This is a genomic window from Chengkuizengella sp. SCS-71B (assembly GCF_040100845.1).
GTDB lineage: Bacteria > Bacillota > Bacilli > Paenibacillales > KCTC-33759 > Chengkuizengella.
Window position 1 is genome coordinate 3880318 of the sequence record NZ_JAZHSH010000001.1, and the last position, 230686, is coordinate 4111003.

A 230686-nucleotide genomic window follows, 5' to 3' on the forward strand; every position below is an offset into this window, starting at 1 on the left:
TTGAATTAGCTCTAACAATACTTAAAGATCTATTCATTATCTTCCCCTCCTAAAGAATAATACGAGAAAAATTTTTGCAACGGCATATTATCAACAGAAAGTTCCATTGTGGCTGCCTTTTCCTTTTCTTCATTGCTCAGAGTATCATAGATAGCAGCGATTGTAATGCTTCCATGGGTTTCTCTATGAATCATATTCTTGTCCTGTAAAAAAGATTCTACCTCAATATTTTTTCCGGATATAAAATATGATTTGTTCTTAATATTTTCCATGTCATCTGCTAGTTTGATTGAACCAGATTCCATAATAAATATTTTTTCTACAATTTTAGAAACTTCATCAATTAAATGTGTCGACATGAAAATCGTTCGAGGGTGTTCTGCATAATCCTCAACAAGAACATTATAAAACTTCTCTCTCATTAAAGGATCTAAGCCTAATACAGGTTCATCAAAAGCAGTAATGGGTGCTCTGCTCGCAAGTCCGATAGTGATCCCAACTAGTGATTCCATACCTCGGGAAAGTTTTTTAAACTTTTTATTTGGATCCAGTTCAAAAAGATTTAATAGCTTCTTGGCAAAATCCCAGTCCCAATTTTCATAATAAGGTGCAGCATAATCTAACAAATCAATGACCTTTGCCCCACCAAAGAACAAGTTTTTTTCTTTGACGTAACAAAGAGGTTTAGGCGTTTCACCTTTTTTTAATTGATTTCCGTAAAAATGAATATCCCCTTCATCTTGAAAAATACTACCGCTAATTAAATTTAAAAAAGTTGTTTTCCCTGCTCCATTCCTTCCCAGGAGCCCATATATTTTATTTTCCTCTAGTTTTATGTTTATATTTTTTAATGCTTCTGTACTTCCGTAATTTTTGAGTAGGTTTTTGGTTTCCAATACGACCTGCATACTCTATTCACTCCTTTTTTCATTTTTAATCAACTTGATTACATCATCCGTTGTTAAATTTATTTTTTTAGCTTCATTTAACATCTTCTGTACATATTGACTATAAAAAGAATCTCTTCTTTTTTTCAAAATTTTCTCCACGGCACCCTCAGCAACAAACATACCCAATCCTCTCCTTTTGAACAAAATACCTTCTTCTACAAGCAAATTAATTCCTTTTACTGCTGTCGCAGGATTAATTTGAAAAGTTTTTGCAAAAGCTGTGGTTGACATGACTTGGTCATCTATTTCATATGTTTGGTTTAAAATATCATCTTCGATCATTTCAGCTATTTGTAAAAATATCGGCTGCCCATCATCAAAGCTAGCCTTCAATATAATCACCCCAAATCTAACTAGCGCAAAACAACACTCAATTGGTTAGTTACTTGTGTAATTAACCATATATGTTTTAGAAATATTTGTCAAGTATATTTTTCTTAAAAAGAAAAAAACTTCCAATAATACATTGAAAGTTTAGGTTTAAGAAAATATTTGGTATCCATCAAAAAGTTTTTCAAATGAATCACCATAGTTTTTAGATTCTTAAAGAAATAAAATCGGGTTTAATCCCGACTTCAAAGTTACCTTTCTATTCAGGTTCATTATGAAATTCCCCATTAAGTTCAAATGGAGAATAGTATCCATTATACTTTACTGCTGTTATCATCCCGTTAGCAGCATGTAAAAGATCATGACAATGGAATAACCAATCACCAGGGTTATCGGCAATAAATAGAATCTCATATTGTTCATGTGGTTTTACATTAATTAGATCTTTAACCAGAGGAATCTCAAGTGGAGTTCCGTTTTTCGAAATCACTTGAAAATAATGGCCATGTAAATGCATCGGATGATCTAACATACTATTATTTGTAATATTTACTTTGACAAGATCACCTTTGTTTACCTGAATAGGTTCTGTATCAGGAAAGGTTTCCCCATTAATAGTGTAGGACATACCTCTTTGCATCATCCCCATATCAACAGAAAGATCCATCGTATATTCAATATCTTGTTTTTGATTGATATCAATGATAGGCTTCATATTACCTTGTTGTGTTATATCAATCAGTTTCAAATTTTTTGCATCTCTATATGAATAACTACTCTTCTCATCAATTCCAACGATATTAACTGGAATTTTTATATCCTCTGCTTCCTCTACAGCATTTGGGCTATCAATAAACCAATCTTTCGTTTGAGTTTCCTTAAATTCAAGATCAATTCTTTCTCCAGGGGCAACCGTTAAGACATCTGTAGTTAATTGGGCATTTACTACCTCTTTACTATCAATAGCTACTATACGATATGGATGATCATTTAAATATAAAACATGTTTTTGATAACCTGCATTAATAATTCGCAGTCTTACAATCTCACCATCATTAACATCAATTGGTTGAATATTAGGAGCACTTTTTCCATTCACCGTAAATGTTTGATACAACATTTGTGAATCCATTTCTCCAGGGGTGCCCCTCTCACCCATCATATTCATCATTCCCCTATTATTCTCACCTATATCCCATTCATCTAACATCAATACATAATCGTGATCATAACTTTTCTCTTTAGGTTCAACGATTAACGCACCATAAAGTCCACGATCAACTTGCTCAAAGCCATTTTGATGAGAATGATACCAATAAGTACCTGACTCTAAAGCTTTAAATTGATACGTAAATGTTTCTTCTGGTTGTACAGCATTTTGAGTGATACCAGCCACTCCATCCATTCCATTTGGTAAAACCATACCATGCCAATGGATTGTTACAGGTTCGTCTAACTCATTTTTTAAGATAACTTCAACCCAATCACCTTCTTCTACACGTATCTCTTCCCCTGGAATTGTGCCATTATAGGTCCAAGCTTCAAACGATTTTCCTTTTATATTCCATGTTGCTTTTTTTGCAACTAAATCAAAATGTTTGCTATTCACATTCATTGGTTTCTCTAGAGGAATGTCAGTTATACTAATTTGTCCCACTCCAGAGCTTTGGTTGTGTTCTTCAGATTGGCAACCTACTATGATAACAAAGATAGTTATCGAAAATATAATCATTAAAATTCTAAAATTCAGCTTCGTTATCATCTTCTTACTCATTGTAATTTTTCTTTCATTTGACCATACTCTTCTTTTATTCTCTCACCTTTTGCGAACCGCTCTTTTATTTTTTTCAATTTAAGTCATCTCCTTTCTATTGATATTCTAGCAAGGAATTGTGCAGAAAGTTTTGAGGAAAACATCCAGTTTTGTAATCTGCATCATATCTTCACATTTTAGCGCTATAATAATCACAAGTATTTGGAAAGGAAATTAGAAATGAATCCACAACAATTGATGAATGAATTAAATGATATATGAACAAGGACACATACCAACTGCTATAAATATCCCTTTTCCTGAAATAGCAGAACGATATGTTTAGTGAACTCGTTTAAGCTTTGCTTAAACATCGAGAAATCAGATGGAGACTCTACTCCACCTGATTTGAAGATTCCACCTATAGAGGTGGGCGTCTGTACGCAAAATATTTTTGGATTAACAACAGTTATATGGATGTTTCTAACTTAAGGGGCGGAATGGCAAAATGGTCAGGCCCCATTTCTTAAGAGGGGAAAAAGTGCCTATCAGAGAGTTATTCTAATATTTCACTTTTTGGATAATCCGAAGAATGTTCTTCGTTAGGCACTTTTGAAGGATAAATACATACTTAACTTTATTCAAACTTATGATTCTACAATAAATTTACCAATCATACCTGCTTCTTTATGTCCAGGTACTGTACAAAAAAATTCAAATTCACCAGTTTCTTTTGGGATGAACTTTATACTTACCGTTTGCCCAGCATTCGCGTTCATATGAATACTTTTCATCCCATCGTTTTTCTTTTCACCATGGCCTTCATCAGCATAAACTTTTTGAATACTGAAAAAAGTATCTAAAAATGACTGTTCATCAGAATGCTCTGCCATTTCACTCATATAAGTAATCTCTACATCCAATTCACTCTCAGTTAAATCATGAAAAATCTGACCTTCGTTCGTTAAAACTAATTCATATTCTTTTCCTACTTGTAAAGTTATCTTATCCGGGTCATATCCCATTTCAAAAGCAGACACTTCAATGGTTAGATCTTCGGATTTTTCCATTTCAACTTGGTCTTGTTCTTCTGATTCTGGTCCTGATCCCTCATCGCCACTAGTTTCATTATCATTACTATTCGTTTCCTCTTGCTCTTCATGTTGATTACCAGAATCGTTCTCTAAAGATTGTTCATCATTTGATGAACATCCAGCCAAAATAATAATAAATAGACCAAATATTACTAAATATTTTTTCATAAAAAACTCCCCTTATTGTTACATAGTATTTCTAGCAATTTGACTTCGAATATAGGCATACCCCGTAAAGGTATATCTCATTAAACTATATAGTATTTTCTTGAACAAATCCATCAAAAGTTTCCCCCAGATTTTGTATTTCCCCTAACATAACCTTGAACCTTTTATAAAATAATTTCCGCAATTGCATGATTTCTTCATATTTTATTGCTAAGGTATTTTTAAAAAAAGGAGGATGTGAAATGACCTCAAAACAAAGCCGACGTCAATTTCTTAAAAACACTGCCAAGGGAACTTTGGGTTTGATGGCCATGTCTACTGTTCCACTTACTATATCCGCCTGTAGTGATGCAGACAATATAAATACGAGTGCAATGGCTAACTTAGGACCTTTGGAAGAATTGAAAACGGGACCTTTCCCTAAAAAAGTAGATTATGTGGTAATGATTGAAGATGGATGGGTTACCCAGGAACGAAGCGGATTTGTTTTCATTCAAATAAAAGAAGAAAATAATGAAATGATGATTATGTCTCCAATCTGTACACATCTCGGATGTACAGCTTCATTTGCAAAAGAAGATCAAATAAAAAATGGAATAACTTTTTTCTGCCCATGTCACGGAGGAAAATATGATGAATATGGCGTTAATATTGGAGGGCCTCCTCCTAGGCCACTCGATCTCTTTCAACCATTTTTAAAAGATGGGAATGTTTATATTCCTGTATTAAGTCCAACCGAACGAAATGTATGATAGGAAAATTTATTTATGATAAAAAATACACTTACAATAGAATTATAATAGTTAGGTGTAATCATCCTTCCTAACATTGCACCCATCATACCTCCCATGAAACCTGATAAAATTCCATCTATATATGTTAATTATGTATAATTTGGGGTTTTATACCTTGACATATACTATGCAGGGGTATAGTATAATAAATATTAAAACTTTTTGATTTTTTGTTTAAAACAATGCCTGAGTTGTGACATATTATAGAATTTTTTATGAGTCAATGAGAGGTGGTGAAATTACTTTGAAACCAGTTATTGAGTTTTGTAAAACAAATTTAGAGAATGGTGCACAAAAAGCTTTAGAAAACTTAAATAAAGATCCTAATTTAGATATTGAAGCGTACGACTGCCTAGAAAATTGCCCAGCTTGTGCCCAATCATTATACGCATTGGTAAACAAAGAAATAATCAAAGGGAATGATCCCGATGATCTAGTTGAAAATATATATAAACACTTAAACTAACAACATAACTCTAGATTTTAGCAATATTCTTTTACCTTATAAAGTAAGTCATAATCAACCTTATTCTTTAAAAATAAAGGAGTAGGGTTATTTTTTTTATTATATCAACCTTCAAATAATAATTGGGTATTAATTCATGTCATAATTTTTCCTTCAATCTATCATACTCTTCTACTGTTATTTCTCCTCTAGCTAGTCTTTCTTTTAAAATCTCAATATGGTGTTTCGAGCCGCGATTTCCATTAATATAGCTTTTCAATAAAAAGAAACCTAAAAAAAATAATGAACCCCAAAAAAGGAACATAGCTATCATCATGATTCCTCCTCCTTGAAAACCTGCACATTCATCAAACCAATGCATTTAAGGCCATCTCCTTTCTATATTTTATTTTAACATTTAATTGTGCAGAATCTTTGGAGAGCGTTCATTCCCATTTGTACCCTATCCCCCATACCGTTTTTAAATGATCATCAATGGGAAAATTAACATTTCTACATTTTTCCCTAATATTTCTTAAGTGAGAATCTACTGTACGCCCTTCTATTTCTGAATTGAACCCCCATATTGTTTCGATTAACTTTTCACGACTGAAAACCGTTTTCTGATGTTTTAAAAGCAAACCTATCATTTCAAACTCTTTTGGTGTTAAAGAAATCACTTTATTTTTATAATTTAATTCATGTTTTTCTTCATCCCATATCAAACCTTTAAATTCAGTCTTCTGCATGTGATGTGTTCTTCTTAAAACAGCTTCAATACGTGCCAGCAAAACAGCTTCGTCAAAAGGTTTTGTAATGTAATCGTCCGCTCCAATTTTTAATCCTTTGACCATATCTGTACTTTGATCACGAGCAGACAACATAATAATCGGTACTTCTGAAAACTCACGTATCATTTTAGCTGTCTCCCAGCCGTCTAGTTCAGGCATCATAATATCAAGCAGCACCAAATCAAAAGACTCTCCTTCGAGTAAGTGAATCGCATCTTCCCCATTACCTGCTGTTTGACATTGAAATCCATTTGGCACTAAATATAATTTTAATAACTGTTGCATTCTCTTTTCATCATCCACAATTAATGCTTTCACCATTTTCACACCTCTTCTATTTTTAAGTAGATGGTAAAGGTTGTCCCTTTCTCTATTTCACTTTCAACTCCCACCTCTCCACCATGTCTTTCAATGATTTCTTTTGCAATGGTTAAACCTAATCCACTGCCTCCAGTAATACGTGAACGTGATTGATCTACTCGATATAAACGATCCCATATTCTTGATAAATCCTTTTCTGAAATACCCTCTCCTTCATCAGAGATCTGTATCTTGATTCTTTGGTATTCTTCTAGTACTCTAATTTTCACAGCAGTATTAGAAGAAGAGTATTTTAAAGCATTGTCTAAAAAGTTATGGATGACTTGTCCAAACCGTATCCGATCAATATACATATAAATATTCTTATCACAAAAAAGTTCCAATGAAATGGACTTTTCCACAAAGGCTGGTTTAAACAAAGAAACAATCTCTTGAAGAAATTCACAACAATTTACTCGTTCTTTTCGAATTATGAATTCATTTTGATCCATTTTTGCGAGGTCAAACAAATCTTCTACTAAACTTGTTACATTCTCTGCTTCTTCTTGGATAATGATAATAAATTCATCTCTTTCTTTCAGCGTAAGATTTGAGCGTTTTAGTACATCAGCATATCCTTTTAAATAAGTGAGCGGTGTCCGCAGTTCATGTGAAATACTAGATAAAAATTCTGTTCTTTCTTTTTTTAGTTTTTCTAAATCATCTGACAGTTTTTGTATAGACCGAGAGAGATCGCCCAATTCATCTTCACGATAAGTATCTAACATTACATCACTTTTTCCATTACTAAGTTTTTCAGTTGCTTTTTTCATTTGAATTAAAGGAACTGTTATAAACTTAGATAAAAACAAAGTTATGATTATAGATATAGCAATGGCAAGCATCCCCACTATGATAAATTGCGTCGTCAGACTTCGAATCATCCCCCTAATAGGCTGTGTTTCTAAAAACATATACACATATCCTTTTATGCTCTCACCAATCTGTATAGGGTTTATAGTTGCTAAAAAGGGTTCACTCCTCCATCGAGATTCAATCATCACACCATGTTGGGGAAAATCAATAAAATCAATTGTTTTACTATTTTGAATGATGAGACTGATTTCATCATTCACATCATTTGAGGCTTCTAATATTTCAAAATTTTCGTCTGCAATGACTACCATAGTTTCAGCTTCAGATTCCATAAGTGCTACATGTTTCATCGTGATTGAATCAAAATTTTTTTCCAAAACATTATGATGGCTTAATCCTCGAGCTAATAAGTTATCCGTTTCACTTTCAACTCTCTCACTAATGATAAAAAAATAAAGGAAAAAGAAAAGCATGGACTCAATGAAGAATATAAAAATAAAAAACAACATCCCAAGTTTAAAAGATAATTTTTTTATTCTGATCAGCCCCTATTTTCTCCATTTCTATAATTACTAATATTATTATAATATTTTGAAATGGATAAATGAAACTGCTCCTCAATCTAATTAATATATTAAACATAACTGATATAATATGAATTCTATGATTCAAAAAATAAACCCAATAAATCAAGGACATCTGATCTATAGGGTTTATTTTTAAGTTTCGTATTCTATTTACTTACATGTATAAATCCTTCTAAACCCTACACCTTAAAAGCCTTCATTGCTTTACGCAATTCTTTAATTGAAGGTCGTTTGCCATACATCAAAACACCTGTGCGATAAATTTTAGCAGATAACCAGCCTCCACCTAATATTGTTGCAAGTAATATACCCAAGGATAACCAAATCTCCCATAATGCAGGTTCTCCGAGACCAATGCGTAGTGTCATCACAAACGGAGTGAAAAAGGGAATAAAAGAAGACCAAACAACAAGTGCTGAATCAGGTATATTGATGCTGAATATAGCAATATAAAAACCAGCTAATGAAATAAATGTCATTGGCATGATCGCTTGACCTAAATCCTCCGTTCGGCTTACGATAGAGCCTATAGCTGCAAATAATGTAGAATATAAAAAGAAACCCATGAAGTACAACAATATCGAATAAACGAAAATCGGTAAGATCAAAGTCAAATCTACACTACTCATATCTAAATTAATCTGTTCAAACACTTCTGCATTATGAGGTAACAGTATATTCACTACTAACACGGTAACAAATATTAAAATTTGACTCATACTTACAATAAACATTCCAATAATTTTGCCAAACATTTGTGTTAAGGAAGGAACGGAGGTGACTAAAATTTCCATCACTCGAGAACTTTTTTCTGTCGTAATTTCAGTTGCTATTAATTGACCTGAAACGATAATACCCATAAAAAGAAGAATGATTACAGCATACGATATAAATAGAGAAATTTTCTCTTCAGATTCATTTTTCCCCTCTGTTTGTGTTCCTCCTTGGGTATCAGTTATATCTGTTAATTCCACACTTTCAAAGGAAACAGGAGCAAGCAGTATATTTTGCTCATCACTAGACAAACCCAATTCTTTAGCTACGATATCCGTCTTTAATAATTTAAAAACATTCTGGAATTCATTTTGAAGATTAAATCCTAAAGATGTCAGTGAAGTATAAACTACGACTGGAAAACCATCCACTTCCTCGTCTTTTAGTTGAAGATACCCTTCTATTTCACCTGCTTCCAACTTATCCATTGCCATTTGTTCGTTTTCTTCAACTGTCTCTTTTTTTGCAAGAAGTACAATCTCAACATCTGCATCTTCTTGTGTTTGAAAATACTTTTGAACACTATTAGCTATTCCTGAATCATCTTCTATAAAACCAATCTTTGCAGGTTCATCAGAAGAAAACACGGTGATTATGTAAGGAACATTCAAAGCTATACACATGATTAGAGCTATAATGAGTGTAGTAATGATAAATGCTTTTGTTTTAAGTTTATTTCGAATTGTGAACCCTGCTACTGTAAACAATTTATTCATTTCCCTCACCTCCAACCACTTTTATGAAAATTTCATTTAATGTTGGTTCTAAAATTTCAAAGCGGGAAACCGTGCTCTGATCCATAGCTAATTTTAAAATATTCTGTGCTTCTTTCACTTCAGAAATGTTGATTTCGTAACCATAGGACTGTTTCTGAATGGACTTTACACCTGCTATAGACTGAAGACCTGAAATCTCATTTTCAACACCTAAAATTACTCTTTCTCTTGGAAAAGTAGATTTAATTTTTTTAATGTTTCCTTTTAGTACCGTTTTAGAACGATCTAATATTGAAATATTACTGCATAATTCCTCTACATGTTCCATTCGATGTGTGGAAAAAAGGATACAGGTACCATTATCTCTTAAGTCCTTAACCGCTCCTTTCAGAAGCTCAACATTCACAGGATCAAGTCCACTAAATGCCTCATCTAATACTAAAATTTCAGGATCATGAATAACAGAAGCAATGAATTGAATTTTTTGCTGATTTCCTTTTGAAAGCTCCTCCACTTTTTTATTGTAATACTCCGTCACTTCAAAACGCTCAAGCCAATCCTTCAAGTTTTTATCTGCTTGTTTTTTTGAGTAACCTCTTAACTGAGCCAAGTATAGCAACTGATCATTAACTTTTACTTTAGGGTATAATCCTCTTTCTTCCGGTAGATAACCAAGTTTACTAGTTAGCTCTTCTGTAAAAGCTTTTCCGTTATATAATATCTGACCTTCATCTGGATATATCAATCCAAGCACCATACGCATCGTTGTTGTTTTACCAGCGCCATTCGCACCTAATAAACCATAAATTTCTCCTCTTGATACCGACAAATCTAAATGATCTACCGCAGTTTTATCTACAAATTGTTTCGTAACCTGATCCAACTTTAAAGTTGTCATAACAAAACTCCTTTCTAATAGTGACAACCTAATTCCATATTATCATATGAGAAAAATATAAAAAAACGACCAAGAGATATTCTCCTAATCGTTTTTACGTAAAATCCAAATTATGGTTTCACTAGTTTTTCAAATTTCTTAGATCAAATACGTTGACCATGTTTATTTAACAAACGGTCCATTTTTTCTTTTTCAGGATCATTCCTTTTCTCTTTATCATACCATTGACGGAATGTATAAAGTAAAAATCCACCATACGAAAACTCCTGAATCAGCTTCATTATGACACCACCAAGCTGCTGATCTTCAACAGGTTTCGTAAAAGCAAAAGCTTGAGGTCCTGAGAATAAATTTAATATTTCTGTTGAACTAGCAGGGAAACAATACCCTAGTGCTTGAGCCCAAATCATAGGATCATTAAACGAACCATACAACGGTGTGCGTGAAAATATAATAAGTGCACAAGCTGGGGTAAGCAAAGCTCCATTTAAAAAGATATATCCCATCTTTTTAACACCCCATATTTTATCCATTTCAGGAACTGGACATACAATTGGCCACCACATCATCATAGCAGCAACAAACAGAAGAATGTAATAAGCAGTATGCACATTATAATGGATCATCACAAAATCATGAACCATCGGAATATGATAAATTGAAAAGGCCACATTGAAAAACAGTACAGTAAAAATCGGATGAAGTATAAAGGTACCTTTTTTAATCCACTTCAGATTGAAAAATGCTCTGAGAAACCATACTGGTAATCCTAAAATAAGAAACGGTGGTGCAACCATGTATACAACGGACATTCCAATCATATGTCCTGTAAATGTTAAGTGCGCTAATAAATCCAATGGTCCTCCATGTGAAAGATACACAAGAAATAAACCAAATAAAAATGAAACTTTTTGGATTAACTTTACTGGTTCTGAATCTTTAAAACGATCTCTACCAGGACCCACTAACCATAAATACAAAGTTGCTATAAACAAGATGAACATAAGAAACAGTGGACTCCAAACCGCGTTAAAACCAAATTGCTCGACTAAACCAAACATAAAGCATCCCTTTCTTTTACTTTTCATAATCCATATTTTACATTAAATAGTGAATATATGCTTTCCACTTTTAAAAAAAGGAGCAAATCTTAAATTTGCTCCTAATTGTCTTCCTTTTACCACCAAACCCAATATATAGCCATAATAAACGCCGTTATTGCCACAAATGCCCCAGTAACTAGGAACATAATTTGAAAGAAATGGCCACGGTCTTTCATGTGCATCCAAAATGCTAATTGAATTACAGCTTGAAAAACGGCTAATATTACGATAAATATTTTAACGAATGTTGGATCTAATGCAGAATTAGCTACTGCCATAAAAGCAAGTAATGTTAAAAAGATCGATATTCCAAATGCAATAATATGATTTTTAGGTCCCTCATGAATAGTACCACGTTTAACACGGTCCTGTACTTGTTCTTGATTTGCTTCCATATGATTAACCTACCTTTCCCATAAGATATACAATGGTAAAGATAAATACCCAAACCACATCAATAAAATGCCAATACAATGATGCTACATAAATTTTAGGAGCTGTAATTGTGTTAAGACCCTTTACTTTTAATTGAATAATTAAAAGTCCAATCCACAACACACCCAAAGCAACGTGAGCTCCATGAAATCCAACTAAAGCATAAAATGATGAACTAAATGCACTTGTCGTAAATCCATGACCTACATCTACATAATGATAAAACTCGTAAATCTCTAAACCTAAAAATCCAAATCCTAATAATACAGTTACACCTAACCAGATCATCAAGTTTTTCACATTTTTATGGTGCATGGCTTGAACAGCAAATACACTGGTTAAACTACTTGTTAACAATATAAAGGTTGCAGCTGCAACTAACTTCAAATCAAATAACTCTGATCCTGTGGGTCCATCTAAAACACTACCTCTTAATGCTAAGAAAGTAGCAAACAAGGTCCCAAATAATACAGTTTCTCCGCCTAAAAACAACCAAAAACCTAAAACCTTATTTCTGCCTTCTAATGTCGCTTTTTCTGGTTCAGGAGGCAGTTTATCTAAATGAGCTTCCGCATGACTCATGATTAACCCTCCTTCTGTAATTCTTCGACTTCAATATGATAACCGTGATCATCATAAACAGATCTTAAAAACATACAAACAAATGTAATTGCTAATCCACTAATGGCAATAATATTATTTCCAAACAAATTGTTTATAAACATACTTTCAAATTCATAACCACGATACATAAAACCAAAACCTGCTATAAACAATCCTAATGACATGAAAAACGGTAAGATTGATGGTGATGGCATATGAATTGGACCCAATGGTTCAGCAGGTGTCATTTCTTTTTTGCCATCCATCTTCTCCAACCAGAATGCATCTAACCCTCTAACTAAAGGTAATTGTTTGAAGTTATATTCTGGTGATGGTGAAGGAATTGACCACTCTAAAGTACGTCCATCCCATGGATCTGCTGGCGCTTTTGGTCCTTTAATCGAAATAATAACATTTATTAAAATCACGATGACCCCAGCAGCCATGAAAAATGCGCCAATCGTACTTACAAAGTTCGCTGTGTCCCATCCTTGATTAGGTAAGTAGGTAAATACACGTCTAGGCATACCCCATAACCCTAAGAAATGTTGAATAAAGAACGTTAAATGGAAACCAATGAAAAATAACCAAAAACTCCATTTACCTAACGTTTCATTTAACATGCGACCAAACATTTTAGGCCACCAATAATATACAGCCGCTAATAAACTTAATACAATTCCACCAACGATAACATAATGGAAATGCGCTACTACAAAATAACTATCATGAAACTGGAAATCCGCTGGCGGTATAGCTAACATTACCCCAGTTACCCCACCCATAACAAAGGTTGGAATAAATGATGTTGCATATAACATCGCAGTAGTAAATTGAATATTGCCTCCCCAAATCGTAAATAACCAGTTAAATACTTTAATTCCTGTTGGAATGGCTATCAACATCGTGGCAACACCAAATAGTGCATTTGCTATGTCTCCCATACCTACTGTAAACATATGATGAGCCCATACCATAAAGCTTAAAAATCCAATAAGTGCTGTTGCAAATACCATAGAGCTGTATCCGAACAAACGTTTTCTAGCAAATGTAGGTAAAACTTCTGAAATCGCACCAAAAGCTGGAAGAATTAGTATATACACTTCAGGATGTCCGAAAATCCAGAAGATATGCTCCCATAATACTGCATTACCACCTGTCGCAGTGACAAAGAAGTTCGCATCAAACAATCTATCAAAAGAAATGTAAATTAACCCAACAGCTAATGCTGGAAAAGCAAAAAGGATAATTCCAGATGTAATAAATGATGTCCAAGTAAATAACGGCATTCTCATAAATGTCATACCTGGAGCTCTCATATTAATAATCGTTACTAGGAAGTTAATCCCACCGACTAATGTTCCAATCCCTGCGATCTGTAACCCTATTGCATAATAATCCGAACCTGTACCACTAAATTCCTCTCCAGATAGCGGAGCATAAGCAGTCCATCCTATATCAGGTACTGTACCTGTAAACCAACTAATATTTAATAATACTCCCCCAAAGAAAAAGGTCCAAAAACCCAATGAGTTTAAAAATGGAAAAGCAACGTCCCTTGCTCCTATCTGCAATGGGACTACTGCATTCATTAAACCAAAAATCAATGGCATTGCTGCTAAGAAAATCATGGTTGTTCCATGCATGGTCATGATTTCATTGTAGGTTTGCCCATCTAGAAACCATGATTCTCCATTAGCCCCCATAGGGAACATTAATTGGAGTCTGATCAAAAGGGCTTCTATTCCACCAACAATAAAGAAAAAGCCACCCGCAGCAAAATAAAGTATTCCTATTTTTTTATGATCGACGGTTGTAAGCCAATCCATCAATCCTCTATACTTTTTAACCGAGTGCGCCACTATGTATATCCTCCTCGTTTCTTGTGAGTTCTTTTTTTATTACTCTAGCTTAAGTGTTTTTAAATATTTAACGATATCGTGATATTGATTGTCATCTAAAGGTATAGCTGGCATCTCTACTGTTTCACCTTTAAATTGCTCTGGATTTTTGATCCATTCAAAAATGTTATCGTCTGTCATTTCAAGATATCCAGCAACAACTTCACGATCAGCAAATCCCGTTAGATTTGGACCTAATCCAGGAAAACCTGCTTCAACAGCATGACATGACATACAATTTTGCTTAAATAACTCTTCACCTGAACTTACATCTGCATCTACAGTTGTAGCCGGCGTTTGCATACTTGTTACCCATGCGTTATAGTCTTCCTCACTAAGAATAACAACTTTGAAATCCATTAAAGCATGAGATTCTCCACAAAACTCCGCACATTTACCTTTTAATACTCCCGGTTCAGCAGGAGTGTCTAAGTACATTTTGTTAGTCATTCCTGGGTTTGTATCCATTTTTCCACCCATTGCTGGAATCCAGAACGAATGAATAACATCAGACGAAGTTAATTGAAACTGAACTCTCTGATTAACTGGAAGTACTAAATCCTGTGCTGTGTAAATTCCTAAATCTGAATATTCAAACTCCCACCAAAATTGATGACCAGTCGCTTTAATTTGAATAACCTCAGGATCTTCAGAATAATCCTCATCCTGTGAAAAAGTAAGTGCGACTGAAGGAACCGCTAAAATAAGTAACAATATCATAGGAATCACTGTCCAAATGATTTCTAACTTATGACTTCCTTCCACCTGTTTCGGAATTGAATCATCACCTGGTTTACGACGATAACGAACAATTGCATAGAAATATAAAACAAATACTACAATTACCACTAAAATCATAATCCCTATGGACAATAAAATAAGTCCGTATTGCTCTTCAGCAACGGATGCTTTTGGATCGATTGGATTCGAACCCTGTCCTACCAAACTACAACCTGTTAACAATAATGAGAACACCATTAACAAGGGGATTATACGTTTCCATAAATGCCACCGATTCACTGAATATCTACCCCGCTTCTAAGTTTTAAATTGCTCACATGACTTGACTTTTTCAAGAAAGTTGTTTTATCATGGATGGCTTTCCCTGTCAATAAACTTAATCACTTTATTAAATATAAATTCAATTATACTTATTTGTCAATCGTCTGGAAGAGCAAGTTCACAAAATGTTCTAAAAGAAGATTTATTATGTTCAAATATGCTCTCATTGACTTTATTTCCAATTCCTATTTTTATTATGCGTAAATGTATAATTCTTAATCAGAAGTACAACCCTAAATTTATATACTTATTTCAAAATTAGAACATAACATTATGTTTGGGGGGTTTGTATTGAAACCATTAATTTACTTTATTTATGCCTTAATCATCATGTCTATTCTTACATCATGTAATTATAAACAACAGGAATTCCAACAAAGCGAACAAAATTTAAACGAACGAACACTGAATGAAATGTCTGGTGTTAAAATGAATCAAATGAATGCAAAACAAATAGAGAACATAAATACTCACGAAAATACGAGCATCCGTTTTAGTCCGTTTACAGCAAAAGAAATTATGGATATTCCTGGTGTAAGTCATTCCTATGTTATATTAACCAATCGAAATGCATATGTTTCCCTTGTTTTAGATCACACAGCTACTGGCGGTTTTGGAAAAGGGAATATTCATGAGCAAAACAATTCAGGAAAATCTGATGGTGGATACAACGAGGATGGCGGAATTATCTATACAAGTCCAAAAAATCTAGTTACAGATACAAATTCAAAATTCACACTAGAGAACGAAAACAATATTTCAAGCAGATTAAAACAAAAAATAGTTATGGAAGTAAAAAAACTTAACCCTAAAGTTGAAGAAATTTACGTGTCTGCCAATCGTGCTTTTGTAAACCAATTAAACGTCTATGCTCAGGAAACCTGGAGAGGAAAATCATTAAAACCATATGTAAAGGAATTTAACGAATCAGTAAAGCTTTATTTCAGTAATCTTCCTAAAAAGCAACATTAAAATATCTTGGTAATAATGACCACCACAGAACGTTGTCGTGACAAAGCTATTTTTATTATAGCTTTGTCTTTTTTTTAAAATGTCTCTCAATCGGTATCATTAACATCAACTATTCACTTTTATAGGTAAAATAGTGTTATAATTATTCATGAAACATATAGGAAAACACCTATTTGTTTATTTGTATTGAGGAGGCCAATCATTTGGAAGTTTTTGCAGCAGGTATAATGGGATTATTTTTTCTTTTTGGCTTAATATTATTAGCTTTAAATATCATTACAAGTGTTTGGGCATACAGAGATGCCAGAAGAAAAGGAAATTCTAAAGAATATGCGATCGTTGTATTAATTGGAACGATTTTTTTTCCTATTTTAGGTTTAATTGTTTATTTAATTATTAGAAATGACTAGAGAAATGCGTGAAGGGAGAACCTAACTTATATGAAATACAAAATGGTAGCCATCGATGTAGATGATACGTTAATAAACGATGATAGAATTGTAACAGAAGCTACAAAAGAAGCTCTTATCAAAGCCATCGAGCTGGATGTGGTCATCACTTTAGCCACTGGAAGAATGTTTGCATCGGCAAAACAAATTGCTGCACAAATTAATTTAAATGTCCCGTTGATCACATATCAAGGTTCACTTGTTAAAAATTTATTGGATGAAGAAGTTATCTATGAGCGTTCAGTACCTGAAGCAATTAGTGACTATGTATTCAAATATGCAGAAGAAAATAAATATCACCTTCAGGTATATCATGGGGATGAGCTCTATGTAAAAGAAGAAAATGACATCGTCAAAGAATATTCAGAGGTTTCTAAAGTTCCGTTTAAAGTTGAAGCGGATTTTCAAACTCTTGTATCTAAACCATTAACAAAACTTCTAATCATCAATCAGCCAGAGGTTATAGATCAAATTGCAATTGACTTGCAGCAAAAAATCGGAGATCAAGTTCATATTACAAAATCAAAACCATTTTTCTTAGAAATTGTTCATAAAGAAGCTACAAAGGGACATGCACTACAGTTTTTAGCCCAGCATTATGGTTGTGATATATCTGAAGTTATTGCAATTGGAGACAGCTGGAACGATCACGAAATGTTAGAGGTGGCAGGTCTAGGTGTAGCTATGAATAACGCTGTTCCTGCACTGAAGGAAATTGCGAATTATATTACTCATAGTAATAATGAAGATGGCGTGAAGCACGTCATTGATAAATTTATTTTAAACGCAGATTAAGTAATCTCACCCTAATAGTGAGATTTTCATTCTACACTTCAATAACTATTATCCTGCCTCTGCAATTTCAAGGGCAAAATATAATAGATAACTCCCCTCATTTTAATAGAGATAGTATATTCTATTTTGAAGCTTGGTTTGTATGGATGAGTATTACTAAAATTGAAAACTAGATATAGTATAAGGTTCGATAGCCTAAGCCATGCTGTCGGTAAAACTATATATGCCGTCAAGAAACAAGACTATGGAAATTTGACATTATGTTTCAAAAACTAGAATATACTTAAGTTCCATTCTTGTGATAAACGAGTTAACAACCTAATTCCAGCAATACTATTCCCCTTATAATCTAATGCTGGACCAATAACACCGATCCCCATATTTGGAGCAACTGATAGAATTCCGCCAGAAACACCACTTTTGGCAGGAATGCCAGCTTCAATGGCAAATTCCCCTGATGCGTTATACATACCGCAAGTAATCATAAATGTTTTAGCAATTTGAACATATCTTTTAGGAATTAGCTGCTTAGATGTTGCAGGGTCTTTTCCATTGTTGGCTAATATCATACCCATACGAGCTAAATTGCTACAACTAGTTTCAATCGAACATTGCTTAAAATATACCTCTAAATGTTCTTCCACATTTCCTTCTAAGATTAGGTTGTCCTTTAACAAATAAGCCAATGCACGGTTACGATGTGCTGTTTGATCCTCTGAACGATATACTTTTTCATTATATGAAATAGAATCATCTCCGCTCAGCATTTGAATAAAAGATAAAATTCGTTCAAAGCGATGATTTACATTATCACCATCAATGAAAGAAGTAACCGTAATCGCACCTGCATTAATCATTGGATTAAAAGGTTTACCAGGGGTTACAATTTCTAGTTTCATTAATGAGTTATACATATCCCCTGTCGGTTCCATGCCTACTTTATCAAAAACCTGTTTTTCTCCCCGATCCATTAATGCTAATAATAATGTAAAAACTTTAGATATGCTCTGAAGTGTAAATTTTGGCATACATTCTCCTGCAGATACAGGTTCTTTGCCAACTTCATGTACTGTAATGCCTAATAAGTCTCCAGGTACTTTGGACAGTTCAGGAATGTAACTTGCCACTTTTCCTTCATTGCAGTGGTTTTTGCTTTCTTTAATTAGTGAATCTAAGATTGAATAATCCACGATCATCATCACCCTATTTATTTTCTTTTTCTGCACGAGACATATATTCATTGTAAAGTTGATCATCACTTTTCACAACTTTTCTGATTTTCTTTGTTTCTTCAACGATCGGATCTAATTCAGTATGTTTTCTAATTTCATATTTAGCATTAATGAGATCTACAGCTGCATCCTCAACATCTTCACTTTGATATTCACCTTCTGTTAATACCTCAGTTACCTTTTCTTCTATCTTGTTTTTGTCCATTTTATTATGATATCCTTCCTGAATCTAATCAGCTTATCCTATCATTTTTTCCCGAAACAAAGCTTTTTACTCTCTAAAAAAGTTAAACCTCTATTCGTTAATCCTAAAAGGGATATATAGTACATTGATAACTTATTCCCATTTATATAGAGTGATATCATGATAAATAGGGTCAAACAATGGGTCTGAGTAAAATGTCTTAATGTGAGTTACATGTTCACTTAAATCTCCTACCTGCTGTTCAAACCCGCGTAATACTTTATCCGTCATCCAAATTTGATTATACGGCGTTCTTTTGATTTCTTGTAAGAAATAATCATAAGTGAATACACGCTCATGAGCATATCCCGCTTTTAAATATTGAAACACTCTAGTTTCTTCCCAAGTGTATACGATAAAATCATCATCTTGCTGAGATAAATACTCACTAAGCTGATATACGGCGGGTTTCTCTTGGGCGTAGTTTTTGATTGAATTTGCTCCATGAACGAGTTGAGCTCCCATGAAAATGAAAATAAATATAAGAACCATTTTTGACTTTAAATTTTTTAGTAGGAACTGAATCATCAGTAAAGCCATTGGCCCCACTAAAGGCGAGATATGCCTAGGTTTGTCTAAATTTTGAGCGAATAACGCCCAACACAAATAACTCACCAACATCAAGATTAAGATAAGTGAATATTGACTTGTTTTATTATTTTTACATTGAAAAAGAAAAGTTACCAACATGACCACTAAGACAAACATGATTAACGCTAAAATGATGGATTGGCCACTAAACCCTGTCCAATACAAATTGTAAAATAATAAATGAAATACTCGAGCAGCTAATGAATCGTTTGAAACATCATAAGTGCCACCCCAATCCGAAAAGTGTCCTGATGTAAAGGATAAGGCTAGCTCAATAAACCCGCTTAAACTTCCCTCAGAAACAACCAGACCGAGCACCCAAATACTCTGAAATAAACCAAAAAAGAAAACCTGAAAACCAAACCATTTCATCGTGTAATCTTGCCTCTTTAACTTCGTCCACCAAAGCAACAGAATGCCAATACCAAACACTAAATAAGATAAACGAATTCCCATTAATATACTAAAGAGGAGCAAAGGCACTAAAGAAATCAAAAAGCTTTTATTAGATAAAGAATAATTTATACTCCATAAATACCACCAAAGTACTGCAATTGCAGCTCCTTCGGACATGGGTTCCACGCTAATTAATGTGATATAACTAAATGAAAGCACAAACAAAACCGCAATATGACTTTTTTGTTTATTTAAAGTTTTCCTAGCCAATAAATAAATAGGGATCATTGAAAGCAAAGTCATCAATCCGTTTAAAACAACTAAAGATTGAACAGGATCACTAATCCATTGATGTACAATCGTTCCTGCTAAAATAAAATATGGATATCCAGGAAAATGCGGCTGCATCGCTAATAAATCGAAACGGTTTAAAGCTAGTGCAAAATCAACGATATCCCATGAACGAGCAAAGGACGAGATATGCATGAATCTCCACGTGAACATTCCAATGAAGATTAAAAAAACAACCATGCTACTCGTCCATTTGTATTTATTATTAAATTGACTCATCATGTATCATTTCCTATACGTTTACAACTTTTTTGCTATGAACTACTTTTGCATCCTCAACCATTTGTTTTTGTTTCTTATCTGTTTGCGTTTTCTGTGAAGAATCACTTCTTCTAGTCCATAACAATAAGAAGATACCAGCAAAATAACCAAAATAAACAAATATTTCTTCAAGAGATGGTGTGGCTGAATATCCTAATAATGCTGTAAAGAAAATACCTACATCACCAGAGATAAAAGGAGCCGTCCCTGTATCTCTTAAATATTGAGTATAATCTGTAGGATGCTCAGGCAAAAACCAAGTAACATCATATACTTGAGGCATTACACTTCCTATAATCCCAACATCCTGCATCATTCCAACGCCTTGAACGAGTAAACCTGCTGCTATCACAATAATCATAGCACCTGTCACTCTAAAGAAAGTTTTTAATGAAATACGCATTGTACCTTTAAAGAATAAATAACTTACTACTGATGCGAGAATGATACCTGCAAGCGCTCCCCAACTTTGCATCGCTAATTGAATGTTTCCACCTGTAATAGCTGCAAAGAAAAATACAGTTTCTACGCCTTCTCTTAATATAACTAGGAAAGAATGAATGACCATTCCAATGACACTTCCTGCTGAAATATAAGCTTTTAATTTCCCTTCAAGTTTACCTTTCATATCACGGCTGCTTTTCGCCATCCAAAATACCATATGTGTTAATAACATGGATGAAATGAGCATAATTGAGATTTTAAGATAAATTTGACTAGCCATCATGGAAAAGCTGGTTAACACTACTTGAAATACAAAGGCTACTCCTAAACTTACAATCAAAGCCAAACCTGCACCTAACCATACGTACTTAGTGTATTCAGGATGGTTCATTTTTTTTAAAAAAGTAATAATGATTCCTATGATAAGTAAAGCCTCTAAAGTTTCACGAAATGTAATAAGCAATGCTTGCAGATCCATGATGATTCCTCCCAATTATCCTAGCTTGATGTACCTTTTTTTCTTTTTAATGCATAAATAACGATAGCAATAATTACAACAAGAATTAACACTATAGGTATCCAATTTTTAATATCATTTAAATTTACAAATTTAGGCTCCTGACTAATTTGTCCTACTTCTGGAACAAAGTGTCCAACTTCAACATTTTCAATATTAAATTGTTCGGATAATGTTTCAATAATTTGTTCTTTACTTTTTATAAATACATCAATATCCGATTCCTTCTCACCTACTCCAAACAATCCTGGATTTCCTAAAGAATCTAATGCTAGATTAAATTCCTCTCTTACCTGTTCATCCAATTGTTTATCTTTTTCAATGATACTAGGTGATAAAGCGTCGTATGTTGCCAATCCTTTTGCTAGCAATAACTTTGTTTTCGTATAATCTGTAAAATCCTGTTCTATATATTCCAAACGCCTTGCGATATTTAGTACGAGTATATTACTCATAGCGGTCATCACTGCTTCGCTATTTTCAACCTCTAATGCATCTATCACTGCCATTGATGGATCAATGCCCATATGTAATTCAATATCCTCTTTTACTGTCAAGTATATAGCTTCTGCTTCAGTATAGTTCGGAGGATTTTCATTTAACTGAGCATCCATTGCTTTATAAACCTCAGCGATGAGTTCTTCATTCGGGTCTCCATAAGTATAAGCAAACGTTACTTGTTGAAAAGAGCCCAAAAGCACGAAGAACGATGCAATTATCAAGATGATCTGTTTCATGTATTGTCTCCCTCTATCAGTTATTACACTCTAAATGATAACGATTATCATTGTTAATGTCAATAAAATCTTCACTATAATTGTGAAGATGATTTGAATTTTGTTTCTTTACGTAAGTTTTCAGTATGCATTGGACTCGAGCTGGTACGAACTTTTCTTACTGGACGTAACATTTCCTTAATAATAGCCACAATCACATTAGGCAGATATTCTTTGAATTTAATAAAAGATTGACCTTGTGTTCTTACTTGATAATAAATAGGGATTTCTCTCATTCGGAATCCTTTGCGAACAATATTTAATGTTAACACTTGCGCATAATTATAATCATGAATAATTTCAGCATGTTCCATCACTTCTTTTGAGAATGCTCTCATTCCAGATTGCCCATCATAAATCCATTTTCTAAGTAAAACAGATTGTAACAATGTGAAGACATAATTACCCAAACGGCGGTGAAGTTTCATACCTTTCATTTTCCCTAGAAATCTTGAACCCATTACGTAGTCTGCTTTATTTTCCAAAATCGGTAAAATAAGTTCTGGTATCTGTTCTGGTGGATATTCACAATCAGCATCAATCATGACCGCAATGTCAGCACCAAGTTTATAACTCTCCTTTAGCCCTTGACGGACAGCTGCGCCTAAACCTTTGTTTTCTTTAAAAGAATAAATAAAATCTGCCCCAGCTTGTTTTGATTCTTTGACAGTATCGTCTCTAGATCCATCATTAATGACAAGCACTTGTATAAACAATTGAGAATTAGCATCACGAGGGATTCTTGAAATCACTTCCCCAATTGATTTTTCTTCGTTATATGCTGGAATAAATACAACAACATGTTTTTTCAATTTTTGTTTTCCTCTCCATCTATATTTAATGCCTCTTTCAAAACCCGACCTCTGCTATGACTAGGATAAGGAGAGCCCAATAAAGTAGCTACTGTTGGAGCAATTGAAATTAAACTATGTTTTTCCTCCACTCTTTTCCCTTGATGTATTAGTGGACCTTGGATGAAAAATGGAACATAACGTTCTCCTTCATCTAAATGGCCATGTCCTCCAATACCATCCGCTTGTCCATGATCTGCACAAACGATAAATGTCGTATTATCTTTTTTTCCTTGCTCATCTAACCACGTTACAAATTGTTCAATCAACGAATCAACTTCTTCAATTTTTTGGATATAATCGGGATAATGTACACCTCTGCTGTGCCCTGTTTGATCAGTTCCAATAAATTGTACAACGAGAAAATCTGGGTCTTGCTCGCTCATGATATGTTTTGCCCTCTGCATAATATTTAAATCAGCTACATCATTGTTCATCACCGCCGTGACAGATTCAACATCTTTACCAAAACTATCAATTAAGTGTGCTATACCTAACAGGCGTCCTTTTTTGCCAACTTTTCTTAAACTGTCAAAGATACTTTCTACCTTTAATCCAAGCCTCCATACCATATTAGAGGTAATTCCGTGTTCTCTTGGATAGGTACCTGTAAACATGGAAGAAAAACATACTACAGTTCGAGCTGGATACACGGTTTCCATTTGAGTATATTCTGTTCCTTTTAAACGCATGTCATCCAAAAAGGGAGTGTTTGCTTCTTTAAATTTATCTTTTCGCATTCCGTCTATAACAATAACGATGACTTTATCTGTAATTGGCTTGTCTGTTGGGTTAGACGATTTACCCTTTGTGAACGCTTCATTTTCTTCCGGTTTCCAATCAAAAATATATCTGTGCAATACCCAACTAAAAATAAGAATAGCCACCGCAAAAGAGAATAATGTAATCCAAGGCATTTCATTCAATCCTGTCCCTTGCTCATGTATAGATTGAAAAACATATTGCCAAACCCACAATAACAATATAAACTTTGGCAGCTGCTCTTGTGCATTCCCACTTGTGGAATCACTATTCTTTAAAACTAACTTCCAAAACCTTGTGAAATTTAACCATGAAGTACCGATTCTCAAATGATAATAAAACGTTCCCCAAAAAAATACAGTAAAGAAAAAATACAATCCTATCGCCAACATAGCTAAAGAAATTTGCGCGTCATTAAAAAGGAGCAAATAAGCGATTAGAGGCATCCATAAATAATTCCTTAAATACAACGGAAAGTCGTAGTGATAATAAATGATGAATAAAGGCAGTACAATAATTAAACTCAATGCGGTATTCAACCAAAAAGAAGGATCTGTCCACAACCCAATGTGATATAAATAAAATACACCTACTACAAAAATAGGCGTAAATGGCTTTCCTTCATTTAATAAATTCCAGCACCTCGCAGCAATAATTTCAAACCAGGAAGCTTTTTTCATACAGCACCTCACAAATGAAGATGTTGCCCAAAAGGAATTCTACTCTTTTGAACAACATCCATTTTAATCTTCTATATTTTAAAATAATTGATTCAAGGCTTCAACTATTTCTGCACTTATAGAGTTAGCTTCTTCTGCATTTTCAATACTCACTGCTTCGAACCAAGCTGTACCTTTCACCATAAGATCAGAACCTTGTTCTTCTCCAAGGCGTTCAATGATCTCTAATTCGATAGCCTTCATAAAGATATTTGCCTCCATTGCTTCAACACGAGCATCTGTGATGTTTCCTTCCTCTAAAGCAACTGGAACTTTCTCATGATAACTCGTTATTTTTCCAACAAATGCTTTCACAAATAAATCTGCTACTTCATCTGCATTAATGGATTCAGGATCTGTTTCACCTAGATTAAAAATTGTATCAAGAGCAGCAGCGGCTTGTTCATCGCCTCCAGAGAGCGAACCTTTAATCGCTTGATAGAAACCCCAAGCTTCCGCCTGTTTAATTTGTAAATCTACTTTCTCAGCTCCGCCTTCTTGAACTGCTGCAGCTATTTTTTCAGCATAAGAATTTGCTGCGAGATAATAACTACGATATACGGATTTATCTGTCATTTGCTTATACACTTTTAAATCATCTATATTACCTTCTGCTAACGCAGTTTCTTGAAGACTTAATCCATTTTCAATTTGAGCTTGCATATCTGCACTATAGTATGAATCTCTTTTAGCAGCTGTTGGTACTAACACATGCTCTGCTAGATACTTAAGCTCTGAAAAAGCTACATCAGCTTCTTGCTGATTACCCTCTTCTAGTGCTGCCACAACATCAGACTGTAGATTTTTTTGTTTCTTATAGAAGTATGATTGAGTTGTTTTATCAATTACTTGGAGAGCAACAACTGTATCTAACTGCTCACTTGCCCCAGCTTCAATTGCCGCTAAAATAGCAACATCTAAACTATCATCTGTTTCTACTACTGTATCTTTTAAACCATCAGTATATAGAGTGCTTACTAGATTCCAATCTGCAGCTTCTCCTTCTTTCTCTTTTTTAAGCTCATCCATCATTTGTTTATAAGTATCAACTTCAGTATAAGTAATTGTATCTTCAATGGAAGCTTCTTGACCTTCGCCTTCATTACTATTTTGAGAGCCTTCCGTTTGATCTACCTGATCTTTTGTATCCTCTACAGCTTCTGGCTTTTCTGTACCACACGCTGATAAAATTACACTAGCGATTAACATTGTGGATAAAGCAGTTGTCAGTTTCTTCATGTTTTTATTCTCTCCCCTAATTGATAATGATTTTCATTTACAGTGAGATTATATCGATAATGATTCTCAATGTCAATAAAAAATGCGAATAATTTTAAATAATATGTGGATATTCCATGACAAATAAAAAGGAGAGTTTTGGATATTGAAACAAGAATTAAAGAATTTTTAGAGGAAAGAGAATATTAATACTGAGGGTATTTTTTATAAATATTGATAGCGAATCGAATGAGATGAGAAATTACTGGGAGTAATTACAAACAACCCCCCCGTATCAAGATTAAGGGATCTAATAAAACCTTAATCTTGACATATATCTTCTAGAGGTAATGATTCTGCCCACTCTTGTATAGCTTCAATGATAGGCTGCATTGCTTTTCCATTTTCAGTTAATTCGTACTCTATTCTTACAGGAACTTCTGGATAAACATGACGGATTACCAATTTATATTTTTCTAATTCTCTTAGTCGTTCAGCTAACAACTTCCCACTAATTGGAAGTGATTTTTCGATATCTCTAAAACGTTTGGGTCCAGTTAATAAAGTATAAATAATCAAACCTACCCATCGTTTACCAAATAACTGCATTGCTGATGTTAATTTAGGGCATAAACTTTCTTGATTTGATTGTTTACTCATCCTATTCACCTCCACATTAATACTATCAGTATACCACGTTACTTACTTTTTATCATCTAGTGATGGATTCAACTAAATATCAAATACCTCTCATCCATTTACCGGATCAATAAAAGAAAATCACCTATAAGTGATTTTCCAAGACTCGTCCGATTTATGGACTATTATATTTTATTCATCCAATTCGAAATAAGTAAAGTAATCAAAATCTGCATGTTTTTTCATACCACTTAAATCCTGTACACATATGCCTATAAAAGAACCTGTAAATCCCAATTTGTTATGTTCATCTGAGAGTTGCCCTGCTTCAAATATCTTATTAATTTTATACCAATTTACCCCATCTTCAGAATAAGAAAACTCTATAGAGTGGTTGAATACATTTACTCTTAAATAAACCTTTGTCCATCCTTCAATTTTTATTTCCCCTTCTAAAGGTTCGTCTATCTCTCCACTTTCCATATGATGAATAGTTAGGGTTTTTCCTAATATTTCATCACGACTAATGCGAAGATAAATATAGTCATTTGTATCATAATAACAAACAAGTCCCGCCATCTGTTGGAAAATGTCAGGTTCGAATTCTATACAAGTCTCAGCCTCACATCGAAAAGCTTGTTGTCTTCTCGCAACTATACTTTGTCTATGAAGTGAGCTTAACGATTCTTGACCTTTTAGTCTCAAATAACCTGGCCTTTCCTTAAGTGAAAGCCAGCTTTCATCAGGAGGTATCCGTAACGTGTTTAAATGGATATTCAATTCTGTGTCATCAAAATCATCTCTACAACGCAGTCTTTCAAATTTAAACTCAGGCAAATTCGGCGCAGGCACTTCTAATTTAGGTTCATTTCCTCCACCTTCAAGACGTAGCCAATCATCCTCACTCCAATACACCTTTTGAATACTTGTCTCTCTTCCTAAATTACACTTCATATCCGGTCTCAAGGGACGACCGCATAAATGCGTTATGTAGTATTCCCCATTTTGGGTTTCAACTAAGGACGCATGTCCTGCTTTTTGCAACTGTAGTTCTGGGTTTTTGGCTGATGTTAACATCGGGTTTTGTGGGTCCACTTCGTAAGGTCCCCAAATATCCTTTGATCTTGCCATGGATACCGCATGATCCCAAGTGGTTCCCCCCTCGGCTGTCATTAAATAATAATAACCATTTTTTTTATATATATGAGGAGCTTCAGTTACCCCTAATTCTGTGCCTTTAAAAATATTTTTTACAGGACCTACTAATTTTTCTTCTTCAAGTGAAAACTCTTGTAGTAATATTCCTGCAAATGGATTTTTCCCTTTACGGAAGTCATTTTGCATATTTACTAGCCACTTTTTACCGTCATCATCATGGAACAGAGATGGATCGAATCCACTGCTATTTAAATATATCGGTTCAGACCATGGACCTATGATGTCTTTTGCTGTAATCACATAATTATGCGTATCTTTTGTAAAATTAGAAGTGTTATGCCAACTTTTCACATCCGTATATATTAGATAAAAAAAATTCCCATCAAAACTTAAACAAGGTGCCCATACACCACCTGAATTTGGATTTCCTGCCATATCTAATAATGATAATCTGTCTAAGGGGCGTGTTAACAATCTCCAATTGACTAAATCCTTAGAGTGATGGATTTGCACTCCAGGGAACCATTCAAAAGTTGAAGTGGCTACATAGTAATCATTTCTGACTCTAATAATTGATGGATCTGGATTAAAGCCTTTTAAAATTGGATTTCTAATCTTCTTTGCCATATTCATCCTCCTTAGCTGGGATTTGTACCTAAATCAAGTTCATAAAAAACAACACAATTATACCATAAATAACCTTATATAATCATTATAAACAGATAAGAATATGCTTGATTTCATAGAGAGAGAAAACATACAAAAACCTTTGACATAATCCCTTATTGGATGTCAAAGGTTAAGGCATCATAATTCCCTTCAATAAAAAAACCTTTTTCATTCTCAATCATTAAAACATGTGTTGCAAGCTGGTTTATTAGTCGTCTATCATGTGTAGCAAACACAACTGTTCCTGGATACTCTTTTAACACCTTTTCTAAACTTTCTTGCGTTTTAATATCTAAATAATTCGTAGGTTCATCTAATAATAATAGGTTTGTATCACTTACAAAGCATTTGGCTAGAGCTACCTTAACTTTCTCTCCCCCACTCAATACACTAATTTTTTTATGAACTTCATCTCTTTTAAAAAGCATCCTTGCCAAGATTGTTCTTACTTTTTCTTTTGAATAAATGCTTGTATCCATCACATTTTCTAATATCGACTGATCCTTTTTTAGATCTTTAAGCGTTTGATGTAAGAAGCCTATTCTACAACTTGCAGGCACGAAGATACCTTGTTTTTGTTCTTTTATCATTTTTAATAACGTAGACTTGCCTGTTCCATTGTTTCCTATCAACGCGACCTTCATGCCAGGTTTAATCATCACATTCAAATTTGAAAATAAAGTACGCCCCGCTATTTTTTTAGTTACTTGTTCCATTTTTATCACAAATTTATTATGGATTTGTTTATGTTGGGTTAGATCAAAAATAGCTTGATCCTTTATTATTGGTTTTTCTTTTTTCTCCAACTGTTCAATCCGTTTCTCAATTGCCTTTGCAGAACGGCCTACCTTGGCTTGTTTACTTCTTGCTTTTTCTGCACCCAAATTAGCTTCTTTGTAACTCATTCGTTTCGGTTTATGTTTCATTTTTTTAACCTTTTGTTGCTTTTCTTTAAAAGCCTGCTGCAAACGAGATTTCTCGTTAATGTATTCCTCATACTCAAATTGAGCACGATTTAATTTCATCTCTTGTTGTTTTGTATACGAACTATAGTTGCCCTGGTATTCAGTTATTCTTTCATTGTTTATTTCAATAATTTTTGTACATACTGCATCCAGAAAAGCTCGATCATGTGAGACTATAATAACTGCACCTTGAACTCTTTTAATCTCTTGTTCCAACTTCATAATGCCAGACAAATCTAAATGGCTAGTTGGTTCATCAGCAAGTAGTAGATCAAATTTACGTTGAAGAACTTCAGCAATTTTTATTCTCATCTTTTCTCCGCCGCTCATTTCGTGATGTATTTCCTTTTGAATTCCCCACTTGGATAGATATTCTCTTGCATGTCCACTGACTTTTGTTTCATCATTCTGTGCAATCTCAATCATATTTATATTGTGACTGATCGTTCCCCCATCCAAATCCGTTTTCCCAGATAAAACAGATAAAAATGTAGATTTGCCTGCTCCATTTAAACCTACAATTCCAATTCGATCTTTTTTCGATACAGTTATTCGACCCTCTAACTTAAATAACAAACGATCCTTTATATATTTCTCAATTCTATTTATCTCTAAAATAGTCATAAAAAAACCTCCCTAGTATACCTAGAGAGGATTAGTTGCTATTGTTCCATTTCTTTTCATGTTCACACTTAATAAATTACATCACTGCTAAAACACACGAAGTTCTGAAGCAACTAAAATCATTCCATCTTCATGATAAACACATCGATTAAGCGTGTTATTATAGCAATAAAATAAGGTACTATGAACAAAGGTTGCGTATTATACACACCCTGATAATGGACAGACTAATCCTATCTCTAGTTTCAAAATTATTTTTAAATTGAAATGCTAGAATAAATAAGATTACTTCTCCATTGTTCACTTTACCTCCGAAATTTGTTTTTTTTTTAATTACGTTGTTAGTATAAGGTGTTGCACAAATTTTTGTCAAGATGCTATTTATTTATAATCAGCAATCTTCACATACTCCGGGTTGATTACTCGTTTTACAAATATTTTCGTCAATGACATTATTCATTCCGTTATCCTCAATATCCGGATTATTTCCTTTTAAGCAGTTAGAACGAACAGCATTTCCTTGACTATTCATATTTAACAAAATCCCTGCTTCTGTTTGATTTACTATGGTATTGTTGTCAATAATGTTGCGCACATCCCCCCCACTACTGAATACACCAACCCCAGTATTCTTCTTTAAGGTATTGTTTCTGATTCTGTTAGAAGATAGCATAAATATCCCCAGGGTCTCATTATTACATATCCTATTTCCCCAAATTAAATTATTATCTTCTGTTCTTATTCCTTCCTCCGGATTACCAAATGCTTTATTCCAAAGAATTAAATTATTATCACCTGTAAAAAAACCATCAGCAAATTGTCCATTATTCAATGCACAATTGCCAATAATAAAACCATTATTATCAAAATCCATTCCATCATTATTATTTTCTTCACAGAAATTATTTAGTGCTAGATTAAAATCACCTCTAAATCGCATGCCATTTCCACCATTTTTATTAGATTTACTACTAATGACATAATTGTTATTCCCGTTAGTAACAATTCCATCGCCTGTATTCCCACAAGAATTGCAATTTATAACCAAATTCCTTTCAGAACCAAAGTCGATTTCAATCCCAGCACCTTGATTATCAAGTACATTTACACATGAAAGTATATTATCATCTGCATCAATTAGAATTCCACGATTCTCGAAGTTTTGAACAGTCAGATTTTCGATTGTTATGAATCTGGCCTCTATGTCAATTCCAGTTTCACCAGGTAAAGCCATCCCATCAATAATTGTTTTACCTCTACCTGCACCAATGATTCGAATTTTATCCCGATTTCCTCCTATGTTATTAATTGTGAGTGCCTCATTAAAGGTTCCTTTTCCTACTCGAATTGTAAAACCTTCACTAGGAACATTGTTTATCGCAGTTTGAATACTCTGACCCTCTTTTACGAAGATCTCGTTATCTTCATTACATAAACTAGGAGGATCACTTGTTGTACAGCGGTTAGCATCAAATAATGTTCCCATACCTTCATTAGCTATATCTGGTGTATTACCAGCTAATTTGTTGGATCGGATGACGTTATCATTAGAATTAGGGTTAATTTGTATGCCTTGATTCACATTATTATTGATACAGTTATTATCGATCAAGTTGTCGTTGATACCCTCAAAAATTTCAATCCCTATATTTCCACTGTTAATGATCATATTATTTATGACTCTTTGTTGTGCTCCACCTCTAAGTCGTATCCCTGTCTCACCATTACATCTTATATGATTTACCCAATATAAATTCATATCACTGCGGCTTTCTATCCCAGCATTTTTATTCCTAAATATTTTATTTACAAAAACAAAATCATTCTCATTGTTCTGTATTCCAGAAAGATTATTTAAAATCAAATTAAGAATAATTAAATTGTTTGCTGCTCTTGTTGTTATACCATCCTCAAAGTTTCGTTGAATGGTGTTTTTTAAAACCAAGTTATTATCCCCAAATATACGCATCCCTTCAATTAGATTATTTGAAACATGGTTAGAGATTAAGTAATTACTTATCGATCCAATCATGATCAAGATACCATTCAATGTATTTCCATTTATTACTGATGACATGATCATATTCCTTGATCCATTAGATTCTATTGAAATACCTTGCTCTCCATTTTCTGATACCTCAACTTTATGAATAATGTTTTCATTTGATTCAATCTGAATACCATTTCCGCTGAAGCATCGAACAGACAGATTTTCAATCGTGACTAAACTTGAATCCAAAATATTTATACCAATTGAGCCATCTGGAAGACCTGTTCCATCAATGATCGTTTTCCCCATTCCTGCCCCTACGATTCGTATTTGGTTTGAATTTGCTCCACTTATGACTAATGATTCATTACAAGTAATGGCAGCAACTCTGATGGTGTCACCTTGAGAAGCTGCTACCAAGGCAGCATTGATTGTAGGTACATCTTCAGGTACGTTGATTACCATAATTAGCACAGTCCTTTCCCATTTTTTGATACTCCATTGTATTCAGGGAGCAATCAAATGGATTGGACGGAAGTGGAATTTTAGAAAAATACGTGTTTAGAGCTCTTCCATAAATTCAAGTATTTCACCATCATACCCTTTCACAAATATTGTCCTCCACCCATTTTCTAACTTAAAAGGACCCTCTATAATTTCTAATTTTATAACATCGATCCATTTCAACAATTCGTTCCAACTTTCGACTTCAAATGCTATATGCATTTGTTTATCATAATTTGATTTTTTACGTGAATTTTCAACCTCATAAAGCTCCAACCGAAAATGCTCTAACTCTAAAAATATTGCTTCCTCACCTTTAAAATCTATGGATTGCTCTATTAAAAAACCTAGAGACTGGTAAAATTCGATGGAACGACTTAAGTCACTTACTTCGATAGCAACATGATGAATGCTCTTGATATTGTTCATAGAATTAAATTCATATCACCAAATTCATGCCATAAATAGGACTCATTAATAGCTTGGTGATATGCCTCCATCAAATCTTCCTCATCAATAAATGCAGATAATAACTGCAAGTGACTCGCTTCTGGCTCATGTAACCCTGTAATTAATCCATCAGCGACTTTCAGTGGGTAGTTTTTCGTAATGTATAAATTCGTCCAACCTGATTCGTTAATTAATTTCCCCTCTTCATTCACGGCCGATTCAAGTGCTCTAACTACCGTAGTACCTACAGCGATAACTCTTCCGCCATTTTCCTTTGCCTTTTGGATTAATTCAACTGTCTCTTGTGGAATTTGATAACTTTCCGTATTTTCAGATGGGTCTTGGTGATATTTATCATCCAACAAGTAGCTTAAACCTGTATGAAGTTGTAAGAAGGCTACATGAACTCCTTTACGTTGTAATTTCAATAGCAACTCCCAGCTAAAAGCTCGACCAGCAGAAGGCATTTCAACAGAACCTGGAACGGATGCATATACAGTTTGATAATAATTCAAGTCCCATTCTCCCTGAATATACTCATAACGAACTGGTTCTCCCAATGAATAAACTTCATCGTATAATTGTGCACCTGAGAGTGAAAACTCTAATAAATAAAATGGTTCTCTCTTAACATTGACTCCTATTGTTGCGATTAATTTTGTTGAAAGTCTCAACTGATCCCCATCTTTCACATTCTTTGAAACAACTAATGCTTCCCAACTTTTCTCTGTCTTCCTATGTGCTAGCCTAATTTCTACTTTGGGATTTATCATTTTGTTGTTCCTTAAATGTTCAGCGTGTAATATTGCAGGTACTGTTCTACTATTGTTTAAAACAAGAACATCTCCCTTTTTTAAATATCGATCTAAATTGTAAAATGTAGAGTGCTCTACTTCCCCATTGTCCCGATTTAAAACCATCATTCGTACGAAATCTCTACGAATTCCTCTCCGTTCAGGAGGTTTAGCTGCATTCAACTGTTCAGGAATTTCAAATTTCATCGCTACTGCATTCATAGTGCTTCACCTTCTCTCACAAATTCTTGTGCTCTGAACCTTTTGCCATTGATTTGGCTGGATTCTTCTGAAGCTAGGTAAATAAATACCTCTGTTAGATCATTTGGATCTGCTAATTCATAATCTGTATCTGGTACTGCTAAAGCGTGCATCTCTGTATCCATCTCTCCAGGATCAACCATATTCACTCTAACTCCAGTACCATTGACTTCATCAGCCCAAGTTTCTGTTAACCCTTCAATCGCAAACTTAGAAATACCATAAGCTCCCCATCCAGCGTATCCTACATTACCCGCTTCAGAAGTAACATTAATGATAGACCCTTGCTTGCGTTGAAGCATATCGGCGATGACTCTGCGTGTAACTAAAAATGGACCCACTGTGTTTATCTTTAAAACCTGTTCAAAATCTTCTTCAGGGTAATCTAACAAATATGGCATTGGGCTAGGACCTAAAATGGAAGCATTATTAATAAGTACATCTATATGTCCAAACACGTTCTCCGTTAAAGCTATGAAACGTTCTACATCTCGTACGTTAGAAGCATCTGCCTTTACCGCTAGAACTTGGATATTAAATTGTTTTAGTTCATTGTGTATTGCATCTAATGCTTCTTGCCCTCTAGCACAAATAGCTAAATCAGCACCTTGCTTAGCAAATGCTACGGCTAAAGCTTTACCTAGACCTTTTGATGCGCCAGTTATCATGACTACTTTATTTTTCATTTCAAACACCCTCCTTCGTTTTCTATACTTTAAGTTTATATTCATTTAATAAAATAAACGTCGGGAAGAGGTTTGAGCTAGCTCTACTCATTTGGACTAAAAAAAATCTACATCTAAAGTCGGAGGGATGTGCTCTGCTTTGCATTTCATACAAAAAACCAAGGAACTCCTCTAGTTCCTTGGTCAAATGTCATCATAAACCTTAATTTAAATCCTAATAATTTAACCCTTCAATAAAAATTGATTTCCATCTTCATCTTTAAACTGTACAAACGTACCCCACTCCATCTTTTTAGGCTCATCTACAAATGAGACACCATTTGCTTTTAACGTCTCAAAAGTTTCATCAATATTCTCACATTCAAATACGATGGAAGGTTTCTTTTCGTTCCAATCCTGCATCATAGTTTTAGGATAAATAACAAGGTGAGATTGAGCTCCTTTAGGTCTTACTTCTAACCAGAATACACCTGGTCCCATTGGAAATTCAGCAGCAACTTCAAACCCAGCCTTTTCAGTCCAAAATTGTTTCGCTTTTTGTTGATCATCTACGTAAACAGCTACAGTTGCAATACGTTTAATCATTTCATCATATCCTCCTCAATCTTCATACAATCATTGTACAATATATTAGCATATTTATAAAAAGCCATCATATAAAAAAAAATCGACATGTTTATTATTTAGTAAAACCTAAATTCAGTAACTTCCCAACATTAAGAGCTTTTTCAAATAAATTCAGTTTTGTGTGCTTCATTGCTTCTTCTAATGACATAGGTCCTGGAACAATGGAGTGACAACTATTAAAAAATTCATATAACTTCTCATAACCTTCACCTAGGGCACCTGATATGAGTATAGCATCAACCTGATATTCTATTGCTATTTTTGCAATTTGTATCGGAACTTTTCCATAAAGTGTCTGATAATCACTTTGTCCTTCTCCTGTTATGACCAGATCTGCATTCTTTATTTTCTCCCTTAATCCTGTAGCATCAATACAAATTTTCGCACCTGAGAACATTTGACCTTCTAATATTAGAAAAGCAAAACCTAAACCACCCGCTGCCCCTGCTCCAGGTTTGTTTTGAAATGAATGATGTAAATGTAGTTCAATTAACGATGCATATTCATTTAACGCTGCATCTAACACCTTTACTTGTTGCTTTGTTGCTCCTTTTTGTGGACCAAATACAACTGTTGCACCGAATTCACCACACAGTGGGTTTTCTACATCGCTAGCAATTTTAATCTCACATTCTTTAATTCGTGGATCAAGTGTAGAAAAATCTACTTCATAGATCTCTTGCAATGAGGATGCATTTGACCCTACTTTTTCTCCATTGTGATTCAAAAAAGTAATCCCCAAAGCAGATAACATCCCTATACCACCGTCGTTAGAAGCACTGCCGCCAAGCCCAATAATAAAATGACGAAAACCAAGATCCATAACATGAAGCATAATCTCACCAATCCCAGCAGTTGTAGTCAACATTGGATTTCTTTGATCTGTTGAAACCATAGGGAGTCCAACGATTTTAGCGATTTCTATCACTACTGTTTTATTATCTCCTAGTATTCCATAACAAGTAGCAATCGTTTCTCCCATTGCTCCCGTTGCTTCAACAGACTTCAGCTCACCTCTTGTAGCAGAAATTAATGTATCTAGTGTTCCTTCGCCTCCATCAGCCATTGGAATAACTTCAAACTCTACACCTTTCATAGATGAGGCAAAACCTTCTTTTATTGTTGTGCCTACATCAAATGCTGATAAACTCCCTTTATAAGAATCCGGAACGATAACAATTTTCATAAAGACCTCTCTTTTTAAACATTTGTATCATACGGTATAAAAAAAGAAGGGGGAATAATTTTTAACATCCACCTTCTCCTTCATCATTAAATTAATCTTTTCTTAAATGACCCAGTTTCCTGAACGAAAGATCGCTTCTTTTGTCCCGTCCTCTGTTTCACCGTCAATATCTAACTCCCCTGAGCCAATCATAAAATCAACATGAGTCAAACTTTCATTAAAGCCCATTTCTTCAAAATCTTCTTTGCTTTTTTCCTTCACATTTTCCACGCAGGTTTTAAGTGCATTACCTAAAGCAATATGACATGAAGCATTCTCATCGTATAACGTATCATAAAACACTAAATTTGAATTAGAAATTGGAGAATCGTGCGGTACTAAAGCAACTTCTCCTAAATACTTAGCACCTTCATCTATGGATAATAGGTTTTTCAATATTTCATAACCTTCTTCTGCTTTAAAATCTACAACCTTACCTTCTTTAAAAGTTAAGCTGAAATGATTAATCAAACTACCCTTGTAATTTAAAGGTTTCGTACTAGCTACCGTACCGTTCACTCCTTTTTTGAAAGGAATCGTAAATACTTCTTCCGTAGGCATATTAGGTACAAACTCTGTCCCTTTTTCATTTGTAAAATTGGCACACATCCACTTATGATCCTTATGCAGTTCAATCGTTAGATCTGTACCCGTTGCTCTATAGTGAAGTTTTTTATATTTTTTCTTATTTAAAATTTCAGCTCTATTGGCTAAACCTCTCATGTGCTCTTTCCATTCACCAACTGGATTTTCTTGATTAACTCGAGTAACATCAAACATCGCTTCCCACAATTTCTCTAGCGATTCGTCCTCTGTTAAATTTGGGAAAACAAGCTGTGCCCATTCTGGAGAAGGGTAACTAACTAATGTCCAACTAATTCTACCGGTTGAAATATAATTTTGTGAATATTCTTTATTCTCGGTTACACTAACTTTATCAACAATAGCTAGGCGTTCAGGATCAACATCCTTTAACAACTCTGGATTTTTAGATCGGATACCTAGAAAGGCTGCATTGTTATCTGCCATCTCCATCATCCCTTTAACTTTCCATGAAGGAAATGCCTTTAAACCTTCTTCAGATGCTAGTTCATATTTTAATAAATCTAATTTATCATCTTGATAATCCACTAATACTTGCCTAGCTCCTGCCAAATAAGCATGTTTGACTACTTTACGTACAAAATTTGTTGCATGGACTGGGGCTGTAATATTAACATCCTGTCCTTTCTGTACATTCAAACCCACCTTTACTACTGTTTCAGCATATTTGTCTAGTTTGCTTTCAAATTCACTCAATGAAATATCCTCCTTACAATTCCACTATTTTATTTGCTGTAAAAAAATGATCTATTTTATGTAAAAAAACATGTATAATTTCCTTATCATTACATTAACATAATCGTATAGTTCAAGCACTTTACTAAACTAAAACACCTTTCATATGGAAAATTATTTTTTAAAAACCAAGAGTGATATAATTTAATATGTATACTTTATGATTCGGAAAGGAATGGCGATATGTTTTATCTTAAAGATGTTGAAGTAAACCCCATCCTATACATAGAGGATTTAACCTTTGAAAAGCAAAAAATAACCAGTATAATCGGAAAAAGTGGGAGTGGTAAATCCACTCTATTAAAATTGTTAAATCATTTGAATAGTTATGATAGTGGAACCATTGAATATGAAGGAAAAGACATTAGCACTATTAACCCCATTCAATTACGAAGAGAAGTTGTCATGCTACCACAAACACCATCTATATATGATGGATCTATAAAGGATAATTTGCTTATTGGCTTAAAATTTAGTGAGAAAAATACAGATTCTGTTGATGAACAAAATCTGATTAATCTTTTGGAATTGTTTGATCTACATAAAAAACTAGATGAAAATGCAGAAGAGCTATCTGGAGGAGAGAAACAACGTCTTGCATTTGCAAGAATAATATTAATGAATCCTCCTGTTTATTTATTAGATGAACCCACCTCTGCTCTAGATGATGAAACAGCAGATGAAGTAATGGGGCAGTTTTTCAAATTTATTAAAAATAATCAAAAAACAGTTATTATGGTCACCCACTCCATAAAAGTAGCAGAAAAATATTCAGATCAAATCATTGACATCACAAAATTAAATGAAAAAGAAATGAGTGTGACTCATGGATAGCATTCAAGATATCACTTTAGTGCAGCTGTTTACTTCTTATGTTTTTATATTATTATTAATTGCAATCGTAAAATGGTTAGGCATTCGGAGGGAAAAAGAAATTTTAATTGCCTCAGTTAGGATGAGTATCCAACTAGCTCTTGTAGGTTATCTTTTAACTTATGTTTTTGAAAATCCCAACCCATTCATCACGGTATTAATCATCTTATTTATGCAGTCTTTTGCCGTATATAATGTATTTAAAAGAGTAAAAACGATGATTTCTGCTGATCTAAAAAAAATTATCGCATTTTCTTTATTTATAGGGACCACATTAAGTATGGTTTATTTTGACTTTGTTGTTATTCAATTTACACCTTGGTATGATCCACGTTATTTTATTCCGATTGCTGGAATGATTATTGGTAACTCGATGACAGGAATTACATTAGGTATCTCCACATTAATGGATGGTATGCACAGCAAAAGGCAATTTATTGAATCTTCTCTCATGCTTGGAGCCACACCAAAAGAGGCTTCACGATTTATTGTAAGACAATCGTTTGATGCAGCTATTTTACCTACAGTAAATAGTATGGTAGGTATGGGAATTGTTTTCCTGCCAGGTATGATGACAGGGGTTATTTTATCTGGTGCAGATCCTATGATTGCAATTAAATATCAAATTGTTATTCTACTTGGAATAACGGCAAGTGTTTCTCTTTCTATTTTACTATTATTGCAATTAGGTTATAAAACGTTCTTTAACAAAAAAGCTCAACTTAAAAGAACTTCATAAAACCTCAAAGGAGATAAAATATGCGTTTGAAATTATTTATTATGTCTATTATTACTGTTATCTTAATGTATATCCCTTTTATAGGAACCTTTTTACGAGTTATCAATACGATGATTCATGAAACTGGACATGCACTAATCACTTTATTTACAAAAGGTGAGGTAACAAGAATTGAATTATTTTCTAATTTAGAAGGGGTAACATTCACTAAATATTCGCTTTGGATCAGTGGTTTTTTATCTGGAATAAGTGGATATGTATTTGCTTCTATGATCGCTTTTGTATGTATCTTGTTATGGAAAAATGGAAGAAATAAATGGTTGATTCATCTTTTACTATACATTTCAGTAATTAACCTCATATTCTGGGTTAGAAACGTATACGGCATTCTTTGGCTTGTTTGTTTTATTCCTTTTCTGATTTATTTATTAGTACAAAAAAGTCAGAAGGTTTTAGAGAATATAACCTTAATCCTATCGATTTTACTAATCACAACCTCATTTATGTCTACCATCGATATTCTTGTTTTAAGTTTAATTTCTCCAAGTAGGGCTGGAGATGCTACTTTTCTAAATTCAATAACTTATATTCCAACTTTAATCTGGGGCATACTATTCTTTTTACAAGCACTTTTTTTCGCTTATATATCCATCAAAACTGTACTATCTAGGAAAAATAAAATAGTAGAGAAAAATATAGTCCATTATTAAAGTGTACATTTAGCAAGCTTAAAATGTTACAATAATACGGACATACAAATGATATAGCTATAAACTAATTTTGTAGTTATCATTTTTTTAAGCTATTACATAAGGTTAGGTGTTGTGAGAATGCAGTGGAGAAATTTGTACAGAGGTTTTTTAATGGGAATAAGTGACTTAATCCCTGGCGTGAGCGCCGGAACAATCGCAGTTGTTTTAGGTATATACGACAACTTATTAAACGCCATTAACAAGCTATTCAGCAAGAATTGGAAACGTCATTTCATGTTTATATTGCCTATTGGTATAGGGATGGTATCCGCAATATTACTTTTGAGCAAAATCATGGAGACATTATTGGAACAATTTCCTCAGCCTACTTATTTTTTCTTCTTAGGTTTAATTATAGGTATTCTCCCCTTTTTATTTATTCAAGCTAATGCCAAATCAAATTTTACAGGCAAACATTATATCATCTTAATTATTGCTGGTTTATCTATTGCATCTATGGCAATTTTTAAGGAAGAATCAACCACAGCTGTGTGGGAAATAATTGGTCCTACTGAATTAGTACTATTATTTTTATCTGGCTGGGTGGCTAGTACTGCTATGATGTTACCTGGTGTAAGTGGTTCTTTTATATTATTACTTATTGGAGTTTATCCGACAGTTATACATGCTGTGTCTAATCTAAACCTTGTTGTAATTGGGGTTGTAGGATTTGGAATTTTATTTGGCATCATGATCATGAGTAAACTGTTAAGTTATCTACTCCATACTTTTCCTACAATCATGTATGCTATTATTATTGGGATGGTATCTGGATCAATTATTGTGATATTTCCAGGCGTAGATGATCAAATATGGATTAGTTTTATATCGCTTTGTTTAGGTCTTGGGGCAGCCATAGCATTAGGAAAAATTGAATATAAAAACAATCCAAAAAAGTGATAAAAAAACATCTCAAACCACAATTTTGCTGTGGAATGAGATGTTTTTTATTTTTCTTTATATCTATTTTAATTCTCAAATATTCTCATCAATGCTTTGATCATATTTTATTAAATGGTCAATCACGGAGTTAAGCAATTCATTTGAATGTACTTCATCAAAATTATAAAGAAGTTTTGTAAATTTATTTCCAAAATCAAAAATCATTTTTCTTTTCCATTCCATCGTACTTTCAGGAAAATAGGTTATAACTAAATTTACAAAATCATTCATGATCTCTGAAGGTTTTACTTTTTGTTTAACATAGACACAACCTTGATCTAATTGTTCATTCAGTACACCATACATGATGACAGGCTCATACGTAAAGTAACATCCAAAAAATAATTGAAAGGGGGCATTTTCATCACTTTCCCCAGTCGCTACAGTTCTATGGAACTTAGGAATTGTTGCTGCAGGTTTTGAATTCATAATCTCATGTAACTCCGTTAAAATGGTCTCAAACGATCCCTTTACTTCCATTCCTTCATCCTCTCCTCTCTAATAGATTAAATAAATCTTGGGATTTCGAAAGAAGCTTGCTTGAAGATCGTTAAAACATGGATACAGTCATTAGAATCAAAACTTTCAAGGAACAAAACATTTCCTTACTTTATTATATCACAATATTCAGAAAATTCATTAAAACTACCCCATCAAACGAATAGATTATTAAAAACTGGATAAATAAACTATGTGATATGAACAATCGAAAACAAGCATGTTAACTTCCTTCTATATTGAGTCTATATATATAGTAAAATCCTCATTGAATAATACAATGGGGATTTTACACTAATATATCTTTTATTAAGTTATCTTATTATCTTACTCTGATACTGGAACAACTGAATTGTTATACTCTTCAAGAATAAAGTTTTGAATATCCTCTGAACGTAAAATCTCAACTAATGTTTGGATCTCTTCACGAGTTTCATCACCACTTCTTACAGTGATAATGTTCACATATGGAGATTCAGAACCTTCGAGTGCAATCGCATCTTCAACTGGGTTTAATCCAGCATCAATCGCATAGTTTGTATTAATTAAAACTGCATCTCCTTCACCGTTGTTGTATACTTGCGGTAAAAGACCCGCTTCGATATCTGCAATAAATTCAATGTTTCTAGGATTTTCAGCAATATCTTCTATAGTAGCCTTAGTAGTATCAATCCCTTCTTTTAAAGTGATTAACCCTTCAGTTTGTAATAAAGATAAGAATCGACCATGATCTGCTACAGAGTTACTCATAATTAATTGAGCCCCTTCTGGTAAATCAGCTAAACTTTCATAGTTTTGTGAATATACTCCTATTGGCTCAATATGAATCCCACCGGCATTAACAAAATCATAACCATGATCAGCTAATTGACTTTCTAAATATGGAATATGTTGAAAATAATTGGCATCTAATTCTTTTTCAGCTAGCGCTGTATTTGGTAGAACGTAATCTTGGAATGTAACAATTTCTAGTTCAATCCCTTTTTCAGCTAACACAGGTACAGCTTGCTCTAAAATTTCAGCATGAGGTACATTGGAAGCTCCAACTACTAATGTTACTGCTTCTTGATTACCTCCTTCATTCTTCACTTCATCAGTACCTTCCTGACTATCACTTGCTCCACAAGCTGTCAAAGCTAGTACAATAGTAAATAATATAACTGATAGTAAAACTTTCTTCATGTTTCTCTCTCCTTTTTTTATCTTTTATCTATTTTTGAAGTGACATAGTCACCTACAAACTGAATTGAAAATACAATGATTAATATGGCAATGGTAGTGATGAAAGTATAATCATATTGAAACCGTTGATATCCTTGTAGAAAGGCCAAATTCCCTAAGCCGCCTGCTCCCACAAACCCAGCCATTGCTGTATAACCTACTAAAGCAATCGCAGTTACCGTAATACCAGATACTAATGCGGGCATAGATTCAGGAAGCAACACCTTCCAGATAATTGTAGAAGTTTTGGCGCCCATTGCTTTAGCTGCTTCAATAACACCTTTATCTATTTCTCTCAGAGCAATTTCTACCATCCTTGCATAAAACGGAGCTGTTCCAATAATGAGAGCCGGTAACGCTGCATTTTCACCAATCATGCTTCCCACAATGACTTTCGTAAAAGGGATCAATAGAATGATTAAAATAATAAACGGAATAGATCTAAATATATTAACAATGGCAGCCACAAAAGCATGAATGATTTTATTTTCATAAATATTCCCTTTCGAGGTTAAGAACAATAGTAGACCTAAAATGATTCCAAGAACAAATGTAGCCACTACTGAGATAGCTGTCATATAAATGGTTTCCCCTGTAGCTTCCCACATTTTATCCCAATTCACATTAGGCAGTAATTCTTTCATGGGTTAACACCTCCACCTTCACCTTTTGCTGTCGAATGTATTTTATAGAATGTTCTACTTTTTCTGGTTCACCATCCACATGTACAAACATGGTTCCTACTGCTCCTCCATATGTTTGAGAAACTTTTCCATGTAATATATTAAAACTTACATCAAACTTTCTGATCACATTTGTAATCAAAGGCATCTCAGCTGTATCACCTATGAAGGTCAATTGAATGACTTTTCCTTTTGGATGTTGAACTAATAAGTTTTCTATCATTTCATTCGAAGATTCTGGTTCAATGACTTGGTTTACAAATCTTTTCGTCATGGATTGCTGAGGATTTTGAAATACATCAAATACGTTTCCTTCCTCTACAACCTGTCCATCTTCCATCATTGCAACACGATGACATATTTTACGTATCACGTGCATTTCATGCGTGATTAACACGATGGTTATTCCTAACTTTTGATTGATATCTACTAAAAGATCCAAGATAGAATCTGTCGTTTGTGGGTCTAATGCAGACGTAGCCTCATCGCATAACAGCACTTTTGGCCTATTCGCCAATGCCCTGGCAATACCAACCCGCTGCTTTTGACCACCACTTAGTTGTGATGGATATGAATTCTTCCTACCCTCTAATCCAACTAGTTTAATCATTTCATTTACTATATTCATACGCTCTTTTTTAGGTATACCTGCTATTTCAAGTGGAAATGAAATATTCTCCTGAACCGTTCGTGACCACAATAAATTAAAATGTTGAAAAATCATGCCGATCTCTTGTCGAGCTTTTCTTAATTCTCGTCTACTAATTGTTGTCATATTTCTTTCAGCAACAGTAATGGTTCCGTGAGTTGGAGTTTCTAATCCATTCAGTAAACGGATCAATGTGCTTTTACCAGCCCCACTATAACCAATAATTCCGAATATTTCACCAGCAGCAATATTCAAATCTACTTTTTGAACAGCTGTCACGATACTGTCTCCAGTCTCATATGTTTTGGTTACTTGCTTTAATTTAATCATGATGCTTCACCCGCCTAAATTTTGATAACAAAAAAACCTTTCTGCATGAGCAGAAAGGCTAGTAATTAAATATATGATTTACCTTTCTCTCATCTTCCAAAGTTTTCACTTTGTGCGAATTGGCACCATTTCAATTTAGCATTGACGGTTGCCGGGTTTCATAGGGCACATTCCCTCCACCTCTCTTGATAAGAGCAGTTTTATTATGAAATTTTTAAGTGACTTAAATAAAGTATGAAAATGATTCTAACATGCCTTTCATATGATGTCAAACCTTTCATTTCATAATTTAATATAATTTTTTAAAAATTCATCTCACATCAAACGCTGTAATACTGATTCCTTCTTTTGTTTTTTTGACATCTAATACAGCTGGAATAGACTGTTTTAATTCTTGGACATGTGAAATAACACCAATCATCCGTCCTGATTTTTGTAAATCTATCAATGTATCTATCGCTTTTGTTAAAGATTCCTCATCTAATGAACCAAATCCTTCATCAATAAACATCGTTTCAATGGAGATTCCACCTTGATAGGACTGAATCACATCTGCCATTCCTAGAGCTAAACAAAGAGATGCATTAAATTTTTCCCCACCAGACATCGTTTTTACATCACGCAACTGTCCAGTGTAGTGATCATATACATCTAAGCCAAGGCCACTTTGTCTTCCCCTTTTTTCCAATCGATCACTACGTAACAATTGAAATTGACCGTTTGATAACTTCTTCAGCCTTTGATTTGCCATCTGAATGATTTGCTCTAAAAACTCGATCTGTAAATATCGTTCAAAGGAAATCCGCTTTGCATTGTCTCCTCGTATTACATCGTATAAATCTTTAATTAACTGGTAATGCTCCTCAGCTTCCTGTACTTTTTTACTCACTGATAAAATGTTCTGTTTTCCTTCTTCAGCTCGTTCAGCGTAGTTATGTACTTCATAAAATTGTTCTCGAATGTGTCCGACCTGTTTTTCTAATTGATCTAATTCACCCTGTATCTCATTTAAATCAAACTGTTTTTTATCCTTTAATTCATCCTTTAGTTCTTCTATCTGTTTGGTTACTAATGACAAGTTATATTTCCACTCTTCTATTTGTTGTGTAAGTTGTTGACGATTCTCCTTTGCCATTTTTGCATTCTGATAATCTATTTCTTGTGAAAAACCAGCTTCTTCTAAGCTTTGGGTAAATTGGTTATTCACTTTATCTAGTTTATCCTTCGTTTCTAGCACCTGGTTTTCTGTATTGATGAAATGCACGTTCACTTCTGATTGTTGTATTTTCGTTTGTTCAAGCTGTTCCTGTACGGTTTTCCATTGATGCTCTAAATTCTCTTTGTTTTTTTGTGTTATTTCAATTCTTTCTTGTAATTTTACAAGAGATCGAACTTCTTCCGGTATATTCACAACGCTTTGTTCCAATAATGCTTTTTCAGTAGAATATTTTGTATTTATTTCGTTTAGTTCTGTTGCGTTTTTATCTTTATTCTGCATTTTTTGATCTAAGGCTTGATTCAACTGTTCCAACATTGGCTTCAGTTCATTCAACCTAATTTGTTTTTCTTTTAGCAATTCTACTTCTTTTTTTAGTTTTTTCCCTTCTTGAATAAATTGATTGTACTCTTCATTCATATGTTCTAAGTGAAAACCATACTGAACGACTGCTATTTCTTTTTCTTTGATTTGTAAATAGAAGTTGTCTAATTTTGCTTCAACTTTGCGGTATTCATCTTGAGTCAGTTCCTTTTCTTTTCTAGACAAATCTAGATCTTGTTTTGATGGAATCTCTTCTGAGGCGCTAGTTTTCAAAGGATGTTCCTTACTACCACAAACAGGACACATCTCTCCATCATGTAGATGAGACGCCAAGATACTAGCCTGTCCTTCAATCCAACGTTTTTCTAATTGAGTGTAATCGTGTTGTTTTTGTTCAAAGATCAATTTAGTAGATTCTACTTCTTTTTTCACTTCGACCAAGGCTTGTTTCAACTTTATGTATTCGGTTAACACTACTGATTGTTCTCGTTTTTCTGCTAATTTTTCTTGCTTTTCTGGTAATGAACGAAGCTGTTCTTCAAGAACTTTAACTTCATCCTGAGTTTTGTTTTTTTCTGATAATATGGTTTTTATTTGCTGTTCAATTGTTTTGAAAGTTTGTTTCAATAATTCTCTGTTCTGTTTAAGGCCCTTGATTTGAGTTTGTTTTAGATTTAACTCCTTTACCACTGGCAGCCATTGCCTAAGATGCTCCAAATGTTTTGAGATATGGTCGAGTTCTGGTTGTTTTTGCTCCTCAATTTTATATGCAGCTATCACATTTTTCAACGTTTCTTCTGTTTGAATCTTTCTTTTTTTTGCTACTTCCATTGCATTATTTTTAGAGAGAAAGTCTTTTTTAGTTTCAGTGCGAATTTGCTCAGTGAGCTCGAGACGATCCGTTTTTTCTGCTAAAACTAACCTTTTTTTCATGGAATCCATTTGAGGCAGCTTACTTTCTAATGTTTCTTTAAGTTTTCTTTTTTGTTCGAGTATATTAAATCTTTGATTAATCGCTTCTGCTTGATGATATTGAGCCGTCAATTCTTGCAGTTTTTTTGTTTCTTGTTGAAGTTTAAATTCATTTTTGCTCATTTGTTCCCTATAAAAAGAAATCTCTTGCTCAAGTGCATCTAAAATTTGAAACGTATTATATAATTCTTGTCCAAAAACTTCAGTTAGTTGAGTGTTGTCCCTCATAGGCAATACTGTTTTTAATCCGTTTATATAAACGCCTCTCTCTTTAATTTGCTGCTCAAAAAGAGATTGAGAGTGTTTCCGCTTTTCGTTCAGTATATTTTCTACATTTTTATATAACCCCGTTTTGAAAATTTTGCGTAAAATCTCTTCTTTATTTTCCGTATCCGACGTTAACAGCTTGCGGAATTCCCCCTGTGGTAACATTACAATCTGATTAAACTGTTCTTTGTTGATTCCTAATAATTGATGTACTTTTTCATTGACTTGAGATACGATAAAACGTTCACACATCGGCTTTTCCATTCCATCTGTCGTTTCAAAAAACTCATATCGCTCTCCTGTTGCACTTTTATTGCCTGATTTTACGTGTGGAAGCTGACGAAATATACGATAGGTGTGTTTTTTTAGCCCAAATTCCAACTCTACTGAGGTAAATAGATCATCTTCAGCAAATTGACTACGCAGCATTTTTGAATCGTTGCGATCTTGACCACTCGCTTCTCCAAATAAAGCAAAACAAATCGCATCAAAAATAGAGGTTTTCCCCGCGCCTGTTTTCCCTGAAATCACAAATAAACGATGTTCCTGCAGCTGAGTGAAATCAATGGTTTCTGTTTGTTTATATGGTCCAAATGCAGTCATTTTCATTTTTTTTGGTCTCATTTTCTTTCACCCTCTACCTGCAGCATTTCCTGTAATATGTCGGTAAAATGCTTCTCTGTCTCTCCAGTGACTTCCATGCCTCTAACTTCTTTATAAAAAGCTTTAAAAAGAGAGACCTCATCCATTTTTGATCTTTCATTGACCTGTTCTTCATTGTCATAAATTTGAGTCATCAATAATTTGCGTTCTACATGCATTGCATTTGGAAAAACACTGCGAACACGTTCCATAGGAGATAATACTGGAGTTTCATCTAACAGACGTATAAAAACATAATCCTCACTTTTCTCCATCTGTTCAATTTTTTCTAATTTTTCTTCAATCGTATACATATCTCTCTTTGGTGTTAGCTTCCGTTTCTCGACATTTGTTTGCCCATTCTCATCCAATTCAACAACGTAAAAAATCTTATTATGTTTTTCTTCTGAAATGGAGTATTTTAATGGTGAACCTGCATATCTAATCTTTTCATTTTTCACATAATGGGCTTGATGCAAATGACCTAAAGCGGTGTAATGAAATTGAGAAAAATACTCCGCACTTACATATTCCGTCCCTCCTATGGAAAGAGGACGTTCTGAGTCACTTGTATTTGCAGTTTTTTCACCATATGGCGTTACAAACGCATGACCTACAAAGATATGACGTGCATTTGGATCCATCTTTTCTCTAATTCTCCCCACTGTCGCTTTCATTGCTTCATCATATGTACGAATTTCATCGTTCTGTAAAATATGTCTAACTTTCCCTGGCTCTGCATAAGGAATGAGATGGAAATGAACTTCTCCAAAACCATCGTTAAGTATGATAGGATCAAACTCATCTGTGAACTCTCCTACTATGTAAAAACCTGCAGCTTTCATCATTCGGCTTCCAAATTGCAACCTGCCTGGACTATCATGGTTTCCAGCAACTGCAATGACCGGAGTTTTATATTCTATCACGATTGTTTTGAGCACTTCATCTAATAGATCTATTGCTTCCGTTGGAGGTACAGCTCTATCAAATAAATCTCCTGCAATAATGACCACATCTGGTTTTTCTTGTTTGACTGCTTCTATAAACTGTTCTAATACATAACGTTGATCCTCAGTCATATATACACCTTGTACCAGCTTGCCTAAATGCCAATCCGCTGTATGAAAAAATTTCACTTTCACACACCTACCTTTATTTTAATTCAATAACCACAAGTTATTTTAACATCTCCCTTTAAGGTTCTTCTTTATGTTCCTATCATTATACTATTCATCATCACATGTTTGAAAGATATATATATTGTTAAATTATCCAATTCATAGGTTTATAGACGCCACCTCTATAGGGGGTATCTCATCAAAAAAAAGCACTACTATGAGTGCTTTAGAATCTAAACTTCTTCTTGTTCAATTTCAAATTCAATTGGAATAAATTTTTCAATTGGAATTTGAAATTCCTTCATATTTTCAACTAAATGAAAAAACTCTTTTTTAGAATTACAATCATTTGTCCACAGATTTGCTTCAAATTGTTCTAACTCTTGATTGGGTCTAAAGTATATTGTTATTTCTAATTGTTCCATATGATCATACTCACCATCTACTTCAAATATGAATTGTCTTACATATCCTAAACTAAATAGATCTTCTCCTGTAAAATCATAGACCCCGCTTTGAAATAACATAGCATCGTCAGAACAATTTACTTTGATATCTGAAAATTTTTTAAAAACTTCCCATATCTGAACACAATCTGGTTCCTCAAATCTAACATTTGCTTCTTGTAACATCTCTTCTAACGTTTGCTTTGCTTTGTTGGTTTCAATCAATGGTATTCCTCCATTATATCTATTTATTCTTCCCTTCATCTCGCTCAATTAAGTAATAATTTATTTATTGATTATTACGCTTTTAAATTGTTTGTTCATCCTATCCTATGTAATATTTAAGAAATTCGATTGGACTTATGTCTTTAGACGATGGCACAAAAAAACAAGGAACTTTACAGTTTATAGAAAAAAAAGCCTCATTTTGAGACTCATTGAATGTAGTATGGACTTATTCATTAGATCATCAAGCCACTCGGTATGGACCTAATTCATTCTTACATAGGTCATACGAGTTTCACTATTTAACCCACAGGCTTCCCTCGCTTTCTTCGTTTAATTTCTTTCATTCTATCTTAATCCATATGCTCTGACTGCCATCCCTAGACATTAACAATTAAAACCTTTATTAGAGGTTATCCCATGGGTTTGATATATATTATGTTATTTAATATCTTTATGATTGTACGGATGCGGATAAGTGAAATAAATAGGTGTTCTTACCTCTTATGTAAGGGACCAAACTATTAAACTCGGAATAGACATCAACATTAAATTCTTTGACCATCTCATTCTTGAATTTCTGTCTTCCCTAGATTCATAGACAAAATTTGCTCTCATACGATCCCCACTGACTGCGGTTCCAGAAGTAATAATTGCTAATACTATAAGTATAATCCCAACTTTAGAGGTAATGTTTCCAATTGAATGGATTTCACCAATTAATAGTGCGATAATTAATGTAATAAATAATATGACTCCACCATAAGCTAGAGGTTTTAAAATCCCATTAATAATGACTTTTAACATAAAACTCACCCCTTTAAATAACTTTTTTCCAACAAAGCAAGTGGTTCTCAAAAATAAAATTTATCTATAATCTATACGTATCTAGGATTATATAGTTCCGACTATTATCCTTGAACATTAGATTCACACCATAATCAATACTTATTTTAAGTATAATAATAAACTATTTTTGTAATCATCAAATATCCTTTATGATGGATAAAGAATATTCTGGGTATTCATTTTAATATATGCTTTTTTATTGTTAGGAGGAAAAATTATGTCTGAACGTAAACCATCTAGTTTTGTTTCTCATTTGGAATGTCCTAAATGCAATAAGACATATAGTGTTGATGTAATAAATCAATTATGTGAGTGTGGAACTCCTCTACTTGTAAGGTATGATTTACAAAAGCTGAAATCAAAGTGGAGTAAGGCAGATTTACTTACAAGAGAGCCAAACTTATGGCGTTATCGTGAGCTTCTTCCAGTGAAGTCAGATGAAAATATCGTCTCACTTGGTGAGGGAATGACCCCTCTAATTCCTCTTAAAAGATTAGGAGAAAAGGTAGGTATTCCGAACTTGTTATTAAAAGATGAAGGTACCATTCCTTCAGGTTGCTTCAAAGCTCGTGGAGCAGCAGTAGGGATTTCCAAAGCAAAGGAACTAGGTGTGAAATCATTAGCTATGCCTACAAATGGAAATGCTGGCGGAGCCTGGTCTCTATATGCAGCTAGAGCTGGAATTGAAGCTAACATTGTCATGCCAATTAAAGCACCAAAAATTACAAGAAATGAAACTGCCATTGCAGGTGCAAAGCTTTACTTAGTAGATGGTCTGATCAGTGATGCAGGCAAAATTGTAGGGAAAGCTGTCCAAAAAAATAACTTCTATGATGCTTCTACTTTGAAAGAGCCATATCGGATAGAAGGTAAAAAAACAATGGGATTAGAAATCGCAGAGCAACTCGGTTGGGAAGTGCCTGACGTGATTCTTTATCCAACTGGTGGAGGCGTAGGAATTATCGGTATTTACAAAGGACTAAAAGAACTTCAAGAAATCGGTTGGATAGGTGAAAAAATGCCTCGACTTGTTGCCGTTCAAGCTTCAGGATGTGCTCCAATCGTTAAAGCTTGGGAAGAAAATAAAAAAGAATCTATCATGTGGCAAGATGCAGATACTATAGCGTTCGGTATTAACGTCCCTAAGGCAATTGGTGACTTCTTAATATTAGAGTCTATCTATGAAACAAATGGATGTGCTGTAGCTATTGATGATAAAACGATTGTAAAATGTCAGGAAGAAATCGCTTCAATTGAAGGATTATTCGTGTGTCCAGAAGGAGCCGCTAATCTCGCTGCAGCTAAAAGATTAAAAGAACAAAACTGGATTAAAGAAGATGAGAAGGTTGTTTTGCTAAACACAGGGGCTGGAATTAAATATCCATATCATCCTAGCATGAATAACATTTATAACGTTTCTACCTGTTTGTAAAAAAGGATATTTGGCAATCCACCTAGCCTGTCAAAAAGAAAATAAATCTTATTTTGCATAATAACTTTAATTCATACGAATAATAACTGGAATAAAATACAATTATAGTGTATAACTATACTCTTCATCCAAAAAAATTGAAAAGAAAACTAATTTATAGAACTAAGAGTAATATTAGTTATTAATACTATCAGTATATTAATTCAGTCATGATAAATTTATTTCAAATATAAGGAGTCAGTTATGAAAAATACATACTCACCAACAAAGTTTGAATCTATCCCTGCCGATGAAGCATCAGCCATACAATCTATGCAATCTTTATTACAAGGGAAAATGGAAAAAAGTTATGAAAAAGGCAATACAAAAAGAGATGCTCATCCTAAACATCTTGCACTATTAAAAGCTGAATTTGAAGTTGTATCAAATCTCCCTGAAGAACTTAAAGTTGGACTTTTCCAACAGGAGAAAACTTATTCCGCATGGATCAGGATCTCCAATGCTAGTGGAACTCCACAACCAGATAAAAAGAAAGATCTTCGTGGCTTTGCCATTAAATTAATGGATGTAGAAGGAGAAAAGTTTCTTAAAGAGGAAAAACAAACACAAGATTTTGTTTTAATGAGCCATCCAACTATGCCACTTGGTACAGCCAAGTTATTCCATGATGCAGTTTATTATGTTATTAAATGGAACCCCCTCGTACTAATGCTAAATTTCATGTTAACAGGCAAAGGGCATATTATCAAAGAACTTAACAGAGGAAAGAAAAATCATACTTCCCCTTTAGATATTCGTTATTGGAGCACAACCCCCTATATGTTTGGTGAAAATAACGTTGTTAAATACTCCATTATTCCTAAATCAACATATAAAAGCACTTTACCAAATGAGCTGACAAATACTTATTTAACAGATAATATTGAAAAACATCTCAAAGAACACGAGGCAAGTTTTGATTTTATGATTCAGTTTCAGAAAGATCCTTTCTTGATGCCAGTTGAAGATGCAGGTGTTGAATGGAAAGAAACAGATTCTCCTTTTATCAAAGTAGCCACCTTAAAAATACCTCAACAAACCTTTAGAACCAAAGAAAGAGACGAATTAGCTGAGCAAATGTCCTTTTCACCTGGTCATACATTAATGGAACATCAACCTATTGGCGGGATTAATCGAGCTCGCGTAGAAATTTACAAAAACTTATCCAAATTCAGACACGTAAGAGATAATCGTAAAATGCTTGAACCAGAAAAATAATAAACAATATTATTTTTCTTTTGTGAAATCAAGAATTCGAATGACATTCGATGAAACATCTTTAAAAATGGCATATCTCCCTGGAGGAATATCCATCGGCTCTTGAACAAAGGTAAGAATTTCTTTATTTTCTTCAAAATATTGATCAACACTATCTACTACGAATAATCCACCGGGAGGTAAATCTACTTCATCATCTTCAATCATCAGTTGTACATCTGTTCCTGGCATCTTAAGAGCTACCGTGTGATCCCCTTCTCGCCAAGCCTCCTCAAATCCTAATTGGTCTCGATAAAATTTCAGTGATTCTTTTATATTTTCTACGGGTTGTACCAAAAAAGCTAATTTCATTCCAACTTCTCCTTTAACATGATTTACTATAAACATAATTTAATTATGTTATAGCATAATATATTTATGTTATCAAGTAATTATGTTATAATTTGATTATGAAAGAATGGATTCCGGTACCAGGTTCGATTAAAGAAAAATTAATCACAATTGCAATCGAAGAATTTAAAAGAAAAGAATATTTGGAGGTTAATATTGCACAACTAGCTAAAGAGGCTAATGTCACAACTGGAGCAATTTATCATCATTTTGGATCGAAGATAAAGTTGTATTTATTGATTCGGAATGAGATGGAACAACGAATTATTGATAGAATGGAGGGTGCAGCCGCTTTATTTGAAGACAATCCTAATCAAGCACTAACAGCAGCGGTTAAAGTTGGAATTGATGCTTGTGTGAAATTGGATTGCTGCAAGCTATTGAGTGAATTGCCTTCAGATAAAGTAATAGATCGTATTGGAGAGTTTTTGATTGAACTTAACAAAAAAACAATACCAGGGCTTGAGTATATTTTACTTCCATCCTGGCGTTCCTTGTTAAATGCCATTCATGAAAGAAAAGTTGATCAAGAGAATGCAAAACAATTAATCGCAAGAATTTTAAAATAAAATATTTTTATTATTGAAGCTAGCTTTCTAGCTGGCTTTCTGTTTTTATTAGTAGGAGGAAGATACAATGAAAACACAAAAACTATATTCCCCCCCTTTACTTCACCTAACAGATAATATTGCAATCATTTAAGTATGAAGTCTATTTGAGTCCATCTAAACAAAATTTAATCCAAAATTATCTATTTTACAACTCGATATGGCAACTGTGTCTGTACTGCCATTGGTTGGTGCAAGAAAAGTAACAATCCCTTCCCCAACATTTCTAATCGTACCTTCTCTGCAAAATTGACCAGCTTGAATTGTTGTGAAATCTCCAATCTTTGATTTTGCTAAGTTTGTTATTGGGTCTTCATTGCACAAACATTCTCCTGCGAGACTTTTTTTAATCGGTTTTAATTTAAAATCAAATAATTTAGATCCAATCAACACAGCACAAATAGAACTAACTGGAATTTGAGCATTTCTAGTACCCAAATCCAGAACAGCTATAAAGTCATCTACTTCAGTTAAAGTGCCTGGCTTTTCATTAAATGAAGTAAATATAGTAACTTCTTCCCCTATTAATTGCTTCAAAACACATTGCATCGGACAAACGCAGCAATCACAAATGGATTCATTAAATTGTCCCATAAGATTCAGCTCCTTCTTATTTTAGTAATGAAATATACTATGCATTACCCACATTTTTTTGTGTCAGAACTGGTATGTATAAATGAAAGTGCAAATGAAATAAAAAGAAGCCATCCTCCAAAAGAGATGACTTCAATAACACTTCCTCCCCTACTTCCACTTCCCATGATATCTCAACTTCTTCTTAAACTTCTTCTCCTACTTCCACTTCCCATGATATCTGAACTTCTTCTTAAACTCTCTCTCCTACTCCCACTTCCCGTGATATCTGAACTTCTTCTTAAACTTCCTCTCCCAGTTCCTCTTCCCATGATATCTGAACTTCTCTCTCTCCTACTCCCACTTCCCGTGATATCTGAACTTCTCCTTAAACTTCCTCTCCTATTTCCACTTCCCATGATATCTGAACTTCTTCTTAAACTTCCTCTTCCAGTTCCTCTTCCCATGATATCTGAACTTCTTCTTAAACTTCTTCTCCTATTTTCCATTCCAAACTCTCTCCTTATTTGTTAGTTTAAAATTGTGTTGGTCGTTCAACAACAATTAAAATTTGGTTAAACTTGAATCTGATCGCAAAGCCATTATTTTTTTCGTTCATCCTATCTTATGAACGAATTCATGAAGTTGTTTGGACTAATGCCCCTAGATAGTTCATAATAAAAAACTAAAGAAATTTCTTTTAAACAGAGAGAATCCTATAGTGCAAGCTATATTAAATTTTTGCAAATAAAAGAAGAGATGTTGTCTTTCCATCTCTTGAATAAATTTATAAATCAAAGTGTATTTTATAATCTTTTTAATGATTGTTCACTTCGTTCTTCAACCCTCTGAATGAGCTCAGCTATTCGCTTACGTCTCTTTTCTATACGTTCTTTACTCACTTTTGAATCTTTCATTCTTTCTTCATATTTATCCATAGAACGTTTTAATTCATCAATGATTTCATTCTTTCTGTTCTTTTCTCGAGCCATGACTTCTGATAACTCTTCTCTTTTATTTTCCATTATTTTATGATCATTGGTTTTATCCTTAGCTCTTTCTAGCAACTCTTCCCTTAATTTTCCTCTACTTTCCACTACACATTTCTCCTTTATTCATCTAAAGTTGCACAGGACTTGCTACAATAATTAAAATTTGGTTTTCACCTGTTCGTTTTAACACTCTATAACCACTTTGAGATGTTGTAGCAATTCCGTCAGCATTAGGTCTGCAAAAACCATTCACTTCACTTGTTCCGTCGTCTCTTACTAATAATTGTCCAACTAAACCAACGGCCTCCCATTCTGGTCTTTCTGCTCTTGGAATATACTGTTTATCGGGATCATATTCTGGATTTAGCTTTTGTCTTTTTTCAATTCGCTCAGGCGAAATAATTTTGCCGTTCCCATCTTTTTCCGCTGGAATCGTGATCTCCTCATATAACACACGACCCCACTCATCCGTCATATATCGCTTATTCCAGTCATTACTGGAGCTACCTGCTAAGAAACCAGGGACAGCACTTGTTATACCTAAAATATAATTATCTTTATCTGTTGCTTTCCTAATTTTATCCCCTTCTGTTGTGACAAAATATCCGACATCAATGGGTTTGCCATCCAACGTTTCAAACAATTCAGCGAAATCACACCCTCTACCGGAAGTAATTTGCCCAGCAAAGCAAGCGTCCCCCGTATTTCCGTTAATCAGAGCCATTAATGTTCCATTGACTAAATGCCAAGAGTTATCTTCAACAGCTTGACCTGAACGTCCCATAATATGCGCATTCACTCTATTATTTGTATCTGTACCATTTCCTTCCGCATGAGAGCATTCACCTGAAGCAATCGTATTACAACCCTCTGCATGAGACGCAAAACCTTCCGTTATAGTTCCATCTCCTTCCGCGTGAGAACAATCTCCTAATGCTATCGTATTACAACCTTCCGCATGGGAACCTAAACCTTGAGCTCTAGTTTCATCTCCTTCGGCATGAGAGCTATCTCCAAGCGCTAATGTAATATTACCTTCAGCATGACTACTGAAACCCGTACTCACTGAAAAGAAACCTTCGGCATGAGACTGTGCACCGTCGGCAATTGTATTGGCTCCCTCTGCATGGGAACTTAGACCATTCGCTTGGGTTCTAAATCCTTCCGCATGGGAACTATCTCCTAATGCTTCTGTATCGCTACCTTCCCCATGGGATGCAGTTCCAAAAGCAATAGAACCCTCACCTTCAGCGTGAGAAAAATTTCCATTGGCTTGCGTGCGAAACCCTTCAGCATGAGAAGAATTTCCCAATGCTTCAGTAGCATCACCTTCAGCATGAGACTGTGCGCCATTGGCAATAGTAAGGGCTCCTTCCGCATGCGAACGTAGACCATTCGCTTCGGTTCCAAACCCTTCTGCATGGGAATTATCCCCTTGGGCTGTCGTTGCCTCTCCTTCTGCATGGGAGCCACTACCCGAAGCATTCGTTGAATTCCCCTCTGCATGAGAGTTATCTCCTTGAGCTGTCGTTGCCTCTCCTTCTGCATGAGAGCCACTACCCGAAGCATTCGTTGAATTTCCCTCTGCATGAGAATGTAGACCATTCGCTTCGGTTCCAAGCCCTTCTGCATGGGAATTATCTCCTTGGGCTGTCGTTGCCTCTCCTTCTGCATGAGAGCCACTACCCGAAGCATTCGTTGAATTCCCCTCTGCATGAGAATGTAGACCGTTCGCTTCGGTTCCAAGCCCTTCTGCATGGGAATTATCTCCTTGGGCTGTCGTTGCCTCTCCTTCTGCATGAGACGCTAATCCTATGGCTTCAGTTAGGAATCCTTCAGCATGAGATTCATCACCCTCCGCTTGAGTACCATTTCCTTCTGCATGGGAGGTAGCTCCATTGGCTTGGGTGTTAGCTCCTTCCGCATGGGAGGTAGCTCCATTGGCTTGGGTGTTAGCTCCTTCCGCATGGGAGGTAGCTCCATTGGCTTGGGTGTTAGCTCCTTCCGCATGGGAGGTAGCTCCATTGGCTTGGGTGTTAGATCCTTCCGCATGGGAGCTTCCTCCTGTAGCTCTTGTTTCTACTCCCTCTGCATGAGAATCATCTCCCTCCGCTATAGTACCTCTTCCTTCTGCATGACCTCTCAAACCATTTGCTCTAGTAGCCAATCCTTCCACATGAGAAGTATTACCTGCTGCTACTGAACCAACACCTTCCGCATGGGAGCATTCGCCTTCGGCTCTTGCCAATCTCCCCTCACTATGAGAGGCTGAACCAGCAGCTCTTGTTTCATTCCCTTCCGCATGAGAAAAATCACCACTGGCTACTGTATTTCTTCCTTCCGCATGAGATTGTTCTCCAATGGCAATAGTATCTGTTCCCTCTGCATGTGAACCGATTCCTCTTGCCATCGTTCCCTCTCCTTCAGCGTGGGAATTATCCCCTTGGGCTGTCGTTGCCTCTCCTTCTGCATGAGAATGTAGACCATTCGCTTGGGTTCCAAGCCCTTCTGCATGGGAATTATCCCCTTGGGCTGTCGTTGCCTCTCCTTCTGCATGAGACGCTAATCCTATGGCTTCAGTTAGGAATCCTTCAGCATGAGATTCATTACCCTCCGCTTGAGTACCATTTCCTTCTGCATGGGAGCCACTACCCGAAGCATTCGTTGAATTCCCCTCTGCATGAGACATTGATCCTATGGCTTCAGTTAGGAACCCTTCAGCATGAGACGCAAATTCTTGTGCTATCGTTCCATTGCCTTCCGCATGGGAACGATCACCATTTGCTTGTGTTGTAAACCCTTCTGCATGGGAGGTAGCTCCATTGGCTTGTGTGTTAGCTCCTTCCGCATGGGAGCTTCCTCCTGTAGCTATTGTACCTACTCCCTCTGCATGAGATTCATCACCCTCCGCTCGAGTACCTCTTCCTTCTGCATGAGCTCTCAAACCATCTGCTCTAGTAGCCAATCCTTCCACATGGGACTCATCTCCCATTGCTACTGAACCAACACCTTCAGCATGAGAGAATAAACCTATGGCCCTTGTTAATCTTCCTTCACTATGGGAGGCTGTTCCCCCAGCACTTGTTTCATCCCCTTCCGCATGAGAAAAATCACCACTGGCTACTGTATTTCTTCCTTCCGCATGAGATTGTTCTCCAACGGCAATAGTATCTGTTCCCTCTGCATGTGAACCGATCCCTCTTGCCATCGTTCCCTCTCCTTCAGCGTGGGAATTATCGCCTTGTGCAAGTGTGTCTCTTCCTTCCGCATGAGAACTATCTCCTGTGGCTTTCGTGTTTCTACCTTCCGCATGCGTGTTCTCTCCATCTGCTTGTGTGATATATCCTTCCGCATGGCTATTCAATCCTCTGGCAAAAGAACCAAATCCCTCAGCGGTTGAATTATCCCCTTGGGCTACGGTATCTCTGTTTTGGGAATGCGCATAATCTCCACTCGATGTGGTATTTCTGCCTTCCGAGTGAGAAGCTTCCCCTTCAGCACTAGTTCTAGTTCCCTCTGCATGTGAAGATGTTCCAAGCGCTTGAGTTCCTTCTCCTTCTGCATGGGAATTATCGCCTTGTGATGCGGTATTTCTTCCTTCCGAATGGGAATTTTCTCCATCTGATATCGTATTTCTACCTTCAGCAAGAGAACTCTCACCACTAGCAACCGTATTTCTGCCAAACGCTGTGGCGCAACCTCCTGTTGCTTCACGGTTACAATTTCTGTTATCCATATATATTTCACTTCCTTATAATTTTCTAATTTAGAGAAAATATAATTCCCTAATCTACTATATGAAATGAATTGTATAATCGAGTGGATTATTACCTACCAACTATTAAAAAACACGTTTACCTATGAGAAAAAACTATTTAATCTAAGACAAATACCATAATAGCTTAATATAATGGATGATATATTCCATAATTAAGAGCTTTTATGTAAGGAAGATCTATTTTGTCTGGACGAGTACCCTAGTGCAAGTACACATTTTTCATAGTTTAAAACCCCACTACATAAATAGTGAGGTTTCCGTAGAGAAATAACATGAGTGCTCAGTAGTCAATATATTCTATGTTCGAATGCTTCATTTGGTATAGACAGGTGAAATACTTATTTGAAAATGTGCTATTATACCATTTCAAATATATACGTAAAAATCATAGGATAAAAAGAAGCCATTCAACAGAAATGACTTCAGTAACACTTAATCTACTTAATCTTTATAAGGGTCAAATTCATCGGCACCTGCCATACATACTCCTATTGGCTTTAATGTATGTAATATTTCCACCGTCTCACTATGGGCATCTAATACGTCTTGTAACTTTCTATAAACAAACGGGCTTTCATCTGTTCCCGCTCCTCTAAGTTGTACTCCATATTTCCGAACTGCTTTAAACATCTCTTTCTCCGTAATTTGACCACCTGAACGTTTACGAGTTTTCCAATTCATTCTTCCAGCGGCTTGTGTTCTGCTCATCACTCTTCCAGCCCCGTGAACAGTACTATAATAAGCAGCTTTATTTTCTTGTGTATCCTTCCCTTTCACAATCACAGATATATCCGCCATACTTCCTCCTATAAATCCAAGTTGTCCTGGAGCAGATGGTGTTGCACCCTTTCGTACAACATTATATGTTTTTCCTTGATGTTCTTCTACCCATGCATAGTTATGATGATTATGCACTTCAAAATCCTGCTTTACATCTAAAATAGACAATACTTGATCAACAACATAATCACGCCCTGCATAAGCATATTTTCCAGCTAACTTCATTGCTTCAAAATACATTTGACCTATTTCATCATCCATATTTAACAATAAAGGCGGCTGATCCATTTTCTCACCTGGGGCTTTGCCAAGAAATTCTCTTCCCGAGGCAAGATTGATAAATCCACTAGCTGTTTTGTGTCCGAATCCACGGCTTCCAAAGTGTACAGCAATCCACAGTCTTCCAGTATTCATTTCTTCAAATAAATCAACAAAGTGATTTCCGCTTCCGACTGTTCCTAATTGTTTTTGGGCTAATTTTTTTAATTTATCATGTTCTTGATTGCCAATTTCTTTATAGACAGCCCATGCTGGATCATCAAACACCTCATGATCTACACGATATTTGTTCACTCTGCCCATTCCAAAGGAAATTTGTCTTACAATTTCATCCATATAAAATTTGATATTGGACTTGATTTCTGAAGCCTGAATATTCGTTCTTACTGCTTTATTGCCACAAGCAATATCATAACCTACCCCAGAAGGAGATATTTGTCCGTCATATACAACAACTCCTCCTATTGGTTGGCAGTATCCCTTATGGTGATCAGCCATTAATAGTGTTTGTACAGCATTTCCTGTTTTTGAACAGGTAATCGCTTGATTAACGGCTCCTTCATCTGGTTTTCCCCAAATGCGAACTCCATCTATTTCTTGAAAAGACATAGTTTTGATTCACTCCTCGTATTTATTAACATTCTTACTTATTGGTATTAAGCTTTCTAATGAAATTCCAATTTTGATTCTTTTTTTTATTAAAAAAACTACTCAATCTAACACATCTCTTCCATTTACCTACTTAATATATTGCTTTTAAAGACAAATAAAAAAGACTACTTCAATCAGTAGCCTCATGCTCAATTATTTTATTCGTTTCTTCATTTTTTAAGAAACGTAAATTTCTTTCATACAAGGCAATATCAATTCCCCTGAGAAGAGTACTTCAATATTGCTTCATTGCACGGATAAGCTACGGATATTCAGTTGGTTGAAGGAATGTGTGCCAGGTTCCTTATTCGTATAAAGAAGCTGTTGCTCAACATTGCCTTCTTGTAGTAAACGATCATTTATCAGTGTTAGCAAGTTATATTGATTGGTCATTTTCCTTCACCTTCCTTTCTCCATAGTTTGAGTTATGTTTAAGAATTTAACATGGGATTAAAATCCTGTCAACATGTTTTATTTAATCTTTAAATGTTTATTTGGCTATTTCTCTCAATAATTCCTGTTCCCTTTCCAATGTGATACCAGCCTTGCTAATTTCAACAGCTCTTGATTGATTCCACGTATGAATGTCTCGAATTGTTTCTTTTAATGGACGAAAAGTAAGCCCTTTGTTTAATGCTTTATCAATATTAAAGGAATTTGCCCCTTTCCAAGGTTTTTCTTCTCCCTCTAACGGATGGTTCCTTGGAATCCATAATGGCATATCTGACCAAGGTTTTATATTTCTATCTAATAAAAACTTCTCGTTTCCCCATACAAATTCAGCATTGCTATTTATCACTTCTTTACACGTTTCAAGCAATTCTAACATGGTTAAGTTTCTATTTATACCTGTAACATTAAATGTCCCTGTTTCTTTTTTTTCAATCATGTCTAAATTCCATGCAGCTAAGTCTTTTGCATCGATGAATTGAATCGTTTGATAAGGATCTCCTGGAGCTAAAATTTCACCACCTTGGCGTACTCTATTCACCCAATAAGTTTTATAGTTCAGAAAAATGGCGTAAACCTTGATTTTACGCCATTTTTGTTGTAACGTGTTTTAACGATTTTTCATATGATTTCATACGCTGGCGTTACCCTTTTGTTACCTAAATCATCTTCCTTTCTAACATAATACTTAATGTTATTAACTAGTATTTATTGTTTATCTCGTAGTTGTGCGGTCAAAATGTGGGAATTGAAATAAAAAACCTTTAAGACTGAATGTGGTCTTAAAGGTAATTGAAAATAATTTTAACTGATCATACACCTGTAGATTGAAGAATTATTTAAAGATGAAAGCTCCCTTTGATTCTGAATTTTATTTAAGTAATGTTCACTGTATATACATAATATTGCATCCATAGCACTAGGGTCTTTGTCGAATAAAATAGCAATTTTTCCTATGTCAATAGCTTTTTCTTGTTTCATATAAAATCTCCTTTTTTTATTAAGTATTAGAATGTCTACATGTAAAATTTGATGTAAATTTTTAAAAAATGACTTATCAAACAAAATTGTTTATAATTAGAGTGTAAAATTGTTTGTTATTAGTCCCTGGTGATTGCTCGCAACAATTATCAGGGATGACCTATGTATCACCATCCTTTAGCTACCTTACCCTACTAAGGTATTTTCAAATTGATTATTTAAAAGCTTAAATATTGTTATTGATTTCATCCCCTCCTGAATTTCCAAAATAATATCTTTTATTACAAACATCACAATAATTTGGGTTTTTCTAGAAGTCTATTTACATTATAATACATGTTGGTATGAAATTTATCAGTTAAAATTTTGTACCAACTTTTCTATTTATATACAAAAAACCATTCTACTATCAATAGCAGAATGGTTTTTTATTACTTTTAATTTTGTTTCTACCAACCTGGATCAGTTCCATTAAATAATGCTATGATTTCAGGTGCGGTTATTAGCGCAAAAAGAGTAATGGTGGTTAAGACCTTTTTTGTTCTTTTCATGGTTAATCACCCTTTCCTAACTTTCTCATCATAATAAATTCCTAGTTTATTATGGATTGAAATAATTATATCATGTTTATTAGTCTGTATATTCATAATTTGTCGCAAACATTCACTTTCTTTAGTGGTAAGGTCAATTTTGGAGTATCTTGATGCTGCTTCTAAATAACAGTCTACCCCTTCTTCTACTCTTCCTGTTAGGAGAAAGTAATCCCCTTTTAGTTTATAATAGAGGGCTAATTCCGCTTTTTTAAATGGCGTAACATATGGAATGGATAAAAATTTATCTTCTAATTCAATAAGTTCTGTGATTTCCGATAAATCATGCGTTTGTAAGTATATTTTAATTAATTCATTTACTGCATGTAACAAGGCGTTATTTCCACAACTCGGTATATTCTTTTTTAAGAGTGAAATTGCCATTTGATAATTTCCATTAGCTGAATGTAACATTGCTTCTAATACATTTACATTGTCCTTCACTTCTGGAAGTGAGAACTCTTTGTATTGGTCCAAATATTTTCTTGCTTGTTCATAATTACTTAAATAGTAGTAACTATTGCATGTAGCCTGAATAGTGTTTGCCTGTATCCTAATATCAAAGATAGAAGCACCCATTGCTTTTTCACCCATCTCAACACTCTCTTTAAATAAACACAAGTTGTAGGCATGTACTGATAGTTTATAGTACATTACACCCTTCTCTTCACTTGTAAGGAACTCATCAAATTCTATTATATTTTTTCCTGAAGAATAAGTCGAGCGAAGTTTGGAAAAATCATCTCGTTCGATTAGATAAGCCTGTAATAAACACTTAGTGAAATATTCCATAATCCCATAAGCCCGAGAGTAATTAACAATTAATTGATAGAGTGTTAGTTTTATTGAAGATTCCTCTATGTTTTCTACCCTGCCATAAAGTTTCTTAACTAAATCTACAGTATCCTCTGTGGGAGATTGAAGGATCTTCTTAGAAACTTTTGTAATTATAGATAGATTCTTCCTTTCTAACAATTTATCAAGAATATTGAACAAAACTTCGACTCTCTCCTCGATCTCTACATACTTATTTATCATCTCTTCGTATGGGATATTTAATATACATCTGATTTTTTGAATAGTAACCAAAGTTGGACGTCTGATTTGTCCAGATTCTATTCGTGATAAATTCGCCTTATCAATGTTAGTTAATTTACTTAATTTTGTTAATGTCATAACTGACTGTTTCCGATGATATCGAATGAGTTCCCCTAATGATGAATAAGTTGTAGTAATCAATTATTTTCACCCTTTTTTGAGTTAATATTTTAATTGTAATATTTAAACAAATTGTGGTATTAGATAGGGTTATTATAACAAAAACTGGGTTTTTTTTGTGTTGGGAAACATGTTTTGAAAAACGCTTTTAATTTAATAAATCTTTCTTTTATTAATGCAACTCTTGGATAAATATAACATTTAAGATAAACATAGAAAGCCACTGTGTTTAATACCAGTGGCTTTTTTATTCAATCTACTTGCATCACTTTGCTTAATTTCTCTATCACAAAACTTTTTACCGCTTTTAATAGCCTTAAGTAACCCTCATTAATAATATAGATATAAAACCTAATATTAACCTCTATTATAAGTTCATTTTTCATTTTCAATCCCCCTCCTTGGTGTATTTGTTTTAATCTATGTAGAACTGTTTGTCCATTATTACGCATAAAATGCGTAACTTTGTACGTTTAGTTTTTAATTGGTATGTCCATGATATAACTAGAAAGGTAGTGATATTATGGGTATTTGGGGAAAAGGATTAGGACGAAATAGATCTAAATTAGGTAGTTGGATGGATGAAAATAAAATTTCACAAAAAGAACTAGGCGAAAAAACAGGCATTAACAAGTCAACAATATCCGATTTATGTCGTGAAGATGAAGATCGTCATCCAAATAGAAAAACTAAGGATAAAATAATGGAAGTTATTAATGAAGTTGATCCAAAGGCTTCAAAAAAGAAATTTTGGTGATATATTAGTGAATCGTAAACATCAACGGTACTTTTATGAATCATGAGTGGGGTTGGTTTAATTCCTAAATCAAAATAATATTCTTAGTTTGTAAAATATCAGGTACTTGAATATATTAGAATAGAACCTACATATCAACTAATGTATGTATGTTTATAGGCTAGCCACTGACTTAATAGTCGGTGGTTTTTGTTTGTAAAAAAAAGGGATATTCAAAAAAATAAAGAATTTATATATAAACAAATTCTAGGAGGTTGATTGTGTGTTTAAAAAAACATTAATCACATTACTTGTCACATCTATTATGTTTGTATCATTTGGAATTGGGTACGCCGCTAACAAACTCACAATAAAAGTAAATGGCACACAAGTCGATGTAAATTCAGAAGTTATAAATAACTCTACATATTTACCTTTAAGAGCACTAGGAGAAATTTTAGGGGCAGAGATTAAATACGATGGTTCTTCTAAAACGATTGATGTTAAAACGTCTGGTGACACTTTAGGTTCATCATATGATGAAATTCTAGTTTTTCCTGCTGATAGATATCCCGAAACAGCAGCACATATCGCATCTGCAATTACAAACGGTGAATCAGCAATATGCACCATAGATCGTAATAACTCTGATAATAACCGTGACGAGTCTCTTGCAGGAATTCCTACTAAAGATGGATATGATCGTGATGAGTGGCCGATGGCAATGTGTGCCGAAGGTGGTGCAGGTGCTAGTGTAGCTTATGTTGATCCCTCTGACAACAGAGGTGCTGGATCATGGGTAGGAAATGAATTAGAAAATTATCCAAATGGAACTAAGGTGTTATTTGTTATTATTGATGGAGATGGACTGGACAGTGTTCAGAGCGCTAACAATGAAGAGAAAACGAATGCTACTATCCTACCTTTTGCAAACTGTACTCAAGCTAAAGAAGCAGGAGCTGCTCCGGTGCTTATAGGTGATCCAGGATATAGCACTAAACTAGACAGAGATGGTGACGGGGTGGCTTGTGAGTGATGCTTTTTAAGCCGTCTTTTTATACCTCTTATTGTAAAATATTAGGTTTTTGATATAATAGAGTTACCTTTTCTTTGCATTAAGTAGATTAGTTTATGGGTTAATGGTCTCATTAGGGATGAGACCGAACCACTGACTTAGGTTGGTGGTTTTTTCTTTGTATTAGAAAGCAAAAAAACCATTAACATTAAGCTAATGGAGAAAACCAAGGTATAGTTATTATGTTTTTACCAACCGCCATCACCTACAAATAACAATTCTAATATTTTCCATCCTCCATCTATGTCATTTACAATATTTAATCTCATATAAAGTTATTCTTAAAACTTTTCACCAACCTGGATAAACCTTTTCTAATGAATTGGACATTATTTCTAATTATCTATTTACATTCGTTAATAGATATAGTATAATAAAGGTAAGAAAGGAGGGGGAAAGTGTTAGAAACAACAGAAAAGGTCTTACGGATTATTTTCTACATTGCGACTATTGCTTGGATAGTTAAACAATGGAAAAACTCCAATAAGACCAAATAACCAACTTGGGGTGAGGTGGCAACTCACCCCTTGTATAAAACCATTATATCACTTTTTCTAACACGTTATTCATGAAAAAAAGATTAGATGTATTTACGGTTATAATCATAGCAGCAATAATTTTCATTTCCCTGCAAGCATTAGGTGGTGCAATACCTAGAATTATCTCTATCGCAGTATTATCATTTGGTCTTTACTACATGATGAAAAACTGGAGGAAATAACATGTATCAATTTAAAGATAGGAAAGAAATAAAAGAGTTTATTGCTGCAGAAGTTTTAACATCGGCTGAGGTTATTGACGTGCTTGACATTAGTCGGGCACGTCTTAGCCAAATGATTAAAGACGGAAAGATCATACCTATCAAGAAAACTAAAAGGGATTCTTTATTTTTGAAAGTTGAAATTGAGGAAAAGAAAGTTGAAATGAGTGAATTAAGGAAAAAATACCGTCCTTATGAATAAGAGATGAAAAAATCAAAGGGTGAAAATGTTATGAAATTAACGGATAAGTTAGATGAGCTGATGAAACAGAAAGGGATTAGTCGAATGGGGCTGTCAAAAGAATCTGGAATCCCATACTCCACATTAGTTAACTTCTACGAAAAAGGCACAGACAACGTTAAACTTTCAACGTTAAAAAAACTTAGTGATTACTTTAAAGTGAGTTTAGATTTTCTTGTTTATGAAAATGTCGGAAAAGAAGATAAACTAAATGAAACACTAGAATTTTACAAAAAAAGCGTAGAAAGAAAAAATAGTTTGATAAGTAGAATAAATGAAAAAGATTCAGACACATTACAAATCAATGAAGAAATTGAATTGAGGATTTTGGAGGCTGAGAGAAGATTAATAAATGAGTTTATAGAAGATTTGATTCTCTTAAAAGACTAACCACCCTCAATAGGCGGTTTTATCTTTTAAAAGGAGATTCATAATCCCTAGTATATATAATCTTTATATTTTGAGTATTACCATCAGGACATTCTATATATCCACCTCTAACAAGTCCGTTTAATACTGAACGGACTGTTTTCTCATCTTTACCTGTTTTGATTTCTAGTTCAGGAATGGTTGGCATTCTGCGTTTTGAATGAGAAAAGTTATACAAGATTCGTAATACCTTTCGTTCAAGATCGGTAAGCATCACGAAACCCCCACTATATCATCAAACTTAATCCACTCATACTCACTCTCAAACTCTAGTTTAATTTGTTTTAATTGGGTATCAAATTTAGTTACTGTTCCAGTTTTAAATTCATTCTTACCAAATGAAGTAAACAATTCAATTGTTATTTCAGCCTCTTCCATCATGGATTGGGATAACTGCTCTGATATGATGTTTCTCTCTTCCTCTGCAAGTTTTGGTTTAGTTTTTCTGGTTAATTCGTGTTGAAATTCATTTATGCGTTCAACATGCTCAGGAAGCATCATTCTGCTTGATTCCCATAGCATATTAGAGCCTGGTGTTAATTTATTTTCTTTCATTTTTCTCACCTCTTATAGAACATTTGTTCTAATTATATAAGAGGTACAGGAGGATACGCAAGAGCACAATTTAATATTTCCAAAACAAACACCCAATCAAAACAATCATAAAAACATATGATGAATTAAGTGTAAAAAGCACTAGAACAATTCCAAAAAAAACAGAATACCACTTTCTATATGATGTAAACCTCACTATTTATATAGTGGGGTTTTAAACTATGAAAAATGTGCGCTTGTATCAGAGCATTAACCCAAGCAGTTTAGATTTTCCTTTCATAGTATATATTACATTATATATAGAAAGGAGGGATTCGGATGAGTGCTGCAATTGTATTGGTCCTTTTCATTCTTTTAGTTATTATTTTAGTTGCTTCTTGGAGCACGCTAAATACTCCAACAGGAATAGGGATCTAGAGTAATCTTATTTGACTTATAAAACGTTAAATATGAAGCATAAAGTAGTTACTAAAACTTGCTTTTTAGTAAGTCTATAGATTTGAGAAAATAAAGTTTTTTTCAACATAGTATATATTACATCAAATATAGAAAGGAGGGATTAACATGGGAGCTGCAATTGTATTGGTCCTTTTCATTCTTTTAGTTATTATTTTATTAGGTGCGGGGCGCCCACACAGTTATGGAAGTTCCGTAGGAAAATTCGGATTCGGTTTATCTCCAGATTTACCACAAGGAGTATTTTAATTTTGTATTAATTTCATATAAATTTTATTTGATACCCCCACCAGTTCACATTATGAGCCAGTGGGGAGATAAAACTATATTAACTTATTTTTATCACTCTTATAGACCGTCACACCAAACAATAGAAATGTTATTACATCAACTGCCATCTGGAATGTATCTTGCTCGATCCCATAACCGTAAAATTCTATCCCCTGATATATAAGAGCAGCTATCATAAATAAAATATGTGGTTGTTTAATTCTTTCTAAAAATGTATTCATATTAATTTTCCCCTTTCTTAATTAAACTAGCTCGTTTTTCAATGTTATCCCAACCTACTTGAGCATCCAAAAACTCTCCTGTTTCACGCAATTCAATGTATGTTTTACCGTCTACTAAAAACCCTTGTACTGTTTGTTTTTCATCACCCTTTACTAGATCAATATTTACTGTTTTCAATTCATTTTTCATTCGCTTGTCCACTTCTTTCATAAATTCATCCCATTCATTAGGATTATTCACAAACCATTTATGACAATCTTTCCAACCCACAACCTCTTTATGTAGCCATAAATCAGTTAAAGGGTTAAGGTCAAACTCCTTACAAAGTTCTACACATCGATTGACTAAGGAATTATAGGTTTCCTTAGTCATTTTTCCCTCCCAATCAACATGTGTACACTCTATTCCATAAGTACAATCATTTGGATAGTTTGATAGTCTCTCTAGTGCTTCTTTTGTATAAGTTGATGATCCCACATGATAAGCTATTTCATCTTTTGGTATGCAAACAATCACATCACCGTTTAAGTCAATGATTTCATGAGCAGAACCATAACCATTTTTCTCGTTTTTTCTATTTTCAAAAAATTTGCGGTTAGCTTCGGCTGTGCTTTTTTTGTTCGCAACCCAATGAATCACAACCCCTTTGATCTTTTTGAGTTTTGTACCAGGTCTCGAAAAAGGGTTAGGGGTTAGATAGTTATTAACAATCATTTACCCTCCATCCTTTCTATCATCAATTTTGTTTTCAATTCTATTAAGTTTTTTATCCAAAGAACCGAACCTTTTGCTTAATTCATCTAGGGTGTTATGGAGTCTATTTTCTCGGTTGTTGTTGTTTTTCATCACTTTTATAAGTAACCATACAAAAAGGACCGCAAAAGGTCCCTGAGTTAAAAAATATTGAATGATATTTAATTCCAATCTTATCCACCCTCCTTAACATGAAAGAACCCTGCATTAAATAGGCAGGGTTTTGATATATAAATTTATCTATTCATAGTTGATAAATACTTAGATTATAATAATGTTTGGGACCCAAGGACTCCCTCACCAGTTAGAGGTCCAGCTCCTAATCGTTGAAAAGCAAAACCTAGAGGAGCACCAGCACCAGTTCCTGAACCGACACCATTCCAACTACTCGAACGTCCACTTGCAGCAATTAAAATAATAACTAAAAGAATGAATAGTACTAATACAATTGCAGCTCCACTACCAGAACGTCTTCCATAATCACTCATTCGAATTCCTCCTTTCTATATATAATGTAATATATACTATGAAAGGAAAATCTAAACTGCTTGGGTTGATGTTCTGATACAAGCGCACATTTTTCATAGATTAAAACCCCACTATATAAATAGTGAGGTTTCCGTAGAAGGATTCTATGAGTGGTAATAGTTCTGCCATATATACTATGTTCATACCCTTCATTTGGTATAGACAAATGACTTGCTTGTTTGAAAATGTGTTCCAACCCAAGTCCATACATAAAAATAGAACCTATACTGTGTACGGTTCACCTACGATTTGTTCATATTGTTCTTCTGTGATCTTTGTTCTTTCAACAAATACTTTTACATTTTCTTTACTATAATACTTTGGATAATATCTTTGAACGATCTTAAACCAATCCATTAAATCACACCTCTCTCTACTAACGATAATGTAAGCCCTGCTATTTCTGTTTCTAGTTCTTCGATTTGGGTTTCTTTTTCAAGTGAATTAAGAAATTGTGTAGCATTCTCACTCTCTAAAGATTCTATTTGACTCTCTTTTTGTAATGAATCAAGGATAAGTGTGGCATTTTCAGATTTCAACAATTCAATCTCTTGCTCTGCTGTAAGTGGAGTCTTTGGTGCATTGATAATGTCATCATAAGTAAATATAGAAGGTTGGTCCTCAAACTTCACCGTTTTAATCTGTTCAACATCTTCTAAAGCAGGCGCAAGTTCTTCTGTCCATCGTTCATCCTCTTTTATGACTTCTAGTGGCTCCTGATCTTCATAGGTGATAAGAGGTTCGGTTACTTCCTTGTAATATAATAGATTGCTCTCTGGATCTTCTTTTTGATTTAGGGTTAATTCCACCGTGGTACAGTTAATCATCTGACCTGTTCCTACTTGCCCCCAATATAAGAGGTTCCCATCTTCATCTACTTTGTGAACATCGCTATAAACCTCATTTTCTTCATCCCAAACCTTTTCTATCACTGGTTCATCTGTAACCTCTGTTGTTTCCCCTCTCACGGTACGTTCATACTTCTTTTGTGTGCCATCTTCATTGAAAATGGGAATTTGAGTTGGTGTATTTACCATCACTGGATTTTCTGTTATTTCTGTTGTTTCTATCGTTTTAGGGACCTGCTCAGATACTTCCAAAGGTTCCTGTGGAAGCAAATATAAAAGATTTCCGTCTAGATCCACTTTATGACGTTGTATGATGTCTGGTACCTGCTTGGTTAATCCTTCTAAATCCACATCCTCAATCACAATTTCTAATGGTAAAGGTTGACGGTCAATATCAGTAACCTGATTAGTGACACGGTTTATAATGACATTAGCCATTTACATCCCTCCTAACTGTTTTCTAGTCCTTTAATAATGTTCTCTATTCTTCTTGGTAATAGATTTAATGGATAAAGTTGGTTTTTAGATAATATCGTTTCTTCAAACTGTTGCTTTGCTTCTGGATTTTTCATTTCAATATTTAACTGAGTATAAACATCTAAGATAGCATCTTCTATCTCATTCCAATGAGTAGCCTTGATCGGTGTTACCCCTTTAATAATCGTTGAGTCAGTCCAGTTAATTGGATCAAGACCATTTCTGTTCCTAAACTCATTAACCATATCACGAATGTAATTAAAAACCTCTTTCATAAATGGATTTTCATTAGGCAATATCAAGTTTGAATGTTTAAAAAACGTTCTTGCTTGAATGCTATTCTTGGCACTCTCATTTCCTGCTGCGTCTATAGCAATAACAGAGAGTGAATACAAAGTACCTCCCTCTAATCCAGTAAAGGTATAATTTGTTTCTATAACTGTTGTGATCAACACATCATCTAGATAAACCTTATACCCTACAACACCCACATTATCTGTGGATGGACTCCAAATCAAATTTAGTGTATTTTCTGAAAACCCTACAATAGTTAAGTTTTTTGGTCTGCTTGGAGACTCAAGGTCCTTTTCTTCTACTTCTGCCTGCCAATCCCCTCTGAAAGTGCTAGAAAAATTATACGTACTCCCTGGATCTTCGAGTATGACCATACATGTGATTCGAACGCAATTTTCAGGTAAATCATTTATGCCACCACTATAATTCCTTTCACTTGTATAGTCGGTATTGCTTGATAAAATTGTAGTTCTTACTCCATCTTTGTCATAAGCATAAATGTCAATTTCGTCAACGTGATCATCTGCTGTATAAGGTGGAGTAAAATGATATGATGTGATTTTTTTATAAACAGATTGATCTATTCCATAATCTAGTGTAATTCTTGCGTAATTACTATCGTATAGATCAATATTCACATAGGATGAATCTGGTCGTGTCGATGTGTTTAACGTTTCCTTTTCGCTACTAAAGTTGAGAAAATTCCCTGAGAATATAGCCATATCATCCACCCCCTATTGATACGTCAATATCAACTCTCCATCTTGATCTAAGTACCCCTGTATTTCTCCTGTTTGCGTTCTCCATGCAGTTGGTTTAATAGCTGGATTTCTCTCACCTTCAGGTAGTTTGACTAACGGTTTACCTTTAATCGGTAGCAATAACCCTACCCCATTTTGAGAAGTATCTATTAATCCAGTTTCATTGTAGAAACTAACCACAAGTAGTTTTAACTCATTTTCATGCATGACTAAATGACCGATAATTCCAACCATCGGTTTTTGTAAAGTGGATATTCCATATTGAGTGATAAAGTAGTCTCTAAATCCTGATCCATTGACTTGTATTTCTTTACCTATGTTTACATTCTTACTGTCTGCTGCTAATGGGATATTTGCAAAACCAAACTCACCAAACACGTTTAATGAGTCATTTCCAACCCTGTAAAGTGGATTCATCCAGTGGTGTATACCTTGTTTATCTCCTGCAGCACTAGACAAGTCTGAAACTAATATTTCATCTCGTTCAGCTAATACCGTTACATTTTTAGTCGATTCTAGTTTCTGAGGAACAGGCACATGATCATACCAAAGAGCTACATTGTCCGTTATTCCTGTGCGGTATGATTTAGGGTTATATTCAAGTTTTATTTCTTTAGTTTCTTTACGTACTTTAACGATGTTGGATTTTACATAGTCTACTTCTTCACTTAGTTCTACATCTAGCTTGATATAGTCGGTGTATACAATACTATTATTTTCTGCCGATGCTGGATGTGTGCTGTGGACTAGGATGTATACTTTTTGGTTGTTGGTGATATACGGTAAAAAAGGATCTGGACTAACTGAAATAGTCGTAGGTACATCATCTGTATTTGACCACCCATTTACCCATATTTTACTTTCTTCATTCCATACAGTCATTCTTGCTCCATAAGCCAATTCATTCCCATCGTGACCTTGACCATAACCAGTCCATGAAACGGAAAGTTTACGAAGTTTGTCTTTTAGCTCGGATAAGGATAAACCCAAATGGGATAGGTCGAATTCGAATAATCTACATCTGTGTTTACCTAACTGGCTAGTAATATTAGTTGCCAGTATACCGTCTTGTTTTGACAGATCATTGTATCCTATCTGAGTACTCTCATCATTAAAGCTGTACGGTGTTCTAGTGAGTATATCATCAGTTAGAGTACTACCTAACAAAGTCCTATTCGGTACACTTACATCATCCCCTACGACTTTCCCCAAATAGTTTAACGTGGTTTTAGATTTTCGTCCTTCGCTCCATGTTGGGTTTTCGTTGATGCCTTTTTCTAGTTTAAAATTTCTAGCTTCAACATAAGTCGCTGTATCTGTTTCGTATTTTCGAACAACTATAGTTTCTAAGCTACCATTAGAAAAATCACTCATAAAGAAAGGTGTAAAATCATTCTCATTAAGTTGGACAGATTTTTTTATAGTATTTCCTTGCTTATTAAATGTATAAATACTTATCGTTCCATTTCCTCTTAACTCGACACTTACCGTAAATGGTTCACCTTCGAGTAAATCACATGTGTTTGTACTTGGGTAAACATAGTCATCTACATTCAAATTGCTCAATTTAATTATTCCACCTATTTCTATTGTTGATGAATTTGAATTTATACTCAGGTCTTTGGTATCAATAGGAAACGCTTGATTCTGTGTTAGTAAATTCTCAGTCATCACTGGAAACTCATTTTTAGGTACTAACACATCGTATCTTGTTTCAGATACATCGATTTGTATTTCTAACTCTACATAATCTGTATAGATGGTGCTTGGGGTTACTCCGTCACTTGGGTCTGTGTGTGCTAGGAAGTGAACGAAACCGTTTGAGTCGATTTTATTAGATAAGGATTCACCACTTATAAACAAGTCCTTGATAGAATTATAATTATGTTCTGTAGGTGGATTTCCAAATCTTTGAGAGTACCATTGGGAATATTCTTCATACCAAACATCCAAAAATGAAGCATTGCCATTGGGATTTTCTCCATAACCATGCCAAATAAATTTATATTTTCCTAATATATCTTTCGCCCTCTGCACCTTATCCTCAATTGTCACACAACCTTCAAAAAAACCCTCGCCTAGTTTATCTTGAATTGCTCGGATGATGTTAAAGGAGAATAGTTGTTGTGGAATTTCTCCATTAGTAGATGTTGATACACCATTAACTACCTTACCGTCTAGTTTCTCTAAATTTGAATAGGCAGAGTTCGCAATTTCTGTGATGCTGTCATATGGTGAAATAAGTGTTGAATTTGTCTCGCTAAATCTACTTATATGAGAATTCAAGTCTGTATTTGTTTTTACTTTCCCCTCAAAATTAGCCTTAATAATAACAATTCCATCATCACTTTTAACCAATTTTTGCTTATTCACTTCACCTTCTAAAACATCCTTAGGTACATGTTCAATTCCATTTCCACCTGCATAGTTAACACTATATTCAATAGTAAGTGTTTCTTTATTATCATTTGGAGGTGTAATTATTGTATAAGTTGATTCGTTTGTTAAAACACCATCCCATTTACCAACAATTCCATCTGCCTTAACAATACTTTTTGTAATTACTGAATTTTCATCTACATCTGCACCAAGAACTGCTTCAAATTGTATTGTTTTTTCAGTTGAATTTATGGCAGTTATATATCTTGTTGTGCCTGACCAAATATCTCCACTTGGTTTAACGATCAAAAAACTATCTCCTACTGAAAATTCACTGACATCATCCAGATATAAAACAGTACTGTTAACATCCCCTCTAACTACTTTTGCTAAAGAATTATCTACGGTGTCGATTATTCCAAACAATCCATTTTTGCATGTGATTTTAATCGTATCCCCTGTTGACCAAACACCTACTGTAGCTTGTGTGACTTCAATATGTTTTAAGTGGTCGTTAGATAGTACTTCTATTTTATCGGACACTTTTTGACTTGTTTGTGCATCTGATAGGATGCGTTTTTGTTCGGTTAAATCGAATCTTGTATTGGTTTGTTGATTTACATAGTCCGCAGGAACGTACCATTTGCCACGTGGTATAAGTAATGTTCCTAGTGTTTCGTCCGTTATGTCTCCAATAAAAATAGATGGTTTTGTATTGCCCCCATCTACAGTATCATTATGAAAATATACTCTTGCGTACATAGCATTACTTGGTGTAGTTATATTATGATCTGGTATATGAGATATAAAGTTTAATTCAGAATCAAAAAATACCCATTCACGCCTGTTAGTATTTAAACTTAATGTATATTTGGTATTGGGTGTAACTCTAAATATAGATGTTGTAATGTAGTTAATGTTGCCTGCGGAAGTTAAACTTGTATTTGTTGTATCATGATTAACATATCCATATTCGAAACTACCATCCCATATATTCCCCACCACATAAGGGTAACTATCCTGCTGAACCTCAACATAACTCGGTGCTTTCTTCAAACCAAAATACTCTTTATGCATGGTTACATTTCCGTTTTCGCTTGCAAGCAGTCGGTTAAATTCTTCGTTCATGAGTTTATTGTAATCTACGCCTGTTAAGCTGACTTTGTGTCTTAGGTCGATGATGTCACGTTGATCTATTAGATTAGAGAATAAACCATTGGGAACGTCTGATTTAATGTAATGTTCTGATGATGAACCTCCACCGTTAATTAATCCTAGATATGTTACAGTTTCATCGTCATTGATGGAAACAACCTTAGCTCTGTCAGTCCCCGATAAAGATATAATGTCACCAACATGCATAGCATTTCGCAGTTCTAAACATGTATAAACAGTTATCTCTTGTCCTTCTACAGTTCTTCCTCCATCAGTAAAATAAATTTCTCCCTTTATATACTCCCTTGCACCATTCACATTCTCAGGACTGTATTCTGATGAATTACGTCTTGATATACGAAACATAGGGATAGCATAGACGTATCCGTCTGCTGTAAGTAAGGTGTCTTTTGAAGTATCAGAACCATTACCAGCAATAAACATTCCTAGATCGTTGAAATGTAAAAAATACTCTGAATCATGATGTGTAGTAGCATTTGGGTTATTATATACACTTTCACCAAAAAACATAAACATGGCATTGCTTAAACTGGTGGGTTCAGAGTTTCCTCCTTGTGGTTTAACTAACTCATTTTTTTCTGAATAATTAAGGATATTATGATCAAAAATTCCTTCAGAATAAGTTTCAAAATCTACTCCTGCAACACTTCTAATCCTCCAACTCATTTCATACCCATTACCCTCTATAGGGAACCAAGCTTCTAGGAATACTAAGTCCTCACGTTTTCCCTCTGTTGTTGCTCCTGGTAGTTCAATGACTGTACCTTCTGGAATAGTTAATATATATCCATTAATGTTGGCTTTTTCTTCTTTTAGTAATGTGATTTTGTTAGGTTCTGATAAATCAAGATCAGAGCAATTTAGAAATCCACTGTGTATGGTATTACGTATCAAACCTACTTGAGCATCTTCAAGAGATACATCATTATCAATCAATGTTTGAAATACCTGATTAAAGTTTTCTGGGTAGCTTCTTGTACTTTCTGTAAAGCCTTTTACACTCTTGTTAACTCCGACTTTTTTAGTACCATTGATCTCAACTAACGTTTCTGGTTGAATCGGCATCTTTCCACCTCCTAAAACTCTGCGTCATAATCAAATTCAATCACTGTTCCAGTATCCAATCCTTTATTGGTGAAGGTTTTCATGGCTACTAAATCACCGTCTGAATCAATCAATCCTGCTTCATTGATGTTTGTTCCGATTAGGTTATCTATATCTGCATTAATGGTTGCAGAATATCTGGAGGTGTACGGATCAGGAAAAACTTGCATGGCAGTCTTTGATATCACTTGATTAAATAATGCTGTTTCATTTCCCGTTAACATTCTCGGTGTTCCGTTCCCTTCTGTGCCTCCGCTGCCAAATACAATTGTAGATACTTTAGGCAATGAGGCTATCCCTGCGTGTGCCTTAGCAAGCTTTTCTCTCCCTTTATTCGTTTTTACACTCGCCAATTTATATCACCTCTTCTTTAATAAGGTTGTTATTTTTATAAGTTCTGATGGTAAGTGATTCAGTCTGTTCAACATACTGTCTCATTCTTTCTGGGTTCTCTCCTTTCATAAATGTGTTGCCGTCCATACCCCAAGAACCATCCGTATATATTCCATTTGAGTCCGGTGTAAATGGATAATTACCTGGTCCAATTAATCCTGCTTTAAAATGTATGGAGTCTTGTTTTGTATAATTAAGTTCAAAGTCGGTAATTAAATGGGTATAGATTCTCATCTTTGTCTCGTGATTAAGTTCCATTGAGATGATGATTAACAGTCCCAAAATGTGTTCCAGGTGTGCAGGTTTCATCTCCTCAAATGTAGAGCGAAGGGTATCATAATCTACTAAGCTATCAATGTTATGTCTCGTTTTAAAAGCATACTCACCGAGTATGGGGATAAATTCCGCTGATCGATCCAAGCTGTATTTATTCGCTAATTCTAGTGCATCCTCTTTATTAAACGTTCCTAGTCCTGACATTTTAGAAAGAATTCTTGAACGTCTTATATCTAATGAATCAGAAAGATTGGGAGTAATGAAAAAAGATTTTTCCCACAATTCAATTCCCCATGTTGCAGTAAATATAAATAATTGGTCTAATACTTCTTTACTGTTTTGGGTCAATTGATCAAACTCAATGCCCTCAGCCTCAAGCAAGGTTTGCATTTCAGCATAACCCTCATAAAATAAGGGTAAATAAGATTTTAAATTGTCAGATTTCATTGATCGTCACCGTCCCTAATACGGGAATTTGCGTATCACTTAATTGAATGTTTTGTGTGCTTGAATTAATCGTTAGGTTTTCATGGTCAACCACATATTCAGTGGTTAGGAGAATCGCCCCAACCTTACTGATCCGAACTAAATTCTCTCTAAATGAAATAGATCGTAAATAGGTACTTATGGATTCTTCTGTTATGCTCTTTACACTTCCTACATCGCTACCGTCTTGAAGAGTGAGCGTTGCGGATACGTTAATCGGCACGGTTTCAGCACTCTCTACGGTGATTGTATGTCCTATGGGGATAATGGACTCCAAGTACTCTTGAACATTGGATACTAACTCATCTGATGCAGGGGAATAAGTTGAATCCACGATGATGATTTTCACTGTTCCCCTCCCGTTCCAAAGAGAAATGATCCTAGCATCCCCCACCCCTTTTACAGAAGTAGCCCATTCGTAATAGTCATTTACATTTCCACTAGTACGAGGTTTAGATACCTTATCTTGGTATCTTTTTGTTAAAGATTCATCATCTTCTTCATCTGTTCCAGGTACTAAAACATCCGAGAGTTCGGCACGAACTAAACCCTCAATATAATCCATCGGCAGTAAAGTTCCAAAAGATTGATTTCCTATCTCCCCAGAGATTTCACACTCTAAAATGAACTCCCCGACTTCTTGTTTCTCTATTACAACGTAATGTACATTAGATATTGAAAACCGACTCCCCATCACTACATCTATGGGTTGGTCATTTTCCCCGTAAAATAATCCTTTACGTTTGGCTTTTGTAGGCTCCCTGCGAATGACCCCCATTTCTTTGGCTCTTAATGCTAAAAACTCTCCGGTAGAAGTGCCTGCGAATCCTAATTTTAATACACTGTCTAACTCTTCATACATTTGTGCAAGTTCAATAGCCGAGGGAGCAAGGGCATCATAAATAATGCTCCCTTCTCGTTTATCAACATTATCAGGAACACTTTCCAGCATTCGTTTTAAAATATAATCATAGGTTTGATCCTCATACACTCAGATTCACCTCTTCATTAAAATCTCCAAATTGTGAAATCACCGTAAACTGAACAACCATTTCATCACCGTTAAAGTCAAACTGAACATTTTTAATCCCTGTAATTCGATCATCCTGTTTCAGTGCTTCTTCCATTCGATTTTGAATCTCAGCCTGTGCCATTGAACTTAAATTTGAAAACTCACGACCATAATCAAAACCGTAAATAAGATGTTCAAATCGTTCGGTTTGTAGAATTTTAAATACAGCTTGTTTAACTGCCTCTAATCCATCAACCGTGCCTGATATCTTCATTGTGTTATGATTTAATCGATAAGTCCGACTTGGTTGTTGCTGTACAGAGATTGAATCATTTTGAATCTGCCCTCCTTGAGGAATCATGAGCTCACCACCCTATCTAAAACAATGTATTGTTGTCCTCCTTGAATCCGTAAAAGTAGGACTTTATCCCCTACTTCTAACCCTTTTCTTATCACTATAGGTTCATTTAAACTTTCTTCAGTGCCAACATGTGAGTGCTTCAAGTCAACTACAATTTCTGTCACGCTTTCAGGAACCACTAAAAAATCCTCTGGAAGTTTGAAACGCTGATCAACGTTTATTTCAAGAGGATTAATTTTTGCTACGGTTCCGTATAATATTTTCGTTGGACCACTCGCATTTACTGCCCCTAAACTTGCTTGTTTAATTAAATCTATCATCCCACTTCAATCACCTTCAGTTCTAGTTTCATTGTATGGACATTACCCTCAAATTGATGAGTACATTCATCTATAAGGAAGTTTTGACCGATTCCTAATTCTTCGATAAAAATTGGTACATAAGATCCAGCGCGAATTTTGAGATCTCCCATCGCCTCTACTTTTAATTTCTTCTGTTCACGATTCTTCAGTTCTGCTAGCTGTTCTGTCAAAGCTTCAATTTGAGCTGGATTCATATTTTCAACTTTTTTATAAAACTGAAGCAAACCCCACTCTGAGATCGTTTCACTATCTTTAATAATGTAAACGTCGCGTCGTCCAGTTTCTTTATTATCCTGCACAACTTTAATTTGATTGTAAGAGTCTTCTATGGATATGGAGTGTTTGTAATCATACATCAAGCTATCATTGCCCAAGGAAATATCCACGGCTAAACTTTCAATATTTTTTAAAGTCAGTTGATCGACATCATCATATAGTACAAAGTTTTTGCCGGTAGCAATTAGAGTAAAATCCAAGGCTTTATTAATAATATCTAGAAGCTTTTGATTATCTTCCACTAACTTAACCTTATGTTCAGTATCCTCAAGTTCCCCTACTTGAAGTTGAAAATCAGATGCAATTTGTTGAATAATTTGAGTTGCTGTAACATTTGAAAATACATACGTATCATTCATCATTAGGTATCGAATCTGGTCGTAGGCTAAGACTTTCAACTCTCTATCTTTGTTTCTGTCTGTTTTAAAGATATACCCTTTAAATATTTTCTTCCCTTCAGCACGAACTTCAACGATGTCACCAGAATCAGTTTTAAAACTCTTACTTTGATAAATACCGTTATTTAAGAGAGTGAACTCTAATTTTCCTGCACTCCCTATTCGTTTTGTTTTCCATTTCATATTCGAAACGAGTTCTGATATATCCCACACGTTCCCATCTCGATTATCAATTATAACTTCTATATCCATGTCTAATCCTCCGGTATCTTTATAACCATACCTACGGGTAGTCTTTTTAAATCTGCTGTACTAACTCCATTCAATTCTTGGATTTCTCTAGATCTTGAACCGTCCCCCAAAATCTTTTTGGCCACTTTCCACAGGTTATCCCCAAGTTGGAGTGTATACGTTTTAGGTCGGATCCGGTAGTCAGGTCGTTGAGCAGGTTGTTTAATGAGCACCGTTTGTCCGTCCTGTTGCACAACTTCAATTTTTTTAGCTGCATAGAAAATATATTCTTTTAATACAATGCGATAGTGGATATCCCCCAATGTACCAGCGACTTCTTTCCATTCAAACTTTTCAATGGTCATAGGTAGAAAGAAGTTAGAAGAAGGACCAGTTAAAGAAAATCGAAAAGGATGTTTTGAGTTTTTCCATTTACGTAAACGATCTACATATTCTTCTGGTTTAAACAAATCTATTTTACTTACTGTCACATATGGTAACCATGTATAAGGGAATATACTTTCAAAACTAATTTCAATTAATTTTGGACTTTGAATAGCGTTGATTTCACTTCCACCAATAATGTCAAAAGTATTGCTTTTTCCATTCTCTTTAATTTCTATTTTCTCTGGATTGATAGGTAGAATAAACTTTTCTGCATCATTGTTATAACTCATTTTGATTTCATAATCTTCACTCATGCCCATAGACCCCCTCAGCTGAAGCTCTGATCTCCTCTTTCATTGATCGTTCAATTTCCCTTACTACTTCTTCAACATCCACCTTCTCAGTTATATCGCCTGTCTGTACTTGAACTACTGGAGTTAGGGTTACAAAATTTTGAATGTTTCTCATTTCTGCTAAATCACGCATCATTTTTAAATCTTCACTTGATATATCAACCGTATCCTTAATTTTACCTACCTCATCCACTCTCCCGATGTTGAGTTTATCCATATCTACACTAAAGTCTTTAATATCAGGTAAGCTAAATTTTCCTTTTAGATTTTTGATAGCGTTATAACCAGCACTATATGCATCGTTATAATTCATACGTTTCAATCCTAAATCATTAACGTTTAGATTGAGCTCATTCATTATCTTTTTGTAGTTTTCATCTGGTGCATATTTTTGAACTGCTGCATCAGCCATATTTTTTAGCCCTGAACGCCAGCTTGCTACTGAATCCGCCATATTTGAACCGAAAACAAAATCCATAGCAGATGCAATTTTTTGAAGGGTAGCAAGCACACTATCAGCCATGCTTTGGAATAAATAAATAATGGATGAAACTGGGCTTGTAAACACATTACCTATGAAGTTTGCAATTCTTATAAATGGATTCACTAAAGCATTGATTACACCAAGAATATGTTCAAATATAGCTAAAAGTAAATTCCATATATAAGCACCCATCGTTGCAAATGAACCAATGATAACTCCTGTTGCTGAAATACTTGTACCTGCAAACTTGTTGATGATTGCGATAGCTCCATATATTGCCGCAATGATTGCGACTATGGATAGTACCACAAGTCCAATAGGGTTGGCTAACATAGCCACATTTAAACCCCATTGTGCAACCGTTAAACCTCTTGTAGCTGCAATATCGGCAATCGTTGCCCTTGTTTTTGCTGCTATTGCCAGTGCTTGAATGGTTTGAATCCCTGTACTTATCCCCTGAACTATATTATTTGCAACAAGGGCAGCGGTATAGGTACCTACTACAGCAACAACCCCCCATACTATAGGTTCAATAATGGACCATTTGTTTTTTATAAATGTTGACACAGCAATAACCATATCAACTACAATCCCAAGTACACCTGCGAGAACGGCCATTGAGCTGGATACGGAATTTATAGCGGATGTACCAACATCACTATTGATAAAGTTATTCACTGTTTGTATTACAGGTGAAAAACTCTTGATTGCTTTGTTTTTGATTTGCGTCCACACTGTACCGAATGTCTTGGGCATTGTTGTGAACTTTTCATTGATTTCATCTGCAGCATGGAACATTGCACCTTTGATGATATCAGCTGTAATGGTTCCCTCTGCTGACATATCCTTCAGCTCACCTTTCGATTTCCCACTGAAATCTGCAATCGCCTGTGCTAACATTGGAGCATTTTCCATAATAGATCTAAATTCATCACCCTGAAGCTTGCCTGCAGCCATGGCTTGTGTGAGCTGATACATCCCTGCTTGTTGTTCTTGAGTAGATGCACCGCCAACCTTAAAGCTCTTTTGCATAAGTTCAGTAAAGCCGATTAACTCATCGTTATTTCTAAAAGACTCAGATGCAAGCATACCCATTTTTCCAGCCGCTGTTGCGAAATCCGTATAGTTCCCTCTAGAATTATTAGCCGCGACAAAAATCTTGTCCTGGAGTTCTCCTGTTGTTTGACTACCATCATTGATCATGTCTAATCTCGCAAGACTATTTATATAATCATCGCTAATATTCATTGCGGATCGCGTTCCTTGAAAAGTTAAATATGCAGCAGCCATCCCTTTTATGGTATTCATCAAGTTGTTTACTTCACTTTTCCCCGCTCTAACTGATCGATTAAATCTGTTCTGTGAAGTTGTGGATTGATTAATCGCATTTCTGATGTCTATTTCAGCAGATCGAATTTGTTGTCTTGCCGCCTCAAAACTCCTACCTACTGTATTTGTTTGGCTTGATGTGTTATTTAGTTCCTCCATAGCTGAGGTAGTAATGTTTAAGGCTTGAGTTATTTTTTGTAATGGTCGAGATATAGAGTCAAATAGTTGTAAACTTGATTGTACATTCAGTTTATTCACCCCCCTTTCGGGCATAGAAAAAGCACCCAAAATGGATGCTTGAATTTAATACGTTTTATTGTGTTATTACTTCTGCTTCTATGAGGTCCTGTATGTTGTAATAGTTATAGAATAGACCTTTATAATTATATCTTTTTATTCTAATGTTGTTTATTGTATCCTTACCAGTTTTTTCAAACCAATCTTCGTTTAGATTCAATTCAAGTAATATTTCTGATGGCAAGGAGAGTGTTTGAAGATATATGTCTGTATCAACTATATTTTCTCTAATTGCAAAAATATTAAAAAGCAAATCCCTAGAAACCCACCCGTCTGTTAATTTAGGTGGTAATTCAATTCCTTTATCTTTTGCACGTATAAGATTAACATCATCCTCATCCACAAAATATTCAAAATCATCTGAAAAATCATCATACTTTTGATACGCTACCTTTTCCCCTGGATAATCCTGATAACTTTCTAAGATGACAAAACCTGATACCTTCTCTTGTTCAATCACAATCAATTCAGGTGTTAAATTTGGAGGAAGGAGACGTTCTTTATCAGGATCAGCGAGGTCCTTTTCTAAAACGATGTTCTCATCACTGATATCCACTGTATTATTCGTTGATATCTCTACTTGTTTTAGTTCATTATTCCACCTATAGTCTAATCCAGCGATATCTCCAATTTTGGAAAGTGGTATATAGGTACGTCCGTTATAATTCATGATTGGATTTCCTTGATCTACATACTGCACACCATCAACTAATACAGGTTGTGTAAATTCAGTTAAAATATACTCTTTTACTGCTGAAAAAGCTGGACTAGTTACTGAAAATGAAAGACCAATGAGTAATCCTACCGTAAGACCAATTATACTTTTCTTCAATCGTATCCCTCCTAAATTGATTCCTCTATGCTGACTATCATTCTATCATTCGTTGGATGGTTTTACCATATAAGAGGGTATACGATCTATTTTTTCTTTGGTTTCTTTTGAAGTTGTTTTTCTTTCTCAATCCGAATATCGATCATGGCGTAAATAGCAGCTTTTTCTCTTATAGACATCTTTGCAAGCTCATGTGGTAAGATGTTCAATTCATAAAGGGCGTAGTTAGCGTAATTAAATTCACCATCGCCGCCCTTAATTAGTTTTTTACTTCATCAATCAATTCCCCTATGTCTTTATTAAAGCCATTTATACTCATGACATTTTGGATGAGGGTAGAGTACTCTCCTGGTAACAGCATTTTACGTAATAGGACCTCGGCACCCATCACACCGTAAGATTTTTGCAATTCAGCATCTTTTAGATTAGGATACTGTATGCTTAAAACGGCTAGTTTTGCAGCATATTCATCTTGGTTTGTTTCAGGAATATAAACACCATTCTTCGCTTTCACCTTTCTAGTCGCTGCCTTTCTACATTGCTCATTTTCTTCTTCGGTCATGCTTTTTATTTTCCATGCCATAGGTTCGCCATTACTGCCTTTGAATCTATTTGAAATGATAACCTCTTCAATCAATTCTGAACTAACATTCTCTGCAAAAAATAAACTTAAATCACTCATCCATATTCCTCCTATCCTAGTGTTGGTTTTATAAATGAATCGTCGATTTCAACATCTTCAAACGTAAATGAAACTTCTTCTTCTAAAAATTCACTGTCAGTATCTAATGAAGCCATGACAACACTATCTAAATTAACCCCTTTTAAGGTAACGGTTTGTTTTCCAATACTAGAAGATGGATCTTGATTAATCACCACAATATCAAAGTAGGTATCCTTACCTTCTTTGATATACTTATACATCAGCTGACGAAATAAGGTTGTCACATAGAAAATCGTCATACTGCCCGCTCCACTCCAACCGGTCGCTTTATGTTGTGTACCTCTACGACCTAATGTTTTAATTTCTGCCTTGTTCTTTTCTGCTGTAGCTTCAAGGGATTTAACATAAAACATCTCCTCATTTTGTCCATTAATTGTGGCATAAGCCCGACCTTCTTGACCAGATATAGCGTCATTTGAATTTAGAAAACCCATATTATCTCACCTTCACTTTCATGTAGATTTTTTCTATCGAATCTACGGGTTGTACACTGGCATCAACATACACACTATCACCATCTGATCCCTGCTCTACCTCAATATCTTGTTGAGCATTAAAATTTTGGATAGCATTAATGTTTTGCAGACTATCTAAATACTTAATACATTCTTTCTTAAATAAGCCGCGACCATCATCATTATTATCTACTTTCCCGATATAGTAGAGTTCAAAAATTCGTTTAAAATCATTGGCTATTCCGTCAAGTACTCGGATCACCCTATTTTTAGAGAATTTTTTCCCCTTCTCAGGTGTATAGCTTGTAAATGTATTTATGTCCTGCTCAACCACTGCACGACTTTGACTTGGAACAAAAACAAACTCCCCGGACTTTAAAGCCTCTTCAATTTGTGCATTTGTGTAACGGGTATCTACATCTATGGCATCATCATAAGCTTCATAGGTTAGCGACTGATTGATTTGAGCGCCTGCGGTTGCTGCGGCTACCCAAACGGTAGATTCACTCGAATCCAACACGGTTCCTTCAGCAAGGATAACGCCATTCTTAACACTGATGACACCCTCATGATCAGCAATAGGATAGTTTTCTACAACAAGCTGCGTCTTTCGACCTTCATCACGTAATCGCCTTATAAAAGCAGCGAAAACCGATTTTAGTGTGGCATCTTTAGAAGCTAGTGCAATAGTATTAAAATCTTGCACTTCAACTGCATTTAAATAATCAGAGTAATTCCCATTCGTCACTGATCCGTCTTCTCCACCTGTAAGTGTAGCTCCCGCAGTGATGGTTAAAGCTCCACTGCCGATAAAATCAACCCATACATTATTTTGTAATTCTTCGATGTTAGCAACGGTTTGTGTATCTACCTCTCCACCATCAAGCAGTGTCATCACATCAAATTTAGCACTGTCATCGATATTGGTTTGTATCACGAGTGTAAGATCATTTCCTCTTTCTCCGCCATATTTTGCTGTCGCAGTTAAACTTCCAACGGTTACGGTTGCTTTTGTTCCTTCATTTAATCGGTATAGGAGTAAAGTTTGCGCCCTTTTCAATGCTTCTTTTACTAACAAAAGCTTTTCATCTGTAATGTCATATCCAAGTTTGTCAAATACATTTTCTCCTGCATATATGGGTAGTATCTTTTGTGACTCTCCCCAACTGAGAGATAAAGCTACGGTAACAACCCCTCTATTCCCAGCACTTCCTAATGTTGAGCCCCCATCAACAAAGTTAATGTAAACTCCTGGACGGGTTTTATTTTGAGTAGTAAAAGTACCTCCGGCCATTAGTTAACCTCCTTCTTATAAAAATCATCTAATATCTTTTTGACTTCTTTGATTGAATACGATTGATCCTCTTTAAGTAGAGCATTTAATATATCTTTATCCTTGAATTGTTTAGATGCTAGGATTTGCTTTTTTATATACATAGCTTCCTGTTTTTTCTTAGCCATGTTGAATATCTTCCTCCATTCTTTGCATTTTAGGAACAGATTCTATTTCTCTAAGCACATGAAAATCATAATCAACAAAAAAATGCAGCACATTATCAAACACTTCGTGCCGCATCTTTCTACCTCGAATCTTCCCTTGTGATACTTCTATATATTCCATTTCAGAGTAAAGCTTCTCAGCTACTTTATGTGCATCCTCATTGGACGTAGCAAAGTAATGAATATCAAAGGTATGCATCCGCTTGTATCTTCTGTTTAATTCTCGTTCCTGTTCAGATAAGAGGATTTTTACAAAGAACTGAGGCACTTTAAGACCTTGCCTTATTTTTTCACCTGTTACTTTAACACCAGGGAAAACAAATTTAATTTTAGAAATCACGCCATCTCTGACTGTATTTATGTTCACTTCTTGTCATCCCCTTTCTTTCTAGGGCGACCATTCATAATTTGGTTCAATAGATCGTCTTGTCTTTTTTTAAGGTATTTAGGGAGCTCCTTCTCAATTTCCTTCATGGAAATAGTCATCATAAAACGACCTTCTACCCATTTGGTGAGGTCTTGTCCTGTTCTATGACCGTACTCTACAAAAGAAGCATATTCGGTATTATTATAAATTTCTACAACATAAGATTTTGCTCTACGTTCTACTTTACCCACCTTCCAATTCCGTCTAAGCTCACCAGAATCTACAGGTGTACGCCTTTTGAACTTTCTTTCTGATCGATAAGCCATTTCGAGTAAAAACTCTCGGATAAATCTTTCAACGATCCTTTGATCTTTCGCCTTTTTGAAATTCTTGGCCATCTTCTCAAAATCACCAAAGTCAAAGCTTCCCCATCTAGGCATAACCTTTCCTCTCCAAGCTAACCTCTTGATGTGAGGAATATATAAACGGTTCTCCAGCTGTATAGTTTAGAGTTCTGCCATAACGAGTCACTATAATTTCATCCCCGTGAAGTATTTCTAAATCAGGAGAGATAAAAAGCTTCATTTGATACTGAATATTATTTTGTACTTCGGTTTGGTCGTTTCGCCCTAAAGATAATTTAGAGAGTTTGCATGGTTCATTTTTGTAAATATTATCAGGTTCTTCATCTTCTAAATATCTTTGAATCGTTGCTCTATCCTCGTACAATTTTTCTAGTGCTTTACGGTGTTTTGAGTACACGTTTTACCACCTCAACTTTCGGTAGCGGTTTAGATCAATTCGGTAGTTTTTAACCACCGTATCAACTCCTTTAACTCCAACTGATTTTACAGTTGTATCACCGATTTTGGTTTCAAATTCTTCTAAAGCTTCAATCTCTGGAATAGCTACTTTGTTTAAATGGAGTGCATCGATCGTCATTTTTACCCAAGTAAATTTAAGTCCATCAGGGATGGCTGTGAGATTACAATAGTGAAGCATTCTCAACTCAATTTCTTCGACATAAGACAAAATCAATTCATCATGATTAGTTTCTAGAATTTGAAGTCTTGACTTAACAAGTTCTAAAATATCAGAACGTTCAATTGCCATTTCCTACACCTTCAAGGTGAGACTTGATTACGGCTTTAATATCATCTTTTAGAGTAGCTTCTCCTAAGTCGATGTTGTTTTTGGCTGCATATTCTATGAGTTCATCTAACAACATTTCATTAATCGTTTTTTGATCTTCCTCTATAACCTCAACCAAACCCTTTATTTTTTCATAATCACTTTCACTAACTTCAAATGGTACATTTACTTTATATGTTTTTCCATTATGAGTGATTGGAATTCTTTTAGTTTGCACTTTCATAGTAAACCCTCCCCTATATTACCTTTGCTTGGAATACTTCATCAGCGGTTGGGAAACTTGGTAGTGCTGTTGCTACTGCTTTTGTCCAAGTACTCACTGGGTCCGTACCTTCTTCATACACCATCGCTAACACGTTCCCAATCATATTTGCCTTAATGTTTGGATTACGTGTCAATCGGATTTCCTCGGCAGTTGGTCCATAAATCGTTTCTCCTAAAGCTCCATCAGGTAGCATGACAAATTTATCTTGAGGGAAATAACGCTCTTTTTGATAGCTTCCTCCTTTGAGTTGTCTTCTGTACACATTGTCATTGGTTGCAATCGTAGGCAGTTCATGTTGAGTTAAGAATGCATTCAAATCCTGGCGGGTAGGTATGCGCATTGAATCCTTCCCAAACAACGCTCCGATGATTTTCGGGTGTTTAAGTAAAGCATTTAAAATCGCTCTTGTTGTTAAGGCTCTTGTAGGTCTCATATCCAAAGCATCTGCAAAACGTTCCATATCCCCAATCGGATCAGAATTTTCGTCTGTCCATAAGCTTGTTCCACTAAGTGCCTCTTTGTGATCATCAGGCACTCCATAATCAATTACAGCACTCAGGTTGTTTTCATTTAACGTGATTTTGCCGTTTGCAACGACTTCCATTCTCATAGCTTCGATTCTAGCTTTTACACCTTGAACAAGGACATCAATATCATTAAACACATCCTTCATTAAATATTGCTGCTCAGTTGAATTTCGTGGGTTTTCAAGGGCAATGATATTCTTTTCATTTAATCCCATCTTACGTTTGATCAGCGTTAGTTCTAATGCTTGCTTCCCAGCCTCGCGACTTCCAATCTCTGCTTCAGTGTCAAACTCATGAACACTTGCAATAACAGGTATTTTCTTTGCTCCTTGGATCATGTCAAACTCAAGGGAACCTCGTTTTACTTCTGGGAAAAGTGTTTCACCCATGTATGCTGGGTATTGTCTATTTTTTTGATAGTTTAAAACTTCTATTTGATTAAATAGTTCTAGTATAGTTGCCATTTATTAATCACTCCTTATACAAACTTCTTAAATGAAATTTTATTCATTGCTGTTTTTGCTTCAGCAGTTGGTGCTGTAGGTAAACGATCTTCTAAAAGCCATGCTTCCACTAACAAAGCCCCGGGTTGTGGTCCTTCTGTCACATCAGTATCATTGAAGAGAATCCCAATAGCATTAGCGTCATTGCTTGGGTATATCGTGCCAGCAGGTACAATTTTTTTACCTTCTTCATTCGGAGTCACACCCACGTCTGAAATTTGATATGTGAAACTTGTATACTTTTGACTGGCTAAAAAGTTAATTTGTTCAACTTCTGTTCTTGGTTTTACGTACATAAAAAAGCTCCTTTCTTAGTCCCAAAAATTATTTTCTTGTTCTTTTCCTGAATCATTTGCTGTTTTTGCAAAACTAGCACCAACACTAGTATTTGGATCGTTTTTATCTTTGTCCTTACCTTCAGGTGGAGTAGCACCCTTAAACTTATTCTCGTTACCTTCCTCTTGAACAAATAAAAAAGCCTTGCTCTCTTGCAACGCTTTGATCTGATCATCGAGTCCAGTTTTTACACTGCCATCCTCATTGATTTCTATTTTTGATTTGTCCAGTAAAGATGTTATGAGATCCGGATCATGGACCTTTCCATTGACCGCTAATTTAATTGCTGTAGTTACGGACATATCTTTCAATTGATCCTTGTACTCCTGATCCTTCTTCTTATTCTCTTTTTGAAGCTGTTCAATTTGGTTCGTTAAAGTTTCCTTATCCCCTGCATTCTTCTTAAGCTCTGTAAGCTGTTTATCTCGATCTTTGATGTCTGTTTCTAGTTGTTTCTTAGCTGTGTTTACCTCATCAAACCTATGCTTAGGAATATGATCTTTATAGTTCCCTTCCACCCTCTCAACAATTGATTTAATTTGCTCTTCTGAAAGGTTCATACCCTTCAATAAATTCTTTAGCCAATCCATTACAAATCGTCCTTTCATCTTCGTTTTTTATCCTGGTCTCGGCCAGTGATGTCTTGTTGTTTTACGCCTAACAATACCAAAACGGCTTATACATATTTCTTTTTCCAATCTGGATATTTGATATCATTTGGAACATAATATGTGCTTCCGTCTTCATCTCTTGCAATTCTTTCACCTTCATCAAAGTCATCATCAAAATAAGGCATCACGGTTGTTCTGCAGCGAACGTGAAAAGGTGGGTAATTGATATTTACCTCTGCTTGATTATTAGGAAACACCTTCCCGTCCATCTGCTGACAGATTTCAGTAGTTCGATTATCTAAGGTAGCTAACACTTCATATTTCTTTACAATTCCACTTTCTTTATAACTTGAAAGAGTGGCCTGTCCTGTAAAAAAACTAGTCTCTGTTTCAATTAAACGTTCAGCATTTGAGCGAGAAACATTAAACCTAGCAGATACATCTTTTATCGTTCGATCAACGCTATCCCCGCGAATAAAGGATTGAGATAATTTTGTTTGCAGCTCTCTTGTAAGTTTATTTCTATCCCCCCATATTCGTTTGCTCCAGTTAGATTCTGCAAACTCAGTAGATAGTACTTTATCCATACCCTCTTGATCTAATCTAGCAAAATTAACACCTATGCCTGTTCCTTTTTGAAGTTCAAACATCGTACGGTAATAAGTATCCTCGTAAATATCACCTAGTAATTCACGTGCTCCCTTCTGACGGCTTCCAGCTAATAATTCAACTTGTTGCCTTACTTGTACTTTCAGGGCTTCAAATCGGCTTATACGTGTTCTGTAATAGACATTGTTTAATTCCTTTGTCCAACGTCCATCTGCATTGTTTTTTGCTTTCCTAGTAAACTCTTCTAACGTCATCTTAAACTCATTTAATTCTTTTCCTTGTAGTATCTTCCTGGTATCAGCAAGGCTTATTTCATCATTAGTAGCATACCTTTGATAGAATACTTCAATGTTCCTTTGAATCTCTTGCATGGCCCTGCCATATTCACTGCCTAACTTGGAGAGGTATTGATCTGCTTTATCGTATTGGTCCTTTGCAATCTGCTCACTGCGTTTCTGCCAGTATTCGGAGGATTTCATTCATTCTCATTCCCCTCGCCCATACCATTATAGTCCTGCATTTGCTGTAAATCTTCCTCACGTTGTTTCTTCACTCGATCTAATTCATCCTGTGAATCTGTTACCCAAGGATGATTATTAATGATAGTTTCATCAGATATGATACCTACGCTATTTTTCGCATTGGTGATTGTATCTGTTTCGTTGATCACGATGTCTCGATTAAAGATAAAATCAACTTGTTCATTTGAAAAATCTTGAGTGGTTGTATTTGCTATATGCTGATCAATGAACCATAAGAGCTGCTCTAAGCTTGCTTGAAATTCCATTTCCATATCGTTTGCATCCATATCAAGATCTGCATATAAAAACTTTAATGCTATCCCACTAGGACTATTTCCAAACTTTTCAGATTGAGTGTCTACTCCTCTACCAAACTCGTAGATGTCCTTTCTATTCATTTCCATATGGGTTTTAAAAGCTTCGGTGTCAATCTCAAGATTGATCGTATCCACTCCGCCCTCGCTAGTCACTTTTATAACACGGAAAATGGAAAGGTTCCGTCTAAACTCTCCTAAATCTTCTCCGTCATAATCTTTAATGACATAGGTGCTGTTCGGTAAATCTTCTAGGTTGTTGGAGTTATCTGATTTCTTGTTATCGTAATCATCCACTAGTGATTTAATCAACTGCACTAAAGGTTGCTCTTCATTGTTGTACTTAAAACAAATGAAAGGTACTCGCTCCCAATTAAGAGGTTGTTGTTCTTCTCCTTTAATGACTGAAAAATGACTACTATCTCCAGTCTCTACATCTGGAATTAATTTACCGTCATCAATCACATATCGTTTTACACCTTTAGTGTCCCAAAATTCAACCTTGGTAATGGTTTTCTTGGTTTTCCCTTCATAAACTTCAATATCATAAGCTCGGATCACAGCATCAAGAATCGTATGAGCTGCATCTTTCCAAAGCGGGATGATTTCCTCTGAGGGAATTTTTTTAAAAGAAAGTTGGCCGTCCTCATCATAGTAAACATGTAGCCAACCCCTACCTTTATTAATTGTTTCTTTCCCTACATTCTGCAACAGACGTAAAAAAGACTTATTGAAAGTTTCATTCAACAAGTCTGCGTATGGTTCGTTATCTGTTTGTATGCTTAATGGTTTTGAAAGTAAATATCCTACTTTCTGATCAACTAACTTTCGTATAAAGCCGTGAATGAGTTTATTGTTAGCTAGGTTCGTTTCTTCTTGAAGCCCCCCACCTTCACCGACTGTCATTCTCTTTCGATCTTTAATATCTGTTTCATTTCTGTAGTACTTGTATCCTGTTTGCATCCATTGTTTTTCATTAGATAAATTCCAATCGTCAATTTCTTGTAGGATGATCTCCTCTAAGGTCATGGCTGAAGAGGCACCTGCTTTTAAAATAGCTTTAATAGTTTCCATCAATGATTGTCACCGCCTTCCATGTAATTTTATATAAAAAAAGAACGCATAAGAAGCGTCCGTTTAAAAATAAAATTTTATTTTTAAATTCTATAATCTATAAAGTAATCACAGCTACTTTAAGACTTCGGTATCTAACTAATCAGCCTTGAGAGTCATCAACAATATTTTCCAGAATTGAATTTAATTCTTTAACTTTTTCTATGGTTAGAATTGTTTCTTTGTAAGGGTTTAAACCTCTTAGATCATCAGTAAGTTTAATTACTTCATTTAATTTTTCAATATAATCATCGGTATAATTTACATCTTCATTTAATAAATCATTGGCATGTAAGTTGATATTTCTATATAAATTATATAGAGCTGTGAAATCATCGTCGGTAAGACTTTTTTGAGTATCTCTAATTCGAGTAGGAATAAGCAAATTGTTTTGCATTGTAAATATATCTAACATTCCTTTTGCATATTCACTATCTCCTTCATTATTTATTATATTTTCAATAATCTTTTCATATTGGTATATCGTTGTAGAATAATGATATTCTAAACTATCAATTATAGGCTGTTCTAGATGAGACTCTTGAGGTTCTTGAGACTCTTCTACTGTACAGCCAACTAACAGAAGGAGAGTAAAAATTAATAGTAAAATTTTTTTCATAATAGCTTAACCACCTTTATAAAAATTTAAGAGAGGGAGTAATGCTCCCTCTCTTCACTAGAAATTGGTCCAATTATCATCCCATAAATCCCAAGCAGCATTACCTTGTGAAAGAGTTACGCCATAAGAAGCTCCACCAGTAGGACCAGTAGCACTCCAAGAAATAGTTGCTGTACCTGTCACTGCAGTTTCAACTGTGGCATAAGTATGCGAATACTTAGTTCCATAATGGAATCTACCAGATGATTTTTTTGGAATTACTCTAACAACTGCATACGAATCAAAATCATCATCATCTTCTACATTGAATAGATAGGAACCACTTAACCTTTTTGACCCATCTTTTTTACTAACACCAGTTCCGACAGCTGCATCGTAGAATTCAGAAAATGTTGGGTCCCACTCTACAGAAACTACATCATAAGTTCCTGGACTCTCTTCACTACCTGTTAACCATATAGACTGTAGATTATACCAAGCCTGACCTCCACGTTTGCTTGCATATATAGTTAAATCCATATCAGATGTACTAGTTAATGATGCAATACTAACCTTATTTTTATCTTTTTCTTCTATCATGCTAAATTCAACATCTAATAGTTTTAAGTTTTCAGTCATTTCTTGAACTGATTGATAATTATCTTTAACAAAATTATACATGAATCTATCGAATTCTGGATCAGTCAATTTATTAATTTGATTTAAAAAAAACTTTTGATCTTTTTTAATTTCTTTTTCAGACATTTTTTGTAGTTTTTTTGCTAATTGTACTTCCTTTTTGGAATTATAAACTTCTTCATCGATCTTGTCTTTCTTACCAAATCCTTCTTCTGCAAAATTTACTTGAGGGGTATACACTCCTAAAATTAATGCAAATGCTAGAGAAAATGCTACTATCTTTTTTAACATAATTATGACTCCTTCTATGAATATCTTTTCTGGAATGTATGGGCGCCTATCCACTCTTGATGTTAATTTTATTACAAACAATAAATTATATATATAGCGAATTGTGAGATAATTTGTTTCTTTTTGTCTTATTTTGTCAAAAATAAAAAATAATACTATTCTTATTTTTCAGAATAATCAAATATATAGGATGGAACTAATTATCTTAGCTATATTCGATTCTAAGACAACTTTTCACATTTCCTCAATACAAAAGATACACCTGATTTTCTCATATCTTTTTCAAGCGCATAATTTAAAATGATGTTCCTGCAGGTTTTCGTATTTGTTCCATAGCATAACGTAATGCATCCATCGCGTGGTTAAAATCATCAATAGGTTTATTTAAAAACCTTCCATTCTTATCTTGATCCCAAATATAACTTGATAGCTCCATACTCACATTAGGGCATTTAAACTTATGAACGATAATTTCATATTGTTGTAAATATTGAATTCCTGCTAAAACACTATCTGGACCTTTCTCCGCTTTCCTCATTCGATAGATCCCATAACCTCTAATCTCATCGATAGATTTAGGTTCTGCTGAATCAGCAATGATTTTTTCTTTCGCATATCCCTTACGCTTTATCATTTCTGCTATTTCATTGTTCTTCATTGCATGCTCATAATGCTCATCAAAGATATACAGCTTTTTTTGTTCTTTATTAACTAAAGCTGCTATAAAAGCAGTCGGATCATTGGTGTATCCGAAATCTAAACCAAATATAGCCTTATACCCTTTTTGTTTCGCTATACTACGATAATCAAATTCCTCTTCACGCCAGTTTTCATAAATAGCACCTTCTGCAATTCCCCAATTACCTTCACCTTCAACACGATATCGCTTAGGTTTGGTTTTCTTCATCCACTCAAATAATTCTCTGTCATCATTACCAAGGAACTCATTACATTGATAGGTTGTGGTCATTGCTAAAGTATTTGGATTTTCTGAATCAAAAAAACGCCCTTTCAACCAGTGCTTTTCATTCCAAGGGTTAAATGATAGCGTTAATTGTTTGTAGTATCCTTCTGGTAACTCACCACGAATAGACATATCTATTTTGTCAAAATCATCTTCATTCAAAATCTGATATGCTTCTTCAAACCATGCCCAACATAGATAACCTGTATCTACTGTAATTGAAGTAATCGACATAGGATCATCCAAACCTCGAAACAATATCTTTTGTCCTGTAGGTTTGTATACAGCCTCTAACGGGCTTTTCTTAAATTTCCATAAGTGAGAAACTTCTAATCGATTCGAAGCCCATTTAAGTTGTGCCCAGGTAGAGTCTTTATGAGCATTAAAGGTCTTCCGAATGACTAAAGTATTAGCTAGCGGCATTTTCATCATGTTATAGATAATAGATAAAGCTGCGGTTACGCTCTTCTTTGAACCACGCCCACCTTTTACAACACGATAACGGCCTCTAAAACGCCAAAACTTAGCATAGCCCTTACCTACTGTCTCTTGTAAACTTATTTCGTTACTCATGAAGATCATCCTTAAATATAACAGGATCTGGGTTGCTCTCTTCATTTAGTTTATTGACCTCTGTTTTTAATTTCTGAATTCGTAGTTGTTGTTCTTCATTTGCCCAACCTTGCCTGCACATCTCTTCATATTGTTTAATCATCGATGTAAGAGTAGACAATGCTCTTGCCTGTGCTTGTAAAAAGTTTGCTTGCTTATCCCATGAATGTTGATACTCCCATTCTTCTTCCCATAGGTCATCACCTTGCTTTTGCTTTTTTAACACTCTTGTCTCATCTTGTTGGTTTTGAACAAACATAATCTTCTGAGCCCTTATAATCGCTGTATATTGAATCACAATATTTTCCCATAGAAGATCAAGAGGTGACTTCGTTTCTATCTCCTTAACAATGTGTAACGTTTCCTCATCATCAGGAAAAATGCGTTTAAAAAAGCCATGTGATACTGCATTCGTATTTCTTGTAGGAGCTGCACCACCTCTATTACCTTTAGCGTTCTTATTTCCTTTAGGTGCTCCTCCTTTTGACTCACTTTTATTTGTAGTACTACGTTTACCTGTTTGTAGTACTACATTCCATTGATCACGACATTTCCAGTTGCTAATCGTTTTTTCTTTTTCCCCAAGCAGTGAAGCTAATTCTCGATTACTTATCTTTCCTTTGTGTTCTAGCCATGTATCAAGGGCTTTATCACGATTTGGACTTCTAACCTTTGCCATTACATCATCACCACCACCTGTTGAGTTTGTTTTGTAAACCCTATTTAAATTTATCTTTATCGTATAATTTTTGATTTGTTTTCATTAAAAATAATTCATCCTTTTGCAATTGTATGTCCATTTCTATTAACTTCTTTAAATCTGCAACAGTGTTAATTTGAATGCGTCCTTCTTGATAATCTTTAATCCATTTACTGATTCCTGCTTGGATGACTTTTCTATACTTTACATTAGAATCTTGTAATTCATCTATTGCTTGTTTTACTTTTCTGTCAAAGGCTTCCATTGCAACATCCTCCAATACCTAATAAGATATTTATAGAGATAGTGTCTACCAAAAACGTGCGCACGTAATTGCACTATCTCACTGAGGGCTGTTGCTCTCAAGGCTTAGAGGACGTGTCCAGCGTCCTCTTTTCTTATTTAAGCCACTGTTTGTATATTTGTTCAGCTATAGCTCTCATCATTAATGGAGGTACACTCATACCACAAACATACTTAGGAGATGCATCCAAGAAAGCATAGTCTTTAGGGAAAGACTGAATGTTTAATATATCCTCTTTGGAAATGTAACAAGGTTCATCATATCTAATCACCTCTCCATTGCTTGTTAAAGTTTGTGATATCATTTCGTCATTTAATAAGTTTGTGTTGAAATTATTCTCTTTTCCTTCTGTCCTTGCTGTAATATCTCCTATATTTGTGTCTGAGGGATTTCTTCTTAACCATCTACGATATGTTTTCGTGTTTGGGTTTAATGGGGTTCCTTTTCCACTCTTAAACTCTTTATATTTTATTGGTCTTTCATTGAACTGTAATTTCAATTTAGGGAAGTTTAAATCTTTTCTGTAAGAAATAAAGAATATTCTTTCTCTCCTTTGTGGTACTCCCATTGTTGCACTGTTTAACTTGAATATCTGAGTTACATATCCAATGTTAGTTAGTTGTTTAATAATTTGGTTCACATATCCTTTTGCATTACCTCTAACAAGTCCAACTACATTTTCAGCAACGATTACTTTCGGTTTAAATTTCTCGGCTACATCGTTGAAATCAAAAAAGAGATCATCCAATTGTTGCTTGGCTTGACCTTCTCTAAATTTCTTTTCTTTCCCCCACACTTCCTCTCTTTGACCTGACATCGAAAAGGTACTGCAAGGAGGTGATCCGTCTAATATATCTAACTGAAATAGTTCCGTTGGTAATTCTTCATTCGGGATTTTTTTAAATTCTCGAATATCCATCAAGTAAGAATGTTTGGGTTTATGGTTATGCCTATATATCTTCATCATTTGTGGATCTATTTCACAGTTTCCAATGACATTGAACCCTGCTAATTTATACCCCATCGTAGAACCTCCACCGCAACTAAAACAACTAAATACATTTAATCCATTATGTTTTACTTTTACTAAGTCTGATAATCTCCAATCATATGTTATCTTCATAATCCATAACCTCAATCAAATTGAAATCCGCATTTAGGACATTGATGTGTAAATTGTTCATCCGCAAAATCATTTAAATTCAATTCCTGATTATCCGTAATATCACCGATTTTAAATTCTCCAGCTTTTAAGATTTCATTCAATTCATCTTGATTAAATCCTGAAATACTAAGGTCAATAATCCCTTCCAATTCATTCAATAAGCCTTCAAGTTTGATCTCATCCCAATCACCCTGAACTTTGTTTAATGCTAGGTTAGCAGCCTTTTCTTTTGTGTCGTCCATTTCTACGATGACACATTCAACCTCTTTTTGTCCTTGTTCTAACAGAATTTTAAATCTTTGATGACCACCAACAAGGTTCCCAGTTGTTTTATTTAAGATTAAAGGTTGTAAAATTCCAAATTCTTCAATCGATGTTTTTAATTTTTCATATTCTGCATCTCCTGATTTTAAATCTATTCTTGGGTTATAAGACGCAGGGTTAATTTGCTCAATAGATATGTTCTGTATATTCATAATCTACCTCCAGTTTTATATAAAATACCGTCCCTCAAAATCCCAAGCGTTGGGAAAATGAAAGACGGCTATATGGAGAAAAAGGTTAGGATTAAAATTATTTCACAATATCATAGTAACATGGTTGTTATGGCAAAGAAATGAACTCTTTTTGACACACTTTTCTAATAGCGCAATCTAACCGCGTCTACCCCAAATATCAGTACCGATAAGGTTTTACACGCTTCGTTGATGTCGCGATATACTGTTCTAACGTCTATTAACTGACATTCAGCAATTTGTTCTGCTGTAAATTTTTCTTCTGAAATGTACATCATTTCAATAATTTTATACCTTCGAATTTCTTCAGGTCTATTAGATTTTTCACATAGAACTTGATATATCCCAAGCATTTTTTTAATGAATTGGACAATGGTTAAAGTCCTCTGCTTACTTCTCTTTATGGACTCTATGGCGATCTCTTCAGTGTAAAGCTCGTCTAACACTTGCATCTCTATTTCTTCAATCTCATCTTTCAAATCCTCACAATGCAAGAGAAATGATCGATAATTTTTTAATAACAGCTTAGTGTTTCGTAATCTGAAATCTTTCTTTACCTTTTGTTTTTTCTGTTCTTCTTTCTCCAAAAATTCTAATGCAGTCTCAATTGCAACTTTCGTAATTCTTTCAACCAGCTGTTCATTTTGATTTACTGTCATTCTCCCACCGCCTCTAGTAGTTTATTTAAATACCACTGTGCTTTTTTAAGATCCTCCTTACCGTTTTTATGCTCGTGTCTAGTGCAGTATTTCAACACATTCCCTAAGCAGTAGCCTTTAAATTGTTCACCTGTTAGCTTTGCCTGCATAAAATCAATGGTTTCAATGCCCCCAGTGACATAATGATTTGGACGGTTAACTGGATCATTCTGTTTTTCAGTTCTTTCAACTTTTTCTTCCGGTTTACATTCTAGTTCATCCTTGCTCAGCTTATGGGTGTGCATTTGAATCATTGCCACTTCCTCATCCTTTGTCTCTCTGATCCCCCAGCTATCTAGAAGGCTATAGAATTTCTTTTGTGGGATATCTAAAGATTGAAAAATAGGAGTTCTTTTTTCACCGTTCAAACGTCTAGATAAATATTGCTCTTTCGTAATGACCGCTGGGATTGGAGGGATCTTATTTTCTCTCTTTTGTTTCGTTTTATCCTTTTTATCCCACGATACTGTTGGTGGTTTCACATTATTTCCGTTGCTATCTCTCACCGATTCAACTTTAAGTTTGGCATATTTTTCACGCTCTTCTGATGTCATTTGTCTAGTTGTAACTGGACCTGCTCCAGTCCCTTTTAACTCGTTCTCTTTTTTTGGGATTGGTGTTCCTTCTCTTCTCACTTCTATCACTCCTTCACTTTTTCAATTCTTGCTTTAACGGCTTCCATCAAGGCATCTTGTCCAGTAGCTTTTCCATCTAAAGCATTCATGACATCTTCATCCATCGTGCCTTCTGTTACCAAATGGTGAACCACTACACTCCGTTTCTGACCTTGGCGGTGTAATCTTGCATTTGCTTGTTGGTACAATTCCAAACTCCAATTCAGTCCAAACCAAACAATCAAATTCCCACCATCTTGTAAATTCAATCCGTGTCCTGCTGAAGCTGGATGAACAGCAAGCATTTGAATATTGCCATTGTTCCAATCCTCTATGTCATCTGATCCCTTTCCTAGAGTTCGGGTAAACTTAAATCTATCTTGGATCCGTTCCAGATCATGCTTGAAAGCATAAAATACTAAAATGGGATGTCCGTTAGCTGCTTCGATTATATCTTCTAGTGCATCGAGTTTGGCTTCATGAATCTCTTTTACACCTCGCGTCTCATCGTATACTGCACCATTTGCCATTTGTAAAAGTTTGTTTGATAGTACAGCTGCCGTATTGGCAACTACATCCCCATCTGCAAAAGGTAAAAGTAAATCTCGTTCAAGCTTTTTATATTGTTTAGTTGATTCATCATTTAGTTTGATAGGAATGATTCTATCCATACGTTCTGGCATATCTAGCCAATCCTCTGCACGCATACTGACAGCAATATCTGAAATCTTTTCATACACATTTTTCTCTGCTTCAGGTTTAGGCTTCCACTCATACACAACATGAGAATTGTTTTTGTCCCTTTGACCTGCGTTTAAATATCGATCACGAAATCTAGTAATGGTTTTACCCAACCTTTCTCCTTGATCAATTAAATACATCTGTGACCACAAATCCTCTAATCCATTTGGGGTAGGTGTTCCGGTTAATCCAATGACACGCTGCATCAAAGGTCGAACCCTTTTTAATGCTCTAAACCGTTGGGATTTACTATTTTTAAAACTAGATAGCTCATCGATTACAACTGTTTCAAATGGCCAATCTTTCCCCGTCATACTCACCAACCACGAGACATTTTCACGATTCATTACATAGAGATCAGCATCTGCATTTAGCCCTCTCTCTCTTTGCATTCGACTACCAAGAATCTTAGAGATCCTCAAATGTTTCAAATGGTCCCATTTTTGCGACTCACGGCTCCATGTATCATCTGCCACTCGAAGAGGTGCGATCACTAGAATTTTAGAAGCTTCAAAAGTATCAAACAACATTTGCTCTATGGCTGTTAGAGTGATCACTGTTTTGCCTAATCCCATCTCAAGCAGGAGGGCTATGGCTGATGTATCTAAAATTCTCTCGATGGCATATTCTTGATATTTGTGTGGTTTAAAATCCATTTCTGATGCTCCTCCACAAACTGTTTTATCTTTTCGACTGAATCAACTACATGTACTTTTGCATTTCGTTGCCCCAGTTCTTGTTTTCGTTTCAACTGTAGGGGTCCAAGTTTCTTGCCTGGTGCTTTCATTTCAACAAAAACGATTCTATTACCAGGAAAGATACATACACGGTCTGGTACACCTCTCAACCCAGGTGAAGTAAATTTCCAATACAACCCGCCGATGTTTTCAACTTCTTTTCTCAATCTCTGTTCAAGTCTTGATTCTCTCAACTCTATCACCTACCATATTTTAGGTGTGACAGTTCGCACTAAAACCCCTATACGCGGGTATATATGCGTTAGCATACGTATTGCGTGTACTATTACTATCCTATTTATTATTTATATATACCTATATATTTTACTGTCACTACTATCACAATTAACACTTAACTCTTGGTGCTATTGGTTTTTCAGTGTGACAGTAAAATCACTTTTAATGCCACATTTACTGTCACTACTGTCACACACCTATAATTTTTAATGTCACATGCTGTAACGTTTTTTTATACTTAATGTCACACCTTTTCGAATGTGGTTTGGGTGCCGTATAGTTTAAATCGTGTTCTATTAGGCACCCTTTCCTGCCAGTCTTTTGCTCTTCTTAACGTGTCGTATATACTCCGTGCCTCCCAAACACTAAATTTAGCTGGATCATTTCCAAGGCACTCAGCCCATATTTCAGCTGCACACACCCGTTTTCTTTCAATATCACCAGTGGGCTGTTCTAGGTAGTTTCTACGTGCGTAAACGTCCATCTGGTTCCAATTATCAGGTAAGGGTGTTTCAAGATAATCATGAATCATCCCTTCACGTGGATCACCTTCCATGTGGGCTTCTTGTATGCGTTCAGCTTCCAATGCAATTACTCTATCCAGCTTTAAATTTTCACCCCTCTCATACAGACTCAATGCTTCTGCCCATATTTGCCCTATGACTTCCTCACTTAATTTATCGAAATGATTCTTAGTTCGTTTTTCAGGGTTTATGGTCACTGGCCAAAACCGTCTATTCCCTGTGGTATCTTTTAAAAAGTTGTGATTATTCGTTGTTCCAAAAAACACACACTTCCTTGGAAACTCCGAAACTTGACGGTCATAAGCCACTCTATATTTATCATTTTCTTTAGAAAGGAATTGTTTGATCTCTTCAACTTCAGCCTTTTTCATCGCTGCAAGCTCACCAATCTCAAAGATCCAAGAGCCCTGCAAGTGTTCTCCTGCTTCCTTATTGTCAAACGTCCGTAAACTATCACTGAACCACTGCCTACCCATCATAGCTAACAAACTACTTTTTCCTGCTCCTTGTGGTCCAACAAGCACCAACATATGGTCAAATTTACAACCAGGTTCATACAATCGTTTTACAGCTGCTACAAACATTTTCCTTGTAACAGCTCGTACATAAGGTAAGTCATCGGCACCCAAATAATCAATAAACAATGTATCTAATCGTTTAACCCCATCCCATAATTGTTCTTCCAAGTACTCTTTAATAGGATGAAAGGCGTTTTGATGAACGACCTCAGTAAAGGCGTTTTTAATGGTCTCAGCGGATTTGAATTTATAAACTTTACCAAAATAGTGCAATAATCTTCGATCATCCGCACCGAGCCATGGCTCATAATCAGCTTGTTGTCTCTCACGTTTTCGCCAAGGTAGTTCACTTTTAATGACTTCTGTATTTCCAAACGCGTCATAAGCTAATGCATTTTCAAACATTCCATGTGTCATTATCACTTCTGCATTTAAAGCATTGGATAAAACCATTTTAGGATTCTTTGGATGCATTTCTAACTTTGACATCCAATCCAGATCTGTCTCGTCTAACTCTTCTAAATCGCCAAATTCATCTGAAATTATTTCTCGTTTTACTTTTGAATCATTTGCTGCGAATTCCACCATAGCCATGTAACTTGGAAGTTTTGTAATGTTGGTTTTCTCACTGACACCTTCATCTAAATCCTTAAATTTGTTCAAGCGAACCAGATCAAAAGCGTTGACCTCTCGCCCACTAATGGGATCCGATTCATGATGAGAATAAGCGAAAGTATCATGATCATAAACAACCACTCCACCATAAGAGGTTGAACCACTGTAGGTGTATCGGTCCTCTATTGTCGTTGGCTCATAAACTCCCTCCAAGAATGTCGCTATCGCTTCGCTTATGGAGTAGATCCTACAAAAAGCTCCAATGGCTCCATTCTTCTCACGTGGATCCTCCATCTTGCCACTGCTTGTCCTAAGATTTTTTTCATCTGGATGGCGTGGCCATTCAAAAGGATCACGCCAGTCGGTGTAATTTTGTAATACCTGGTCCACTTCTAAAGGTTCACCCGTTGATTCTTCAAATACAAAAGGTGCATCTTTGGAACAACTAGGCATATACATCAATCGGTGAACATCAAAGGTTGTTTTATCAAAGTACTCAATTCCAATCTGTTCAGCTAACTTTCGAGATACAGCAGCATATTCATCTGGTGACATTTCTCGATCAACGGGAACCACCAATCGATACTTTTGTTTAGTTGGTCGATGACTGTGTGTGGAATAAATGACATAAGCAGATCCACCTAAAACTAGGTCACAGTCTAGTAGAAAATCATCATCGGCATGGTCGGCATCTAAAGTAATGATCCACCGACTATCGATGTTCTCTTTCTTCCTACGACCTTTTTTAATCAGACCGCCAACATATGCAGGACCATCTTTGATTTTTCCCTTTTGTGCATTGGTCATCTGATCATATTCAGCCATCGTCTCTTCAGTTCTTCGGACATCACGTAGCTTCTCTACAAACTCTCCCCATTCCAAGTAATCAGGCTTCCAGTTTTTATCACTTCTATTTCTTCCGAATGAGATTTCAAGCATTATGTGTCACCCCAAATTCACTTCTACGCCCATAATCTTTGCATCTTCTATATAGCAGGATAATTCCTTTTCATGATTTTGAATATCAGACTCCAATTTATCACTTTGGTCTGCTACCAGTAATGCTACCTGCTTAACACATGTTCTATAATGAGAAAACATTTGTATATCTTCTCTTTTTTGTTTAATCATTACTTGTAAATGGTCGATTTTATCCATTACGATTTGATGGGGTTCTGTGTGTCTAGGGAGTAACTGATTTGAGTGTCGTTGAATAGCTGCAGATAAAAGCAACCCTTTTAAATAAGGTATCCGTTTTTCATAAAAACGTATTTCATCCTTAGTACATGCAATTAAATATTTTGTCCCCTCCATCATCTGAGATCGTTTCAATCGCTTCTTTAGTTGAGGTATTTTAATAGTTTTTATGTGTGTGATCTCTTCTCGAATCTTCTTTGATCCTTCAAGTGTCAAAACCACCTTTAACATTTCATTCCCTCCTAATCTTTCATATAGTAATTGGTTTCAAATCCGTCACCTCGAAGTGGTAATCCAGGAGCCCATTCTATCGGCTTCCCCATAATCTCCTCAATCTCTTCCATTGAGTTCAGTTCACACGGTTCATCAATTATTACCTCATCATGCACATGCATGACCATCTTATATCCATGAGCATCTAATCGAGTCATAGCTATAGCTAAACAATCTCTAGCCACAGCTTGAACTATATTCTCCACTAATTTCCCACCGTATGTGTCAAGTCGTTTCCATTGTCCTTGATCTCCTACACCCTCATAAGTTAATTTTGGTCTATTAAATCGTTTATCCATTTCTATTCTTGGACTCACATAGGCTAGTCGTCTACCTGAAGGAAGTTTGATAAACATACCACCTGTGGCATAGCTGATGGCTAAACCATGTTGAAGCTTTACCGTTCTTTTCTCCTCAACTGCCTTAATCGCTGCATTTCCTACGTCGTACCAAAACTTCTTTATTGCCTGATTTGCATTTCTCCAAGCATTCACAAGTGACTGTAAATCTTCTTCAGGAATCCCCATATCTAATGCCCCCATTTGAATTAATGCATTAGGACCCCCTTGATAACCAAGTGCCAATTCTGCAACTTTTCCTCTTTGCCTTAAATCTGAACCTTTATCAATAGATTCTATGGGAACCTTAAACATCTGAGCTGCCGATGCTTCATATATTTTCCCATGTGTATTAAAAACATCTAAACGCCACTGTTCTCCAGCAAGCCAAGCAATCACCCTAGCTTCAATGGCTGAGAAATCTGAAACAATAAACCTGTTACCCTCTGAGGGAATAAAGGTGGTTCTAATTAGTTGAGAAAGAATACTAGGTACGTTTCCAAATAGTATTTCTATCAACTCAAAATCACCATCTATCAGGAGCTGTCTTGCTAAATCAATGTCAGGAATTTTGTTTTTCGGAAGATTGTGAACTTGAACTAAGCGTCCTGCCCATCTGCCTGTTCGATTGGCACCATAAAATTGCAACAATCCTCTGACTCTACCATCCGAACATAAAGCCTTTTTCATGGTGATATATTTCTTAACTGAGGTTTTAGCCATCTCTTTCCTTAGCTCTAACACCCTGCGAACTTCTTCACTTTCTACTTCTTTTAAAAGTACTGGAACCGTCTCTTTGTTTAAACTCTTAACCTCAATACCTTCTTTTTCTGATATCCATTTTTTTAGCTGAGTTACACTATTCGGATTATCTAATCCGGTTAATTTTGATGCTTCTGCCATTTGTTTTTCTTGATAAGATGTATCACAGGTAATAGCGTGTTCCGCTAATACATGTTGGAGCTGTACTCCACGATCATTGATTTGCTGATCCAGCACCCAAAGCTTTTGTTCAAAATCAGGAACAGGGTGTTTTTCTAACATCTCTCTAATCTCACGTTCAGACTCAACATCTCTACGGCAATATTCAATGAAGTTCGACCACTTCTCAGGATCATGATGAGGTAGGTTCCGAGTCCTCCCTCCATTCTTTTTTGTAGCCTTACAAGGAACTGCAAAGTATTTTATGAGTGCTTTACCTGCACTATCTTTTTGAGCGTCCACCCTCAATATATTTCCGACTTTATCCAAACTACCAGGAAGACCTAAATAATAAGCATGAACCATGGAACAACGCCATTGATCAGCAGGCATTGGTACACCAAAATGTTTAGTAATACAAGTCCTTTCAAATGTCGCGTTCCAAGCGGTTTTAATTACATTTGAATCCGTCATGGCTTCCATTACCTCACTGGGAATATCCTCAAAATCTAGTAGATCAATCACAATAACTGGACCATCATCCCAAGCGTAAGCAAACAATGTAACCTCAAAGCTGTCACAATCCACATATCTATACATGCCTGCTGTTTTTAAATCCGTTTCACAATAAGTCTCTATATCGATGGATAGAATCTTATATCTTTTCATAAGTTATCTTCCGTTGCATAATTTCAGTGAATATTTCCTTGGTATATCCTCCAGTCACAATTAACGTAAGGTCTCCCGAAAATACAAGTTTTAATTCATCGTTAAATTTATCAACATCTATAAGGTCTAATCCAAGTAAATGTTTTTTAATTTCATCTGTTTCATAATTACCCATCCCTTAAAGCCTCCAATATTTTTGATAGAAAAGGGGATTCCGTTATGAATCCCCACCGTGAGTTGTTATGCTAAGAAATCCTCATCATCTTCAATCTCAACCTCAAAATCTTCATCTGAAAAATCATCATTTACACTGCTTCGACCACCAAGGAAATCACCATCTTGAACTTTAACGACATTGTTTAACCCTGCGGCTATACCTCGATTTCCGTTTACGTTAAATGGGTAAATATTGAGACTTACTTTTGCATAACATCCGGAATACACTTCGGTTGTATCTGTAATTTCTTCAAACTTCGTTTTTCCATCAGGGTGTTTACCAATTGGTTTTGCAACACCAGGTTTGTTCTTACTAGTCGCATTCAAGAAATAGTGACCTGCATAAGCTTCATCATCTGGACGTTCCTCATCTCCATCACGCAAAGGAGTCTTACAGTTAGCAGGAACTTTACCACCCCACTGACCTCTACCTTGTTCTTTTGCTGCGTCCACAGCTGCCTTTATTTTTCTTAAAGTTTCCTTATCACTCTTAGGAATTAAAATAGATGTACTGTACTTTTCGTCTCCTCCATTGATAGACTGTGGTTGAAATATGTTTACATAAGATAAACGAACCTTTCCTGTTACTACTTTTGTATTTGTAATTGCCATTTTTACATTTCTCCTTTAATTTTTATTTAAGCCATATCGGCAAATTCTGATTCGATTTCGGATAATGAAGATAAAGCAGGACGCTTGTCAGATTCAGTAACTAAAACGGGTTTCCCCTCTGGTTTAATAATTAAATCTTTTAAAAGCTCATTGAATCGTTTTTTACCGACCAAATTTTCCATGGCTGTGATTCCTAGTAATTTTTTCTTCGTAATTTTATTTTCCTCGTACCCTTCTAAAATTAAAGTATCTTCAACTTCTTTTTCATCTCTATATTTTCTATTACTTCTACCAGTCACTAACTTCCATCCTGGATAGATGATTCCATGGTTTAAAGCTTGATCAAAAGCATAGTCCTGAACTTCTCCAGCCCACTTTTTCAACTCATCAGCTTTTGCTAATACATCTGCAATTTCTTCAGTAGATAGCAATGGTGGATCCTGAAATTCATATTCCAACAATTCAAGGTTTGCCATTGCTCTTGCTCGGCAGTGGCTTCTTGCTTTGCAAAATTTGCAGTGATCCCCTGCTTTAAATGAAGGTCTATTTGAAGTTGTTTTCTTTGCGCCCGGTTTTACCACGATTTCTGCCCATTTCAATAACTCTTCTGCACTGAGCGTTTCTGTTGTAATGTTATCTAAACGTGGTTGGACAATTGTCATACTGATTTCATCCACACCATATAAAAATTCAAATTCATGCAATGCACCAAGACCGTATAATCTCATCTGTGAATTACCAAATGCAGAGACTTGTACACCTTTTCCATACTTCAGATCAATGACATCAACATGACCTTCTGCAATAATCACCACGTCACCCGTACCGAAATTATTGGGTGGTACCCACTGAGAGAAGTCTAATTTTTGCTCTAGTAGCACAATTGCATCCGGTGTTTTTGCTTTAGCAGCATTAATCCGTTCAATCACAGTGTCTACATAGTTTTGAACGTAATCCTCCATCTCTTGTGAATAGAAGGATGCAAACTGTTCATTTTGTTTAAGTTTCTTTAACTCAGCGTTATATGTCCGTTTTTTAATTTCGCCCATATGCAGCTGTAGTTTTAGTTCAGATAATTCATGTGCAGCTGTCCCCTCATCCGCATAACTTGAAGATGTATCAGGGAACATTTCTTCTAATCGAACACTACCAGGGCACGCTAACCACCTGCTTGACCCTGAAGCTGATAACTTGGCATGTGCCCTTTCTGAATGAGTACTACTCATAGTGCCTCTAAAGCAGACATAAACTCTGCACTACGTTCTTCTGGAACAGATGTAATATTTTTCACTTCAAATTTAGTAAGCAATGCTTTGACCTCTTCACGTTTACCAGATTTACTTACCTCTGCTGCTTTCGCCCTTAACTCTTCAGGTTTAAATGTTTTGACCTGGGAATCACTTTTATCTTCTTTTGTTTCTTTTGAATCTTGCTTAGTTTCAGGTTTCTTTCCCTTTTCTTCTTTAATAGATGTATTTTTATTGCTTGTTGCCTTCCCACCCATAGCAACCGCTAGATTATTTACTGCACCAACTAATTCAGGTGCATCAATTTTAATCGTAATTTGCATATATAAATGCCTCCTCGTTAATTTCTTTAATACAATATTTACAAACATCCTTATCGTTCCATACGTGGATACTTAGTGGATCTACTTCCTGACCACAGACTTCACACTCTGGGGGAAGGAGCAGGACCTTAATACCATGTCTTAAGTCAAGTGTTTTCATTGCATTTCACTAATAATCTTCTCTTGATTTTCAACAATAACTTTTACACAATTCATACAAATAAGCGTTTCGGGATATAGCTTATTCATAGGGCGATCCACTCGACCGCAAGTAACACAACCTGCATGAAATTTTTTAAGAACAGCCTTTTCCTTGTCCGCGAATATTTCAAGTGGATCCCCTTCTCTAATACCCATCACACGTCTCAATTCTTTAGGAATCACAACTCTACCTAAATCATCAATCCGTCTTACAATACCTGTAGCTTTCATATACATTTCCCCTTTCCACTAACCTTGTGGTATACTGTAGGCAATTAAATTCTTTTTTTATTGTGTGGGCGTTAACTGTTGCAGCAGTTTAACGCTTTTTCTATGATGTTGGTTATTCACGCTAAGACCGCCTCCCATGTACCAATCTGTACTCTCCTTGCAAACTCTTGAAAACTAATTCCATACTTTTCTTCAACATTGAAATGCTCAAAGTATTTTCTAAGTTTTTCAACTCTATCGCCAGTCATTTTCTATCACCTCCTTTCATTTAGTAGATTAAGATACATTAGATTCTGTGTACTTGTTTATGAAATAAATTTGACCTTTACCAGTCACCTTAGTTGTTTTTGTGGTTATAATACTTCCATCGGGATTATTAATGGTTCGTTTTTTAATTTCGAATAACCCTAACTCCATTGCTTTCTGTGTTGGATCATTCCACCGATCATCACGTGTTTTCATTAAGTAGCCATCCTGACGAAGTTTTTTAAAAAGTCTGTTCTGACCTATTTCTATTCCATTTTGTTTAAGTAGCTTCGCTAACTCACCAATCAAAATCGTGTTAGTTGAAGTTTCTAGAGCATTTGCAAAGTTTACTTTAGGCTTGTCCGTTATGATGGTTTGTTGTAGTTGCTTGTTAATTTCTCTTTCTTCTTTTAGTTTGGTTGCTAACTGGATCAGTGTATCGGGATTGAGTAAAGCTTCTTCAACTTTTTCAGGTGTTAAGTAGCCGCCATGTTTACGGATGCTCGGCAATACTTCTTCAAAAACCCATTTTTCAAATTGCTCCGCTGATGGCAATTTTGATCTTGCGATTAATCGGTATAAGTCTCCTTCGGGAATTAAATTAATATCTTGCTCCCCACCATTTGTAAGGACTGAACGTTTCGTGCACCCCTTGCAATGATCCCTAATTGCTTTATGAGGATTACTATATCCAAGAAGCTTTGCACAATCTGTTGCTGGGAATAACTCTTTACCATTTACATTTAATACGCTTAGTTCACCAAACTCTGAATTTTTAAATATTTGTAATTGATTCATTTTTTCACCTTCCTTTGATAGTTTCATAACCGTAAAGCTACTTTACATTTTTCTGGATTCTTCCGTTTTGCTAATCTTCTTTTTGCAGTTGGCGTTGTAAGCCAATAAATATAATCAGGTTGTACATTTAATTCTTTAGCACATTCTTCTTTTGTACCGATACATATAAGTTCATCACCTTTGTACACTGCATATTCTTGAAATTGACTCATTCTTTCACCTTCTTTTGTTTGATAGATTAATAGATTTGTATGTAAAATAATTAATTGGCAAACTGTTTTAACTTTTCTTCTTTTCTTTTTTTAATCCAATCAATGAGGTCATCCTTTTCCGCTCGTTTGGAAGCCTCTCCTGCTTCAAAGTTAAGAATCCCACCATGGTCAGGGTGTATTTGAAAATACTCATATACTCTTCGACGAGAGATTTTAAGGTAATCTGCGATATCCTGAGCTGTTAGTATGTCGGGTAGTTCTTCCAAACTGATTGTTTTTTTATTGTTCATGATACACTCACCTTCTTCTCTTCAACTTTTGTATTCTTTAACTCATCAGTAACAAAAAACCTTTCAAATGGACCACCAAACGCTTTAAGAACTCCGGCTATAAAAATGGGACCTGGCGAATTATGTCTGTCATCATTTATAGGAAGTTTTGCTCGCCAAACTTGAGTTTTTGAAATCCCTAGCTTTGCTGCAAGTTCAACATCACTTTCAATTCCAAATTCCGTCATGGCTCTCATCAACTCTTTAACATTTAATCGAACTGTATGTCTTTTCATATTGTCCATCTATTAGAACACCTCCTTCCATATTTTTCTTTGCGAGCTCGTATAAATAATATACTAAATATTATACTCATACGCAACAACTTAAATAAACAAAGTTGCGTGTAGGTAACTATATAATTGCGTATACGCAACATATTTGTTATAATCACATTAGTTATTATTTGAAAGGATGATTAAATAAAAATGGAAAGCAATGAGGGATACGGTGAATTTATTCAGAAGCATAGGGAATTAAGTGGATATGGCAGTCAAAGGAAACTCGCAATTAAATCCGGCATATCATCGGCAACTTTATCAAGAATTGAAAAAGAGATCCAAAGACCAACCATGAATACTCTTAGAACTTTATCTGAGTATTTAAAAAGTACTTCTTACAGTGAGCTATTAGAAGCATCAGGCTATTTAGAAGGACTAGAAGGGGAAGAACTAAATATAGTAAAAGACTTTTTTATTAAACATAATGAATTAGATAAATTATTAAATATTACTATTAATCAGTTATTAAGTTTAGGTGAATTTGATCAAATAAAAAGAATATTTAATAAATACCTCTCCGAGGAATTATTTGAATATGAAGAGAAGAGGAAATTAGCTGAAAATAATATCATGGAATTTATGGATTTTACTGATCCAGTGGAAAAAACTAAAGAGAATTTATTAGAGGAGTTCAATGCTATCATACTCTCACATAAAAACTCTGACTCTTTTAAAAATGAGAGAGAGTTTTTAGATGAAATCAGTTTATCGAATGAAGAATTAATAAAAAAATACAAACTTACAATTGATGATCATGTTCTATCCGAGGATGAAATAAAAACTATGATCGCTCTATTTCGTGCTTTAAAACAGAAAGATTAATTTCTTTAATGATTTTCATCAAACCATGGATGCCATCTACTTCTTTTCCTAATAAAATTGCAACTTTTTTTAGATCAATTGTTACTTGTTTCAATAAACCACCAAAACCTTTCATAAATGAAGTATAACTTTATTATACAGAACTTATGTTCGTATTTCAAGGATTCAAATGGTAACTTTTTAGCAGAAAAATCAAGGAGTTGAAGAATATGAAAGGACATTTTTATAAACCTCACTGTAAGTGTCCAGGGAAAAAAAAGAAAAGATGCTCTTGTGGAGCCACATGGTCTTTTATGCTAGATATAGGTAAGGACCCTGTGTCAGGAAAAAGGAAACAAAAAAAGAAAGGTGGATTCAAAACAAAAACTGAAGCAGAAGCAGCAGCAGCAATCCTTTCTGCAGAATTATCCCAGGGTACATTTATAGAAGAAAAGAATATCACTTTTGAACAATTTTCTAAGCAATGGTTAGCGGGGTATGAGTCTACTGGTAAAGTCAAAATCAGTACAATCAATCATAGAAAGTATCAAATTAGCATATTAATGCCTTGGTTTGCTAAACTAAAAATGAAAGATATCACTAAGAAAAAATACCAAGATGCATTAAATAATCTGAAGAAAAAATATTCCGATAACACTCTAGCTGTAACACACTGTACAGGTAAAATGATTTTTAACAAGGCTGTAGAAATGGATATAATAAAATCAGATCCAACACAATTCGCCCACGTACCTAAAGTTCAAAAAACAGTTGAAGAGTTAGAGAGTGAAGAAGAAACAGTCAAATATTTAGAGAAAGACGAGTTAGTAAAATTCCTTCAAACAGCAAAAAATACAGGATCATACAAAGATTATATTATTTTTAAAACTTTAGCTTATACAGGCATGAGGGCAGGAGAGTTATGCGCTTTGAAATGGAAAGATATTAACTTTGAATCTCAACAAATCAATATCACAAAAACTTACTACAATCCTACAAATAACACTAGAAAATATTATTTATTACCCCCTAAGACCAAAAGTGCAGTAAGGAAAATAGATGTAGAAATAGGTCTGTTAAGTGAAATAGATACTCACAGAAGGATTCAGAACAAAGTTAAGATGAAGCATAGGGATATTTATGATAATGAAGATTTTGTTTTTGCCAACTCAGACAAATATCCAGGATACCCAGAATATCCAAAAAACATAAGAGACCGAATGAAAAGAATCCTTAAACTTGCTTCACTCAATACAAACCTAACACCACATTCATTACGCCATACACACACATCTCTTTTAGCAGAAGCTGGGGTCAGTTTAGATATAATCATTGATCGTCTAGGACATAAAAGCGATGAAATAACAAAAAACATTTACTTACATGTAACAAAGCCTAAAAAGAAAGAAGCTTCTCAAAAATTTGATGAGTTAATGGGAAGTTTGTAAATCAACCCTATTGTTACTCAAATGTTACCCTAATTGCTTGTTAGGTAAAGAAAAGCTTTAATTTAAAGGGAGTTTACCTTGGCGTACTCTATTCACCCAATAAGGTAACCGCTCTGTATAATCATATTTACCAACAATTAAACCAGGTCTAATCGTTAACAACTTATTTCCAAGCGTGTTTTCAGCTTCTTTCTCACACATATATTTTAATGCACCATAATACTCAGGTACGAAACCTGAAATGCCACGAGTAATTCCTTCTGCTTTTTCCTTAGATAAAATTTGAACTGCATAGTTTTCGTCTATTCCTTCTGGTATCCAATCTTTATATACAGAAATACTGGAAATAAAAGTATAATAATCTGTCTGATCTGCTAAAACTTGTGTAGAATAATGAACATCTCTAGGAACATATCCACAAGTGTCAATTACAGCATCCCATTTTCGGTTTTTTAAAACATCTAACTGATGGCTCCGATCACCTATAAGATGCTCAACTTCATCAAATGTATGTTGTTGATTTCCTCGATTGAATAATGTAACCTCATGCCCTCTAGCTAACGCTTCAGAAACTAAGTGTTTGCCTATAAATCGAGTACCACCGATAATCAAAATTTTCATACAAAAACACCTCATTTCTATCGATCTTATTTCACAAGAATATGATCTATCAATCCCAGTTTTTTTGCTTCCTCTGGAAAAAAGAAACGGTCACGATCCGTAAGGTTATACATTTCCTCCACTGAAACCTTAGAACGCTCAGACATGATTTGATTCATTCTTTTCCTAGTTTCAATAATATGTTTGGCATGGATATCAATATCTGAAGCCTGACCACGAGTACCCCCTAATGGTTGGTGAAGCATAATTTCACTATTAGGAAGTGCATAACGTTTCCCTTCTTCCCCTCCTATTAGTAAAAATGCACCCATAGATGCCGCTAACCCCATACACATAGTACTAACATCAGGTTTTACATGTTGCATGGCATCAAAAATTGCCATGCCAGCTGTAACTGAACCACCGGGAGAGTTAATATACATTTGAATATCTTTTTCCGAGTTATCTGCTGACAAAAATAACAATTGAGCTACAACAGAGTTCGCAAGCTGATCGTTAATCTCACTGCCAATCATCACGATACGATCTTTCAACAGTCTTGAGTATATATCATAAGAACGTTCTCCATTTTTGCTTTGCTCAACAACATATGGAATTGTGCTCATACTTTCACCTCCTACGCTATCATCTTCAGATTCAGATTCTGGCTTTCACCAAAACCAGAAGATACTTGTTTAATAATCACTTCATTATCTTCATTTCCAACTTGCCAGCGTTTTGTTTGACTCGTATGATTTTTCTCCGTTGGAAAAGGGATTACGTTATCTTTAGGTTTTTCACTTGTCTTTTCCGCACAAATCTTACTCATTTTTGTTCATCTCCTTCTATAATGTGAGGATATAAAGCAATCATCGCTTGAAATACTTCATTAGATTCATTTTCATTTGTGTTATATTTAGAAGCTAATTTATTAATCATCTGTACATAGTCATCTATAAACTGTTTTCTCTGTTCTTCGTTTGAAAGCTTTATTGTAAAATCAAGCGTTGCACTTGGTACATGATCTGATTCATCTACAACATTCATTAATTTTATGGTATCTTGTTTCATTTGTTCAGACATTTCATAAAGATACTTTAATGAACCTTGATCCTTCATTTGCTGAATTAACTCATTGTTCATAGTCGAATCATCTGATAACACAAACTGCTCGGCAACTGTCTCATACAATACTTCCACCAAATTTCGTACATTTCGGTGTCCAGACCTTTTTATTAGTCCTACTCCTTCTAACTTTTTCATGTGATAATTCACTTTTTGAGGAGGCTCTCCTATGAGTTTGGCCACTTCACTTGATGAGCGACTTTCAATTAAATGCTGTAAAATTTCCATTTTAAATGGATGGTTTAACATTAAAATTTGATCTACATCTGTAATTAGTTTCTTCTTTGGCTTCTGTTTTAAATTCATATTCATTTCCTTTCGTAAAAATTTTATTTTTACGTTAAATTAATATTATTACGTTAATATGTAAATGTCAAATATTTAATTTTTTTCATAGAGAAAATTCGCCTATATGCGAATCCTTTAAGGCGAAGACAGAGGGTATATGCTAGCCTTTAATCAGTCAAAAGTTGTAGGTTAAATCCTCAATTTGAATATGGAAATTATTTTAACCAGATTAAAAAAGGAATAAAAAGGTAGGAGTACGTTTAAACGGTGAAAATAGGAAAAATCAAAGTTGGTGATACGATTGAGCTATTACAATTAATTATTAGAAAAAGAACCTATTAGAGGTCCTTTTTCTAACATTATCAACATTATAAGTTATTTAACACAGCCATTAATTTTCTTGTTCGTTTATTTTCTTCTATTTATCAAAACGACGTTTGCCATAAGTAATAAATGTGATTACAACTGCAACAACTGCCCATAGCGTTAGTATAATCAACTCCCTTATTATATCTCCAAACTGACCACCTTCTGTAATCGTAACCCACGCTGCAGTAAATTGCTCGCCTGGTAAATACTCAATCGCTTTTAAAATTATTTCATTATTAAACAACGGTTTAAACATGGATATCATTCCGAACACCATTAGAAATGGCATCCCAATAATTGAAGTTTCCATTACCGTTCTTGATAGTAACCCTAACATTGTTCCTACAGCAAGGTAAGTGATTAGGTTTAAAAAGATTATTAGTGCAAATATAGAAAGGGATACAATTTCAAAATCGCTCAATTTAGCACAGATCAAAATAACCAATATCGTCACTATAGCTGATAAAACACTCTTTCCAATTAATATTTCCAATGTACTTGCGGGAGACAATAATAAACCTCGTAATGTATTTTTCTCTTTTTCTTCAGCGACGATGGCAGCTTGTATGAAAGCACCTGTAATAACCAACGCAAGATTAATAGGCAGTAAATTGAATGTTGCATCCTCATCTCCAATGCGGTTTAACAACAAAGCATAAAATATTGGAAGTGCAATAGTAAATATTACATAAGAATTTTTTAATAAATCTCTATAATCCTTCATAATAATAGCATTTACTCTTTTTAATGAAAATGTCATGCTAATTCCCTCCCCGTAATTTGCACAAATATTTCTCCCAGTGTTGGTTCGTTTGAATGAATCGAAACTACCTCTCCAGATTTCATATATTGGTATATAGCCTCTGCTCCTTTTTCATCCTTGTTTACAACAATACTTTGATTGTCTTTCAGCAGCAAGGTAACGGAAGTATCCATATATTGTATTCTTAAATTTCGAGGTGTGTCGAGTTGTTTTATTTCCCCTTGATGTAAAAATGCAACTCGATCACAGAGCTGTTCAGCTTCCATCATATCATGTGTTGTCAAAAAGATGGTGGTGCCTTGTTTATTTAACTGTCTTAACCCATCATGAATATGTTTTGTATTTACGGGGTCTAACGATGAAGTAGGCTCATCTAAAAATAAAAGGTCAGGTTTGTGAAGCATTGCTCTTGCTAATGTAATTCTTTGTTTCATTCCTTTTGAAAGTTTTTTTACTTGTGTTTTTGTTTCATTTTGTAAATTCACTACTTCTAAAATTTTATTGATTTGCTTTTTGTTTACATCATATAACTGTGAGTAAAGCAACAAATTATCATAAACTGTAAGGCGTTCATACAACCCACTATTATCTGTTAAAATACCAATTTTTTTCATAAAGGAAGGGTCTTTTTGTTTTTTCAATGGTTGATCAAAAACTTTGATTTCCCCTGTTGTTTGAATTAGCTGTGAAGTTAACATTTTAATTGTAGTTGTTTTTCCCGATCCACTCGGACCTAAAAAACCAAATGTTTCTCCTTTTTGCACTTTAAATGATACATTTTTTAAAGCCATTTTATTCCCAAATGATTTACTTAAATTTTTGACTTCTATAATGTTATTCATCGTTCTAAACTCCTTTTCTTTTATTTGTAACTAAGCTGCTGCTTGAATCGCTTTGTTGAGTTCAGTTTAGCTAAACATAAGGAAACTCGCACTATAATTAAGGTAAAAGGAGTTTAAATTGGGATGAATGGAGCACTATTTTAGGTGAATGGAACATAAAAAAACTGCGAACAAAAGTTTAATCTTTTGCTCGCAGCCTTATTTTATTAAATATTTATTTATAGAAAGTTAATTCGTTGTCACTTCATTTTTATCTAAAACAGTAAGGATTTTTTCTATCGCCCAATCTAAATCTTCTTTTGAAATTACTAAAGAAGGTGCAAATCGAATTACATTTTCATGTGTTTCTTTACATAACAATCCCTTTTCTTTAAGCTCCTCACAATAGGATCTTGCTGGTTCATTAAGTTCAACTCCAATAAATAATCCTTTACCGCGCACTTCTTTGATCATTGGATTATCTATTTCCTTTAACTTTTGCTGAAAATAAGTTCCAAGCTCTAAAGATCGTTCAGCTAGTTTTTCTTCCTCAAGAACATCAAGTGCTGCAACGGATACCGCACAAGCAAGTGGATTCCCACCAAAAGTAGATCCATGAGAACCAGGATTAAATACACCTAGAACATCTTTATTAGCAGCAACACATGAAATCGGGAATACTCCCCCACCAAGTGCCTTTCCTAAAATATACATGTCTGGTACAACGTTATCCCAATCACAAGCAAACATCTTTCCAGATCTTCCTAAACCAGCTTGAATTTCATCTGCAATAAAAAGAACATTACTTTCTTTACATACATCAGCTACTTCCTTTAAAAATCCGTCAGGAGGAATGACAATCCCTGCTTCTCCTTGTATAGGTTCCAATAAAAATGCAGCTGTGTTAGGAGTAATCGCCTGTTTTAATGCTTCAATATCACCATATGGAATTAATTTAATGCCTGGAAGCATTGGACCAAAACCACGTTGGTATTCAGCCTCTGAAGATAATGAAACTGCAGTCATCGTACGACCATGGAAATTCCCAACGCATGCAATAATTTCCGCTTGATTATCTGCTACTTTCTTCACTTCATAAGCCCAACGACGCGCTGTTTTAACAGCAGTTTCAACCGCTTCTGCTCCTGTATTCATAGGAAGCACCATGTCTTTATTCGTTAGTTTTACAACCTTTTCATAAAAAGCTCCTAATTGATCATTATGGAACGCTCTTGAAGTTAATGTAACCTTATTAGCTTGGTCTGTTAATGCTTGAATAATCTTAGGATGGCGGTGCCCTTGGTTTACTGCGGAATATGCACTTAACATATCCATATATTTGTTTCCTTCAGGATCTTCTACCCATACTCCCTCTGCTTTTGAAATGACAATTGGAAGTGGGTGATAATTTTGTGCTCCTAATTGATCTGTTTTTTCAATAATGTTTTTTGATGTTACCATTAATATCATCAGTCCTCTCTTCATAATTGACGCAACAATGAGTTGTCAAAAATGTAAACACACAGTTATGTTAGTTTTTCACCGAATAAAGAACCCATTAGTGCTACGGCTACCGTCGCTGTTTTATTTCTTTCATCCAATATTGGATTCACTTCAACAAATTCAGCAGATGTCACAATATCTGATTCTGCTAACATTTCCATGGCTAAGTGACTTTCTCTATAAGAGACTCCTCCAAGTACTGGAGTACCAACGCCTGGTGCATCATGTGGATTTAATGCGTCTAAATCTAAACTTAAATGAACACCATCCGTATTTTTCGAAATGTAGGCAATTGCTTGTTCCATGACTTTACTCATTCCGAGGCGGTCAATTTCATGCATGGAATACACTTTAATTCCTTTTTCATGAATTAAAGCTTTCTCTCCCTCGTCTAAAGAACGCGCACCGATAATGACTATGTTTTCAGGTTTAATCTTTGGTGTGAATCCTTCAATATTTGTAAGATTTTCATGACCTAAGCCAAGACCTACAGCAAGTGACATACCATGAATGTTCCCAGTTGGCGAAGTTTCTGCAGTATTTAAGTCTCCATGAGCATCAAACCAAATAACACCAAGATTGTTATAATGTTTGGCAACACCTGCAATGGTACCAATTCCAATACTATGATCGCCTCCTAATATAAGCGGAAAACGATTTTTTGAAACTACGTCTGAAACAGAGGAGGCTAGTTTTTCATTGACCTCTTTTACTTCTTGTAAATTTCTTAAATTATGATCTTTATCGTTAACATCATCCTGATCTTCTGTTAAATGACTTATTTCAATATTCCCTAAATCCTTAATATGATAATCTAAATTTTGCAAGCGCTCTACAATTCCTGCATAACGAATCGCACTAGGTCCCATATCTACTCCACGACGTGTTTGTCCTAGATCCATAGGTACACCTATAATTGAGATTTGTTGATTCATTAGTCCGCCTCCCAGTTTAATTCTTTTATCAAGGGTATTATATCCTTTTTTAGCACGATGACTCAACTCGACAAAATTTTGTATATTTATACTTCTTAAAACCCAATAATCCCTTTTAAATCAGTCAATTTACCCTTTGACAATGGAATTGAACTTTTTTTAGAATCATCTAAAACTAAACTATAACTATTCCGTGTCCAGGTAATGACTTCCCTTACTTTTTGTAAATTTACAATATATGAACGATGGCATCGGAAAAAGCCAAACGGTTGAAGTCGACTAAATAAATCATTCAAAGTGTATGTGCATGGAAATACCTCGCCTTTAACATGTAGATGGGATATCCCCTCACTACTTTCAACAAAATCAATTTCCATAGGGTCAAAAAGTATGATTTTGTCGTCTACTTTCGCTGGAATTTTTTCAAAACGAACCTGCACATTAGAAGGAGTTGTTGATTCTTCATCAGCAGTGTCAACTTCCACTTCTGTTTTTACACTATCTTCTTTAGGATTATTGGGTTTTATAGAATTCACTTCTATTTCAAAGTTCTCTTCCTTTTCATCTTTTACATTATCTACCTCATCCATAACTTCCAATTTTTTCAATCCTTGATCATTTAGATGATATACATGACTTGCCATCATAATCGCACTCTCGAGATAACTTGTCGTAATTAAAACAGCTCTTTTTTGAGCAACAAATTCATTAATCATTTTTTGAATGATAATCCTACTTTCAATATCTACATTCTGATCAGGTTCTTCTAAAATAATCAAGTCAGGTTGATGCACAAATACACGAGAGAAGTGTAAACGTTTCTTTTCGGAAAAGGACAATCTACTAATTTTCATATTTGACTTACTTAATAAACCAACTTGTTCTAATAATGGCATGATATCTATTTTCACTTCATACAGTTGTTTGTAAAAATGTAAATACTGCTTTGGTGTAAGCCGTTCATACAAATTTTCATTTAATAATACGATACCAATTCTCTTGCTAAATCTCTTAAAATTTTTATTTAATGGGCTGCCCAAAAACAAGATTTCACCACCAGAAGCTGGTAACTCGCCGATCATCAACTGTATAAATTTCGAACCTACTTCTCTATTACATTGAATAGCTACTACTTCTCCATGATTAATTTCTAAATCTATTGCAGGAAATAATACCGAATTTCCGATGTTTTTTTCTAACTGTTTAATTTTCAAAATACTCATGTATACAATTCTCCTGTCTTCACCTAAGTAAATTGCACTCACATTATCCCATTTTTCGTTCTTCCTGACAAAAAATATAAACAGACACATTGTTAAGTATTTGTGATATAGTACGCTTAAAGTGTATTCAAAAATAACAAGATTGAGGAGCTAATATGTTTGACTTAACCGTTTTCCAATTATGTTTAGCTATTTTAGCTGCTTTACTAATTGGATTTTCAAAAACAGGGGTACCCAGTGCCGGAATTTTTTTTGTTGTCATTCTAGCTGCCATCTTCCCAACTAAAGAATCTGTAGGTATCTTATTGCCAATGTTAATTGCAGCTGATATAGTAGCGGTGACTTACTATAGGAGAACGGTAATTTGGAGATATCTTGTCACATTAATCCCTTGGGTGTTTAGCGGAATCATCATTGGTTTTTTTGTTTTAAGATCAATTACAGATGATGAATTATCTCTTTTACTAGGTATTATTATATTGGGTCTTATCTTTCTCCACATTTCTAAAAACAAACTTGAAAGTTGGCTTCAATCCAATTTTACTGAGTCCTCTGTTTTTCTAAATCTTCTTGGTATTTTAGCGGGTTTCACAACAATGGTTGGCAATGCAGCTGGAGCCATCATGTCTATTTATTTGTTAAGTAAAGGATTAAAGAAAAATGAATTTATTGGAACTGGGGCATGGTTTTTTATTTCAGTAAATGTTATCAAAGTTCCGTTTTTCGTCTCTATTGATCTTATCACCCCAGCAACACTAATATTTAATGCTTGGATGATTCCTGCAATTTTAATTGGAACTTGGTTAGGTATTAAATTCCTGCCTCGTATCTCACAAAAGCATTTTCAAACGACGATTCTAGCTCTATCAGCAGTTGGGGGAATCAAGTTGATTTGGGATGGTATTGTATATTTAATGAAGTAAATTAAAGCTGTACTAAAAGAATCCCAGCTAAGATCATTGCTAGGATTCAATCTTTAAAGAGATTATTATTTTACGGAAACTTCTTTTGATACTTTATCAATTTCAGCAAGATGTTTATCTGATAATTTAAAAGTTAGCGTACCTACATTTTCTTCTGCATGGTGTTTTTTCGTCGCTCCTGGAATAGCTACAATCGTATCTCCGTGGAAATGAATTGTCCAGTTTAATGCAATTTGACTAGCTGACACATTATACTCCTTCGCTAAGTTGTCTAATAAATCAATAAGCGGTTGTGTTCTTTGCAATGCTGATGCTTTAAACCCAGAAGCTAACTTGCGAGGTCCAGTAATATTTTTGATCAGTTCTGGTTTCTTATGAAATTTACCTGTTAAAATGCCTTGTTCTAATGGTGAATAAGCTATAATTGTAATCCCAAGCTCTTTTGCAGCGTCCAACACTCCATTTTTTTCAATACGTCGATCTAATAGACTGTATTTCATTTGATTAGATACAAGTGGAAAACCGTGTTTTTTTAACGCAAGATGCGCTTCTCTCATTTTCCTTTCATTAAAATTACTAACACCAACATAATTTATTTTTCCTTCTTTTAATAAAACAGCCATCTCATTCATCTCAGCTGTAGCACTTGAAAAGGAAAACGGTTGATGCACCATATACAAATCTATTTCTCTTCCTTTTAGTGACTGAAGTCTTTGAGTTATAGTCTGCCTTATAGATTTTGCTGTTCTAAGCGCAGGCCACCACTTCGTTGCAATGAGTGCGTCCTTTGCTTCGTCCCCTAAACCGTTTAAAACATCAGCTAGCGCCTCTTCTGATTTCCCTCTTCCATAAGCCTCAGCGGTATCAAACCAATTGATACCTCCTCTTAGACTAATTTGGATAATTTCTTCAATCTCTTGTTTTTCCAATACTGGCCAAAAACCACCTACGAATCCATTTCCCTTACTAAATTGCCAGGTACCCAATCCCAATGCTGAAATTTTTAGGTCAGATGCGCCTAGGTTGCGAAGCTCCGTTTGTGAAATTACCGTCAAACTCATCACCTCATTAAAATAATTATTATTTAATTTTAATTATACATCGTTTTAGACTGAGATTGTACACTTTTACTAAAATAATACATTAGTGAAACAACTACAAAAAAAGACCGATTCATATCATCGGCCTCGTCCGTAAACATCTATTCACTTAACAATTTCTCAATTTCATTTTTCATTTCTAATGGATTTGTTTTTGGAGCATAACGAGCTACGGCTTTACCTGATTTATCTATTAAAAACTTAGTAAAGTTCCATTTAATCCCTTTTGACCCTAATAAACCTGGTGCTACCTCTTTTAGATAAGTAAACAATGGATGTGCATCCTTTCCATTTACATCAACCTTTGCAAACATAGAAAAAGTAACACCGTAATTCAATTCACAAAAGCTCTCAATATCAGATTCTTCACCAGGCTCTTGCTCTCCAAATTGATTGCATGGAAAACCTAATACAACTAATCCTTGCTCATTATAAGTTTCATGAAGTTCTTGAAGCTGTTTATATTGTGGTGTAAAACCACATTTACTGGCTGTATTCACTATCAATAGTACTTTCCCTTCAAAATCTTGTAGCGATTTTTCTTCACCTTTAATTGTTTGTACTGTATATTCATAAACAGACATCTTATCACTCCTCTATCTATATACAATCATCATATCGAAATATAAAGTGAATCTCAAATACCTCTCCAATAAGAATTAAAATACCTTAGACACCTTTTTTACCGTTTTCTCATCTTTCATTTTTCCTAGCTTCGTTCCTTCGGACGGCACAAAAACTTGACCATCAAATTGATGGCTAATCTTATCCTCTAATCGTTGCCCTAATCTAATAGATTCAATAAATCTTGGCGCATCAGCACTTGCCATTTCTTTATACCATACACCCTCTGGATAACAAATAACGACACATTTATCTTCACATCGCCCATTACAAAGTGTTCTAGTAGTATGAATAGATTGATCAAGACTTTTCTTAGATATTTCTTTACGGATGGCTTGAGTCAGCTCCTCAGCTCCATCGTTCATACAGCTGCCCCCATTACATATGAATAAATGCTGGTTTGTATTCGTTAAATTCCATGTCGCCATGAAATCCCTCCTCTTTTAAATAGATTATCATACTATGAAACCAATCCATTGAGTCCATTGAATTTTTAATAATAGATAGAACCCACAACTGGTTAGAAGTTATTTTGATGATTTTTTATAGTCTATTTATAAAGAATATCATATACTAAATAAGAGAAGGTTTATATATTTAAGAATACGCCGCAAATTCTTATATGTTATAGAACCTAAATTACAGAAAAGGGGTCAGGTACATATGTCTGTTAGAGAAGAGTTCCAACATTTAATTGAAAAAGTGGAGGCCAATCCAGAACATATTGATGGAATGGAGTGTGTCTATCAGTTCGATGTGAGTGGAGAAGATGAAGGCACTTATGTCATTGAATTGTCTAAAGGGAACATTACTTATAAGGAAGGTGAAGTTGATAACCCTTCTTGTACGATCCAACTATCTTCAAAAAACTTAATTAAATTAATGCATGGAAATTTAAACGCTACAACTGCATTTATGATGGGAAAACTAAAAGTAAAAGGAAATCTATCTTTAGCTATGAAATTAGAAGCAACTCTAAAAAAATATCAATAAAACCGGTTGGCGAATAATTTAAGGATAAGAAAAAATCCACCCTATGAAAGATATCAATTAGGTGGATTTTTAACCTTCGAAAAATCAGATCCATGCCATGATCATGAAATTCCTATTTGTAAATTATTTACCAATGAACATTTGAGTCCAATAATTTCCTTGTTCTATATAACCAACACCAATATGAGTAGAACTAGAACTTAAAATATTTTTACGATGACCGCTACTATTCATCCAAGCATTTACTACTTCCTGTGGTGTTCTTTGACCATAAGCAATGTTTTCTGCAGCAGATCTATAAGATACCCCAAAGCTTCTCATCATATCAAATGGTGAACCATAAGTTGGACTTGTATGATCAAAGTAATCCTTAGATTGCATGTCGGCAGACTTGATACGTGCAACTTCACTTAACTTATTATCTATTTTCAATGGAGGTAAGTCATACTGTGCACGTTCTGCATTTACTAAATTTACTACTTCTTGTTCATATGCACTTATCTTAAAAGATCCTTTTTGGGTAGTTTCTTGTTCAGTAGTACTACCTTCATTATTACTAGGTGGCTGAGATGGAGTATGTGCTACTTTTTTTCCATCAGTTTTAATTCCTTCATCCAGCGCATTTTTGATAAATTGAATAGCTTCTGCTCTTGTCAGGGTATCGTTACCTGCGTATCCTTTTACTGTAGCAGAAGTTTTCCCTTTACTGAACTCTTGATCAAGTATATACTGTATAGCTTCAGCTCCACTTTTTTCTTTTCCATCTGCTCGAGCTAGTATTTCCGCAACCTTTGTTCGATCGATTTCTTTATCTCTAGCTTTTCTGTCATATATTCCTTCTACTGGGTAGTCTTTAGACCAGGCATATATGTAATATTTCTCTGCCCAACTTTGACCTCTACAAGTTCTAGGTACATCAGCCTCCAAAGTTCTAAACAATAGCGCTAAAAATTCTGCTTCAGTAATTTGTGAATTTGGATGGAATTTACCATCTTGATAACCACTAATGAATTCTTTTTGCTTAGCCCAAGTAATCGTTTTATCTGCCCAGTGACCTTTTGTGTCAGGAAAAGCAGATGAATTTGCGAAAGCTGGAACTGCTAATTGGCTCATCATTAACAGTACTAAAGAATAAATAATTAAATGTTTTTTCAAAATCTTCACTCCTATTCTAGTTTTTTATTCAATTGTTTTTACTATAGTTACCAGCTAGAGTTGCTCATTTTAAGGTACTATTTATATAGGAGTTATGACTTAAAAAAAAGATTAGTTGCTAGAGAGTAGGTAATAATGCACACGTTAATGATACTTTATAGTAAATAATTGTGGATCAAATGCACATAATATCCTATACTAAAATATTGGTGAGAATAACAGATTTAGATAAAAATAAAACATTATTAATTCCGCATAATTAGCGAGTCTATAAAACATTTATATGCAAAAATAGAAGCATTGATTAGAAATCTGAGGGAGCAATAATGAACTTTCCACAACTTGAAACAAAACGATTAAATTTAGTAAAAATAGAAACAGAACACATACAAAGTTACTATGAAATCATGTCCAAAAACGAGGTTACTAAATATTATGGAATGAACAGTTTGAAAAACATTGAAGAAGCCACAAAAATAGTAGATTTATTTGAGAATACATTCAATAAAAGTCGTGGAATACGGTGGGGAATTGTTTTAAAAGATTTAAATAGATTTATAGGGACACTTGGACTGAATAACTTAGATATTAGGACTAAAAAAGCTGAGATTGGATATGAGTTACATCCTTCATTTTGGGGCAAAGGGATTACTGCTGAAGCCATTACTGAAGTTTTGGAATACTCATTTCAAGCGTTGGACCTTTTTAGAATAGGCGCAATAACCTTCCCTGATAATGCAGCATCAAACAAATTATTGGAAAAGTTAGGATTTACTAAAGAAGGTAGATTAAGAGGATATCTCTACCATAATAAACCACACGATGCATTGATTTATTCAATGCTTAAACAAGAATGGGGAAAAAAATAAATCGTGGAGAACATCACTGTAAAGAATGAATAAACATTTTCTATGTTACCATCTAAATTCATTATTCCTTACTCTTTAAAAGGAGCATTCATAATCCAGTCTATAAAACCCATCCGAAGCATAGAAGAACTCAAATTATTTGGAAATTGATCATTTTTGAGTTCAGCATCATATTTAATAAGTTCAATCATAGACTGTTTGAAACCTAATCTTGGATAGGATTCAAGTATGAAATTAAACGATTCTTCAGAAATATCTTTTACACGTAAACCAATAACATCCATACCTGCTCCAAAGTGTACTAAAGCAATCTCTGGTTGTTTTTCTTCAGCTATTTGTGATGCATGCAAAACTATTGCTTCACGTACTACATCAATTTTTTCTTCAGAAATACCATGGGTATGTAGGAAGTTCACTGCATGATCAGCACTTTCATGTTCAAATGAATGTTTACGGCAAACATGTTCAGTTAGACCAACATCATGTAATATTGAACCAAGATAGAATAACTCCTGATCATATTTGAAACCATATTTTTTCCCTAATTCATCACCAAAAGCATACGTTCGCAAACAATGGTTGTAAAGAAATTCTGGTGAAATCTCATGAACTAACTTAGTAGCTTCCTTTGCCACATTGCTTTTAGGAATAGTGATATTGTACATATGATTCCTCCTTAAATAAAATAATTGTTATTTAAGCAAACTTGGACCGGACGGTTCGGTCCTTTAAAATCATGATACATTATTTTTGACATAGTGTATAGATTAAATTCTTTAATTCATTAAATTTTATATTGATTAAGTAATGTTTTAATTTGGTGAGTCAAATTTAAAATATGATCATTGTTATGAGTCACACGACTAGCCATAATAGACCCTTCAAATGCAGCAAGAATAAATGATGCTAGTGAATGAGAATTCAATTCATTATGAAATTCATTATTATTAATACCTTCGTCTAAAATAGATTTAATAAATAGAAGCGTTTTATTGTAGCTTAATGAAGCTTTTTCACGTAGTTCAGGAAATGAATAATCACTCTCAATTGCTGTGTTTAGTAGCGGGCATCCCCCTGAAATTGGAGGGTTACCAACGGCATCTTCATAAACATAATACATCGCAATAATTTTTTCCGTAGCCGTATCTTTAGATTGAACTGCCTCTAAGAAATGTGACATGAGGATTTCACCAGATTTTTCAAAAGAAGCGAGTGCAATATCATTTTTATTCTTAAATCTTCTGTATATAGCTCCTTTTGGTAATCTTGTTGCATCCATTATGTCTTGTATTGAAGTTTGACCGTATCCTTTTTCATTAAATAGGATGATAGACGTACGAATAATTAAATCTTTGGTTGCATCATTCTTCTTCATGATTGTTTGACCTCCATGATAAATAAGGTCAGTATACCTAAAAAACTATAATAATTCCACTCCTATTCTAGTAGTAACTTCCCTTCCCTTAATTGTATATTGTATACTTTCTATTTCTTTATTACTCCAAAAGTAATTTTCATATTTGGAGCATAATACACCCAGAATGGAAATTGCTATTTATATGGTATAAGTGAGATTTTTCCATTCTGGGTGTAGCTATATCTTTGTTTGATGAGGATGGGAGTAGTTTTTAAACTTTACTTACTCATTTATCACTTGCACTTTTTGTGCTGTAGCTTGCCCTGGATATGACTCTGCCATTACACTAAACCATACTTTTACTTTTTGACCTACTTGTAAATCACCTACTTGCAAATCATCAGGTATATCAAACCAAGCAGCACTGCTACCCTTTCCATTTAAAATATCTTCAACTGAAGTTGATTGTACATCTTCTTGAGAAATACCTCCAACAACAAGAATTCTATCCTTGTCTTTGCTAATAATATAACCTTCTTCACTCATAGCACCATCTTCACTCACAGTACCTTTTTCACTGTTGTTAATATTATTAGAACAAGCAGTAACAGATACAGCAGTAATAATTATCAATAAAAGAACCCAGTGTTTCATTTGTGTTGCCTCCTCCTTAGTATAACAGTACTTTTTAGAATGTGTAATCATTTCTCAGACGAACTTAAAATATAAAAAGTTGCAAAGTTTATATATTTCAGTAATATTTATGTTCCACTAAAAAATCACCTCTCAAGATAATTCCATCTCAAGAGGTGACCTCATTTAGTGTTTTCACGTAACTTTCTTATCCAATATATTCATGCTTCTTTTATTTTATTGCGACGAAAAAAAAATCTGTTTGAAATTCCCCGTAAATGATAAACGATGTTTGCTGATGTACATGCAACAGAATGTCTGCTTACTTTCAAAGGTTGCGTAATCGGCGAACGACTGAAAGTCTTTTTCTGAAGATGCTCTACGGAATAGCCCTTTTTGGCTAAAGCTTCTTCGAATTCTTTTTGGGCAGCCTGCTTAGCCTTAAATAACATCATTTGTATTCGGCTATAGACATTAATGGCCCCATCTCCTGTCGTTTCAATGGGAAGAAAAATTGCTTCAGGATAAATCTCAGTTATGAGTGATTGAACTCCATCAGAAACACCAGATGAAGGCATGCAACCAAATGGCTTTACAGAAATCGTCATATTTACTTTCCTTTTCTTCACATTAAGAATGAGTTTGCCTACCTCCATATGTCCTTCCCCCCCTCTAAGATGATTATTATAATGTGAGTCGGCCACTTTAGCTATTTCATCCATATTAGGTAAGTGATATCCACGAAGCCCGATCACTCTGGCATAAGTATAGAACATTCCTCGAACGGCACGATTTGCTATACCTAAGATTAGTAAACGTTTTAAAGGATTCTTTCCTTTTAAACCCTTACTTTCAGAATCTGCTTCTTGTAAATGCATCCGTTTACGAGTATCATACTGCCCTTCCCAAATCAAAAATAAGATCCATGCTGTGACAGACTGCACTTCTACTTCGGCACCCTCACTTTCCAGAAATTTTTGCAGTTGATAGTTGCCTTCTCCTTCCGTAGTCATGGCCCAAAACTCTCCAATAATGCTTACTTTTGGTTTTACTCGAATTCGATCAACTTTTACAGCTTTTAGTTCTTTTCGACAACGGTATAAAGCGGGCATCAGTTGTTTACGTTCGCTGAAAGCTTTATATAAATGTTGTTTGCAACGTTCAAGTGCAGCATTGGTCGCCCCCTCTTCCACTTCATAAGGCCGAATGCGATACCCTAACGCATTCAAAATATCTCCGATCAATACAGCCTTTAAAAAAGTAAGGAAAAATGAACTATCTAGTTTCAGAGCAGACTCTTCACCCGTAGCTTGTTTTAAGCCACTCTGCTGTTGAAAGAGCAAGACTCGAAATCCATCAAACCCTGCATCCCTAAGGGCCTTTCGATATTCTGTTACATAAGTACCAAAGCGGCAAGGACCACAAGAGCCGCTCGTAATGAATAAATACTGACTTACAATTTCTTCCTTCTTTTTTCCTTTAACATCTCGAAGATATGTAAGATACTTGATCAGATTCCCAACAGTAAAGTAGGTTGGATTACATTGCCCGCGATTTCCATACTCCTTACCAAATCGGAGAGATTCTGTATCTGGGCAATCCATGTGTTTAACATGATATCCCAATCCTTTTAATGCTCCCTCCATTAAGTAGTCATGAGCCATGGTAAGACCACCGAATAGAATTGTCGTGGAATCCTTGTCCTTTGCAAAAAATTGGCGGGGAACAGGATCAAACCATTGTGCTTTTGATTGATTCAATCCCAATTTTTCTTCTTGTTCAGTCTGATACCGGTTTAATTCTTTTTGAAAATAATAATCCGGCTGATAACTCTCCTTAACAACTTCTCGTTTTTTTGACGTACGCACTTTCAAATCAACTCCTTCTTGTTTATTCAGATATCGCTTTTTTCTCTAAACTCGATTGCTGCAGTAATTCGCAGCGCTTTTGTTCAATCAGTTGCTGTAATTGCATCTTCTTTTGTGCTAGATCTTGAAGCCGTTCCTCATGAAGCCCTAGACTATGAGCATAGGTTTTAACTCTGATCTTAATGGAACCACTCGGCTTATTCGCATCGATATCATGAAGAGCAGAATAAGGAGTGTTAGCCGTTGAAATGACTGAGTCAATCAGCCCATAAGTAGGGGCATCATGTCCACATTTAAAGTTGGAAAGATCCAATACCGCTACATTCGGATGTCTAGCTGAGAACTTAGCAGCCCAAACCTTCTGAACACTATTTGAACTGAAATTTTCAGGCCATACATCGGTCACTTCCAAAGCATGATTCACTCTCCCACTTTCTAAATCATCTTTAAAAAATCTTTGTAACCATGCCTCATCTTTCGGAATGGAGCGCATCGATAAAATCGGATAACCTAACACCTGAAATTCATCCAAAATACTGTGGTTAAGTCCTGGATCTGAATGATAAGGACGTCCGATCATAAGAATGGCAATGCGATTTTCCTGCTCTACTTGCTCCAGGATAAGCTTTCCTTTTTCTTGCATTTCATGATCAAAAAGAGCCATTGCCTTCCATGCTTCATCTACAGCGAAATTATTTTCATCCTCAGTGATTTGTAAGAAATCATTAAAAGCTTCAAATAGCTGTTTTTTCATCATATTCTGTTCCGTAAACGTCACTGCTGGATCAAAGTAAATGATCCCCCTTTCCTTAAAAAAGTCCGTTTCTTTCGTAAATGCGGCTTTAATCACATTTGGTGCCCCAGCGACTATCGGACAGCTTGAAGAATCCATCACATTCTGTAGATGAGTTGGGATATGGGTTATACATGGGAAAACGATTGCGTCCAAAGCTTTGCGCTCATGATGTTTAAACAACAAATTATGAATATGCGCTTGTGCTACTTTTGACGGGTAACAAGGGTCTATGGAACCGTACTTTCCACCTTCCTGCCACATTTCCTCACTTGTATTATTACTGAATACAATATTTTTCTGATCGATGCCTAGCGTTTCAAGATAGGTTCTCCAAAATGGGGCTGTAGACCAAATATTCAACACTTTCGGGATGCCAATACGCAACTGTTTCCGTCGTTCAACCGCCTCAATAGAAGAACGTTGAAACTGACGAATGAATTTTCTTTGTTTCATTCCAAGACCTAGGATACTCGACTTGATTTTGACATCCTCAACGGCTTGATCTGACGAGGGCATAGGAGTTGAATCATAGAAATGTTTGAACATTTGTTTTGCTTCATAATCCACTAAATTAGGATATTGCTTTTTCTGCTGATTGCGTCCTTTAGTCAGTTTAATCAACGCTTCCTTGTTTTCTACCGTTCCTTTCTCACAACTAAATCCTGAAATATAACGAGCTGTCTGTCCATCAGGTGTTGTAGAATCAATAAACGTGCGACTACAGTTATTTGGGCAAAAATTACAGCGGGTTGATTCATCATTACGAGATGAATAACTTAACCCGATTGCTGCATCAAGCCCGAGAAAAGTGGAATACCCTCGTCGTTTTACTACACGAAGGGTCTCCATGGCAGCTCCAATTGCTCCAGCTTCACCTGTATGAGGATGAACATATACCTCAGCATCCGGAACCCGCTCTTTAATATAATCCACTTGTGCTTTTACGGCTGCCAGATTATGTTGTGTCCCTCCCTGTAAAACAAACTTGCGACCAAGCTCCGCCATTCGCGGAATTTGTACTACATACTGCCAGACGTTTTTTGGGAGCACTAAAGCAAGACCAGCCAACAGTTCCTCCTTTGCATAGCCTTCCTTCTGAAAATTCACCCGGTCAGAATCAAGAAATACTGCACAACCATAAGAAAATTTCGGACTCAGATCAGCTTTAAATGCAGTTTCAGCATACTCTTGAACAGGAATCCCAAACTGGTCAGCCATTGCCTGCAGCAACATTCCATTCCCAGCTGAACACTGGTTTGACAATCGGAAGTTACGGATATCTCCATTTTTTAGAAAAAGGACTTTTATGTCTTGGCCACCAATATCACAAATCACGTCAATGTCACCAAAAAAATGAACTGCGCTCATCATATGGGCAACAGTTTCTACAATATTGACATCCGCTTTTAATGTCTTTTCCAATACATCCGCAGCATAACCAGTTGCTCCAAAACCAATAATTTCTAATTTGGCACCCGATGCATGAACTTTATCATGAATACGACCGAGAAGCTCCTTTGTATCTTGAATTGGATTCCCTTTAGAAAGCTGATATTCCTTAAGAAGAATCTTTCCATTTTCATCAACTACTACTGCTTTTGACGAAGTAGAACCCCCATCAAGCCCAATAACAGCCTTAATCGTATTCCCAGATTCAAAAGATGCAGGCTTAAATTTAGGAATACTATACTGACGACGAAATTCTTCCAATTCCTCTACGTTTTTTACTAATGGAGCACCGGCTTTCTCACCCAGCTTAGCCTTTCGTCCATGCGTAATAAATTTCTTCAATTCTTCTAAGCCCTTATAACGTCCAACTTCACTCGATTCATGAAGCCCATAAATGACGGAACCGTATGCAGCATAATACTGAGCATTTTCCGGAACAAAAATGAGTTCATCGATCGGTATATCTTTCGGATAATTATATCCTCTTTGTTCCCACGATTCTGGAATACGCTTGCGCCAACATTGCTGAAGAAAAGGCAAATATGTATTTGGACCTCCTAACAATAGGACTTTATGTCTCAGTGTATTTCCACGAGTCAGTACTGAAAGATTCTGCATGACGATTGCATCTGCCAAAGAACACATGATTTCTGAAGAAGGAATGCTGCTTTTCACGAGGTTTACAATATCCGTTTCTGCAAAAACGCCGCATTTCGCTGCTACATGATGTAATTTGCTATCATCAAAATCAAGCTTAGCAACCTCTGATTCCGGCATGCCTACTTTAATGACACACTTATCAATCGTAGCACCCGTACCAGAGGCACATTTATCATTCATAGAAGTAATAGCCTGTTTGTCACCGGTCTCTTCATTTTCTTTAAAAATAATGATCTTTGCATCTTGTCCTCCAAGTTCAACTACGCTCCCTACATCAGGATGCAATTCTTCAACCGACATCGTAACAGCATTTACTTCTTGCACAAACTTAGCCCCGATATGCTTGGCAATCGGACTACCACCAGATCCCGTAATAAACACTCGAATCTTTTCTTTCTCTACTTGAGAAAATTCATTTCCAATACGAACTAAGAAATCTAAAACATTCTCAGCTTGTTTCGTATTGTGACGTTGATAATCAGACCATAGAATTTCTTTTGTATTCGGATCTACTACGGTTGCTTTTACAGTAGTAGATCCAACATCAATTCCTATCATTATATTTTCCAATTCATCTTACCTCTCATATATGTGTTTTAAAAAAACATATTGAATATAAATTTTATGTTCTTCCAAAATCCTACATATTATTACCAATAAATTAAAAATTAATAAAATCATATATAAGTTCCACGATATTTTTGAAGAGATACCAGCTATTTTTAAGTAAGATTTTCTGGATGAGTACTCATATAAATGGCGATAATGATAAGAACTTAAAAAAAGAACTCATCCAAATTAAAGGTCTTGTTGAAAAAACGAGAAGGAAACATAACATTTTTGCGAGGATTTCATTATGTATATTATTACCTTATTGTTTCAATTAGTTATTATATTAAATATGTTTTTTGTGGTTATTGTTATATTTCGGGAAAGACGAGATGTTGGTTCCTCATGGGCTTGGTTATTAGTTTTAATATTTATACCTTTGCTCGGATTTGTCTTATATCTTCTTTTCGGACAAAACCTTAGGCGTTATCACCTCTTTCAATGGGAGGGTCGAAAAAAGGTTAGAAGTGAAAAAATATTAGGGACTCAATTGGTCCAACTTAGAAATCGTCAATTCCAATTTCACAATCAAGTAATAAAAGATAATAGTGATTTAATATACATGCATTTAGTTAATGGTGTTGTCTTAACTGAAGATAATTCGGTTGGATTGTTTACCGATGGTCAAGAAAAGTTTGACATGTTATTTAAAGATATCGAAGGGGCAAAAAACCATATTCATCTACAATACTATATAATTAAAAACGATCAACTCGGTAAAAAACTCATAGAAGTTTTAGCAAAAAAAGCAAAAGAAGGGGTTCAAGTACGGGTTTTATATGACGATTTAGGCTCAAGAAGATTAACCAAACGATTTTTTAAAAAACTTCGTGAATCTGGTGGTGTTGTAGAAGCGTTTTTTCCTTCTAGATTCCGTCTCATCAATCTGCGGATAAACTATCGGAATCACCGAAAGGTAGTCATTATTGACGGAAAAATAGGTTATGTTGGTGGCTTTAACGTGGGGAACGAATATCTTGGCAAAAATCAAAAGTTTGGATACTGGCGAGATACACATTTAAGGATACAAGGTACAGCTGTTCATTCGCTTCAAACTCGTTTTATTCTTGATTGGAATCAGGCATCCCATTCTCAAAATATTATCTATAAATCTGAATACTTCCCAGAAGTTACTTTTCAAGGAAATGTCGGAATTCAAATCGTCTCAAGTGGTCCTGATTCTGAATGGGAGCATATTAAAAATGGGTTTATAAAAATGATCTCATTAGCAAAAAAATCCATTTTAATCCAGACGCCTTATTTTATTCCAGATACTAGTTTGTTGGATTCGCTTCGAATAGCATGTTTTTCTGGTGTCGAGGTTAAAATTATGATTCCTAATAAACCAGATCACATTTGTGTATATTGGGCAACTCTTTCCTATATTGGTGAATTACTTAAAGCTGGAGCAAATGTCTATATATACGACAATGGTTTTATTCATGCTAAAACTATCATTATCGATGAAAAAATATCATCCGTTGGAACAGCGAATATAGATGTAAGAAGTTTCAAATTAGATTTTGAGGTTAATGCTTTTCTTTATGATGAAGGATTTGCTCACAGACTGACAAACACATTTCAAAAGGATGTAAAAGTATCTAGACAACTCACTCTTAACGAGTATGCCCAATTTCCATTGAGGATAAGATTTAAAGAGTCGATAGCCAGATTATTATCTCCTCTGTTATAGTCGTCGTTTCATATGATCAAATTAATTCAGGACTGTGAGCTCGTTTAGCAGTCCTGAATTTAAAAATTGAAAGAATTCCAAGTCGTGTTTCCGTCAACATGCAAGATTTGATACAATAATTAAAATTTGATCTTCATCTGTCCGTTTTAACACTCTATAACCACTTTGAGCTGTTGTAGCAATTCCATCAGCGTTAGGTTTGCAAAACCCATTCACTTCACTTGTTCCATCGTCTCTTACTAATAATTGTCCCGTTAATCCAACAGCTACCCATTCAGGTCTTTCTGATCTTGGAATATACTGTTTATCAGGATCATATTCTGGATTTAGCTTTTGTCTTTTTTCAATTCGCTCAGGCGAAATAATTTTGCCGTTCTCATCTTTTTCCGCTGGGATGGTGACTTCTTCATATAATACCTGACCCCACTTATCCGTCAGGCATCGCTTATTCCATTGATAACCGGAACCTCCTAAAACAGCAGGGAAGGCACTTGTTACACCTAAGATATAATTATCTTTATCGGTTGCTTTTCTTATTTTATCCCCTTCTGTTGTGACAAAATATCCGTAATCGATGGGTTTGCCATCCAACGTTTCAAACAATTCAGCGAAATCACATCCTCTACCAGAAGTAACTTGCCCAGCAAAGCAAGCATCCCCTGTATTCCCGCTTATAAGAGCCATCAATGTTCCATTCACTAAATGCCAAGAGTTATCTTCAACCGCTGAACCTGAGCGTCCCATAATAAACGCATTCACTCTACTATTTGTATTAGTACCATCTCCTTCCGCATGAGAGCATAGACCCGTAGCATTCGTATTACAGCCTTCCGCATGAGAAGGCCTACCTAAGGCTGTTGTCTCACTCCCTTCAGCGTGAGAACAACGTTGTAAAGCTTGCGTATTACAACCTTCCGCATGAGAGCCTAATATTGCGGTTCTCGTATTGCTTCCTTCCGCATGAGAATTAATCCCTGTGGCTCTCGTATTGCTTCCTTCCGCATGGGAGTTATTCCCTGTCGTTTCTGTTAACCTTCCTTCCGCATGAGAATTAATCCCTACGGCTCTTGTCGCATTCCCTTCGGCGTGAGAATGGTCTCCCGTAGATTCCCCACGTGATCCTTCCGCATGAGAAGCATCCCCTTCGGCTCTTGTTCTGAGGCCTTCGCAATGGGACATCTCACCTAATGCTCTCGTAATTGTACCTTCGGCATGAGATTGTGTTCCTTCTGCAACCGTAGCAAAACCCCCAGCATGGGACCTATCTGCCAACGCCATCGTACTATCTCCTTCGGCATGAGCGTTTCTTTCTGCAAACGTTTCAGCACCTTCGGCATGGGCTGATGATCCTCCGGTAGCCGTTCTCCTTCCTTCCGCATGAGACCAAAAACCAAAGGCATCTGTTAAACTTCCTTCCGCATGAGCCTGATCACCAGAAGCAACTGTATCTGTTCCCTCTGCATGAGCACCCATACCAATAGAAAATGCTCCTTCTCCTTCCGCATGGGAGTTATCTCCTTGGGTAAGAGTGTCTCTTCCTTCCGCATGAGAATTAAGTCCTGTCGCTTTCGTGTTCCGCCCTTCTGCATGTGCATTTTCTCCATCTGCCTGTGTAATAAATCCTTCCGCATGGCTGTTCAATCCTCTAGCAACGGAACCTAAGCCTTCAGCGGTCGAATTGTCTCCTTGGGCTACGGTATCTCGATTTTGGGCATGGGCATTGTCTCCTGTAGCTTCCGTATTTCTCCCTTCTGAATGAGAAGCTTCACCTTGTGCATTCGTTTTAGTTCCTTCGGCGTGGGAGGAGCTTCCCGATGCCGTTGTACAATCTCCTTCGGCATGGGATTGCAGTCCCTTCGCTTTTGAGCTTACTCCTTCCGTATGGGAAGCTATTCCTATCGCCTGCGTTCCTACTCCTTCCGTATGGGAGTTATCTCCTTGGGCTAGATTGTTTCTGCCTTCTGCATGAGAAGCGTCTCCGCTAGCTGTGCTGTTTCTGCCTTCCGTATGGGAGGCTACTCCCGATGCCTGTGTTCCTACTCCTTCCGTATGAGAAGCATCCCCATCGGCCATTGTTTTTCTTCCTTCCGCATGAGAAGCATCCCCATCTGATACCGTACTTCTACCTTCAGCAAGAGCGTCGTCACCACTGGCTATCGTATTCCGTCCAAATGCTGTAGCGCAATCCCCTGGGGCTTTTCGATTACAATTTTTCCTATCCATTTATAGCCATCTCCTTCAAAGTCTCTTTTGTAATCTTTTTAGTGATTGTTCGCTTCGTTCTTCCACCCTTTGAATGATTTCTTCTATTCGCTTACGTCTATTCTCTAAACGTTCTTTACTCACATTTGCATTTTTCATTCTTTCTTGATATTTATCCATCGAACGTTTTAATTCTTCAATGATTTCATTTTTTCTACTTTTTTCCCTGGCCATAGCTTCTGAAAACTGTTCTTTTAACCGTTCTCTTCTACTTTCCATTGTTTTATGGTCTTTTGTAAATTTTTCTCTGTTATTTTCCATTACGCACCTCTCCTTTTGAATCGTTTTTAATTTGCATAGGATTTGCTACAATAATTAAAATTTGATCTTCATCTGTCCGTTTTAATACTCTATACCCACTTTGAGCTATTGTAGCAATTCCATCAGCGTTAGGTCTGCAAAACCCATTCACTTCACTTGTTCCATCGTCTCTTACTAATAATTGCCCCGTTAATCCAACAGCTACCCATTCAGGTCTTTCTGATCTTGGAATATACTGTTTATCAGGATCATATTCTGGATTTAACTTTTGTCTTTTTTCAATTCGCTCAGGCGAAATAATTTTGCCGTTCTCATCTTTTTCCGCTGGGATGGTGACTTCTTCATATAGTGCCTGACCCCACTTCCCCGTCAAATATCGCTTATTCCATTCATAACCGGAACCTCCTAAGACAGCAGGGAAGCCACTTGTTACACCTAAAATATAATTATCTTTATCTGTTGCTTTCTTTATTTTGTCCCCTTCTGTTGTGACAAAATATCCGACATCAATGGGGTTGCCATCCAACGTTTCAAACAATTCAGCAAAATCACACCCTCTACCGGAAGTAATTTGCCCAGCAAAGCAAGCATCCCCTGTATTTCCGTTAATCAGAGCCATCAATGTTCCATTGACTAAATGCCAAGAGTTATCTTCAATTGCTTGACCTGAACGCCCCATAATATGCGCATTCACTCTATTATTTGTATCTGTACCATCTCCTTCCGCATGAGAGCATTCACCTGAAGCAATCGTATTACAACCCTCAGCATGGGACGCAAAACCTTCCGCTCTAGTTCCATCTCCTTCCGCGTGAGAACAATCTCCTAAAGCTACCGTATTACAGCCTTCCGCATGAGAGCCTGACCCTTCAGCTACCGTATTGCTTCCTTCTGCATGAGACGAGAAACCTTCCGCTGTAGTGCCAGACCCTTCGGCATGGGAACTGTCTCCTTGGGCAAGGGTATTAGTTCCCTCTGCATGAGCACCGACACCTGTTGCTTCGGTTCCTTCTCCTTCTGCGTGAGAAAAATCTCCTGAAGCTACCGTATTACAACCTTCCGCGTGAGAGCTTTCCCCAATGGCTTGCGAGAAAAATCCTTCCGCATGGGAGAAATCTCCTTGGGCAAGGGTGTCTCTTCCTTCTGAATGAGAGCTTTCCCCAATAGCTGTTGTAGCAAATCCTTCCGCATGGGAACCCTCTCCGCCAGCATTGGTGGCTCTGCCTTCCGCATGGGAGGCTAACCGTCCGGCTGACGTAAGGACTCCTTCCGAATGAGAAGCAAATCCAGCGGCTCCACCTGAATCTCCTTCCGAATGAGAAAAATCACCAGTGGCAACTGTAAGTTTACCTTCCGCATGAGCCTGTTCACCAGAAGCAACTGTATTTGTTCCTTCTGCATGAGCACCGGTACCTATTGCTTCTGCTCCTTCTCCTTCCGCATGGGAATTATCTCCTTGGGCGAGGGTGTCCCTTCCTTCAGAATGAGAATTAAGTCCTGTCGCTTTCGTGTTCCGCCCTTCCGCATGCGCATTTTCTCCATCCGCCTGTGTAATAAATCCTTCTGAATGGCTATTCAATCCTCTAGCAATTGAACCTAAGCCTTCAGCGGTCGAATTGTCTCCTTGTGCTACGGTATCTCGATTTTGGGCATGGGCATTGTCTCCTGTGGCTTCCGTATTTCTCCCTTCTGAGTGGGAAGCTTCACCTTCAGCATCCGTTTGAGTTCCTTCTGCATGAGAATAGCTTCCTGATGCCGTTGTACAATCTCCTTCGGCATGCGATTGTAATCCTTTCGCTATTGAACTTGTTCCTTCCGCATGAGAAGCTGTTCCAATCGCCTGCGTTCCAACTCCTTCCGCATGGGAATGATCTCCTTGGGCTACAGTGTTTCTTCCTTCTGAATGAGAAGCGTCCCCACTGGCTATCGTATCTATTCCCTCCGAATGAGCAGCCAATCCTTTCGCCTGAGTCCCTTTTCCTTCCGCATGGGAAGCATCCCCATCGGACATTGTTCTTCTTCCTTCCGCATGAGAATTTTCCCCATCTGATACCGTACTTCTACCTGCAGCAAGAGAGTCATCACCACTCGCCATCGTATTTCTACCTAACGCTGTGGCGCAATCTCCTGTTGCTTCACGATTACAATTTTTCCCATCCATTTATAGTCACTTCCTTCAAAGTCTCTTTTGTAATCTTTTTAGTGATTGTTCGCTTCGTTCTTCCACCCTTTGAATGATTTCTTCTATTCGCTTACGTCTATTCTCTATACGTTTTCCACTCACATTCGCATCTTTCATTCTTTCTTGATATTTATCCATCGAACGTTTTAATTCTTCAATGATTTCATTTTTTCTACTTTTTTCCCTAGCCATAGCTTCTGAAAACTGTTCTCTTAACCGTTCTCTTCTATTTTCCATTGTTTTATGGTCTCTGGTTTTATCCCTACTCATAGCCAATTCTTCTGTAAATTTTTCTCTGTTATTTTCCATTACGTACCTCTCCTTTTGTGTCGTTTTTAATTTGCATAGGATTTGCTACAATAATTAAAATTTGACCTTCATCTGTCCGTTTTAACACTCTATAACCACTTTGAGCTGTTGTAGCAATTCCGTCAGCGTTATCTCTGCAAAACTCATTCACTCCACTTCTTCTAATGAGAATTTTTCCCATCTGATACCATACTTCTACCTGCAGCAATAGAGTTATCACCACTCGTCATCGTATTTTTATCTAACGCTGTGGTGCAATCTCCTGTTGGTTCACGATTACAATTTCTACTGTCCATCTAAATGCCCTCCTTTGATAAATCTAACTTCCTACATCCCATCTTATGTAGGTATTAGCTTAGAAGTGAGTAGTTCTTCCAAAAAATCACTGTTAAAATGGACAGCATCAACAGTTGAAAATTCCCTCCTTGGAGGAGAGAAAATAATGATCAAGAATGGGGAGTATTTAATGATGTAAAAGGAATGAGTATCACACAAATAGCAAATAAATTAGGAAGAGATCGTAAAACCATTCATAAATAGTTGAACCAAGAAGCACCTCAAAGATACGAGCGAAATATAGTGAAATATTAGATCCATATAAGGAAGGATTATATACATGAGAGAATGGAAGAAGGCTGTTTAAAAATGCGGTTGTTATTTATGAAGAAATTAAGGAAAAGACAATATTTCTGATAATGCAGATCAACCTACAATAATTGCAGAAATTACATTTGATTGTTTGAAACCAGGTGATGAAATATGGTTAAATGGTATTTTTCAGGTGAATCTACCTCAAGATACCATAGTTGATGTCCTTTATCGGATTTCAAAAAATGGAGAGACGATTTATAGTGCAACGAAAAATATAGAAGGTACTGATAATATAGGTCAAATTTATTCTCAACAATATGTAGATACCATTAAAAATGTAGAGAAGGACGTAACCTATAGTTTAGTGGCATCTGTTCCTTCAGGTGATACAGGACCTCAAGTGTTTGGACCCATCACTTTGACTGGAGCTAAACAGTAAATCTAAATCGTATTTTTCTTTAAGTTTAATTAGCTTTAAAGTTTCCCCTCCAAGAGGTTTTTGTTGGTTTAAAATAAAGTTTGATCATTTATCAAAATTGTTATTTTTTAACAAATTTTTCGGTTTTTAATCACATTTAGCCCTTTTTTTATTATTTACACATTTGCACAGTCAAGACCATCAACAATGCAATAATATGGTAATGAAGGAGTGGTTTATTATGAGTAAATATAATGTACCTCCCTGGAAAAGGGAAAGTATAAAAGACTGTAAAGATAAAGAAATATCTGTTTGTAGTGATTGTTGCCCCGTTGAGATTGATACAGTTTCTCCAGGATTTGATCTAGGCTGTGGTGACTCATTTAACATTTTTAACTCAAACACGGGAGTTACAATAATTGGAGAAATTACTTTAGAGGCAGATTCTGAATGTGGATTGAATGTAATCATTACGGCAAATGGGGTGAATACTTCATTAGAAATTCCTCCTTCCAATGATATGTCTACCCCAAATATTTTAAGTATTGCTTATAAAGGTGTAACTAATATTAGGGTTGAGTGTAATGGTAGTGGGAACGGTTGTATAGGAAGTGCTAATTTTTCAATTATAGAAAGATGCATAACTAAAGTCAACGTTTAAAGTAGAGTGGATAAACTATGCAAACAGGAAAAATTTATGAATAAAAAGATTGATCAAAAAATGGTTTTCTTATTGAAACATAATGCGTTTTAATAAAAAGTTTGATTATTTTGAACCCAGAATCCTATATTATCAATGAAATTTGAAAATTATTATACTAGTTTTGATCAATCTTTTTTTCATATGGTCAAACTTAATTCAATATGATCAGATTTTTTTACATGGGATCGTCCTATTTCATTGGTTTATAGGGAGACGGGGACAAATTCTCTGTCCGGTCTCCCACTAGTGTGTGAAAATAACTTAGATTATTCTTTTGTTACCAAGAACGCACTATATTCTGTAACACCATTTGATTCTACATAAACCGCTAATACCCAATCTCCGTTAGGAAGTGGGATGCCACCTTGTACCGTACCGTCCCATGAAAATTCATGAAGTGGAGCTGGTACATTTTCAAAAGCTCCTAACGTATCGATGAATCCACCAATAGTTCCAGTACTTGCATCGAATTCATACAAGTCATACTGCAGCACCTCAGCGCCACCCGGCAAGTAAGATTCCACGGTGTACATATCATCTGATACCTTTCCAAGGCCTACCCCTGTTACACGAGGGTAATCTGGCTCTCCAACAAACAATATGGTTGGAACGTCAAAGATTTGTTCCCCATCACTGATTTCAATGGTTCCTTCATAGTACCCTGGCTCTAATTTTGAGGTATCTACCTGTACATGAAAATTCACTTCTTGTGTTGAACCTGGTTGTACTTCCAGGTTATTACTTAGCATCACTTTTATACCGTCTGGATTTCCATGCATTGTTACATCAAAGCTGTATGTTTTTCTTTCATCTGAAAGATTTTGAATTTCAAAGAATTGTTTTTCTACTTGTTTCCCATTATCTTTTATAAATTTCCCAAAGGAATGACTACCAGGAGCAACCAGTGTCATGGCATCTAATGCATCGACCACACGAATACTACCGGCACCTTGGGTATTGTGAGCAAAATCTTCTCCACTTGCTGGATCCACAAGGTTTTCAGCCGTATTCATTAACGCCGCTTTAACATCTTCTGTATCCCAATGAGGGTTTTTCTGTAATAATAACGCTGCAGCACCCGCTACATGTGGTGAAGCCATACTTGTTCCTTGTAAGGAAGCGTAACTATTTCCAGGGAACGTACTTACAATATTAACACCAGGAGCCGAGACATCCGGCTTAATCATCCATGAAAGCGCTACCGGTCCACGAGAAGAGAAATCCGCAATCACTTCAGGTGATGTCGATACATATTCAAAATCTAAAGTAACAGTGTTGTTTCCAGCCTCTAATTCTGCAAGCATTATCAGACCTTCTGCATTAGTGATTTTCACTGTTGGTACATCCATGCCTGGAATAACAAAAGGAATTTCACCTGGCGAATGGTTGAAAATAATGGCTCCAACCGCACCTGCAGCTTTAGCGTTAGCGGCTTTGTCTACAAAGGCATAAGCCCCGCGGCTAATTAAAGCAATTTTTCCTTCTGCATCAACTTCCGCAAACTCTTCTGCGCTTCCTAAACCAGCAAACACAAACTCAAATTCATTACCGTCTAATAACTCTATATCTTCAACTTTTTCATAACCCATTACCTTATCACTTTCATACTCTACGCCACCAGTTGTTATAACGTCAACATCATAATTATCAAACGGCAATTGCGTCGCTCCAACGGAGATGGCTTCACGAGAAGTTCCTGGAGATCCAACAGTCCAGTTGTCTGGTCCTGAGTTTCCATTAGATGTAACGGCTACGACTCCTTCCGCCATTGCCCAATCTAAAGCAATCGATGTAGCCCAGTCCGGGTTATTCAACGGATTACCTAGAGATAAGTTCATCACGTCTACTCCATCTTGAACCGCTCTCTCAATCCCAGCAACCACATCCTCTGTTGTCCCCCCATCTGGTCCTAATACACGATAGCCTAGAAGTGATGCATCCGGAGCCACACCTTTAATCACTCCGTTAGCAGCTACCGTACCTGATACATGTGTCCCGTGAGATTGAGTAGGACCTTCTTGAGGGTCATTGTCATCATCTACAAAGTCCCATCCTTTGTAATCTCCAAACGCATGTACTAAATCAGGATGAGTGTAATCAACCCCTGTATCGATGACAGCGACCGTTACTCCTTCACCGGTAAATCCAGCTTCCCAAGCATCATTAGCTCCTATGAAAGGTGCACTTTTGACCATTTCTGGACTAAACAATTCAGCAGAAAGCTCTTCCACTGAAATCACTCCCGCTGTATAGTTCACATTTGGATAAACTGCTTTAACACCAGGAATGGTTGCAAGTTTCATAATATCGGTTCCAGCTAATTCTACTGAAAAACCAGAGAAGACATAGTCATATTCGCGGTTCACTTCCGCCTGCTCCACTGATTGTTCAAGTGCATTTATCACTTTTTGTCTTTCAGCCTTTAAATTGTCTTTTGATTGATTTTTTCCTTTTTGCTTTGCCTCTACAATCGACTCAGCTTCCAGTTCTACAATGACTGTCGTCGGCCCGCTTGAAGATAGTTCGATATCTCCAAACAATTCAGCTACAGGCAATTCCTTAACCGTGATTTGTGAGGTATTGTCTGTTTGAGCAGCTGCTCCCATACCAAAAGTAGATAACAATAACACCATTGCAATAAAACTCATAAATGCTTTCGATACTCGTTTTTTCATTCCTCAAATCATCTCCCTAATTATTTAGAATAGTTAGAATATGCTCTCCCATAGCCTCGTATCAAAAACATGTATAAGGGCGTTTTCCAAAACATTTCTAACAATCTATTATTTCTACAAACGCTCTCATTTTTCCTCTAGTAAAATAGTACTAAGAGGTTATGATTTAGGAAGAAGTTACTGAATCATATTTGCTGTACTTGAAACAATAACCATTACATTAAAGAGAGATAACGCTGATGCGATCATTCTTACTCTTGTACCAGATAACCTTACAGCATAAGCAAGAGTTTCTATTGAGTGAATAATAAAAATAAACAGAGCTATTTAACAATAGTTTTTCAGTTATAAATTCTAAACTTTAACCTTCTTTTTATTTCAATTTAGTTATATTATTTTACCTTAAAAATTTCTTCTTCAACTAACCTACTCTTTTACTCAATAATAATTATTTCAACAAATAAGATAGTCTTTTATTCAACAGTATAGCCCAATTGTCTAATATGAAAGTCAAAAAACTCATGAACCAATTTCTAATTCATGAGTTTTGATCAATCTACTTTACACTACAACAGTCAGTAATTCGGTTTGATTCCTAATATTTCGGTGCATCTTTTTTTTAAACGGTGCAACTTTCTTTAAAACTACAAAGATATTATTTTGATTTATCTGACTTACTCCACCGTAACACTCTTAGCTAAGTTACGAGGTTTATCCACATCATTCCCTCTAGTAAGAGAAGCATAATAAGATAATAACTGTAAAGGAACAACGGATAGAGCAGGTGATAAAACATCTAATGTTTTAGGAATTGTGAAAGACTCATTAACGAGCTTCCCTAACTCTTCATTTCCTTCTTGGTTAATACCTAATACATAAGCACCACGTGCAGCCACTTCTTCTATATTGCTTACAGTCTTTTCAAATACATCTTCTTGTGTTGCTAATGCTATAACAGGAATACCTTCTTCAATTAGGGCTAACGTTCCGTGTTTTAATTCCCCGGCCGCATAAGCTTCAGAATGGATATATGAAATTTCTTTCAGCTTTAGTGATCCTTCTAATACAACTGCAAAATCTAATCCCCGCCCTATAAAAAATAAATTATTATGAAGTGCGATTTTTTCAGCAACAGTTTTAATTTGTTCGGATTGCTCTAAAATGCTTTCTACTTGTTGTGGAAGCTCCTGTAAAGCTGCAATTACTTTTTTCACTTCTCCTGCTTCTACTGTTTCTAGCTTTTGAGCTAAGTATAAACCGAATAAATAAAATGCGATTAATTGCGATGTATAAGCTTTCGTAGAAGCAACGGCTATTTCAGGTCCTGCCCAAGTTGTAATCACATCATCCGCTTCACGAGAAACAGAGCTTCCCACTACGTTTGTTATCGCTATTACACGAGCCCCTTGACGTTTAGCTTCTCTTAGAGCAGCTAACGTATCAGCAGTTTCTCCTGATTGACTTACGACGATAACTAACGTGTTTTTTGTAATAATTGGTGAACGATATCGATATTCAGAAGCAACGTCTGTTTCAACTGGAATACGTGCTAACTTTTCAATAAGGTTTTTACCCACTAACCCAGCATGATATGCAGTACCGCAAGCAACAATATGAACGCGATCAATAGATTTAATTTCTTCATCAGTCATTTTAATTTCATCTAAAATCACTTGATCTTGATCCATTGATATTCGGCTGCCCATTGTATCGCGGTATGCTGTAGGTTGATCATAAATTTCTTTTAACATAAAATGGTCAAACCCTGCTTTTTCAGCCGTTACGATGTCCCAATCCACATGGAAAACATCTTTTTGAATTTCATTCCCGTTCACATCTTGTAAAGTCACTTCATCTTTAGTTAAGATTGCCATTTCTCCATCATTTAAAATATACACATCTCTTGTGTGTTCTAAAATGGCTGGAATATCTGAACCGATATAACTTTCACCTTTACCGATTCCAATAATTAATGGACTTGCTAAACGAACAGCAATTAATTTATCGGGTTCATCTTCGCAAAGAACAGCCAATGCATATGCCCCACGCATACGATCTACTGCTTTTTGAACCGCCTTAACGATATCACCCTCATATAAATCAGAAATAAGATGAGCGATAACCTCTGTATCCGTTTCAGAAGAGAATTTATGCCCTTTTGCAATTAACTCTTCTTTAAGAGTTCCATAATTTTCAATGATTCCATTATGAACGACTGAAAATTTTTGTGATGGATCACAATGAGGATGTGAGTTTTCGTCAGAAGGTTTTCCGTGCGTTGCCCAACGAGTATGCCCAATACCAATTGACCCTTTAATTGGATTTGTACTTAACTCTTCCTCTAGTACCGCTAACCGACCTTTAGCTTTCTTCACTTCTAATCCACGATTGGTATACACTGCGATTCCAGCAGAGTCATACCCTCTATATTCTAATTTTTTTAATCCATTTATTAAAATACTTTTAGAATCTCTATTTCCAATATATCCGACTATACCACACATAAGTTTTTTCTCCTCCCATAAGACAGGGAGCGTTAATAAGCTCAAAAGACATCACTTTTTAAACACTCCCTTCATACGTATTATTAAAATGATAGCTGATTACACTAGGTTGTGTAAAAAGTGATTATATTCAATTATGAGTCATCCTAATTGGAAGCTTGTCAAATTGGTCACCCAATTCATTTACTTTCCAATTTTACGGTATGGATGAAATATACCGGGAGGTCCCCGCCGAATGCTTCGAACACCTTCCACCTCGTCAACTTATAACCTTATGTAAGTTATGATTATGAAGAAGCACTTTATAAAGTTATCAAGTTCTGGCGCTTTAAAACAAGTAACCCCGTTCCACCTTTCTTTTTTAGAGTATACAACTATATTATTGTATTTCACATTAAATGTGAACCCTTTTTTAAAATAAGAAATGTAGTGATTATTTTCCAATGTTAATGAGTTTAAGAGAATTATAGTTCATCTTTAATTTTATTTACTATTTTTTCAGCATAACTTCGAATTTGTTCTTCATCTGGTCCTTCAACCATAACACGTATTAAAGCTTCTGTTCCGGAAGGGCGCACTAAAACTCTCCCATTATCACCTAGTTCTATTTCTATTCCATGAATGGTTTCTTCTATTGCTGCATTACCATGTAATCCTTCTTTATCCTGAACCCTCACATTAATCAATACTTGTGGATATTTAGTCATCAATTGCTTCAACTCACTTAATTTTTTTCCTGAATGCTGAATCGTGCTTACGAGTTGAATGCCAGAAAGAATACCATCACCTGTTGTACTATGGTCTAGGAAAATAACATGTCCTGATTGTTCACCACCTAGATTATATCCATGTTTCCTCATCTCTTCCATCACATAACGGTCTCCCACTGCTGTTTTGGAAGATTGCATACCTAATGATTCAATCGCTTTGTAAAATCCAATATTACTCATGACTGTGGATACAATTTTGCTTTGATTTAACTTTCCAGATTGATTCATTGCATCCCCACAAATACATAATATGTAGTCCCCATCAATTAATGATCCAGTATTATCAACTGCAATTAATCGATCTGCATCACCATCAAAGGATAATCCCAAATCCGCACCTAAACGGACAACTTCAGATTGCAATTTTTCTGGATGAGTTGAACCACAATTTTCATTAATGTTTAAACCCGTTGGCTCAATACCTATTGAGATCACTTCTGCACCTAATTCTTCAAATACTTTTGGAGCGATTTCATAAGCTGCTCCATTGGCACAATCTAACACTATTTTCAAACCCATAAAATCAGCTTCGACTGTTGTTTTTAAATATTCTATATATAAATCCTTTGCTTGAGGTTGATCTGTTACAGTTCCTATATGGTCTCCAATTGGTCTTGGTAAATCATCTACCTCTGCATCCATTAGACGTTCTATTTCTAATTCTGTTTCATCAAACAACTTAAATCCATCCTGCCCAAAAAACTTAATTCCATTATCAGCTACTGGATTATGTGAAGCGGAGATCATTACACCTGCATCTGCACCTAATTCACGAGTTAAATAGGCTACGCATGGTGTTGAAACAATGCCCAATCTAATGACATTTGCTCCAATAGATAATAAACCTGCCACTAGGGCTGCTTCTAACATTGGACCTGAAATCCTTGTATCTAAACCAATGATTACTGTGGGTTTTTCAACCTTCCCAGCTAATACGTACCCCCCACAACGACCAATTTTATATGCTAATTCAGGGGTAAGCTCTTGATTAGCAATGCCACGTACACCATCAGTTCCAAAATATTTCCCCATGTTATCTTGCTCCTATTCGTATATGTTTGTTATTATTGATTAATTTTCTCATTTAACAGTTCTTCTTCAGAAGATGAATTTTCGGAAATCGGAAGATTCAAGCCTTCATCATTTTCCGATCGTATTCCACCTTCAATAGTTTCACTTCTTTGAGTTTCCGTTTCATCAATTATGTCCGTTTCTCCTTCTTCATTTGTTTCAGGTTCTGTATCTATTACCTCTTCTGGAATTGGTTTTATTTCTAAAAACACTTTTAAAGGAGAATCCCCTCCATATTTCACAAAATTAGGAAGTGTTAATTGAATGCTGCGTTCATAACTTCCTGGGGAAAGTCCACTAATATCAACTGTGGCATCTATGTTATTTTCACTAAGATTTTCTAAAATAGATGGTGCTCCATCAACTATCAAATCTAATAAACCATCTGTTGGTTCACTAAAAGCAATTTCATATTCGTTGCTGTTTAACCCAATAAGTGTAATAGGAAAATTAGCAAATGTTTTGGTTTCAGAAGGTACAATAATAATCTCTACCTCAACTTTTTGAGGTTCAATCTTTTTAATACCATCAGGTACCGTTAAGATATGAGAAGATACTCTGTCGCTCGTCAAATTACTTAAATCAATTTCAATGTCATCGTAAACATTGTAATCTTTTAATACATCTTCTGATCCATAAAGTGTAACTTCATCTATACTCTGTTTAAAGGATACTACACTATACCCTTTTGGTGTTTCACCTCTCAAATTCACTCTTAAATCTAATGTTTTTGATGGGCTTATGATAGGTATTTCCACTTTCACTTTTGAAGGATTTATCCCTACTTCTACTTGCTTACTATTCTTATCATATGCTGCCAGCGACAGTTCAGTCACTATATCCTCATGTACATTCGTTACATCAACGGAAGATTGAACGCTGGAAATTTGTTCTATTACACTGCTTGGTGCTGTGATGGAAACTTCTTCTGTAGATAAAATTGGTTTTCTTGCTTCGTATCCTTCTCCTGGATCTCCTTTTACATTAATTTCAATTGGTAATGAAGTTGTGATGATCTCTTCAATGACGACTGTAACAGTTGGTGGATATAGTTCAACTTCTACATCATCAGGAAAGCCAATAGAATCTAACCTAATATGATGTCTTCCCGCTCCTTTATTGGATAAATCTACCGCTATTTTATATTTTTCATTTTCTTTACTTACCGGTTTAATATCTGTTTCTTTTCCTTTTAAAACCACATTAACAGAGCTATAATATTTTTCTTGAATATGTAAATCCTCACCTAGATTTAAAATGGTAATTGGAAAATCATCTATTCCTCTACTCTGTTCAGTATTTATTGTATCAATAACTGTAGGTGGAGGAGTTGCAACTTGTTGATCTAACTGAACAAAAGCCCATAGCAATATACCGAAAATCACTGCCGCAATTCTTACAACTGTTATATTCCCTAACCATTTATCCATTTTGATTACCTCTTTCGTTTCCAAAATGAAGTTTTGTCTTTATTTTTGACACTTGGTTTTAGCTCTTCAAATATTTTGGATATGAGCGATTCATCTTTCACATCCCTAACTACTTGTCCATTCATGGCCATGGAAATAGCGCCTGTTTCTTCTGAAACAACAATACACAAAGCATCAGATACTTCACTCATACCTATGGCAGCTCGATGACGTGTACCTAACTCCTTACTAATAAAAGGATTTTCAGATAAAGGGAGGTAACATCCCGCTGCTCGTATTTCACCATTTTTTATCACTACAGCGCCATCATGTAAGGGAGTATTCGGAGTGAAGATATTAATTAATAACTCAGCACTTATTTTTGATTTGAGTTGGATTCCAGATTCTATGTATTCATTTAATCCCGTTTCTTTTTCAAATACAATGAGAGCACCTATTTTTCGCTTAGATAAATAATTAATCGATTTAATCACTTCACTGATACGATCATTCACTTCTTTTTCTTCTTGTGATACAGTTCTGGTAAATATTTTACCCCGTCCTAATTGTTCTAATGCCCTTCTGAGTTCAGGTTGAAATATAATAATAACGGCTAAAAGCCCATAGTTAAACGCTTGCTCCATCAACCACTGTAACGTATTAAGACCCAACAATATACTAAGAGCCCATGCCACAATGACAACTACTATACCTTGAAGCAGTTGTACAGCACGAGTTCCTCGAATAATCATTATTAATTTATATATCACATAACTTACGATTAAAATATCTATTATATCCATAAAGGTGATGTCGGTGAAAAATCCCATTTTTTAGCTCTCCTAGTATCCAACTTCAAAAAAACCTTCATTTTTTTATTAAAAATTTGTTAAAATTACATTTCTTTTTCTAATATAGATCATACCATAAAATGTACAACTCTAGAACTTTTACCAGTGAAAAAAATAAATCGCTTATAAGATAGGTATTCTCACCTACAAAATGAATTACTCATCAATTTGTACAAAAAAACCAACCCATATTTTGGGAAGGTTTATTTCAAACAAATTAATTTTATTCACTTTTAAAAATGTCGAAAAAACCACTAATTTTATACCAAATCCAATCTAATGTTTGATCAATATGAGTGACTCCTCCGGCAACTTTTTCAGCTGAAGCTAGTAGATTTATTTTACTGTCAATTAATGTTACCTTGCCATTCACTGTTCCTTCCACTATAATTTCTCCATTTTCAACAACAAGATCCCCATTTACGGTCTGTCCTTCCGGTACAATGACTTGATTATCTTTGATCACTACATATTCCATACCGCTTCCTGAAACAATAAGATTTGATTCTGGTTCATTCATTGCGAACAAACTACCCATCATAATAATAACAAAAACGGCTGCAGCAGCCATTGCAGGATACTGTTTAGCCCACCTCATCCATCTGTTTTCGCTTTTCATTGGAATGACATCCATAATCTTGTCAGTTAAATCATCAGGAACTGGGCTTTTTGGGAGAGACCTAGTTAATGCCTCGGTTTTTTCTAATTGCATTAAATTCTCTTTACAATTTGAACATGTGTCTAGGTGATGGCTTAGCTGATGAAGTTTTACACCAGTAAGATCTCCGTCCAAGTATTCATGCAATAAAGAATTTACTTGTTTACAATTCACTTTGCCCACACCTTTCAGAATTCAAACTCGTTCGTTCATTCTTACCATACGTTTGATAAAAGAATCGGTTTCAAAAAAATAATAAATTATGATTACTTATAACTTGAACTACATTCTACATTAAGTTTCCATGCTCTAATTTTTTCCGAAGATACTCTCTACCCCTATGGACTCTAGTTTTGACCGTAGTTACAGGCATATTTAATATATCACCGACCTCCTGAAGAGATAAGTCATGCAAGTAACGTAACACGACAACTGATTTATACTTTTCTGGTAATTTATCAATCGCTTCTCGAACATGCCTCTGTGTTTCGGATATGATGAGTTGTTGATCTGGTGAGTCATCTTCGCTCGGAAGAATATCGTAGCCGTCTATCCCTTCACCTTCTATAGTTTCAGCATCTAATGAAAAAGCATTTTTTCTTTTCCTTAATCGATCAATACACAAGTTTGTACCGATGCGAAAAATCCATGTAGAAAACTTGTACTTTGCATCATATTTATGTATGCTTTTGTACACTCTTAGGAAGGTTTCTTGAGTTATATCTTCCGCTTCTTGTTTATTACCTAACATTCTGTATCCAAGATGGTAAATTTTGTTTTTATATAAATCAACTAAATCTGAAAAGGCTTGATGATTTCCTTTTTTAGCTAATTTAATAATTTTTATTTCGGTACTATCCACTACAATTCCCCCAGCACATTTCTTGCTATGGTCTAACTTGATTAAAATTTAACTACTTCTTTTCAGCAACTATAATTCCAATTAATATTAAAAGTACTCCTAACCATTGTACGAGTAGTACAGATTCTTGTAATACAATTACAGCAACAATAATTGCTGCTGGCAGCTCAATTGCTCCTAACATCGCAGACAAAGATCCACCAATTTTAGGAATTCCTAAGTTAAAACTAATTGTAGGAATCACTACACCTAAAATAGCTGCAAATAATCCCCAAAAAAGAAAAGTATTTAGCTCTCCTTGGATATATGTCTGATTAGGAAATAAAATCATCATTACAATGATACTAGGTGGAAGAGACGCTGTAATCATTATAGCTGATTTTAGTACAGAATCTATGTTTGTTGCAACTCTCCCTGTAAACGTTATAAATAAACTATATGTAATTGCAGATAAAAACCCGTAGATAAACCCTCTGATGCTCATTTGTTGAAGGTCTTCAATGGACAATCCTACAGCTAAAATGGTTCCAAACATGACTACAACAACCGCTAGCATCTGATACATCGAGGGTAATCTTTTATGTAATACAGATTCAATAATGATTGAAATCCATATAAACTGAAACAACAATACAATGGAAAGAGATGCATCTAAGTCCCTTAAAGAAGCATTGATAAAAATGGAAGTAAGTGAAATTCCAATAAAACCTAACAAGGTTAATCTAAACCAAGGAGTCTTCATTGGATTCTGCCACGCACTTCTCCTAAACCCAATAATAATCCATAATATCATCATACCAAAAAATAACTGCCCTGTGGTGATTTGAAGCTCATTTAATCCAGATTCATATGCAAGTTTAATAATGGACGACAATATCCCATAACTTGAAGCTCCAACTAACACAAGAATAATAGCTACCCAACGATGCATTTCTTTCAATTTAATAACCTCCAAGATACAAAAAGCCGGAAAGTCCATTAAGACCTCCGACTTTGTATACGGATAAATATTGTTAGCCTTTTGTACTCGTTTTATAGTTGAAAATAAATAATGTTCATTTATCCAGTATTTCGAAGCCCAGCAGCAATTCCATTTATCGTTAGTAGAACCTCACGTAATAAATCAGCGTTATCATCATTTTCTTCACGTAATGTTCTAAGTTCAGACAAAAGCTCCACTTGCAAATAACTTAACGGATCTACGTATGGATTTCTTAAACGAATAGATTCCTGAATAACTGGAACATTATCTAAAATCTCTTTTTGTTTCGTTATATCTAAGATAAGCTTACTGGTCAAAATATATTCATCCTCTATGGATTTGAAAATACGATTTTTAATCGTAGAATCTTTAATCATATTGGAATACTGCTTTGCAATTAATAAATCTGACTTAGCAAGAGCCATTTGTAGATTATCTATCATGGATCTGAAAAATGACCAATTCTCATACATATTTTGAAGTGTTTTTAAATTCTCTTCTTTGTCCTTTATATAGGATTGTAATCCTGTCCCTGCAGCATACCATGCAGGTAATAAATATCTACTCTGTGTCCAAGAAAATACCCAAGGAATCGCTCTTAAATCTTCAAATTTATCACTATTTTTACGTTTAGAAGGTCTAGAACCTATATTTAATTCCCCAAACTCGGTTAATGGTGTAGATTCTTTAAAAAAGGTTACAAAATCTGGATCACGGAAAATAAGATCTTGATATTTCTTTAGAGCTGACTCTGAAATACCCTGAACAATTTCTTCCCAATTAGGATCATCTTTTAATTCCTGTTTTCGTTTAGATAACAAACCAGCTTTAATTAATGAAGAAGTTGCTTGTTCTAAGCTTCTGTATGCTATGCCCTTTAAGGAATAACGAGAAGAAAGTACTTCTCCTTGTTCTGTAATTTTGATCCCACCACCTAAAGTACCTGGTGGTTGTGCTAAAATACTGCGATTCAAAGGCATGCCACCTCTACCTAGAGCGCCACCTCTGCCATGGAAAAACTTTAATTTAATACCGTACTTGCTTGCGGTTTCTGTAATATCCCTCATAGCAATTCTTAATTCCCAGTTGGCTGTAATGGCTCCACCGTCTTTATTGCTATCTGAATATCCCAGCATAATCTCTTGAAGATCATTTACTTCCTTTAAACTTTTCCTATAGATAGGTATGTTAAACAGCCGATCTATAATTTGTGATGCTGCATGAAGATCATCTATCGTTTCAAAAAGTGGTACTGGTTGAATAGATAATCCATTTGGTTCAAGACGATGTAATCCATACTCTTTAGCTAATATCGTAACTTCCAATAGATCACTAACACCCTGTGTCATACTAATAAGGTAACTCTTAATGCAATCTTGACCGAATTCTTTCTGGGCGTTGTAAATCGTTTTGAAAACATCTAAACATTCCTTTGTGCTTTCAGAATAATTTAGATTTACTGTCGTTAATGGTCTTGGATCATTTAATAAGTCTGTTAATAAATGAATCTTATCATCTTCATTCAATGCCGAGTAGTTTTCTTCAATCCCTGTTTTTGAAAGAATTTCTGATATAGCAAATTCATGCTCCTTACTATGCTGGCGAATATCCAAGGAAGCGACATGAAAACCGAAAAGTTCAACTTGCCTGATTACCTTCTTGACATATTTGTTTGCTGCATAATCTGCAAAATGACCTCTTAAACTACAATCAATCAATTTCAAATCATTTACAAACTCTTCAGGAGAATTGTATCTTTCTTTTTCATTTGATACAGAAGCCTCTGTATTATTAATTTTTTGAAGCATATATGAAAGTTTGATTCTATATGGTTCCTTTATATTTCTCCACTGATCAGCAATTGGGACTTCAACATTTATTCTATCTTCTTCAATTGATGTTAAAAGTTCATCAGATACTTTTATTATACTAGTACTGAAACTTAGATGATCTTTAAGGTCTTTTAGGATTTGCCTATATTTCTTCAATGCTAAACGTCTCTGCATGACAAGTGTTTGCCATGTTGTTTTAGCTGTTACAGAAGGATTACCATCACGATCTCCGCCTATCCAAGACCCAAATCGTAAAAATGTTGGTACATGCCAGTCTTGTTCTGGGTAATATTTTTTTAAACTATGCTCTAACTCCTGATATACATTAGGTAAAACATCGAATAATGTTTCGTCAAAATAATAGAGTCCGTTACGAACTTCATCTATGACTGTAGGTTTACGATCACGAAGTTCGTCCGTTTGCCACAAAGTTAATACTTCATTATGAAGTTTATCCTTTAATAATTCACGCTCTTTATAAGTTAAAGTAGGATTATCTAATTCCATCATCTCTTCAGCAATTCTGTGATGAATATCTAAAACCGCTCTTCTTGTTGCTTCCGTTGGATGAGCCGTCATCACTAATTCTAATGTTGCCCCACTTAAAATTTCCATTACATCATCACTAGATACATTACATTCTTTAAATTCGATAATAATACTTTCAATAGAACCAGGTTGAATAATATCACCTGTTGACCGTTCGTACTCTCTTTTTCTACGAACTCGATGATTTTGCTCTGCAATATTAACAAGGTGAAAATAAATTGCAAATGCCCTTATAACATTATGACGCTTATCCTTTTCTAATGTCTCAATCTTAGTTTTAAAAGTTTCCAGTAACTCTTGTATGAAATTAGCACGTAAAGATTTACTCATTTCTCTGATTTCTTCTACGACATCAAGTAATTCTTTACCTCCCTGATGAACCAAAACCTCACCTAGAATATTGCCTAAAAAACGAACATCTCTACGTAACGGATCTGTTTTATTCGTATCTACAGTAGTTTCAACCAACTCTCACACCTCATCCTCATTAAAATGATATAAATATATGATACTAAAAAAAGGATCAAAAATCTCTAATTTAACAAAAATAATGAATTTCCATTAATTGAAATTAATAATTATGTACTATAGATTCATTTATACCTGTATAAATATACAATTATGGGAAGGTTCAGATTTTAATTCAACAAATCATCTATATTCACTAGTGATATACTGTGTTAGGGGAGTATACAAATTGCACTACTATAATTCAATTTATATTAATTCAGATCTGAAAATCTAAATTAATATGATATTAAAAAAAAAGACCCTATAGGTCATTATAATAAGATGGAGCGGGTGATGGGAATCGAACCCACGCGACCAGCTTGGAAGGCTGGAGTTCTACCATTGAACTACACCCGCATATTAAATTTAAAGTGGTCGGGACGACACGATTTGAACATGCGACCCCTTGGTCCCAAACCAAGTGCTCTACCAAGCTGAGCTACGTCCCGATGTAATATAGTTGAAATGGCACGCCCTGAGAGATACAGTTCCTGACCGCGATGTTTCTGCTTTCGAAGCTTATGCTCCGACGAACTCTAACGTTCAAATTATCTCTAGCGTTTAGTATTTCAATGATGTTTCAAAATGGCACGCCCTGAGAGATTCGAACTCCCGACCTTTTGATTCGTAGTCAAACGCTCTATCCAGCTGAGCTAAGGGCGTATGGAGCGGACGACGAGATTCGAACTCGCGACCCTCGCCTTGGCAAGGCGATGCTCTACCACTGAGCCACGTCCGCAAATGGTGCGCGTGAAGGGAGTCGAACCCCCACGTCGTAAGACGCTAGATCCTAAGTCTAGTGCGTCTGCCAATTCCGCCACACGCGCATAAATAAAATGGTGAGCCATGAAGGATTCGAACCTTCGACACCCTGATTAAAAGTCAGGTGCTCTACCGACTGAGCTAATGGCTCTCATAATGGCTGGGGATACAGGATTCGAACCTGTGCATGACGGAGTCAAAGTCCGTTGCCTTACCGCTTGGCTAATCCCCATCAATTTGGGTTGTAACAGTGCCGTCGAGAGGACTTGAACCCCCAACCTACTGATTACAAGTCAGTTGCTCTACCAGTTGAGCTACAACGGCAAGCTATTGATGGTGGACGCTGACGGGATCGAACCGCCGACCCTCTGCTTGTAAGGCAGATGCTCTCCCAGCTGAGCTAAGCGTCCATATTGTTGATAGAGTATAAGGAATAAGCCAAGGATCCCTGCAAAGATATTGTTGTCCGAACGGAAGCTCCGACGAACCCTGGGATTCATTATCCCTTGATGCTTTTACTTTAGATGGTGACCCGTACGGGATACTCTTCATTTCATTACGAGACTACGATGCAATCACATATGAAGATTATGCTCCGACGAACCCTGGGATTCATTATCCCTTGATGATTTTCTTTAGATGGTGACCCGTACGGGATTCGAACCCGTGTTACCGCCGTGAAAGGGCGGTGTCTTAACCGCTTGACCAACGGGCCACATTAATATGATAAGCTCCCAACCGGATTCGAACCGGTGACCTCTTCCTTACCATGGAAGCACTCTACCTACTGAGCTATGGGAGCATATGGCTCCCCGAACAGGACTCGAACCTGTGACAACTCGGTTAACAGCCGAGTGCTCTACCAACTGAGCTATCAGGGACCATTACATACAGTAAATAGAGAATTAAAGCTTGGCAACGTCCTACTCTCCCAGGACCTTGCGGTCCAAGTACCATCGGCGCTGGAGGGCTTAACGGTCGTGTTCGGTATGGGAACGCGTGGTACCCCTCCGCCATCATCACCAAACATTTAAGGATATTTATTTATATTCCCTAAAAACTAGATGCGAAACAAAGATAAGCTTGGAATCTTTATTTTGAATGTATTTGGATAAGCCCTCGACCGATTAGTATTCGTCAGCTCCATGCATTGCTGCACTTCCACCCCGAACCTATCAACCTCGTCGTCTTCAAGGGGTCTTACTAAATTGGGAAATCTCATCTTGAGGGGGGCTTCACGCTTAGATGCTTTCAGCGCTTATCCCTTCCGTACTTGGCTACCCAGCTATGCTTCTGGCGAAACAACTGGTACACCAGCGGTACGTCCATCCCGGTCCTCTCGTACTAAGGACAGCTCCTCTCAAATTTCCTACGCCCACGACAGATAGGGACCGAACTGTCTCACGACGTTCTGAACCCAGCTCGCGTACCGCTTTAATGGGCGAACAGCCCAACCCTTGGGACCTACTTCAGCCCCAGGATGCGATGAGCCGACATCGAGGTGCCAAACCTCCCCGTCGATGTGGACTCTTGGGGGAGATAAGCCTGTTATCCCCAGGGTAGCTTTTATCCGTTGAGCGATGGCCCTTCCATTCGGTACCACCGGATCACTAAGCCCGACTTTCGTCCCTGCTCGACCTGTACGTCTTGCAGTCAAGCTCCCTTATGCCTTTGCACTCTTCGAATGATTTCCAACCATTCTGAGGGAACCTTAGGGCGCCTCCGTTACGCTTTAGGAGGCGACCGCCCCAGTCAAACTACCCGCCTGACACGGTCCCCGACCCTGATTCAAGGGCCTAGGTTAGAACTCGAATACGATCAGGGTGGTATCCCAAGGGCGCCTCCACCGATGCTTGCGCACCAGCTTCCAAGGCTCCCACCTATCCTGTACAAATCGTACCCCAGTTCAATATCAGGTTGTAGTAAAGCTCCATGGGGTCTTTCCGTCTTGTCGCGGGTAACCAGCATCTTCACTGGTATTAAAATTTCACCGGATCTCTCGTTGAGACAGCGCCCAAATCGTTACGCCATTCGTGCGGGTCAGAATTTACCTGACAAGGAATTTCGCTACCTTAGGACCGTTATAGTTACGGCCGCCGTTTACTGGGGCTTCGGTTCATAGCTTCGCCTAAAACGGCTAACCATTCCCCTTAACCTTCCAGCACCGGGCAGGCGTCAGCCCGTATACTTCGCCTTACGGCTTCGCACAGACCTGTGTTTTTGCTAAACAGTCGCTTGGGCCTTTTCACTGCGGCTCCCTCGGGCTATACACCCTAACGGAGCACCCCTTCTCCCGAAGTTACGGGGTCATTTTGCCGAGTTCCTTAACGAGAGTTCTTCCGCGCGCCTTAGAATTCTCTTCTCGCCTACCTGTGTCGGTTTGCGGTACGGGCACCTTCACCTGGCTAGAGGCTTTTCTTGGCAGCATGAGTGCGAGTTCTTCGGTACTACAATTTTCCCTCCTCATCACAGCTCAGCCTTATCAGTGTGCGGATTTGCCTACACACCAGCCTTACTGCTTGAACAGACTTATCCATCAGTCTGCAACTGTTCCCTTCTGCGTCACCCCAATTGCTCATAACGGTTTACGGTGGTACAGGAATTTCAACCTGTTGTCCTTCGATTACGCCTTTCGGCCTCACCTTAGGTCCCGACTTACCCTGAGCGGACGAGCCTTCCTCAGGAAACCTTGGGCTTTCGGCGGACAAGATTCTCACTTGTCTTTTCGTTACTTATACCGGCATTCTCACTTGTGTACAGTCCAGCACTCCTTACGGTATACCTTCAATCCATACACAACGCTCCCCTACCCCTGATACCATTGTATCAAGCCATAGCTTCGGTGGTGTGTTTAGCCCCGTTACATTTTCGGCGCAGAGTCACTCGACCAGTGAGCTATTACGCACTCTTTCAATGGTGGCTGCTTCTAAGCCAACATCCTGGTTGTCTGTGCAACTCCACATCCTTTCCCACTTAACACACACTTGGGGACCTTAGCTGATGGTCTGGGCTGTTTCCCTTTTGACGATGGATCTTAGCACTCACCGTCTGACTCCTGGGGTTTAAAGTCTATGGCATTCGGAGTTTGACTGAGCTTGGTAACCCTTGACGGGCCCCGCACCCAATCAGTGCTCTACCTCCACGACTCACCCCCAAGGCTAGCCCTAAAGCTATTTCGGGGAGAACCAGCTATTTCCGAGTTCGATTGGAATTTCTCCGCTACCCCCACCTCATCCCCTCATTTTTCAACATAAGTGGGTTCGGGCCTCCAGTGAGTGTTACCTCACCTTCACCCTGGACAGGGGTAGATCACACGGTTTCGGGTCTACGTCAACATACTCATACCGCCCTATTCAGACTCGCTTTCGCTGCGGCTCCAGCTCTTCACTTTAACCTTGCATGCTAACGTAACTCGCCGGTTCATTCTACAAAAGGCACGCCATCACCCATTAAACGGGCTCTGACTTCTTGTAAGCACACGGTTTCAGGTTCTATTTCACTCCCCTCCCGGGGTCCTTTTCACCTTTCCCTCACGGTACTGCTTCACTATCGGTCGCTAGGGAGTATTTAGCCTTGGCAGATGGTCCTGCCAGATTCATACGGGGTTTCACGTGCCCCGCACTACTCGGGATCCACTCCGGAGAGAATGATTTTTTAGTTACAGGACTTTTACCCTCTTTGGTTCGCCTTTCCAGACGCTTCACCTAAATCATTCCTTTGTAACTCCATGTGGAGTGTCCCACAACCCCAACAGGCAAGCCTGTTGGTTTGGGCTAATCCGCGTTCGCTCGCCGCTACTGACGGAATCACTTTTGTTTTCTCTTCCTCAGGGTACTTAGATGTTTCAGTTCCCCTGGTCTGCCTCCGCTAGACCTATGTATTCAGTCTAGGGTACGTACCTATTACAGTACGTGGGTTCCCCCATTCGGACATCCCCGGATCGAGGTCTGCTTACGACTCCCCGAGGCATTTCGTTGTTCGCCACGTCCTTCTTCGGCTCCTAGCGCCTAGGCATCCTCCGTGTGCTCTTAATAGCTTAACCATTAAGTTCGATGTTTTATATGATCACTCATAATTGAGAATTCCATTTGCTAATTAATGCTTCTTTGCTTTCGCTATCTAGTTTTCAAGGAACATCAGTCGCTTGATCCACCTTTGTGGTGTTTTTTGCGACAAAAAATATCTTACCACATCTGCTTTTCTTCAGTCAACCGTTTTTTCAAACCATTTCTTGAAGTTTTTGCCTCTATGGTGGAGCCAAGCGGGATCGAACCGCTGACCTCCTGCGTGCAAAGCAGGCGCTCTCCCAGCTGAGCTATGGCCCCATAATTTAAACCCAAAAAGGTAATGGTGTGCTGCGAGGAGCACGTCCCATATGTTTAAGGGATAGTATGATGTGGTATTTTATTCGTTTTATTTATTCGGTACGTTTGTGGTGGGCCCTAGTGGACTCGAACCACCGACCTCACCCTTATCAGGGGTGCGCTCTAACCAGCTGAGCTAAGGGCCCGTACCGCTTGGCAACGTCCTACTCTCCCAGGACCTTGCGGTCCAAGTACCATCGGCGCTGGAGGGCTTAACGGTCGTGTTCGGTATGGGAACGCGTGGTACCCCTCCGCCATCATCACCAAACGAATGTATAGAGTGCCTTGCACTCTCAAAACTGAAAACGAGTGAACTGTATTCTCCATAGAAAGGAGGTGATCCAGCCGCACCTTCCGATACGGCTACCTTGTTACGACTTCACCCCAATCATCTACCCCACCTTCGGCGGCTGGCTCCCCAAGGGGTTACCTCACCGACTTCGGGTGTTGTAAACTCTCGTGGTGTGACGGGCGGTGTGTACAAGACCCGGGAACGTATTCACCGCGGCATGCTGATCCGCGATTACTAGCAATTCCGACTTCATGCAGGCGAGTTGCAGCCTGCAATCCGAACTGAGATCGGCTTTGTTGGGATTGGCTCCACCTCGCGGCTTCGCTGCCCTTTGTACCGACCATTGTAGTACGTGTGTAGCCCAGGTCATAAGGGGCATGATGATTTGACGTCATCCCCACCTTCCTCCGGTTTGTCACCGGCAGTCACCTTAGAGTGCCCAACTTCACTTGCTGGCAACTAAGATTAAGGGTTGCGCTCGTTGCGGGACTTAACCCAACATCTCACGACACGAGCTGACGACAACCATGCACCACCTGTCTCCTTTGTCCCGAAGGAAAGCCATATCTCTACAGCGTTCAAAGGGATGTCAAGACCTGGTAAGGTTCTTCGCGTTGCTTCGAATTAAACCACATACTCCACTGCTTGTGCGGGTCCCCGTCAATTCCTTTGAGTTTCAGTCTTGCGACCGTACTCCCCAGGCGGAATGCTTAATGTGTTAACTTCGGCACCAAGGGTATCGAAACCCCTAACACCTAGCATTCATCGTTTACGGCGTGGACTACCAGGGTATCTAATCCTGTTCGCTCCCCACGCTTTCGCGCCTCAGCGTCAGTTACAGACCAGAGAGTCGCCTTCGCCACTGGTGTTCCTCCACATCTCTACGCATTTCACCGCTACACGTGGAATTCCACTCTCCTCTTCTGCACTCAAGCTCACCAGTTTCCAGTGCGACTCGGAGTTGAGCTCCGAGTTTAAACACCAGACTTAATGGGCCGCCTGCGCGCCCTTTACGCCCAATAATTCCGGACAACGCTTGCCCCCTACGTATTACCGCGGCTGCTGGCACGTAGTTAGCCGGGGCTTTCTTCTCAGGTACCGTCTAAGCAAATGCAGTTAACATCTGCCTTCTCTTCCCTGGCAACAGAGCTTTACGATCCGAAAACCTTCTTCACTCACGCGGCGTTGCTCCGTCAGACTTTCGTCCATTGCGGAAGATTCCCTACTGCTGCCTCCCGTAGGAGTCTGGGCCGTGTCTCAGTCCCAGTGTGGCCGATCACCCTCTCAGGTCGGCTACGCATCGTCGCCTTGGTGAGCCCTTACCTCACCAACTAGCTAATGCGCCGCAGGTCCATCTCTAAGCGAGAGCTTACACCCTCTTTCTTCATCTCATCATGCGATGAAACGACCTTATCCGGTATTAGCTAATGTTTCCACTAGTTATCCCAGGCTTATAGGCAGGTTACCTACGTGTTACTCACCCGTCCGCCACTAAGAACATTAAAAAGCAAGCTTTTTAATCTCTTCGTTCGACTTGCATGTATTAGGCACGCCGCCAGCGTTCGTCCTGAGCCAGGATCAAACTCTCCATTAAAGGTTGCAATCTCTCGATCACAACTATTTTAGAGCGCTTGGCTCATTCTTTCTGTGCTTCCAAATTACATTTGGAATATATCCGGGTTCCCAAAAGTTTAAAACTTTTGAGCTATTTGTTTGGATTCCTGAAAAATTTCAAGTCTCCGTAAGTTCACTCGTTATTCAGTTTTCAAGGTGCAAGTTATTGTTTTTTTGTCGCTATTTGTTTTATGGCGACTCAATAATCATATAATATATCACTGATTATTGTCAAGCACTATTTTGATTTTATTTTGCTTTGTGCTTTTATCTTTTGCCAGCCATGTTTTGGCGGCGAAAATAAATTTATCACAGAATAAAAAACATGTCAACATTTTTTTTAATTATTCTACCGCATTAATCTTACTCATATAAAAACAGATAAAATAGTTCATGATTCTGAAAGTATTATTTTGTGTATTTTCTATTTAGCGCATATTTTGAAAGCTGCTTTGGTGATGCAAGTCTTGCATACATGCGAAAAATGACTTTATATCTAGCTTCAATAGCAGTTTTCATCTGCTTGTCCAATTTCATATCTTTTAAGTCCATTAACATTTCGTCTAATTCTTTACGAAGAAGATAATCAATTTCCTGAGTTTCTCTGTCATTTAACAATATTCCTAACAATCCAAAACTACCTCCAATTTCCTTTATAAGAAGATTTAGGTTAACTATTGTTATAATGTTATGCTCAATTTTTACTAATTTTATGAATGGTTTTTTGAATATTTTCTTATAAAAATAAACTAACTTAATAGGATTGGGGTAATCGTCGATTCAATAATAGCTGCCAACATTAGGGTTGCAACAGTAAATATGACCAAAGTAACTAAAAGCTTCATAAATGCTATAAACTCAATTTTATTTTTAGCTCGTAAATCATTATTTCCACTCTGAATAAGCCATTTCATAATCAAAACTCCAAATTTTATACCATATGCAGATGCAATCAATATGGCAGGAATTTCAAATATACCATGAGGTAAAATCCCTCTTAAAAAAAGCTCAAACATGCCAAATTCTGATCCAGACTGTGGAATTAGCTTAAATAAATACCCTATTGCCATTCCATTAGTAAGCAATAAAAAGACAGGAAACAATGAAAAGAAAAAACCACTATATATAGCAATTAAAGAAACTTTCACATTATTAGTAAAAATTATAATGAAAGCTGTTACATGAGGATTATCACTAGCTTGTATGTCTCGAGCCTTTTCCTCTAATCCTTGTATAGATTGCTGAATAAATTGTTCCACAGTTTCCGAATTAAACCCAGTGATAATCCCAACTACAAATAAAAGTGTAGAAATATAGAAGTATACCTTCATCTCTTTAAAGTTTACAAACAAGTTTTTAAAATTAAGCACTTCTTTTAAGAAAAGAGATATTTTATCACTATTAGATTTAAATTCATTTTTAGATGTTGTCACATTATTCAATTTCTCTTCTTTATGAATTTTATAGTTTTCATCATTCATTTCATACTTCCTCCTATAGGTTGTTTAACTTTTTGTACAAAGAGTGCATAAGTTTGTTGTACTAGCATACATTCTACTAACAAGTAGTTTGAACGTTTGTTAATTGACTAGGGGGTAATTCAATGAACTTCTTTTTAGTATTGAATGGTAAAAAGTTAAAACAGTACTTCATTATTCTTATTGCTGCAATTTTTGCTGCTGGTATTATTTATTCTGAAAGTGAAAATATAGCTGTTTTTTCTAATGTTTCAAATGATGAACCAGCAGCCATCTACAGCGTAGACACAGAAAATAAAGTGATCGCTCTCACATTCGATATCAGCTGGGGAGAGAATAGACCTGATCCAATCATAGATATTCTAAAAGAAAAGGATGTAAAAGCGACTTTTTTTCTCTCTTCACCATGGACTAGAGACAACCCTGAAATTGTAAAAGACATTGTAGATTCAGGGTTTGAAATCGGAAGCCACGGACATAAACATAAAAATTATAGCACTTTTAGTGACGAAGAAATTCGGAAACAAATACAGACAGCCCATCGAATCCTTACAGAGGATACTGGTACTGTTCCAAATCTAATTCGTATGCCAAATGGAGACTTTGATAAAAGAGTATTAAACATTGCCAACGATTTAAATTATAAAGTAATCCAATGGGATACAGATTCAAGAGACTGGATGAATCCTGGAGTAGATCATATTATTAATCGAGTTGTTTCCAATGCACACCCTGGAGACATCGTATTACTCCATGCTAGTGATTCATGCAAACAGACCCACCTTGCTCTTCCATCAATTATTGATCAATTAAGAGAAGATGGATATAAATTTGTAACCGTATCAGAATTAATAAATCAAACCTCTGTGGATAAAAAAGAAGTTAAGGATCAGTAGTCATAATCAATTCATATAAAATTTATTTATATAAATAATGAGCCTTTAAAGGCTCATTATTTTTTTTACTTTAGAATTTATAAGTTTTTCAAATTCTAAGTTTCAACAAAAGCTACCACTAATGAAGGATTCGTCACTGTTGTGTATTATTTTGCTTCTTACCAACTAACTTATGTAGTTTCATAATTTGCCAAATGTTACAACACAAGAGAGGCACTACCATAACAATTGTTGAGTATTCATTATTTTCTCTAAGTGAAGGAACCGCCTCAATAAGTGTCACAACAAAAATAAAAAAAACAGTGGGTGTAAAGGCATGGAAATTAGTTGCTTTACTTTTTAGCCACGCAATAAATAAAGCAGCGATCAACATTAATATAGGCAATATAGAATACGCCAATATTCCTGCATTATTCTCCTCAAAGAAAATGTACCTCAAAATAATTACATCTAAAAATGTAACGACAATCAATATCCACTGAATGATCTCCCACATTCCTCTTTTAGAAATCATCCCTTTAGCAATATAATTTAACATCATATATGCAAAAAAACCCATTTGGCTTAATACACTAAACATCAATCCAATCAAAAGGTAAAGGGAAATCACTTTTATATCTAGAGTAGGTTGCAATACCAATTGAGTTAATATTGCAGTGACAGCCCCAATAAATAAAGTAGTAAAAAATAAATATGTATAGTTCCTTATGTTCAATCATTTCACCTCAAATGTATAAATTGCAAAGATTTCAATCTTATCCTTGCTATTGTACCAACCAAAATCCAAAAATGCCAACAAAAAATCATAAAGTTGCGTAGAAATTCACATAATATAAACCACAATATAAACATGATAACTCTTATCTTTATTATAAAGATGAAGGAGGAATAACAAACAAAATGATGAAACTTATTAAAATTTTACTTTTCATCCTTCTTATATGCCTTGCAACTAGTTGTGGTTCTGATGGATCTTCTGGAGGAACACAGGCTTATAAAGATACAAAATCTATGGTCTTGGATATCCTTCAATCTGAAGATGGCAAGAAAATAATAACAGAAGCTTTAGAAAAAGATGATAATAAAAATGGTCCAAAGATGTTACAAAACTTACCAAAACAACAAAGTGAAGAGATAAAAGGCGCAGTAAAGCTATTATTTACAGACCCCAATTTCCCTAAGTACTTTGAAGACATGATGAAAAAAGATCCAAAGTTTGCAGGAGAGTTTGCCAAAACCATCCAAAAACAAAACAAAGATATTCATAAGGAACTTTTAAAAGATCCTGAATATCAGACTCAACTACTTGAAGTCATGAAAGACCCTGAATATAAAGATATGATATTTGAAATCATGAAAAGCAAAGAATATAGGAAACAAACCATGGCGATCATGCAAGATGCATTAAATAGTCCATTGTTTAGGGTAGAATTATTGGATTTGTTAAAAAAAGCAATGGAGGAAGAAAGTAAACCAAAAGAAGAAAAGAAAAAAGAAGAGGAATAACCCCCTCTTCTCTTTCATTTAAGCTAAATTAACTTTTTGCTGTACGGTTTATTATACTATCAGCTACTTCTAGATATGTTCTACCTATATCAGTCTCTTCTTTATAAACAGATGGAGAAAATTCTGGCTCCTGCGGGTGATTATCAGGTGCTCCTAAAGGAATTTGGGCTAATAAATCAGTACGTAATTCCTCAGCTAATTTAGCACCGCCACCCTTTCCATACACATAATCCTTTTCCCCGCATTTTCCACATTGATAATAAGACATGTTTTCAACTACGCCTAAAATCTCATGATTTGTATTTATAGCCATAGAACCAGCTCTTGCGGCAACAAAAGAAGCCGTTGCATGTGGTGTAGTTACGATAACTTCTTTACTTTGCGGTATCATTTGATGTACATCTAAAGCTACATCACCTGTACCAGGAGGAAGGTCTAACAACATATAGTCTAGGTCTCCCCACTGCACCTCTGAGAAAAAATTCTTTAACATTTTTCCTAACATTGGACCTCTCCAAATTACAGGTGCATTGTCTTCTACAAAAAAGCCCATGGAAATGACCTTTACTCCATGACGTTCTACAGGAATGACAGTATTTCCCTGTACTTCTGGTCGTTTCTCAATTCCCATCATGTCAGGAATACTGAAACCATATATATCCGCATCAATAATACCTACTTTTTTACCTTTTCTGGCAAGTGCTACAGCTAAATTTACAGTAACGGTTGATTTACCTACCCCACCCTTACCACTTGCAATGGCAATGAATTCTACACCTGCATCCTCACTTAATACAGCAGCCGAGATTGGTTGAGTATGTGGTTTAGGTGGTTGTTTTGATGTTTCATTTGATTTGCCAGACAACTTACCTTGAACTTCTTTCCTTTCAAAATCTGTCATTTCTCTAAAACGTATATGTACTTGTCCTTCTGTTAAGACACTTAAAAGCTCTTTTATTTCTTTTTCTATTTTCTGTACTGTTTCATCTTCCTTTTTTGAAAGTGCCACAGTAAGATTGATGGATTGTTCTTTTATCATAAGATCTCGAACCAAATTTAGGCTGACTAAACTTTGATTTAATTCAGGTTCTTTTACTTTCTTTAACAATTCGAAAACACGTTCTCTTGTAATCATCTCTACACGCCCCTACTCTCTCATATGTAATATGTATTATGTTTTTTATTATAACATAATACATGAATTCATTATTTTATCGCTATACCTGATCCCCGTCAAAATAACGAAGAAGAGCATGATATATGGACTCCGCAACTTTAAGCTGGTATTCTTTGCTCTTTAGAAGCTCCAATTCTTCTGGATTTGATAAAAAACCTGCTTCCACCAATGCAGATGTAGTGTTCGTATTTTTTAACATGATTAAAACATCTTCTGTTAATGCTTCCCGTTTGGTATTTAAATTATTTTTAAACTCATCTTGAATCAATTTAGCCAGTCTTTCACTTTCTTCTGATTTTGAATGATAGAATGTTTGAGCTCCATACCATCGACTCGATGGAATGCTATTTAAATGAATGCTAACTAATAAGTTCGCATCACTTTCGTTAATTAATTTTAATCTGTTATTAAAATCTATTCTTTTTTTGTTATTTGCTGCATTTTCCGTTAAGTCTACATCTGCTTCTCTTGTCATGATCACAAATGCACCTGCTTCTTGTAAGTAGTCCCTTAAATACAATGAAATATTTAAGTTAACCGTCTTTTCAAGCAATGATCCGTCTTTACTAACTGCTCCTCCATCAAACCCCCCATGACCTGGGTCAATTGCTATAGTCTGACCTGATAAAGAAGATGAACCTCCAGTCCAAGTTAGAACTGCTGGATAACTTATGTATAAAATTGAAATTGTTAATACTAATAGAAACAACATAAAAAACAACTTCAATTTACCTTTACCATAATTCTTTATCGCTTCTCTTATTATAGTTTTAAACATAGAAACACCCCGCTCCATAAGACTTATATATCTATATGGAGTAGGGTGGACAAATATTACATGAAGTAAACATGTTTTTGTTTTTATTTTATAAGAAGAGCTGTATTAATTAGACGAAACTAAATTCTCTGACATACCCTCAATTAATACCTTTGCAACCTCAGGTCGAGAGAACTCTGGAGGAGGACAATTTCCTTCTCTTAACATCTCTCTTACCTTTGTACCTGATAAATGAAGATGTTCTAATTTGTCATGTGGACAAGTTTTACTAGAAGCCATATTGCCACATTTTTTACAATAAAAACTATGTTCAAAAAAGAGTGGGGTTATCCCTATCTCTTCACTAGTAAACTGACTAAATATCTCCTGCGCTTCATAAGTGCCATAATAATCACCAACACCTGCATGATCTCTACCCACAATAAAATGTGTACAACCATAATTTTTACGAACAAGTGCATGGAAAATCGCCTCTCTAGGTCCTGCATATCTCATAGCAGCAGGGAAGACACCTAGATGGACACGATCTTGTGGATAATAGTTTTCCAGTAATACGAGATAACTTTTCATACGTACATCTGCAGAAATATCATCTGATTTTGTTTCTCCAACTAATGGATTCAAAAACAAGCCGTCTACAATTTCCATTGCACTTTTTTGAATATATTCATGTGCACGGTGCACAGGATTTCTTGTTTGAAATCCACATACTGTTTTCCAACCTTTTTTTTCGAAAAGAGCTCTGGTTTGAACAGGATCAAAATAAAATTCATTAAATTTTTTTGGCTGTGGTCTATTTAATACCTGTATTGCCCCCCCTACATATGTAGACGGTTTAGTATACAATTTTTGCACACCCGGATGTTTATCCTCACTTGTTTTAAACACTTTTTCTGCTTCTAAAGATTGATCTACATCATAAATACTTTCTACTTGAATAATGGCATAGGGGATACCATCTTGCTCTCCTATCAAAGCAGCTTGTTTTCCAATTTCTAATTGCCCTGCAATTTCTTTTTCAACACCTAATGTGATAGGTATACTCCATACTACCCCATCAGATAAACGCATATTCTCAACGACAGATTTGTAATCGTCTTCGTTAAGAAATCCAGTTAAAGGAGAGAATGCCCCTACACCTATTAGGTCAATATCAGATATGGCCCAAGTATTTACTTTAACTTGTGGTAAAAAAGGAACACGGTTTAATAAATCTTCTCTCTCTTGCCCAGTAACCAAGCGATTGATTAATTCGCCTCCATGAGCATTAATTGTCATTTTACAACTCCCCTTAAGATATATTTATATATTCATGCATCCGTTAAATAAGTGGTTGTACCCTGAATTTTTCTGGATTCAATTATTTGTGTAAACCACATTCCGTTTTACTTGTATCTGACCAACGCCCTGCTCTTGGATCTTCTCCGGGTTGAACCTGACGAGTACAATATAAACACCCGATGCTCGGATAGTTTTGGTCATGTAAAGGGTTATAAATCACAGCATTTTCACGAATATAATTCCAAACATCTTCAGATGTCCAGCTTGCTATTGGATTAAACTTAACTAATCCAAATTTGTTATCATATTCTACTTTTTTTGCATTTGCTCTTGTTGGTGCCTGATCTCTTCTAATTCCTGTAATCCATGCATCATATTTTCCTAAATTATTCGTTAACGGCTGAACTTTTCTAATGTCACAGCATTTATCAGGACTTGTTTCCCAAAGTCTTTCACCATATTGTTGAGATTGCTCTTCAGGTGTAATTTCTGGTTTAACTCGAATTAGTTTAATCCCCTCATAACGCTGTTTTATTTTCTCAATTGTCTCGTATGTTTCTTTGAAATGAAAATCTGTATCTAAATAAAAAATATCTACATCAGAGTTTATTTTGTACAACATATCAACCAATACAACATCTTCAGCACCAAAGCTACTCGCTAAAGTGATGCTTGGAAATTTTTCGACTGCGTATTTTAATAACTCCTGCGGTGTTTTATCTTCAAATTCTATACTTGCTTTTTCTATTAATGATTCCTTCTCCAGTAAATTCATTAAATTGAAACCTCCATTTTTAATTCCGAGTAAATCTATATGAATTATTAACTTATTCTTTAATTATAAAAATTTTATATAGAATGTCAATATTTTTTTTATAAATAAATGAACTAAATTAACTAAATTTTTTTATTTGATGCAGACGCCTAAAATCATATATGAAATTATACTATGCATCTACATTGATTAATGGCTCTTAAAACTAAAATCATCATTAATAGAAAAAAACACTCTTATCAGGCTTTTAAATTCTTAAAGTGAAACAAAAACTTCTATCGGAGTCTTTCGAAGATGTAGTCGAATACTTCATTAGCAGAAAGCAAAAAACCAGTGTTGTAAAACAACACTGGTTTTTATATAAAACAATATTAACGTTTTGAGAATTGTGGAGCACGACGTGCTGCTTTTAATCCATACTTCTTACGTTCCTTCATACGAGGATCACGAGTTAAGAATCCAGCTTTTTTAAGCTCTGAACGATATTCTGGATCTACTTTTAATAATGCACGAGAAATCCCATGACGAATTGCACCTGCTTGACCAGAATAACCTCCACCATGAGTATTAACTAAAACATCATAGCTACCAAGTGTGTCAGTTAAATTTAATGGTTGTTTTACGATAAGCTTTAAAGTTTCTAAACCAAAGTATTGATTAATATCTTCATTATTAATGATTATACGTCCCTCACCTGGAACTAAACGAACACGTGCAACAGAATGTTTACGTCGACCTGTTCCGTAGTATTGTACTTGTGCCACGAATCTAACCTCCCTTTATATTATCCTTTTAGTTCGTAAACTTCAGGTTGTTGTGCTTCATGCGGATGCTCGCTTCCAGCATAAGCTTTAAGTCTCAATTTCATTTTTTCACCTAAACGAGTTTTAGGTAACATACCATGAACCGCTAATTCCATCATTTTTTCAGGTTTCTTATCCAACATTTCACCAGCTGTAGTGACTTTCAAACCACCTGGATGCATGGAATGACGGTAATATTTCTTGTCCGTTAATTTTTTCCCTGTTAATACAATCTTGTCAGCATTGATGACAATAACAAAATCACCTGTATCTACATGCGGTGTAAATTGAGGTTTATGTTTACCGCGAATAAGAGTTGCTGCTTCGCTCGCTAAACGACCTAATGTTTTACCAGTCGCATCAATGATGAACCATTTGCGTTCAATTTCGTTTGGCTTCGCCATATAAGTAGTACGCACTATATATCCTCCTTTTAACTGTTACAACAATGATTAAAATCACTATTAGAACAATAAAATCTATTCTTTTATATTTCATTTGAATTTTTATAATTGAGGTTCGCTCTTTAACTCGGGGCGTGGGATGCCAGCTAAAGAACACCATTAATTACTATACTATATTATAAGTACGGAATCAAGAAAAAAAATAGTTTTTACAACATTTTCTTATCAATGTAATCATATTGAACTTCCCATAAAGTCAATCCGCTTGATAGGGCAGTTGGACCCGCCTTTAAACGATCTTTAGCATTTAATATGGCAATCATGTCTTCACTTTTCTTTTTTCCAGCCCCAATTTCTAATAATGTGCCCACAATGATTCGAACCATCTGGCGTAAAAATCCACTACCGGAAATCGTAATATCAATTCTATGTTCTAAATCTAGGTATTTGTACTCCTCTAAGGTAGCTCGGTGAATTGTTCTTATATGAGAAGTTTTATCTGATTTCAAAGAACAAAATGATGTAAAATCATGCTCACCTACAATCACTTCCAAGGCTGTTTTCATCTCTTCTACATTAAGTTGTCTAGGGTAATGCAATTGATACTTTTGTCTAAAAACGTCCTTATAGCGATGGTTATTGATGGAGTATACGTACGTTTTTGATTTTGCATATTTTCTTGCATGAAAGTCAAGAGGTACATCAAATGCAGCACGGACTATAATATCCTGAGGTAGCCAATCATTGATTGCCAAACACCATCGTGTTGATGGAATAGATGAATTTGTATGAAAATTAAAAACTTGAGCTCTTGCGTGAACACCTGCATCGGTACGCCCAGAGCTAATAATTTTTATATCTTCCCCAGTAATTTTTTGAAGTTTTTCTTCAATGACATCCTGGATTGTTTTTTGTTTAATTTGTGTTTGAAACCCGCTATAAGATGTTCCATCATAACTTACAATCATACAAATGTTCCGCATAATACCTCCGGTGATACTTTTAAAACTTCCTACTTTCTATTCAAGGTTTAAAAAACCTCAGTTACAGTACCTATAAGGCGGTACTAAAAATTGATAACGAAAAAAAGGGCTTCATCAGAATATAATTCTGTCCACCCTTTTACTTCTGCTATTTTACGCCTGATCCACTAATTCTAAATAAACCATAGGAGCAGCATCTCCTCTACGAGGTCCAAGTTTTAAAATGCGAGTGTATCCACCTGGGCGCTCAGAGTAACGAGTGGCTAATTCAGAAAATAGCTTTTCTAGAACTTCCTGATCGCCAGCTTGCTCTCTACGAACAAACGCAGCAGCTTGACGACGAGCATGAAGGTCTCCACGTTTAGCTAATGTAATCATTTTTTCAGCAATTGAGCGAACTTCCTTTGCTTTCGCTTCAGTTGTTTGAATGCGTTCATTGATAAAAAGATCAGTGACTAAATCACGAAATAAAGCTTTACGTTGACTAGAATTTCGTCCTAGTTTTTGATATGCCATGTTCTCTCCCCTCCTTTTGTTGTTTGATCGTGTTAGTATTATTCTTCAGTGCGTAATCCTAAAGCCAGTTCAGCTAATTTTTCTTGGACTTCCTCCAAGGATTTACGTCCGAGGTTTCTAACTTTCATCATATCCTCTTCCGTTTTTGTAATTAACTCTTGAACTGTATTTATTCCGGCACGTTTTAGACAGTTGTATGAACGAACAGATAGATCTAGTTCCTCAATGGTCATCTCCAGAACTTTTTCTTTCTTGTCCTCTTCTTTTTCAACCATAATTTCGACTTCTTTTACTTCATCAGTAAGCCCCACAAATAACATTAAATGTTCATTCATGATTTTGGCACCTAAACTCACTGATTCCTCAGGACGAATACTGCCATCGGTCCAAACTTCGAGGGTTAATTTATCATAGTTTGTGACTTGACCGACACGAGTATTTTCAACTTTATAGTTTACTCTAGTAATCGGAGTATAAATAGAATCCGTTGGAATAACTCCAATTGGTTGTCCTTCTGATTTGTTATTATCTGCAGGTACATATCCACGCCCTTTGTTGGCAAAGATACGCATGTGCAATCTTGCATCTGACGATAAAGTAGCAATGTGTAGATCAGGATTTAAGATTTCAACATCACTATCTGCACGAATATCTCCTGCTAATACTTCACCTTCACCATCAGCATCAATTTCAAGAACCTTTTCTTCATCAGAATGAATTTTCAAAGATAGTCCCTTAAGATTAAGAATAACTTCAGTTACATCTTCCATAACGCCAGGGATCGTTGAAAACTCATGAAGAACTCCATCTATTTGCACTGATGATACAGCAGCACCTGGAAGTGAGGACAATAAAATTCGACGTAATGAATTCCCTAGTGTAGTTCCATACCCGCGCTCCAATGGTTCTACAACAAACTTACCGTAGGTTCCGTCTTCACTTACCGATACCGTTTCAATTTTTGGCTTTTCAATCTCTATCATAAAAATGAACCCTCCTTCAAAACGTCGTTAAAAATGGATCTCCATAAATCATAAACTTTGTAGTATTCCAATCCTTTACAATTATTATTCACTCGTATAGGATAATTATACCACTCATTCATCCATGTTTACACACGACGACGTTTTGGTGGACGACATCCGTTATGTGGAATTGGAGTCACATCTTTAATCATGCTTACTTCTAATCCAGCAGCTTGTAAAGAACGAATCGCAGCTTCACGTCCTGCACCTGGACCTTTCACCATGACTTCAACATGTTTCATTCCATGCTCCATTGCTGTCTTAGCAGCTGCTTCTGCAGCCATTTGCGCAGCAAACGGAGTGCTTTTTTTAGAACCTTTAAAACCTAAATTACCTGCACTTGCCCAAGAAACTGCATTACCATGCGGATCTGTAATCGTAACAATTGTATTATTAAAAGTGGAACGGACATGTGCAACTCCATTTTCAATATTTTTACGATCACGGCGTTTGGTACGTGCCACTTTAGTTTTAGGTTTTGCCATCTTTATCCCTCCTTTTTATTTATTATTTTTTCTTATTCGCTACTGTTCTACGAGGACCTTTACGTGTACGTGCATTCGTTTTTGTTTTCTGACCTCTAACAGGTAAACCACGACGATGACGAATTCCACGGTAACACCCGATTTCCATAAGGCGTTTTACATTTAGAGCAACTTCTCTACGAAGATCCCCTTCTACCTTAATTTGATCAATAGCATCACGTAGTTTACTTACTTCATCCTCCGTAAGATCACGAACACGAGTATCAGCATTTAAGCCTGTTTCATTAATAATTTTTTGCGCAGTTGTAGTTCCGATACCATAAATATAAGTTAGCGCAATAACAATTCGTTTATCACGAGGTAAATCTACACCAGATATACGAGCCATAACTTAGCGAACACCTCCTATTATCCTTGTTTTTGTTTATGTTTTGGATTCTGACAGATTACCATCACATTTCCATTGCGTCGAATGACTTTACATTTTTCACAAATCGGCTTGACCGATGGTCTTACCTTCATATTCATTCCCTCCTAAGAGATTTACAAACGTAAAATCCTCATTATTTCCGATAAGTGATACGTCCCCTTGAAAGATCATACGGGGAAAGCTGTATGACCACTTTGTCTCCTGTTAAAATACGAATAAAATTCATTCTTAGTTTGCCTGATATATGAGCAAGTATTTCATGTCCATTTTCGAGTTCAACTCTAAACATCGCATTCGGTAAAGGTTCAATCACTGTTCCTTCTACTTCAATTACATCTTCCTTGGCCACAATCATTCTCCTTTCAAGTCTTCATCAGTTTGAATGTTTTCTAAATATCGACTTATAGAAAATCGTAATTTCCCATTCGTAACTCTACTCGTCTCATTCAAACTGTTAACTACTTCATTACTAATTTCATCCTGCAATTCAAGATGAAGAATGTTTTTCTTTTTCGGATTGTCAAATTTGCGTTTATCACCATCAGCAATAAGCACATATCGCTCATCCACTACATCGATAACTACAGCATATTTATCACTGTCTCTACCTCGAATCACTTTTACTATTTGACCCGGCCTCGGTATACTCGATTTATCCACTTTAATATCACCTACATATCAACCTTGGTTAATATCTCATAACCATCAGTTGTAATCGCAATTGTATGCTCAAAGTGTGCACATAATGTTCCATCTTCACTAACAACTGTCCAATCGTCATCTAACGTTTTGACATATCGTTCACCTGCAACAACCATTGGTTCAATTGCCAATACCATTCCAGGTTTCAAGCGAGGACCTCTATTAGGTATACCAAAGTTTGGGATCTGTGGTTCTTCATGCAGATTGGCTCCTATGCCATGTCCGACATATTCTCTAACAACAGAAAAACCTTCATCTTCAATGCATTTTTGAATAGCATGTGAGATCGTATATAAACGAACATCTGGTTTGGCTTCTTCTAACCCAACATATAATGATTTTTCAGTGACGTCTAACAGTCTCTGTGTCTCATTTGATATGTTGCCTACAGGATAAGTCCAAGCAGAATCACCATGATACCCATTGTATTCAGCACCAATATCAATGCTAATGATATCACCTTCATTTAATACTCTTTCACTAGGAAAACCATGTACCAATTCTTCATTTACTGAAGCACATACACTGGCAGGAAAGCCATTATAACCTTTAAAGGAAGGCGATGCATTCTGACTGCGAATAAATTTTTCAGCGATTCGGTCAATCTCTAATGTCGTAATACCCGGCTGAATCACTTTCGCAATTTCACGATGAGTTTCTGCTACGATACGACCTGCCTCACGCATATAATTTAATTCTGCTTCAGATTTGCAAATGATCATTTATTTTGACCTCTCATTAAAGAAATGATATCACCAGTAACTTCATCAATGGATTGTTCTCCATCTACCTGTCTCAATAAATCTTTATTATTATAAAAATCAAGCAACGGAGCCGTTTTACTCATATATTCATCAAGGCGTGTCCCTACCTTCTCCTCCGTATCATCAGAACGCTGATATAATTCACCAGAACATTTATCACACACGTTTTCTTGTTTTGGAGGGTTAAACATTACGTGATAGGTAGAACCACAATTTTTACAAATTCTACGCCCAGTTAACCTTGCTAACAGAAACTCGCGGTTAACAGAAAGATTAATCACATGATTTATCGTTTTTTCATTTTCTTTTAAAAATAAGTCTAAAGCTTCTGCTTGTGGAATTGTTCTTGGAAAACCATCCAAAAGGAAACCATTGTTGCAATCATCTTGCAATAAGCGCTCGGTTACAATTCCAATTGTTATTTCATCAGGAACTAAAAGTCCTTGATCTACATATTCTTTGGCTTTCAATCCTAGTGAAGTGCCTTGACTCATAGCCAAGCGAAAGGCATCCCCAGTAGAGACATGAGGAATGTTTAATTCTTTTACAATCCTCTCGGCTTGAGTCCCTTTACCTGCACCAGGAGGACCCATGAAAATAATATTCAATTACGATAACCTCCTATTTGCTGACCACACAGACACTTACTTATTGATGAAACCTTTGTAGTGTCGTTTAATTAACTGACTTTCTACTTGTTTCATTGTTTCAAGACCAACACCGACTACGATAAGCAATGAAGTTCCACCAATCGTTACGGATGCAGGTAAACCTGCTATTTTGATAAAAATCACAGGTAAAATAGAAATTAATGCTAAGAAAATAGCACCTGATAATGTAATTCTAGTCATTAATTTCGTAATATATGCGGCCGTTGTTTTCCCTGGTCGGATACCTGGAATATAACCACCGTTTTTCTTCATTTGATCTGCCATTTGCACTGGATTTATTTGTACAAAAGTATAGAAGTAAGTAAACCCTATAATCAGTACAACATATAAAAACATACCAAGAGGCTGATCATAATATAAATTTGCTAATATCCAATCTGCTACTCCATTGCCTGCAAAAAAGCTAGCAATCGTAGTAGGGAAGATAATAAGTGATAATGCAAAAATTACAGGAATTACCCCTGCAGCATTAACTTTTAAAGGAATATGAGTGGATTGACCACCATACATTTTTCTTCCAACAACTCGTTTTGCATATTGAACTGGGATTCTACGAACGCCTTGTTGAACAAAGATTACGCCCACTACAATTAGTAAAACTGAAATTAGAATTAAAACAAGTTTTAATACACTTAAAAACATAGTAACGTCTTCTGCAACAAAAAGAGAAGTATAAATTTGTTTTGACATATCAGGGATACCCGCAACGATACCAGCAAAGATTATTATGGAAATTCCATTACCAATTCCTTTTTCAGTGATTTGTTCACCGATCCACATTAGAAATGCAGTACCTGCTGTTAATACAATTGCAATGATTGTGTAAATCATAAAACTTGGATTAATAACCATGCTATACTGTGTATTGAATCCAATAGATAAACCGTATGCTTGAATTAAACCTAATATGATCGTTCCATATCTTGTTACCTGAGCCAATTTTCTTTTCCCAGCTTCGCCTTCTTTTGCCCACTGTACAAATTTGGGAATCACATCCATCGTTAACAATTGAACGATAATGGATGCTGTAATGTAAGGCATGATTCCCATTGCAAAGATGGAGAAATTAAACAATGCTCCACCAGAAAAAGTATTGATCAAACCAAATATACCTTCTTGAGCTTCACCAAAGCTCTTTAATGCATCAACATTAATGTTCGGTACTGGTATAAAGTTACCAATTCTAAAAACAATTAATATTAATAAAGTAAATAGGATTTTTTTACGTAAATCTTCAACCTTCATGATATTCGAAATTGTTCTAAACATTAAATCACCTCGGTTTTGCCGCCAGCAGCTTCGATCTTAGCCACGGCAGTTTCAGAAAACTTATTTGCTTTAACTGAAAGACTTACAGTAATCTCGCCAGTTCCTAATATTTTGATTCCGCTTTTTGCATTTTTAACAAGGCCGGAGTCTTTTAATGTTTCTGGTGTAATTTCGGTACCTGCAGCAAACTTATTCAGATCATTCACGTTAACTACTGCATATTCTTTACGGTGAATATTAGTGAATCCTCGTTTAGGTAAACGATTAAAGATCGGGTTTTGCCCTCCCTCAAATCCTGGGCGAACTCCGCCACCAGAACGAGAATTTTGTCCTTTATGTCCACGACCTGCAGTTTTTCCGTTACCACTTCCAGTACCTCGTCCTACACGCTTACGAGTATGACGGGATCCTGGAGCTGGAGATAGTTCGTGTAGTTTCATTGTCGCACCTCCTTAATTGATTCTTATGGTTATTTCAGGTTGATGCTTATACCTCTTTAACTTCGATTAAATGAGCAACTTTTTTAACCATTCCTCTTATTGCCGGATTGTCTGGTTGAACTACAGATGAGTTTAATTTTCCTAAACCCAATGTTTTAACTGTAACTCTTTGATCCTCCGGACGACCAATCAAACTGCGTTTGAGGGTAATTTCAATTTTATTCGCCAAAATGTTCCCCTCCTAACCTAAAATTTCTTCTACAGTTTTACCACGTAATTTTGCAACATCTTCTACTCTTTTTAAACGTCCTAATCCTTCAAGTGTTGCATTCACCATATTAATGGGATTAGAAGAACCTAAAGATTTTGTTAAGATATCTCCTACACCTGCAAGTTCTAATACCGCACGAACAGGACCACCTGCAATAACACCTGTACCTTTAGATGCTGGTTTTAATAATACTCTACCTGCACCAAAGCGACCAGTTACTAAATGTGGGATGCTAGTATCAATAATCGGTACTCTAATTAAATTCTTCTTCGCATCGTCAATTCCTTTTCTTATTGCATCTGGAACTTCAGAAGCTTTACCGATTCCTGCACCTACCCAGCCGTTTCCGTCGCCAACAACTACTAACGCACTGAAGCTAAAACGACGTCCACCTTTAACTACTTTAGCAACTCGATTTATATTAACGACTTTTTCGTTTAATTCTAAAGCATTGGGATCTACTCGCAAAGGATAAACCTCCTTATAATGAATTTTTTTAAAAATCTAACCCAGCTTCTCTAGCAGCATCTGCTAATGCCTTTACTCTGCCATGATAAATATATCCACCACGGTCAAAAACAACTTCTTCAATGCCTTTTTCTTTCGCTTTCTTCGCAACTAGTTCTCCTACCATTTTTGCAGACTCAACATTTCCACCATTTGAGATTTCAATGCTTTTATCTAAAGTAGAAGCTGAAACTAAAGTGACACCATTGATGTCATCAATAACCTGTGCATAAATATGTTTTGAAGAACGAAAAACACATAAGCGAGGTTTTTGAGTTGTTCCGTTTATCTTTTTCCGTACACGAAGATGTCTTTTCAAACGCATTTTGTTTTTATTAGGTTTAGTGATCATACCGTTAACACTCCCTTCTGAATAATGTTAACAAAAGACTTTATGCGATTTTATTATTTACCTGTTTTACCTTCTTTACGAAGAATACGCTCATTTTCGTATTTAATCCCTTTTCCTTTATAAGGTTCAGGCTCACGTACAGAACGAATATTTGCAGCCACTGCACCTACACGTTCTTTGTCAATTCCTTTTACGATGATCTTCGTATTTGAAGGAACGTCAAATTCGATACCTTCTTCTGGCTCGATTTCAACCGGATGTGAATAACCTACGTTAAGAACAATCTTTTTCCCAGATTTGTTTACGCGGTATCCAACACCTACAAGCTCTAAAGATTTTGTAAATCCTTCAGTTACTCCACTCACCATGTTAGAAATGACACTACGAGTTGTTCCATGTAAAGAACGATGCAATTTATTATCAGAAGGACGTTCAACACGAACTTCCTTTTCCTCTACGATAACATTCATATCTTTATGAAAGTCTCTTGAAAGCTCACCTTTTGGTCCCTTAACTTGAATTGATTTATCTTCTAAATTAATTGTAACTCCATTAGGAATCTCAATTACTTTGTTTCCAATTCTAGACATGTTGTTTACACCTCCGTTCGTACAAAAGAATTCATTTTTACCATACGTAACATAATACTTCTCCACCTGATTTAGCTTGACGAGCACTTTTATCGCTCATTAAACCTTTAGAAGTAGAGATGATTGCAATCCCTAAACCACCAAGAACACGTGGTAATTCTTCATTTTTAGCATAAACGCGTAAACCTGGTTTACTAATTCTTTTCAATCCAGTAATAACACGTTCGTTGTCCATTCCATATTTCAAGAAAATACGGATTAAACCTTGTTTATTATCATCTATATACTCAGCATCTCGGATAAAACCTTCACTTTTTAAAATTTCAGCAATATCCTTTTTAATTTTTGACGCTGGAATTTCTACCGTTTCATGACGAACAGTATTTGCGTTACGAATACGTGTTAACATATCAGCAATTGGATCTGACATTGACATATTAAGTAACCTCCTTCCCGAAATAGGTTATTACCAGCTTGCTTTTTTAACACCTGGGATTTGACCTTTGTATGCTAACTCACGAAAACAAATTCTACATATTTTGAATTTACGTAAAACGGAATGCGGTCTTCCGCAACGCTCACAACGTGTATATGCACGTACTTTATATTTTGGTTTACGTTTTTGCTTAACGACCATCGAAGTTTTGGCCACTTGTATACACCTCCGATATTGGATTCTTCTAAGCAATCCGATTTTTAAATCTGGTGCCTTATTTTGCGAAAGGCATTCCTACTTGTGCTAATAATTCTCTTGCTTCTTCATCAGTATTTGCTGTAGTTACAACTACAATGTCCATACCGCGTACTTTATCAATTTGATCATATTCAATCTCTGGGAATATGATTTGCTCTTTTAGTCCCAAAGTATAGTTCCCTCTACCATCAAATGACTTTTTGGATACACCACGGAAGTCACGTACACGAGGTAAAGTTACATTTACTAATTTATCTAAAAAGTGATACATGCGATCGCCGCGTAGAGTTACTTTAACTCCAATTGGCATTCCTTCACGAAGTTTGAATCCAGCAATTGATTTCTTTGCTTTAGTGATTACTGGCTTTTGACCTGTAATAGTTTGCAAATCCTCAACAGCAGAATCTAAAATCTTTGAATTTGAGATTGCTTCACCGACACCCATATTCACAACAATCTTCTCGATTTTAGGAACTTGCATCACTGTAGTGTAGTTAAATTTTTGAATTAAAGACGGTGTTATTTCATTTAAATAACGATCCTTTAATCTAGCTGCCATGATTGTTTTAACCTCCTTCCTACAAACGATTAGTCAATCACTTGACCTGATTTCTTTGCCACACGAACCTTTTTCCCATTGTCCAATACTTTATAACCAATACGAGTTGGTTTTCCGCTCTTAGGATCTGCCAACATTACGTTAGAAACGTGAATGGGAGCCTCTTGTGTGATAATTCCACCTTGCGGATTATCTTGACTTGGTCTAGCATGTTTTTTAATCAAGTTTACTCCTTCAACAAGCACTTTGTTTTGTCTAGGTAAAGCTTGAATGATGCGACCTTTTTTACCTTTATCTTTACCAGAGATAACAATAACTGTGTCTTCCTTTTTTACATGCAATTTATTGTTATGACTTTCTAATTTTTTTGGCTTTGGCATCTCTTCTTTACACCTCCTGGCTTTTAAAAGCTATTTTCATTAAATTACTTCTGGAGCTAGAGATACAATCTTCATGTAATTCCGATCACGAAGTTCACGTGCTACAGGACCAAAGATACGTGTTCCTCTCGGACTCTTATCATCTTTAATAATAACTGCAGCATTTTCATCAAAAGTAATATATGAACCATCATTACGTCTAGATCCTCGTTTAGTACGAACTATAACGGCTCTAACGACATCACCTTTTTTGACAACTCCACCTGGCGTTGCTTGTTTCACTGAACAAACAATCATATCACCGATGTTAGCTGTACGACGTCCAGTACCACCTAACACTCGAATACACATTAATTCCTTTGCACCAGAGTTATCAGCGCCTTTTAAGCGAGTAAATGCTTGGATCATGTTAGTCCCTCCTTCCGTCTATCATACGTGCTTATATAATTACAGCTTTTTCAGTAATCTCTACTAATCTCCAACGCTTATCTTTTGAAAGCGGACGAGTCTCCATGATTTTAACCGTATCACCGATCTTTGCTTCATTGTTCTCATCATGCGCTTTGAATTTTTTAGTATACTTTATTCTTTTATGATAAAGAGAGTGTTTTTTATAAGTTTCCACAGCAACAACAACTGTTTTGTCCATTTTATCGCTGACTACTTTACCAATTTGGACTCTGCGTTCATTACGTTCACTCATTCAGTGCCCTCCTCTCTGGATATATCATACAGTTTATCACTGTTTAATTAATCCCAAGTTCTCTTTCTCTTAAAACCGTTTTAGCGCGTGCAATTGCTTTGCGAACGATTCTTATTTGTCCAGGGTTATCAAGTTGGCCAGTAGCCATTTGAAAACGAAGGTTAAAAAGCTCTTCTTTAAAACCTGTAATTTTTTGCTCTATCTCAGCAGTGGTTAAGTTACGAAAATCATTAGCTTTCATTTACTTCACCACCCGTTTCTTTACGTTTAACAAAAGTTGTTTTACAAGGTAATTTGTGAGAAGCAAGTCTCAAAGCTTCGCGAGCAACTTCCTCTTCAACACCCGCAATTTCAAATAATACTTTACCAGGTTTAACAACTGCAACCCATTTCTCAACGTTACCTTTACCGCTACCCATACGAACTTCTAAAGGTTTAGCAGTAATCGGCTTAGCAGGGAAAATTTTGATCCATACTTTACCACCACGTTTCATATAACGTGTCATTGCAATACGAGCTGCTTCAATTTGACGGTTTGTAATCCAACAAGCTGTTGTTGCTTGAATACCGTATTCACCGAAAGCAACTTCAGTACCACCTTTTGCACGACCCTTTAGAGAACCGCGATGCTCTTTACGATGTTTTGTACGTTTAGGCATTAACATGATTAGTTGCCTCCTTCCTGAGAAGCTCTTTTCTTCGCAGCGGGTAATACTTCACCACGATAGATCCAAACCTTTACTCCAAGACGACCATATGTTGTATGTGCTTCAGCAGTACCATAATCGATATCCGCACGTAGAGTATGAAGAGGAACAGTTCCTTCACTATACCCTTCACTTCTAGCGATTTCAGCACCACCAAGACGTCCGCTGACCATTGTTTTAATTCCTTTTGCGCCTGAACGCATTGATCTTTGGATCGCTTGTTTCATTGCACGACGGAAAGAAACACGACGTTCTAGTTGTTGTGCAATGTTTTCAGCAACTAGTGTTGCTACAACATCCGGGTTTTTGATTTCAGTAATATTAATGTGAACTTTTTTATTCGTTAACTTTGTAATTTGGTTACGAAGGTTTTCTACTTCAGATCCACCTTTACCAATAACCATACCAGGTTTTGCAGTGTGAATTGTAATATTTACTCGATTTGCAGCACGTTCAATATCGAAATGAGAAACCGCAGAATCTTGTAATTTTTGTTTTAAATAATCACGAATTTTCACGTCTTCTACTAGATAATCTCCATACTCTTTATCAGCGTACCATTTAGATTCCCAGTCTCTGATTACTCCGACTCTTAAGCCGATTGGGCTTACCTTTTGTCCCACAAGTCATCCCTCCTTATGATTTATTTTCAGTAACCACTAATGTGATGTGGCTAGTACGTTTATTTATACGAGACGCGCGTCCCATTGCACGTGGTCTGAATCTTTTCATGATTGGACCTGCATTAACATATGCTTCGCTAACAACCAAGCTATTTGGATCCATTTCATAATTATGCTCAGCATTTGCAATAGCTGAGTTTAAGACTTTTTCAATAACCGGTGAAGATGCTTTTGGTGTATGTCTTAAGATAGAAATGGCTTCTCCAACTTCCTTCCCACGAATTAAGTCAATTACCAACTTAACTTTACGAGGAGCAATACGAATATATTTCGCTTGTGCTTTTGCTTGCATGGAAGTAAAACCTCCTCTCAAACAATGTTCATATTTTTTATAGAATTAATTATCTTTTTCCTGTTTTCTTATCATCATCATGACCTTTAAAAGTACGAGTTGGAGCAAATTCACCCAATTTATGTCCAACCATATCCTCAGTCACATAAACCGGAACATGTTTACGACCATCATACACACCAAATGTATGACCAACAAATTGCGGAAAAATCGTCGAGCGGCGAGACCAAGTTTTAATGACTACTTTTTTCTTAGATTGATCAGCTTCTTCAACTTTTTTCAACAAGTATTCATCTACAAATGGCCCTTTTTTTAAGCTGCGTCCCATTTATGATCCTCCCTTCCTGCAAAATTATTTCTGCTTACGTCTACGAACGATATATTTATCTGAAGCTTTGTTTTTGTCACGAGTTTTGTAACCCAATGTTGGTTTACCCCATGGTGACATTGGAGATTTACGTCCGATTGGTGATTTACCTTCACCACCACCGTGTGGATGGTCATTCGGGTTCATAACTGATCCACGAACAGTAGGTCTTTTACCCAACCAACGTGTACGACCCGCTTTACCAATGTTCACAAGTTCATGATCTTCGTTACCAACAGTACCGATAGTAGCACGGCAAGCTTTAAGAATTTTTCTTACTTCACCTGATGTTAAGCGAATAATCACGTATTGTTCTTCTTTACCTAACAATTGAGCTTCTGTTCCAGCAGCACGAACTAGTTGTCCACCTTTACCTGGTTGCAACTCGATGTTGTGAATCACTGTACCTACAGGTATATTTTCAAGTGGAAGCGTATTTCCAACTTTAATATCTGCATCAGGACCAGACACAATTTCAGTACCTACAGTTAAACCTTTAGGTGCTAAAATGTAACGTTTCTCACCATCTAAGTAATGAATAAGCGCAATATTAGCAGAACGATTTGGATCGTATTCAATTGTAGCAACGCGTCCTGGTATTCCGTCTTTCAAACGTTTAAAGTCAATGATACGGTATTTTCTCTTATGTCCACCACCATGATGTCGAGTAGTGATTTTTCCTTGATTGTTACGACCAGCTTTTTTGCTCAAAGGAGCAAGTAAGGATTTTTCCGGTTCTAATGTTGTAATCTCTTCAAATGTAGAAACGGACATCCCACGTCGAGCTGGACTCGTCGGTTTATATTTTTTAATCGGCATTTTGCATTTTCCCTCCTTACGTTAAAAAATTTCTTATACTGTTTCAAAATACTCCAACGGTTTACTGTCATCACTTAATGTGATGATCGCTTTTTTCCATTCGGATGTATATCCTCTATGGCGCCCATAAGTTTTAGGCTTTTTAGGCATTCTAATCGTGTTAACTTTCACGACTTTTACTTTGAATACTTCCTCAACAGCCTGTTTGATTTCCGTTTTATTCGCACGTAATTCTACTTCAAAAACGTATTTATTGTCTGCCATCATATCGCTAGAACGTTCAGTAACGATAGGGCGCTTGATAATATCGTGAGCATATTTCATTACGCAAGCACCTCCTCTACTTTCTCAACAGCTTCTTTAGTAATAATTAAATTATCATAAGCCAGAACGTCCAAAACATTAATACCATCAGCAGCAATGAATTTAATACCTGGAATATTGCGAGCGGATAATGCTGCATTATTATCAGTATCCAATCCAACTACTAGTGCTTTACGTTCAACTTTTAATTTATTTAAAATAGAAGCGAATTGTTTTGTTTTTGGTTGTTCCAATACTAATTGATCTAATACGATAATTTCATTAGAAATCACTTTTGAAGAAAGTGCAGATTTAATAGCTAAACGACGAACCTTTTTAGGTAATTTAGTAGCATAGCTTCTTGGTGTTGGTCCAAATACAACACCGCCACCTTTCCATTGAGGTGCTCTGATCGTACCTTGACGCGCTCTACCCGTTCCTTTTTGTTTCCATGGTTTACGTCCGCCACCACGAACTTCAGAACGTCCTTTTACTTTGTGAGTTCCTTGACGTAAAGATGCTTGTTGCATCACTACAGCTTGATGAAGAACATGCTTGTTTGGTTCAATCCCAAACACTGCATCTGATAATTCTACATCGCCTACTTGTGAGCCATTCACATCATATAAGGCAACCTTTGGCATTATGAAATCCTCCTTTCTGTATACCCTCTATTTTTTAACAGATGCCTGAATTCTTACAAAACTATTTTTAGCACCAGGAATTGATCCTTTTACTAAAAGAATGTTCTTTTCAGCATCCACTTTAACTACTTCAAGATTTTGCAATGTCACAGTTTCTGAACCCATATGTCCAGGTAATTTTTTTCCTTTAAATACACGATTTACAATGGCACCCATTGAACCTGGCTTACGATGATAATGAGATCCGTGACTCTTAGGACCTATTCGTTGTCCATGTCTTTTTATAGCACCTTGAAACCCTTTACCCTTGGAAGTTCCTGTAACATCAACAAACTCACCTTCAGCAAATATGTCTGCTTTCACTTCTTGCCCTACTTCATATTCGCTTGAATTAATTCCGCGAAATTCTTTCACGTAGCGCTTAGGTGTTGAGTTTGCTTTTTTCGCATGACCCTTTTCAGGTTTAATTGCGTTATTTTCTTTTTTATCTCCGAAACCAAGTTGGATCGCTTCGTACCCATCTGTTTCAAGATCCTTCTTTTGAAGAACTACGTTTGGCCCAGCTTCTACAACCGTTACAGGAATTACGATCCCTTCTGGCGTGAAAACTTGAGTCATACCTAATTTCTTACCTAAGATACCTTTCGCAGTCATTTTGACACCTCGTTTCTTAATGTAAAGTTAAGATTATTATAATTTTATTTCAATATCCACACCGGATGGCAAATCCAGACGCATAAGTGCATCTACTGTTTGCGGCGTTGGATTCACAATATCGATCAGACGTTTATGTGTACGCATTTCAAATTGTTCTCTTGAATCTTTGTATTTGTGCACAGCTCTTAAAATGGTTACAATTTGTTTTTCTGTCGGTAATGGTATCGGACCAGAAACACTTGCACCAGAACGTTTAGCTGTTTCAACAATTTTTTCAGCAGATTGATCTAACACTCTATGATCATACGCCTTTAATCGAATTCTAATCTTTTGCTTTGCCATTCAAATTCCCTCCTTCTATCGCCCAAATTTTTAATCGGACCTACTCCGTGAAAATATCCTAACACATGACTCATGGCAAAGGAGCCGTGTGTGTCAGCAACCTCTCACATCATCGCACTGTCGCAGACCAACTCCAATATTATATAAAATATACATACAAATTGCAAGTAAAATCTTTTAATATATCTAGAAAATTGAAACTTTATTCTTTCTATCATCATATTTTTAAAAACTTTTCTAAAAGAATAATAGAGAAAAGTCCTTGTCGTAATTGACAAGGACTTAGATTTAAAATAATAATTTTTATTATTTTTCGATCGTTGCTACCGCACCAGCACCAACTGTACGTCCACCCTCACGAATCGCGAAGCGAGTACCTTCTTCGATTGCAATTGGGTTGATTAATTCAACAGTTACAGTGATGTTGTCACCAGGCATAACCATTTCTGTACCTTCTGGAAGTTCGATGATACCAGTTACGTCAGTTGTACGGAAGTAGAATTGAGGACGGTATCCAGTAAAGAATGGCTTATGACGTCCACCTTCTTCTTTAGTTAATACATATACTTGAGCAGTAAACTTTGTGTGTGGATTAACTGATCCAGGTTTAGCTAATACTTGACCACGAACGATGTCAGCACGATCAACACCACGAAGCAATGCTCCAATGTTGTCACCTGCTTGAGCTGAGTCAAGAAGTTTTCTAAACATTTCAACACCAGTAACCGTAGTTTTCTTAGTTTCTTCTTCGATACCTACGATTTCAATTTCTTCACCTACAGTTACAGTACCACGCTCAACACGACCAGTAGCAACTGTACCACGACCTGTAATTGAGAATACATCCTCAACAGGCATTAAGAAAGGTTTGTCAGTTTGACGTTCAGGTTCTGGAACATACTCATCAATAATTTTAAATAATTCAATGATTTTTTGTCCGTATTCACCATCTGGATCTTCTAAAGCTTTTAATGCAGATCCTTGAACGATTGGAGTATCATCACCAGGGAATTCGTATTCGTTTAATAGATCACGAATTTCCATCTCAACTAATTCTAATAACTCTTCATCTTCAACCATATCACATTTGTTCATGAATACTACAATGTAAGGTACGCCAACCTGACGTGAAAGTAAGATGTGCTCACGAGTTTGTGGCATTGGACCGTCTGCTGCAGATACAACAAGAATCGCTCCATCCATTTGTGCTGCTCCAGTGATCATGTTTTTAACATAGTCAGCATGTCCAGGGCAATCTACATGTGCATAGTGACGATTTTCAGACTCATACTCAACGTGGGAAGTTGCGATTGTAATACCGCGTTCTCTTTCCTCAGGAGCATTATCAATTTGATCAAATGCTTGAGCTTCTCCTCCACCATAAGTTTTAGTTAATACAGTAGTGATCGCTGCTGTTAAAGTAGTTTTACCATGGTCAACGTGACCGATAGTACCAACGTTTAAATGTGGTTTATTACGTTCAAATTTAGCTTTAGCCATTTTAAATTTTCCTCCTCAATTCATTCAATAAAATTTATTTATTATGAGCCTTGGTTTTTAGCAGTGATTTCTTCTGCTATAGACTTAGGCACTTCTTCGTAATGAGATAATTCCATAGAGTAAGTTCCACGACCTTGTGTTTTAGAACGAAGTGTTGTGGAATACCCAAACATTTCAGATAAAGGTACTTTTGCTCGGATCACTTGTGCTCCAGCGCGTGTGTCCATACCTTCTACACGTCCACGACGAGAGCTTACGTCACCCATTATGTCACCCATATATTCTTCAGGTACAGTAACTTCAACCTTAAAGAGTGGTTCTAGAATGACAGGATCACATTTGCCTTTTGCTCCTTTTAATGCCATAGATCCTGCAATTTTAAATGCCATTTCACTTGAATCGACATCATGGTATGAGCCATCAAATAAAGTAGCTTTTACATCAACGAGTGGATAACCAGCTAGAACACCACTTTGCATTGATTCTTCGATACCGTTTTGAACTGCTGGAATATATTCTCTAGGAACTACCCCACCGACAATTTTGTTTTCAAATACGAAACCTTCACCTGGTTCAAGTGGAGTAAACTCAACCCACACGTGACCAAATTGTCCTCGTCCACCAGATTGACGTACGAATTTTCCTTCAACTTTTGCCGCAGTTTTAAACGTTTCTCTATAAGCAACCTGTGGTTTACCTACATTAGCTTCCACTTTAAACTCACGCATTAAGCGATCAACGATAATTTCAAGGTGAAGTTCACCCATCCCTTTAATAATCGTTTGACCCGTTTCCTCATCTGTTTCAGTTTTAAATGTAGGATCTTCTTCGGCCAACTTAGCTAAAGCAATACCCATTTTATCCTGATCAGATTTCGTTTTTGGCTCGATCGCTACGGAGATAACTGGATCAGGGAATGTCATAGATTCCAAAATCACTGGATCTTTCTCATCACTCAATGTATCTCCTGTTGTAGTATCCTTCAAACCAACTGCCGCAGCAATATCTCCTGCATAAACAGTTCCAACTTCTTCTCTACTGTTAGCATGCATCATCAAGATACGGCCAACTCTTTCACGTTTTCCTTTTGTAGTATTTAAAACATATGAACCTGAATCCAATGTTCCTGAATACACACGGAAGAACGTCAACTTACCAACAAATGGGTCAGTCATAATTTTAAATGCAAGTGCAGAGAAAGGCTCTTCATCTGAAGAATTTCTAACAACTTCTGTTCCGTCTTCTAGTTCCCCACTTATAGCAGGTACATCGATAGGAGCAGGCAGATAGTCAACAACTGCATCTAAAACTGCTTGAACACCTTTGTTCTTATAGGAAGAACCACAAAGTACTGGTGTGATTTGAACCTCTACAACACCTTTACGAAGTGCTGCTTTTAGTTCTTCAACTGTGGTTTCTTCTCCCTCTAAGTATTTCATCATCAATTCTTCATCTAGTTCAGAGATTTTTTCAATCATTTCAGTACGAAGCTCTTCTACTTTATCTGCTAAGTCTGCAGGAATTTCTGATTTTTCAATCTCTTTACCTAAATCATCCTTATAGTACCAAGCTACATTTTCAATAAGGTCTACAAAGCCTTGGAAATTATCTTCTGCACCGATTGGGAATTGAATAGGTACTGCATTTGCTTGAAGTCTTTCACGCATTTGTGCAACGGCACCTTCAAAATCAGCACCAATAATATCCATTTTGTTCACATATGCAATACGTGGAACTTTATAACGGTCAGCCTGACGCCAAACGGTTTCAGACTGTGGTTCAACTCCACCTTTTGCACAAAACACACCAACTGCTCCATCTAATACACGGAGGGAACGTTCTACCTCAACTGTAAAGTCAACGTGTCCCGGGGTATCAATAATGTTAATGCGGTGATCTTTCCACTGAGCTGTAGTAGCAGCAGAGGTAATTGTAATACCGCGCTCCTGTTCTTGCTCCATCCAGTCCATTGTTGCTCCACCTTCGTGAACCTCACCAATTTTGTGAGTACGACCCGTGTAAAACAATATACGTTCTGTTGTAGTGGTTTTACCAGCATCAATATGTGCCATGATCCCAATATTACGTGTATCTTTTAAGGAGAATTCTCTAGTCATTATATAATCTCCTTTCATAAGTTCATATTAATATTACCAGCGATAGTGAGCAAATGCTTTATTTGCTTCCGCCATTTTATGAGTATCTTCACGTTTCTTCACTGAAGCACCAGTATTGTTACTAGCATCCATAATTTCAGCAGCTAAACGCTCTTCCATTGTTTTTTCTCCGCGAAGACGTGAATAATTTACTAACCAACGTAGTCCTAATGCAGTACGACGTTCAGGTTTCACTTCTATCGGTACTTGATAGTTTGATCCACCAACACGACGAGCTTTAACTTCAAGAACTGGCATAATGTTTTTGATTGCTTGCTCAAAAACTTCCATCGGATCGTTACCAGTACGATCTTTAACAATATCAAATGCATTGTATAAAATAGACTGAGCAACACCCTTTTTACCATCAATCATAATTCTATTGATTAATCTTGTAACAAGCTTACTGCTATATATCGGATCAGGTAAAACATCTCTACGAGTTACAGGTCCTTTACGAGGCATGGTCATCCTCCTTTCCGAGTAATTTCTATTGATGTGATATAATTATGATTTCGGTCTTTTAGCACCGTATTTTGATCTTCCCTGTTTACGATCGTTAACACCTGCAGTATCTAAAGCACCACGAACGATGTGATAACGAACCCCAGGAAGATCTTTAACTCTACCACCGCGCACTAAAACAACACTGTGCTCCTGTAAGTTATGACCAATACCTGGTATATAAGCAGTAACCTCAATACGATTTGTTAAACGTACACGAGCATACTTTCTCAAAGCTGAGTTTGGTTTTTTCGGCGTCATCGTCCCCACACGTGTACAAACTCCACGTTTTTGAGGTGCACTTAGATTAGTTTCTTCTCTTCTTAGCGCATTATACCCTTTTTGTAAAGCAGGTGAAGTTGATTTAACAACTTTTGCTTGACGTCCTTTTCTTACTAACTGATTAATTGTTGGCATTCCCGCACCTCCTTCCTAAAATAATGACTGGAATATTCATTTTTTATGTCCACAGATCCAGGTGGTTCAAAAATGAACAAAGGAAATGTTTTTGTCCGCCCTTAGTCAAATTATTACTTAAAACCAAAGGCAAACAAAAACATAGTGTTAGTCGTTTATAACAGCTGCTACAGCAGCTCCAACTTCAATTCCACATGCTTTCCCAAGCTGTTTCATTGAGTCTACATAAATGATGTTAACGTTCATATTCTTACAAAGCATAATTACTTTGGTCGTCACTTTTGGATCTGCATCTTTCGCTACGTATACTTCTGTGGCACTGCCACGTTCGACCACTTTTAAAGTCTGCTTTGTGCCTATCGATAAACGATTAGCCTGCGTTACTTTTTCATAAGACATTAATTATCCTCCAAAGTATCAGGAAATTTTGTTTTTGGCACACTTGAATATAATATCACCTGAAAAATACATTGTCAATATTATTTTCACTCTACCGTTACTGTTTCTTTAAGAGATTCTTCTAGCTCAACATTTTCACTGGTTTGATCGACAATTTTCACATTGCGGTAACGATTCATTCCTGTACCTGCTGGAATCAATTTACCGATGATTACATTTTCTTTAAGACCTAACAATTGATCTACCTTACCTTTAATAGCTGCATCAGTTAGAACTCTTGTTGTTTCTTGGAATGATGCTGCAGATAAGAAGGAATCAGTTTCTAAAGATGCTTTTGTAATACCTAGTAAAACTGGTTTTGCTACAGCTGGTTCCAAATCAGAGAACAACGCTTTTTTGTTTTCCTCTTCATATTCATGAACATCTGTAAATGAGCCAGGAAGTAATTTGGTATCGCCTGACATCACAATACGTATTTTTCTAAGCATTTGACGAACCATAACCTCAATGTGTTTATCATTTATTTCAACACCTTGATTACGATATACACGCTGTACTTCTTGCAGAATATAGTTCTGAACACCTTGAATACCCTTAATACGCAACATTTCTTTAGGATCGATAGAACCATCCGTTAACTCATCACCAGCTTCGATTGTCTGACCAACAGCTATTCTCATTCTAGAGCCATAACTTAAAGTGTACACCTTAGATTCTGCGTCACCTTCAATTTCAACTTCACGACCGTCTTTAACCTCGCGAATATCTTTCACAACTCCATCTATTTCAGAAATGAGCGCTTGACCTTTAGGGTTTCTAGCTTCAAACAATTCCTGAATACGAGGTAAACCTTGTGTAATATCATCTCCAGCAACTCCACCTGTATGGAAAGTACGCATCGTTAACTGTGTTCCTGGTTCACCAATTGATTGAGCTGCTATAATTCCTACTGCTTCTCCGATTTCTACGTTAAACCCGGTAGCTAAGTTGCGACCATAACATTTTTTACATACGCCATGACGAGCTCTACAACTCAATACAGAACGAATTTGCACTTTTTCAATGCCAGCAGAAATGATTTCTTGTGCTTTTTTATCATCAATCATATCATCACGTTTAACGATGATTTCATTTGTTTCTGGGTGACGTACAGTTGCAAATGCATAACGACCCTCGATACGATCATACAGATTTTCGATAACTTCTTTACCATCTTGTATTTTGGATACCAAGAATCCTTTATCCGTTTTACAACTATCTTCACGGACAACTACATCCTGTGCCACATCAACTAAACGACGTGTTAAGTACCCTGAATCTGCTGTACGTAACGCGGTATCGGCAAGTCCTTTTCTAGCACCATGCGTAGAAATGAAATATTCTAATACAGTCAAACCTTCACGGAAGTTAGATTTGATTGGTAGTTCATGAATATGTCCTGATGGATCTGCCATGAGTCCACGCATACCACCTAATTGAGTAATCTGAGATTTATTACCTCTGGCTTTGGAATCAACCATCAAGGTAATATTATTAAATTTATCAAATTTACTCATTAATATCTCAGAAAGATCATCTTTCGCTTTACTCCAAATTGCAATAATACGTTCGTGTCTTTCATCTGGTGTAATCAATCCGCGACGATACTGCTTCATTACTGTTTCTACTTTATCTTCATTCTCTTTCATGAGCATATATTTCTCTTCTGGAACTGTTACATCAGATACTGCAATTGTAATTCCTGCTTTAGTAGAGTAAGTAAACCCAACTTCTTTTATTTTGTCTAAAATAATTGAACATTGTGTCGTTTTATACTCTCTAAAACATTCTGCAATGATATTACCTAAATAATCTTTTCCTATACCACCTACGGTTGGTAAGCTTTTAATGTATTCTCTTACATTTGTACCTTTTTCATAAATATAATATTCATCTGGTGTTTTCTCTAAATTTCTCTTCGTTGGTTCATTTATGAATGGGAATACACTTGGGAAAATTTCATTGAATATGATTTTCCCTACCGTTGTGACTAAAAGAGCATTTTGTTGTTTTTCTGATATATTCTCTTTTCCTAGAGCCTTAACAGGAATCGCAACTCTGGCATGTAAAGATACATGTTCCATTTGATAAGCAGATATCGTTTCATGAACTGATTTAAAAATTCTTCCAGTTCCCTTAGCTTCTGGATTATCAATTGTTAAATAATACGTACCTAAAACCATATCCTGAGATGGTGTAACTACAGGCTTTCCATCCTTTGGATTCAAAATATTACCTGAAGCCAGCATCAATATTCTAGATTCAGCTTGCGCTTCTGCAGATAATGGAACATGGACAGCCATTTGGTCTCCATCAAAATCCGCATTATACGCCGTACATACTAATGGATGTAATCTAATCGCTTTTCCTTCAACTAAAATAGGTTCGAAGGCTTGTATTCCCAGTCTATGAAGCGTAGGTGCACGATTGAGAAGTACAGGGTGCTCCTTAATTACATCTTCTAAAACGTCCCATACATCAGGACTTACTTTTTCCACTTTTCGTTTTGCACTTTTTATATTATGAGCAAACCCTTTACTAACTAATTCTTTCATGACAAAAGGTTTGAACAATTCTAATGCCATTTCTTTAGGAAGACCACATTGATACATTTTCAAGTAAGGTCCAACAACGATTACAGAACGACCCGAATAGTCAACCCTTTTACCTAAAAGATTCTGACGGAAACGACCTTGTTTCCCTTTTAACATATGGCTAAGAGATTTTAATGGTCTATTACCAGGTCCTGTAACCGGTCTACCACGTCGCCCATTATCAATCAACGCGTCTACTGCTTCCTGTAACATACGTTTCTCGTTCTGCACAATAATATCCGGTGCACCTAAATCTAGAAGTCTTTTTAGACGATTATTTCGGTTTATCACTCTGCGATATAAATCATTTAAGTCTGAAGTAGCAAATCTACCACCGTCTAATTGTACCATCGGGCGAAGTTCAGGAGGAATGACGGGCAATACATCTAAAATCATCCACTCAGGGTCATTCGCTGAGTTTCTAAAGGCCTCGAGTACTTCCAAACGTTTCACTGCTCTATTCCTTCTTTGACCTTGAGCAGTTTTAAGTTCTTCTTTCAGTACACTAATCTCTTTGTTGACATCTAAACTTTGCAAAAGTTTCTTTATAGCTTCAGCACCCATACCTGCATGAAAACCATAACCATACTTTTCACGATAACTGCGAAACTCTTTCTCAGATAAAAGCTGCTTTCTTTCAAGTGGTGTTTCACCGGGATCTGTCACAACATAGGATGCAAAATAAATAATTTCCTCTAAGGATCTTGGAGACATATCTAATGCAAGACCCATGCGGCTAGGAATCCCTTTAAAGTACCAGATATGGGATACTGGCGCTGCTAGTTCAATGTGTCCCATACGTTCACGACGAACTTTAGCACGGGTGACTTCAACACCACAGCGATCACATACTACACCTTTATAACGTACTCTCTTATACTTCCCACAATGACATTCCCAGTCTTTTGTAGGTCCAAAGATTTTTTCGCAGAATAACCCTTCCTTTTCAGGCTTTAATGTTCGATAGTTAATCGTTTCAGGTTTTTTCACTTCTCCACGAGACCATGAGCGTATTTTGTTCGGTGAAGCTAATCCAATTTTCATAAATTCAAAGTTATTAACGTCCATCAAGGAGCGACCCCTCCTCTATAGTGTTTTTTTATTAATCCACATTTACTTCAGCACCTTCTATTTGAAGGCTTAACTTATCTTTGTTTGAATCCTCATCTTCTTCGTCTGATTCTTTCAAATCAATTTCTTCTTCATTTTCGGTTAACATTTTCACATCCATACCTAAACTCTGAAGCTCTTTAATTAAGACTTTAAAGCTTTCTGGAATACCAGGTTCAGGAACATTCTCACCTTTAACAATGGATTCATATGTTTTTACACGACCTACAACATCATCCGATTTGACAGTTAATATTTCTTGTAGCGTATAAGCTGCACCATAAGCCTTCAATGCCCATACTTCCATCTCACCAAAGCGCTGACCACCAAATTGTGCTTTACCACCCAATGGTTGTTGTGTAACCAATGAGTAAGGTCCAGTAGAACGAGCGTGAATTTTATCATCAACCATGTGTGCAAGTTTAATCATATACATCACACCTACAGTAACTTCACGTTCAAACTGTTCACCTGTACGACCATCATATAATTTTGTTTTACCATTACGTTGCATGCCAGCTTCTTCCATCGTATCGAATACATCGACTTCAGTCGCTCCATCAAATACAGGTGTCGCAACATGTATACCAAGATATCTAGCCGCCATACCCAAGTGAACTTCAAGTACTTGACCGATGTTCATACGTGATGGAACCCCAAGAGGGTTTAATACAACTTGAACTGGTGTGCCATCTGGTAAGAAAGGCATATCTTCCTCAGGTAGTATTCTTGCAATTACCCCTTTGTTTCCGTGTCGACCTGCCATTTTATCCCCTTCGGAGATTTTACGTTTTTGAGCTATATATACTCGAACAAGTTGATTCACTCCTGGTGGGAGCTCGTCGCCATTTTCACGGGTAAATACTTTCACGTCTACTACGATACCATCTGTACCATGTGGAACTCTTAGTGAAGTATCTCTTACCTCTCGAGCTTTTTCCCCGAATATAGCATGAAGCAATCTTTCTTCTGCTGTAAGTTCCGTTACTCCTTTTGGTGTAACCTTTCCTACTAAAATATCACCAGCAGAAATCTCAGCACCTACACGAATAATGCCTCGTTCGTCTAGATTTCTAAGTGCATCCTCACCAACATTAGGAATATCTCTAGTGATTTCCTCAGGACCTAGTTTTGTATCACGAGCTTCTGATTCATATTCTTCTATATGAACTGAGGTATACACATCTTCTTTCACTAGTTTTTCACTTAAAAGAATCGCATCCTCATAGTTATAACCTTCCCACGTCATAAAAGCTACGACAACGTTTTGACCTAGAGCTAATTCACCTTTTTCAGTAGAAGGACCATCCGCTAAAATGTCTCCAACCTTAACTGGTTCTCCCACTTTCACAATTGGACGTTGATTAATACAAGTCCCTTGGTTAGAGCGTAAGAATTTATGGATTCTATGGCGAATTAAATCTCCATTAACTACTTTTCCATCTATCGTTTCTTGTTGTCTAACTAAAATTTCATTGGCCGAAACCTTTTCTATAAAACCATTGTGTTTTGAAACGATACAAACCCCTGAGTCCTTGGCTGCCTTGTGTTCCATTCCTGTACCTACAAATGGAGATCTAGGAATCAACAATGGTACAGCCTGACGTTGCATGTTTGATCCCATCAACGCACGGTTTGAGTCATCATTTTCAAGAAACGGAATTAACGCGGTAGCAACAGACACAACCTGCTTCGGAGACACGTCCATATAATCGACACGTTCTTTAGGCATGGTCTGAATGTTATCCGCAGATTTATTATAACGAACAATGATCATATCATCTTCAAATGTACCATCATCGTTTAACTTTGCATTCGCTTGTGCTACTACATAGTTATCTTCTTCATCCGCTGTCAAGTAGTCTATTTTTTCAGTTACTTGACCAGTACTTGGATCTACCCAACGATAAGGAGCTTCAATGAAACCAAATTCATTCACTCTGGCAAACGTTGATAGTGAGTTTATTAATCCAATATTCGGCCCCTCTGGAGTTTCAATTGGACACATTCGCCCATAATGAGAATTATGAACGTCACGAACCTCAAAACCTGCACGCTCTCTTGTTAAACCACCTGGTCCAAGAGCAGAAAGACGTCTCTTATGAGTAAGTTCTGCCAGCGGATTCGTTTGATCCATAAATTGAGACAACTGTGAACTGCCGAAGAACTCTTTAATAGAAGCGATAACAGGACGTATATTAATCAATGCTTGTGGTGTAATCGCATTTGTATCTTGAATGGACATCCTTTCTCTTACAACTCTTTCCATTCTAGATAATCCAATACGGAATTGATTTTGTAAAAGCTCTCCAACTGAGCGAAGTCTACGATTCCCTAAATGATCTATATCATCTGTATGTCCAATACCATGCAACAGATTAATAAAATAATTAATAGATGCAATGATATCAGCTTGAGTAATGTGTTTTACACTCTTTTCAATATTCCCATTTGAAATGACCTTTACTACTTTAGCATCTTCAATTGGAGAAAACACATTAATCGCTTGAATTGGTATCGTATCTTCGTCTAAAACACCAGTGGAAACACTATATTCTTTGAAACCTACACTTTTCTCCAAGCTAGACATGATGGAATCAAGTAATCTACGATCAACAACCTGACCTGCTTCTGCAATAATTTCTCCAGTATCCTGATCAATTAATGATTCAGCAAGTCGTTGATTGAACAAACGATCCTTGATATGTAGTTTTTTATTAATCTTGTATCTTCCCACATTTGCAAGATCATATCTTCTAGGATCAAAAAATCGAGATATCAATAAACTTTTCGCATTTTCTACAGTAGGTGGCTCACCCGGTCTTAATCTCTCATAAATCTCTAACAACGCTTTATCGGTATTTTCAGTATTATCTTTTTCAAGGGTATTACGAATATACTCGTCTTCACCTAACAAATCAATAATTTCCTGATCCGAGCTAAATCCAAGCGCTCTTAAAAGAACCGTCACTGGAATTTTACGTGTGCGATCAATACGAACATAAATAATATTTTTAGCATCTGTTTCTAACTCAAGCCACGCTCCACGGTTCGGAATTACGGTTGTGGTATAAGCTGGTTTTCCGTGTTTATCAGGTTTAGTACTAAAATAAACACTTGGAGAACGCACAAGCTGACTAACAATAACACGTTCAGCACCATTAATAATGAATGTGCCTGTTTCTGTCATTAGTGGAAAGTCTCCCATGAAAACTTCCTGTTCTTTCACTTCTCCTGTTTCTTTGTTTATTAAACGAACTTTCACTCTCAGCGGTGCTGCGTAAGTCACATCCCGTTCCTTAGCATCATCAACATTATACTTAGGTTCTCCTAAGCTATAGTCAATAAACTCCAACACTAAGTTCCCCGTGAAATCCTGAATAGGAGAAATGTCGTGAAACATTTCACGTAAACCTTCCTCAAGAAACCATTGATATGATTTCCTTTGAATCTCAATTAAATTTGGAACCTCCAACACTTCACTAATCCTTGCATAACTTCTACGCTCGCGTCGTCCTAATTGAACAAGTTGTCCTGCCAAACTATTTCACCTCTCATGCAATTGACCTATAACAACACAACAAAATCACCTTTCGATGACTATTCGAAGATGTCGTCGAATCCTTATCCTTAAAGAAAAACAAGAAAAGCCCTATCAAGCAAAATTTAAAAATTGCAGATTCAGGCAGCTTCCAGAATATAAGTTGTAGTAGCCAAGATATTTCTCCGTATGATACACTTATCCATATAAGTAAGATTTTCCTAAAATCTTAACATTATACGTAAGAAGAGAAAAAAATATTCATAAATTAAATTTTACCTTGACATTTTAATGAACTAAAGAAATTACGCCCACTTTAATTCTGACATTTACCTATCATATCATATTGATAAGTAAAGGTCAACTGAACTTATAAAAACTTATTTAACATTATCATTTTATAGCTTTAAATATTTTATAACCTTTTTTCTTAGAAACTTCCTCTACTGTTGAAAATAAACCTTTCAGTTTTTCAAACGCTGAAGATGCCCCTTGTTTCTTTTGTATTACTACCCATAGTGATCCACCATCCTTCAATCTTTCAGCAGCACCCGAAAAAATAGAATGCACAATCTCTTTTCCGGCTCTTATAGGTGGGTTCGTTAAAATTACATCAAATTTTTGATCACCTTTTACGCGGCTGTAAACATCACTTTGAAATAGTTTAATATTAGAGATATGATTAAGCTTTGCATTCTCAGCAGCCAACTCTACCGCCCTTTGATTAACATCTATCATTGTGACTTCAGAAGTTTCTTCTAGTGAAGCTGCACATATTCCTATTGGACCATACCCGCAACCCACATCTAAAATTTTACTGCCTCTTGGAATATTCATATGTTCTATTAATAACTTAGAACCAAAGTCAATCATATTTTTAGAGAATACACCTGAGTCAGTATAAAATTTAAATTCTTTACTTCTCAATGATACATGAATCACATGTCGATTACTCTGTACTGATGGATTTTGAGTGTAATAATGCTCAGCCATCACATTCTTCCTTTCATTAATAGAGGTTGTTCAAAAAATCCCCTTTTGATCACGAAGATGATCAAGGGAGCATTCCGACATCGAATATTGCACTCACATTTGAAGTCCGGTGCTCATGTAACAAATCACTACACTCCGCTCCGGCTTCTACATGTTCGCACAATCTTCTTGGTGCTGAAAACTGAATTTTTTGATCACATATTAAAGGAAAACCCCCTCGAAGAAATTTTCAGAGGGGGCTTCCAAGAAGTTCTACTTCAATTCTACTGAAGCACCAGCTTCTTCAAGTTTAGCTTTTAGAGCTTCAGCGTCGTCTTTAGCTACGCCTTCTTTAATAGGAGCAGGAGCACCATCAACTAATGCTTTTGCTTCTTTCAAACCTAATCCAGTTGCTTCACGAACTGCTTTGATTACATTGATTTTAGATGCACCAGCGCTAGTTAGAATTACATCAAATTCAGATTTTTCTGCAGCAGCTTCTCCACCAGCAGCACCACCAACTACTGCAACTGGTGCAGCAGCAGTAACACCAAATTCTTCTTCAATTGCTTTAACAAGATCATTTAGTTCTAAAACACTCATACCTTTAATAGCTTCTAAAATTTGTTCTTGACTCATGAGTAAACCTCCATAATTTTATTATAATTTGATTTCATTTGATATAGTTTAAGCTTCTTGTACTTCTCCATTTTCGTCTTTATCTGCAACAGCTTTAACAGCAAGAGCAAAGTTGCGAACTGGTGCTTGGAGCACGCTAAGCAACATAGATAATAAACCTTCTCTTGATGGTAAAGCAGCAAGATCATTAATTTGATCTACAGATACAACTTGACCTTCAAGAATACCTGCTTTAATTTTTAAATTTTCGTTCTTTTTAGCGAAATCTGATAAGATTTTAGCTGGTGCAATTACGTCTTCCTTACTAAACGCAATAGCGGTAGGACCTACAAAATGGTCATTTATACTCTCAAGCTCTGATCCTTCAGTCGCACGTCTAGCTAAGGTGTTTTTTATAACACTAAATTCTACGCCTGCTTCACGAAGAGATTTTCTAAGTTCAGTTACATCCGTAACATTCAACCCACGATAATCTGCAACAACAGTACAAGCATTTTGTTCAAACTTTTCTTTTACTTCAGCAACAACTTGTTGTTTTTGCTCAAGTACTTTTGCATTAGCCAAATTTCACACCTCCAATAATTAAAATAAATAAGAAAAACCTTCGTAGACTTTACGAAGGCAGGATAATGTAAATTTCAATGATAAGAAATTTCAATTTATCACATCACCTCGGTGGGATATTAAGCCTCGCATTAAAAGGCACCAACTGTCTACGGATCAATATATTCATTTTTGATTGATTACAATAGGTTCAAGATTATCAGAACAATCAATACATGTCAAGACCACATTGAATTACTGTCATTAGCAATTATTTGTAAGCTTGTGTATTCACCTTTACACCAGGACCCATCGTTGAAGAAATGGAAACATGTTTCAAATATGTTCCTTTTGCAGATGCAGGTTTAGCTCTTAATAATGAATTCATTAATGAATCAAGGTTTTCACTTAATTGCTCTGCACCAAAAGATGCTTTTCCAATTGGAGCGTGAATTTGACCTTGTTTGTTTAAACGAAATTCAATTTTACCAGCTTTAATTTCCTTAACTGCTTTCTCAACATCAAAAGTGACTGTACCTGCTTTCGGATTTGGCATTAGACCTTTACCACCAAGCAAACGACCTAATTTACCAACTTCACTCATCATATCTGGTGTAGCCACACAAACATCAAACCCAAACCAACCTTGTTGAATTTTGTTGATCATATCTTGATCACCAACAAAGTCAGCACCTGCAGCTTCTGCTTCTTTGGCTTTTTCACCTTTTGCAAAAACTAATACTGTTTTTGTATTACCAGTACCATGCGGAAGTACAGTGACTCCACGAACAGCTTGGTCTTGTTTTTTAGGGTCAACACCCAAACGAATTGCTACTTCAATTGTTTCATCAAACTTCGCAGTAGCTGATTTTTTCACTAATTCTACTGCTTCTGCTGACTCATATAATTTTTCACTATCAATCAGTTTAGCAGCTTCTGTATACTTTTTACCTTTTTTAGCCATGATGTATTTTCCTCCTATTGTGGTATTAACGGATACTCCTCCCACGAATTCGAAACTAATAATTAGTCCTCAACAACGATACCCATACTTCTAGCTGTACCTTCAATCATAAGCATTGCTGCTTCCACATCCGCAGCATTTAAGTCAGCCATTTTTGATTCTGCGATTTCACGCACCTTATCGCGTTTTACCGTAGCAACCTTAACTTTGTGCGGTTCCCCAGAACCTTTCTCAATACCCGCAGCTTTCTTTAACAATACTGCTGCTGGTGGAGTTTTGGTGATGAATGTAAATGAGCGATCTTCAAACACAGAAATTTCAACTGGAATAATTAATCCAGCTTGTTCTTGCGTACGAGCATTAAACTCTTTACAAAATGCCATGATGTTAACTCCTGCTTGACCTAACGCTGGACCTACTGGAGGTGCCGGGTTTGCTTTACCAGCTGGAATTTGCAACTTTACTTGTTTAATCACCTTTTTTGCCATGCGTAACACCTCCTTGCTGTAATTTCTATAAGTTTGGCACTATACTTTCTCCACTTGATCATACTCAAGCTCTAACGGAGTTTCTCTACCAAACATATTTACGAGGACCTTAATTTTGTTTTTGTCAGGCATGATATCCTCTATTGTTCCGACAAAATCAGCAAATGGACCTACTTTCACTCTAATATTATCTTTAATATCAAAGTCAAATATAGGGCTTGGCTCCTGAATGCCCATATGTTTAAGAATGGATTCTGCTTCATCAGGTAATAAAGGGGATGGTTTAGAACCAGCACCTGCTGAACCAACAAAGCCAGTAACACCTGGTGTATTTCGTACTACATACCAAGAATCATCTGTTTGTACCATTTCAACTAAGACATAACCAGGATACACTTTGCGTTGAACTGTTTTCTTTTTGCCGTCTTTGTTCACTACTTCTTCCTCAACAGGAACAAGCACTCTGAAAATCTTGTCTGTCATATTCATTGATTCTACGCGTTTTTCTAAATTCGCTTTGACTTTATTTTCATACCCTGAATAAGTATGCACAACATACCAACCTTTGTCCATATCCATATTCACCCTATGACTCTGTCCCAAAGAATAATTCGATAAGACCAGAAATACCTAAATCTAGTAAGTAAAAATAAAGTGTTACGAAAAGCACAGTCGATATGACAACAATCGTATAACTAATTAACTCTTTCCGTTTTGGCCAGCGCACTTTTTTAAGTTCAGACCAGCTGCCTGAAAAAAATGAAAAGGTTGAGCCAAAACCTTGTTTGATCCTATTAATGACTGCCACAGTAAACACCTCCAAAAACTACCTTGTTTCACGATGAACCGTATGCTGATTGCAATGGCTGCAAAACTTCTTCATCTCCATGCGGTCAGGGTGGTTTCGTTTGTTTTTGTTTGATGTATAATTTCTACGTTTACAAACTGTACACGCAAGAGTCATAATCACCCGCATGATGTCACCTCCCGAGACAACTTTTAGTTATCCATGTCTATTCATGTCTATGTTAACATATACGCGTAACAAAATAAGGCTACCCAAAAAAATTTATCACAATGAATAAACCATGTCAAGGAAAAGGTAACAAAAAGATGATATTACCCATTATTCTCAATCACTCTTAATAATAAACAGTGAACTCGTTTAAACAAAGTTTAAACATGTTGAATCTTCTTAATAACACAAGTTATCCACTAATTTATGTGATTTAAACTAAAAAAGCACCGTTATGTATATCATACGGATGCTTAGTTTATTGATTTAGTTCTCTTACTTCTAAATATCTTTCTAATTTTCTCTTCACTCTTTGTAAAGCATTATCGATAGATTTTATGTGTCGATCTAAATCCAATGCAATATCTTGATAAGATCTGCCATCTAAATATAACATCAACACTTTACGCTCTAAGTCACTTAAAATTTCGCCCATTTTATCTTCTAAACCACTGAATTCTTCTTTATTAATCATTAGTTCTTCCGGATCAGTAACTTTAGACCCACAAATAACATCTAATAAAGTTCTATCTGATTCTTCATCATAAATAGGCTTGTCCAAAGAAATATACGAGTTCAAAGGAATATGTTTTTGCCTAGTTGCCGTTTTTATTGCAGTAATAATTTGCCTTGTAATACATAATTCAGCAAATGCTTTAAAGGAAGCAAGCTTATCTCCCCTAAAATCACGAATAGCTTTATAAAGCCCTATCATGCCTTCTTGAATAATATCTTCCCGATCAGCTCCTATTAAAAAATAGGATCGTCCTTTAGCTCTAACAAAGTTTTTGTATTTATTAATTAAGTACTCTAGAGCAATATTGTCGCCTTCTCGGACCGATTCGACAATTTCTTCATCCGTTTTGAGGTAATACTCGTGCAACTTTTCGTTGAGGTCAACGCTCACTATAATCCCTCCGGTCCTGCAAGGATACTGTCAATTTTTGAGATTTTACTCTAAATTAAGATAAAAATAGTATACATGATTACTAGTAAAACCGTCAACCACTTGTCTTTATTGAATTTAGTATTTTAGAAAGATTGTTACTTTTCCCCTCTACGCCACTTTTCAAAAATATCTTTCACATCACTAGATAATTTACTATCAAAAGAATAACTGCTTTTTTTGGTATGTTTTGTTATTTTGCTTTTCACTTTCCTTTTGCTCTCTTGAATATCCATCCATAGTTCTCTGGCAGATCTTCTCAGCGCTCCCTTACCAAAAGTTACACGTTGTTCTACATAGTCTGAAGTAGCTACATGTATATCTCTTTTTCGATGTGTTAACTCCGTAACTAATCTTTCAATACACTCGTCTGCTGTTTCTTTTTCTTTAGTATAGATCACTTTTATTTTGTAATTCTTCTCTTTCACCCCAATCCCTGGTACTTGATGAGCATCAAATACAACGATAATTTTCATGCCTGAATATCCTTGATAATCAGCTAGCATTTTAATTAACTGATTGCGTGCTTCTTCTAGGCTTGTCTCAGATGTTTTTATAAGTTCGGGCCAAGCTCCGATCATGTTATAACCGTCCACAATCAAATATTCTTCCATCATCTAATCTCTTTAATGCCGCTGCCGAACTACTTCATACATAATGACACCTGCAGCAACGGAAGCATTAAGAGAATTAATTTGGCCATACATAGGAAGCTTAATTAAAAAATCACATTTTTCTTTAATTAATCTCCCAATTCCCTTATGTTCATTACCGATGACAATACCAATAGGAAGTGTTAAATCGGTACGATATATATTTTCTTCAGCTGAAACATCCGCTCCAGCAATCCATATCCCTTGTTTTTTAAGTTTATCAATCGTTTGTCCTAAATTTGTAACTCTAGCCACTGGGATATGTTCAACAGCCCCAGCAGAAGTTTTAGAAACAGATGCTGTCAAACCTGCGGACCGTCTCTTAGGAATGATTACTCCATGCACACCTGTACAATCACAAGAACGTAAAATGGAACCCAAATTATGAGGGTCTTCAATTTCATCAAGGATCAAAATGAATGGAGTTTCATTTTTTTCTGCAGCTGAGGAAAGAATATCATCTACTTGCACATATTGATAAGATGCAACCTGAGCTACTACTCCTTGATGTTTTATATCCGGAACCAATTGATCTAACTTTTTCTTATCCACATATTGCAAAATTGCACCAGAATTTTTTGCTTCTGTTAGTATTGGCTGTATGGATGATTTTTGTATTTGATCAGCAATCCATATTTTATGAATGGACCTCTCGGAACGCATTGCTTCTAAAACAGAATGTTTTCCTGCTATATATTCTGTCTCCATAGTATCTTCCTTTCCACACTGTATAAAATTATCTACAATCTATTTTCGTAATCATCTATAATCATTTTAAGTAATTGGCTCAACCGATCATGCTGCTTCTTATAGTATAAATATCCGATTAAACATTCAAATGCAGTACTGTGACGATAATCTAATACATCAGCATTTTTGGGAATAGATGCGGATTTAGCGTTACGTCCCCGTCTTACAACATCTTGCTCCTCTTCACTTAAGTGTGGAAGCCATATTTTTAAATATTGAGCCTGTGCTTTTGCAGAAACAAACTTGGTTGCTTCTTGATGCAAATGATTCGGTTTATGATGAGGACGCGATATTAAATACATGCGTATATATGTATCATATATGGCATCCCCTAAATATGCTAGTACAAGTGGATTAAGTAAATTAGGCGCTTTGCTTGGTGAAAAAGAAAAAAGAGGCTGGTTTTGTTCTAAATCACTCACTTTCTTCTCCAACGCATTCCCTGTGGCGTATCCTCTAATAATATCCCCTGCTGTTGTAACAAATCTCTTATTTCATCCGCCCTAGCCCAATTTTTATTCTTCCGTGCTTCCATACGCTCTTGAATAAGATTCTCAACCTCTTCATCTAACATTTCATTGTTTTTCTCAGCTACTAAACCTAATACAGTATTCATTTCATTAAATGCACTTTTTAACCTTTGCAAGCTGGAATGAATGACTTCCTTTTGCTTTAAATATTGATTTGTTTCACTAACTAAATCAAACATTGATGTAATAGCATCAGCTGTATTAAAATCATCCTGCATTCGTCCATGGAAATTTTCTATAATAAGCTTTATCTTTTGATCTAGATTTTGTTCAACATTATTATCAGCGGTTGTATTTTCTAATCTATAATCCAGATTAGAAATGCAATTCTGTATTCTATCCAAGCTCTGTTTTGATTGTTCCATTATTTCTTCTGAAAAATTCAAAGGATTGCTATAATGTGTGCTTAATATAAAATATCGAATAACTTCAGCACTATATCGAGAAAGCAGTTCAGTGACATTTATCCCATTACCAAGTGACTTCGACATTTTTTCATTGTTAATATTCACATAACCATTATGAAGCCAGTAATTAGCAAGAGGGGCATCATTAACAATTTCAGATTGCGCTATTTCACATTCATGATGTGGAAACTGCAAATCCTGTCCTCCACCATGGATATCCATTGTTTTCCCTAAAAATTTACTTGCCATCGCTGAACATTCAATGTGCCAACCAGGTCTTCCATCACCCCAAGGGCTTTCCCAAAATACCTCACCTGGTTTTGCTTTTTTCCATAGTACAAAGTCTTGAGGATTTTCTTTTCTTTCATCCACCTCAATCCTTTTTCCATATTGAAGATCTTCTATTTTTTGATGAGATAACTTTCCGTATTCTTCAAATTTATTTGTTCTATAAAACACATCCCCATCATTTGCATAAGCATACCCATCTTCAACCAAAGTAGCAATGAACTCGATAATCTCTTGCATATTCTCTGTAACACGAGGATAACCTGTTGCTGGCTTAACACCAAGATTTTTTGAATCTTCAAGATATGCTTCTATAAATTGTTCTGCCACTTCTGACACAGATTTGTTCGTTTCATTTGCTTTTTTGATAATCTTATCATCCACATCCGTAAAATTAACAATATATTCAACATTATATTTTAACGTCTCCAAATACTTCCTAACTACATCAAAAAAGATGAGTGGTCTAGCATTTCCAATATGAATATACCCATAAACGGTAGGACCACAAACATACATTTTCACTTTGCCAGGCTCTATGGATTGAAATTCTTCTTTTTTTCGTGTTAACGTATTAAAAACTTTTAACGCCATCGTCCTTTTTCCCTCCATTGGTTTTGAGCAAATCTAATTCATTTTTTAATGTATCAATCTCATTTTGTAATTTGAGACAAATATCTAAAACTGGATCAGGAACATTGCAATGATCTAATTTATTTACCCGAACCCCGTTTTGCTTCACGATTCTTCCAGGAATCCCTACAACCGTGCTGTGCTGTGGAATCTCTTGCAGCACAACCGCATTAGCACCCACTCTTGAATAATCCCCAATTTTAAAGGAACCTAATACCTTAGCTCCTGAGCTTATGACTACATTATTTCCTATCGTAGGATGTCTCTTCCCTTTTTCCTTCCCAGTTCCACCTAAGGTTACACCTTGGTATAAAACTACATCATCGCCAATCTCACAAGTTTCTCCAATGACTACACCCATTCCATGATCTATAAACAATCTTTTACCAATTGTAGCACCAGGATGAATTTCAATACCGGTTAAAAAACGGTTGATCTGAGAAATGATGCGGGCAATCGTTAAAAGCTTTCTTTTAAAAAACCAATGTGCGATTCGATGTGACCACAAAGCATGTAAACCTGAATACGTAAAAATAACTTCTAAAACACTGCGCGCAGCGGGATCGTTATCAAATACAGCACGAACGTCAGATCTGATTGTTTCAAACATGATGTCAATTCTCCTCCTTTCGTAAACAATGAATGAAATAATGAAATATTTAAAATTTACTATTAAAATCTGGTTTAAAACTTACAAATTGGTATATTTTTAATCCTGTGCTGACAAATGGTGTTTTTAAATTTCCAAGAACAAAAAAGTCTCTGTAGCATGTATGCTACAGAGACGTAAAGTACGCGGTTCCACTCTGTTTGGAAAAAGCCGATGGATTTTCCCTCTCATAGCTCGTAACATGAGCCAATCGTTACAGCCTAAATGTATTCAGCTGCAAAGCTCACAGGTGCACTTCATTCTAAAAATTGAATTGGATAATTCGCAGCCAGAGCTTATGCTCATGATTACCCTTCTCTGGTCATTCATTCTTAAAATTACTTTCCTGATCAACGCTTAAATTCCTCAAATTCATGAGGTTAATATCATATTTATCACAGTATAACGAATTTTCAAACAGAAAACAATGAGTCTAATGCCTGTAGTCTTTGAATGACTTTGTCTTTACCTAATAAAAAGATCGTCTGATTTAAATCAGGTCCATGAATTTGCCCAGTTAATGCTGCACGAACAGGCATAAATAGTTGTTTTCCTTTAAATCCAGTTTCTTTTTGGACATTTTTAAGCAATTTTTTAATCACGTCTGCTGCAAATTCTTCAGATTGTTCCAATTGATTGATGAAACTTTGTAAAACAACTGGAACTTGCTCTTCTTTTAAAACCTGCTCTGCATCTTCCTCTATTTTATATTCTTCTTTAAAAAATAGTTCAGATAATTCTACAATTTGAGCACCATAGTTTAGTTTTTCTTTTAAAAGTGCAATCACATCTGTAACCCAATTCATTTCCTCTTCATCCAAAGTTTCAGAAATATAACCTGCCTTTTGTAAATGAGGTAATGTCAAGTCTACAACTGTAGATAGTTCAGCATTTTTAATATAATGGTTATTCATCCAATATAATTTATTAGTATCAAAAACAGCTGGACTTTTGGATAAACGAGCCGAGTCAAATATATTTACTAACTCCTCTTTAGAGAAGATTTCTTCCTCTCCTTCTGGAGACCAACCTAATAAAGCAATAAAATTAAATAATGTCTCTGGTAAAAATCCTAAATCATGGTATTGCTCAATAAATTGAATGGTCGATTCATCACGTTTGCTTAATTTTTTTCGCTGTTCATTCACAATTAAAGTCATATGTCCAAAAATGGGGGCTTCCCATCCCAATGCTTCATAAACCATTAACTGTCGAGGAGTATTAGATATGTGATCATCCCCCCTTAGTACATGGGATATTTCCATCAAATAATCATCTATTACAACGGCAAAATTATAGGTAGGAATTCCATCTTTTTTTACTATGACAAAATCACCTGTATCACTAGAATCAAATGAAACAGTTCCTTTTACAATATCATTGAAGGTATAAGTTTGGTCTGTTGGAACTTTGAAGCGAACACTTGGAATTCTTCCTTGACTCTCTAATTCTTTTTTCTCTTCCTCTGACAGATGTTTACACTTCCCAGAATACTTTGGCATTTCACCAGATGCTTTTTGTTGCTCACGTTCAGCTTCTAATTCTTCCTCTGTACAGTAACATGGATACGCTGCTTTTTTATCTAAAAGCTCCTGCCAATATTTCTTGTAAATTTCAAGACGTTCAGTTTGACGATAAGGACCATAACCACCATCTTTATCTATACTTTCATCCCAATCTAGTCCTAGCCATGCCAAGTTTTTCAATTGACTGGCTTCTCCACCTTCTACATTTCTTTTTAAGTCTGTATCTTCTATCCTTACGATAAATTTCCCGTTTAAACTTCTTGCAAATAAATAATTAAATAGTGCAGCTCTAGCATTACCTATATGTAAATGTCCAGTTGGACTAGGTGCATAACGAACACGAACTTCTTCTCTAGACATGCTTTCTCCTCCTATATACTCTCCAATATTTCAAATCATAGCATATCTTTTGTTAAACAAACAACCGATAAAGCAGAGATCCCTTCACCTCTACCGTTGAATCCAAGCTTTTCAGTTGTTGTAGCTTTAACATTCACTTGTGATGGATCGGCTTCTAACAATCCAGAAATAACAGACACCATTTGTGGAATATATGGGGCCATTTTAGGTTTTTGCGCAATAATCGTTGCATCTACATTTCCCAGTTTAAATCCTTCATCCTTTACCATTTTCCATACTTCTTTCAATAATGCCTTACTATCAGCATCTTTAAATTCCTCTGAAGTATCTGGAAAATGCGTTCCAATATCCCCTTTACCAATTGCACCTAAGATAGCATCCGTTATGGCATGTAAAAGAACATCTGCATCAGAATGCCCTAACAGCCCTTTCTCATAGGGTATTTCCACCCCACCAATAATACAAGCTCGTCCCTCAACTAACTGATGCACATCAAATCCTTGCCCAATACGAATCATTATTATGTTCCCCTCTCCCCATAACCTTATTTCCCACCTATGTTGTTCGAAGTTGTTTTTTTAGCCAATATAAACTGAGCATACTCCAAATCATCAGGTGTTGTTATTTTTATATTTTGATAGTCTCCTGGAACTACATGAATTGAAGCACCTACCATCTCCATTAACATGGCATCGTCAGTTCCAAGTAACTTTTTTTCTTTTGCATACTCATGTGCCTTTAATAATTCTTTTAAACGAAAAACTTGTGGGGTTTGAATCGACCATAACTGTTTGCGATCTGGTGTTGACAATACATCCATATTCTCGTTCACAATTTTAATAGTATCTTTAACAGGAACAGCCAAAACCGCAGCACCTTTTTCCTCTGCTTTTCTCCAGCAAGACATGATGTCATTCACTGTTACAAATGGACGAACACCATCATGAATCATAACCCATTCAATGGATTCATCAAATGAACGAAGCCCTTTGTAAACTGAGTCCTGACGTTCCTTTCCCCCTGGAATCACACTGGTTACTTTATGAAGATGATATGTTTCTTTGTATGATTCAACCTGCTTTACATCTTCTGTTCCTACAACGACATGAATATGTTTTATTTCTTTTATATGATGAAATTGTTCTAAAGTATGTACAAGAATAGGTTTGTTTTGCAGCTCAATATACTGCTTGCTTTGTTCAGTTTTCATTCTTGTTCCCTTACCTGCTGAAACGATAACTACACCCAAATTTGACATCCAATCCCCACCTAAAACACAAAATAGAAATGTCCAAAATCATTACATGAACTTTGAACACTCCTATATATCATAATGTTTTTATAGCGCTTTTTCCAATAATTTTGGTTTAGCAAATATCATACGACCAGCAGAGGTTTGTAAAACACTAGTCACCAGCACCTCTATATTCGTTCCAATAAAATCACTTCCACCTTCCACCACAATCATAGTGCCATCGTCAAGATAGGCTACACCTTGTCCATTTTCTTTCCCATCTTTAATGACTTGCACCAACATTTCTTCACCTGGCAGTACAACAGGTTTTACAGCATTGGCAAGATCATTAATATTAAGAACTGAAACACCTTGCAGCTCACATACTTTGTTTAAATTATAATCATTTGTTACCACTTTACCCATTAGTACCTTTGCTAATTTCACTAACTTGGAATCTACTTCTGAAATCTCCTCGAAATCTCCTTCATAAATCAACACTTTTACGTCTAATTCTTTTTGAATTTTATTTAAAATATCCAACCCTCTACGTCCACGATTTCTTTTTAACAAATCTGAAGAATCAGCAATATGTTGTAATTCTTCCAGTACAAATTCAGGGATCACTAATGTTCCTTCCACAAAACCTGTTTTACATATATCTGCTATTCTGCCATCTATAATAACACTTGTATCTAATATTTTATGATCCCCAGCAAATCCTTCATTCTCCCTATTTTCCTTAGATTGATCTTTTCTCGATATGATGGAACTGATTTCCTCTTTTTTACTGAACCCAACTCTAAATCCCATATATCCTAAAATGACAGAGAAAATAATCGGAACAAAATTACCCATCCCATTAATTGTTGAAATAGCTGGATACAACATAACGGAGACAAGTAAACCGAAAATAAGTCCTACAATACCTGATAACAAGTGTGATAATGGAAGTCTAGCTAACTTCTCCTCCATCTTTTCAATCACATTATTATAAAAAAAGATTGCGATTAAAGAGATTAGGAAAAACAACAACATACCTGCTCCCATAATAATATATTGACTATTTTGTTGTGTTTCTAAGCCAATCAAGGATTCAAAAAAACGATTAAACCTATATCCTATTACACCTCCAATGATAACGAACCCTATTTGTATCAACCTTTTTAACATATAATAATTTCACCTCCTAGTTTCTTTAGAAAATCCCTCCTTACAATTATGAACCAAATTTTAACAACCTAATCTTTTTCAACTAATTTTCATCATATAATTTCGATTGAAACCTTTGAATTATTAGCATTTTTCTTATATAATGGAAATAAATGCAGCATAATGAGGTGAACTTTTAACGTTATGCAATTAAAACAATTTCAAAATCAAGTATCAGATCTACTTCTCCGTCACCGAAGTCTTATGGATGTATTATCAAAGTTTGATCAATCTAATTCATCCATACATCGCGCCGTTGTAAAAGCAGTTACAGAATGCGGTTGTATTGAAATTCAGGCACAAAAACAAACCTACTCTACAGAAATGACATTAGAACAGGCAAAGGAATTGCTTGAAAACCATCTACAGGGGCAAATGTGTGATCAATGTAAGGAAGCTGTGGTTTCAGAGCTTGGAAAGAATTTATTTTACATGTCTTCACTTTGTAATCTGTTAGATATTGATCTTGAAGATACGGTAAGTAAAGAATCTAAAAAATGTGCGACACTTGGTTTTTTTAATTTATCTTAAAAAGTAAGCCGTCCAACATTGGACGGTATTTTTTTAAGATTTCATAGTAAAAGACTTCAATAAAAAAAGAACCTTTTTCATTTTGAACAAGGTTCTTTTTTTTTAATTGTTTCGAGCTTCTTTGTATTTGTTTAATGCTGTTCTAATAACATCACTAGCGTTTTTTTTTAAGCCATATACTGCGTAAAAAATCAATGGGAGGAACAAGTATTTCGTATATCCTCCAAATTGTTCTGGTAATAAAATCACTAATATTACAATGGATACAACTAAAAACATAGCTACTAATAATGTATATCTAGAAATTCCTACTGTTTTTAAGCTTGGATATTTCACATTGCTCACCATTAATAAAGATAAAACAATCGTAATGACAACAAGTAAAATGGGATGAATACCTTCATGGAATAATGCCAACGAGCTCATGATTCCACCTGCTGCTGGAATAGGCAATCCGATAAAATGCTCCTTAACATCATCAGACACCACATTAAATCGTGCTAACCGGAGTGCACCACAGATTGGAAAAATAGCTGTTGCAATCCATCCTATGGTGTTCATTTCTTGGAAAGCCACAACATACATCAAAAAAGCTGGAGCAACCCCAAAGGAAATAACATCTGACAGAGAATCTAATTCTTTACCAAATTCACTCTGTACATTTAAAGCCCTTGCTACACGACCATCAATTCCATCCGTTAGTATTGCAATGATGACCAATAACGCAGCAATTTGGGGCTGATCATTAAACACAAATATGATAGAAGTTATTCCTATAAATAGATTTGCAACTGTAAATACACTCGGAAGTGATTTTGTAAACATGTTTTTCCACCTCAAATTAAATTACCCTTAAAACAAGGGAACAAACAGGGACAACCAACATTAAAAAACCTCACGGACTAAAAAAACAAAATACTAATCATTTGTATGATTGTATTGAAATTAAATATGTCTGTCAATAAATACTTGTTCTTGAATTCTTTTTAAACCTTCTTTAATAGCTCTCGCTCGTACTTCTCCAATTCCATCTACCTCATCCAATTCCTCAATCGTAGCCATTAATATATAGGGTAGATTTTTAAAGTTTTGAATTAGGTTCATAACGATAACCGTTGGTATTCTCGGAATTTTGTTTAACATACGGAATCCTCTTGGAGAAATAGTTTCTTCTAAAGAAACATTTGACTTGAATGTTCCTATGATACGTAAAATGTTTTGGTGCTCTAATAAATCATCATCGGTTAATTTTTTAAGATTTTGTTTGACATCTTGAATGAAATCTTCATCTATATCCTTACAATAATCTTTCAAAAGTAAATAAGCCTCTTCATCTACTGTTGCAACTAACTCATCCAACTGCATACTAATTAAACGCCCTTCAGATCCTAATTCAACAATATACTTTTTGATTTCTGCTTTGATTCTGAGCACCATTTCTAATCGTTGGATAACATTCGTAACATCATGTAAAGTCACTAACTCCTCAAATTCTAACGCACTTAAGTTTGTTAATGATTGATCCAATACCGCTTTATATTTTTCAAGCGTTTGAATAGCCTGATTTGCTTTTGTTAAAATCACGCCAATATCTTTTAATGAATAACGTAATTTCCCTTGATATAAGGTGATTATGTTTCTTCTTTGTGATATAGATATCACTAGTTTTCTTGTTTGATTGGCAACTCTCTCCGCCGTACGATGTCGAATGCCAGTTTCAGTTGATGGAATGGAGGGATCAGGATTTAATTGCGTATTTGCATATAATATCCGTTTAATATCCTCACTTAAGATAATCGCTCCATCCATTTTTGCCAGTTCATATAAATTGTTAGGCGAAAAGTCACTATTTATGGAAAATCCTCCGTCTACTAGCTCCATAATTTCGGGAGTACAACCTACAACAATTAATGCACCTGTTTTTGCACGCAGTACATTTTCCAATCCATCTCTAAAAGGAGTACCCGGAGCGACTAACCTTAGGATTTGGCTAACGACATCTAGTTGTTTCTCTTCCTGCATAAGACGACGCACCCCCTTACTTATCCTCGCAGTCTTATTCTGTTTATATATAAACAGTACTTCATTGTAAAGCCATTTCAAGTGCTTGTGAAACATTTCGAACGCCAATAATCTCAATATTTTTAGGAGGCGTCCATCCTTTTAAACTATTTTCTGGAACGATCATTCGTTTAAAACCTAATTTTTGGGCTTCTTTCACACGTTCTTCCATTCTAGAAACAGCCCTTACCTCTCCTGTTAAACCAATCTCACCACAGACCACATCATACGGACGTGTTGGTTGATCTTTAAAGCTCGACACAATACTAACAGCGAGCGCCAAGTCAATGGCGGGCTCATCTAGTTTAACACCACCTGCTACATTTAAAAAAGCGTCTTGATTTTGCAAAAACAATCCCATTCTTTTTTCTAAAACTGCCATGATGAGTGATAGTCTATTATGATCCACACCCGTAGTCATTCTGCGAGGCGCTGGAAAATTAGTTGATGAGATTAGAGCCTGAATTTCAACTAAAATAGGACGAGTACCTTCCATGCTGGAAACGACAATTGAGCCAGATACGCCTAAGGGTCTTTCTGATAAAAACAATTCAGAAGGATTACTAACCTCAACAAGTCCCAATTCCTTCATTTCAAATATACCCATTTCATTTGTGGAACCAAAACGGTTTTTCACCGCTCTTAGAATTCGAAAGGCATGCTGCTTTTCACCTTCAAAATAAAGTACACAATCCACCATATGTTCAAGCATTCTAGGCCCGGCAATTGCCCCCTCTTTTGTAACATGACCTACTAATACAGTTGCAATACCTTTATTCTTAGCTATTCTCATAAAGGCACTTGTACATTCACGAACCTGTGAAACACTTCCTGGTGCTGATTCTAACATGGGCTGATAAACTGTCTGAATCGAATCAATAACTAAAAAATCAGGCTCCACTTGCTGTACAGCATCTTCAATCGAATCCATATTAGTCTCACAAAGAACATACAAATCTTCTGATAAAACACCTAATCGATCTGCTCGAAGTTTTAATTGTTTGACGGATTCTTCGCCGGAAATATAAAGGACCTTACATTTTTTTAGCACTAAAGCATGTGATATTTGCAATAAAAGAGTAGATTTACCTATGCCTGGATCTCCACCTACTAATATAAGTGAACCCGGTACAACCCCTCCGCCAAATACACGGTCTAATTCTTTAAAATCTGTTAAAATCCTCGGTTCCTTTGCACCTTCAATTTTTAAAATGGATGTGGCTTTTTCCTGTGATATATAATTAGATTCCTTCATCCCTTTGGTTTTAATTTGTTTTACTGTTTCCTCTACAAGACTATTCCATGATGAACACCCTGGACATTTACCCATCCATTTTGGAGATTCATAGCCGCAATGCTGACATGTATATTTCACTTTGTTTTTTGCCATTTTGTAGACCAACCCTTAAATGTAATTCATAAGTGTGAATATTACTTCAAAGTTTACCATTTTGTTCAAAAACTGAAAAGAGCATTCGATTAAAGTAAAGGGTGACTTATTTCTCAAATGAATTATAATAATAATTATATGCAAGTATATGGAGGGAAATTTAATATGATCGTAAAACCGAAAATTAGAGGTTTCATCTGTACAACCGCTCATCCTACAGGATGTGAAAAAAATGTGTTAAATCAAATCAATTACGTAAAAAAACAATCAAAAATAGATGGACCGAAAAAAGTTCTTGTCATAGGTTCGTCCCAAGGGTTTGGTTTATCATCACGTATAGTTTCAACTTTTGGAGCTGGAGCAGACACAATTGGTGTTTATTTTGAAAAACCCGCTTCTGAAAATAAAACAGCATCAGCTGGATGGTACAATAATATCGCTTTTGAAAATGAGGCTAATCAAGCAGGGTATTATGCTAAGAGTTTTAATGGTGATGCTTTTTCAGATGAAATTAAAAAAGAAACGATAGACCTTATAAAAAAAGATTTTGGAAAAGTAGATTTAGTCGTATACAGCTTAGCCTCACCTCGACGAGTTGATCCAAAAACTGGTGACATATATAATTCAGTGATTAAACCAACGAAAGCTGCGTATACAAATAAAACTGTAAATACCCAAAAAGGTATCGTATCTGAAATCACTGTAGATCCGTCGACTGAAGAAGAAATAGAACAAACAATCAAAGTCATGGGTGGGGAAGACTGGCAGCTATGGATTGAAGCTTTAGATAACGCTGATGTCCTAGCGGAAGGGTTTACAACTGTCGCTTATAATTACATAGGTCCAGAAGTTACACATGCAATATATAAAAAAGGAACCATTGGAAAAGCTAAAGAACATTTAGATCAAACTGCTCATCATTTAAACGAACAACTCAAATCCATTAATGGTAGAGCATTTGTATCCGTCAATAAAGCATTGGTCACACAGTCTAGTTCTGCCATTCCCGTAGTTCCTTTATATATATCTCTCTTATATAAAGTCATGAAGGAAAAAGGACTTCATGAAGGGTGTATCGAGCAAATGTATAGACTTTTTAATGAAAACCTCTATACAACATCTCCAAAACCTTTAGATGAAGAAGGACGTATTCGTATAGACGATTGGGAAATGAAAGAGGACGTTCAAGATAAAGTTTCCGCATTATGGAATGACGTTAATACAGATACTTTGGAACAGCTTTCTGATATTGAAGGTTACCGCAAAGAATTTCTACAAATTTTTGGATTTGCTTTTGATGGGGTAGACTATGAAGCAGAAGTAGATCCTATGTTCCAAAAGAAGTAACTTAAACAAATATACGTGGTAAGCACCTCTACATAGAGACAGTGCTTACCTTTTTTTATAACAAAAACCCGAATTTTTGTTAATATTGAAAATCCAAAAATTCGGGTTGCAATTTGTGCTTTATTGATAGATCATGATATTATTTCTGAACTAGTAACTCTCCATCTTTTTCATCAATGATGATCGCGCCACCTTTGGTGATATTCCCTTTTAGAAGCTCCTCTGACAATCGATCCTCAATATGTTTTTGGATAGCTCTACGTAAAGGTCTAGCACCGTACATTGGATCGTAACCTTCTTTAGCAAGGAAGGCTTTGGCTGAATCGGTTAATGTAAAGTCTACTTCCTGCTCTTTTAGACGTTTGCGAAGTTCTTCTGACATCAGTGTTACGATTTCTGCAATGTGTTTTTCTTCAAGTGAATGGAACACAATCGACTCATCAATACGATTTAAAAACTCAGGACGGAAGCTTTTTTTCAATTCTTCGATCACTTTGTCCTTCATATTATTATAATCTCTACCTGCATCACTAGCAGCTGTAAACCCTAATGAAGAATTTTTCTTAATCGTATCTGCACCCACGTTTGAAGTCATGATGATTAAAGTATTTCTAAAATCAACTACACGACCTTTAGAATCTGTTAAACGTCCATCTTCTAAAACTTGCAATAAAACATTAAATACTTCTGGATGTGCTTTTTCTATCTCATCAAGTAATACAACAGAATAAGGTTTACGACGTACCATTTCTGTTAATTGACCACCTTCATCATAACCAACATATCCTGGAGGTGCTCCAACTAATCTTGAGGTAGAGTGTTTTTCCATATATTCTGACATGTCGATTCGTAAAGTGGCATTTTCATCACCAAATAGTGCTTCTGCCAAAGCTCTAGCTAATTCGGTTTTCCCAACCCCTGTTGGACCTAGGAAAATGAATGAGCCCATTGGTCTTTTTGGATCTTTCAAACCTGCTCTTGCTCTACGAATGGAACGACTGACTGATTTAACTGCTTCATCTTGCCCTATCACTCTCTCGTGTAAAATGGACTCCATTTTTAATAATCGTTCTGTTTCTTCTTCTGCAAGTTTGCTAACTGGAATTCCTGTCCAGCTAGCTACAACTTGAGCAATATCCTCAGGTGTAACTTCAGAATCGGTACTGCTTTGTTCTTCTTTCCATTCTTTTTTCGTTGAGTCCAACTCTTCGCGCAGCTTTTGCTCTGTATCTCTTAATCCAGCCGCTTTTTCAAATTCTTGACTTTGTACTGCAGCATCTTTTTCTTTTCGTATATCCTCTAGTTTGCTTTCTAACTGTTTTAAATCTGGTGGTACTGTATATGAGCGGAGCCTTACTTTCGAACCTGCTTCATCAATTAAATCAATGGCTTTATCTGGGAGAAATCGATCCGTAATATATCGATCTGAAAGTTTAACTGCTTCTTCAATTGCATCGTCTGTAATTTTCACACGATGATGTGCTTCATAACGATCACGTAAACCGTATAAAATCTGAATTGCTTCTTCAGTTGATGGTTGATCTACTGTTATCGGCTGGAAACGTCTTTCTAAAGCAGCATCCTTTTCAATGTATTTTCTATACTCATCTAAAGTTGTAGCACCGATACATTGCAATTCCCCTCGAGCTAAAGAAGGTTTTAAAATGTTGGACGCATCTATAGCCCCTTCAGCGCCTCCTGCCCCAATTAGTGTGTGAAGCTCATCTATAAACAATATGATATTGCCTGCTTGACGAATCTCTTCCATAATTTTTTTCAGACGATCCTCAAATTCACCACGATATTTAGTCCCAGCTACAACAGAACCCATATCTAATGTCATGACTCTCTTATCACGAAGTGTTTCAGGAATCTCATTATGAATAATTTTTTGTGCAAGTCCTTCAGCAATTGCGGTTTTACCTACACCTGGTTCACCAATTAATACTGGATTATTTTTTGTTCTTCTACTTAGTACCTGAATGACACGTTCAATTTCTTTATTTCTCCCTATGACAGGGTCCAAATTATCTTCTTTAGCAATAGCTGTTAAATCTCTAGCTAAACCATCCAATGTAGGTGTATTTGCACTTGTTGTGGAATTATGACTGGATGATGAACTCTCACTGCTTCCTAACAACTGTAAAACTTTTTGGCGGGCTTTATTTAAATTGATCCCTAAATTACTAAGTACCCTTGCTGCAACACCTTCACCCTCACGAATAAGACCTAATAAAATATGCTCAGTTCCTACATACGTATGACCTAATTTTCTTGCTTCATCCATTGAAAGCTCAATCACCTTTTTAGCTCTTGGTGTATAAGCTATGTTTGAAGGTTGTTCCTTTCCTCTTCCAATCAAGCTTTCTACTTCATCCTGTATCTTTTCTAAACTTAATCCTAATGAAACGATGGCTTTAGCAGCAATCCCTTCTCCTTCTCGAATCAAACCTAATAAAATATGTTCAGTTCCAATATTGTTATGGCCTAAACGAACTGCTTCTTCCTGAGCTAATGCGAGCACTTTTTGCGCTCGTTCTGTAAATCTACCAAACATCATAATGATATACACCTCCATATATTTAGTTCATTTATTTATTATTTTGTAATTCTTTCTCTAATCATCTCAGCCCTTAAAACGTCTCTTTCATCAGGGGAAAGTTTTTTACTTGCATATTGTTGTAAAAAACCTGGCTGAGTCATAATCATTAATTCATTTAAAACATTCGCTGATACATTAGATATTAAACCTAGATCTATCCCTAATCTAACGTCTGAGAGACGCTGTGCAGCTTCATTCGAATCCATAATTTGTGCATAAGACAAAATTCCATATGAACGATTAACTCGATCTAATAAAAACGTCTTTGACTCAGATAACATCTTCGTCCTTGCTGTTCTTTCGTGATCAATAATTTGTTTAACTACACTATATAAATTGTGAATAATCTCTGACTCTGATTGTCCTAAGGTAATTTGATTAGATATCTGAAACAGATTTCCTAAAGACTCACTACCTTCACCATATAATCCTCTAACCGCTAAACCAACTTGACTTACTGCCGTAAGTATTCTATTGATTTGCTGTGTAAGTACTAATGCTGGAAGGTGAAGCATTACAGAAGCTCTGATCCCTGTGCCAACATTCGTTGGACAACTTGTCAGATATCCTCTTTTCTCGTCAAAAGCATAATTTAACTTCGCTTCAAAAATATCATCAATATGATTAGCTAGTTCCCATGCTTCATTTATTTGAAAACCTGGAAACAAACACTGAATGCGAATATGGTCTTCCTCATTAATCATAATGCTAATGGACTCATTTTCACTGAGAATCACTGCTCCATTACGTGATTCCTCTGCCAAATTAGGACTGATCAAGTGTTTCTCAACTAAAACTTTACTTTCCAAACTATTTATTTCAGAAAGTGGAATTCGTTCAAAATTACTAATCATTTTTAGATCTTCATCATGAACTACATCAGATACTTTTTCTAATACTTCTTCAGATTGTTGATTGGTTGAAAGCATTGGAAACGGATAGTGGGTTAAATTCCTAGCCAAACGAATTCTACTGCTAATTACAATGTCAGAGTCTGCTCCTTCACCCTTCATCCATTCACTTAATGCATCCTCAATAAATCTTTCTAAAGACAATCCTAATCCCCCCTAGAATTAAGGTTGAACTTATTTAAAATTATGCCTCTGATATTTTCTGCTCTAAACCGCGAATTTCATCACGAAGTTTTGCTGCCTCTTCAAATTCTTCAAGATCAATTTTAGATTGAAGTTCTTTTTTTAGATCTTTGATTTGACGTTTATATTTTATTTTCCCACCAGATATCTTCGGAATTTTACCAACATGAACTGAATTTCCATGGACTCTTTTAAGCAGTGGGTTTAATTGATCTGAAAAATGATTATAACAAAAACTACAACCAAAACGCCCTATCTTTCTAAACTGAGGATATGTGAGTCCGCAATTTTCACATCGAATCACTTTTTTCTCTTGTTTTACATTTTGACCCATGGATGGTTCAAATTCCAAAATGCCTGATAATAAATTGTGTATTGAGAACCCATTGGGTGCACCAGGAATAGAATCACCCTTCTCCCTAGCACAAGACTCGCACAAATGAAACTCTGTTTTTTCACCATTTACAATTTTAGTGAAATGTAATGCTGCTGGTTTGTTACCGCACTCTTGACATATCACACGACCAAACCTCCCCTATTTACTAATTAAAGAAACGAGCATGGCTTTCAAAACTTTTGCTCTAATTTCATCTCTTAAGGGTAACTTTAATGTTAATACATCTCTTGTAATTGCAGCTCTAAATAAATTTGCTTCACGGGCACTAATAATTCCCCTATCTTCAAGTTGATAAATGAGCCCTTCTGCTGCAGATTGATCTATTTGCTGACCAATCGTTTGAAATATATGATTCTGAAGAGATGAATTTGATGGGAACATTACTTTTTGTATTCGAATGTATCCGCCACCACCTCGTTTACTCTGAACTAAATAACCTTTTTCCAAAGTGAACCGAGTACTAATGACGTAGTTGATTTGAGAAGGAACACAATTAAACTGATCTGCTAAATCGTTCCGTTGGATTTCAACGACCTTCTCTTCGCTTTCATGCAAAATATGTTTCAGATATTGTTCAATAATATCGGAAATATTACGCATTTATCAGTTCCCCCAAGCATTCACATTGTTTGACTTTTGTCAGTTTGACTGACTTTGACTTTCTTTGACCTTATAACTATTATACCCAATTATGTTTATTTTGCAAATGTATTCAAATCGTTTTTTCCATCACAGTGTACTATTATTTACAAAAAGTGTGAAATTCATGACCAATTATAGGTTTTTTAAATCATTTTATTTATTAAAAATTTGATTTATAAATATTTTAATGTAAAAAGTTTAGATGGAACTTCTCCTCTGTCTCTGCCATTGAACTCGTTTAAACAAAATTTAAACATCAAGGGAAATCAGGTGGAGACTCTACTCCGCCTAATTTGAAAATATCACCTATAGAGATGACGTCTGTACGTAAAATATTTTGGATCAACGAGTTTTACAGATTTTGTGGGTGTAAATAAAACCTCCGTTTAAAGTTCAATCAATTAATTTGAACTGCTTCAGTAAAAGGTTTAGGGAGAGCTGTTTAAAAGTTTAAAATAAAGGGAATTCATGGTCTTAAGTATCCAAAAAGGAGCTTAGTTATTTAAATAGAGGACTTTGATGGTCTTATTTCTAGCATTATCGTTCAATTTATCTCTTTTTATTAGAAAATAGCTAAAATAAGACCGTTTTTTCCCTCTAATATCTAATAGAATTCTGAAATAAGCAAAATAAGACCCTTCATTCCCTCTAATCCACTCTATCTCAAAGAAAACGCAAGTCACTATGAGAGTTCTTCCGAAAAACAAAAAGACACCATAGTGAAAGTATCACTACAGTGTCTTTGGTTAGCTTGGCAACGTCCTACTCTCCCAGGACCTTGCGGTCCAAGTACCATCGGCGCTGGAGGGCTTAACGGTCGTGTTCGGTATGGGAACGCGTGGTACCCCTCCGCCATCATCACCAAACGTGTAAATAATTAATGAAGGTCGACTAAGTTCGGACACATCCATGTGACCAACGTCGACATCAATTCATCCTTGAATTGAAAAACTAGATGCGAAACAAAGATAAGCATGGAATCTTTTCCCTAAGCAATGTTTGCTCGGGGTACCCGAAAAAGTACTCGAATTCACCTGTAAAGGTTAATCTCCACTTTTTGGGGTATATCTTGGATAAGCCCTCGACCGATTAGTATTCGTCAGCTCCATGCATTGCTGCACTTCCACCCCGAACCTATCAACCTCGTCGTCTTCAAGGGGTCTTACTAAATTGGGAAATCTCATCTTGAGGGGGGCTTCACGCTTAGATGCTTTCAGCGCTTATCCCTTCCGTACTTGGCTACCCAGCTATGCTTCTGGCGAAACAACTGGTACACCAGCGGTACGTCCATCCCGGTCCTCTCGTACTAAGGACAGCTCCTCTCAAATTTCCTACGCCCACGACAGATAGGGACCGAACTGTCTCACGACGTTCTGAACCCAGCTCGCGTACCGCTTTAATGGGCGAACAGCCCAACCCTTGGGACCTACTTCAGCCCCAGGATGCGATGAGCCGACATCGAGGTGCCAAACCTCCCCGTCGATGTGGACTCTTGGGGGAGATAAGCCTGTTATCCCCAGGGTAGCTTTTATCCGTTGAGCGATGGCCCTTCCATTCGGTACCACCGGATCACTAAGCCCGACTTTCGTCCCTGCTCGACCTGTACGTCTTGCAGTCAAGCTCCCTTATGCCTTTGCACTCTTCGAATGATTTCCAACCATTCTGAGGGAACCTTAGGGCGCCTCCGTTACGCTTTAGGAGGCGACCGCCCCAGTCAAACTACCCGCCTGACACGGTCCCCGACCCTGATTCAAGGGCCTAGGTTAGAACTCGAATACGATCAGGGTGGTATCCCAAGGGCGCCTCCACCGATGCTTGCGCACCAGCTTCCAAGGCTCCCACCTATCCTGTACAAATCGTACCCCAGTTCAATATCAGGTTGTAGTAAAGCTCCATGGGGTCTTTCCGTCTTGTCGCGGGTAACCAGCATCTTCACTGGTATTAAAATTTCACCGGATCTCTCGTTGAGACAGCGCCCAAATCGTTACGCCATTCGTGCGGGTCAGAATTTACCTGACAAGGAATTTCGCTACCTTAGGACCGTTATAGTTACGGCCGCCGTTTACTGGGGCTTCGGTTCATAGCTTCGCCTAAAACGGCTAACCATTCCCCTTAACCTTCCAGCACCGGGCAGGCGTCAGCCCGTATACTTCGCCTTACGGCTTCGCACAGACCTGTGTTTTTGCTAAACAGTCGCTTGGGCCTTTTCACTGCGGCTCCCTCGGGCTATACACCCTAACGGAGCACCCCTTCTCCCGAAGTTACGGGGTCATTTTGCCGAGTTCCTTAACGAGAGTTCTTCCGCGCGCCTTAGAATTCTCTTCTCGCCTACCTGTGTCGGTTTGCGGTACGGGCACCTTCACCTGGCTAGAGGCTTTTCTTGGCAGCATGAGTGCGAGTTCTTCGGTACTACAATTTTCCCTCCTCATCACAGCTCAGCCTTATCAGTGTGCGGATTTGCCTACACACCAGCCTTACTGCTTGAACAGACTTATCCATCAGTCTGCAACTGTTCCCTTCTGCGTCACCCCAATTGCTCATAACGGTTTACGGTGGTACAGGAATTTCAACCTGTTGTCCTTCGATTACGCCTTTCGGCCTCACCTTAGGTCCCGACTTACCCTGAGCGGACGAGCCTTCCTCAGGAAACCTTGGGCTTTCGGCGGACAAGATTCTCACTTGTCTTTTCGTTACTTATACCGGCATTCTCACTTGTGTACAGTCCAGCACTCCTTACGGTATACCTTCAATCCATACACAACGCTCCCCTACCCCTGATACCATTGTATCAAGCCATAGCTTCGGTGGTGTGTTTAGCCCCGTTACATTTTCGGCGCAGAGTCACTCGACCAGTGAGCTATTACGCACTCTTTCAATGGTGGCTGCTTCTAAGCCAACATCCTGGTTGTCTGTGCAACTCCACATCCTTTCCCACTTAACACACACTTGGGGACCTTAGCTGATGGTCTGGGCTGTTTCCCTTTTGACGATGGATCTTAGCACTCACCGTCTGACTCCTGGGGTTTAAAGTCTATGGCATTCGGAGTTTGACTGAGCTTGGTAACCCTTGACGGGCCCCGCACCCAATCAGTGCTCTACCTCCACGACTCACCCCCAAGGCTAGCCCTAAAGCTATTTCGGGGAGAACCAGCTATTTCCGAGTTCGATTGGAATTTCTCCGCTACCCCCACCTCATCCCCTCATTTTTCAACATAAGTGGGTTCGGGCCTCCAGTGAGTGTTACCTCACCTTCACCCTGGACAGGGGTAGATCACACGGTTTCGGGTCTACGTCAACATACTCATACCGCCCTATTCAGACTCGCT

245 protein-coding genes, 14 tRNA genes, 6 rRNA genes, 3 pseudogenes, 1 riboswitch and 2 other annotated features (2 of these 271 running past the window's edge) are annotated in these 230686 nt (G+C 36.1%); of the genes and pseudogenes, 30 read left to right on the forward strand and 238 right to left on the reverse strand.

Features of this window, described 5'->3' with window-relative positions; genetic code table 11:
* From VQL36_RS18795 to VQL36_RS18815, 5 genes are all read right to left on the reverse strand, one after another.
* A protein-coding gene (locus tag VQL36_RS18795; RefSeq protein WP_349250770.1) for a hypothetical protein crosses the window boundary here: on the reverse strand, window positions 1-37 show its beginning. It extends 647 nt beyond the left edge of the window; only the first 37 of its 684 coding nucleotides appear in the window; its start codon is at window positions 35-37; its stop codon lies off the left edge, out of view.
* A complete protein-coding gene (locus tag VQL36_RS18800) occupies window positions 30-908 on the reverse strand; it encodes an ABC transporter ATP-binding protein (RefSeq protein ID WP_349250771.1) in 879 nt (292 codons plus the stop codon). The genes VQL36_RS18795 and VQL36_RS18800 overlap by 8 nt, the downstream gene beginning before the upstream one ends.
* 3 nt (window positions 909-911) lie before the next feature.
* Window positions 912-1292 carry a GntR family transcriptional regulator gene (locus VQL36_RS18805; protein ID WP_349250772.1) on the reverse strand — a complete coding sequence of 127 codons (381 nt, stop codon included), beginning with the start codon at window positions 1290-1292 and terminating at the stop codon, window positions 912-914.
* 247 nt (window positions 1293-1539) lie between these two features.
* A complete protein-coding gene (locus VQL36_RS18810) occupies window positions 1540-3054 on the reverse strand; it encodes a multicopper oxidase family protein (RefSeq protein WP_349250773.1) in 1515 nt (504 codons plus the stop codon).
* A gap of 626 nt (window positions 3055-3680) precedes the next feature.
* Complete coding sequence (locus tag VQL36_RS18815; protein WP_349250774.1) at window positions 3681-4295, reverse strand: plastocyanin/azurin family copper-binding protein; 615 nt, start codon at window positions 4293-4295, stop codon at window positions 3681-3683.
* Window positions 4296-4537: 242 nt separating this feature from the next.
* On the opposite strand from VQL36_RS18815, the gene VQL36_RS18820 reads away from it, so the two are divergent.
* Both VQL36_RS18820 and VQL36_RS18825 read left to right on the forward strand, forming a co-directional pair.
* Window positions 4538-5047, forward strand: a complete 510-nt coding sequence (locus VQL36_RS18820) for a ubiquinol-cytochrome c reductase iron-sulfur subunit (protein WP_349250775.1) — start codon at window positions 4538-4540, stop codon at window positions 5045-5047.
* A 286-nt stretch (window positions 5048-5333) separates the two neighbouring features.
* Window positions 5334-5555, forward strand: a complete 222-nt coding sequence (locus VQL36_RS18825) for a DUF1450 domain-containing protein (protein WP_413789538.1) — start codon at window positions 5334-5336, stop codon at window positions 5553-5555.
* 139 nt (window positions 5556-5694) lie between these two features.
* On the opposite strand, the gene VQL36_RS18830 is transcribed toward VQL36_RS18825, so the two are convergent.
* The 10 genes from VQL36_RS18830 to coxB all read right to left on the reverse strand — a co-directional run bounded on the left by VQL36_RS18830 (window position 5695) and on the right by coxB (window position 15496).
* The gene (locus tag VQL36_RS18830) at window positions 5695-5916 is read right to left on the reverse strand and encodes an SHOCT domain-containing protein (RefSeq protein ID WP_349250776.1); all 222 of its coding nucleotides are present in this window, start codon (window positions 5914-5916) and stop codon (window positions 5695-5697) included.
* Window positions 5917-5980: 64 nt separating this feature from the next.
* Window positions 5981-6646: a response regulator transcription factor gene (locus VQL36_RS18835; protein WP_349250777.1), complete on the reverse strand. Its 666-nt coding sequence runs from the start codon at window positions 6644-6646 to the stop codon at window positions 5981-5983.
* 2 nt (window positions 6647-6648) lie between these two features.
* Window positions 6649-7974, reverse strand: coding sequence for a sensor histidine kinase (locus tag VQL36_RS18840; protein WP_349250778.1), 1326 nt, complete (start codon window positions 7972-7974; stop codon window positions 6649-6651).
* Window positions 7975-8267: 293 nt separating this feature from the next.
* Window positions 8268-9578 carry an ABC transporter permease gene (locus VQL36_RS18845; protein WP_349250779.1) on the reverse strand — a complete coding sequence of 437 codons (1311 nt, stop codon included), beginning with the start codon at window positions 9576-9578 and terminating at the stop codon, window positions 8268-8270.
* A complete protein-coding gene (locus VQL36_RS18850) occupies window positions 9571-10476 on the reverse strand; it encodes an ABC transporter ATP-binding protein (RefSeq protein ID WP_349250780.1) in 906 nt (301 codons plus the stop codon). The genes VQL36_RS18845 and VQL36_RS18850 overlap by 8 nt, the downstream gene beginning before the upstream one ends.
* Before the next feature lie 143 nt (window positions 10477-10619).
* Window positions 10620-11564 carry a cytochrome c oxidase assembly factor CtaG gene (gene ctaG, locus VQL36_RS18855; RefSeq protein WP_349250781.1) on the reverse strand — a complete coding sequence of 315 codons (945 nt, stop codon included), beginning with the start codon at window positions 11562-11564 and terminating at the stop codon, window positions 10620-10622.
* An 89-nt stretch (window positions 11565-11653) separates the two neighbouring features.
* Complete coding sequence (locus VQL36_RS18860) at window positions 11654-11974, reverse strand: cytochrome C oxidase subunit IV family protein (protein ID WP_349250782.1); 321 nt, start codon at window positions 11972-11974, stop codon at window positions 11654-11656.
* 4 nt (window positions 11975-11978) lie between these two features.
* Window positions 11979-12596, reverse strand: coding sequence for a cytochrome (ubi)quinol oxidase subunit III (locus tag VQL36_RS18865; RefSeq protein ID WP_349250783.1), 618 nt, complete (start codon window positions 12594-12596; stop codon window positions 11979-11981).
* A gap of 2 nt (window positions 12597-12598) precedes the next feature.
* Complete coding sequence (ctaD, locus tag VQL36_RS18870) at window positions 12599-14446, reverse strand: cytochrome c oxidase subunit I (RefSeq protein ID WP_349251222.1); 1848 nt, start codon at window positions 14444-14446, stop codon at window positions 12599-12601.
* Window positions 14447-14518: 72 nt separating this feature from the next.
* On the reverse strand, window positions 14519-15496 hold the full coding sequence (coxB, locus tag VQL36_RS18875) for a cytochrome c oxidase subunit II (protein ID WP_349250784.1): 978 nt from the start codon (window positions 15494-15496) through the stop codon (window positions 14519-14521).
* A 375-nt stretch (window positions 15497-15871) separates the two neighbouring features.
* Between coxB and VQL36_RS18880 the strand changes: the two genes are divergently transcribed.
* The 3 genes from VQL36_RS18880 to VQL36_RS18890 all read left to right on the forward strand — a co-directional run bounded on the left by VQL36_RS18880 (window position 15872) and on the right by VQL36_RS18890 (window position 17796).
* A complete protein-coding gene (locus VQL36_RS18880; RefSeq protein ID WP_349250785.1) occupies window positions 15872-16552 on the forward strand; it encodes a hypothetical protein in 681 nt (226 codons plus the stop codon).
* Window positions 16553-16779: 227 nt separating this feature from the next.
* Entirely contained in the window at window positions 16780-16962 is a 183-nt protein-coding gene (locus VQL36_RS18885; RefSeq protein ID WP_349251223.1) for a PLDc N-terminal domain-containing protein, read from the forward strand.
* A gap of 30 nt (window positions 16963-16992) precedes the next feature.
* Window positions 16993-17796 (forward strand): Cof-type HAD-IIB family hydrolase, encoded by an 804-nt coding sequence (locus VQL36_RS18890; protein ID WP_349250786.1) that lies wholly within the window; start codon window positions 16993-16995, stop codon window positions 17794-17796.
* 272 nt (window positions 17797-18068) lie between these two features.
* Here the strand turns inward: VQL36_RS18890 and glsA are convergent, their stop codons facing one another.
* The 18 genes from glsA to VQL36_RS18980 form a co-directional block, all read right to left on the reverse strand.
* Window positions 18069-18992, reverse strand: a complete 924-nt coding sequence (gene glsA, locus VQL36_RS18895) for a glutaminase A (RefSeq protein ID WP_349251224.1) — start codon at window positions 18990-18992, stop codon at window positions 18069-18071.
* 7 nt (window positions 18993-18999) lie between these two features.
* Window positions 19000-19233 (reverse strand): hypothetical protein, encoded by a 234-nt coding sequence (locus tag VQL36_RS18900; RefSeq protein ID WP_349250787.1) that lies wholly within the window; start codon window positions 19231-19233, stop codon window positions 19000-19002.
* Between the two features lie 132 nt (window positions 19234-19365).
* Entirely contained in the window at window positions 19366-20829 is a 1464-nt protein-coding gene (locus VQL36_RS18905; protein WP_349250788.1) for a hypothetical protein, read from the reverse strand.
* 13 nt (window positions 20830-20842) lie between these two features.
* The gene (locus VQL36_RS18910; protein WP_349250789.1) at window positions 20843-21793 is read right to left on the reverse strand and encodes an FTR1 family iron permease; all 951 of its coding nucleotides are present in this window, start codon (window positions 21791-21793) and stop codon (window positions 20843-20845) included.
* Between the two features lie 20 nt (window positions 21794-21813).
* Complete coding sequence (locus tag VQL36_RS18915; protein WP_349250790.1) at window positions 21814-22569, reverse strand: hypothetical protein; 756 nt, start codon at window positions 22567-22569, stop codon at window positions 21814-21816.
* A 74-nt stretch (window positions 22570-22643) separates the two neighbouring features.
* Window positions 22644-23420 (reverse strand): glycosyltransferase family 2 protein, encoded by a 777-nt coding sequence (locus tag VQL36_RS18920; RefSeq protein WP_349250791.1) that lies wholly within the window; start codon window positions 23418-23420, stop codon window positions 22644-22646.
* Complete coding sequence (locus tag VQL36_RS18925; protein ID WP_349250792.1) at window positions 23417-24901, reverse strand: alkaline phosphatase family protein; 1485 nt, start codon at window positions 24899-24901, stop codon at window positions 23417-23419. The genes VQL36_RS18920 and VQL36_RS18925 overlap by 4 nt, the downstream gene beginning before the upstream one ends.
* 78 nt (window positions 24902-24979) lie before the next feature.
* Window positions 24980-26179, reverse strand: a complete 1200-nt coding sequence (locus tag VQL36_RS18930) for a hypothetical protein (protein WP_349250793.1) — start codon at window positions 26177-26179, stop codon at window positions 24980-24982.
* A 300-nt stretch (window positions 26180-26479) separates the two neighbouring features.
* Window positions 26480-26818, reverse strand: a complete 339-nt coding sequence (locus VQL36_RS18935) for a helix-turn-helix domain-containing protein (RefSeq protein ID WP_349250794.1) — start codon at window positions 26816-26818, stop codon at window positions 26480-26482.
* A 171-nt stretch (window positions 26819-26989) separates the two neighbouring features.
* Window positions 26990-28582, reverse strand: a complete 1593-nt coding sequence (locus VQL36_RS18940; protein ID WP_349250795.1) for a glycoside hydrolase family 43 protein — start codon at window positions 28580-28582, stop codon at window positions 26990-26992.
* A 155-nt stretch (window positions 28583-28737) separates the two neighbouring features.
* Window positions 28738-30213, reverse strand: a complete 1476-nt coding sequence (abc-f, locus tag VQL36_RS18945) for a ribosomal protection-like ABC-F family protein (protein ID WP_349250796.1) — start codon at window positions 30211-30213, stop codon at window positions 28738-28740.
* Between the two features lie 391 nt (window positions 30214-30604).
* Window positions 30605-32668: a right-handed parallel beta-helix repeat-containing protein gene (locus VQL36_RS18950; RefSeq protein WP_349250797.1), complete on the reverse strand. Its 2064-nt coding sequence runs from the start codon at window positions 32666-32668 to the stop codon at window positions 30605-30607.
* A 96-nt stretch (window positions 32669-32764) separates the two neighbouring features.
* Window positions 32765-33136, reverse strand: coding sequence for a VOC family protein (locus VQL36_RS18955; protein WP_349250798.1), 372 nt, complete (start codon window positions 33134-33136; stop codon window positions 32765-32767).
* Window positions 33133-34173, reverse strand: coding sequence for an S-adenosylmethionine:tRNA ribosyltransferase-isomerase (locus tag VQL36_RS18960; protein ID WP_349250799.1), 1041 nt, complete (start codon window positions 34171-34173; stop codon window positions 33133-33135). The genes VQL36_RS18955 and VQL36_RS18960 overlap by 4 nt, the downstream gene beginning before the upstream one ends.
* Complete coding sequence (locus VQL36_RS18965; protein ID WP_349250800.1) at window positions 34170-34898, reverse strand: SDR family oxidoreductase; 729 nt, start codon at window positions 34896-34898, stop codon at window positions 34170-34172. Before VQL36_RS18965 ends, VQL36_RS18960 begins: the two co-directional genes overlap by 4 nt.
* A gap of 222 nt (window positions 34899-35120) precedes the next feature.
* Window positions 35121-35483 carry a VOC family protein gene (locus VQL36_RS18970; protein ID WP_349250801.1) on the reverse strand — a complete coding sequence of 121 codons (363 nt, stop codon included), beginning with the start codon at window positions 35481-35483 and terminating at the stop codon, window positions 35121-35123.
* A 94-nt stretch (window positions 35484-35577) separates the two neighbouring features.
* Complete coding sequence (locus tag VQL36_RS18975; RefSeq protein ID WP_349250802.1) at window positions 35578-36711, reverse strand: glycerate kinase; 1134 nt, start codon at window positions 36709-36711, stop codon at window positions 35578-35580.
* 102 nt (window positions 36712-36813) lie between these two features.
* Window positions 36814-38049 carry an aminopeptidase gene (locus tag VQL36_RS18980; protein WP_349250803.1) on the reverse strand — a complete coding sequence of 412 codons (1236 nt, stop codon included), beginning with the start codon at window positions 38047-38049 and terminating at the stop codon, window positions 36814-36816.
* 222 nt (window positions 38050-38271) lie between these two features.
* Here VQL36_RS18980 and VQL36_RS18985 point away from each other — a divergent pair, with 222 nt between their 5' ends.
* From VQL36_RS18985 to VQL36_RS19000, 4 genes are all read left to right on the forward strand, one after another.
* The gene (locus tag VQL36_RS18985) at window positions 38272-38922 is read left to right on the forward strand and encodes an ABC transporter ATP-binding protein (protein WP_349250804.1); all 651 of its coding nucleotides are present in this window, start codon (window positions 38272-38274) and stop codon (window positions 38920-38922) included.
* Entirely contained in the window at window positions 38915-39700 is a 786-nt protein-coding gene (locus VQL36_RS18990; protein ID WP_349250805.1) for an ABC transporter permease, read from the forward strand. The genes VQL36_RS18985 and VQL36_RS18990 overlap by 8 nt, the downstream gene beginning before the upstream one ends.
* Before the next feature lie 20 nt (window positions 39701-39720).
* Window positions 39721-40410 carry a M50 family metallopeptidase gene (locus VQL36_RS18995; protein WP_349250806.1) on the forward strand — a complete coding sequence of 230 codons (690 nt, stop codon included), beginning with the start codon at window positions 39721-39723 and terminating at the stop codon, window positions 40408-40410.
* 153 nt (window positions 40411-40563) lie between these two features.
* A complete protein-coding gene (locus tag VQL36_RS19000) occupies window positions 40564-41352 on the forward strand; it encodes a DUF368 domain-containing protein (RefSeq protein ID WP_349250807.1) in 789 nt (262 codons plus the stop codon).
* Window positions 41353-41427: 75 nt separating this feature from the next.
* On the opposite strand, the gene VQL36_RS19005 is transcribed toward VQL36_RS19000, so the two are convergent.
* From VQL36_RS19005 to VQL36_RS19040, 8 genes are all read right to left on the reverse strand, one after another.
* Window positions 41428-41874, reverse strand: coding sequence for a hypothetical protein (locus tag VQL36_RS19005; RefSeq protein WP_349250808.1), 447 nt, complete (start codon window positions 41872-41874; stop codon window positions 41428-41430).
* Window positions 41875-42219: 345 nt separating this feature from the next.
* Window positions 42220-43074, reverse strand: a complete 855-nt coding sequence (locus VQL36_RS19010) for a MetQ/NlpA family ABC transporter substrate-binding protein (protein ID WP_349250809.1) — start codon at window positions 43072-43074, stop codon at window positions 42220-42222.
* Between the two features lie 17 nt (window positions 43075-43091).
* Window positions 43092-43757 (reverse strand): methionine ABC transporter permease, encoded by a 666-nt coding sequence (locus VQL36_RS19015; protein WP_349250810.1) that lies wholly within the window; start codon window positions 43755-43757, stop codon window positions 43092-43094.
* Window positions 43738-44775 carry a methionine ABC transporter ATP-binding protein gene (locus VQL36_RS19020; RefSeq protein ID WP_349250811.1) on the reverse strand — a complete coding sequence of 346 codons (1038 nt, stop codon included), beginning with the start codon at window positions 44773-44775 and terminating at the stop codon, window positions 43738-43740. Before VQL36_RS19020 ends, VQL36_RS19015 begins: the two co-directional genes overlap by 20 nt.
* Before the next feature lie 86 nt (window positions 44776-44861).
* A riboswitch (SAM riboswitch) is annotated at window positions 44862-44970 on the reverse strand.
* Between the two features lie 115 nt (window positions 44971-45085).
* A complete protein-coding gene (locus VQL36_RS19025; RefSeq protein ID WP_349250812.1) occupies window positions 45086-48178 on the reverse strand; it encodes an SMC family ATPase in 3093 nt (1030 codons plus the stop codon).
* On the reverse strand, window positions 48175-49332 hold the full coding sequence (locus VQL36_RS19030) for an exonuclease SbcCD subunit D (protein WP_349250813.1): 1158 nt from the start codon (window positions 49330-49332) through the stop codon (window positions 48175-48177). The genes VQL36_RS19025 and VQL36_RS19030 overlap by 4 nt, the downstream gene beginning before the upstream one ends.
* Before the next feature lie 215 nt (window positions 49333-49547).
* On the reverse strand, window positions 49548-49985 hold the full coding sequence (locus tag VQL36_RS19035) for a hypothetical protein (protein WP_349250814.1): 438 nt from the start codon (window positions 49983-49985) through the stop codon (window positions 49548-49550).
* A gap of 504 nt (window positions 49986-50489) precedes the next feature.
* The gene (locus VQL36_RS19040) at window positions 50490-50792 is read right to left on the reverse strand and encodes a DUF5316 domain-containing protein (protein ID WP_349250815.1); all 303 of its coding nucleotides are present in this window, start codon (window positions 50790-50792) and stop codon (window positions 50490-50492) included.
* A gap of 259 nt (window positions 50793-51051) precedes the next feature.
* On the opposite strand from VQL36_RS19040, the gene VQL36_RS19045 reads away from it, so the two are divergent.
* Together VQL36_RS19045 and VQL36_RS19050 are read left to right on the forward strand one after the other, a co-directional pair.
* Entirely contained in the window at window positions 51052-52266 is a 1215-nt protein-coding gene (locus VQL36_RS19045; protein ID WP_349250816.1) for a threonine synthase, read from the forward strand.
* A gap of 243 nt (window positions 52267-52509) precedes the next feature.
* Window positions 52510-53523, forward strand: coding sequence for a catalase family protein (locus VQL36_RS19050; protein WP_349250817.1), 1014 nt, complete (start codon window positions 52510-52512; stop codon window positions 53521-53523).
* Window positions 53524-53532: 9 nt separating this feature from the next.
* On the opposite strand, the gene VQL36_RS19055 is transcribed toward VQL36_RS19050, so the two are convergent.
* Window positions 53533-53874 carry a VOC family protein gene (locus tag VQL36_RS19055; RefSeq protein ID WP_349250818.1) on the reverse strand — a complete coding sequence of 114 codons (342 nt, stop codon included), beginning with the start codon at window positions 53872-53874 and terminating at the stop codon, window positions 53533-53535.
* Between the two features lie 98 nt (window positions 53875-53972).
* Between VQL36_RS19055 and VQL36_RS19060 the strand changes: the two genes are divergently transcribed.
* Entirely contained in the window at window positions 53973-54482 is a 510-nt protein-coding gene (locus tag VQL36_RS19060; RefSeq protein ID WP_349250819.1) for a TetR/AcrR family transcriptional regulator, read from the forward strand.
* A gap of 156 nt (window positions 54483-54638) precedes the next feature.
* Here the strand turns inward: VQL36_RS19060 and VQL36_RS19065 are convergent, their stop codons facing one another.
* From VQL36_RS19065 to VQL36_RS19105, 9 genes are all read right to left on the reverse strand, one after another.
* Entirely contained in the window at window positions 54639-55115 is a 477-nt protein-coding gene (locus VQL36_RS19065) for a hypothetical protein (protein ID WP_349250820.1), read from the reverse strand.
* A 173-nt stretch (window positions 55116-55288) separates the two neighbouring features.
* The gene (locus VQL36_RS19070; RefSeq protein WP_349250821.1) at window positions 55289-55603 is read right to left on the reverse strand and encodes a hypothetical protein; all 315 of its coding nucleotides are present in this window, start codon (window positions 55601-55603) and stop codon (window positions 55289-55291) included.
* A gap of 297 nt (window positions 55604-55900) precedes the next feature.
* On the reverse strand, window positions 55901-56191 hold the full coding sequence (locus VQL36_RS19075) for a hypothetical protein (RefSeq protein ID WP_349250822.1): 291 nt from the start codon (window positions 56189-56191) through the stop codon (window positions 55901-55903).
* Between the two features lie 22 nt (window positions 56192-56213).
* Window positions 56214-59822 (reverse strand): peptidase G2 autoproteolytic cleavage domain-containing protein, encoded by a 3609-nt coding sequence (locus VQL36_RS19080; RefSeq protein WP_349250823.1) that lies wholly within the window; start codon window positions 59820-59822, stop codon window positions 56214-56216.
* 483 nt (window positions 59823-60305) lie between these two features.
* Window positions 60306-61532, reverse strand: a complete 1227-nt coding sequence (locus VQL36_RS19085; RefSeq protein WP_349250824.1) for an RtcB family protein — start codon at window positions 61530-61532, stop codon at window positions 60306-60308.
* A gap of 532 nt (window positions 61533-62064) precedes the next feature.
* Window positions 62065-62565 (reverse strand): hypothetical protein, encoded by a 501-nt coding sequence (locus VQL36_RS19090; protein WP_349250825.1) that lies wholly within the window; start codon window positions 62563-62565, stop codon window positions 62065-62067.
* 263 nt (window positions 62566-62828) lie between these two features.
* Window positions 62829-63005, reverse strand: a complete 177-nt coding sequence (locus VQL36_RS19095; protein WP_349250826.1) for a hypothetical protein — start codon at window positions 63003-63005, stop codon at window positions 62829-62831.
* A gap of 557 nt (window positions 63006-63562) precedes the next feature.
* On the reverse strand, window positions 63563-64834 hold the full coding sequence (locus VQL36_RS19100) for a helix-turn-helix domain-containing protein (RefSeq protein ID WP_349250827.1): 1272 nt from the start codon (window positions 64832-64834) through the stop codon (window positions 63563-63565).
* A gap of 230 nt (window positions 64835-65064) precedes the next feature.
* Complete coding sequence (locus tag VQL36_RS19105; RefSeq protein ID WP_349250828.1) at window positions 65065-65199, reverse strand: hypothetical protein; 135 nt, start codon at window positions 65197-65199, stop codon at window positions 65065-65067.
* A 137-nt stretch (window positions 65200-65336) separates the two neighbouring features.
* On the opposite strand from VQL36_RS19105, the gene VQL36_RS19110 reads away from it, so the two are divergent.
* The 5 genes and pseudogenes from VQL36_RS19110 to VQL36_RS19135 all read left to right on the forward strand — a co-directional run bounded on the left by VQL36_RS19110 (window position 65337) and on the right by VQL36_RS19135 (window position 68015).
* A complete protein-coding gene (locus VQL36_RS19110) occupies window positions 65337-65570 on the forward strand; it encodes a helix-turn-helix transcriptional regulator (protein ID WP_349250829.1) in 234 nt (77 codons plus the stop codon).
* A 304-nt stretch (window positions 65571-65874) separates the two neighbouring features.
* Window positions 65875-66402 (forward strand): annotated as a pseudogene (locus VQL36_RS21200) (stalk domain-containing protein); the annotation flags it as partial.
* Entirely contained in the window at window positions 66388-66585 is a 198-nt protein-coding gene (locus VQL36_RS19125; RefSeq protein WP_349251225.1) for an excalibur calcium-binding domain-containing protein, read from the forward strand. The pseudogene VQL36_RS21200 and the gene VQL36_RS19125, both read left to right, overlap by 15 nt.
* 761 nt (window positions 66586-67346) lie before the next feature.
* Entirely contained in the window at window positions 67347-67586 is a 240-nt protein-coding gene (locus VQL36_RS19130) for a DNA-binding protein (RefSeq protein ID WP_349250830.1), read from the forward strand.
* Between the two features lie 3 nt (window positions 67587-67589).
* Complete coding sequence (locus tag VQL36_RS19135; protein WP_349250831.1) at window positions 67590-68015, forward strand: helix-turn-helix transcriptional regulator; 426 nt, start codon at window positions 67590-67592, stop codon at window positions 68013-68015.
* 19 nt (window positions 68016-68034) lie between these two features.
* Here the strand turns inward: VQL36_RS19135 and VQL36_RS19140 are convergent, their stop codons facing one another.
* A complete protein-coding gene (locus VQL36_RS19140) occupies window positions 68035-68268 on the reverse strand; it encodes a hypothetical protein (RefSeq protein ID WP_349250832.1) in 234 nt (77 codons plus the stop codon).
* Complete coding sequence (locus VQL36_RS19145; protein ID WP_349250833.1) at window positions 68268-68609, reverse strand: YolD-like family protein; 342 nt, start codon at window positions 68607-68609, stop codon at window positions 68268-68270. The genes VQL36_RS19140 and VQL36_RS19145 overlap by 1 nt, the downstream gene beginning before the upstream one ends.
* Window positions 68610-69173: 564 nt before the next feature.
* On the opposite strand from VQL36_RS19145, the gene VQL36_RS19150 reads away from it, so the two are divergent.
* Entirely contained in the window at window positions 69174-69314 is a 141-nt protein-coding gene (locus tag VQL36_RS19150) for a hypothetical protein (RefSeq protein WP_349250834.1), read from the forward strand.
* 74 nt (window positions 69315-69388) lie between these two features.
* Here the strand turns inward: VQL36_RS19150 and VQL36_RS19155 are convergent, their stop codons facing one another.
* From VQL36_RS19155 to VQL36_RS19430, 56 genes are all read right to left on the reverse strand, one after another.
* On the reverse strand, window positions 69389-69577 hold the full coding sequence (locus tag VQL36_RS19155) for a hypothetical protein (RefSeq protein WP_349250835.1): 189 nt from the start codon (window positions 69575-69577) through the stop codon (window positions 69389-69391).
* 1 nt (window position 69578) lies between these two features.
* Window positions 69579-70292 (reverse strand): N-acetylmuramoyl-L-alanine amidase, encoded by a 714-nt coding sequence (locus VQL36_RS19160; RefSeq protein ID WP_349250836.1) that lies wholly within the window; start codon window positions 70290-70292, stop codon window positions 69579-69581.
* Window positions 70293-70502: a BhlA/UviB family holin-like peptide gene (locus tag VQL36_RS19165; protein ID WP_349250837.1), complete on the reverse strand. Its 210-nt coding sequence runs from the start codon at window positions 70500-70502 to the stop codon at window positions 70293-70295.
* Between the two features lie 95 nt (window positions 70503-70597).
* Complete coding sequence (locus VQL36_RS19170; RefSeq protein WP_349250838.1) at window positions 70598-70819, reverse strand: hypothetical protein; 222 nt, start codon at window positions 70817-70819, stop codon at window positions 70598-70600.
* A gap of 262 nt (window positions 70820-71081) precedes the next feature.
* The gene (locus VQL36_RS19175; protein WP_349249426.1) at window positions 71082-71216 is read right to left on the reverse strand and encodes an XkdX family protein; all 135 of its coding nucleotides are present in this window, start codon (window positions 71214-71216) and stop codon (window positions 71082-71084) included.
* Window positions 71216-72145, reverse strand: coding sequence for a hypothetical protein (locus tag VQL36_RS19180; protein ID WP_349250839.1), 930 nt, complete (start codon window positions 72143-72145; stop codon window positions 71216-71218). The genes VQL36_RS19175 and VQL36_RS19180 overlap by 1 nt, the downstream gene beginning before the upstream one ends.
* An 11-nt stretch (window positions 72146-72156) precedes the next feature.
* A complete protein-coding gene (locus VQL36_RS19185; RefSeq protein ID WP_349250840.1) occupies window positions 72157-73200 on the reverse strand; it encodes a fibronectin type III domain-containing protein in 1044 nt (347 codons plus the stop codon).
* Between the two features lie 12 nt (window positions 73201-73212).
* Window positions 73213-77859: a hypothetical protein gene (locus VQL36_RS19190; protein WP_349250841.1), complete on the reverse strand. Its 4647-nt coding sequence runs from the start codon at window positions 77857-77859 to the stop codon at window positions 73213-73215.
* An 11-nt stretch (window positions 77860-77870) separates the two neighbouring features.
* Window positions 77871-78251 carry a phage tail protein gene (locus tag VQL36_RS19195; protein ID WP_349250842.1) on the reverse strand — a complete coding sequence of 127 codons (381 nt, stop codon included), beginning with the start codon at window positions 78249-78251 and terminating at the stop codon, window positions 77871-77873.
* Between the two features lies 1 nt (window position 78252).
* A complete protein-coding gene (locus VQL36_RS19200) occupies window positions 78253-79014 on the reverse strand; it encodes a putative phage tail protein (RefSeq protein WP_349250843.1) in 762 nt (253 codons plus the stop codon).
* Entirely contained in the window at window positions 79004-80044 is a 1041-nt protein-coding gene (locus tag VQL36_RS19205; protein ID WP_349250844.1) for a baseplate J/gp47 family protein, read from the reverse strand. The genes VQL36_RS19200 and VQL36_RS19205 overlap by 11 nt, the downstream gene beginning before the upstream one ends.
* Complete coding sequence (locus tag VQL36_RS19210) at window positions 80037-80426, reverse strand: DUF2634 domain-containing protein (RefSeq protein WP_349250845.1); 390 nt, start codon at window positions 80424-80426, stop codon at window positions 80037-80039. Before VQL36_RS19210 ends, VQL36_RS19205 begins: the two co-directional genes overlap by 8 nt.
* Window positions 80423-80746 carry a DUF2577 domain-containing protein gene (locus VQL36_RS19215; RefSeq protein ID WP_349250846.1) on the reverse strand — a complete coding sequence of 108 codons (324 nt, stop codon included), beginning with the start codon at window positions 80744-80746 and terminating at the stop codon, window positions 80423-80425. The genes VQL36_RS19210 and VQL36_RS19215 overlap by 4 nt, the downstream gene beginning before the upstream one ends.
* The gene (locus VQL36_RS19220) at window positions 80743-81714 is read right to left on the reverse strand and encodes a hypothetical protein (protein ID WP_349250847.1); all 972 of its coding nucleotides are present in this window, start codon (window positions 81712-81714) and stop codon (window positions 80743-80745) included. The genes VQL36_RS19215 and VQL36_RS19220 overlap by 4 nt, the downstream gene beginning before the upstream one ends.
* A 2-nt stretch (window positions 81715-81716) precedes the next feature.
* On the reverse strand, window positions 81717-82394 hold the full coding sequence (locus VQL36_RS19225) for a LysM peptidoglycan-binding domain-containing protein (RefSeq protein ID WP_349250848.1): 678 nt from the start codon (window positions 82392-82394) through the stop codon (window positions 81717-81719).
* A complete protein-coding gene (locus VQL36_RS19230; RefSeq protein WP_349250849.1) occupies window positions 82387-84519 on the reverse strand; it encodes a tape measure protein in 2133 nt (710 codons plus the stop codon). The genes VQL36_RS19225 and VQL36_RS19230 overlap by 8 nt, the downstream gene beginning before the upstream one ends.
* A gap of 40 nt (window positions 84520-84559) precedes the next feature.
* Entirely contained in the window at window positions 84560-85375 is an 816-nt protein-coding gene (locus VQL36_RS19235; protein WP_349250850.1) for a stalk domain-containing protein, read from the reverse strand.
* 86 nt (window positions 85376-85461) lie between these two features.
* Window positions 85462-85584: a hypothetical protein gene (locus VQL36_RS19240; protein ID WP_349250851.1), complete on the reverse strand. Its 123-nt coding sequence runs from the start codon at window positions 85582-85584 to the stop codon at window positions 85462-85464.
* A gap of 50 nt (window positions 85585-85634) precedes the next feature.
* The gene (locus tag VQL36_RS19245; protein WP_349250852.1) at window positions 85635-86057 is read right to left on the reverse strand and encodes a phage tail assembly chaperone; all 423 of its coding nucleotides are present in this window, start codon (window positions 86055-86057) and stop codon (window positions 85635-85637) included.
* A gap of 11 nt (window positions 86058-86068) precedes the next feature.
* Window positions 86069-86533 carry a phage tail tube protein gene (locus tag VQL36_RS19250; RefSeq protein WP_349250853.1) on the reverse strand — a complete coding sequence of 155 codons (465 nt, stop codon included), beginning with the start codon at window positions 86531-86533 and terminating at the stop codon, window positions 86069-86071.
* A gap of 1 nt (window position 86534) precedes the next feature.
* Window positions 86535-87848, reverse strand: a complete 1314-nt coding sequence (locus tag VQL36_RS19255) for a phage tail sheath family protein (protein WP_349250854.1) — start codon at window positions 87846-87848, stop codon at window positions 86535-86537.
* Window positions 87848-88015 (reverse strand): hypothetical protein, encoded by a 168-nt coding sequence (locus VQL36_RS19260; protein ID WP_349250855.1) that lies wholly within the window; start codon window positions 88013-88015, stop codon window positions 87848-87850. The genes VQL36_RS19255 and VQL36_RS19260 overlap by 1 nt, the downstream gene beginning before the upstream one ends.
* Window positions 88008-88421 (reverse strand): DUF6838 family protein, encoded by a 414-nt coding sequence (locus tag VQL36_RS19265; protein WP_349250856.1) that lies wholly within the window; start codon window positions 88419-88421, stop codon window positions 88008-88010. Before VQL36_RS19265 ends, VQL36_RS19260 begins: the two co-directional genes overlap by 8 nt.
* Window positions 88418-88861, reverse strand: coding sequence for an HK97 gp10 family phage protein (locus VQL36_RS19270; RefSeq protein ID WP_349250857.1), 444 nt, complete (start codon window positions 88859-88861; stop codon window positions 88418-88420). Before VQL36_RS19270 ends, VQL36_RS19265 begins: the two co-directional genes overlap by 4 nt.
* Window positions 88854-89183, reverse strand: coding sequence for an ABC transporter ATP-binding protein (locus VQL36_RS19275; RefSeq protein ID WP_349250858.1), 330 nt, complete (start codon window positions 89181-89183; stop codon window positions 88854-88856). Before VQL36_RS19275 ends, VQL36_RS19270 begins: the two co-directional genes overlap by 8 nt.
* Before the next feature lie 3 nt (window positions 89184-89186).
* Window positions 89187-89534 carry a DNA-packaging protein gene (locus VQL36_RS19280; protein WP_349250859.1) on the reverse strand — a complete coding sequence of 116 codons (348 nt, stop codon included), beginning with the start codon at window positions 89532-89534 and terminating at the stop codon, window positions 89187-89189.
* Window positions 89524-89796 (reverse strand): hypothetical protein, encoded by a 273-nt coding sequence (locus tag VQL36_RS19285; RefSeq protein WP_349250860.1) that lies wholly within the window; start codon window positions 89794-89796, stop codon window positions 89524-89526. The genes VQL36_RS19280 and VQL36_RS19285 overlap by 11 nt, the downstream gene beginning before the upstream one ends.
* 13 nt (window positions 89797-89809) lie before the next feature.
* Entirely contained in the window at window positions 89810-90829 is a 1020-nt protein-coding gene (locus VQL36_RS19290; RefSeq protein WP_349250861.1) for a major capsid protein, read from the reverse strand.
* A 14-nt stretch (window positions 90830-90843) separates the two neighbouring features.
* Window positions 90844-91164 (reverse strand): hypothetical protein, encoded by a 321-nt coding sequence (locus VQL36_RS19295; protein ID WP_349250862.1) that lies wholly within the window; start codon window positions 91162-91164, stop codon window positions 90844-90846.
* Between the two features lie 15 nt (window positions 91165-91179).
* Complete coding sequence (locus VQL36_RS19300; protein ID WP_349250863.1) at window positions 91180-91794, reverse strand: phage scaffolding protein; 615 nt, start codon at window positions 91792-91794, stop codon at window positions 91180-91182.
* An 86-nt stretch (window positions 91795-91880) separates the two neighbouring features.
* Window positions 91881-92903 (reverse strand): minor capsid protein, encoded by a 1023-nt coding sequence (locus tag VQL36_RS19305; protein ID WP_349250864.1) that lies wholly within the window; start codon window positions 92901-92903, stop codon window positions 91881-91883.
* Entirely contained in the window at window positions 92900-94333 is a 1434-nt protein-coding gene (locus tag VQL36_RS19310) for a phage portal protein (RefSeq protein ID WP_349250865.1), read from the reverse strand. Before VQL36_RS19310 ends, VQL36_RS19305 begins: the two co-directional genes overlap by 4 nt.
* A 142-nt stretch (window positions 94334-94475) precedes the next feature.
* Complete coding sequence (locus VQL36_RS19315) at window positions 94476-94991, reverse strand: hypothetical protein (RefSeq protein WP_349250866.1); 516 nt, start codon at window positions 94989-94991, stop codon at window positions 94476-94478.
* A gap of 57 nt (window positions 94992-95048) precedes the next feature.
* Window positions 95049-95900, reverse strand: a complete 852-nt coding sequence (locus VQL36_RS19320; RefSeq protein ID WP_349250867.1) for a hypothetical protein — start codon at window positions 95898-95900, stop codon at window positions 95049-95051.
* Between the two features lie 295 nt (window positions 95901-96195).
* Entirely contained in the window at window positions 96196-97437 is a 1242-nt protein-coding gene (locus VQL36_RS19325; RefSeq protein WP_349250868.1) for a PBSX family phage terminase large subunit, read from the reverse strand.
* Window positions 97430-98155 (reverse strand): phage terminase small subunit, encoded by a 726-nt coding sequence (gene terS, locus VQL36_RS19330; RefSeq protein ID WP_349250869.1) that lies wholly within the window; start codon window positions 98153-98155, stop codon window positions 97430-97432. Before terS ends, VQL36_RS19325 begins: the two co-directional genes overlap by 8 nt.
* Window positions 98156-98195: 40 nt before the next feature.
* Window positions 98196-98441 carry a hypothetical protein gene (locus tag VQL36_RS19335; RefSeq protein ID WP_349250870.1) on the reverse strand — a complete coding sequence of 82 codons (246 nt, stop codon included), beginning with the start codon at window positions 98439-98441 and terminating at the stop codon, window positions 98196-98198.
* Window positions 98442-98574: 133 nt separating this feature from the next.
* Complete coding sequence (locus VQL36_RS19340) at window positions 98575-99603, reverse strand: DNA cytosine methyltransferase (protein ID WP_349250871.1); 1029 nt, start codon at window positions 99601-99603, stop codon at window positions 98575-98577.
* A gap of 11 nt (window positions 99604-99614) precedes the next feature.
* Window positions 99615-100121, reverse strand: a complete 507-nt coding sequence (locus VQL36_RS19345) for a ParB N-terminal domain-containing protein (protein ID WP_349250872.1) — start codon at window positions 100119-100121, stop codon at window positions 99615-99617.
* A 164-nt stretch (window positions 100122-100285) separates the two neighbouring features.
* Window positions 100286-100819, reverse strand: coding sequence for an HTH domain-containing protein (locus VQL36_RS19350; protein ID WP_349250873.1), 534 nt, complete (start codon window positions 100817-100819; stop codon window positions 100286-100288).
* Window positions 100816-101493 (reverse strand): DUF3310 domain-containing protein, encoded by a 678-nt coding sequence (locus VQL36_RS19355; protein WP_349250874.1) that lies wholly within the window; start codon window positions 101491-101493, stop codon window positions 100816-100818. The genes VQL36_RS19350 and VQL36_RS19355 overlap by 4 nt, the downstream gene beginning before the upstream one ends.
* Before the next feature lie 5 nt (window positions 101494-101498).
* Window positions 101499-102869 (reverse strand): DEAD/DEAH box helicase, encoded by a 1371-nt coding sequence (locus VQL36_RS19360; RefSeq protein WP_349250875.1) that lies wholly within the window; start codon window positions 102867-102869, stop codon window positions 101499-101501.
* Window positions 102818-103144 carry a VRR-NUC domain-containing protein gene (locus VQL36_RS19365; RefSeq protein ID WP_349250876.1) on the reverse strand — a complete coding sequence of 109 codons (327 nt, stop codon included), beginning with the start codon at window positions 103142-103144 and terminating at the stop codon, window positions 102818-102820. Before VQL36_RS19365 ends, VQL36_RS19360 begins: the two co-directional genes overlap by 52 nt.
* A gap of 287 nt (window positions 103145-103431) precedes the next feature.
* Window positions 103432-105783 carry a virulence-associated E family protein gene (locus VQL36_RS19370; RefSeq protein ID WP_349250877.1) on the reverse strand — a complete coding sequence of 784 codons (2352 nt, stop codon included), beginning with the start codon at window positions 105781-105783 and terminating at the stop codon, window positions 103432-103434.
* Window positions 105784-105789: 6 nt separating this feature from the next.
* Window positions 105790-106272 (reverse strand): hypothetical protein, encoded by a 483-nt coding sequence (locus VQL36_RS19375; RefSeq protein ID WP_349250878.1) that lies wholly within the window; start codon window positions 106270-106272, stop codon window positions 105790-105792.
* 11 nt (window positions 106273-106283) lie between these two features.
* Window positions 106284-108242 carry a DNA polymerase gene (locus VQL36_RS19380; protein WP_349250879.1) on the reverse strand — a complete coding sequence of 653 codons (1959 nt, stop codon included), beginning with the start codon at window positions 108240-108242 and terminating at the stop codon, window positions 106284-106286.
* Complete coding sequence (locus VQL36_RS19385; RefSeq protein ID WP_349250880.1) at window positions 108229-108417, reverse strand: hypothetical protein; 189 nt, start codon at window positions 108415-108417, stop codon at window positions 108229-108231. The genes VQL36_RS19380 and VQL36_RS19385 overlap by 14 nt, the downstream gene beginning before the upstream one ends.
* Window positions 108418-108482: 65 nt before the next feature.
* Window positions 108483-109070, reverse strand: coding sequence for a DUF2815 family protein (locus VQL36_RS19390; RefSeq protein ID WP_349250881.1), 588 nt, complete (start codon window positions 109068-109070; stop codon window positions 108483-108485).
* A gap of 26 nt (window positions 109071-109096) precedes the next feature.
* A complete protein-coding gene (locus VQL36_RS19395) occupies window positions 109097-110296 on the reverse strand; it encodes a DUF2800 domain-containing protein (RefSeq protein WP_349250882.1) in 1200 nt (399 codons plus the stop codon).
* Window positions 110293-110640 carry a hypothetical protein gene (locus tag VQL36_RS19400; protein ID WP_349250883.1) on the reverse strand — a complete coding sequence of 116 codons (348 nt, stop codon included), beginning with the start codon at window positions 110638-110640 and terminating at the stop codon, window positions 110293-110295. Before VQL36_RS19400 ends, VQL36_RS19395 begins: the two co-directional genes overlap by 4 nt.
* A 156-nt stretch (window positions 110641-110796) precedes the next feature.
* On the reverse strand, window positions 110797-111072 hold the full coding sequence (locus VQL36_RS19405; protein ID WP_349250884.1) for an AbrB/MazE/SpoVT family DNA-binding domain-containing protein: 276 nt from the start codon (window positions 111070-111072) through the stop codon (window positions 110797-110799).
* Between the two features lie 116 nt (window positions 111073-111188).
* On the reverse strand, window positions 111189-111320 hold the full coding sequence (locus VQL36_RS19410; protein WP_349250885.1) for a hypothetical protein: 132 nt from the start codon (window positions 111318-111320) through the stop codon (window positions 111189-111191).
* Window positions 111321-111348: 28 nt separating this feature from the next.
* Entirely contained in the window at window positions 111349-112116 is a 768-nt protein-coding gene (locus VQL36_RS19415) for a phage antirepressor (protein WP_349250886.1), read from the reverse strand.
* Between the two features lie 23 nt (window positions 112117-112139).
* Complete coding sequence (locus VQL36_RS19420) at window positions 112140-112328, reverse strand: hypothetical protein (protein ID WP_349250887.1); 189 nt, start codon at window positions 112326-112328, stop codon at window positions 112140-112142.
* Between the two features lie 50 nt (window positions 112329-112378).
* Complete coding sequence (locus VQL36_RS19425; protein ID WP_349250888.1) at window positions 112379-112618, reverse strand: DNA-binding protein; 240 nt, start codon at window positions 112616-112618, stop codon at window positions 112379-112381.
* Complete coding sequence (locus tag VQL36_RS19430) at window positions 112615-112902, reverse strand: hypothetical protein (RefSeq protein WP_349250889.1); 288 nt, start codon at window positions 112900-112902, stop codon at window positions 112615-112617. Before VQL36_RS19430 ends, VQL36_RS19425 begins: the two co-directional genes overlap by 4 nt.
* 183 nt (window positions 112903-113085) lie before the next feature.
* On the opposite strand from VQL36_RS19430, the gene VQL36_RS19435 reads away from it, so the two are divergent.
* Window positions 113086-113760, forward strand: coding sequence for a helix-turn-helix transcriptional regulator (locus tag VQL36_RS19435; protein WP_349250890.1), 675 nt, complete (start codon window positions 113086-113088; stop codon window positions 113758-113760).
* On the opposite strand, the gene VQL36_RS19440 is transcribed toward VQL36_RS19435, so the two are convergent.
* Complete coding sequence (locus VQL36_RS19440) at window positions 113720-113875, reverse strand: hypothetical protein (protein ID WP_349250891.1); 156 nt, start codon at window positions 113873-113875, stop codon at window positions 113720-113722. The two genes, VQL36_RS19435 and VQL36_RS19440, sit on opposite strands and share 41 nt — an antisense overlap.
* 94 nt (window positions 113876-113969) lie before the next feature.
* Between VQL36_RS19440 and VQL36_RS19445 the strand changes: the two genes are divergently transcribed.
* Entirely contained in the window at window positions 113970-115187 is a 1218-nt protein-coding gene (locus VQL36_RS19445) for a site-specific integrase (protein WP_349250892.1), read from the forward strand.
* A 57-nt stretch (window positions 115188-115244) separates the two neighbouring features.
* Here VQL36_RS19445 and VQL36_RS19450 read toward each other — a convergent pair whose 3' ends face one another.
* The 9 genes from VQL36_RS19450 to VQL36_RS19490 form a co-directional block, all read right to left on the reverse strand.
* The gene (locus VQL36_RS19450) at window positions 115245-115808 is read right to left on the reverse strand and encodes an NAD-dependent epimerase/dehydratase family protein (protein WP_349250893.1); all 564 of its coding nucleotides are present in this window, start codon (window positions 115806-115808) and stop codon (window positions 115245-115247) included.
* Between the two features lie 26 nt (window positions 115809-115834).
* Window positions 115835-116413: an ATP-dependent Clp protease proteolytic subunit gene (locus VQL36_RS19455; RefSeq protein WP_349250894.1), complete on the reverse strand. Its 579-nt coding sequence runs from the start codon at window positions 116411-116413 to the stop codon at window positions 115835-115837.
* An 11-nt stretch (window positions 116414-116424) separates the two neighbouring features.
* Entirely contained in the window at window positions 116425-116616 is a 192-nt protein-coding gene (locus tag VQL36_RS19460) for a hypothetical protein (RefSeq protein WP_349250895.1), read from the reverse strand.
* Window positions 116613-117218: a helix-turn-helix domain-containing protein gene (locus tag VQL36_RS19465; protein ID WP_349250896.1), complete on the reverse strand. Its 606-nt coding sequence runs from the start codon at window positions 117216-117218 to the stop codon at window positions 116613-116615. The genes VQL36_RS19460 and VQL36_RS19465 overlap by 4 nt, the downstream gene beginning before the upstream one ends.
* A gap of 400 nt (window positions 117219-117618) precedes the next feature.
* Entirely contained in the window at window positions 117619-118329 is a 711-nt protein-coding gene (locus tag VQL36_RS19470) for an ABC transporter permease (protein WP_349250897.1), read from the reverse strand.
* Entirely contained in the window at window positions 118326-119174 is an 849-nt protein-coding gene (locus VQL36_RS19475) for an ABC transporter ATP-binding protein (RefSeq protein WP_349250898.1), read from the reverse strand. Before VQL36_RS19475 ends, VQL36_RS19470 begins: the two co-directional genes overlap by 4 nt.
* A 228-nt stretch (window positions 119175-119402) precedes the next feature.
* Complete coding sequence (locus tag VQL36_RS19480) at window positions 119403-120614, reverse strand: ornithine--oxo-acid transaminase (protein WP_413789541.1); 1212 nt, start codon at window positions 120612-120614, stop codon at window positions 119403-119405.
* A gap of 65 nt (window positions 120615-120679) precedes the next feature.
* A complete protein-coding gene (rocF, locus tag VQL36_RS19485; protein WP_349250900.1) occupies window positions 120680-121591 on the reverse strand; it encodes an arginase in 912 nt (303 codons plus the stop codon).
* A gap of 95 nt (window positions 121592-121686) precedes the next feature.
* Window positions 121687-122814 carry a LytTR family transcriptional regulator DNA-binding domain-containing protein gene (locus VQL36_RS19490; RefSeq protein ID WP_349250901.1) on the reverse strand — a complete coding sequence of 376 codons (1128 nt, stop codon included), beginning with the start codon at window positions 122812-122814 and terminating at the stop codon, window positions 121687-121689.
* A 155-nt stretch (window positions 122815-122969) separates the two neighbouring features.
* On the opposite strand from VQL36_RS19490, the gene VQL36_RS19495 reads away from it, so the two are divergent.
* A complete protein-coding gene (locus VQL36_RS19495) occupies window positions 122970-123737 on the forward strand; it encodes a sulfite exporter TauE/SafE family protein (RefSeq protein WP_349250902.1) in 768 nt (255 codons plus the stop codon).
* A gap of 65 nt (window positions 123738-123802) precedes the next feature.
* Here the strand turns inward: VQL36_RS19495 and VQL36_RS19500 are convergent, their stop codons facing one another.
* The 3 genes from VQL36_RS19500 to VQL36_RS19510 form a co-directional block, all read right to left on the reverse strand.
* Entirely contained in the window at window positions 123803-124798 is a 996-nt protein-coding gene (locus VQL36_RS19500; RefSeq protein ID WP_349250903.1) for an aldo/keto reductase, read from the reverse strand.
* Window positions 124799-124938: 140 nt separating this feature from the next.
* Window positions 124939-125421: a glutathione peroxidase gene (locus tag VQL36_RS19505; protein ID WP_349250904.1), complete on the reverse strand. Its 483-nt coding sequence runs from the start codon at window positions 125419-125421 to the stop codon at window positions 124939-124941.
* A 75-nt stretch (window positions 125422-125496) separates the two neighbouring features.
* The gene (locus tag VQL36_RS19510; RefSeq protein WP_349250905.1) at window positions 125497-125889 is read right to left on the reverse strand and encodes a (2Fe-2S) ferredoxin domain-containing protein; all 393 of its coding nucleotides are present in this window, start codon (window positions 125887-125889) and stop codon (window positions 125497-125499) included.
* A gap of 235 nt (window positions 125890-126124) precedes the next feature.
* Between VQL36_RS19510 and VQL36_RS19515 the strand changes: the two genes are divergently transcribed.
* Window positions 126125-126454 carry an SCP2 sterol-binding domain-containing protein gene (locus VQL36_RS19515; protein ID WP_349250906.1) on the forward strand — a complete coding sequence of 110 codons (330 nt, stop codon included), beginning with the start codon at window positions 126125-126127 and terminating at the stop codon, window positions 126452-126454.
* Window positions 126455-126577: 123 nt separating this feature from the next.
* Here VQL36_RS19515 and VQL36_RS19520 read toward each other — a convergent pair whose 3' ends face one another.
* Window positions 126578-127609, reverse strand: a complete 1032-nt coding sequence (locus tag VQL36_RS19520; protein WP_349250907.1) for a CAP domain-containing protein — start codon at window positions 127607-127609, stop codon at window positions 126578-126580.
* Window positions 127610-127935: 326 nt separating this feature from the next.
* Between VQL36_RS19520 and VQL36_RS19525 the strand changes: the two genes are divergently transcribed.
* A complete protein-coding gene (locus VQL36_RS19525) occupies window positions 127936-128478 on the forward strand; it encodes a GNAT family protein (protein WP_349250908.1) in 543 nt (180 codons plus the stop codon).
* Between the two features lie 68 nt (window positions 128479-128546).
* Here VQL36_RS19525 and VQL36_RS19530 read toward each other — a convergent pair whose 3' ends face one another.
* The 5 genes from VQL36_RS19530 to VQL36_RS19550 all read right to left on the reverse strand — a co-directional run bounded on the left by VQL36_RS19530 (window position 128547) and on the right by VQL36_RS19550 (window position 135799).
* On the reverse strand, window positions 128547-129143 hold the full coding sequence (locus VQL36_RS19530; protein WP_349250909.1) for an HD domain-containing protein: 597 nt from the start codon (window positions 129141-129143) through the stop codon (window positions 128547-128549).
* 119 nt (window positions 129144-129262) lie between these two features.
* Complete coding sequence (locus VQL36_RS19535) at window positions 129263-129853, reverse strand: TetR/AcrR family transcriptional regulator (protein ID WP_349250910.1); 591 nt, start codon at window positions 129851-129853, stop codon at window positions 129263-129265.
* Window positions 129854-130117: 264 nt separating this feature from the next.
* Complete coding sequence (locus VQL36_RS19540) at window positions 130118-130489, reverse strand: YobA family protein (RefSeq protein WP_349250911.1); 372 nt, start codon at window positions 130487-130489, stop codon at window positions 130118-130120.
* Window positions 130490-130689: 200 nt separating this feature from the next.
* A complete protein-coding gene (locus VQL36_RS19545; protein ID WP_349251226.1) occupies window positions 130690-132336 on the reverse strand; it encodes a 2-hydroxyglutaryl-CoA dehydratase in 1647 nt (548 codons plus the stop codon).
* Window positions 132337-132358: 22 nt separating this feature from the next.
* Entirely contained in the window at window positions 132359-135799 is a 3441-nt protein-coding gene (locus VQL36_RS19550) for a BadF/BadG/BcrA/BcrD ATPase family protein (RefSeq protein WP_349251227.1), read from the reverse strand.
* Between the two features lie 298 nt (window positions 135800-136097).
* Here VQL36_RS19550 and cls point away from each other — a divergent pair, with 298 nt between their 5' ends.
* Complete coding sequence (gene cls, locus VQL36_RS19555; protein WP_349250912.1) at window positions 136098-137543, forward strand: cardiolipin synthase; 1446 nt, start codon at window positions 136098-136100, stop codon at window positions 137541-137543.
* Between the two features lie 93 nt (window positions 137544-137636).
* Here cls and VQL36_RS19560 read toward each other — a convergent pair whose 3' ends face one another.
* The 7 genes and pseudogenes from VQL36_RS19560 to VQL36_RS19585 all read right to left on the reverse strand — a co-directional run bounded on the left by VQL36_RS19560 (window position 137637) and on the right by VQL36_RS19585 (window position 142853).
* Window positions 137637-139766 carry a peptidase G2 autoproteolytic cleavage domain-containing protein gene (locus VQL36_RS19560; protein WP_349250913.1) on the reverse strand — a complete coding sequence of 710 codons (2130 nt, stop codon included), beginning with the start codon at window positions 139764-139766 and terminating at the stop codon, window positions 137637-137639.
* Window positions 139767-139781: 15 nt separating this feature from the next.
* Window positions 139782-140066 carry a hypothetical protein gene (locus tag VQL36_RS19565; protein ID WP_349250914.1) on the reverse strand — a complete coding sequence of 95 codons (285 nt, stop codon included), beginning with the start codon at window positions 140064-140066 and terminating at the stop codon, window positions 139782-139784.
* Entirely contained in the window at window positions 140056-140745 is a 690-nt protein-coding gene (locus VQL36_RS21205; RefSeq protein ID WP_413789582.1) for a peptidase G2 autoproteolytic cleavage domain-containing protein, read from the reverse strand. Before VQL36_RS21205 ends, VQL36_RS19565 begins: the two co-directional genes overlap by 11 nt.
* A gap of 234 nt (window positions 140746-140979) precedes the next feature.
* Window positions 140980-142227 (reverse strand): annotated as a pseudogene (locus VQL36_RS21210) (exosporium leader peptide); the annotation flags it as partial.
* 15 nt (window positions 142228-142242) lie between these two features.
* Window positions 142243-142557 (reverse strand): hypothetical protein, encoded by a 315-nt coding sequence (locus tag VQL36_RS19575; protein ID WP_349250916.1) that lies wholly within the window; start codon window positions 142555-142557, stop codon window positions 142243-142245.
* Window positions 142547-142738: a hypothetical protein gene (locus tag VQL36_RS19580; protein ID WP_349250917.1), complete on the reverse strand. Its 192-nt coding sequence runs from the start codon at window positions 142736-142738 to the stop codon at window positions 142547-142549. The genes VQL36_RS19575 and VQL36_RS19580 overlap by 11 nt, the downstream gene beginning before the upstream one ends.
* The gene (locus VQL36_RS19585; RefSeq protein ID WP_349250918.1) at window positions 142719-142853 is read right to left on the reverse strand and encodes a hypothetical protein; all 135 of its coding nucleotides are present in this window, start codon (window positions 142851-142853) and stop codon (window positions 142719-142721) included. Before VQL36_RS19585 ends, VQL36_RS19580 begins: the two co-directional genes overlap by 20 nt.
* 443 nt (window positions 142854-143296) lie before the next feature.
* On the opposite strand from VQL36_RS19585, the gene VQL36_RS19590 reads away from it, so the two are divergent.
* Both VQL36_RS19590 and VQL36_RS19595 read left to right on the forward strand, forming a co-directional pair.
* A complete protein-coding gene (locus tag VQL36_RS19590) occupies window positions 143297-143587 on the forward strand; it encodes a hypothetical protein (protein ID WP_349250919.1) in 291 nt (96 codons plus the stop codon).
* 220 nt (window positions 143588-143807) lie between these two features.
* The gene (locus tag VQL36_RS19595) at window positions 143808-144227 is read left to right on the forward strand and encodes a hypothetical protein (protein WP_349250920.1); all 420 of its coding nucleotides are present in this window, start codon (window positions 143808-143810) and stop codon (window positions 144225-144227) included.
* A gap of 308 nt (window positions 144228-144535) precedes the next feature.
* Here VQL36_RS19595 and VQL36_RS19600 read toward each other — a convergent pair whose 3' ends face one another.
* The 30 genes and pseudogenes from VQL36_RS19600 to VQL36_RS19745 form a co-directional block, all read right to left on the reverse strand.
* Window positions 144536-146944 carry a S8 family serine peptidase gene (locus VQL36_RS19600; protein WP_349250921.1) on the reverse strand — a complete coding sequence of 803 codons (2409 nt, stop codon included), beginning with the start codon at window positions 146942-146944 and terminating at the stop codon, window positions 144536-144538.
* Between the two features lie 180 nt (window positions 146945-147124).
* Window positions 147125-147293, reverse strand: a pseudogene (locus VQL36_RS19605) (lipid II flippase family protein); the annotation flags it as partial.
* Window positions 147294-147618: 325 nt separating this feature from the next.
* Window positions 147619-149448, reverse strand: a complete 1830-nt coding sequence (glmS, locus tag VQL36_RS19610) for a glutamine--fructose-6-phosphate transaminase (isomerizing) (protein WP_349250922.1) — start codon at window positions 149446-149448, stop codon at window positions 147619-147621.
* A gap of 464 nt (window positions 149449-149912) precedes the next feature.
* Window positions 149913-151250 carry a phosphoglucosamine mutase gene (glmM, locus tag VQL36_RS19615; RefSeq protein WP_349250923.1) on the reverse strand — a complete coding sequence of 446 codons (1338 nt, stop codon included), beginning with the start codon at window positions 151248-151250 and terminating at the stop codon, window positions 149913-149915.
* Window positions 151251-151282: 32 nt separating this feature from the next.
* Complete coding sequence (locus VQL36_RS19620) at window positions 151283-152719, reverse strand: YbbR-like domain-containing protein (protein ID WP_349250924.1); 1437 nt, start codon at window positions 152717-152719, stop codon at window positions 151283-151285.
* Window positions 152720-152724: 5 nt separating this feature from the next.
* On the reverse strand, window positions 152725-153528 hold the full coding sequence (cdaA, locus tag VQL36_RS19625) for a diadenylate cyclase CdaA (protein ID WP_349250925.1): 804 nt from the start codon (window positions 153526-153528) through the stop codon (window positions 152725-152727).
* 244 nt (window positions 153529-153772) lie between these two features.
* Window positions 153773-154381, reverse strand: a complete 609-nt coding sequence (locus tag VQL36_RS19630) for a zf-HC2 domain-containing protein (protein WP_349250926.1) — start codon at window positions 154379-154381, stop codon at window positions 153773-153775.
* Between the two features lie 115 nt (window positions 154382-154496).
* Window positions 154497-155069: an RNA polymerase sigma factor SigW gene (gene sigW, locus VQL36_RS19635; RefSeq protein ID WP_349250927.1), complete on the reverse strand. Its 573-nt coding sequence runs from the start codon at window positions 155067-155069 to the stop codon at window positions 154497-154499.
* Between the two features lie 52 nt (window positions 155070-155121).
* On the reverse strand, window positions 155122-156000 hold the full coding sequence (locus tag VQL36_RS19640; protein WP_349251228.1) for a DMT family transporter: 879 nt from the start codon (window positions 155998-156000) through the stop codon (window positions 155122-155124).
* Window positions 156001-156128: 128 nt separating this feature from the next.
* On the reverse strand, window positions 156129-158900 hold the full coding sequence (gene ppc / locus VQL36_RS19645) for a phosphoenolpyruvate carboxylase (RefSeq protein ID WP_349250928.1): 2772 nt from the start codon (window positions 158898-158900) through the stop codon (window positions 156129-156131).
* Window positions 158901-159225: 325 nt separating this feature from the next.
* Window positions 159226-159299: transfer RNA gene (locus VQL36_RS19650), tRNA-Gly, on the reverse strand.
* Window positions 159300-159314: 15 nt separating this feature from the next.
* Window positions 159315-159391, reverse strand: a tRNA-Pro gene (locus tag VQL36_RS19655).
* Window positions 159392-159528: 137 nt separating this feature from the next.
* Window positions 159529-159605: transfer RNA gene (locus VQL36_RS19660), tRNA-Arg, on the reverse strand.
* A 1-nt stretch (window position 159606) separates the two neighbouring features.
* Window positions 159607-159681: transfer RNA gene (locus VQL36_RS19665), tRNA-Gly, on the reverse strand.
* A gap of 3 nt (window positions 159682-159684) precedes the next feature.
* A tRNA-Leu gene (locus tag VQL36_RS19670) sits at window positions 159685-159769 on the reverse strand.
* Between the two features lie 10 nt (window positions 159770-159779).
* A tRNA-Lys gene (locus VQL36_RS19675) sits at window positions 159780-159855 on the reverse strand.
* A 6-nt stretch (window positions 159856-159861) separates the two neighbouring features.
* A tRNA-Gln gene (locus VQL36_RS19680) sits at window positions 159862-159936 on the reverse strand.
* A 19-nt stretch (window positions 159937-159955) separates the two neighbouring features.
* Window positions 159956-160028: transfer RNA gene (locus VQL36_RS19685), tRNA-Thr, on the reverse strand.
* A 10-nt stretch (window positions 160029-160038) separates the two neighbouring features.
* Window positions 160039-160114, reverse strand: a tRNA-Val gene (locus VQL36_RS19690).
* A 230-nt stretch (window positions 160115-160344) separates the two neighbouring features.
* Window positions 160345-160419 (reverse strand) — tRNA-Glu (locus VQL36_RS19695).
* A gap of 14 nt (window positions 160420-160433) precedes the next feature.
* A tRNA-Thr gene (locus VQL36_RS19700) sits at window positions 160434-160506 on the reverse strand.
* Window positions 160507-160509: 3 nt separating this feature from the next.
* Window positions 160510-160585: transfer RNA gene (locus VQL36_RS19705), tRNA-Asn, on the reverse strand.
* A gap of 29 nt (window positions 160586-160614) precedes the next feature.
* Window positions 160615-160731 (reverse strand): 5S ribosomal RNA (rrf, locus tag VQL36_RS19710).
* A gap of 80 nt (window positions 160732-160811) precedes the next feature.
* A 23S ribosomal RNA gene (locus tag VQL36_RS19715) occupies window positions 160812-163746 on the reverse strand.
* A gap of 207 nt (window positions 163747-163953) precedes the next feature.
* Window positions 163954-164029 (reverse strand) — tRNA-Ala (locus VQL36_RS19720).
* A 108-nt stretch (window positions 164030-164137) separates the two neighbouring features.
* Window positions 164138-164214, reverse strand: a tRNA-Ile gene (locus tag VQL36_RS19725).
* Window positions 164215-164219: 5 nt separating this feature from the next.
* Window positions 164220-164336: ribosomal RNA gene (gene rrf, locus VQL36_RS19730) — 5S ribosomal RNA — on the reverse strand.
* Window positions 164337-164397: 61 nt separating this feature from the next.
* Window positions 164398-165954 (reverse strand): 16S ribosomal RNA (locus VQL36_RS19735).
* Together the 16S, 23S and 5S rRNA genes with 14 tRNA genes alongside form the textbook arrangement of a ribosomal RNA operon.
* A gap of 428 nt (window positions 165955-166382) precedes the next feature.
* On the reverse strand, window positions 166383-166604 hold the full coding sequence (locus VQL36_RS19740; protein WP_349250929.1) for a hypothetical protein: 222 nt from the start codon (window positions 166602-166604) through the stop codon (window positions 166383-166385).
* A 119-nt stretch (window positions 166605-166723) separates the two neighbouring features.
* Window positions 166724-167455: a stage II sporulation protein M gene (locus VQL36_RS19745; protein ID WP_349250930.1), complete on the reverse strand. Its 732-nt coding sequence runs from the start codon at window positions 167453-167455 to the stop codon at window positions 166724-166726.
* 122 nt (window positions 167456-167577) lie between these two features.
* On the opposite strand from VQL36_RS19745, the gene pdaB reads away from it, so the two are divergent.
* Window positions 167578-168348, forward strand: coding sequence for a polysaccharide deacetylase family sporulation protein PdaB (pdaB, locus tag VQL36_RS19750; protein ID WP_349250931.1), 771 nt, complete (start codon window positions 167578-167580; stop codon window positions 168346-168348).
* Between the two features lie 133 nt (window positions 168349-168481).
* Here the strand turns inward: pdaB and VQL36_RS19755 are convergent, their stop codons facing one another.
* The gene (locus tag VQL36_RS19755) at window positions 168482-169063 is read right to left on the reverse strand and encodes a KinB-signaling pathway activation protein (protein ID WP_349250932.1); all 582 of its coding nucleotides are present in this window, start codon (window positions 169061-169063) and stop codon (window positions 168482-168484) included.
* 185 nt (window positions 169064-169248) lie between these two features.
* Between VQL36_RS19755 and gerD the strand changes: the two genes are divergently transcribed.
* Complete coding sequence (gene gerD / locus VQL36_RS19760) at window positions 169249-169854, forward strand: spore germination lipoprotein GerD (protein WP_349250933.1); 606 nt, start codon at window positions 169249-169251, stop codon at window positions 169852-169854.
* Window positions 169855-169882: 28 nt separating this feature from the next.
* Here the strand turns inward: gerD and VQL36_RS19765 are convergent, their stop codons facing one another.
* The 63 genes from VQL36_RS19765 to VQL36_RS20075 all read right to left on the reverse strand — a co-directional run bounded on the left by VQL36_RS19765 (window position 169883) and on the right by VQL36_RS20075 (window position 217257).
* Window positions 169883-170989, reverse strand: a complete 1107-nt coding sequence (locus VQL36_RS19765; protein ID WP_349250934.1) for a P-loop NTPase — start codon at window positions 170987-170989, stop codon at window positions 169883-169885.
* Window positions 170990-171071: 82 nt separating this feature from the next.
* Window positions 171072-171809, reverse strand: a complete 738-nt coding sequence (gene cwlD, locus VQL36_RS19770) for an N-acetylmuramoyl-L-alanine amidase CwlD (protein ID WP_349250935.1) — start codon at window positions 171807-171809, stop codon at window positions 171072-171074.
* 105 nt (window positions 171810-171914) lie between these two features.
* A complete protein-coding gene (gene sat, locus VQL36_RS19775; RefSeq protein ID WP_349250936.1) occupies window positions 171915-173087 on the reverse strand; it encodes a sulfate adenylyltransferase in 1173 nt (390 codons plus the stop codon).
* An 82-nt stretch (window positions 173088-173169) separates the two neighbouring features.
* Window positions 173170-173865: a phosphoadenylyl-sulfate reductase gene (locus VQL36_RS19780; protein WP_349250937.1), complete on the reverse strand. Its 696-nt coding sequence runs from the start codon at window positions 173863-173865 to the stop codon at window positions 173170-173172.
* A gap of 371 nt (window positions 173866-174236) precedes the next feature.
* Window positions 174237-174629, reverse strand: a complete 393-nt coding sequence (gene rpsI / locus VQL36_RS19785) for a 30S ribosomal protein S9 (protein ID WP_349250938.1) — start codon at window positions 174627-174629, stop codon at window positions 174237-174239.
* A gap of 20 nt (window positions 174630-174649) precedes the next feature.
* Window positions 174650-175087 (reverse strand): 50S ribosomal protein L13, encoded by a 438-nt coding sequence (gene rplM, locus VQL36_RS19790; RefSeq protein WP_349250939.1) that lies wholly within the window; start codon window positions 175085-175087, stop codon window positions 174650-174652.
* 194 nt (window positions 175088-175281) lie between these two features.
* On the reverse strand, window positions 175282-176055 hold the full coding sequence (gene truA, locus VQL36_RS19795) for a tRNA pseudouridine(38-40) synthase TruA (protein ID WP_349250940.1): 774 nt from the start codon (window positions 176053-176055) through the stop codon (window positions 175282-175284).
* A gap of 153 nt (window positions 176056-176208) precedes the next feature.
* On the reverse strand, window positions 176209-176571 hold the full coding sequence (gene rplQ / locus VQL36_RS19800; protein WP_349250941.1) for a 50S ribosomal protein L17: 363 nt from the start codon (window positions 176569-176571) through the stop codon (window positions 176209-176211).
* A 38-nt stretch (window positions 176572-176609) separates the two neighbouring features.
* A complete protein-coding gene (locus VQL36_RS19805; RefSeq protein ID WP_349250942.1) occupies window positions 176610-177554 on the reverse strand; it encodes a DNA-directed RNA polymerase subunit alpha in 945 nt (314 codons plus the stop codon).
* A 128-nt stretch (window positions 177555-177682) separates the two neighbouring features.
* Window positions 177683-178081 (reverse strand): 30S ribosomal protein S11, encoded by a 399-nt coding sequence (rpsK, locus tag VQL36_RS19810; protein WP_160647188.1) that lies wholly within the window; start codon window positions 178079-178081, stop codon window positions 177683-177685.
* 22 nt (window positions 178082-178103) lie between these two features.
* On the reverse strand, window positions 178104-178469 hold the full coding sequence (rpsM, locus tag VQL36_RS19815; protein WP_349250943.1) for a 30S ribosomal protein S13: 366 nt from the start codon (window positions 178467-178469) through the stop codon (window positions 178104-178106).
* A 20-nt stretch (window positions 178470-178489) separates the two neighbouring features.
* Entirely contained in the window at window positions 178490-178603 is a 114-nt protein-coding gene (gene rpmJ / locus VQL36_RS19820; RefSeq protein WP_160647186.1) for a 50S ribosomal protein L36, read from the reverse strand.
* 41 nt (window positions 178604-178644) lie between these two features.
* Window positions 178645-178860 carry a translation initiation factor IF-1 gene (gene infA, locus VQL36_RS19825; RefSeq protein ID WP_349250944.1) on the reverse strand — a complete coding sequence of 72 codons (216 nt, stop codon included), beginning with the start codon at window positions 178858-178860 and terminating at the stop codon, window positions 178645-178647.
* A gap of 2 nt (window positions 178861-178862) precedes the next feature.
* Complete coding sequence (locus VQL36_RS19830; protein WP_349250945.1) at window positions 178863-179171, reverse strand: KOW domain-containing RNA-binding protein; 309 nt, start codon at window positions 179169-179171, stop codon at window positions 178863-178865.
* An 11-nt stretch (window positions 179172-179182) separates the two neighbouring features.
* Window positions 179183-179935: a type I methionyl aminopeptidase gene (map, locus tag VQL36_RS19835; RefSeq protein ID WP_349250946.1), complete on the reverse strand. Its 753-nt coding sequence runs from the start codon at window positions 179933-179935 to the stop codon at window positions 179183-179185.
* Window positions 179932-180585, reverse strand: coding sequence for an adenylate kinase (locus VQL36_RS19840; RefSeq protein ID WP_349250947.1), 654 nt, complete (start codon window positions 180583-180585; stop codon window positions 179932-179934). Before VQL36_RS19840 ends, map begins: the two co-directional genes overlap by 4 nt.
* 36 nt (window positions 180586-180621) lie before the next feature.
* The gene (gene secY / locus VQL36_RS19845) at window positions 180622-181917 is read right to left on the reverse strand and encodes a preprotein translocase subunit SecY (RefSeq protein WP_349250948.1); all 1296 of its coding nucleotides are present in this window, start codon (window positions 181915-181917) and stop codon (window positions 180622-180624) included.
* A complete protein-coding gene (gene rplO, locus VQL36_RS19850; protein WP_349250949.1) occupies window positions 181917-182357 on the reverse strand; it encodes a 50S ribosomal protein L15 in 441 nt (146 codons plus the stop codon). Before rplO ends, secY begins: the two co-directional genes overlap by 1 nt.
* A gap of 46 nt (window positions 182358-182403) precedes the next feature.
* A complete protein-coding gene (gene rpmD, locus VQL36_RS19855; RefSeq protein WP_160647179.1) occupies window positions 182404-182586 on the reverse strand; it encodes a 50S ribosomal protein L30 in 183 nt (60 codons plus the stop codon).
* Window positions 182587-182598: 12 nt separating this feature from the next.
* Complete coding sequence (gene rpsE / locus VQL36_RS19860) at window positions 182599-183096, reverse strand: 30S ribosomal protein S5 (RefSeq protein WP_349250950.1); 498 nt, start codon at window positions 183094-183096, stop codon at window positions 182599-182601.
* Window positions 183097-183124: 28 nt separating this feature from the next.
* The gene (rplR, locus tag VQL36_RS19865) at window positions 183125-183487 is read right to left on the reverse strand and encodes a 50S ribosomal protein L18 (protein ID WP_349250951.1); all 363 of its coding nucleotides are present in this window, start codon (window positions 183485-183487) and stop codon (window positions 183125-183127) included.
* 53 nt (window positions 183488-183540) lie between these two features.
* On the reverse strand, window positions 183541-184077 hold the full coding sequence (gene rplF, locus VQL36_RS19870) for a 50S ribosomal protein L6 (protein WP_349250952.1): 537 nt from the start codon (window positions 184075-184077) through the stop codon (window positions 183541-183543).
* A 37-nt stretch (window positions 184078-184114) separates the two neighbouring features.
* Window positions 184115-184513: a 30S ribosomal protein S8 gene (rpsH, locus tag VQL36_RS19875; protein WP_349250953.1), complete on the reverse strand. Its 399-nt coding sequence runs from the start codon at window positions 184511-184513 to the stop codon at window positions 184115-184117.
* Between the two features lie 30 nt (window positions 184514-184543).
* A complete protein-coding gene (locus tag VQL36_RS19880) occupies window positions 184544-184729 on the reverse strand; it encodes a type Z 30S ribosomal protein S14 (protein WP_349250954.1) in 186 nt (61 codons plus the stop codon).
* A gap of 58 nt (window positions 184730-184787) precedes the next feature.
* Entirely contained in the window at window positions 184788-185330 is a 543-nt protein-coding gene (gene rplE / locus VQL36_RS19885) for a 50S ribosomal protein L5 (RefSeq protein ID WP_349250955.1), read from the reverse strand.
* A gap of 29 nt (window positions 185331-185359) precedes the next feature.
* Entirely contained in the window at window positions 185360-185710 is a 351-nt protein-coding gene (rplX, locus tag VQL36_RS19890; RefSeq protein WP_349250956.1) for a 50S ribosomal protein L24, read from the reverse strand.
* Window positions 185711-185749: 39 nt separating this feature from the next.
* Window positions 185750-186118, reverse strand: coding sequence for a 50S ribosomal protein L14 (gene rplN / locus VQL36_RS19895; RefSeq protein ID WP_305994193.1), 369 nt, complete (start codon window positions 186116-186118; stop codon window positions 185750-185752).
* Window positions 186119-186149: 31 nt separating this feature from the next.
* Window positions 186150-186413: a 30S ribosomal protein S17 gene (gene rpsQ / locus VQL36_RS19900; RefSeq protein ID WP_349250957.1), complete on the reverse strand. Its 264-nt coding sequence runs from the start codon at window positions 186411-186413 to the stop codon at window positions 186150-186152.
* A 43-nt stretch (window positions 186414-186456) separates the two neighbouring features.
* Window positions 186457-186654 carry a 50S ribosomal protein L29 gene (gene rpmC, locus VQL36_RS19905; RefSeq protein ID WP_160647169.1) on the reverse strand — a complete coding sequence of 66 codons (198 nt, stop codon included), beginning with the start codon at window positions 186652-186654 and terminating at the stop codon, window positions 186457-186459.
* The gene (gene rplP, locus VQL36_RS19910; protein WP_160647168.1) at window positions 186644-187078 is read right to left on the reverse strand and encodes a 50S ribosomal protein L16; all 435 of its coding nucleotides are present in this window, start codon (window positions 187076-187078) and stop codon (window positions 186644-186646) included. Before rplP ends, rpmC begins: the two co-directional genes overlap by 11 nt.
* A gap of 2 nt (window positions 187079-187080) precedes the next feature.
* A complete protein-coding gene (rpsC, locus tag VQL36_RS19915) occupies window positions 187081-187743 on the reverse strand; it encodes a 30S ribosomal protein S3 (RefSeq protein WP_160647167.1) in 663 nt (220 codons plus the stop codon).
* A gap of 13 nt (window positions 187744-187756) precedes the next feature.
* The gene (gene rplV / locus VQL36_RS19920) at window positions 187757-188095 is read right to left on the reverse strand and encodes a 50S ribosomal protein L22 (protein WP_160647166.1); all 339 of its coding nucleotides are present in this window, start codon (window positions 188093-188095) and stop codon (window positions 187757-187759) included.
* A 49-nt stretch (window positions 188096-188144) separates the two neighbouring features.
* Complete coding sequence (gene rpsS, locus VQL36_RS19925; RefSeq protein WP_349250958.1) at window positions 188145-188423, reverse strand: 30S ribosomal protein S19; 279 nt, start codon at window positions 188421-188423, stop codon at window positions 188145-188147.
* 24 nt (window positions 188424-188447) lie between these two features.
* Window positions 188448-189281 (reverse strand): 50S ribosomal protein L2, encoded by an 834-nt coding sequence (rplB, locus tag VQL36_RS19930; RefSeq protein ID WP_349250959.1) that lies wholly within the window; start codon window positions 189279-189281, stop codon window positions 188448-188450.
* A gap of 33 nt (window positions 189282-189314) precedes the next feature.
* Complete coding sequence (gene rplW / locus VQL36_RS19935; RefSeq protein ID WP_349250960.1) at window positions 189315-189605, reverse strand: 50S ribosomal protein L23; 291 nt, start codon at window positions 189603-189605, stop codon at window positions 189315-189317.
* Complete coding sequence (gene rplD, locus VQL36_RS19940; RefSeq protein WP_349250961.1) at window positions 189605-190228, reverse strand: 50S ribosomal protein L4; 624 nt, start codon at window positions 190226-190228, stop codon at window positions 189605-189607. The genes rplW and rplD overlap by 1 nt, the downstream gene beginning before the upstream one ends.
* Window positions 190229-190255: 27 nt before the next feature.
* Window positions 190256-190882 (reverse strand): 50S ribosomal protein L3, encoded by a 627-nt coding sequence (rplC, locus tag VQL36_RS19945; RefSeq protein WP_349250962.1) that lies wholly within the window; start codon window positions 190880-190882, stop codon window positions 190256-190258.
* 36 nt (window positions 190883-190918) lie between these two features.
* Window positions 190919-191227 carry a 30S ribosomal protein S10 gene (gene rpsJ, locus VQL36_RS19950; RefSeq protein ID WP_160647160.1) on the reverse strand — a complete coding sequence of 103 codons (309 nt, stop codon included), beginning with the start codon at window positions 191225-191227 and terminating at the stop codon, window positions 190919-190921.
* Window positions 191228-191533: 306 nt separating this feature from the next.
* On the reverse strand, window positions 191534-192727 hold the full coding sequence (gene tuf / locus VQL36_RS19955) for an elongation factor Tu (RefSeq protein WP_160647159.1): 1194 nt from the start codon (window positions 192725-192727) through the stop codon (window positions 191534-191536).
* A gap of 41 nt (window positions 192728-192768) precedes the next feature.
* Window positions 192769-194844, reverse strand: a complete 2076-nt coding sequence (gene fusA, locus VQL36_RS19960) for an elongation factor G (RefSeq protein WP_349250963.1) — start codon at window positions 194842-194844, stop codon at window positions 192769-192771.
* A gap of 33 nt (window positions 194845-194877) precedes the next feature.
* Window positions 194878-195348, reverse strand: a complete 471-nt coding sequence (gene rpsG / locus VQL36_RS19965) for a 30S ribosomal protein S7 (protein ID WP_160647157.1) — start codon at window positions 195346-195348, stop codon at window positions 194878-194880.
* Between the two features lie 42 nt (window positions 195349-195390).
* On the reverse strand, window positions 195391-195804 hold the full coding sequence (gene rpsL / locus VQL36_RS19970) for a 30S ribosomal protein S12 (RefSeq protein WP_160647156.1): 414 nt from the start codon (window positions 195802-195804) through the stop codon (window positions 195391-195393).
* A 147-nt stretch (window positions 195805-195951) separates the two neighbouring features.
* Window positions 195952-196203, reverse strand: a complete 252-nt coding sequence (locus VQL36_RS19975; RefSeq protein ID WP_349250964.1) for a 50S ribosomal protein L7ae-like protein — start codon at window positions 196201-196203, stop codon at window positions 195952-195954.
* An 86-nt stretch (window positions 196204-196289) separates the two neighbouring features.
* Window positions 196290-199907, reverse strand: a complete 3618-nt coding sequence (gene rpoC, locus VQL36_RS19980; protein WP_349250965.1) for a DNA-directed RNA polymerase subunit beta' — start codon at window positions 199905-199907, stop codon at window positions 196290-196292.
* Window positions 199908-199938: 31 nt separating this feature from the next.
* On the reverse strand, window positions 199939-203487 hold the full coding sequence (gene rpoB, locus VQL36_RS19985) for a DNA-directed RNA polymerase subunit beta (protein WP_349250966.1): 3549 nt from the start codon (window positions 203485-203487) through the stop codon (window positions 199939-199941).
* Between the two features lie 393 nt (window positions 203488-203880).
* Window positions 203881-204480, reverse strand: a complete 600-nt coding sequence (locus VQL36_RS19990; protein ID WP_349250967.1) for a class I SAM-dependent methyltransferase — start codon at window positions 204478-204480, stop codon at window positions 203881-203883.
* Window positions 204481-204732: 252 nt separating this feature from the next.
* Window positions 204733-205098 (reverse strand): 50S ribosomal protein L7/L12, encoded by a 366-nt coding sequence (gene rplL / locus VQL36_RS19995; protein WP_349250968.1) that lies wholly within the window; start codon window positions 205096-205098, stop codon window positions 204733-204735.
* Window positions 205099-205146: 48 nt separating this feature from the next.
* On the reverse strand, window positions 205147-205662 hold the full coding sequence (gene rplJ / locus VQL36_RS20000) for a 50S ribosomal protein L10 (RefSeq protein ID WP_349250969.1): 516 nt from the start codon (window positions 205660-205662) through the stop codon (window positions 205147-205149).
* 21 nt (window positions 205663-205683) lie between these two features.
* Window positions 205684-205835: a sequence feature (ribosomal protein L10 leader region), on the reverse strand.
* A gap of 77 nt (window positions 205836-205912) precedes the next feature.
* Window positions 205913-206605 carry a 50S ribosomal protein L1 gene (gene rplA, locus VQL36_RS20005; protein WP_349250970.1) on the reverse strand — a complete coding sequence of 231 codons (693 nt, stop codon included), beginning with the start codon at window positions 206603-206605 and terminating at the stop codon, window positions 205913-205915.
* 62 nt (window positions 206606-206667) lie between these two features.
* Complete coding sequence (gene rplK / locus VQL36_RS20010; protein WP_349250971.1) at window positions 206668-207093, reverse strand: 50S ribosomal protein L11; 426 nt, start codon at window positions 207091-207093, stop codon at window positions 206668-206670.
* Between the two features lie 39 nt (window positions 207094-207132).
* On the reverse strand, window positions 207133-207666 hold the full coding sequence (gene nusG / locus VQL36_RS20015; protein ID WP_162038356.1) for a transcription termination/antitermination protein NusG: 534 nt from the start codon (window positions 207664-207666) through the stop codon (window positions 207133-207135).
* Between the two features lie 13 nt (window positions 207667-207679).
* Window positions 207680-207901 (reverse strand): preprotein translocase subunit SecE, encoded by a 222-nt coding sequence (gene secE, locus VQL36_RS20020; RefSeq protein ID WP_349250972.1) that lies wholly within the window; start codon window positions 207899-207901, stop codon window positions 207680-207682.
* Between the two features lie 18 nt (window positions 207902-207919).
* Entirely contained in the window at window positions 207920-208069 is a 150-nt protein-coding gene (rpmG, locus tag VQL36_RS20025; RefSeq protein ID WP_162038354.1) for a 50S ribosomal protein L33, read from the reverse strand.
* A 298-nt stretch (window positions 208070-208367) separates the two neighbouring features.
* The gene (sigH, locus tag VQL36_RS20030; protein ID WP_160647145.1) at window positions 208368-209015 is read right to left on the reverse strand and encodes an RNA polymerase sporulation sigma factor SigH; all 648 of its coding nucleotides are present in this window, start codon (window positions 209013-209015) and stop codon (window positions 208368-208370) included.
* A 137-nt stretch (window positions 209016-209152) separates the two neighbouring features.
* Complete coding sequence (locus tag VQL36_RS20035) at window positions 209153-209668, reverse strand: NYN domain-containing protein (protein WP_349250973.1); 516 nt, start codon at window positions 209666-209668, stop codon at window positions 209153-209155.
* A gap of 12 nt (window positions 209669-209680) precedes the next feature.
* A complete protein-coding gene (gene rlmB, locus VQL36_RS20040; protein WP_349250974.1) occupies window positions 209681-210415 on the reverse strand; it encodes a 23S rRNA (guanosine(2251)-2'-O)-methyltransferase RlmB in 735 nt (244 codons plus the stop codon).
* A 32-nt stretch (window positions 210416-210447) separates the two neighbouring features.
* Entirely contained in the window at window positions 210448-210891 is a 444-nt protein-coding gene (locus VQL36_RS20045; RefSeq protein ID WP_349250975.1) for a Mini-ribonuclease 3, read from the reverse strand.
* Window positions 210876-212276, reverse strand: coding sequence for a cysteine--tRNA ligase (gene cysS / locus VQL36_RS20050; protein ID WP_349250976.1), 1401 nt, complete (start codon window positions 212274-212276; stop codon window positions 210876-210878). The genes VQL36_RS20045 and cysS overlap by 16 nt, the downstream gene beginning before the upstream one ends.
* Complete coding sequence (gene epsC / locus VQL36_RS20055) at window positions 212257-212925, reverse strand: serine O-acetyltransferase EpsC (RefSeq protein WP_349250977.1); 669 nt, start codon at window positions 212923-212925, stop codon at window positions 212257-212259. Before epsC ends, cysS begins: the two co-directional genes overlap by 20 nt.
* 167 nt (window positions 212926-213092) lie before the next feature.
* Window positions 213093-213327, reverse strand: a binding site (T-box leader).
* A 50-nt stretch (window positions 213328-213377) separates the two neighbouring features.
* On the reverse strand, window positions 213378-214850 hold the full coding sequence (gene gltX / locus VQL36_RS20060) for a glutamate--tRNA ligase (RefSeq protein WP_349250978.1): 1473 nt from the start codon (window positions 214848-214850) through the stop codon (window positions 213378-213380).
* Between the two features lie 35 nt (window positions 214851-214885).
* Entirely contained in the window at window positions 214886-215368 is a 483-nt protein-coding gene (ispF, locus tag VQL36_RS20065) for a 2-C-methyl-D-erythritol 2,4-cyclodiphosphate synthase (protein ID WP_349250979.1), read from the reverse strand.
* 26 nt (window positions 215369-215394) lie between these two features.
* Window positions 215395-216108 (reverse strand): 2-C-methyl-D-erythritol 4-phosphate cytidylyltransferase, encoded by a 714-nt coding sequence (ispD, locus tag VQL36_RS20070; RefSeq protein WP_349250980.1) that lies wholly within the window; start codon window positions 216106-216108, stop codon window positions 215395-215397.
* 81 nt (window positions 216109-216189) lie between these two features.
* Window positions 216190-217257: a PIN/TRAM domain-containing protein gene (locus VQL36_RS20075; RefSeq protein ID WP_349250981.1), complete on the reverse strand. Its 1068-nt coding sequence runs from the start codon at window positions 217255-217257 to the stop codon at window positions 216190-216192.
* A gap of 183 nt (window positions 217258-217440) precedes the next feature.
* On the opposite strand from VQL36_RS20075, the gene VQL36_RS20080 reads away from it, so the two are divergent.
* Window positions 217441-217827 carry a DUF1573 domain-containing protein gene (locus VQL36_RS20080; protein WP_349250982.1) on the forward strand — a complete coding sequence of 129 codons (387 nt, stop codon included), beginning with the start codon at window positions 217441-217443 and terminating at the stop codon, window positions 217825-217827.
* 102 nt (window positions 217828-217929) lie between these two features.
* Here VQL36_RS20080 and pssA read toward each other — a convergent pair whose 3' ends face one another.
* The 3 genes from pssA to radA form a co-directional block, all read right to left on the reverse strand.
* A complete protein-coding gene (gene pssA, locus VQL36_RS20085) occupies window positions 217930-218652 on the reverse strand; it encodes a CDP-diacylglycerol--serine O-phosphatidyltransferase (RefSeq protein ID WP_349250983.1) in 723 nt (240 codons plus the stop codon).
* Window positions 218653-218772: 120 nt separating this feature from the next.
* Complete coding sequence (disA, locus tag VQL36_RS20090) at window positions 218773-219849, reverse strand: DNA integrity scanning diadenylate cyclase DisA (protein WP_349250984.1); 1077 nt, start codon at window positions 219847-219849, stop codon at window positions 218773-218775.
* 61 nt (window positions 219850-219910) lie between these two features.
* A complete protein-coding gene (gene radA / locus VQL36_RS20095; RefSeq protein ID WP_349250985.1) occupies window positions 219911-221278 on the reverse strand; it encodes a DNA repair protein RadA in 1368 nt (455 codons plus the stop codon).
* Between the two features lie 165 nt (window positions 221279-221443).
* Between radA and fabV the strand changes: the two genes are divergently transcribed.
* Window positions 221444-222625: an enoyl-ACP reductase FabV gene (fabV, locus tag VQL36_RS20100; RefSeq protein WP_349250986.1), complete on the forward strand. Its 1182-nt coding sequence runs from the start codon at window positions 221444-221446 to the stop codon at window positions 222623-222625.
* Between the two features lie 139 nt (window positions 222626-222764).
* On the opposite strand, the gene clpC is transcribed toward fabV, so the two are convergent.
* The 6 genes from clpC to VQL36_RS20130 all read right to left on the reverse strand — a co-directional run.
* Window positions 222765-225185 (reverse strand): ATP-dependent protease ATP-binding subunit ClpC, encoded by a 2421-nt coding sequence (gene clpC, locus VQL36_RS20105; RefSeq protein WP_349250987.1) that lies wholly within the window; start codon window positions 225183-225185, stop codon window positions 222765-222767.
* A gap of 38 nt (window positions 225186-225223) precedes the next feature.
* Window positions 225224-226240 carry a protein arginine kinase gene (locus VQL36_RS20110; RefSeq protein ID WP_413789583.1) on the reverse strand — a complete coding sequence of 339 codons (1017 nt, stop codon included), beginning with the start codon at window positions 226238-226240 and terminating at the stop codon, window positions 225224-225226.
* An 82-nt stretch (window positions 226241-226322) separates the two neighbouring features.
* A complete protein-coding gene (locus VQL36_RS20115) occupies window positions 226323-226841 on the reverse strand; it encodes a UvrB/UvrC motif-containing protein (RefSeq protein ID WP_349250989.1) in 519 nt (172 codons plus the stop codon).
* A 15-nt stretch (window positions 226842-226856) separates the two neighbouring features.
* Window positions 226857-227318, reverse strand: a complete 462-nt coding sequence (locus VQL36_RS20120; protein ID WP_349250990.1) for a CtsR family transcriptional regulator — start codon at window positions 227316-227318, stop codon at window positions 226857-226859.
* A 791-nt stretch (window positions 227319-228109) separates the two neighbouring features.
* Window positions 228110-228226: ribosomal RNA gene (gene rrf / locus VQL36_RS20125) — 5S ribosomal RNA — on the reverse strand.
* 203 nt (window positions 228227-228429) lie between these two features.
* Window positions 228430-230686, reverse strand: a 23S ribosomal RNA gene (locus tag VQL36_RS20130); it runs 678 nt beyond the window's last position.

Coding starts and splice junctions, on each gene's coding strand:
- VQL36_RS19350 (WP_349250873.1), bottom strand. CDS start 100,819: ATGACAGTAAATCAAAATGAACAGCTGGTTGAAAGAATTACGAAAGTT.
- VQL36_RS19245 (WP_349250852.1), bottom strand. CDS start 86,057: ATGAGTGATTTAAGTTTATTTTTTGCAGAGAATGTTAGTTCAGAATTG.
- VQL36_RS19140 (WP_349250832.1), bottom strand. CDS start 68,268: ATGCTTACCGATCTTGAACGAAAGGTATTACGAATCTTGTATAACTTT.
- VQL36_RS19370 (WP_349250877.1), bottom strand. CDS start 105,783: ATGCTTGAAATCTCATTCGGAAGAAATAGAAGTGATAAAAACTGGAAG.
- VQL36_RS18935 (WP_349250794.1), bottom strand. CDS start 26,818: ATGAGTAAACAATCAAATCAAGAAAGTTTATGCCCTAAATTAACATCA.
- gltX (WP_349250978.1), bottom strand. CDS start 214,850: ATGTCTAGAGAAGAAGTTCGTGTTCGTTATGCACCTAGTCCAACTGGA.
- cdaA (WP_349250925.1), bottom strand. CDS start 153,528: ATGGGATTTTTCACCGACATCACCTTTATGGATATAATAGATATTTTA.
- VQL36_RS18990 (WP_349250805.1), top strand. CDS start 38,915: ATGGATAGCATTCAAGATATCACTTTAGTGCAGCTGTTTACTTCTTAT.
- ctaG (WP_349250781.1), bottom strand. CDS start 11,564: ATGAAAAGTAAAAGAAAGGGATGCTTTATGTTTGGTTTAGTCGAGCAA.
- VQL36_RS19010 (WP_349250809.1), bottom strand. CDS start 43,074: ATGAAGAAAGTTTTACTATCAGTTATATTATTTACTATTGTACTAGCT.
- VQL36_RS20110 (WP_413789583.1), bottom strand. CDS start 226,240: ATGAAGGGTGAAGGAGCAGACTCTGACATTGTAATTAGCAGTAGAATT.
- VQL36_RS19375 (WP_349250878.1), bottom strand. CDS start 106,272: ATGTTAAAGGTGGTTTTGACACTTGAAGGATCAAAGAAGATTCGAGAA.
- ctaD (WP_349251222.1), bottom strand. CDS start 14,446: ATGGATTGGCTTACAACCGTCGATCATAAAAAAATAGGAATACTTTAT.
- abc-f (WP_349250796.1), bottom strand. CDS start 30,213: ATGACTATTTTAGAGATAAATAGAATTGAGAAATATATAAAGGATCGT.
- epsC (WP_349250977.1), bottom strand. CDS start 212,925: ATGTTTGAAACAATCAGATCTGACGTTCGTGCTGTATTTGATAACGAT.
- fusA (WP_349250963.1), bottom strand. CDS start 194,844: ATGACTAGAGAATTCTCCTTAAAAGATACACGTAATATTGGGATCATG.
- rpsK (WP_160647188.1), bottom strand. CDS start 178,081: ATGGCAAAACCTAAAACTAAAGTGGCACGTACCAAACGCCGTGATCGT.
- VQL36_RS19065 (WP_349250820.1), bottom strand. CDS start 55,115: ATGGGACAATTTAATGAATCCATTTGTGATTGCTGCGTTTGTCCGATG.
- VQL36_RS20075 (WP_349250981.1), bottom strand. CDS start 217,257: ATGTTAAAAAGGTTGATACAAATAGGGTTCGTTATCATTGGAGGTGTA.
- VQL36_RS19070 (WP_349250821.1), bottom strand. CDS start 55,603: ATGGAAAATAGGAGAAGAAGTTTAAGAAGAAGTTCAGATATCATGGGA.
- rplX (WP_349250956.1), bottom strand. CDS start 185,710: ATGCCAAAGCCAAAAAAATTAGAAAGTCATAACAATAAATTGCATGTA.
- cysS (WP_349250976.1), bottom strand. CDS start 212,276: ATGGCGTTAAAAGTTTTTAATACGTTAACACGAAAAAAAGAAGAATTT.
- VQL36_RS19155 (WP_349250835.1), bottom strand. CDS start 69,577: ATGAATACATTTTTAGAAAGAATTAAACAACCACATATTTTATTTATG.
- VQL36_RS19565 (WP_349250914.1), bottom strand. CDS start 140,066: ATGGAAAATAACAGAGAAAAATTTACAAAAGACCATAAAACAATGGAA.
- VQL36_RS19445 (WP_349250892.1), top strand. CDS start 113,970: ATGAAAGGACATTTTTATAAACCTCACTGTAAGTGTCCAGGGAAAAAA.
- VQL36_RS19135 (WP_349250831.1), top strand. CDS start 67,590: ATGAAAAAATCAAAGGGTGAAAATGTTATGAAATTAACGGATAAGTTA.
- VQL36_RS18890 (WP_349250786.1), top strand. CDS start 16,993: ATGAAATACAAAATGGTAGCCATCGATGTAGATGATACGTTAATAAAC.
- VQL36_RS18965 (WP_349250800.1), bottom strand. CDS start 34,898: ATGAAAAATAAAGTAGTCATGATAACTGGCGCATCAAAAGGTCTAGGT.
- VQL36_RS18820 (WP_349250775.1), top strand. CDS start 4,538: ATGACCTCAAAACAAAGCCGACGTCAATTTCTTAAAAACACTGCCAAG.
- VQL36_RS19490 (WP_349250901.1), bottom strand. CDS start 122,814: ATGAGTATTTTGAAAATTAAACAGTTAGAAAAAAACATCGGAAATTCG.
- VQL36_RS19270 (WP_349250857.1), bottom strand. CDS start 88,861: ATGCCTAGATGGGGAAGCTTTGACTTTGGTGATTTTGAGAAGATGGCC.
- VQL36_RS19145 (WP_349250833.1), bottom strand. CDS start 68,609: ATGAAAGAAAATAAATTAACACCAGGCTCTAATATGCTATGGGAATCA.
- VQL36_RS19060 (WP_349250819.1), top strand. CDS start 53,973: ATGAAAGAATGGATTCCGGTACCAGGTTCGATTAAAGAAAAATTAATC.
- rpmG (WP_162038354.1), bottom strand. CDS start 208,069: ATGCGGGTGATTATGACTCTTGCGTGTACAGTTTGTAAACGTAGAAAT.
- VQL36_RS19430 (WP_349250889.1), bottom strand. CDS start 112,902: ATGGACAATATGAAAAGACATACAGTTCGATTAAATGTTAAAGAGTTG.
- VQL36_RS19055 (WP_349250818.1), bottom strand. CDS start 53,874: ATGAAATTAGCTTTTTTGGTACAACCCGTAGAAAATATAAAAGAATCA.
- clpC (WP_349250987.1), bottom strand. CDS start 225,185: ATGATGTTTGGTAGATTTACAGAACGAGCGCAAAAAGTGCTCGCATTA.
- rplC (WP_349250962.1), bottom strand. CDS start 190,882: ATGACTGCGAAAGGTATCTTAGGTAAGAAATTAGGTATGACTCAAGTT.
- VQL36_RS18910 (WP_349250789.1), bottom strand. CDS start 21,793: ATGGATCTGCAAGCATTGCTTATTACATTTCGTGAAACTTTAGAGGCT.
- rplB (WP_349250959.1), bottom strand. CDS start 189,281: ATGCCGATTAAAAAATATAAACCGACGAGTCCAGCTCGACGTGGGATG.
- rlmB (WP_349250974.1), bottom strand. CDS start 210,415: ATGGAGACAGAATATATAGCAGGAAAACATTCTGTTTTAGAAGCAATG.
- VQL36_RS18900 (WP_349250787.1), bottom strand. CDS start 19,233: ATGGACAAAAACAAGATAGAAGAAAAGGTAACTGAGGTATTAACAGAA.
- VQL36_RS19000 (WP_349250807.1), top strand. CDS start 40,564: ATGGGAATAAGTGACTTAATCCCTGGCGTGAGCGCCGGAACAATCGCA.
- VQL36_RS19525 (WP_349250908.1), top strand. CDS start 127,936: ATGAACTTTCCACAACTTGAAACAAAACGATTAAATTTAGTAAAAATA.
- VQL36_RS18940 (WP_349250795.1), bottom strand. CDS start 28,582: ATGGCAAAGAAGATTAGAAATCCAATTTTAAAAGGCTTTAATCCAGAT.
- pdaB (WP_349250931.1), top strand. CDS start 167,578: ATGAACTTCTTTTTAGTATTGAATGGTAAAAAGTTAAAACAGTACTTC.
- VQL36_RS19505 (WP_349250904.1), bottom strand. CDS start 125,421: ATGTCTGTTTATGAATATACAGTACAAACAATTAAAGGTGAAGAAAAA.
- VQL36_RS19500 (WP_349250903.1), bottom strand. CDS start 124,798: ATGAGTTTGACGGTAATTTCACAAACGGAGCTTCGCAACCTAGGCGCA.
- VQL36_RS19595 (WP_349250920.1), top strand. CDS start 143,808: ATGAGTAAATATAATGTACCTCCCTGGAAAAGGGAAAGTATAAAAGAC.
- glmM (WP_349250923.1), bottom strand. CDS start 151,250: ATGGGGAAATATTTTGGAACTGATGGTGTACGTGGCATTGCTAATCAA.
- VQL36_RS18810 (WP_349250773.1), bottom strand. CDS start 3,054: ATGAGTAAGAAGATGATAACGAAGCTGAATTTTAGAATTTTAATGATT.
- VQL36_RS19190 (WP_349250841.1), bottom strand. CDS start 77,859: ATGCCGATTCAACCAGAAACGTTAGTTGAGATCAATGGTACTAAAAAA.
- VQL36_RS19340 (WP_349250871.1), bottom strand. CDS start 99,603: ATGAAGATAACATATGATTGGAGATTATCAGACTTAGTAAAAGTAAAA.
- VQL36_RS19360 (WP_349250875.1), bottom strand. CDS start 102,869: ATGGATTTTAAACCACACAAATATCAAGAATATGCCATCGAGAGAATT.
- fabV (WP_349250986.1), top strand. CDS start 221,444: ATGATCGTAAAACCGAAAATTAGAGGTTTCATCTGTACAACCGCTCAT.
- VQL36_RS18925 (WP_349250792.1), bottom strand. CDS start 24,901: ATGAAAAAAGCTTCCTGGTTTGAAATTATTGCTGCGAGGTGCTGGAAT.
- VQL36_RS19260 (WP_349250855.1), bottom strand. CDS start 88,015: ATGGCTAAGAAAAAACAGGAAGCTATGTATATAAAAAAGCAAATCCTA.
- VQL36_RS19095 (WP_349250826.1), bottom strand. CDS start 63,005: ATGAAACAAGAAAAAGCTATTGACATAGGAAAAATTGCTATTTTATTC.
- VQL36_RS19495 (WP_349250902.1), top strand. CDS start 122,970: ATGTTTGACTTAACCGTTTTCCAATTATGTTTAGCTATTTTAGCTGCT.
- VQL36_RS19420 (WP_349250887.1), bottom strand. CDS start 112,328: ATGAGTCAATTTCAAGAATATGCAGTGTACAAAGGTGATGAACTTATA.
- VQL36_RS19085 (WP_349250824.1), bottom strand. CDS start 61,532: ATGTCTTTTCAAGAAATAGATGGAGTTCGCATTTGGGGAAAACCAGAT.
- rpsH (WP_349250953.1), bottom strand. CDS start 184,513: ATGTCAATGTCAGATCCAATTGCTGATATGTTAACACGTATTCGTAAC.
- VQL36_RS19560 (WP_349250913.1), bottom strand. CDS start 139,766: ATGGATAGGAAAAATTGTAATCGAAAAGCCCCAGGGGATTGCGCTACA.
- VQL36_RS18955 (WP_349250798.1), bottom strand. CDS start 33,136: ATGAACAATATCAAGAGCATTCATCATGTTGCTATCGAAGTAAGTGAC.
- sat (WP_349250936.1), bottom strand. CDS start 173,087: ATGACAATTAATGCTCATGGAGGCGAATTAATCAATCGCTTGGTTACT.
- VQL36_RS19975 (WP_349250964.1), bottom strand. CDS start 196,203: ATGTCTTATGAAAAAGTAACGCAGGCTAATCGTTTATCGATAGGCACA.
- VQL36_RS19020 (WP_349250811.1), bottom strand. CDS start 44,775: ATGATTAAATTAAAGCAAGTAACCAAAACATATGAGACTGGAGACAGT.
- VQL36_RS19805 (WP_349250942.1), bottom strand. CDS start 177,554: ATGATAGAGATTGAAAAGCCAAAAATTGAAACGGTATCGGTAAGTGAA.
- VQL36_RS20120 (WP_349250990.1), bottom strand. CDS start 227,318: ATGCGTAATATTTCCGATATTATTGAACAATATCTGAAACATATTTTG.
- VQL36_RS19150 (WP_349250834.1), top strand. CDS start 69,174: ATGGGAGCTGCAATTGTATTGGTCCTTTTCATTCTTTTAGTTATTATT.
- rplK (WP_349250971.1), bottom strand. CDS start 207,093: ATGGCAAAAAAGGTGATTAAACAAGTAAAGTTGCAAATTCCAGCTGGT.
- rplV (WP_160647166.1), bottom strand. CDS start 188,095: ATGCAAGCAAAAGCACAAGCGAAATATATTCGTATTGCTCCTCGTAAA.
- VQL36_RS18840 (WP_349250778.1), bottom strand. CDS start 7,974: ATGCTTTTCTTTTTCCTTTATTTTTTTATCATTAGTGAGAGAGTTGAA.
- glsA (WP_349251224.1), bottom strand. CDS start 18,992: ATGATCGTGGATTATTCAATCTTAGATTCACTAATTAAAGAAAGCAAA.
- cls (WP_349250912.1), top strand. CDS start 136,098: ATGTATATTATTACCTTATTGTTTCAATTAGTTATTATATTAAATATG.
- VQL36_RS18830 (WP_349250776.1), bottom strand. CDS start 5,916: ATGCATTGGTTTGATGAATGTGCAGGTTTTCAAGGAGGAGGAATCATG.
- VQL36_RS19250 (WP_349250853.1), bottom strand. CDS start 86,533: ATGGGTTTTCTAAATTCAAATGACGCTATATCTGGTCAAGAAGGTCGG.
- VQL36_RS19550 (WP_349251227.1), bottom strand. CDS start 135,799: ATGATAGGAATTGATGTTGGATCTACTACTGTAAAAGCAACCGTAGTA.
- VQL36_RS19045 (WP_349250816.1), top strand. CDS start 51,052: ATGTCTGAACGTAAACCATCTAGTTTTGTTTCTCATTTGGAATGTCCT.
- VQL36_RS19310 (WP_349250865.1), bottom strand. CDS start 94,333: ATGGAAACTATTAAAGCTATTTTAAAAGCAGGTGCCTCTTCAGCCATG.
- rplL (WP_349250968.1), bottom strand. CDS start 205,098: ATGAGTCAAGAACAAATTTTAGAAGCTATTAAAGGTATGAGTGTTTTA.
- rplR (WP_349250951.1), bottom strand. CDS start 183,487: ATGATCACTAAACCTAATAAAAACAAAATGCGTTTGAAAAGACATCTT.
- VQL36_RS18995 (WP_349250806.1), top strand. CDS start 39,721: ATGCGTTTGAAATTATTTATTATGTCTATTATTACTGTTATCTTAATG.
- VQL36_RS19480 (WP_413789541.1), bottom strand. CDS start 120,614: ATGGTAACATCAAAAAACATTATTGAAAAAACAGATCAATTAGGAGCA.
- secY (WP_349250948.1), bottom strand. CDS start 181,917: ATGTTTAGAACAATTTCGAATATCATGAAGGTTGAAGATTTACGTAAA.
- VQL36_RS18845 (WP_349250779.1), bottom strand. CDS start 9,578: ATGAATAAATTGTTTACAGTAGCAGGGTTCACAATTCGAAATAAACTT.
- VQL36_RS19005 (WP_349250808.1), bottom strand. CDS start 41,874: ATGGAAGTAAAGGGATCGTTTGAGACCATTTTAACGGAGTTACATGAG.
- VQL36_RS18835 (WP_349250777.1), bottom strand. CDS start 6,646: ATGGTGAAAGCATTAATTGTGGATGATGAAAAGAGAATGCAACAGTTA.
- VQL36_RS19455 (WP_349250894.1), bottom strand. CDS start 116,413: ATGAGCACAATTCCATATGTTGTTGAGCAAAGCAAAAATGGAGAACGT.
- VQL36_RS19280 (WP_349250859.1), bottom strand. CDS start 89,534: ATGGCAATTGAACGTTCTGATATTTTAGAACTTGTTAAGTCAAGACTT.
- VQL36_RS19200 (WP_349250843.1), bottom strand. CDS start 79,014: ATGAAATCTGACAATTTAAAATCTTATTTACCCTTATTTTATGAGGGT.
- VQL36_RS19315 (WP_349250866.1), bottom strand. CDS start 94,991: ATGAAAAAAATTTTACTATTAATTTTTACTCTCCTTCTGTTAGTTGGC.
- rpsL (WP_160647156.1), bottom strand. CDS start 195,804: ATGCCAACAATTAATCAGTTAGTAAGAAAAGGACGTCAAGCAAAAGTT.
- VQL36_RS18915 (WP_349250790.1), bottom strand. CDS start 22,569: ATGAAACAGATCATCTTGATAATTGCATCGTTCTTCGTGCTTTTGGGC.
- VQL36_RS18960 (WP_349250799.1), bottom strand. CDS start 34,173: ATGAATGCAGTAGCGATGAAATTTGAAATTCCTGAACAGTTGAATGCA.
- map (WP_349250946.1), bottom strand. CDS start 179,935: ATGATCATTTGCAAATCTGAAGCAGAATTAAATTATATGCGTGAGGCA.
- rplF (WP_349250952.1), bottom strand. CDS start 184,077: ATGTCTAGAATTGGAAACAAAGTAATTGAGATTCCTAATGGAGTTACA.
- VQL36_RS19300 (WP_349250863.1), bottom strand. CDS start 91,794: ATGGATTGGCTAAAGAATTTATTGAAGGGTATGAACCTTTCAGAAGAG.
- VQL36_RS19180 (WP_349250839.1), bottom strand. CDS start 72,145: ATGGCTAATGTCATTATAAACCGTGTCACTAATCAGGTTACTGATATT.
- VQL36_RS19600 (WP_349250921.1), bottom strand. CDS start 146,944: ATGAAAAAACGAGTATCGAAAGCATTTATGAGTTTTATTGCAATGGTG.
- ispD (WP_349250980.1), bottom strand. CDS start 216,108: ATGTCAAATTTGGGTGTAGTTATCGTTTCAGCAGGTAAGGGAACAAGA.
- VQL36_RS19580 (WP_349250917.1), bottom strand. CDS start 142,738: ATGGGAAAAATTCTCATTAGAAGAAGTGGAGTGAATGAGTTTTGCAGA.
- VQL36_RS19215 (WP_349250846.1), bottom strand. CDS start 80,746: ATGATAGATTTAATTAAACAAGCAAGTTTAGGGGCAGTAAATGCGAGT.
- VQL36_RS19475 (WP_349250898.1), bottom strand. CDS start 119,174: ATGAATAACATTATAGAAGTCAAAAATTTAAGTAAATCATTTGGGAAT.
- VQL36_RS19220 (WP_349250847.1), bottom strand. CDS start 81,714: ATGGATATAGAAGTTATAATTGATAATCGAGATGGGAACGTGTGGGAT.
- VQL36_RS18975 (WP_349250802.1), bottom strand. CDS start 36,711: ATGAAAATTGTTATCGTTCCGGATTCTTATAAAGGGAGTTTATCAGCA.
- rpmJ (WP_160647186.1), bottom strand. CDS start 178,603: ATGAAGGTAAGACCATCGGTCAAGCCGATTTGTGAAAAATGTAAAGTC.
- VQL36_RS19025 (WP_349250812.1), bottom strand. CDS start 48,178: ATGAGACCAAAAAAAATGAAAATGACTGCATTTGGACCATATAAACAA.
- VQL36_RS19305 (WP_349250864.1), bottom strand. CDS start 92,903: ATGAAATCCTCCGAATACTGGCAGAAACGCAGTGAGCAGATTGCAAAG.
- rocF (WP_349250900.1), bottom strand. CDS start 121,591: ATGAATCAACAAATCTCAATTATAGGTGTACCTATGGATCTAGGACAA.
- tuf (WP_160647159.1), bottom strand. CDS start 192,727: ATGGCTAAAGCTAAATTTGAACGTAATAAACCACATTTAAACGTTGGT.
- VQL36_RS19400 (WP_349250883.1), bottom strand. CDS start 110,640: ATGCAAATTACGATTAAAATTGATGCACCTGAATTAGTTGGTGCAGTA.
- VQL36_RS19990 (WP_349250967.1), bottom strand. CDS start 204,480: ATGGCTGAGCATTATTACACTCAAAATCCATCAGTACAGAGTAATCGA.
- VQL36_RS18860 (WP_349250782.1), bottom strand. CDS start 11,974: ATGGAAGCAAATCAAGAACAAGTACAGGACCGTGTTAAACGTGGTACT.
- cwlD (WP_349250935.1), bottom strand. CDS start 171,809: ATGTTTAAAACTATAATAAGAGAAGCGATAAAGAATTATGGTAAAGGT.
- VQL36_RS19405 (WP_349250884.1), bottom strand. CDS start 111,072: ATGAAAGCTACAGGTATTGTAAGACGGATTGATGATTTAGGTAGAGTT.
- VQL36_RS19585 (WP_349250918.1), bottom strand. CDS start 142,853: ATGGACAGTAGAAATTGTAATCGTGAACCAACAGGAGATTGCACCACA.
- VQL36_RS19640 (WP_349251228.1), bottom strand. CDS start 156,000: ATGCATCGTTGGGTAGCTATTATTCTTGTGTTAGTTGGAGCTTCAAGT.
- rpsM (WP_349250943.1), bottom strand. CDS start 178,469: ATGGCTCGTATATCTGGTGTAGATTTACCTCGTGATAAACGAATTGTT.
- VQL36_RS19160 (WP_349250836.1), bottom strand. CDS start 70,292: ATGATTGTTAATAACTATCTAACCCCTAACCCTTTTTCGAGACCTGGT.
- VQL36_RS19295 (WP_349250862.1), bottom strand. CDS start 91,164: ATGTACGTAAAACCAAGAACAGAAGTTGAACAAATTAACTTTTTAGCC.
- rpsQ (WP_349250957.1), bottom strand. CDS start 186,413: ATGAGTGAACGTAATGAACGCAGAGTCCAAATTGGTAAAGTAGTCAGC.
- rplA (WP_349250970.1), bottom strand. CDS start 206,605: ATGGCTAAAAAAGGTAAAAAGTATACAGAAGCTGCTAAACTGATTGAT.
- VQL36_RS19105 (WP_349250828.1), bottom strand. CDS start 65,199: ATGAAAAATGAACTTATAATAGAGGTTAATATTAGGTTTTATATCTAT.
- VQL36_RS19255 (WP_349250854.1), bottom strand. CDS start 87,848: ATGGCCGGAGGTACTTTTACTACTCAAAATAAAACCCGTCCAGGAGTT.
- VQL36_RS19225 (WP_349250848.1), bottom strand. CDS start 82,394: ATGAGTGAAGATTATGAAATCAAAATGAGTTATAACAATGATGCAGAA.
- VQL36_RS19040 (WP_349250815.1), bottom strand. CDS start 50,792: ATGTTAAAAGTCATTATTAATGGGATTTTAAAACCTCTAGCTTATGGT.
- VQL36_RS19390 (WP_349250881.1), bottom strand. CDS start 109,070: ATGGCAATTACAAATACAAAAGTAGTAACAGGAAAGGTTCGTTTATCT.
- VQL36_RS19440 (WP_349250891.1), bottom strand. CDS start 113,875: ATGAAAGGTTTTGGTGGTTTATTGAAACAAGTAACAATTGATCTAAAA.
- VQL36_RS19345 (WP_349250872.1), bottom strand. CDS start 100,121: ATGAATATACAGAACATATCTATTGAGCAAATTAACCCTGCGTCTTAT.
- VQL36_RS18800 (WP_349250771.1), bottom strand. CDS start 908: ATGCAGGTCGTATTGGAAACCAAAAACCTACTCAAAAATTACGGAAGT.
- VQL36_RS19620 (WP_349250924.1), bottom strand. CDS start 152,719: ATGGATAAATGGTTAGGGAATATAACAGTTGTAAGAATTGCGGCAGTG.
- rplN (WP_305994193.1), bottom strand. CDS start 186,118: ATGATCCAAGCATTTACTCGCTTAAAAGGCGCTGATAACTCTGGTGCA.
- VQL36_RS19015 (WP_349250810.1), bottom strand. CDS start 43,757: ATGAAAGAATTACTGCCTAATGTGAATTGGGATAAAATGTGGGAAGCT.
- VQL36_RS19540 (WP_349250911.1), bottom strand. CDS start 130,489: ATGAAACACTGGGTTCTTTTATTGATAATTATTACTGCTGTATCTGTT.
- VQL36_RS19410 (WP_349250885.1), bottom strand. CDS start 111,320: ATGACTGGCGATAGAGTTGAAAAACTTAGAAAATACTTTGAGCATTTC.
- pssA (WP_349250983.1), bottom strand. CDS start 218,652: ATGTTTACAAAATCACTTCCGAGTGTATTTACAGTTGCAAATCTATTT.
- rpsG (WP_160647157.1), bottom strand. CDS start 195,348: ATGCCTCGTAAAGGACCTGTAACTCGTAGAGATGTTTTACCTGATCCG.
- coxB (WP_349250784.1), bottom strand. CDS start 15,496: ATGGTGTTCTCATTATTGTTAACAGGTTGTAGTTTGGTAGGACAGGGT.
- VQL36_RS18815 (WP_349250774.1), bottom strand. CDS start 4,295: ATGAAAAAATATTTAGTAATATTTGGTCTATTTATTATTATTTTGGCT.
- VQL36_RS19080 (WP_349250823.1), bottom strand. CDS start 59,822: ATGGATAACAGAAATTGTAACCGTGAAGCAACAGGAGGTTGCGCCACA.
- VQL36_RS18950 (WP_349250797.1), bottom strand. CDS start 32,668: ATGGTAATCAACGTACCTGAAGATGTACCTACAATCAATGCTGCCTTG.
- rpsJ (WP_160647160.1), bottom strand. CDS start 191,227: ATGGCAAAGCAAAAGATTAGAATTCGATTAAAGGCGTATGATCATAGA.
- VQL36_RS19470 (WP_349250897.1), bottom strand. CDS start 118,329: ATGACATTTTCATTAAAAAGAGTAAATGCTATTATTATGAAGGATTAT.
- VQL36_RS19510 (WP_349250905.1), bottom strand. CDS start 125,889: ATGGCGACATGGAATTTAACGAATACAAACCAGCATTTATTCATATGT.
- rpmC (WP_160647169.1), bottom strand. CDS start 186,654: ATGAAAGCTAATGATTTTCGTAACTTAACCACTGCTGAGATAGAGCAA.
- rpsS (WP_349250958.1), bottom strand. CDS start 188,423: ATGGGACGCAGCTTAAAAAAAGGGCCATTTGTAGATGAATACTTGTTG.
- disA (WP_349250984.1), bottom strand. CDS start 219,849: ATGCAGGAAGAGAAACAACTAGATGTCGTTAGCCAAATCCTAAGGTTA.
- VQL36_RS19110 (WP_349250829.1), top strand. CDS start 65,337: ATGGGTATTTGGGGAAAAGGATTAGGACGAAATAGATCTAAATTAGGT.
- VQL36_RS19285 (WP_349250860.1), bottom strand. CDS start 89,796: ATGAAAGTGCAAACTAAAAGAATTCCAATCACTCATAATGGAAAAACA.
- VQL36_RS19780 (WP_349250937.1), bottom strand. CDS start 173,865: ATGAATTTACTGGAGAAGGAATCATTAATAGAAAAAGCAAGTATAGAA.
- rplP (WP_160647168.1), bottom strand. CDS start 187,078: ATGTTAATGCCTAAACGTACAAAACATCGTAAAGAGCATCGCGGTTCT.
- terS (WP_349250869.1), bottom strand. CDS start 98,155: ATGGCAAAGGTTAGAAGTCCAAATCGTGATAAAGCCCTTGATACATGG.
- VQL36_RS19530 (WP_349250909.1), bottom strand. CDS start 129,143: ATGTACAATATCACTATTCCTAAAAGCAATGTGGCAAAGGAAGCTACT.
- VQL36_RS19415 (WP_349250886.1), bottom strand. CDS start 112,116: ATGAATCAATTACAAATATTTAAAAATTCAGAGTTTGGTGAACTAAGC.
- VQL36_RS18865 (WP_349250783.1), bottom strand. CDS start 12,596: ATGAGTCATGCGGAAGCTCATTTAGATAAACTGCCTCCTGAACCAGAA.
- VQL36_RS19575 (WP_349250916.1), bottom strand. CDS start 142,557: ATGGAAAATAACAGAGAAAAATTTACAGAAGAATTGGCTATGAGTAGG.
- rplE (WP_349250955.1), bottom strand. CDS start 185,330: ATGGCAGCTAGATTAAAGGATCGTTATTTAAATGAAATAACACCGTCT.
- VQL36_RS19290 (WP_349250861.1), bottom strand. CDS start 90,829: ATGGCAACTATACTAGAACTATTTAATCAAATAGAAGTTTTAAACTAT.
- VQL36_RS19745 (WP_349250930.1), bottom strand. CDS start 167,455: ATGAATGATGAAAACTATAAAATTCATAAAGAAGAGAAATTGAATAAT.
- VQL36_RS19765 (WP_349250934.1), bottom strand. CDS start 170,989: ATGATTACAAGAGAACGTGTTTTCGAATTGTTAAAGAAAGTAAAAGAA.
- VQL36_RS19175 (WP_349249426.1), bottom strand. CDS start 71,216: ATGGATTGGTTTAAGATCGTTCAAAGATATTATCCAAAGTATTATAGT.
- VQL36_RS19380 (WP_349250879.1), bottom strand. CDS start 108,242: ATGAAAAGATATAAGATTCTATCCATCGATATAGAGACTTATTGTGAA.
- gerD (WP_349250933.1), top strand. CDS start 169,249: ATGATGAAACTTATTAAAATTTTACTTTTCATCCTTCTTATATGCCTT.
- nusG (WP_162038356.1), bottom strand. CDS start 207,666: ATGGACAAAGGTTGGTATGTTGTGCATACTTATTCAGGGTATGAAAAT.
- VQL36_RS18905 (WP_349250788.1), bottom strand. CDS start 20,829: ATGAGTCAATTTAATAATAAATACAAATGGACGAGTAGCATGGTTGTT.
- VQL36_RS19130 (WP_349250830.1), top strand. CDS start 67,347: ATGTATCAATTTAAAGATAGGAAAGAAATAAAAGAGTTTATTGCTGCA.
- VQL36_RS18985 (WP_349250804.1), top strand. CDS start 38,272: ATGTTTTATCTTAAAGATGTTGAAGTAAACCCCATCCTATACATAGAG.
- VQL36_RS19395 (WP_349250882.1), bottom strand. CDS start 110,296: ATGAGTAGTACTCATTCAGAAAGGGCACATGCCAAGTTATCAGCTTCA.
- rplO (WP_349250949.1), bottom strand. CDS start 182,357: ATGAAACTACACGAACTATCTCCAGCTCCAGGATCCCGTCATACTCGT.
- ispF (WP_349250979.1), bottom strand. CDS start 215,368: ATGATTCGTATTGGGCAAGGATTTGATGTGCATCAGTTAGTTGAGGGA.
- VQL36_RS19230 (WP_349250849.1), bottom strand. CDS start 84,519: ATGCCCGAAAGGGGGGTGAATAAACTGAATGTACAATCAAGTTTACAA.
- VQL36_RS19450 (WP_349250893.1), bottom strand. CDS start 115,808: ATGAAAATTTTGATTATCGGTGGTACTCGATTTATAGGCAAACACTTA.
- VQL36_RS19170 (WP_349250838.1), bottom strand. CDS start 70,819: ATGAGTGATTATGGAAGACGTTCTGGTAGTGGAGCTGCAATTGTATTA.
- VQL36_RS20080 (WP_349250982.1), top strand. CDS start 217,441: ATGCAATTAAAACAATTTCAAAATCAAGTATCAGATCTACTTCTCCGT.
- glmS (WP_349250922.1), bottom strand. CDS start 149,448: ATGTGTGGTATAGTCGGATATATTGGAAATAGAGATTCTAAAAGTATT.
- VQL36_RS18970 (WP_349250801.1), bottom strand. CDS start 35,483: ATGATTAAACGTATTGCAACTGTAGCTGTTTACGTAGATGATCAACAA.
- VQL36_RS19185 (WP_349250840.1), bottom strand. CDS start 73,200: ATGGCTATATTCTCAGGGAATTTTCTCAACTTTAGTAGCGAAAAGGAA.
- radA (WP_349250985.1), bottom strand. CDS start 221,278: ATGGCAAAAAACAAAGTGAAATATACATGTCAGCATTGCGGCTATGAA.
- VQL36_RS19515 (WP_349250906.1), top strand. CDS start 126,125: ATGTCTGTTAGAGAAGAGTTCCAACATTTAATTGAAAAAGTGGAGGCC.
- VQL36_RS19210 (WP_349250845.1), bottom strand. CDS start 80,426: ATGATTCCTCAAGGAGGGCAGATTCAAAATGATTCAATCTCTGTACAG.
- VQL36_RS18885 (WP_349251223.1), top strand. CDS start 16,780: ATGGGATTATTTTTTCTTTTTGGCTTAATATTATTAGCTTTAAATATC.
- VQL36_RS19320 (WP_349250867.1), bottom strand. CDS start 95,900: ATGTTAAAAAAGATAGTAGCATTTTCTCTAGCATTTGCATTAATTTTA.
- VQL36_RS20035 (WP_349250973.1), bottom strand. CDS start 209,668: ATGGAAGAATATTTGATTGTGGACGGTTATAACATGATCGGAGCTTGG.
- VQL36_RS18930 (WP_349250793.1), bottom strand. CDS start 26,179: ATGAAGAAACTGACAACTGCTTTATCCACAATGTTAATCGCTAGTGTA.
- VQL36_RS19335 (WP_349250870.1), bottom strand. CDS start 98,441: ATGGAAGCCTTTGACAGAAAAGTAAAACAAGCAATAGATGAATTACAA.
- VQL36_RS19535 (WP_349250910.1), bottom strand. CDS start 129,853: ATGAAGAAGAATGATGCAACCAAAGATTTAATTATTCGTACGTCTATC.
- rplQ (WP_349250941.1), bottom strand. CDS start 176,571: ATGGCATATCAAAAACTAGGACGAAATTCTAGTCAACGTAAAGCTTTA.
- VQL36_RS19425 (WP_349250888.1), bottom strand. CDS start 112,618: ATGAACAATAAAAAAACAATCAGTTTGGAAGAACTACCCGACATACTA.
- VQL36_RS18850 (WP_349250780.1), bottom strand. CDS start 10,476: ATGACAACTTTAAAGTTGGATCAGGTTACGAAACAATTTGTAGATAAA.
- VQL36_RS19050 (WP_349250817.1), top strand. CDS start 52,510: ATGAAAAATACATACTCACCAACAAAGTTTGAATCTATCCCTGCCGAT.
- VQL36_RS19325 (WP_349250868.1), bottom strand. CDS start 97,437: ATGAGTAACGAAATAAGTTTACAAGAGACAGTAGGTAAGGGCTATGCT.
- rplD (WP_349250961.1), bottom strand. CDS start 190,228: ATGCCAAAGGTTGCCTTATATGATGTGAATGGCTCACAAGTAGGCGAT.
- VQL36_RS19460 (WP_349250895.1), bottom strand. CDS start 116,616: ATGAGTAAGATTTGTGCGGAAAAGACAAGTGAAAAACCTAAAGATAAC.
- VQL36_RS19465 (WP_349250896.1), bottom strand. CDS start 117,218: ATGAATTTAAAACAGAAGCCAAAGAAGAAACTAATTACAGATGTAGAT.
- VQL36_RS19385 (WP_349250880.1), bottom strand. CDS start 108,417: ATGGGTAATTATGAAACAGATGAAATTAAAAAACATTTACTTGGATTA.
- rplW (WP_349250960.1), bottom strand. CDS start 189,605: ATGAAATATGCTCACGATATTATCAAGCGCCCTATCGTTACTGAACGT.
- VQL36_RS21205 (WP_413789582.1), bottom strand. CDS start 140,745: ATGGGGCGTTCAGGTCAAGCAATTGAAGATAACTCTTGGCATTTAGTC.
- VQL36_RS19435 (WP_349250890.1), top strand. CDS start 113,086: ATGGAAAGCAATGAGGGATACGGTGAATTTATTCAGAAGCATAGGGAA.
- truA (WP_349250940.1), bottom strand. CDS start 176,055: ATGCGGAACATTTGTATGATTGTAAGTTATGATGGAACATCTTATAGC.